At 59.6% G+C, this 230686-nt stretch carries 179 protein-coding genes, 1 tRNA gene and 30 pseudogenes (2 of these 210 cut by a window edge); 100 read left to right on the forward strand and 110 right to left on the reverse strand.

What is annotated here, in order from left to right; all coding sequences use genetic code 11:
- Positions 1–103, reverse strand: partial view of an IS66-like element accessory protein TnpA gene (gene tnpA, locus QA635_RS33075; protein WP_283063879.1) — the 5' end (the start) only. 359 nt of this gene lie to the left of the window's left edge; 103 of the gene's 462 nt are visible here — the first part of the coding sequence; the start codon lies at positions 101–103; the stop codon falls past the left edge of the window.
- A 74-nt stretch (positions 104–177) separates the two neighbouring features.
- Between tnpA (QA635_RS33075) and QA635_RS33080 the strand changes: the two genes are divergently transcribed.
- Complete coding sequence (locus QA635_RS33080; RefSeq protein WP_283063881.1) at positions 178–459, forward strand: hypothetical protein; 282 nt, start codon at positions 178–180, stop codon at positions 457–459.
- Positions 460–844: 385 nt separating this feature from the next.
- Here QA635_RS33080 and QA635_RS33085 read toward each other — a convergent pair whose 3' ends face one another.
- The 7 genes from QA635_RS33085 to QA635_RS33110 all read right to left on the reverse strand — a co-directional run bounded on the left by QA635_RS33085 (position 845) and on the right by QA635_RS33110 (position 8701).
- Positions 845–1639, reverse strand: a complete 795-nt coding sequence (locus QA635_RS33085; protein ID WP_283063882.1) for an SDR family NAD(P)-dependent oxidoreductase — start codon at positions 1637–1639, stop codon at positions 845–847.
- 96 nt (positions 1640–1735) lie between these two features.
- Positions 1736–2875: a thiolase family protein gene (locus QA635_RS33090; RefSeq protein WP_283063884.1), complete on the reverse strand. Its 1140-nt coding sequence runs from the start codon at positions 2873–2875 to the stop codon at positions 1736–1738.
- 21 nt (positions 2876–2896) lie between these two features.
- Entirely contained in the window at positions 2897–3520 is a 624-nt protein-coding gene (locus QA635_RS41865; RefSeq protein WP_425249081.1) for a Zn-ribbon domain-containing OB-fold protein, read from the reverse strand.
- Complete coding sequence (locus QA635_RS33095) at positions 3471–5066, reverse strand: class I adenylate-forming enzyme family protein (protein WP_283063886.1); 1596 nt, start codon at positions 5064–5066, stop codon at positions 3471–3473. The genes QA635_RS41865 and QA635_RS33095 overlap by 50 nt, the downstream gene beginning before the upstream one ends.
- Before the next feature lie 107 nt (positions 5067–5173).
- Positions 5174–5941, reverse strand: coding sequence for a crotonase/enoyl-CoA hydratase family protein (locus QA635_RS33100; protein ID WP_283063888.1), 768 nt, complete (start codon positions 5939–5941; stop codon positions 5174–5176).
- Positions 5942–6060: 119 nt separating this feature from the next.
- A complete protein-coding gene (locus QA635_RS33105; RefSeq protein WP_283063890.1) occupies positions 6061–7191 on the reverse strand; it encodes an acyl-CoA dehydrogenase family protein in 1131 nt (376 codons plus the stop codon).
- A 541-nt stretch (positions 7192–7732) separates the two neighbouring features.
- Positions 7733–8701 (reverse strand): LysR family transcriptional regulator, encoded by a 969-nt coding sequence (locus QA635_RS33110; RefSeq protein ID WP_283063892.1) that lies wholly within the window; start codon positions 8699–8701, stop codon positions 7733–7735.
- Between the two features lie 384 nt (positions 8702–9085).
- On the opposite strand from QA635_RS33110, the gene QA635_RS33115 reads away from it, so the two are divergent.
- The 5 genes from QA635_RS33115 to QA635_RS33135 all read left to right on the forward strand — a co-directional run bounded on the left by QA635_RS33115 (position 9086) and on the right by QA635_RS33135 (position 13298).
- Complete coding sequence (locus QA635_RS33115) at positions 9086–9943, forward strand: transporter substrate-binding domain-containing protein (RefSeq protein ID WP_283063894.1); 858 nt, start codon at positions 9086–9088, stop codon at positions 9941–9943.
- Between the two features lie 12 nt (positions 9944–9955).
- Positions 9956–10675, forward strand: a complete 720-nt coding sequence (locus QA635_RS33120) for an amino acid ABC transporter permease (protein WP_283063895.1) — start codon at positions 9956–9958, stop codon at positions 10673–10675.
- The gene (locus QA635_RS33125) at positions 10672–11319 is read left to right on the forward strand and encodes an amino acid ABC transporter permease (protein ID WP_283063896.1); all 648 of its coding nucleotides are present in this window, start codon (positions 10672–10674) and stop codon (positions 11317–11319) included. The genes QA635_RS33120 and QA635_RS33125 overlap by 4 nt, the downstream gene beginning before the upstream one ends.
- 97 nt (positions 11320–11416) lie before the next feature.
- Positions 11417–12175, forward strand: coding sequence for an amino acid ABC transporter ATP-binding protein (locus QA635_RS33130; RefSeq protein WP_283071956.1), 759 nt, complete (start codon positions 11417–11419; stop codon positions 12173–12175).
- A 208-nt stretch (positions 12176–12383) separates the two neighbouring features.
- Positions 12384–13298: a LysR family transcriptional regulator gene (locus tag QA635_RS33135; protein WP_283063897.1), complete on the forward strand. Its 915-nt coding sequence runs from the start codon at positions 12384–12386 to the stop codon at positions 13296–13298.
- Positions 13299–13593: 295 nt separating this feature from the next.
- Here QA635_RS33135 and QA635_RS33140 read toward each other — a convergent pair.
- The 5 genes and pseudogenes from QA635_RS33140 to QA635_RS41870 form a co-directional block, all read right to left on the reverse strand.
- Positions 13594–13747: pseudogene (locus QA635_RS33140) on the reverse strand (transposase domain-containing protein); the annotation flags it as partial.
- Positions 13748–13764: 17 nt separating this feature from the next.
- A pseudogene (locus QA635_RS33145) lies at positions 13765–14444 on the reverse strand (transposase family protein); the annotation flags it as partial.
- A gap of 409 nt (positions 14445–14853) precedes the next feature.
- Complete coding sequence (locus QA635_RS33150) at positions 14854–15882, reverse strand: phosphotriesterase family protein (RefSeq protein WP_283063899.1); 1029 nt, start codon at positions 15880–15882, stop codon at positions 14854–14856.
- A gap of 801 nt (positions 15883–16683) precedes the next feature.
- Positions 16684–16779: pseudogene (locus tag QA635_RS33155) on the reverse strand (IS5/IS1182 family transposase); the annotation flags it as partial.
- A pseudogene (locus QA635_RS41870) lies at positions 16778–16902 on the reverse strand (transposase domain-containing protein); the annotation flags it as partial. The pseudogenes QA635_RS33155 and QA635_RS41870, both read right to left, overlap by 2 nt.
- Positions 16903–17180: 278 nt before the next feature.
- On the opposite strand from QA635_RS41870, the gene QA635_RS33160 reads away from it, so the two are divergent.
- The 3 genes from QA635_RS33160 (at position 17181) to QA635_RS33170 (ending at position 18029) form a co-directional block, all read left to right on the forward strand.
- Positions 17181–17336, forward strand: a complete 156-nt coding sequence (locus tag QA635_RS33160) for a hypothetical protein (protein ID WP_283063900.1) — start codon at positions 17181–17183, stop codon at positions 17334–17336.
- A gap of 59 nt (positions 17337–17395) precedes the next feature.
- Positions 17396–17557, forward strand: a complete 162-nt coding sequence (locus QA635_RS33165) for a hypothetical protein (RefSeq protein WP_283071958.1) — start codon at positions 17396–17398, stop codon at positions 17555–17557.
- A 340-nt stretch (positions 17558–17897) separates the two neighbouring features.
- The gene (locus tag QA635_RS33170; RefSeq protein WP_283063901.1) at positions 17898–18029 is read left to right on the forward strand and encodes a hypothetical protein; all 132 of its coding nucleotides are present in this window, start codon (positions 17898–17900) and stop codon (positions 18027–18029) included.
- A 133-nt stretch (positions 18030–18162) separates the two neighbouring features.
- On the opposite strand, the gene QA635_RS33175 is transcribed toward QA635_RS33170, so the two are convergent.
- Complete coding sequence (locus QA635_RS33175) at positions 18163–18441, reverse strand: hypothetical protein (protein WP_283063903.1); 279 nt, start codon at positions 18439–18441, stop codon at positions 18163–18165.
- Positions 18438–18725: a hypothetical protein gene (locus QA635_RS33180; RefSeq protein WP_283063904.1), complete on the reverse strand. Its 288-nt coding sequence runs from the start codon at positions 18723–18725 to the stop codon at positions 18438–18440. The genes QA635_RS33175 and QA635_RS33180 overlap by 4 nt, the downstream gene beginning before the upstream one ends.
- Before the next feature lie 334 nt (positions 18726–19059).
- Between QA635_RS33180 and QA635_RS41875 the strand changes: the two genes are divergently transcribed.
- The gene (locus QA635_RS41875) at positions 19060–19272 is read left to right on the forward strand and encodes a hypothetical protein (protein WP_283071960.1); all 213 of its coding nucleotides are present in this window, start codon (positions 19060–19062) and stop codon (positions 19270–19272) included.
- Here QA635_RS41875 and QA635_RS33190 read toward each other — a convergent pair.
- Positions 19264–19748, reverse strand: a pseudogene (locus QA635_RS33190) (IS66 family transposase); the annotation flags it as partial. The gene QA635_RS41875 and the pseudogene QA635_RS33190 sit on opposite strands and share 9 nt — an antisense overlap.
- Positions 19749–19793: 45 nt before the next feature.
- Between QA635_RS33190 and QA635_RS33195 the strand changes: the two are divergent.
- Positions 19794–20759, forward strand: a pseudogene (locus QA635_RS33195) (IS110 family RNA-guided transposase).
- A gap of 244 nt (positions 20760–21003) precedes the next feature.
- Here the strand turns inward: QA635_RS33195 and tnpC (QA635_RS33200) are convergent.
- A pseudogene (gene tnpC / locus QA635_RS33200) lies at positions 21004–22005 on the reverse strand (IS66 family transposase); the annotation flags it as partial.
- Positions 22006–22654: 649 nt separating this feature from the next.
- Between tnpC (QA635_RS33200) and QA635_RS33205 the strand changes: the two are divergent.
- Positions 22655–23800, forward strand: coding sequence for an alpha/beta hydrolase family protein (locus tag QA635_RS33205; protein ID WP_283063906.1), 1146 nt, complete (start codon positions 22655–22657; stop codon positions 23798–23800).
- Between the two features lie 294 nt (positions 23801–24094).
- The gene (locus tag QA635_RS33210; protein WP_283071962.1) at positions 24095–24571 is read left to right on the forward strand and encodes an Lrp/AsnC family transcriptional regulator; all 477 of its coding nucleotides are present in this window, start codon (positions 24095–24097) and stop codon (positions 24569–24571) included.
- 121 nt (positions 24572–24692) lie between these two features.
- Here the strand turns inward: QA635_RS33210 and QA635_RS33215 are convergent, their stop codons facing one another.
- Positions 24693–25175, reverse strand: a complete 483-nt coding sequence (locus tag QA635_RS33215) for a MarR family winged helix-turn-helix transcriptional regulator (protein ID WP_283063908.1) — start codon at positions 25173–25175, stop codon at positions 24693–24695.
- Between the two features lie 460 nt (positions 25176–25635).
- On the opposite strand from QA635_RS33215, the gene QA635_RS33220 reads away from it, so the two are divergent.
- The 3 genes from QA635_RS33220 to QA635_RS33230 all read left to right on the forward strand — a co-directional run bounded on the left by QA635_RS33220 (position 25636) and on the right by QA635_RS33230 (position 28006).
- The gene (locus QA635_RS33220) at positions 25636–27156 is read left to right on the forward strand and encodes a porin (protein ID WP_283063910.1); all 1521 of its coding nucleotides are present in this window, start codon (positions 25636–25638) and stop codon (positions 27154–27156) included.
- 435 nt (positions 27157–27591) lie between these two features.
- Positions 27592–27759, forward strand: coding sequence for a hypothetical protein (locus QA635_RS33225; RefSeq protein WP_283063912.1), 168 nt, complete (start codon positions 27592–27594; stop codon positions 27757–27759).
- A gap of 7 nt (positions 27760–27766) precedes the next feature.
- Positions 27767–28006 (forward strand): recombinase family protein, encoded by a 240-nt coding sequence (locus QA635_RS33230; RefSeq protein ID WP_283071964.1) that lies wholly within the window; start codon positions 27767–27769, stop codon positions 28004–28006.
- Positions 28007–28019: 13 nt separating this feature from the next.
- Here QA635_RS33230 and QA635_RS33235 read toward each other — a convergent pair.
- Positions 28020–28211 (reverse strand): annotated as a pseudogene (locus tag QA635_RS33235) (transposase domain-containing protein); the annotation flags it as partial.
- Between the two features lie 75 nt (positions 28212–28286).
- Between QA635_RS33235 and tnpA (QA635_RS33240) the strand changes: the two are divergent.
- From tnpA (QA635_RS33240) to QA635_RS33255, 4 genes are read left to right on the forward strand one after another with little or no spacing between them, the layout of a single operon-like run.
- Positions 28287–28748, forward strand: coding sequence for an IS66-like element accessory protein TnpA (gene tnpA, locus QA635_RS33240; RefSeq protein WP_283063879.1), 462 nt, complete (start codon positions 28287–28289; stop codon positions 28746–28748).
- Positions 28745–29098, forward strand: a complete 354-nt coding sequence (tnpB, locus tag QA635_RS33245) for an IS66 family insertion sequence element accessory protein TnpB (RefSeq protein ID WP_069279868.1) — start codon at positions 28745–28747, stop codon at positions 29096–29098. Before tnpA (QA635_RS33240) ends, tnpB (QA635_RS33245) begins: the two co-directional genes overlap by 4 nt.
- Positions 29099–29148: 50 nt before the next feature.
- Positions 29149–30711: an IS66 family transposase gene (gene tnpC, locus QA635_RS33250; protein ID WP_283063875.1), complete on the forward strand. Its 1563-nt coding sequence runs from the start codon at positions 29149–29151 to the stop codon at positions 30709–30711.
- Between the two features lie 29 nt (positions 30712–30740).
- Positions 30741–31331, forward strand: a complete 591-nt coding sequence (locus tag QA635_RS33255; protein WP_161856371.1) for a UPF0149 family protein — start codon at positions 30741–30743, stop codon at positions 31329–31331.
- Between the two features lie 32 nt (positions 31332–31363).
- Here QA635_RS33255 and tnpC (QA635_RS33260) read toward each other — a convergent pair.
- From tnpC (QA635_RS33260) to tnpA (QA635_RS33270), 3 genes and pseudogenes are all read right to left on the reverse strand, one after another.
- A pseudogene (tnpC, locus tag QA635_RS33260) lies at positions 31364–32638 on the reverse strand (IS66 family transposase); the annotation flags it as partial.
- 122 nt (positions 32639–32760) lie between these two features.
- Positions 32761–33118: pseudogene (gene tnpB / locus QA635_RS33265) on the reverse strand (IS66 family insertion sequence element accessory protein TnpB).
- Positions 33115–33540 carry an IS66-like element accessory protein TnpA gene (gene tnpA / locus QA635_RS33270; RefSeq protein ID WP_225162502.1) on the reverse strand — a complete coding sequence of 142 codons (426 nt, stop codon included), beginning with the start codon at positions 33538–33540 and terminating at the stop codon, positions 33115–33117. The pseudogene tnpB (QA635_RS33265) and the gene tnpA (QA635_RS33270) overlap by 4 nt, the downstream one beginning before the upstream one ends.
- Before the next feature lie 185 nt (positions 33541–33725).
- On the opposite strand from tnpA (QA635_RS33270), the gene QA635_RS33275 reads away from it, so the two are divergent.
- The 4 genes and pseudogenes from QA635_RS33275 to QA635_RS33290 form a co-directional block, all read left to right on the forward strand.
- Complete coding sequence (locus tag QA635_RS33275; RefSeq protein ID WP_283063915.1) at positions 33726–33878, forward strand: hypothetical protein; 153 nt, start codon at positions 33726–33728, stop codon at positions 33876–33878.
- 2 nt (positions 33879–33880) lie between these two features.
- The gene (locus QA635_RS33280) at positions 33881–34231 is read left to right on the forward strand and encodes a recombinase family protein (RefSeq protein ID WP_283063917.1); all 351 of its coding nucleotides are present in this window, start codon (positions 33881–33883) and stop codon (positions 34229–34231) included.
- Positions 34232–34283: 52 nt separating this feature from the next.
- A pseudogene (locus QA635_RS33285) lies at positions 34284–34343 on the forward strand (hypothetical protein); the annotation flags it as partial.
- 446 nt (positions 34344–34789) lie between these two features.
- Positions 34790–34935 (forward strand): annotated as a pseudogene (locus QA635_RS33290) (IS66 family transposase); the annotation flags it as partial.
- Positions 34936–35000: 65 nt separating this feature from the next.
- Here the strand turns inward: QA635_RS33290 and QA635_RS33295 are convergent.
- From QA635_RS33295 to QA635_RS33335, 9 genes are all read right to left on the reverse strand, one after another.
- A complete protein-coding gene (locus QA635_RS33295; protein WP_283063918.1) occupies positions 35001–35504 on the reverse strand; it encodes a transposase in 504 nt (167 codons plus the stop codon).
- 815 nt (positions 35505–36319) lie between these two features.
- The gene (locus QA635_RS33300) at positions 36320–37726 is read right to left on the reverse strand and encodes an amidase family protein (protein ID WP_283063919.1); all 1407 of its coding nucleotides are present in this window, start codon (positions 37724–37726) and stop codon (positions 36320–36322) included.
- A gap of 887 nt (positions 37727–38613) precedes the next feature.
- The gene (locus QA635_RS33305) at positions 38614–40374 is read right to left on the reverse strand and encodes an ABC transporter permease subunit (protein ID WP_283071966.1); all 1761 of its coding nucleotides are present in this window, start codon (positions 40372–40374) and stop codon (positions 38614–38616) included.
- A 7-nt stretch (positions 40375–40381) separates the two neighbouring features.
- On the reverse strand, positions 40382–41380 hold the full coding sequence (locus QA635_RS33310) for an ABC transporter ATP-binding protein (RefSeq protein WP_283063920.1): 999 nt from the start codon (positions 41378–41380) through the stop codon (positions 40382–40384).
- 229 nt (positions 41381–41609) lie between these two features.
- On the reverse strand, positions 41610–42695 hold the full coding sequence (locus QA635_RS33315) for an ABC transporter substrate-binding protein (protein ID WP_283063921.1): 1086 nt from the start codon (positions 42693–42695) through the stop codon (positions 41610–41612).
- 770 nt (positions 42696–43465) lie between these two features.
- Complete coding sequence (locus QA635_RS33320; RefSeq protein ID WP_283063923.1) at positions 43466–44635, reverse strand: M20 aminoacylase family protein; 1170 nt, start codon at positions 44633–44635, stop codon at positions 43466–43468.
- 24 nt (positions 44636–44659) lie between these two features.
- Positions 44660–45820 (reverse strand): M24 family metallopeptidase, encoded by a 1161-nt coding sequence (locus QA635_RS33325; RefSeq protein WP_283063925.1) that lies wholly within the window; start codon positions 45818–45820, stop codon positions 44660–44662.
- A gap of 302 nt (positions 45821–46122) precedes the next feature.
- Positions 46123–47166 (reverse strand): GntG family PLP-dependent aldolase, encoded by a 1044-nt coding sequence (locus QA635_RS33330; protein WP_283063927.1) that lies wholly within the window; start codon positions 47164–47166, stop codon positions 46123–46125.
- 328 nt (positions 47167–47494) lie between these two features.
- The gene (locus QA635_RS33335; RefSeq protein WP_283063929.1) at positions 47495–47872 is read right to left on the reverse strand and encodes an aspartate/glutamate racemase family protein; all 378 of its coding nucleotides are present in this window, start codon (positions 47870–47872) and stop codon (positions 47495–47497) included.
- A gap of 613 nt (positions 47873–48485) precedes the next feature.
- Between QA635_RS33335 and QA635_RS33340 the strand changes: the two genes are divergently transcribed.
- The gene (locus QA635_RS33340; RefSeq protein WP_283063931.1) at positions 48486–48938 is read left to right on the forward strand and encodes an Lrp/AsnC family transcriptional regulator; all 453 of its coding nucleotides are present in this window, start codon (positions 48486–48488) and stop codon (positions 48936–48938) included.
- A 369-nt stretch (positions 48939–49307) separates the two neighbouring features.
- On the opposite strand, the pseudogene tnpA (QA635_RS33345) reads toward QA635_RS33340, so the two are convergent.
- The 4 genes and pseudogenes from tnpA (QA635_RS33345) to tnpC (QA635_RS33365) all read right to left on the reverse strand — a co-directional run.
- Positions 49308–49777 (reverse strand): annotated as a pseudogene (gene tnpA, locus QA635_RS33345) (IS200/IS605 family transposase); the annotation flags it as partial.
- A 781-nt stretch (positions 49778–50558) separates the two neighbouring features.
- Positions 50559–51518, reverse strand: a complete 960-nt coding sequence (locus tag QA635_RS33355; protein WP_283063933.1) for an aminotransferase class IV — start codon at positions 51516–51518, stop codon at positions 50559–50561.
- 36 nt (positions 51519–51554) lie between these two features.
- Complete coding sequence (locus QA635_RS33360; RefSeq protein ID WP_283063936.1) at positions 51555–52790, reverse strand: UPF0149 family protein; 1236 nt, start codon at positions 52788–52790, stop codon at positions 51555–51557.
- A pseudogene (tnpC, locus tag QA635_RS33365) lies at positions 52787–54314 on the reverse strand (IS66 family transposase). The gene QA635_RS33360 and the pseudogene tnpC (QA635_RS33365) overlap by 4 nt, the downstream one beginning before the upstream one ends.
- An 892-nt stretch (positions 54315–55206) precedes the next feature.
- Here tnpC (QA635_RS33365) and QA635_RS33370 point away from each other — a divergent pair.
- Positions 55207–55968: a hypothetical protein gene (locus QA635_RS33370; protein WP_283063938.1), complete on the forward strand. Its 762-nt coding sequence runs from the start codon at positions 55207–55209 to the stop codon at positions 55966–55968.
- On the opposite strand, the gene QA635_RS33375 is transcribed toward QA635_RS33370, so the two are convergent.
- From QA635_RS33375 to QA635_RS33385, 3 genes and pseudogenes are all read right to left on the reverse strand, one after another.
- Positions 55955–56176 carry a hypothetical protein gene (locus QA635_RS33375; protein ID WP_283063940.1) on the reverse strand — a complete coding sequence of 74 codons (222 nt, stop codon included), beginning with the start codon at positions 56174–56176 and terminating at the stop codon, positions 55955–55957. The two genes, QA635_RS33370 and QA635_RS33375, sit on opposite strands and share 14 nt — an antisense overlap.
- Positions 56177–56521: 345 nt before the next feature.
- Positions 56522–57055, reverse strand: a pseudogene (locus tag QA635_RS33380) (transposase family protein); the annotation flags it as partial.
- Between the two features lie 83 nt (positions 57056–57138).
- Positions 57139–57261, reverse strand: a pseudogene (locus QA635_RS33385) (transposase domain-containing protein); the annotation flags it as partial.
- Between the two features lie 123 nt (positions 57262–57384).
- Between QA635_RS33385 and QA635_RS33390 the strand changes: the two are divergent.
- From QA635_RS33390 to QA635_RS33405, 4 genes and pseudogenes are all read left to right on the forward strand, one after another.
- A pseudogene (locus tag QA635_RS33390) lies at positions 57385–57930 on the forward strand (integrase); the annotation flags it as partial.
- A gap of 211 nt (positions 57931–58141) precedes the next feature.
- A complete protein-coding gene (locus QA635_RS33395; RefSeq protein ID WP_283063941.1) occupies positions 58142–58624 on the forward strand; it encodes a tyrosine-type recombinase/integrase in 483 nt (160 codons plus the stop codon).
- On the forward strand, positions 58621–59547 hold the full coding sequence (locus QA635_RS33400) for a tyrosine-type recombinase/integrase (RefSeq protein ID WP_283063944.1): 927 nt from the start codon (positions 58621–58623) through the stop codon (positions 59545–59547). The genes QA635_RS33395 and QA635_RS33400 overlap by 4 nt, the downstream gene beginning before the upstream one ends.
- On the forward strand, positions 59544–60545 hold the full coding sequence (locus QA635_RS33405; protein ID WP_283063947.1) for a tyrosine-type recombinase/integrase: 1002 nt from the start codon (positions 59544–59546) through the stop codon (positions 60543–60545). The genes QA635_RS33400 and QA635_RS33405 overlap by 4 nt, the downstream gene beginning before the upstream one ends.
- A 142-nt stretch (positions 60546–60687) precedes the next feature.
- Here QA635_RS33405 and tnpC (QA635_RS33410) read toward each other — a convergent pair.
- The 14 genes and pseudogenes from tnpC (QA635_RS33410) to QA635_RS33475 form a co-directional block, all read right to left on the reverse strand.
- A pseudogene (tnpC, locus tag QA635_RS33410) lies at positions 60688–61422 on the reverse strand (IS66 family transposase); the annotation flags it as partial.
- A gap of 19 nt (positions 61423–61441) precedes the next feature.
- Positions 61442–62695, reverse strand: coding sequence for a group II intron reverse transcriptase/maturase (gene ltrA / locus QA635_RS33415; protein ID WP_193375472.1), 1254 nt, complete (start codon positions 62693–62695; stop codon positions 61442–61444).
- A 214-nt stretch (positions 62696–62909) separates the two neighbouring features.
- The gene (locus QA635_RS33420) at positions 62910–63044 is read right to left on the reverse strand and encodes a hypothetical protein (protein WP_276325893.1); all 135 of its coding nucleotides are present in this window, start codon (positions 63042–63044) and stop codon (positions 62910–62912) included.
- Positions 63045–63245: 201 nt separating this feature from the next.
- Positions 63246–64022 (reverse strand): annotated as a pseudogene (locus QA635_RS33425) (IS66 family transposase); the annotation flags it as partial.
- A gap of 70 nt (positions 64023–64092) precedes the next feature.
- A complete protein-coding gene (gene tnpB / locus QA635_RS33430) occupies positions 64093–64287 on the reverse strand; it encodes an IS66 family insertion sequence element accessory protein TnpB (RefSeq protein ID WP_139486060.1) in 195 nt (64 codons plus the stop codon).
- Between the two features lie 33 nt (positions 64288–64320).
- Positions 64321–65598 (reverse strand): group II intron reverse transcriptase/maturase, encoded by a 1278-nt coding sequence (ltrA, locus tag QA635_RS33435; RefSeq protein WP_283063957.1) that lies wholly within the window; start codon positions 65596–65598, stop codon positions 64321–64323.
- Positions 65599–66108: 510 nt separating this feature from the next.
- Positions 66109–66327, reverse strand: a complete 219-nt coding sequence (tnpB, locus tag QA635_RS33440) for an IS66 family insertion sequence element accessory protein TnpB (RefSeq protein WP_139481539.1) — start codon at positions 66325–66327, stop codon at positions 66109–66111.
- Positions 66324–66719, reverse strand: a complete 396-nt coding sequence (gene tnpA / locus QA635_RS33445) for an IS66-like element accessory protein TnpA (protein WP_283063965.1) — start codon at positions 66717–66719, stop codon at positions 66324–66326. The genes tnpB (QA635_RS33440) and tnpA (QA635_RS33445) overlap by 4 nt, the downstream gene beginning before the upstream one ends.
- A gap of 88 nt (positions 66720–66807) precedes the next feature.
- Positions 66808–67566, reverse strand: a pseudogene (locus QA635_RS33450) (transposase); the annotation flags it as partial.
- A 258-nt stretch (positions 67567–67824) separates the two neighbouring features.
- A pseudogene (locus QA635_RS41880) lies at positions 67825–67967 on the reverse strand (IS5/IS1182 family transposase); the annotation flags it as partial.
- Positions 67968–68038: 71 nt separating this feature from the next.
- Positions 68039–69044 (reverse strand): annotated as a pseudogene (locus tag QA635_RS33460) (DDE-type integrase/transposase/recombinase).
- Between the two features lie 708 nt (positions 69045–69752).
- Positions 69753–70562 carry a Crp/Fnr family transcriptional regulator gene (locus QA635_RS33465; RefSeq protein WP_283063967.1) on the reverse strand — a complete coding sequence of 270 codons (810 nt, stop codon included), beginning with the start codon at positions 70560–70562 and terminating at the stop codon, positions 69753–69755.
- 1807 nt (positions 70563–72369) lie between these two features.
- Positions 72370–72846: an Lrp/AsnC family transcriptional regulator gene (locus QA635_RS33470; RefSeq protein WP_283063969.1), complete on the reverse strand. Its 477-nt coding sequence runs from the start codon at positions 72844–72846 to the stop codon at positions 72370–72372.
- Positions 72847–73323: 477 nt separating this feature from the next.
- The gene (locus QA635_RS33475) at positions 73324–74769 is read right to left on the reverse strand and encodes an IS4 family transposase (protein ID WP_038373858.1); all 1446 of its coding nucleotides are present in this window, start codon (positions 74767–74769) and stop codon (positions 73324–73326) included.
- Positions 74770–74930: 161 nt separating this feature from the next.
- On the opposite strand from QA635_RS33475, the gene tnpA (QA635_RS33480) reads away from it, so the two are divergent.
- The 3 genes and pseudogenes from tnpA (QA635_RS33480) to QA635_RS33490 form a co-directional block, all read left to right on the forward strand.
- Positions 74931–75332, forward strand: coding sequence for an IS66-like element accessory protein TnpA (gene tnpA / locus QA635_RS33480; protein ID WP_283063971.1), 402 nt, complete (start codon positions 74931–74933; stop codon positions 75330–75332).
- A 50-nt stretch (positions 75333–75382) separates the two neighbouring features.
- Positions 75383–75568: an IS66 family insertion sequence element accessory protein TnpB gene (gene tnpB / locus QA635_RS41885; protein ID WP_425249214.1), complete on the forward strand. Its 186-nt coding sequence runs from the start codon at positions 75383–75385 to the stop codon at positions 75566–75568.
- 156 nt (positions 75569–75724) lie between these two features.
- Positions 75725–76336, forward strand: a pseudogene (locus tag QA635_RS33490) (transposase domain-containing protein); the annotation flags it as partial.
- Between the two features lie 137 nt (positions 76337–76473).
- On the opposite strand, the gene ltrA (QA635_RS33495) reads toward QA635_RS33490, so the two are convergent.
- On the reverse strand, positions 76474–77778 hold the full coding sequence (ltrA, locus tag QA635_RS33495) for a group II intron reverse transcriptase/maturase (protein WP_283063849.1): 1305 nt from the start codon (positions 77776–77778) through the stop codon (positions 76474–76476).
- A 510-nt stretch (positions 77779–78288) separates the two neighbouring features.
- Between ltrA (QA635_RS33495) and tnpC (QA635_RS33500) the strand changes: the two are divergent.
- From tnpC (QA635_RS33500) to QA635_RS33510, 3 genes and pseudogenes are all read left to right on the forward strand, one after another.
- A pseudogene (gene tnpC, locus QA635_RS33500) lies at positions 78289–79326 on the forward strand (IS66 family transposase); the annotation flags it as partial.
- A 55-nt stretch (positions 79327–79381) separates the two neighbouring features.
- A pseudogene (locus QA635_RS41890) lies at positions 79382–79593 on the forward strand (transposase domain-containing protein); the annotation flags it as partial.
- 88 nt (positions 79594–79681) lie between these two features.
- Complete coding sequence (locus QA635_RS33510; RefSeq protein WP_283063973.1) at positions 79682–80155, forward strand: hypothetical protein; 474 nt, start codon at positions 79682–79684, stop codon at positions 80153–80155.
- 12 nt (positions 80156–80167) lie between these two features.
- Here QA635_RS33510 and QA635_RS33515 read toward each other — a convergent pair.
- Positions 80168–81120, reverse strand: a pseudogene (locus tag QA635_RS33515) (IS630 family transposase).
- A 92-nt stretch (positions 81121–81212) separates the two neighbouring features.
- Between QA635_RS33515 and QA635_RS33520 the strand changes: the two are divergent.
- The 7 genes and pseudogenes from QA635_RS33520 to QA635_RS33550 form a co-directional block, all read left to right on the forward strand.
- A pseudogene (locus tag QA635_RS33520) lies at positions 81213–81884 on the forward strand (transposase); the annotation flags it as partial.
- Between the two features lie 1120 nt (positions 81885–83004).
- Positions 83005–83883 carry a GHMP family kinase ATP-binding protein gene (locus QA635_RS33525; RefSeq protein WP_283063975.1) on the forward strand — a complete coding sequence of 293 codons (879 nt, stop codon included), beginning with the start codon at positions 83005–83007 and terminating at the stop codon, positions 83881–83883.
- 10 nt (positions 83884–83893) lie between these two features.
- A complete protein-coding gene (locus QA635_RS33530; protein ID WP_283063976.1) occupies positions 83894–84970 on the forward strand; it encodes a pyridoxal-phosphate dependent enzyme in 1077 nt (358 codons plus the stop codon).
- Positions 84942–86153, forward strand: coding sequence for an ATP-grasp domain-containing protein (locus tag QA635_RS33535; RefSeq protein WP_283063977.1), 1212 nt, complete (start codon positions 84942–84944; stop codon positions 86151–86153). Before QA635_RS33530 ends, QA635_RS33535 begins: the two co-directional genes overlap by 29 nt.
- On the forward strand, positions 86080–87621 hold the full coding sequence (locus tag QA635_RS33540; RefSeq protein WP_283063978.1) for a lyase family protein: 1542 nt from the start codon (positions 86080–86082) through the stop codon (positions 87619–87621). The genes QA635_RS33535 and QA635_RS33540 overlap by 74 nt, the downstream gene beginning before the upstream one ends.
- Before the next feature lie 511 nt (positions 87622–88132).
- Entirely contained in the window at positions 88133–89362 is a 1230-nt protein-coding gene (locus QA635_RS33545; protein ID WP_425249082.1) for a glycine C-acetyltransferase, read from the forward strand.
- 786 nt (positions 89363–90148) lie between these two features.
- On the forward strand, positions 90149–91072 hold the full coding sequence (locus QA635_RS33550) for a D-aminoacyl-tRNA deacylase (protein WP_283063980.1): 924 nt from the start codon (positions 90149–90151) through the stop codon (positions 91070–91072).
- 508 nt (positions 91073–91580) lie between these two features.
- Here QA635_RS33550 and QA635_RS33555 read toward each other — a convergent pair.
- The 6 genes from QA635_RS33555 to QA635_RS33580 form a co-directional block, all read right to left on the reverse strand.
- Entirely contained in the window at positions 91581–93209 is a 1629-nt protein-coding gene (locus tag QA635_RS33555) for a long-chain-fatty-acid--CoA ligase (RefSeq protein WP_283063982.1), read from the reverse strand.
- 286 nt (positions 93210–93495) lie between these two features.
- Positions 93496–94680, reverse strand: coding sequence for an acetyl-CoA C-acyltransferase (locus QA635_RS33560; RefSeq protein ID WP_283063983.1), 1185 nt, complete (start codon positions 94678–94680; stop codon positions 93496–93498).
- Positions 94681–94710: 30 nt separating this feature from the next.
- Complete coding sequence (locus tag QA635_RS33565; RefSeq protein WP_283063984.1) at positions 94711–95145, reverse strand: MaoC/PaaZ C-terminal domain-containing protein; 435 nt, start codon at positions 95143–95145, stop codon at positions 94711–94713.
- Positions 95142–95639 (reverse strand): FAS1-like dehydratase domain-containing protein, encoded by a 498-nt coding sequence (locus QA635_RS33570; RefSeq protein WP_283063985.1) that lies wholly within the window; start codon positions 95637–95639, stop codon positions 95142–95144. The genes QA635_RS33565 and QA635_RS33570 overlap by 4 nt, the downstream gene beginning before the upstream one ends.
- 3 nt (positions 95640–95642) lie before the next feature.
- Complete coding sequence (locus QA635_RS33575; RefSeq protein WP_283063986.1) at positions 95643–96773, reverse strand: RidA family protein; 1131 nt, start codon at positions 96771–96773, stop codon at positions 95643–95645.
- Positions 96774–96817: 44 nt separating this feature from the next.
- Entirely contained in the window at positions 96818–97984 is a 1167-nt protein-coding gene (locus QA635_RS33580; RefSeq protein WP_283063987.1) for an acyl-CoA dehydrogenase family protein, read from the reverse strand.
- Positions 97985–98197: 213 nt separating this feature from the next.
- On the opposite strand from QA635_RS33580, the gene QA635_RS33585 reads away from it, so the two are divergent.
- Positions 98198–98953: an IclR family transcriptional regulator gene (locus tag QA635_RS33585; RefSeq protein ID WP_283063988.1), complete on the forward strand. Its 756-nt coding sequence runs from the start codon at positions 98198–98200 to the stop codon at positions 98951–98953.
- Positions 98954–99200: 247 nt separating this feature from the next.
- On the opposite strand, the gene QA635_RS33590 is transcribed toward QA635_RS33585, so the two are convergent.
- The 4 genes from QA635_RS33590 to ectB form a co-directional block, all read right to left on the reverse strand.
- Positions 99201–100397 (reverse strand): acyl-CoA dehydrogenase family protein, encoded by a 1197-nt coding sequence (locus QA635_RS33590; protein ID WP_283063989.1) that lies wholly within the window; start codon positions 100395–100397, stop codon positions 99201–99203.
- A gap of 77 nt (positions 100398–100474) precedes the next feature.
- Positions 100475–101677 (reverse strand): pimeloyl-CoA dehydrogenase large subunit, encoded by a 1203-nt coding sequence (gene pimC, locus QA635_RS33595; RefSeq protein WP_283063990.1) that lies wholly within the window; start codon positions 101675–101677, stop codon positions 100475–100477.
- Between the two features lie 485 nt (positions 101678–102162).
- The gene (locus tag QA635_RS33600; protein WP_283063991.1) at positions 102163–102450 is read right to left on the reverse strand and encodes a DUF3892 domain-containing protein; all 288 of its coding nucleotides are present in this window, start codon (positions 102448–102450) and stop codon (positions 102163–102165) included.
- 1665 nt (positions 102451–104115) lie between these two features.
- Positions 104116–105411 (reverse strand): diaminobutyrate--2-oxoglutarate transaminase, encoded by a 1296-nt coding sequence (ectB, locus tag QA635_RS33605; RefSeq protein WP_283063992.1) that lies wholly within the window; start codon positions 105409–105411, stop codon positions 104116–104118.
- An 849-nt stretch (positions 105412–106260) separates the two neighbouring features.
- Between ectB and QA635_RS33610 the strand changes: the two genes are divergently transcribed.
- The 14 genes from QA635_RS33610 (at position 106261) to QA635_RS33675 (ending at position 125444) form a co-directional block, all read left to right on the forward strand.
- Entirely contained in the window at positions 106261–107535 is a 1275-nt protein-coding gene (locus QA635_RS33610) for an acyl-CoA dehydrogenase family protein (protein WP_283063993.1), read from the forward strand.
- Between the two features lie 1190 nt (positions 107536–108725).
- On the forward strand, positions 108726–110957 hold the full coding sequence (locus tag QA635_RS33615) for a UvrD-helicase domain-containing protein (RefSeq protein WP_283063994.1): 2232 nt from the start codon (positions 108726–108728) through the stop codon (positions 110955–110957).
- A complete protein-coding gene (locus QA635_RS33620) occupies positions 110954–114052 on the forward strand; it encodes a helicase-related protein (RefSeq protein WP_283063995.1) in 3099 nt (1032 codons plus the stop codon). The genes QA635_RS33615 and QA635_RS33620 overlap by 4 nt, the downstream gene beginning before the upstream one ends.
- A complete protein-coding gene (gene drmB / locus QA635_RS33625) occupies positions 114042–115871 on the forward strand; it encodes a DUF1998 domain-containing protein (RefSeq protein ID WP_283063996.1) in 1830 nt (609 codons plus the stop codon). The genes QA635_RS33620 and drmB overlap by 11 nt, the downstream gene beginning before the upstream one ends.
- Positions 115868–117490 carry a nuclease-related domain-containing DEAD/DEAH box helicase gene (locus tag QA635_RS33630; protein WP_283063997.1) on the forward strand — a complete coding sequence of 541 codons (1623 nt, stop codon included), beginning with the start codon at positions 115868–115870 and terminating at the stop codon, positions 117488–117490. The genes drmB and QA635_RS33630 overlap by 4 nt, the downstream gene beginning before the upstream one ends.
- A 488-nt stretch (positions 117491–117978) precedes the next feature.
- Positions 117979–118197, forward strand: coding sequence for a hypothetical protein (locus QA635_RS33635; protein WP_283063998.1), 219 nt, complete (start codon positions 117979–117981; stop codon positions 118195–118197).
- A 372-nt stretch (positions 118198–118569) separates the two neighbouring features.
- Positions 118570–119139: a 2OG-Fe(II) oxygenase gene (locus tag QA635_RS33640; protein ID WP_283063999.1), complete on the forward strand. Its 570-nt coding sequence runs from the start codon at positions 118570–118572 to the stop codon at positions 119137–119139.
- A gap of 49 nt (positions 119140–119188) precedes the next feature.
- Positions 119189–119974, forward strand: a complete 786-nt coding sequence (locus QA635_RS33645; protein ID WP_283064000.1) for a hypothetical protein — start codon at positions 119189–119191, stop codon at positions 119972–119974.
- A 16-nt stretch (positions 119975–119990) separates the two neighbouring features.
- Complete coding sequence (locus QA635_RS33650) at positions 119991–121376, forward strand: preATP grasp domain-containing protein (protein WP_283064001.1); 1386 nt, start codon at positions 119991–119993, stop codon at positions 121374–121376.
- Positions 121377–121399: 23 nt separating this feature from the next.
- Positions 121400–122269 carry a fatty acid desaturase family protein gene (locus QA635_RS33655; protein ID WP_283064002.1) on the forward strand — a complete coding sequence of 290 codons (870 nt, stop codon included), beginning with the start codon at positions 121400–121402 and terminating at the stop codon, positions 122267–122269.
- Positions 122270–122302: 33 nt separating this feature from the next.
- Positions 122303–122737, forward strand: coding sequence for a GFA family protein (locus tag QA635_RS33660; protein ID WP_283064003.1), 435 nt, complete (start codon positions 122303–122305; stop codon positions 122735–122737).
- 33 nt (positions 122738–122770) lie between these two features.
- The gene (locus QA635_RS33665) at positions 122771–123376 is read left to right on the forward strand and encodes a 2OG-Fe(II) oxygenase family protein (protein ID WP_283064004.1); all 606 of its coding nucleotides are present in this window, start codon (positions 122771–122773) and stop codon (positions 123374–123376) included.
- A gap of 88 nt (positions 123377–123464) precedes the next feature.
- On the forward strand, positions 123465–124454 hold the full coding sequence (locus QA635_RS33670) for a TylF/MycF/NovP-related O-methyltransferase (RefSeq protein ID WP_283064005.1): 990 nt from the start codon (positions 123465–123467) through the stop codon (positions 124452–124454).
- Positions 124455–124544: 90 nt separating this feature from the next.
- Positions 124545–125444 (forward strand): ATP-grasp domain-containing protein, encoded by a 900-nt coding sequence (locus QA635_RS33675; protein WP_283064006.1) that lies wholly within the window; start codon positions 124545–124547, stop codon positions 125442–125444.
- A gap of 233 nt (positions 125445–125677) precedes the next feature.
- On the opposite strand, the pseudogene QA635_RS33680 reads toward QA635_RS33675, so the two are convergent.
- Positions 125678–125983 (reverse strand): annotated as a pseudogene (locus QA635_RS33680) (IS3 family transposase); the annotation flags it as partial.
- Positions 125984–126165: 182 nt separating this feature from the next.
- Here QA635_RS33680 and QA635_RS41895 point away from each other — a divergent pair.
- Both QA635_RS41895 and QA635_RS33690 read left to right on the forward strand, forming a co-directional pair.
- The gene (locus QA635_RS41895; RefSeq protein WP_425249083.1) at positions 126166–126786 is read left to right on the forward strand and encodes a hypothetical protein; all 621 of its coding nucleotides are present in this window, start codon (positions 126166–126168) and stop codon (positions 126784–126786) included.
- Between the two features lie 223 nt (positions 126787–127009).
- Entirely contained in the window at positions 127010–128455 is a 1446-nt protein-coding gene (locus QA635_RS33690) for an IS4 family transposase (protein ID WP_038373858.1), read from the forward strand.
- On the opposite strand, the gene QA635_RS33695 is transcribed toward QA635_RS33690, so the two are convergent.
- Positions 128430–129863, reverse strand: coding sequence for a porin (locus tag QA635_RS33695; protein WP_283064007.1), 1434 nt, complete (start codon positions 129861–129863; stop codon positions 128430–128432). The two genes, QA635_RS33690 and QA635_RS33695, sit on opposite strands and share 26 nt — an antisense overlap.
- Positions 129864–131105: 1242 nt before the next feature.
- Here QA635_RS33695 and QA635_RS33700 point away from each other — a divergent pair.
- The 3 genes from QA635_RS33700 (at position 131106) to QA635_RS33710 (ending at position 135516) form a co-directional block, all read left to right on the forward strand.
- Positions 131106–133904 (forward strand): patatin-like phospholipase family protein, encoded by a 2799-nt coding sequence (locus QA635_RS33700; protein ID WP_283064008.1) that lies wholly within the window; start codon positions 131106–131108, stop codon positions 133902–133904.
- Positions 133905–134275: 371 nt separating this feature from the next.
- Positions 134276–134812, forward strand: coding sequence for a hypothetical protein (locus tag QA635_RS33705; RefSeq protein WP_283064009.1), 537 nt, complete (start codon positions 134276–134278; stop codon positions 134810–134812).
- Entirely contained in the window at positions 134809–135516 is a 708-nt protein-coding gene (locus QA635_RS33710) for a hypothetical protein (RefSeq protein ID WP_283064010.1), read from the forward strand. Before QA635_RS33705 ends, QA635_RS33710 begins: the two co-directional genes overlap by 4 nt.
- 443 nt (positions 135517–135959) lie before the next feature.
- Here the strand turns inward: QA635_RS33710 and QA635_RS33715 are convergent, their stop codons facing one another.
- Positions 135960–137360, reverse strand: a complete 1401-nt coding sequence (locus QA635_RS33715) for an aminotransferase (RefSeq protein WP_283064011.1) — start codon at positions 137358–137360, stop codon at positions 135960–135962.
- A 10-nt stretch (positions 137361–137370) separates the two neighbouring features.
- Positions 137371–138852 carry an NAD-dependent succinate-semialdehyde dehydrogenase gene (locus QA635_RS33720; RefSeq protein WP_283071968.1) on the reverse strand — a complete coding sequence of 494 codons (1482 nt, stop codon included), beginning with the start codon at positions 138850–138852 and terminating at the stop codon, positions 137371–137373.
- Between the two features lie 192 nt (positions 138853–139044).
- Between QA635_RS33720 and QA635_RS33725 the strand changes: the two genes are divergently transcribed.
- The 11 genes and pseudogenes from QA635_RS33725 (at position 139045) to QA635_RS33775 (ending at position 153548) form a co-directional block, all read left to right on the forward strand.
- On the forward strand, positions 139045–139521 hold the full coding sequence (locus QA635_RS33725) for an Lrp/AsnC family transcriptional regulator (protein ID WP_283064012.1): 477 nt from the start codon (positions 139045–139047) through the stop codon (positions 139519–139521).
- Between the two features lie 347 nt (positions 139522–139868).
- Entirely contained in the window at positions 139869–140291 is a 423-nt protein-coding gene (gene tnpA / locus QA635_RS33730) for an IS66-like element accessory protein TnpA (protein WP_283064013.1), read from the forward strand.
- Positions 140285–140638 carry an IS66 family insertion sequence element accessory protein TnpB gene (gene tnpB, locus QA635_RS33735; RefSeq protein WP_011931031.1) on the forward strand — a complete coding sequence of 118 codons (354 nt, stop codon included), beginning with the start codon at positions 140285–140287 and terminating at the stop codon, positions 140636–140638. Before tnpA (QA635_RS33730) ends, tnpB (QA635_RS33735) begins: the two co-directional genes overlap by 7 nt.
- Before the next feature lie 51 nt (positions 140639–140689).
- Positions 140690–142255, forward strand: coding sequence for an IS66 family transposase (gene tnpC / locus QA635_RS33740; protein WP_283064014.1), 1566 nt, complete (start codon positions 140690–140692; stop codon positions 142253–142255).
- Positions 142252–142854: a plasmid pRiA4b ORF-3 family protein gene (locus QA635_RS33745; protein WP_283064015.1), complete on the forward strand. Its 603-nt coding sequence runs from the start codon at positions 142252–142254 to the stop codon at positions 142852–142854. Before tnpC (QA635_RS33740) ends, QA635_RS33745 begins: the two co-directional genes overlap by 4 nt.
- 813 nt (positions 142855–143667) lie before the next feature.
- Positions 143668–144537, forward strand: coding sequence for a MurR/RpiR family transcriptional regulator (locus QA635_RS33750; RefSeq protein WP_283064016.1), 870 nt, complete (start codon positions 143668–143670; stop codon positions 144535–144537).
- Positions 144527–145837: a type I glutamate--ammonia ligase gene (locus QA635_RS33755; protein WP_283064017.1), complete on the forward strand. Its 1311-nt coding sequence runs from the start codon at positions 144527–144529 to the stop codon at positions 145835–145837. The genes QA635_RS33750 and QA635_RS33755 overlap by 11 nt, the downstream gene beginning before the upstream one ends.
- A gap of 603 nt (positions 145838–146440) precedes the next feature.
- Positions 146441–147657, forward strand: a pseudogene (gene istA, locus QA635_RS33760) (IS21 family transposase); the annotation flags it as partial.
- A gap of 1376 nt (positions 147658–149033) precedes the next feature.
- Positions 149034–149861, forward strand: a complete 828-nt coding sequence (locus QA635_RS33765; RefSeq protein WP_283064018.1) for a hypothetical protein — start codon at positions 149034–149036, stop codon at positions 149859–149861.
- Between the two features lie 978 nt (positions 149862–150839).
- The gene (locus QA635_RS33770; protein WP_283064019.1) at positions 150840–151844 is read left to right on the forward strand and encodes a phosphotriesterase family protein; all 1005 of its coding nucleotides are present in this window, start codon (positions 150840–150842) and stop codon (positions 151842–151844) included.
- A gap of 705 nt (positions 151845–152549) precedes the next feature.
- Positions 152550–153548 carry a phenylacetate--CoA ligase family protein gene (locus QA635_RS33775; protein WP_283064020.1) on the forward strand — a complete coding sequence of 333 codons (999 nt, stop codon included), beginning with the start codon at positions 152550–152552 and terminating at the stop codon, positions 153546–153548.
- A 137-nt stretch (positions 153549–153685) separates the two neighbouring features.
- Here the strand turns inward: QA635_RS33775 and QA635_RS33780 are convergent, their stop codons facing one another.
- A complete protein-coding gene (locus QA635_RS33780) occupies positions 153686–154369 on the reverse strand; it encodes a cysteine hydrolase family protein (protein WP_283064021.1) in 684 nt (227 codons plus the stop codon).
- Positions 154370–154622: 253 nt separating this feature from the next.
- Positions 154623–155471 carry a hypothetical protein gene (locus tag QA635_RS33785; RefSeq protein WP_283064022.1) on the reverse strand — a complete coding sequence of 283 codons (849 nt, stop codon included), beginning with the start codon at positions 155469–155471 and terminating at the stop codon, positions 154623–154625.
- An 844-nt stretch (positions 155472–156315) separates the two neighbouring features.
- Between QA635_RS33785 and QA635_RS33790 the strand changes: the two are divergent.
- Positions 156316–156786, forward strand: a pseudogene (locus tag QA635_RS33790) (TatD family hydrolase).
- 9 nt (positions 156787–156795) lie between these two features.
- Here QA635_RS33790 and QA635_RS33795 read toward each other — a convergent pair.
- The 5 genes from QA635_RS33795 to QA635_RS33815 form a co-directional block, all read right to left on the reverse strand.
- On the reverse strand, positions 156796–157398 hold the full coding sequence (locus QA635_RS33795) for a VapC50 family PIN domain-containing toxin (protein WP_283064023.1): 603 nt from the start codon (positions 157396–157398) through the stop codon (positions 156796–156798).
- Complete coding sequence (locus QA635_RS33800; RefSeq protein ID WP_283064024.1) at positions 157370–157837, reverse strand: helix-turn-helix domain-containing protein; 468 nt, start codon at positions 157835–157837, stop codon at positions 157370–157372. The genes QA635_RS33795 and QA635_RS33800 overlap by 29 nt, the downstream gene beginning before the upstream one ends.
- 321 nt (positions 157838–158158) lie before the next feature.
- Complete coding sequence (locus tag QA635_RS33805; RefSeq protein WP_283064025.1) at positions 158159–160597, reverse strand: NACHT domain-containing protein; 2439 nt, start codon at positions 160595–160597, stop codon at positions 158159–158161.
- On the reverse strand, positions 160594–161334 hold the full coding sequence (locus tag QA635_RS33810) for a hypothetical protein (protein ID WP_283064026.1): 741 nt from the start codon (positions 161332–161334) through the stop codon (positions 160594–160596). Before QA635_RS33810 ends, QA635_RS33805 begins: the two co-directional genes overlap by 4 nt.
- A gap of 571 nt (positions 161335–161905) precedes the next feature.
- Positions 161906–163327, reverse strand: coding sequence for a peptidoglycan recognition protein family protein (locus QA635_RS33815; protein WP_283064027.1), 1422 nt, complete (start codon positions 163325–163327; stop codon positions 161906–161908).
- A gap of 230 nt (positions 163328–163557) precedes the next feature.
- On the opposite strand from QA635_RS33815, the gene QA635_RS33820 reads away from it, so the two are divergent.
- Positions 163558–164640, forward strand: coding sequence for a DUF3616 domain-containing protein (locus tag QA635_RS33820; RefSeq protein ID WP_283064028.1), 1083 nt, complete (start codon positions 163558–163560; stop codon positions 164638–164640).
- Positions 164641–165494: 854 nt separating this feature from the next.
- Here QA635_RS33820 and QA635_RS33825 read toward each other — a convergent pair.
- The 4 genes from QA635_RS33825 to QA635_RS33840 all read right to left on the reverse strand — a co-directional run bounded on the left by QA635_RS33825 (position 165495) and on the right by QA635_RS33840 (position 169540).
- Positions 165495–166628, reverse strand: coding sequence for a hypothetical protein (locus tag QA635_RS33825; protein ID WP_283064029.1), 1134 nt, complete (start codon positions 166626–166628; stop codon positions 165495–165497).
- A 628-nt stretch (positions 166629–167256) separates the two neighbouring features.
- Complete coding sequence (locus QA635_RS33830) at positions 167257–168273, reverse strand: nucleotidyl transferase AbiEii/AbiGii toxin family protein (RefSeq protein ID WP_283064030.1); 1017 nt, start codon at positions 168271–168273, stop codon at positions 167257–167259.
- Positions 168263–168856, reverse strand: a complete 594-nt coding sequence (locus QA635_RS33835) for a DUF6088 family protein (RefSeq protein ID WP_283064031.1) — start codon at positions 168854–168856, stop codon at positions 168263–168265. The genes QA635_RS33830 and QA635_RS33835 overlap by 11 nt, the downstream gene beginning before the upstream one ends.
- A gap of 231 nt (positions 168857–169087) precedes the next feature.
- Positions 169088–169540 carry a hypothetical protein gene (locus tag QA635_RS33840; RefSeq protein WP_283064032.1) on the reverse strand — a complete coding sequence of 151 codons (453 nt, stop codon included), beginning with the start codon at positions 169538–169540 and terminating at the stop codon, positions 169088–169090.
- Between the two features lie 11 nt (positions 169541–169551).
- Here QA635_RS33840 and QA635_RS33845 point away from each other — a divergent pair, with 11 nt between their 5' ends.
- The gene (locus tag QA635_RS33845; RefSeq protein WP_283064033.1) at positions 169552–170136 is read left to right on the forward strand and encodes a Cap15 family cyclic dinucleotide receptor domain-containing protein; all 585 of its coding nucleotides are present in this window, start codon (positions 169552–169554) and stop codon (positions 170134–170136) included.
- Here QA635_RS33845 and QA635_RS33850 read toward each other — a convergent pair.
- The 3 genes from QA635_RS33850 to QA635_RS33860 form a co-directional block, all read right to left on the reverse strand.
- A complete protein-coding gene (locus tag QA635_RS33850; protein WP_283064034.1) occupies positions 170120–171166 on the reverse strand; it encodes a CBASS cGAMP-activated phospholipase in 1047 nt (348 codons plus the stop codon). The genes QA635_RS33845 and QA635_RS33850 overlap by 17 nt on opposite strands.
- An 820-nt stretch (positions 171167–171986) precedes the next feature.
- Complete coding sequence (locus QA635_RS33855) at positions 171987–172472, reverse strand: hypothetical protein (protein ID WP_283064035.1); 486 nt, start codon at positions 172470–172472, stop codon at positions 171987–171989.
- Positions 172473–172550: 78 nt separating this feature from the next.
- A tRNA-OTHER gene (locus tag QA635_RS33860) sits at positions 172551–172663 on the reverse strand.
- Between the two features lie 215 nt (positions 172664–172878).
- Between QA635_RS33860 and QA635_RS33865 the strand changes: the two genes are divergently transcribed.
- From QA635_RS33865 to QA635_RS33880, 5 genes are all read left to right on the forward strand, one after another.
- Positions 172879–174042: a CBASS cGAMP synthase gene (locus QA635_RS33865; protein WP_283064036.1), complete on the forward strand. Its 1164-nt coding sequence runs from the start codon at positions 172879–172881 to the stop codon at positions 174040–174042.
- Positions 174035–175723 (forward strand): ThiF family adenylyltransferase, encoded by a 1689-nt coding sequence (locus tag QA635_RS33870; protein ID WP_283064037.1) that lies wholly within the window; start codon positions 174035–174037, stop codon positions 175721–175723. Before QA635_RS33865 ends, QA635_RS33870 begins: the two co-directional genes overlap by 8 nt.
- Positions 175724–175770: 47 nt before the next feature.
- Positions 175771–176184, forward strand: coding sequence for a Mov34/MPN/PAD-1 family protein (locus QA635_RS41900; protein ID WP_425249084.1), 414 nt, complete (start codon positions 175771–175773; stop codon positions 176182–176184).
- 503 nt (positions 176185–176687) lie between these two features.
- Complete coding sequence (locus tag QA635_RS33875; protein ID WP_283064038.1) at positions 176688–178100, forward strand: HEPN domain-containing protein; 1413 nt, start codon at positions 176688–176690, stop codon at positions 178098–178100.
- A 410-nt stretch (positions 178101–178510) separates the two neighbouring features.
- Positions 178511–179062, forward strand: coding sequence for a hypothetical protein (locus QA635_RS33880; protein WP_283064039.1), 552 nt, complete (start codon positions 178511–178513; stop codon positions 179060–179062).
- Positions 179063–179268: 206 nt separating this feature from the next.
- Here QA635_RS33880 and QA635_RS33885 read toward each other — a convergent pair whose 3' ends face one another.
- Positions 179269–179568 carry a hypothetical protein gene (locus tag QA635_RS33885; protein WP_283064040.1) on the reverse strand — a complete coding sequence of 100 codons (300 nt, stop codon included), beginning with the start codon at positions 179566–179568 and terminating at the stop codon, positions 179269–179271.
- A 267-nt stretch (positions 179569–179835) separates the two neighbouring features.
- On the opposite strand from QA635_RS33885, the gene QA635_RS33890 reads away from it, so the two are divergent.
- On the forward strand, positions 179836–180888 hold the full coding sequence (locus tag QA635_RS33890) for a hypothetical protein (RefSeq protein WP_283064041.1): 1053 nt from the start codon (positions 179836–179838) through the stop codon (positions 180886–180888).
- Positions 180870–181466, forward strand: a complete 597-nt coding sequence (locus QA635_RS33895) for a hypothetical protein (RefSeq protein ID WP_283064042.1) — start codon at positions 180870–180872, stop codon at positions 181464–181466. The genes QA635_RS33890 and QA635_RS33895 overlap by 19 nt, the downstream gene beginning before the upstream one ends.
- A 32-nt stretch (positions 181467–181498) precedes the next feature.
- Here the strand turns inward: QA635_RS33895 and QA635_RS33900 are convergent, their stop codons facing one another.
- The 4 genes from QA635_RS33900 to QA635_RS33915 are packed head-to-tail and all read right to left on the reverse strand — an operon-like array spanning position 181499 to position 183038.
- On the reverse strand, positions 181499–181780 hold the full coding sequence (locus tag QA635_RS33900; RefSeq protein ID WP_283064043.1) for a hypothetical protein: 282 nt from the start codon (positions 181778–181780) through the stop codon (positions 181499–181501).
- A gap of 15 nt (positions 181781–181795) precedes the next feature.
- A complete protein-coding gene (locus QA635_RS33905) occupies positions 181796–182155 on the reverse strand; it encodes a VOC family protein (RefSeq protein WP_283064044.1) in 360 nt (119 codons plus the stop codon).
- Positions 182155–182673 carry a helix-turn-helix domain-containing protein gene (locus QA635_RS33910; protein ID WP_283064045.1) on the reverse strand — a complete coding sequence of 173 codons (519 nt, stop codon included), beginning with the start codon at positions 182671–182673 and terminating at the stop codon, positions 182155–182157. The genes QA635_RS33905 and QA635_RS33910 overlap by 1 nt, the downstream gene beginning before the upstream one ends.
- Positions 182670–183038, reverse strand: a complete 369-nt coding sequence (locus QA635_RS33915; RefSeq protein WP_283064046.1) for a hypothetical protein — start codon at positions 183036–183038, stop codon at positions 182670–182672. Before QA635_RS33915 ends, QA635_RS33910 begins: the two co-directional genes overlap by 4 nt.
- A 140-nt stretch (positions 183039–183178) precedes the next feature.
- On the opposite strand from QA635_RS33915, the gene QA635_RS33920 reads away from it, so the two are divergent.
- From QA635_RS33920 to QA635_RS33930, 3 genes are all read left to right on the forward strand, one after another.
- Entirely contained in the window at positions 183179–185488 is a 2310-nt protein-coding gene (locus tag QA635_RS33920) for a hypothetical protein (RefSeq protein WP_283064047.1), read from the forward strand.
- Positions 185489–186282: 794 nt separating this feature from the next.
- Positions 186283–186639 carry a hypothetical protein gene (locus tag QA635_RS33925; protein ID WP_283064048.1) on the forward strand — a complete coding sequence of 119 codons (357 nt, stop codon included), beginning with the start codon at positions 186283–186285 and terminating at the stop codon, positions 186637–186639.
- Positions 186636–187751: a hypothetical protein gene (locus QA635_RS33930; protein ID WP_283064049.1), complete on the forward strand. Its 1116-nt coding sequence runs from the start codon at positions 186636–186638 to the stop codon at positions 187749–187751. The genes QA635_RS33925 and QA635_RS33930 overlap by 4 nt, the downstream gene beginning before the upstream one ends.
- Before the next feature lie 264 nt (positions 187752–188015).
- On the opposite strand, the gene QA635_RS33935 is transcribed toward QA635_RS33930, so the two are convergent.
- Positions 188016–189416 (reverse strand): DUF2272 domain-containing protein, encoded by a 1401-nt coding sequence (locus QA635_RS33935; protein ID WP_283064050.1) that lies wholly within the window; start codon positions 189414–189416, stop codon positions 188016–188018.
- A 24-nt stretch (positions 189417–189440) separates the two neighbouring features.
- Positions 189441–190700 (reverse strand): hypothetical protein, encoded by a 1260-nt coding sequence (locus QA635_RS33940; protein WP_283064051.1) that lies wholly within the window; start codon positions 190698–190700, stop codon positions 189441–189443.
- A 405-nt stretch (positions 190701–191105) separates the two neighbouring features.
- On the opposite strand from QA635_RS33940, the gene QA635_RS33945 reads away from it, so the two are divergent.
- Together QA635_RS33945 and QA635_RS33950 are read left to right on the forward strand one after the other, a co-directional pair.
- Positions 191106–191918 (forward strand): alpha/beta fold hydrolase, encoded by an 813-nt coding sequence (locus tag QA635_RS33945; RefSeq protein WP_283064052.1) that lies wholly within the window; start codon positions 191106–191108, stop codon positions 191916–191918.
- Between the two features lie 25 nt (positions 191919–191943).
- Positions 191944–192651: a helix-turn-helix transcriptional regulator gene (locus QA635_RS33950; RefSeq protein ID WP_283064053.1), complete on the forward strand. Its 708-nt coding sequence runs from the start codon at positions 191944–191946 to the stop codon at positions 192649–192651.
- Here QA635_RS33950 and QA635_RS33955 read toward each other — a convergent pair.
- The 17 genes from QA635_RS33955 to QA635_RS34035 form a co-directional block, all read right to left on the reverse strand.
- Positions 192532–193947 carry a diaminobutyrate--2-oxoglutarate transaminase gene (locus QA635_RS33955; RefSeq protein ID WP_283064054.1) on the reverse strand — a complete coding sequence of 472 codons (1416 nt, stop codon included), beginning with the start codon at positions 193945–193947 and terminating at the stop codon, positions 192532–192534. The genes QA635_RS33950 and QA635_RS33955 overlap by 120 nt on opposite strands.
- Positions 193944–194138, reverse strand: coding sequence for a hypothetical protein (locus tag QA635_RS33960; protein ID WP_283064055.1), 195 nt, complete (start codon positions 194136–194138; stop codon positions 193944–193946). The genes QA635_RS33955 and QA635_RS33960 overlap by 4 nt, the downstream gene beginning before the upstream one ends.
- The gene (locus tag QA635_RS33965; protein ID WP_283064056.1) at positions 194135–194761 is read right to left on the reverse strand and encodes an acyl-homoserine-lactone synthase; all 627 of its coding nucleotides are present in this window, start codon (positions 194759–194761) and stop codon (positions 194135–194137) included. The genes QA635_RS33960 and QA635_RS33965 overlap by 4 nt, the downstream gene beginning before the upstream one ends.
- Before the next feature lie 719 nt (positions 194762–195480).
- Positions 195481–198984, reverse strand: coding sequence for an NACHT domain-containing protein (locus QA635_RS33970; RefSeq protein WP_283064057.1), 3504 nt, complete (start codon positions 198982–198984; stop codon positions 195481–195483).
- 422 nt (positions 198985–199406) lie between these two features.
- Positions 199407–199892 (reverse strand): hypothetical protein, encoded by a 486-nt coding sequence (locus QA635_RS33975; RefSeq protein WP_283064058.1) that lies wholly within the window; start codon positions 199890–199892, stop codon positions 199407–199409.
- 32 nt (positions 199893–199924) lie between these two features.
- Complete coding sequence (locus QA635_RS33980; RefSeq protein ID WP_283064059.1) at positions 199925–200641, reverse strand: hypothetical protein; 717 nt, start codon at positions 200639–200641, stop codon at positions 199925–199927.
- A gap of 81 nt (positions 200642–200722) precedes the next feature.
- The gene (locus tag QA635_RS33985; protein WP_283064060.1) at positions 200723–202006 is read right to left on the reverse strand and encodes a carbon-nitrogen hydrolase family protein; all 1284 of its coding nucleotides are present in this window, start codon (positions 202004–202006) and stop codon (positions 200723–200725) included.
- A 514-nt stretch (positions 202007–202520) separates the two neighbouring features.
- Positions 202521–203828 carry an aspartate aminotransferase family protein gene (locus QA635_RS33990; protein WP_283064061.1) on the reverse strand — a complete coding sequence of 436 codons (1308 nt, stop codon included), beginning with the start codon at positions 203826–203828 and terminating at the stop codon, positions 202521–202523.
- Positions 203829–204108: 280 nt separating this feature from the next.
- Positions 204109–205152: a branched-chain amino acid ABC transporter permease gene (locus QA635_RS33995; RefSeq protein WP_283064062.1), complete on the reverse strand. Its 1044-nt coding sequence runs from the start codon at positions 205150–205152 to the stop codon at positions 204109–204111.
- 38 nt (positions 205153–205190) lie between these two features.
- A complete protein-coding gene (locus tag QA635_RS34000; RefSeq protein WP_283064063.1) occupies positions 205191–206075 on the reverse strand; it encodes a branched-chain amino acid ABC transporter permease in 885 nt (294 codons plus the stop codon).
- Positions 206072–206728, reverse strand: a complete 657-nt coding sequence (locus QA635_RS34005) for an ABC transporter ATP-binding protein (protein ID WP_283071971.1) — start codon at positions 206726–206728, stop codon at positions 206072–206074. The genes QA635_RS34000 and QA635_RS34005 overlap by 4 nt, the downstream gene beginning before the upstream one ends.
- A gap of 71 nt (positions 206729–206799) precedes the next feature.
- Positions 206800–207555 carry an ABC transporter ATP-binding protein gene (locus QA635_RS34010; protein ID WP_283064064.1) on the reverse strand — a complete coding sequence of 252 codons (756 nt, stop codon included), beginning with the start codon at positions 207553–207555 and terminating at the stop codon, positions 206800–206802.
- Between the two features lie 73 nt (positions 207556–207628).
- Positions 207629–208864, reverse strand: coding sequence for an ABC transporter substrate-binding protein (locus QA635_RS34015; RefSeq protein WP_283064065.1), 1236 nt, complete (start codon positions 208862–208864; stop codon positions 207629–207631).
- 36 nt (positions 208865–208900) lie between these two features.
- Entirely contained in the window at positions 208901–210217 is a 1317-nt protein-coding gene (locus QA635_RS34020; RefSeq protein ID WP_283064066.1) for a M20 family metallopeptidase, read from the reverse strand.
- Positions 210218–210339: 122 nt separating this feature from the next.
- Complete coding sequence (locus tag QA635_RS34025) at positions 210340–211575, reverse strand: ABC transporter substrate-binding protein (RefSeq protein WP_283064067.1); 1236 nt, start codon at positions 211573–211575, stop codon at positions 210340–210342.
- A gap of 128 nt (positions 211576–211703) precedes the next feature.
- Positions 211704–212384, reverse strand: coding sequence for a cysteine hydrolase family protein (locus QA635_RS34030; RefSeq protein WP_425249085.1), 681 nt, complete (start codon positions 212382–212384; stop codon positions 211704–211706).
- Positions 212353–213150, reverse strand: a complete 798-nt coding sequence (locus tag QA635_RS34035; protein WP_283064068.1) for an N-formylglutamate amidohydrolase — start codon at positions 213148–213150, stop codon at positions 212353–212355. Before QA635_RS34035 ends, QA635_RS34030 begins: the two co-directional genes overlap by 32 nt.
- A gap of 443 nt (positions 213151–213593) precedes the next feature.
- Between QA635_RS34035 and QA635_RS34040 the strand changes: the two genes are divergently transcribed.
- Positions 213594–215276 carry an AMP-binding protein gene (locus QA635_RS34040; protein WP_283064069.1) on the forward strand — a complete coding sequence of 561 codons (1683 nt, stop codon included), beginning with the start codon at positions 213594–213596 and terminating at the stop codon, positions 215274–215276.
- Positions 215277–215605: 329 nt separating this feature from the next.
- On the opposite strand, the gene QA635_RS34045 is transcribed toward QA635_RS34040, so the two are convergent.
- From QA635_RS34045 to QA635_RS34055, 3 genes are all read right to left on the reverse strand, one after another.
- Positions 215606–217030 carry a CapA family protein gene (locus QA635_RS34045; protein WP_283064070.1) on the reverse strand — a complete coding sequence of 475 codons (1425 nt, stop codon included), beginning with the start codon at positions 217028–217030 and terminating at the stop codon, positions 215606–215608.
- 550 nt (positions 217031–217580) lie between these two features.
- A complete protein-coding gene (locus QA635_RS34050) occupies positions 217581–218258 on the reverse strand; it encodes a dethiobiotin synthase (protein ID WP_283064071.1) in 678 nt (225 codons plus the stop codon).
- Positions 218259–219084: 826 nt separating this feature from the next.
- A complete protein-coding gene (locus tag QA635_RS34055) occupies positions 219085–219291 on the reverse strand; it encodes a hypothetical protein (protein ID WP_283064072.1) in 207 nt (68 codons plus the stop codon).
- Here QA635_RS34055 and QA635_RS34060 point away from each other — a divergent pair.
- From QA635_RS34060 to QA635_RS34075, 4 genes are all read left to right on the forward strand, one after another.
- The gene (locus QA635_RS34060) at positions 219290–219649 is read left to right on the forward strand and encodes a Dabb family protein (protein ID WP_283064073.1); all 360 of its coding nucleotides are present in this window, start codon (positions 219290–219292) and stop codon (positions 219647–219649) included. The two genes, QA635_RS34055 and QA635_RS34060, sit on opposite strands and share 2 nt — an antisense overlap.
- A 113-nt stretch (positions 219650–219762) precedes the next feature.
- Positions 219763–221160, forward strand: a complete 1398-nt coding sequence (pabB, locus tag QA635_RS34065; protein WP_283071978.1) for an aminodeoxychorismate synthase component I — start codon at positions 219763–219765, stop codon at positions 221158–221160.
- Positions 221157–221741 (forward strand): anthranilate synthase component II, encoded by a 585-nt coding sequence (locus tag QA635_RS34070; RefSeq protein ID WP_283064074.1) that lies wholly within the window; start codon positions 221157–221159, stop codon positions 221739–221741. The genes pabB and QA635_RS34070 overlap by 4 nt, the downstream gene beginning before the upstream one ends.
- 512 nt (positions 221742–222253) lie before the next feature.
- Complete coding sequence (locus QA635_RS34075) at positions 222254–222424, forward strand: hypothetical protein (RefSeq protein ID WP_283064075.1); 171 nt, start codon at positions 222254–222256, stop codon at positions 222422–222424.
- A gap of 1152 nt (positions 222425–223576) precedes the next feature.
- Here the strand turns inward: QA635_RS34075 and QA635_RS34080 are convergent.
- The gene (locus QA635_RS34080; RefSeq protein ID WP_137479446.1) at positions 223577–223873 is read right to left on the reverse strand and encodes a hypothetical protein; all 297 of its coding nucleotides are present in this window, start codon (positions 223871–223873) and stop codon (positions 223577–223579) included.
- A gap of 291 nt (positions 223874–224164) precedes the next feature.
- On the opposite strand from QA635_RS34080, the gene QA635_RS34085 reads away from it, so the two are divergent.
- From QA635_RS34085 to QA635_RS34110, 6 genes are all read left to right on the forward strand, one after another.
- Positions 224165–224479, forward strand: coding sequence for a co-chaperone GroES (locus QA635_RS34085; RefSeq protein WP_283064076.1), 315 nt, complete (start codon positions 224165–224167; stop codon positions 224477–224479).
- A 69-nt stretch (positions 224480–224548) separates the two neighbouring features.
- Positions 224549–226189 carry a chaperonin GroEL gene (gene groL / locus QA635_RS34090; protein WP_283064077.1) on the forward strand — a complete coding sequence of 547 codons (1641 nt, stop codon included), beginning with the start codon at positions 224549–224551 and terminating at the stop codon, positions 226187–226189.
- Positions 226190–226591: 402 nt separating this feature from the next.
- On the forward strand, positions 226592–227011 hold the full coding sequence (locus QA635_RS34095) for a phasin family protein (protein WP_283064078.1): 420 nt from the start codon (positions 226592–226594) through the stop codon (positions 227009–227011).
- A 233-nt stretch (positions 227012–227244) separates the two neighbouring features.
- Positions 227245–227454: a hypothetical protein gene (locus tag QA635_RS34100; RefSeq protein ID WP_283064079.1), complete on the forward strand. Its 210-nt coding sequence runs from the start codon at positions 227245–227247 to the stop codon at positions 227452–227454.
- 1058 nt (positions 227455–228512) lie between these two features.
- Positions 228513–229097, forward strand: coding sequence for a hypothetical protein (locus tag QA635_RS34105; RefSeq protein ID WP_283064080.1), 585 nt, complete (start codon positions 228513–228515; stop codon positions 229095–229097).
- 917 nt (positions 229098–230014) lie between these two features.
- Positions 230015–230686, forward strand: partial view of an amino acid aminotransferase gene (locus QA635_RS34110; protein ID WP_283064081.1) — the 5' portion only. 522 nt of this gene lie beyond the right edge of the window; the window shows 672 of its 1194 coding nt (coding positions 1–672); its start codon is at positions 230015–230017; its stop codon lies beyond the right edge, outside the window.

A 230686-nucleotide genomic window follows, 5' to 3' on the forward strand; every position in this document is an offset into this window, starting at 1 on the left:
TCTCCTCGCTCGTCCACCGTCGCCGCCGGCGCTCCCCAGTGATCACCTCAACGCGGCGATAAGAGTCACCTTCCTCCCTGGCATCAAGCATGGCATTTGCCATCGCGCCACCTCCACCGATCAGCTCTTGCCAGCCTGTATCGCAGACAAGCTTCGTCACTGCGAGGTGAGGCCCTCATGCCGGTTACTTTTGAGTCGCTGATCGGCGACAAGGCCTTCGACAACAACTGGCTGCACGCCAACCTCAATGAACGTGGCGCTGCAGCCTTTATTCCGTCCAAAGCCGATCGCGCCGGGCGCATCCCCCATGACGCCAAAATGTACAAATGGCGCCATTTGGTCGAGAACTTCTTCTATTCCCTCAAGGCATTCCGGCGCATCGCAACTCACTACGAAAGGACCGATGCCAGCTTTGCCGGCCTCCTCAATCTCATCGCGAGCTTCCTCGCCAGTCGCTGACTGTAAACAGGCCTTAGCCGTCCAGCCAAATTGTACAGGCCAATGGGTCCGCCCAACCTCTTCACTTTGAGAAAGATCTCGAACGGGCCTGTCGCCTCCCAAGCACTCGGTGCCCCCGCGCATTTGCGAAAACTGGCCGAGCGCCGATCACGAGCTGTAGCGTCTCGCTGATAGAAGGTCGCGCCTTCTTCGACAGAACAGTTGCCGTCCCCCCCGATGATAATGCCTAAAAAACACTCGCGCGTCCGGTCTAGAATGACAACCGATGATTCCGTCGTCCCCGACTGTGGGTCTGGCACTTTTACATCTTGGGTGCGTCACGTGGATGTGAGAAGCACCGCCGCATTCGCTCAATATACGAGCCACCTCCCCCATTGCACTTCGCCTACTGTCCGAAGACGAAGCCGCCATTGACACCGTATGTCTGCCCCGTAATATAACTGCCGGCCTCGGACGCTAGGAACAGCACCATATTCGCGACTTCCTCTGGACGGCCGAGACGACGGATTACGTACTTTTGTAACACCTTCTTCGCCCGCTCCGGATCAGCGTTCATACTCTCCTCGACCGGCGGTGTCGACACTCCCGCAAGGGCAACGCAGTTAGCGGTGATCTCGTAACGACCAAGCGCACGTGCTGTTGCGCGCATGAAGCCAGCCGCACCAGCCTTAGCGCCGGCATAGACTTCGAGCCCTACGTCGCCGTAGCGGCTTGCTTCGGAGATGATGGTGATAATGCGACCCGGTGCTCCGCGTGCGATCATGCTAGGCACACACGTACTCGTGCAGTTGATGACACCGTAGAAGTTTACCCCAATCGAACTATTCCAAGCACCTGGTCCCGTTTCCCAGAATGGCTTCTGAGCGTCGGCATGAGGCCTAGCACCGAAGTTTCCCGCATTGTTGATAAGCGTGCCGATATTGCCGAGCGTAATCTCGGCTTTTTTTACAGCAGCCCTCACGCTCTCCAGATCGGTCACGTCGGCTTGCACCGCCAAAGCCTTGCCGCCGGTGGCACGAATTTCTTCGGCAACCCTTTCGGCCCGGTCGAGCAGATAATCATTTACAGCAACGCCACCGGAATTGTTCGCCGCCAGACGCAGCGCGATCTGCCGGCCGACACCTTGGCCGGCTCCTGTCACAAAAGCAACTCGGCCGCCTAGATCCAACACGTCACTCATAGCCGTACTCCACTGCTTCTAGTCACAAAAGACGATTTCATGCTCCGCTTCCCTTCTGCGTAGTTTAAATATCAGGCTGCGGCACGTTCGGGGACACTAGGCCTTTTGGAGCACGTGCGCGTAGCACATAGGGCCATTGCCGACCATTTGAGCTAATCCGATCTTCGCCCCCCTGTGCTGACGCGAGCCGGCTTCCCCCCGCAGCTGCTTTGTGATCTCCCCTATCTGGCCGACACCAGTCGGGCCAACCGGGTGCCCCATAGCAATCAGGCCGCCCGAGGGACTTACAGCCATCCTTCCACCAATGTCGAAAGCACCTTCCTTTAACAAGTGGACCGCCTCGCCCGGCTTACAAAGCCCCATCGCCTCGACGTATTGCAACTCCTCGATCGTGAATGCATCATGCACTTCCAGTACATCGACGTTCCGCGGTTGCACGCCTGCTTGCTGTAGCGCCTCCGCTATAGTGTCTTGCGTGAGCCTGAAGTCGGCCGGCCCATCCAGTCCGGCCCGCTCGCTCCGCGCTGCCGATGCGGCAACGCGGATTGCCCGAACGGGATCGATATCAAGGCGCTTGATGGCCTCCTCCGAAGCGACGATCACGGCGGCCGCGCCTTCTCCGACCGGGCAACACTGCAATGGAGTCAGTGAACCCGCCACCTGCTTACCACCCAAGATCTCGTCAAGTGAGCGCTGCTGCTGCCGATGTGCGTTGGGATTGAGCGAACCATTGCGATGGTTCTTAACGGCAACTAACGCGACATCGCGCGGCTTCACCTGATGCGCCTTGGTGTACTGATCCATCAGCAATGCGTAGTGAGTAAAAAATGCGATTGCATCATCAGCTAGATTTGAGACCCCGGTAGGGGCGCGACGTGCGACATCCGGCTTGTCGACACCGACGGCCAAGCCAACGTCTGCCATTCCGGATGCCACCTCAATGCAGGCGTGGCGGAATGCGGCAGAGCCTGAAGCAGAAGCGTTTTCAACATGTACTAAAGGTCGGCCGATGGCTCCAAGATACCGCAGCATCGGGAGACCAGGTGCCATTCCGAGATAACCTGTGCCAACATATGAAGTGTCGACGTCGCTCCACTCAATTTCGGCATCCGCCAAGGACTCTCGGATTGCCTGCAGCCCTAGCGCGACATAAGACGTCTCACTTAACCGTTGATATCGATGCCAGCCGACGCCGACAATATATACAGGGCGCAGGTCTTTAAGTGATTTAGCCATGATGTTTGGTCCTAAGGGCGATCACGAAGCTGGGGCAAAGCGGATATCGAGAACTCTGCGGGGGCCACTGCCAACCTCGATGAAGTGGCTCACCATCCTATGCCCCGGCTTGAGATTCCGCTCGTTAACCTCGACTAAGATAGTCCGGATTGTTGGCCCATCGTCGAGCTTGATCATTCCGATCGTAAAAGGAGCCACGAGAGCTTTGACATCTGTTCTCCCTGACGTAGCACCGTTGCTGTGCATGTGCACTTCCGCCGACGCGATTAACGTCCCAGAACCGGAAAGCGCAATTGGGTGCAAGCGGTCGCCGGCTTGTCCACAGACCTCACATCCATAAGCTTGCCGCGGAAAAAAAACAAAACCACAGTGCGCGCATCTAGCTCCCTTGAGAGAAGGGTATCCAGGAGCAGATGTCGTCCCCTCTTGGGCATAGAGATCGGGCTTCAGAAGTTCCGGCATGCTATTTGACTTTCTCTTATTGTGACGCTCGCTGATGATGCTTGCGAGCTCTTGAACTGCGCCTAAGTTATCGGCTCTGCCAAAGCGCAGCGGGGTGCTACCGCGCGTGCGCAACCCGGATGAACAAGCGACTTCAGCGCCAGCACTTCTGCTCACTGTCGTAGGCACCAGAGATCGGATCATTGATTGCCATCAGCTCACGCTTAAGCACTTTATCGCTGGATGTTCTTGGAAGCGCCGCAGTAAATGCGATGTAGCGCGGAACTTTAAACACGGCTAAGCGCGCACGGGCATGCTCGAGAATACGATCCACGAGCGCGTCGTCCGCCTCGATGCCGCCCTTCAACTCTACGCAAATCTTCACCTCTTCACCTCGCATCGCATCGCGTACCGGCACGGCAGCCACATCCGCGATCTCGGGGAGCTCGCGTATGATGGCCTCAACCTCGCGTGCAGCAATGTTCTCGCTTGAGCGACGGATCACGTCCTTCTTGCGACCTACAATCCAAAAAAACCCGAGTTCATCACATCGAAACAGATCGCCAGTCTTAAACCACTCCCCCTCGAAAGCAGCAGCGTTTGCTTCGGCATTATTCCAATAGCCATTGAAGAGTCCGCGTCCCCTCACCCATAGCTCACCCACTTCGCCGACCGGCGTCGGGCTACCATCGTCATTGACCAGCAGCAATTCCCGAAAGGGCGCACGAATTCCAACCGAGTCGGAGGTGTCAATCACCTCGATGCCGATAGGTGTCCGAGTGCCCCACCCAATTTCCGTCATCCCGAATACGTTATAACCAGGTACTCTAAACCGCCGCCGGAACTGACGTATCGAATCAGCACTCCAGCCGACGTACTGCTGAACTTCCTTGAGGCACGTACACGCGTCGGCGACGGTTCCGGACTGACGTGCAATCTGCTCTGGAATCGAACACCACTCAATGCGGTACTTCGTGAGCCAATCAAGAAATCGCGTCGAACTGAGCTTCTGAGCCAAATACAGCGTACCGCCTAGTCGATATGACTTCATCAGCTGCCCTTGTCCTTCGGCGTAAAAGAACGGCGCCCAACTAAGATGCCGCCCGTACACCTGACGATCCAAGGATGCACTGGCATATGACGCCACGCTCAAGAATTCGTGGCTCAACATGCAACCCTTTGGAAAGCCCGTCGTCCCTGAGGTGAACTGGATGACTAGCAAGTCGTCGGGGCAAACATCCTCCTCAACCGGCGACCTGTCGATTCCATTGAGCATGGATTCCAGCGCACCAGCGGACACTCCGGAAACGTGTCCGACAAGAAGCACTCGTGCCTTGGCTAGCTCTTTCGGCCATGGATCCATCGCGGAAAACATTGGCCATGCGGACTCGTCGACAACCGCGAATTTTGCCTGGGTATCACTCAGAACGTATTCGATCTCCCGTGGCGTATAGCGCATGTTGATCGGGACGATTACCGCCCCGAGCTTTGCGATTGCGAACCACAGGATCGGAAATTCCACGCGGTTCGGCAGCATCACTCCGATACGATCACCCTTCCGCACTCCGAATGCCCGAAGCGCATGTGCAACGCTGTTGGATTGAATGTCCATCTCCGAGTAGGTCACGCGCTCACCACGCTCGAAAACGTCGATGGCCGTTGCCGAACCATGCGTGCGCGCCCGCAACGAAACCAGCTGTGCAACAGTGATGGATTCGTATGCAGATTCCAGCGCCTCAATCCTGCGCAATGCATTCGCTACGCCGTCCCGCAGCTGGATTGACGTCGATCTAGGCATTTTTATAAATACAACCTGTCGTTAGAATACAAACCAACAACGCTGGATCGCGGCCAACCTCAGCGGCCCTTCCACAAAGGCTCGCGCTTTTCCGCGAACGCTCTCAGTCCCTCGCGCATGTCCTCAGAGTCCAGAACTTTCTGGGCGACCGGCAGTTGCTTCGCCCAGTCCTCCTCGTTATCGAGAGATTGGAAGACGATCTCCTTGCTTGCTGCCAACGCGATGGGTCCATTCACGAGCAACGACTCGGCAAGCTTGATAGCTTCCTCAAGCGCCTTTCCTGGTTCCGCAAGCCGGTTCACGAAACCGAACCGCTCGAAATAAGGCGCTTCCTTGAAAGCACCAGTAAGTGCGAGCTCCATCGCTAGGTGATATGGGATACGGCGTGGTAGCCGGAAGAGGCCGCCACCAGTTGCCAAAACATTGTGTCGGACCTCTGGCAAACCGAATTTGGCGTTCCGCGCCGCTACAATTAGGTCGCACGCTAGGCAGGTCTCGAAACCGCCGCCGACAGCGTAGCCCTCGACCGCGGCGATCAACGGCTTACGCGGCGGGCGCTTCATGATGCCAAACCCACCTCGGGCAAGCTGCGGAAATGGACTGCGCTTAGCCGCTTCTTTGAGATCCGCGCCAGCCGAGAAGTTGCCGCCTGCGCCGGTGATGATGCCCACGAACAGCTCGTCCTCGCGATCGAGAATATCCATCGCGGACTCCATCGCCTTGGACGACTCGAAATCTACGGCGTTTTTGACCTCTGGTCGGTTAAACGTGACGATCAACATAGGGCCGCGACGTTCGGTCAAAATCCGCTTGGACACCTCGTTCACTCGGCTCTCCCTTTCTTTTAACTTTCTTTTAAATTCCACTTCGTCTGACTACCAGAACTTTACCGCAGCAGCTGTAGCGCCAGCTCATTCAGTTGCCGCAGGTCAGCTGACGACGAACCTCACGTCAGCAGGTATCTTGCAAGAACGCGGTGCTTGAGAACTTCGGACGCCCCATCGTAGATGCGAGCCATGCGCTGATTGTCGTACCAGTGGGCGAGCGGTGTCTCATATGTGCAGCCTGCGGCGCCGTGGATCTGGATTGCACGGTCAACAACGCGCCCGACCATCTCGCTGCCAACCATCTTCAGCATGCCAGCTTCGATGCGGGCATCCTCCCCACGATCATGCTTTTCCGCGCAGGTGTACATCAGAAGGCGAATCTGTTGAATTTCGACCCAAGAGTCGACAATCATTGATTGGATAGACTGCTTCTCACTGAGCGGCCCTCCGAAAGCGACGCGCTGCTTGGCATGTTCCACCATCATTTCGTAGCAGCGCTGGGCAATACCTAGCGCAGTGGCGGCAATTTCAAAGCGCACGGGGTTGAGTGCATCTTGGGCGCTCTTGAATCCTGCGCCTTCGGCACCGATGCAAGCAACGTCGTCAACCCTGCAGTCTTCAAAGGCAAGTTGATGGGTCACGTGCCCGACGCCAAGCATCGGCACCGGGCGTGCAATCAGACCGGGATTGCCCTTTTCTACGGCGAACGTCGAAATGTTGTTTGCAGCCCTTTCCTTGCCGGTGCGAGCGAAGACGAAAACACGATCAGCATTGTCAAAATCCGTTATCCAGATTTTCGAGCCATTGATCACCCAGCCTTTTTCATCCCGCCTCGCATGAGTCGAAAGGGCTCCAGCTGGATCTGACCCACCACCGGGTTCGGTCAACGCAAAGCAAATGGCTGTGGAGTCAGACAGAAATGGATCAAGATAACGAGCTTTCTGTTCACCCTGGACATGGATCAGGCTGGGAAGGACCTCACCACCAAAGCGGATCGGCGTCAGGCATTTTCGGTTTTCTTCAACCACGGCAAGTCGATCCACGAGTGACAGGTCTGCGCCGCCGAACTCTGAGGGGAGGCGAAGTCCCCACAAGCCTGCCTGTCGGGCCGCCTCGCGTCCCGGTTGATAGTCAGCGAACGTCAGCTTCTCGCCGCGGAGCATTTGCGCCTCAAGCGGCATCTGATGGTCCCTAACGATCCTCCGAACCAGTTCGACTATAGCCCGCGTCTCTTCCTTGAGTTCGTACATTTTTTCCCTTTAATCACTTGCCCTTAGTAGCTGCCTGCGGGACGGCAGCGGCAACGCCCGATCTCGCCGGCGAAGGACATCAGTCGTCGCCATACCCGGACATGCTTATCTTGATCTGCGGACGCATTCGTTTGCTTTTGTAAGAAGCGTGGAAACATCTACGCGGATAGGCTCGCACGATGCCAATACCAATTCTTGAAACAACAATACCGGATGAGCATCGCCGTTGATGAAACGCGCGGCTCCCAAATGCACCCGGCGTGTGCACCACACGCGGACGAAGCCGCTCGCAGACTAGAGGCGTTACCTCACACTGAAAATTGCGCTCCATCCCAGAGAGGGGCCATCCGCCGTTGCTGTTGATAGCTCAGCCAAATTGGCTTTCCGGAGCGCAATCTCGCCGAGCCGAAATCGCATAGCTTGGAAACGAAGCATCGGCGTCGATGTCGTTCCAGCTGACCGGTGATCGCAAAAGAAACGGCATCAGTTGAGGAACGCGTTCGTATCACAGGCGCCCAGTTATCTCGTATCTACGCGCGCCTCACGTCGCTCGGACCAATTTATGCTTTAGTTTACCTTTTCCAGAGCGACTTGTGGTCGGACGCGGCATACGAACCCAGTGTTCGTGTTGCTGCAAACAATCGAATATCACATCGACAACCACGCGCGTTAGTCCAATGCATTCATCTGATCTGCAGACGACCGAGGTCCACCAATGGATCGGCGAGCCCTCCAAAGGCTTCCAGATGAACTCTTTTGTTCCGGATTCGCCGCGCCGTTTGAGAAGAAGCGCAGCCGCGAGTGTCACTGCGCACTGGGTCTTTAGGAATGCCGCCGTCATCCTCCCGCTCTGAAGAATTCGCGGAGGAACGTAACCTCCAGCACGGCACAGATCCAATATTTCGTCGTAAAGCTCAGGCCCGAGCTCACGTGGAAACTGCACAAGTGGATAAGGGCTTAAGTCACGGAGATGCAGCGTATTCAAATTTGCAAGTGGATGCTTTGCATCAATGATTACGCCCAGAGGCTGCCCGAGCGGCGGCGACATCTGAAGCCCACGTTTGTCAAACGGATACCGAAGGACACCGACATCAACTTCTCCGGCCGCTAAGAGCCGTTGTTGCTCCAAGGTATAGGCCTCAAGGAAGCTTACTTCCACCTGCTCCTGCTGCAGGCGGCTTATGACGTCTAACAATACGCTTCGCGAAGTTTCGGGGGGAAATGCGATGCGCAGCCGCCGCGACTGGCTCGGCGACAGTGACCGGGCTGCACGCAAAGCAGCGTCAAATACTCGGATAGCTTCCCGTGCATGCGGGAGGAAGGCCTCACCCGCCGATGTCAGATCGACCTTCTTACTGGTGCGATCAAAGAGCCTAAGGCCCAGCTCTCCTTCCAGATCGGCAATCCTCCTCGAAAGAGGCGGCTGGCTCATGTTCAGACTGCGGGCGGCCCTCGCGAAGCTGAGAGCTTCCGCAACTGCCACGAAGTACCGGAATTGCCTGATGTCCATTTTTTGACTATAAGACTACACAGAACAAGGACAAGATACTCAGCGGTTTGTATCGGCGCCAAAATCTTCGTGACCACGATGCGCGCCCCAGCCAGATTATTCTTGAACGAAAAGTCCTTGCCGGGCAGCCGACGCGATAGCCGTCTCTGCGAGCTCATCGAGGGACCAGCCGCTCGAGCTCGACGAAAGCGCTGCGCGTTGTGACCAGGCCGCATATGGAGCATATGGATCTGTGCCGCGTCCCGCAGAAGACATGCCCTAACTGATCGGCACGCGCCGCATCAATGCCGATTTGGTATCACTCTATCTGCGATTGGTGTTGGCCTCGTCGAAGCGACGTCACCCACAATGCTCAGAATTGACAATACTTCTGGAGGAGACGTCTTGCGCTCGATACCGAAGCAATCGTTGCTGGTGCTGCTGCTCACGTTGACAAGTTATTCATTTCCGACATTTGCCGAAACGGAGGACCCTCTTTTCGCCTCGATCCGCAAAGCCGGCGAAGTCAAAGCGGCGTTGGCCTCGAACTCTCCTTACCAGTTCGTGTCTCCGAGCGGAGAGGCGAAAGGTTCTTCGGTTGATCTGCAGAGAATAGTACTCAAAGCCATGGGCCTGCCCGCACTTAAGCCGGTGCTCACGGAATGGACCGCTATGGTTCCGGCACTGCAGGCGCATCAATTTGACTATGTTGGGGCTGGTCTCAATATTACAGAAACTACCTGCAAAGCAGTGGTGTTTTCGGCGCCCACTTACGCAGCTCAGATCGGGCTGTATGTCCTGCCTGGAAACCCAAAGCATCTGATGAGCGTCGCGGACCTTGCGCATCGACCCGACATCACGGTGTCGGCGATCCGGAGTTCGGCACAGTACGACTACCTGCCGAAACGGGGAGTCAAGCCCGCGCAAATCACGATCGTCCCTGACATTCAGGCTGGCATCGCGACGGTCATTGGCGGTCGGGTGGACGCGTTTGTCCTAGGTCAATTCACTATCCCCCACCCGGAGGAGAAGGGACTGGAAGTCGTCGTCGACAAGGAGTCGCCAATATATGCGGCGGGTATTGCATTCCGCAAAGAAAACATACGTTTCCGCAACGCGTTCAACCAGCAACTAGTCCCGCTTATCCGAGGCGGCATGCTTCAGAAGCTTTATGCGGAATACGGGATCCCCAACGGAGATTCGGTGGCCCGCCTGCTTGCCAGCTTTGGGAAGGCCAGCGACGTCGTGCCGGGTTGCGAATAGGGAGCGACAGCATTGAACGCAATTTTGGAGTACTGGCCAGCACTCGCGCAGGGCTTGTGGGTTACGGTGTGGGTAGCGTTGTGCATCATCCCCGGTGCAGCGCTCGGCGCGATCGCTCTCGGCGCGCTAAGGATGTGCGATGCCCCGACCCTGCGATGGCCGGCGATGCTCGCGATCGAGTTAATTCGCGCGCCCTCGGCTCTGGTTCTCCTATTCTGGGTGTTCTACGCGCTGCCGCTGGTCCCGGGCATGCCGCGTCTGAGTCCCATCTCAGCGGCGATCCTCGTTCTCGCGCTTGATGGAGCCGCGTACGGCGCGGAGATCGTCCGTGCCGGTATCGAGACCGTGCATCGCGGACAAACTGATGCCTGTTATGCACTTGGGCTAAGCAAACTGAAGAGTTTCACGAAGGTTATTCTGCCTCAGGCTCTCTCGCAGATCGTGCCTGCTTTCGGCAGCCTGGCGAGGAGTATGGTCAAGTGGACCGCAATCGTGAGCTTCGTCGGTGTGCAGGACGTGCTCTATGTTGGAAATTACATTCGCGGCCAGACGTACGACACGGTCTCTGTCTTTTGCCTCCTTGCAGCCGTCTACTGGATCCTGACCGTTCTTTGCGGTGCCGCCTTTCGAGCGATTGAGCAGGTGCTCCCGCTGAATCGTGCGTTGCGAACCGCGCGCTTGTCTGTCCAAGCAATACCCGACCTAGATGCGCCTGCAGGAGCCGCCCAGTGACGTGGGATTGGAGCTTTGTCCTGAAGATCCTTCCTGCTCTCATAACGGGCGTTTGGTATACTATCGTGGTAACGCTTGCGGCGTCGACTGTTGCACTGATTGGGGGACTGCTGCTTGCAATCCTGGAGAGTGTAAGTATCAAGATCGGACGGGCCTTTGTGCACTTATGGCTTGAACTCATGCGGGGTGTGCCGACGCTTGTACTGCTGTATTTCGCGTTCTACGTGCTGCCAGAAGTCGGAATTATCCTTCCAGCGATCCCTATTGGCATCGGCGTGTTAGGAATTGTCTACGCCGCGTACTGCTCGGAAGTGTATCGAGGCGGCCTGATCACTATCCCAAACGAACTGCGCGATGCCTGTGTGGCCCTCAATTTGAGCCCGTTTGTTACGTGGCAACGCGTGCTCGTTCCGCTGATGATCAAACGGGCTACTCCCGCCCTGCTCAACTACGTGCTCGGAATGTTTAGGGAAACCGCGGTGCTTTTTGGCATTGGCGTACCGGTACTGATGAGCCAGGCTAACGAGATCGGGTACGAGAACTTCCGCTATCTTGAGCCCTTTACCGTGGCAGGCGTGATCTATTTGGGCATGAATTTGCCATTTCTTTTCCTTCTTTCTCGATTCAGGAATAAGCATGCTTAACGTCAGGGAATTTAGTCGTTCAGGCCCCTTCAGGCGCTCCGCCGAAGGTTCCAGCGCGATGGAGGCAGGTGGATCGGCTCCCAAGCCGCAACAGGCCATGTGGGCTATCGAATTCGAAAAGGTTTCGAAATCCTTCGGTGCTCAAAGCGTGCTGGCCGACCTCGACCTGCAAGTGCGGCCCGGCGAAAAGGTCACGCTGATCGGCCCGAGCGGCTCAGGAAAGACGACAGTGCTACGCTTGGTAATGACTCTTTGGAAGCCCACGAGTGGCGATATCCGGGTTTTCGGGAACAGCATCCTGTTCGATGCGGTAGGCAAACCGATATCGAACTCGCAGGAGGCGGGGATTCGCCGCCGGTGTGGCATGGTATTCCAGCAATTCAACCTGTTTCCCCATCTGACCGTCCTGCAAAACCTAACCTTGGCGCCAACAACGGTATTGAAACAATCCAGACAGCAGGCTGAGAAGAGCGCGCTTGGATATCTTCGGATGGTGGGCTTGGAAGGCAAAGCGCATGCATATCCCGCTCAGCTGTCTGGAGGTCAGCAGCAGCGCATTGCGATTGCTCGGGCGCTAATCTTGAAACCTGAGATACTCCTACTCGACGAAATCACCTCAGCGCTAGATCCCGAGCTCGCCGGAGAAGTTTTGGATGTGGTGCGAGATGTCGCGCAGGAGACCAAGGTAACGCTTTTGATCGTGACGCACGAGATGCGCTTCGCACGGGAGGTCTCCGACCGCATAGCCGTCTTCGACGCCGGTCGTATTATCGAGCAGGGGCCGCCCGACAAGATCTTCACCGATCCCCAGTCCGAGCGCACTCGCATATTTCTGCAATCTGTTCTGAACCATTGAACTCAATATACGGGTGGTGTTGGATTTTCTGGCAGGTCGCCGCCGGGAACAGTGTTAGGCGATTCTGCTGTTCGCCTGCGTGAGAGGACCGCATACGATCAGCTCCTCGATCCCAAGATATAGCGTGCGGATTGAATGAAGCGGCGTCGAACCCACGCCTCTAACCGGTACCGATAATTCAGATTTATAGATAAGCAGAATCCCTCCTATGCTAGACTTTAAGCTGCTCGAAACATTCATGTGGGTTGTAAAGCTCGGTAGCTTCCGTGGCGCCGCCCAGCGCCTCAATACCACTCAGCCCGCGATCTCGCAGCGGATAGCCCAGCTGGAGCGCGAGATGGGCATGAAGCTCCTCAGGCGCGATCATCGCGTCGCTTCACCCACCCAGAGCGGTCGGCAGATGATGGTTTACGCAGAGAAGCTGATCGGATTGCGGGCGGCCATGATGGCCGAGGTCACAGACGCCTCCGCCATGCGCGGGGTCATGCGGCTGGGAGTTGCCGAGACAATCGTGCACACTTGGCTGCCACGGTTCGTTAAATACGTCAACCAAGTCTATCCGAACCTATCGCTTGAGATTGAGACCGACATCACGCCTAGCTTATGCGCGCGTCTGCTCGCGCAGGAGATCGAGCTTGCATTAGTAGTTGGCCCGCTGTTGGACTCCGGTATACATAATCGCATGCTGGGTCGGTATCCCATCGGTTTTCTCGCAAGCCCTTCGCTAGGACTCGGCAACGGCCTCGTGACACGGCATGATCTCGCGCGATTTCCGATCATCACATTCCCGCGCAACACCCGGCCCTACGAGGTGGTGCGTGAGCTCTTTGACCAATACGAACCGCCGCCGCTCAGGTTGCATACCTCGGCATCGCTCGCAACCGTCACTCACATGGCGGTCGCGGGGCTGGGCATTGCAGTGATTCCCGCAGCAATTGTCGAAAACGAGCTCGCCGATGGACGGCTGCAGCTGCTCGATACCGACCTGAAGCTCGCGCCGCTCACCTTTACGGCAAGCTGGCTGGCTTCGCCTGATGTGGTGGCGGTGGAGCGGGTCGCCGAGCTCGCCCGGCAGATCGGCCAGTCAAGGCCTGCCATCGGTGAGCTAACGTCAAAGCGATGAAATCTTCTGCTTAATGCGTTGCGAGATCGGGTGATCAGCCAAAATGTAACGCAAACTGATGACGCGAGCGCTGTACGACATCCGGCGGAGGCCGGACTCGGCCGGACTATTCGGGCCGCCATCGCTTAAGCAATCTCAGACATTCTGCATCCAGACGAGTTCGATCAGGCCCTTCGATACCAAAATCGGCCGACGCCTAAATGCCGTATCTCCGACGCCGCAGACCCGGAAGACGCCGTTCTCGATCGCCATTCGGTTGGTGACGTAACGTAGCCGTCCTAACTCGTTCGCGTGGTCATACGGCTCGAGCGGAGATCACTGATGCTGACATCCAATTCCAGGGCGGTAGCCGGTCGAGCCCGATGAGCTGGGTTGGCGGCGATATGTAAGAGAAACTCCGCGAGCCAAGCCTGCGGATTGACGCCGCTCATTTTAGTCGCGACGATCAAGCTAGTCTAGTCGTCCGTTAAGAAGCCGAATTGAGCGGGGCTGGACGGGCGAGCATGCGCCATAGCTGGAACAGGAAGAGGCACAAGAGTTCTCTGAGCCAGGCAAGGATGCGGCGGAAGTTGTGGCCCACGGCCGGGAGGATGACGTTGGCGGCATCTCCTGCGCGGCCCTTGAGGTAGCAGCGTCCGAGGTGACCTTCGGTCTTCAGGTGTCCGATGATGGGCTCGATGGCGGAGCGGCGGCGCAGCTCGCGCTTGATGACACCGAAGACGGCCGCGCTTCTGGCCGGAGATGAAGACGCGACGGGGATTTTGTCCGTCGTGGCCGCGGTATCCCTTGTCGACATAGGCCTGCTCGATCGAACAGCCGGTGAGCGTCTCGGTGCGGTCAAGGACGTCCCGCAAGTGTGACCATCCTACGGCTTATCAGGCATCGCCCTGGCGTGCAGCACGAACAGGCCACCGGGAGCCCGGCGGTTGTTGGTGACGATGGAGGCCTTCACGCCGAACTCGTAAGGTGCGCTGGCCTTGCCGATGCACTCGACCTCCGGAGCATGGAAGGAATACAGCTTCCAGCCGCGCTGGCGCTGCTGCTGCGAGCGTGGGTGGCTCGGCTCAGCGGGAGGGCGAACGCCTCCTCCAGTGCAGGCTGGCCCCCGATCTTGCGGCGGATGTCGCGGATGATCCGGCCCTTCCGCCGCATCGTCCCCCTCCGATGCAACATAGAATTATGGTCCGCAGCGAAGGGAGATCCATAAAACGAAATTGCAGGGTTTGGGCTTCTCAAGCTCCCAATCCCTGCAATCTCAAATGCCTCCGCCATCCAAAAAACAGACTCCCGCTCAATCGCTTAGAGGCTTGTTCACGGACGACAAGCTACAGATGGAAGCCGTGCACCGCTTGCCGTGACCGGAGCAGCAGAACACCAAGATTTTCGCCCGAGAGCTACACTTCTCAATCCTCGCTCGGCGGCTTGTTCGAAGACAGACGCGGAAACGCAATTCTTGGCCAAGATTATCATAGTCGGATACACCGCCGATAACAGCACCAATGTCATCTTGCCGATCCGGAGCCACCCTCTTCCGTGGGCCTATCGTGGGCTTCTGCTAGACCTGTTCTTTGCGGACAACTAGGCTCGGTGGCGTCCTTTCTGGCATGACCTCGCCGGCAAAAAAACGTCTCGGATTGTCCTCCAGGATCGAATCAATGTCCGCCTGGCTGATATCGCGAGCGTGCAGGAGCGGGATGAAGTCGGTGAACATGTAGGTGTGGGCTTGATGAAGTCCCAGCGACTTCAGGTGTTCCATCTCGGCCATCTCCTCGACTGTGAGCTGGCGATTGTATTTACCGAGTCTGCCGCAGAGACGGTCCATGCTCATCATGATCTGAGCGCGAAAGCCGTCTCGCACGAGCTTCGCCAGATTGTCCGCGCGGACTTCGTCCGACTGGTAGTAGAACATCCCGATTTGATCAAATCCGATGTAGGAACCAGCATCGACGACCTGGCGATGGTAAGCGGGATCGACGTTGGAGCAGCAGTGGCCAATTAGGCAACGATGGGCAGCAACGCCGCCGGCTGCGAGCAATTCCTGCTGCTCCGGGCCGGCACAGCCGTCAGTGGTGTGGGTGATGATCGGCACCCCAGTTGCCTGGTGTGCGATGCAAGCAGCTTCGAGAAACTTCTTCTCGTGCGCGGTGACAGCGGGCGCGCTAGTCGAGACCTTGATGGCGCCCGCCTTCACGCCAGTATCGCCAATGCCGTGGCTGATCTCGCGGATATAGAGCTCAGCGATCTCATCGACGGTACGACGTCGCCAGTAGATCGGCAGTCCCATCTCCTCGTAGTAGAAACCAGTGGTGCAGATGATCTGCATGCCTGATTTTTCAGAAATCTCCTTCATCAGGGTGACGTCGCGCCCGAGTTCTATCGGACAAGGGTCGACGAAGGTACGCACGCCATGCTCGGTGCGCAGTTTCACTAGCCGCCGGATTGCCTCCTCGATTAACTCCCCGCGGTCGAATTTCGCGAGGGGATCGAACCAAGCGCCGGGAAAGGCGATGAAGAGATGCTCATGCATCAGCGTGCGTCCCAAGCTCTCCACCGAGATCCGCCCGGACACAGTCTGAACCATCATTTGTTCATCCTTTCGGTATTCCTAGGTATTGACTGGAGTGTGTGGAGCATTGCTCCTTTTCGTCACGGGACGGACTGCCCCGCTGCCGGAGTTGGCGAATTAATTGGATGGCCGCCAGTGAGCGCGCGGCCTAGCACGAGTGAGCCGCCGATGCCGCACAGGTGTGGGAACAAAGAGCACGATTGGAGCACCAATCCAAATGCGGGCCTGCGGCGTCGCATTCACAACATCGACTGCTAATGTAGATGCGGCCCGCAGTCGGCTGGTGGAGGGGAACCTGCAAAGGGAAAGACGTATTGGCCGCCCCCACTCGGACCAACGCTAGTGCGAACTCGCCCTGGAAAACCGTTAAATTGGCGTTGTCCACTGCCGCGGAACGGCCATGGCGTCTGATCGTTCCTTCCAATCCGATGTTCCACATTTGAAGATCCCCTTGACGCCTGCCATGCCGCGATTCCGCCGATAGATTGTCTGCGTGGCTCGTAAAATGCGCATCGAGGCGAGAAGCGTTTCTCGGTTTATGCAAAACCTCGAAAGCGAGCAGCAGTGCCAGCAGCGAACGGTGGTTCTCAGTCGTATACCGCTCTCCCTTCCGGACTCATCCAATTTTATTGTGAAGGAGCCGCGCCCGACCACGCCAATACCAAATTTGGATTGATAAATACCGGATTAGAATTGATGCGCGCGCTGCAGAATCATGTGGTGCCTCAACGCCCGGGCCATGGGCGCGATCGGGTCTTTCATCAATTCACTCCGACGGTTCGAGATCCACGCATGGCCACCAATGGCTACTTGTGGCTGTCGCGGAATTGCCTTGAGTTTTGAGAAGCAGCATTCCACGAGATGGCGCTGGGCATAGAGATGCTTGTCGAGCGGATATTTGAGCGCGCGTGACGGGCCAACCATTGGCGATACGCTGAAGTGTTAGGGCAAGCCAGGCGAACGGATTGACGTTGTTCATTTCGCCGTCTGCAGCAATGTTGCGATGGTCGCCCAGGCTTGTCCGCCACCGTCCGAGCCGGGGCCATAGTGCCGGGTTTCTGACATTCGAAGCCGTGATCACCTATCCGTACCACCCGCTGGTCGGCCGGACGGTCCTGGTGACCGGCGATCATGAGCGGGACGGTGTTCATTATTTTGTCGTGCGCAAATGGATCTGTTCCTTCCCCTAACCCGGCCCGGCGATATGAGTGGCGCCGAACGCCAGAAGGCGGTGGCGCTTCTGCGAGTATTGCTAACGGACGCGGCGGCGAAGCCGGCCAACGAGCCTCAAGCCAACGGCAAAAAGGGAGCAGGCAATGAGTAAGATCACGCCCGCGCACATGGCCCGTGCCGCTTTCGTTTACATCCGCCAATCCACAGCGTATCAGGTCGTCAACAATCTTGAGAGCCAACGACGCCAGTATGGCTTGGTCGAACGCGCGCGGCAGCTTGACTGGAAGACGTCCAGCTAGTCGATGATGATCTCGGCCGATCCGGTGGCGGAACGGTCCGACCGGGCTTCGAGAAGCTGCTGTCCGCGATTTGCGAAGAACGGGTTGGCGCCGTGGTATCGCTCGAGGCATCACGCCTTGACCGGAACGGCAGAGATTGGCACACTTTGCTGGAGTTCTGCGGCCTGGTCGGCACGCTGTGTCGACGAGGAAGCCATCTACGATCCACGCTCAGCCAATGATCGGCTGTTGCTTGGCATGAAGGGCACCATGAGTGAGATGGAGTTGTCGATCTTCCGGCAGCGGTCCGTCGATGCCATGCGCCAAAAAGGCACGGCGCGGTGAACTTCATTTGACGGTCGCCGTTGGCTACGTGAAGACGGATGACAGCCGTATCGAGAAGGATCCTGATCGGCGCGTCCAGGACGGCATCTTGTTCGTCTTCCGCAAATTCGCCGAGCTCCAATCAATCAGGCAGGTGCTGCTTTGGTTCAGGCAGGAGAACGTTCTCGTTCCAGCGATTGTGGTCGCGGTAAACGCCCAGTCGAATGGAAGGCACACGTCTATCACACGCTGCACCACATGCTGACGAATCCGGCATACGCTGGCTCTTACGCCTATGGTCGGCGGGAGACACGGGTGACGATCAAGGACGGGCGCAAGCGGATCATGCGCGATACACTCCGGCGCAATTGGAGGGACTGGGACGTTTGACCACGACCATCACGAGGGCTATCTCGCCTGGACGGAGTTCGAAAGGAATCAGCACCTGATTGCCGACAACGCCAATGGAAAGAGCTATATGGGTCGCGGCTCGATAAGGCGCGGCGAGGCTCTGCTGCCGGAATTATTGCGGCGCGCGCGCTGTGGCCGACGCCTGCACATCCACTACACTGGAAAGGGCGGGAACACACAGCGATATGCCTGCCGCGGGGCGTTCGGCACCAAAGCGGCCGACAACTGTATCGGCTTTGGCGGCATGCGGGTCGATCGCATCGTCGCCCAGGAGGTGCTCGATCGACTGCAGCCTCTTGGGATTGAAGCGGCGCTGGCCGCGATGGAGGCCCAGAGCGTGCATCATTGCGACAAGCGCCAACACATCGAGAACGCAATCCAGCACGCTCAATACAAGCCGCTCGGGCACGGCGACAGTACGACGCCGTCGATCCCGATAACCGGCTGGTTGCCAGTGAGTTGGAGCGGCGCTAAAGCGAGAAGCTGGTCCAACTGCGCGACCTGGAGGTCCAGCTCGAGCCCCTCAAACAGACGCAACATGCTCCAGCGCTTTCCGCCGCGGATCGCGCGAGGCTGATGACTCTCGGCAAGGATTTGACCAAGGCGTGGGAACAGTCCCGGGGCGTCCATCGAGACACGCAAGAAGATCATCAGGCTGTTTGTCAAAGAGATCATCGTCGATGTCGTGGGCGATACATTGGCGCTCATCATTCACTGGCAAGGCGGCGACCACACCCAGTTGACAGTCAAAAAGAACAAGATCGGACAGACCCGCTGGACGGTCGAAGCCGATGTCCTCGATCTCGTTTGCGTATTGGCGAGGCAACTATCGGACACGGCAATCGCTGCGATCCTCAATCGGTCCGGCAAGCTGACTGCACATAGCGCGAGTTGGACACGATCCCACGTCTGCAGTCTCCGGAACACCAACGGCATTCCTGTCTACCGCGAAGGTGAACGAGCCGAGCGCGCCGAAGTGACGTTGGATGAAGCCGCCGACATTCTGAAGGTGAGCCGCACAACGGCGTATCGGATGGTCAGCAGTGGCACCCTTCCGGCCCGGCAGCTGTGCGGCGGGCGCCATGGATTATCCGGCTCGCCGACCTGCAGCGAGACGCTGTGTGCCGCGAAGCCGATGCCAGACGATCGCGTCGTCCGATATCTCGAGATCCGCAGCAAAATCTCCTTCCTTTATAAGGGCATCACCAGATTAGTAGTATGACGCGCCAACGTCGGATCCGGCAAACAGCGCGTTCTTGCGACTGAGCTTGATGCCACGGATGGATCGTTCGACCGTGTGGTTGTCGAGTTCGATGCGGCCATCATCGATGAAGCGCGTCAGCCCCTGCCAGCGCGAGAGGGCGTAGCGGATGGCGGCGGCGAGCTTGAGCTTTTGGCTGATGACAGCCAGCTTGGCGCTAGCCAAGCCTCGAAGGCATCGGCCAGCGGCCGGCTTTTCTGCTGCCGCGCGAAGCGACGCTCCTCGGCTCTGCGGCCGCGGATTTCTTTCTCAATCGCGTAGAATGCAGCAATGTGCTTCAGCGCCTCGCTCGCGATCGGCGCGGGGCCGGCTGTCGCGAGTTCGTAGAAGTTGCGCCGCATGTGCCCCCAGCAGAAGGCGAGCTCGACCTCGCCCCGTTCGGCAAGCTTTGGGTAGGCGGTGTAGCCGATGGGGTGGACGCCCCTGACGGCATCGATTGTGCCAAGATGTGCGGGCGTTGAAACCCGGTAAGGAGGACGTCAGTGGACGAGGTTAGCATCATTGGTTTGGATTTGGCCAAGAACGTGTTTCAGGTCCACGGTGCGGGGGAGCATGGAAGGATGGTCCTGCGTAAAAAGCTCAACCGCGGCAGGTTGCTCGAGTTTTTCGTCAAGTTGCCAAGGTGTGTGGTCGCAATGGAGGCCTGCGCCAGCGCCCATTATTGGGGACGGGAGATCGGTAAATTCGGTCACGAGGTCCGGCTGATCCATCCCTCTTACGTGAAACCCTTCGTTAAGCGTCAGAAGAACGATGCCGCGGATGCGGAAGCGATCGCCAGGCTGCGTCTCGACCAACGATGCGCTTTGTCGGCATCAAGAGCGCCGAGAAGCAAGCCTCCTCCATGGCATTCAAGGTTCGTGATCTCTAGGTTCGACAGCGAACACAGACGATCAATGCTTTGCGCGGACATCTTGCGGAATACGGTTTGATCGTGGCTCAGGGCGTCAGGCATATCCCCCGATTGCATGAGCTCCTAACAACATATCCGGACCTACCCGACCTCGCTCGTGGCCTTTGCCAGAATCTCTTGAAGCACGTGGAATCCCTGTCGGAGCAGATTGCAGAGCTGGAGAAGGGACTGCGAGTGCGCGGTAGACAGGACGAGGTGGCCTCTCGGTTAATGACCATTCCGGGGATCGGTGCAATCTGCGCCACAGCGATAGAGGCTTTGTCGCCGTCGGCGGAGACCTTTTCCAAGGGGCGCGATTGGCAAAATCTCCAAGATGGGCCGGCAAGATCTCCGGCGCCTCCTTGTGCTTGGTGCGACCGCCGTCGTGCGGTGGGCAAGACGATATGGATCGCCGGCAGGATCCTGGCTTGCGAGAATGCTCTCGAAGAAGCCACCAAAGCTGATCGCGATCGCTCTAGCCAACGAAATGGCGCGTATCGCCTGGGCCTTGATGGCCCGCGGTGGCGCTTACCAAGCTCCAGCGTCTGGCACTGCGTAACGCAAGGCCAGACGCCGGAAGCCGTCGGGATGTGGTAAGGTCTAACGGAGGGTTATGGGCAATCGGTCAGGGACTGGGATTGGAAGAATCAAGAGGTTGATGAGTGCCAGCGAGCACGCGTAGCCGAAGTGGATGCAATCCACGCATTCCATAAGGGCCCGCGACGTGTCGAGGTCGCATCACGAGGCCGGACACACGTCGGCACCCGACCACATGCCTGTTCCGAAGCTAGATTTTGCTTGCATTTACCGGGGCGTCCACACACATCAACCTGCAGGATGCCGTGATAACCATTAAGATGCCGGACAACGCATTCGCCGGCGCGGCTGTCTTCGAAGCGATAAGCCACCATCGGCGGTTCGCTGCGGCCAAACGTTCGGTCATCTCGGGCAAAGGCCCACAAATAGGCTGTCTTCGTCGATCCGGAGCCGGGAGCGAGCGTCGGCAAGGTGGTTTCGTCGGCAAAGACCCGTTCGGCCTTCTTGACCTCGCTGAAGATGTAGTCGGCCACGATCTCCAACTCGAAGCCGAGCTTGCCCATCCATTGCGCCATCAGTTGGCGGTCGAGCTCGATCTGATCGCGGGCGTAGATGGCCTCCTGCCGGTAGAGCGGCAGGCCATCGGCATGCTTCGAGCCGGCAATCTGGGCCAGAAGCGCTTCCGTCGGAATGCCTCCTTCAATGACATGGGCCGGGGCCGGCGCCTGAATTACGCCGTCCGCGTTCTTGAACGCATATCTGGGACGGCGCGTAACGATTACACGGAACTTCGCCGGGACCACATCCAGACGCTCCGACACATCCTCGCCGATCAGCACCTTCTGCTTGCCGGCATGCTCAGCCAGGTCTTCTGGCTCAATGACAGTTTCGATCCGTTCCAGATGGGGCGCAAAGCCCTTGCGCCGACGCGGTGCACGCTTGCCGTCCGCTTGCTCACGGCTCTCGCTGACCCGAGCCTTGATCGCGGCGATGCCGGTCTCGATCTCCTCGAAGACGAAGGCCTGCTGTTCATCGTCGCCGTTCGCCGAGCCGAGCTTTTCCGATCGTCGGCCGAACCGGGCGCGGTCGAAGCCCTTCAGGATCTGCGTCAACCGCTCGATGCGTGCATCTGCATCGGCGTTCCGGGCCTTCAGATCAACGACTTCGCTCTCCAGAGCATCAGCGCGGGCCGCCTTCTCGGCCATGGCAAGTACCATGGCCTTCAGCGTCTCTATGTCATTCGGGAGGCTGAGATCGGGCGGCGTCATTGATCCGACGAGAGCACATTTTGCTCCGTTTCTCTTGCCCTTTCCAGCTCACTGATTCACTTCGCCGCAGTGCTTTGGCTTGGGCCACGGTAGTTTTTTGTCGACATCGGCGATTGATCAGCATCTCAATGCTGATTTGCTTCGTTGCGAGTCCTCAACGCAGCGGAGAACAACGATCAGAGCTGCTGTTTGAATGTTAGTAAGCTCCTCCTTCCGCAAACGTGCATGCGCCGCCTTTCGCGATTGCATCACTCTAATACCAATTTGGTATTGATGCGGCCGAAATTGGTATTGGCCTCCCTAGACGCGGCTCGTCCACAATCCGTCAAACTCCTAAATCAGAAAAAACATGAGGAGGGAACGATATATGTTCTGGATCTTCTATACCGGAAGTAGTTAGGCCGACGAGGGGCTCGTTTCGCTTTAGATGGTTAACTGACCCCTGAGCATCGATCCCGTTATCGAAAGCTTAGGACGTCAAAAAGGTGAATGATTATTCCGCCTCGGAAGCGATTTCTGAGTTCATCAATCAGCTATATCTGAGACAGGTACTGTTTGGGCTGCGTGCGGGCAGAAGCCCTTCATATCGTCAATTCGCTCGTTCAGGCTCCTACGCCAACCTTAACGGTGATCTTGAGAATTATTATCTATGCTGGGCGATAATGGACTTAAGGCAGCTTCTGGTGTTCTCCCAGCCAGCGACCTGGATCGCGCGGTAAGTCGTCAGCACGGGGGCCGGATCTACACCACCGGGACGAACTGGATGGAGTGCGCCGTCGCCTGGCCTCATCTGAGGGGCGATCTTACGGCGACCCGGCGCTGCGCCGCCGTCTTCTTAGACAATCTCGAGGAGATCTACGCTCGGCAGAATTGGGTCTCAAGGTGGACAAATATCGGCGATGCTAACTGCCTCTTTGCTGACTTGAATATCAAAAAGGGCGCCTTCGAGAAGGCGACTGAGGCTTGGCTTTGTGCGCTAACCGCATTTGAAATTGTTAGACGACTAATCGATGAAGACGATCCGCGAATTCAGGATATTTCTGCCAAAATCGAAGCAGGTGTTCTAAGGCTGGGATTATCTCTGGAACGGCAGATAGAGCGGGTACGAATTGCGTGGTACGAACAATCCGAATTCCCAGCCTATTACTTGCCCGCTGGCAGTTCGGATTTAAACGCGCCGGCGGTCATTTGCATCAGCAGGGAACAAGAAACAGGAGCGACGCTGCTAGGAAGACTGCTGCCCCTATTGATTGGTCGATGCATGTCGGTTCTTGTTCTTTCTCGCAAGGACATCTCAGCTCTCTCGCGCGGCCAATCGGAAACCATGTTGTCTTGCTGTTTGGATTACTTATCGCGCCGCCCCGACGTCGATGCCCGTCGAATTGGCGTCTATGGAGAAGGATTATCGGCTGTTCTGGCCACCGATTTCGCTGTATCTGATCAACGCGTTGCTGCGGCGGTTTGTGACGGTGGTCTTTGGAATTGGGCGCGAATTCTGGCGTCGGTTGGATGGAGGGCTGGGGATGGGGTGGACGAGGAAGCAGTGTCGGCGCGTCGCTCACGTTTGGTTCGACAGCTGAGATGCCCCGTTCTCGTAATCGCGGGGGGGCGCGGCACCGTTAGTGTGTCCGAGGCGATTAAGCTTCAAGCTGACTGCGCGGCGGCTCGCATTGCTCTGGAGTTGGCCATACCGCGGCTCGCCCGGACGCCCGCGGGGGAAATGGAAAACTTTGTGACTTCCGATGACTTCATCTTCGGATGGCTAAGGCGTGCGCTTGCAGATGCACCTTGGTAGCCATTTTAGTCGACGTCAGTTGGTCCGATTAACTGGCCGCACGACATGCTCAACTTGTTCGGAAGCGTATTCTCGCAGGCAGATTGAAGAAGACATGGCGATGGAGGTGAGACTCGGAGGTACAAGATCCAGAGCTACGCAAGCGCGTAACCGCTCGACCGAAGGGCCCCTACGTAAAATGTGGATGATGAGCGATGAGCAGGAACGAGGTTCGGAATGACGAGCCCATTTAACGGAGTTACGCCGCACGCTTGGACCACGCAATCGCATTGTAGTGACGACCGCAGTTCGGCTATGGAAATCGACAGAATCGATGCTCGCCTCCTAGATCTCGTGCAGCGCAACAATCGCTTGAGCAGCGAAGAACTAGGCGCGAAGGTCGGCTTGTCTGCTTCCGGAGTTCAGCGTCGACTGAAGCGTCTACGGTCGGAGAGCATTATAGAGGCAGATGTTGCGATCATTTCTCCCAAAGCGATCGGACGGAACGTCACCGCGTTGGTTCACATTTCGTTTGAGCGCGCCCGAGCCGACATCGTTGATCGCTTTAAGCAGGCAATCTGTAAGATGTCGGAGGTAATGAGCGCCTTCTACGTTACAGGCCAGATCGACTTCGTTCTTTTAGTCACAGCAAATGACATGGAGGATTACGAGCACTTCATTCGTCGCCTCGTGCACGACAATCCAGACATAAAACGCTGTGAAACTATGATCGTTTTGAATCGTGTCAAAGCAGGCTTCACAGTACCAATGGCTTCCATCGCATTCTCGTGACTATTTTCGATCCCGCGCCACGCCTGTGCGTCACCCAAAGATCGTCGATACCCGCCCCCGGGCATTAGAGTCACCGATCGACAAGGCTCTGACGGCAAGTTCTGTATCGTCCACTCCATACCTATAGTATGCCTATACTCAGTTTTTGAGATGCCAGCCGGCTATTTTTTGCAATCGAGCGTAGCCGCTTGTTGAGATAGTGAAGGGAATCCTCGTCGAGCCCACTAAAGATCGCTGAGTTGAGGGCTTGCCTTTTTATCGAGAGATTCTTGATTTCCGCATGCGCTTTTTGAGTAAGCGAAATCTGCAAAAATCTTGCGTCATCAGGGGACGTCGCGCGGGTCAGGAACTCTATTTGCTCGAGTTTCTTCGTTTGATTGGTAACGAAGGCTGGGTGAATCCGAAGTTTATTCGCAACGGCTATTCCTGGTACTCCGCGACCTTCGTCGAGTTCGTCGATAGCCATTAGGATCAACCACTGCGCTTCGCTAATTCCCAGCAACTGAGCCCAACTCTTATGTATTTCCTCGAGTTGGGAGTGGATCTCCACAATGTTCCAGATGAAGTCAGCAGCGGCTCTATCGGGTAGTTCTTTTTCGGCCATGTTGGTCTTCCGCCAGCCTCGCTGACGCCGGTACGGCGCACAGATGATTCGTATTAGCGGTAACGTACCTAACCTCCTTGCCCCCCTGAAAAAAGAGCCCGTCGGACAGAGCAGCCATTACATAATAAAATTGATAAAAACAATTAATCTCTAGCGAGATATTAAGCAAGGTAATAAAAGGAGAGACCCCACAGCATTGCGCTCAAGCGCAACTTTTGGCCGTGGAGACCTCGGCTTTGGCCTTAACCTCGATCAAGCCCCCCCCCCCCCCCCGGCACGGAACGCCTGCAAAACCGCAACATCTTCCAGACTAAACAACATTCGTATATTAATTTATTGAAACAATTGTTTTTTGAAATTATAATCGCGACCTCGAGTCATTCCGTCGAGCAGTCGTGAGGCATTCGCGGCGGATCATTTGAAGCGCGGAAACCGCGTATCCAACTTGGAGGTTCAATCCATGAAACTGACAAAGAGTCTTATGCTTGGCTCCGCGGCAATATTCGCGGGCGCGGGGGTGCAGGCTACCGATCTTCCCGTCAAGGCGAAGGCGGTTGAATACGTAAGGGTCTGCTCGCCTTATGGTGCCGGATTTTACTACATCCCCGGCAGCGACACTTGCATCAAACTCGGTGGCTATCTGCGTGCCCAAGTAGGGCTAGGCACGAACGCTCTCTATGATGCCGCCAATTCAGGTGTGGCTGGCGCGAAAAACCGCCTCAGGAACTACTACACTGCTCAATCCCGCGGAGACCTCACCATCGATACGCGCACCGCGACTGAGTACGGTGTACTTCGCACGTACTTCGATGCAGTGTTCAGTTGGACGACGGGTGGCTATTCCGGCGCGGGCACAAGTCCCGTAAATGGCTCAACAGCTTATACAAGCTCGACCGCTTCTCAAGTCGCTGGTGGATCGCTTGGTGTGTACTATGCCTTCATCCAGTTCGCTGGTTTTACGCTGGGCAAAGCCCAGTCGCAGTTCTCCTCACCTTGGGCTAACTATCCGGGGAACTACATCGATGGTCTGCCCGGTGGTGGCGGTTGGGACCCTGTTAACCAGTTCACTTATACCGCTGATTTCGGTCAAGGCATCACGGCTTCTTTTTCGGCGCAGGATCAGGTAGCCGAGTACACGACCAATATCTGGAACGTGAGCAGCGCGACGGCCGCCGGCCTCGCATCTGGTGCGTACGGAGGGAATGATATCGGCGGTTCGCGCGTTCCTGACCTTATCGCTATGCTTCGCGTTAACCAGGCTTGGGGCCTTTTCCAGGCGTCTGTCGCCGCGCATGAGAATCACGCCGCATACTTCGGCGCGGATGAAACGACCGGACATCCGAAAGACAAATGGGGGTGGGCTGGTCAGCTGGCGTTGTCGATCAAAAACATCCCGACTGGCCAAGGTGACACGATCAACATGTCAAGCGTATATGCCAACGGGGCAAGCCGATACAACTTCAACGATTACATGTCGACGACCTTCGCGATGTACGGCGGCACGGGTTCCGCGCGTGCTTACCAGAGCATCGGCCTCGCCGGCCTATCTGACTCTGTGTTCGTGACCGGAACCGGCCAGCAGCTGACCACAACGTATGGCTTCCAGGGGGCCTATACCCACAACTGGGATCCGTACTGGAACTCTGGCATCTACGGTGCTTGGGCTGCGGTGCGGTACAACAACACAGCCAAAGGATACATCTGCGGCGCGTTCGTTGCCACTCTCGCGCTCTCGAGCGGAGTTGCCGGCTGTAATCCCGATTTCAATTATTCGGTTATCGGTACGTTCACACGCTGGACCCCAGTCAAAAACCTGACCTTCTCAGCTGACCTCGCGTACATGATGCTCGACCAGAAGTATGCAAGCGGGAATACGGTCACGCTGCCGCTGCAGTCGGGGATCGCCAAGCCAAGCGCTGTGTATGAACTGAAGGATCAGAACAGCTTCACGCTGCTGCTCCGCGCTCAGCGCAACTGGTGAGTTTGTGTCAACAACAACACAAAAACACGGCTCTAAGTATAGGTTGAACCTCCAAGAATGCCTCCGGCATGCCCGCCGGAGGCCTTTGTCAACTCGGATCCAGCTCACGGTCATGCGCGGCGTGGCGGGCGTCAACTCGGAGTTCCGGCCGTCGGTCAACCGAGATAACCAACTATTCTGGCCAGCAGGGTCTGAATATGTAATATGCAACTTGCGAAGCTGGTTTATCGACAGCATAGCCTTTTTTTGTCTCAATAGCTCGTCGCTTCGGGCCAAAAGAGCCGACCGAATAGAGAATCATAGGGATGACTCCGGCGTGTGCCCACTTAAGAAGGCGAAGTTCTATTGGCCGCTGATCCAGCATCAGCGGATGCAAATGAATCGTGCAGCGCCAAATCGTCAACGAGGTCGCCGCAGTGCTGGCGGAGGCAAGTCATGAAATCCGAGCTGGTCAAGCCGATACATCTGGCGCGACGGGCGGTCGCGTACATCCGGCAGTCGACGACCCATCAGGTGGTGACCAACCAGGAGAGTCTGCGATTGCAATACGCGCTTCGCCAACGCGCCATGGCCCGAAGCCGGCATCGACGTCATCGACGCTGATCTCGGCATCAGTGGAGCGTCGGCGGCTCAGCGCAGCGGCTTCAAGGAGCTGATCGGACGTGTTGGGCTCAAAGAGGTTGGTCTGATCCTGTCGATCGACGTGACGCGCCTTGCCCGCAACTGCTCGGATTGGTATCCGCTGCTCGATATCTGTGGGCTGCACGGCTGCCTCATCGCCGACCGTGACGGCGTCTATGACCCTGGCAGCGCGAATGGCCGTAAGCGCTGTTTTCAGGCCACGCTTTGAGTTCGTGACGGCAATAGGCCCACGGAAGCAACTGATCGATGTCGCTATTCGGATGACCATTGACGATCCTGGTGAGTGCGTCGGTCACGTAAGCAAGCGGATCGACGTCGTTCAACTTACAGGTTTCGACCAGAGAGGCGATGATGGCCCAGTGCTCGGCGCCGCCGTCGGAGCCTGCGAACAGCGCATTCTTCCGTAACCGGCATGAGGGCCTCACCTCGCAGTGACGAAGCTTGTCTGCGATACAGGCTGGCAAGAGCTGATCGGTGGAGGTGGCGCGATGGCAAATGCCATGCTTGATGCCAGGGAGGAAGGTGACTCTTATCGCCGCGTTGAGGTGATCACTGGGGAGCGCCGGCGGCGACGGTGGACGAGCGAGGAGAAGGCCCGGATCGCGGCAGAGAGCTTTGAGGAGGGGGCGAACATCTCCGAGGTGGCGCGGCGCAATGGCGTTTCTCGCGGACTGCTCACGGTGTGGCGCCGCCAGGTAGCGGCGGTGCTGGCCGGCAAAGCCCAGAACTTCGTGCCTATCCAAATTGGCGCCGAGAGCGATGGCGGGAGGGTTGGCAAGTCCGAGTGTATTTCGCCGGTACAGACGAAGCCCGTGGAGATTGCCACGCCGCCGGCCAAGGTCTGTGGAGTGGTCGAGATCGAGGTGAACGGGGCGCGCATCCGGGTCGAGCCGGGGGTGGAACTGGCGACGCTATCGGTGGTGCTATCGGCGCTTCGAGGGATCCGGTGATTGCTCTACGGTCAGACCTCAAGGTGGTGCTGGCGGCCCAGCCGGTCGACTTTCGTAAGTCGGTGCATACGCTGTCGGCGCTGGTGAGCGAAGCACTGCGCGCGAACCCATATTGCGGCGACGTCTTCGTGTTCCGCAGCAAGCGCATGGACAGAGTGAAGCTTCTGGCGTGGGACGGCAGCGGCATGGTGTTGGTAACGAAGTGGTTGCACCAGGGGCGTTTCACCTGGCCGCCGATCCGCGACGGCGTTGTGCATCTCAGTGCGACGCAGCTTGCGATGCTACTCGACGGGCTCGAGTGGACGCGTGTGTCGCCCAAGCCTGTGAAGCAGCCGGCCATTGTCGGCTGAGAAGTGAGGATTTCACTGGAGCATGGGTCGCACGGATGTATCGTCTGGTCATGGCGATTCGCCCCGACACTCTCCCGACCGATCGGGCAGCTCTGACCGAGATGGTGCTCGCGCTTGACGCTGAGAACGAGACGCTGCGCGTAGCAATGCAAACGTTCAAGGACATGATCTTCGGGAAGCGCTCGGAGCGGCTTGCCGCGCTCGTGGCCGAGCAGCTCGCGCTTGAGCTTGGCGATCTTGAGACCGACGTCACGCCGCCTGCAGCTGCCAACGACGATGCAGCTGCGGCAAAGCCGCCCGGCAAGCCACTGCGGAAGAAGGCGCGCCGCAACATCGGCGCGCTTCCAAAGCACCTGCCGCGCTGTGAGCATGTGCTGGAGCCGGAGGCGACCGCATGCCCGTGTTGCCAGGGCCAGCTTCACAAGATCGGCGAGGACGTCAGCGAGGTGCTGGACATCATCCCGGCGATCCTGCGGGTGCTGCGGGCGGTCCGTCCCAAGTACGGCTGCCGCCGCTGCACCGATGGTGTGATCCAGGCGAAGGTGCTGCCGCGCCTGATCGAGAGCGGCATGGCTTCGACCGCACTCGTGAGCCACGTGGTAGTCTCGAAGTTCGCCTGGTATCTGCCGCTGTACCGACAGGTGCAAATTCTGGCCGGCCAGGGTGTCCATCTCGACCGGGCGACGCTTGCCGGCTGGGTGAAGCGTGCGGCCTGGTGGCTCAGGAGCCTCTATGCGCTTCAGCTGCGCACGATCCAGACCGCGCCGCGCCTGTTCTGCGACGAGACGCCGATGCCGGTGCTCGATCCCGGACGACATCGCCCGCGCATCTGCCAGTTCTGGGCGCATGCCATGGATGACCGGCCATGGGGCGGTCCCTCGCCGCCGGCGGTGGCCTACGTGTTCGCCGACGGCCGCGGCACGGCGGAGATCGCCAGACAGTTGATGGGCTTTTCCGGCATTCTGCAGGTCGACGGTTATGCCGCCTACAAAGCGCTCGCCCGCGATCATGGCGGCGCGATCCAACTCGCCTTTTGTCTCGCCCACGCCCGCCGCAAATTCGTCGAGGTGTATAAGACGACCCAGTCGCCGTTCGCGCGCGAAGTGATCGAGCGCCTGCAGGCGGTCTATGCCATCGAAGCAGAGATCCGTGGCAGCAGTGCCGAGCAGCGGCTGGCCACCCGCGGCACCAGGTCCGCTCCATTGATGGAGGCGCTCAGGACGCGCCTGACCGCAATGGTCGGCCAGCTCTTCTCCCAATCAAAGCTGGCGGAGGCCATCAACTACGCACTCAATCACTGGGACGGGTTGACGCTGTTTCTCCGCGACGGCCGTGTCGAAGTTGACAGCAACACAGTCGAGCGTTCCATGCGCCCGATTGCGATGGGAAGACGCAACTCATTGTTCAGCGGCAGCGAAGGCGGCGCCGAGAGCTGGGCGATCCTGGCGTCGCTCGTGAACACGGCAAAACTCCATGAGCTCGACCCGCAGGCCTACCTGACCGATGTGCTGGAGCGCATCGTGTCTGGGCGAACCAAGAGCCATCAGCTGCACGAGCTGCTCGCCTGGAACTGGAAGGCGGCGCGCCGGCACACACCGCAGGCAGCGGCATGAGCCCACGTCGCCATAAGGCAGCATCGTCGATGGCGTCAGCCGCGATGTCGCTTGCGGAGCTCGAGCGATGGCTCCAGGATCGCGTCGATCGCCATCCTGCCGCCACCAGCATTCCCATGCTCGACGGCTATACCGCCGCGATCGTGGCCGGACCGGTGTCGATGAGCCCGCTCGATTGGATCTGCCCGCTGCTCGCGATCGATGCCGACGCTTTCAACCATGGCGGCACGCCGGAGTTCGCCGCGATCTCCGCCGTCGCGCTGCGCCACAACGACATCAGCAACACCCTCTCGACTGCCCCCGATCGGTTCGAGCCGATGCACCGGCGCGACCCCAGCGGCAACATCGATGCGCATCCCTGGTGCCAGGGTTTCTATGCTGCGATGCGGCTCAGACTATCGGCGTGGGCGCCGTTGCTCGACGTCAACAACGTCAATCACGGCCTGCTGCTGCCCATCCTGCTGCATTGTCGCGACGATCAGGCCCGTCCGCTGCTCGGACCGCCACGAAGCGGTCGCAAAACCGAGGATTTCCTCCGTAACGCCTACCTCGATATCCCAGCCGTCGTCGAGGCGCTGCGCCAGCACTGGATGCCCATCCGCTACGCCCGCGACCGCTAATCACCGCGGACGTGGGAGCTCATACCGGTTACATTCTTCCGGTTGAGCGTAATCGGGCGGATTGATCGCTCGACCGCGTTGTTGTCGAGCTCGATGCGGCCATCATCGATGAAGCGCGTCAGCCCCTCCCAGCGTGAGAGCGCATAACGGATGGCATCGGCCAGCTTGCCCTGTTGGCTGATCAACGCGAGCTTTGCGCGGAGCCACCGTTCGAAGGCTTCCGCCAGCGGCCGGCTCTTCTGCTGCCGGACGAGGCAGCGCTCCTGGGCGCTGCGGCCACGGATGTCCTTCTCGATCGCGTAGAACTCGGCGGTGTGCTGAAGCGCCTCGCTTGCGATGGGCGCGGGACCGGGTGTGGCAAGTTCGTAGAAGTTACGCCGCATATGCGACCAGCAGAATGCAAGCTGAACGTCGCCACGCTCGGCCAGCTTGCCATAGCCAGCATAGCCGTCGACCTGCAGGATCCCCTTGAAGCCTGCCAGATGGGCGATTGGTCGGTCGGCTTTGCGATCGGGAGCATAGACATAGGCGACGCCCGGCGGATCGGCGCCGCCCATGGCCGGTCGTCTGCCGCATAGGCCCAGAGCTGACCGGTCTTGGTACGCCCTCGGCCGGGATCGAGCACCGGCATCGTCGTCTCGTCGGCGAACAGCTTTGGCCGTTGCCTGAGCTTGCCGAGGAGACGGTCATGCAGCGGACGCAGGTGGAAGGCGGCTTGTCCTACCCAGTCCGCCAGCGTCGAACGATCGAGCTCAATGCCCTGGCGGGCGTAAATCTGCGCCTGCCGGTAGAGCGGCAGGTGATCGGCATATTTGGACACCAGCACCTGGGCGACGGTGGCATCGGTTGGCAATCCGCCCCTCGATCAGCCGGGCCGGGGCCGGCGCCTGCATGACGCCGTCCTCGCAAGCCCGGCAGGCGTATTTGGGACGCCGGGTCACGAGGATCCGGAACTGCGCCGGGACCAGGTCCAGCCGCTCGCTTCGATCCTCGCCGATCCGGTGTAACTCGCCCTGGCAACAGGGACAGGTCTTGCCCTCGATGTCGACGACGACCTCGATCCGCGGCAGGTGCGTCGGCAACGCGCCACGGTTGCCGCGGCGCGTGCGAGCCCGTGCCTCACGGCCTTCAGGTGCGCTGATGTCGTGCGCTGTCTCGCTGTAGGCTGCGACCTGCTCGACGTCTTCCAGGCCCAGCAGCATCTGATCTTCAGGCAGCGTCTCTGCCCGCCGGCCAAACCGATGCCGCTGCAATTCCTTGATGATCTGACGCAGTCGTTCGCTCTCGCACCGCTCGGCAAGCAGCATCGCTTTCAGCGTCTCAGGATCGTCAGGCAGGGCGTCACTCACACCCAATTCAGAGCATATTCGCCGCCATCTGGCGACACGTCCCACGCTCTTGATTCACTTCGCCGCAGTGCCGCTAACAACTATCCCGCTTGCGTTGGCGCCGGCGTCTCCCGCGCCTCATGCACAAGCCGCCAGTCGAGTCCTTCCAGCAGCGCAGACAATTGCGCCGCCGACAGACGCATCACGCCGTCCTCGACCTTCGGCCAGCGGAAGATCCCATCCTCGAGCCTTTTGGTGAACAGACACAGGACCCGTTCCGTCCCAGAACACCAGCTTGATCCGATCCGCCCGCTTGGCCCGGAACACATAGACAGCTCCCGAGAATGGGTCTGCCCGCATGCTCTCGCGCACCAGGGTCGCAAGCCCTTCCATCCCCTTGCGGAAGTCTACCGGTTTGGTCGCCACCATCACCCGGACCGCAACCGACGGACCAATCACCGGTTCGCCTTCAGTGCCTGAACGATCGACGCAATCATCGTCGGGTCCGCACCACGACCGGCCCGGATCGTGATTCCGTCGACTTCGATCTCGATGATCCCGGCATCGCAACGGCGAGCCCGGGTATCCGCCTTGGCCTTGCAGCGCACCGCTTTGCGCTCCCGGCCAACAGCGGTCGCCGGCATCGCAGCATCTACCACCGCCGGCACAAACTCTACTTCTTGCTCTTCGGAACAATCGACCGCAGCTTCTCGCAACTGACGGCGCCAGCCAAACAACTGCTGCGGCGACAAACCATGCCGTCGAGCCACGGAACACACCGAGTCGCCGCTCGCCACGATCTCCGCAACGATCCGCGCCTTGTCCTCGTCGCTCCACTTCCGCCGACGGCCAGCTCCGGTGAAGACCTCAAGCCGTCGCACCGGCTCCGTGATAGCACTATGCGCTGTGTCCATTCTAAGCCTAACGGTCCAAACCGATCCGCAGACTCGCAGATCAACCCGTCATCCGGTAGGTGGCCGCGGAACAGCGCTTGCGAATGGCCGACTGCTGCTCGGCCTAAAGGGGACGATATCGGAGCTCGAGCTCCCATACGATACGCAGTCGATTGACGGCTGGTCTTCTTGCCAAGGCGGAGCGCGGTGAGCTTGCGCTCACCTTACCGATCGGTCTTGTCCGCGATGGCGTCGTCGTCAAGGACCCGAACCTGGAAGTGCAGGAACGGCTCGAGCTGCTGTTCGAGACCTTCCTGAAAGCCTGAAAGTGCGCACCATTGCCAAGGTCATGCGTGAGTTCAACGACCGTGGTCTGGGGCTGCCGCGCCGCAATCGTCACGGCGATCTGCATTGGGCGCGGGCGACGACATCCGCGGTCGCAGCGATTCTGAAGAATCCTGCCTATGCGGGCGTCTTCGTCTACGGACGGACACGACTGCGCAAACCGTCGGACGCAAAATTACCGACGAAGGTGCCGAAGCCGATCGAGCAATGGCGGATCATCGTCAAGGACCGCTATCCTCCCTATATTGGTTGGCAAAGAACGAGAAGATTAGGGGCATTGTCAGCGACAACCGAGCAGAATACATGCGCAAAAGACCAAGGGTGCTCCACGTGAGGGCGAACTACTGCTGCAAGGCATCGCATGGTGCGGAAGATGCGGTCACAAGATGTACGCTCGCTACAAGGGGGGAGCCGAGTACGTCTGCAATCACCTGCGTTCGCATCACGGGCTGCCGGCGTGCCAATACATCCGTGCTCGCCGCGTCGACGCCGCCGTGGCGCAAGCGTTCCTCACAGCGCTGGCGCCGGCCGAGATCGACGCATTGTCGTGCGCTCGTCGCGCTCAGCAACAGGCGTACAAAGCAATGCAGAGCGGTGCCGAGCAGCAGCTCGAACGCCGGCGCTACGAAGCTGCGCTCGCCGAACGTCAGTTCAACCGCGTCGATCCTCACAACCGGCTTGTCGCCGCCGAGCTCGAGCGCCGTTGGGAGGCGGCTCTGAAGGAGGTCCGGGTGGCAGAGGAGGCCCTGGTCCGTTTGAAGTCACCCCAGGCTATCGCTCAGATCACCGTCGGCAACAAGGCGCGGCTCCGTGATAGCACTATGCAGTGTGTCCATTCTAAGCCTAACGGTCCGAACAAACCGCAGACTCGCAGATCACCCCGTCATTTGGTAGGTGGCCGCTGCAGCGCTTACTCGTCGACGATGGCAGGATATGCCTCAGCAATAATGCCGCTGAAAGAGCGTTGCGCGGCATCGCGTGGGGAGGCGCAACTGGACCTTGGGCCAAGCCGGCAAGCCCGGCGGTCAGCAGGCCGCCTGACCTTCACGCAACGCCATCATAGAGATCGTCGTGCCTGCGCGCACGCGTCAATCGGGCGGTCTTCATCGTATGCATACGAAAATGGCAACGGCGGTGATTGAGCAGGATGGGAAAGGCTCTAGGAAGAGTAGATGCGCTCCTCTGTCGCGGATGGCATTGCGGGCAGACTTGCCTTTATGACTGCCGAGATTGTCGAGGATGACGATCTCGCCTTTTGCCAAGGTGGGCGCCAACACTTTCTCGACATAGAGCGTGAAGAGCTCCCCGTTGATCGGGCCGTTGATGACCCAGGGCGCGCTGATCCGGTCGTGGCGCAGCGCTGCGATGAAGGTCATGGTCCTCCAGTGGCCAAAAGACGCAGATGCTTCAAGACGCTGCCCACTCGGTCCCCAGCCGCGCAGTGGCGCCATGTTGGTTTTGATCCAAGTCTCGTCGATAAAGACCAGGCGTGAGGCCTCGATCCTGCCCTGATGGGCCTTCCAGCGCGTCCGTTTAGGCGCGATATCGGGGCGGTCTTGTTCGGCCGGCCGGAGCGTTTTTTTGAATCGGCGTGAACGAACGTCCATACCGCCCGCACGTCTGTCTTGATCCCGCGCACAGCCAGTTCCTGCGTCAGCTTCCGTAAAGTGAATGGTCCGGAGCGAATGCGTTTGCGCAGCCAGTCGGCGTTGGTGCCGGACAGAACCGGCTTCTTGTGACCGCCGATCTTGCCGGGAGAAACGCCTCCGGTCTCCCGCCGCAGATTCTTCCACTTCGTCACACAGGGAAGGACTGATCTGAAACGCTTCTGCCATCGAACGAACCGTCTCGCCAGCGTCAGCCCTCGCCAGAGCGAGTTCGCGAAGGTCTTCCGAATAGGGTCGCGTCATCCATGCTGGCCCCCGTTCCCCAGCATGGAGTTTGAATCAGAAATTGTCTCCTCTGGGAATCCCGATTCCGGTAAAAAACAACATGCTCTAGCAGGTCGAAAAAAAGGGCGCGGTCAGAGCCCCGACACACGCGTTGCCGCGCGCCAGCAAGCCTCCGGTCGTCGCAGACCTCTTCGATCTCTGGCAGCAGATCTTGCGGCGGATATCCGGCAAACTAAAACTTCGGTGAGGCGATCCGCTATGCGAGTCTCACGGCGTGCCATCTGCGAACTCTTCCTGACCGATGGTCCGCATCGAGCCCGACTCGAACATCGTCGAACGCGCTATCAGGCCAAAACAATACGGACCGACGCCACACGAGATATCTTTGCTTATATTAGCCTTCTATATTCGATGTCGTCGTTACTCCGTAGCAACTTCACCAAAGCGAGCTGTTGAGGCAAGCCAAATCGCGGATTTCCACACCAAACCAGACGTCGGATCAAAGACTCTACTTCGCATGCGGCAGGTAGTCAGAGCCGCGGGCGCTTGTCCGCCCATGGCTGTAGCTGCTCGAATGCCGCCGAGGCCTGCAGCACGCCCAAATCATCGAAGCGCTTGCCAACGATCTGCAGACCGACCGGCAGCCCAGCGCGAGTAAAGCCGCATGGCACGCTCGCAGCCGGGTTCCATGACATGTTGAACGGGTAGCAGAACTCCGCCCACATGATCCAATCCCACGGATGCGAGGGCCAATGATCGGGCATAAGCTTCTCGGCAGGGAAAGCAGCGACTGAAACGGATGGCGTCAACAGGAAGTCCCAATCTTGGAACCAGCGATGGATGTTAGAAACGTAAGCCATTTTGCGCTGGCGCATCTCTTGGTAGCGCGCCACTGAGACGTTTTCTGAATGCCTGACACAGGCGACAAGCCCAGGGTCCATCTCCGCCTCCCATTCTGGAAAGTATCGTGCAAGACGGGACATATGTGCGGACCAGAAGAAGCGGACTAGCTCTGGTCCGTCCTTTGCCCAAGGTGTGGGTGCCTCCTCGACAATTGCGCCAAGTTCTTCAAAGCGGGTCGCGGCCGCTTTAACGAGCTTCGCAACTTCCGTGTCAACGCGAGCGACGCCTAGATCGGGGCTGTAGGCGATGCGCCTACCTTTCAGGCTGTCGCGCAGCCGGGCGAGATAGTTGGCCGGGCCCGCCTCGAGAGAGGTATGGTCAAGGAAATGCGGACCGGCCATCACCTCAAGCATCAGCGCGCTATCGGCAATGGTCCGCGTTATCGGTCCCATATGGGTTGTCATGTCGCTGACGCTGAGTGGATAACATGGCACGCGCCCGAAGCTGGGTTTCAGTCCGAACACGCCGCTGAAATGCGCAGGCATGCGGATGGACCCAGCTCCATCACCGCCTTGGTGCAGGGGTCCGTAGCCTGCCGCTGCCGCAGCGCCCGCACCGGCCGAAGACGCGCCGGCATTGTAGTCAATCTTCCATGGGTTACTTGTGATGCCCGTCAGCGGGCTGCGCGACACACCGCTCCAGCCGAACTCCGAGACAGTGGTCTTGCCGAGGATAATCGCGCCCTCACCTCGCAGGCGGGTTACAACTGGCGCATCCTCTATCGATTGATCACCCGAAAAGATCTTACTTCCGCGTTGCGTCGGCATGTCCTTGGTGGGTACAAAGTCTTTGATTGTAGCGGGCACGCCGTGCAACCGGCCGATTGGCGCACCGCTCATCAGGGCAGCCTCCGCCTTTTTTGCATCATCCATCGCGCGATCTGCGGCGAGATGGGCGAAGGCATTTAACTTTGGCTCAAGCACTGCAATGCGGGCCAGCAACGCGCACATGTACTCGACTGGTGAAATCTTCTTGGTGCGAATGAGCTCAGCCAGCTCAACGGCTGGCATAAATCCGATAGTCTCAGGGTCCATGCGCTCAGGTCTCACACAAAGTGTCACGCCGCTGTTGTCGCGTCGACGTCCCGACTTTCGACGCCTCACCCCTTTCGGAGATACTACAAACGCATGGCACGGCGTTTCCTCCAATCAGAGAGTTTGCCTCGCTTCGGTGAGGCCGCCGCCATAAAAAGGCCGCCGGGCCCAATCTCCAGTCTCGACCCGTCCGAGGAGTCGCATAGCCCCTTTGCGATGCATGGGCCTGCTCTGGACGAGGGCGCTGCGTATCATCCAGATAACTACCAGAAACGAAAATGAAAGAAATTTGCTTGGCACTACCGCGATTCATTCAGCTAACTTCCATCTTTTGCTGACCGCTGCGACGAACGTCTCTCAGCCGCAGATGCTCGTGATCTCCGCACCGGTGATCCGTCGGTGAAAGGTCCATAAGCCATGTGGCCGCAGCCCATGTTATCGGCCGCCCAGCACCGCATTTCCCCAATCTAGGGCTCTCATTGCAGAAATTCTGCATGAGGGGCGGGTAAACGTGAAGCTTCTATACGGCCGAAGCCTTGGACCGCGGTCGGTAGCACAGATCTGAGCTCTTGAAGGATGGAACTCGGCCGCCCCTCTGCCGAACTCCGATATCGTCTCGCGATGCAGGTGTTCAGACTCTTCAGTGTCGAAATCGCTTATCATTTATGCCTCAAGCGATCAGGCGCGAGCTGGCTCGCAGCTCGCGCGAAAACCGATTGATAAAGGCCCACGGACCGCATCAACTGCCCCCGCACGCATCCCACGCCACTGCCTGAGAACTCGTGACCACCGCAATTCCGATCTTGCCTTTTAAGCTACTCATGTACGGCACGACGCGCTTTGCGGGAGATGATGCAGAGACAAGGAAGAGCCCCAATGTCGATGGCTCATTTTGCAAGGTTCGGGAGCGCGCGAGGTCCCTCCGGCCTCGACCGCCACCATGTTACGTAGAGAGCGATTAGCCAGAGGACGGGCAGAAGCGTAAGCAGCGACGCCACTGCGGCGATGGTAGGGTCGATCTCGTGGCGCATGTTTTCCCACATCTTCAGCGGTAGAGTGCGAATCGCGAACCCACTGACCAGCGAAGTAATGATGACCTCGTCGAATGAGTGGATGAACGCGAGCACAGCGCCGCCGATGACGCCTGGCCGGATCAGAGGTAGCGTCACTCTTGTGAAGGTTTGCAGTGGTCCGGCTCTCATGCTCTTCGCCGCCTGCTCTAGACGTGGATCCAAATTCGACAAGGTCGCCGAGACGATGACGACGACATAGCCGATTGAGCCGATGCTATGCGCCAAGACTATGCCTGGTTTTGAGCCGATCAGTCCTAGTTTGATGAGACCAAGATAGGTCCCGACGGCGACAACGATGCTCGGAATAGTAATCGGCGTCAGAATCACCATGGTTAGGAAGCCGCGTAGCCGCGGAACGGCCCGACTAAGACCGAAGGCCGCGAGCGTCCCGACGGTGGTTGACAGGATGGCGACCCCGACGCCGATTTGCATGCTGATCCAGGCGGCGCCGTACCAAGACGGATCGCTGAAGAAGGAGTGGTACCATTGCAGCGAAAAGCCCGAGGGCGGGAACTCCAGAAACCGTCCTGCACTGAATGACATAACGATGACGATCACCCCGGGAAGCAGCAGGTAAAACATGACGAGCGTAACGAACATCGTGCCGACGATTTTTGGCAAACGGCTTTCGCCCCCAGCTTGGTAAAGCTGGGCTGTCCAGCGCTTCGCCCTACGAGGAGCGGAGAACTCATGGACAATTCGTTTCAGCGCCCCGATTGAGCGCAGTCGGCGGCACCAAGATTTCGGACTTGGCTGCGCACTGGAAGGATCGAGTCCTAGAATGGAGAGCGCGCCCGCGATTCCCAAGAGGATGAATGCGGAGGCCCCGATTTGCGCCATATCGAAGGAACTCTCGACCTGCGCCGCGATGAACGTTGCGAGCATGGCGTCGCGTAACCCGCCGAGGGCGGCCGGCGTGATGTAGAAGCCGAGGCAAATAATGAACACTAGAAGAGAGCCGCTGCGTACCCCAGGCAGGCTCAGCGGCAAGAAAGCCCGCCAGAAGGCGGCAAGGGGCCGTGCGCCCATGCTGCGGGCTGCCGCCATCAACGACTTGTCCACGCCCAGCATGACGCTAACCAGCGACAGGATCATTAGCGGCAGCATGATGTGCACCATTCCGATATAAACGGCCATGCGGTTGTAAACGAGCGGCAGCGGAATGGAGATTAGCCCGAGGTCAAGCATCAGATTGTTGATCAGGCCACGGTCGCCAAGGATAACTACCCATGCATAGGTGCGCACTAAAGCACTAGTCAAATACGTTATCATGGTCAGTACAATTAGAGCCGTGCGTACTTGTGCGGAAGCGGCTACGATAAGGAAGGCAGTGGGGTAGCCGATAATGAGGCAGATGGCCGTGGCCGTGACGCTCATCTCGATGGTCTGGAAGAGCACGCGGACGTTCGACGGCTCGCCGAAGAACGCCTGATAGTTGATTAGCGAGAATGCCGGAGCATTGAGGCTGGCTAGAAATAGCCGGACGATCGGTATGCCGAAGACGACGAGCAGAATTCCGAATGCAGGCAAATTGAGCCCGATGGGCGAACGGCCGAGGTTCCGAAGCGTTTCCATCATTCCCTCACGTGGCGACGAAGCGGATGTCGGACCGCAGCCAATCGAGCCTCACCTCATCGCCAGGGCGGAAAATTTGCTGCCCCGAGGCAACATGCTCGCGCACAGTGAGCAAGCTGCTGCCGACGCGCACGTGGTACTTACGCAACGGGCCAGCATAGATCATGTCGTCCACTGTTCCGGTGACCGATTGGCGCCGGTCCACATCGCCGCGCCCCAGCGCGACGGAAACGCCGACGCAGATCCGCTCCGGTCGAATCATGGGCACGGTGCCAACGGGCTGCGCCGTATCGGATTCGACGTTGAAACCGGGATCTTCGAGGATGTTAGCCTCGCCCAAAAAATTCGCCACAAAACGCGTTGCGGGCCTGTCGTAAAGAGCTTCCGGGGTATCGGTCTGCTCAATCTGACCTGCTCGCATGACAACAATGCGATCCGATAAGGTGAGCGCCTCCTCCTGATCGTGCGTAACGCATACGGTGGTCTTCCCGAATTCCTTGTGCAGGCTCTTCAGCTCACTTTGCATCTGCTCGCGAAGGTTGCGGTCGAGCGCACCGAGTGGCTCATCGAGTAGGAGGATTGGAGGATCGGCGATGAGCGCGCGGGCCAAGGCCACACGCTGCTGCTGCCCGCCGCTCAATTGGGCGGGCATCCGGCAGCCAAAGTCCCCGAGATGCACGCGCTCGAGCATGCGTTCGACTAGCGTCGCCCTCTCGGCGGCCTTGACGCCACGCATTTCCAAGGGGAATTCTAGGTTGCGGCGGACCGTGAGGTGCGGAAACAGGGCGTAACTCTGGAAAAGGATGCCTTGGTCGCGCCGGTAAGACGGCACTGCGGCCACTGATTTTCCGCCAATCAGGACGTCGCCGTTATTGGGCGCCACGAAGCCGGCGAGCAGCATCAGCGCTGTGGTTTTACCCGAGCCGCTTGGGCCCAGAATAGTCAGGAATTCCCCCGGACGGATTGTGAGTGACAAGTCCTTGACCGCCGCGATTGGTCCATACATTTTCGTGACCCGGCAAAATTCGATTTGCGCGGAACCGAAACCCCTCTGTATTGCTTCAGTCCCTGCAGATGTGGCGACGGGGATGAGACTCGTGACATGCACAGTCACCATTCGTACTCCAAATGATTTGATTTCGTGACCATCGGATACGGCGCGTCCGGCCGTACGTGACAGAGCGGACCGGCCGACTCAACACGTCCCATGATGAGTCCGCGGCTAGATCGGCGATCTAGGCCAAAATCCACCTGTTCCAGCGCTGAACAAGCCGCTGAGTATTCGACATCCCGTCCGACCCAACTTCGGCGTACCACTGTGCATTCATGGGAATGCTGCTAGCCATGTAATCAGGGTAGGTAGCAAGCTTACGAACCACTTTATCTGGTATTAACTTCAATGCGTTCCGATTGCTAGGCCCATAGGCAATCAGCTGAGATAGGGCCGCTTGACGGTCCGCTCGGGTGGCGAACTCGATGAACTTCTGTGCGTTCTTCGCATTTGGGGTGCCTTTTGGGATGACCCAATTGAGCCACGACAGCTTAGCTTGGTTCCGATTGATCTCGATGGGCGCGCCCTGATCAACCAACAAGGTCGCTCGCCCATCAGGGGAATTCATGACGTCTGCAGCCTTATCGTACATCATCTGTTGGATTTCGGACGCTTGAAACCACCACTTGCGAATATGCGGTTTAATTTTGTCTAGGCTGGCGAAGATATGATCGATATCCATTGGGTAGAGCGCGTGGGCAGGCACGCCATCCGCTAGGAGAGCCTCCTCCCACGGGCCTTCAGTTCCAATTTTGCCGGCCTGCAGCATGCGAACGCCGGGAAATTTCTTCACATCCCAGAACTCGGCCCAAGTGGTCGGCCTCGACTTGCCAAGCGGGAATTTTTCGGTGTTGTAGACCATAACAAAAGAGTAGACGATGTTGCCCACTCCGTAAGGCTGCTTACAGAAATCTATGATCCCATCCAGCTCGGACTTTTGATAGATCGAGTAATCGATGCTCTCAAGGTAGCCTTTTGAAGCGTGCTCAAGCACCGAGTGCGGGCTTGCCTCTAGGACATCGACTGCGACTTGGTTCGTGGTCACCATCAGCTCAAATTGGGGCCGGGTGATCGAGTCGGTAATCGGAGTAACCTGTATCCCGGTCTCGGCCTGGAAGGGCTTAACAAAAGCTTCGATGTTCGCCCTTCCGTAATCACCCCCGCCGACCAAGACTCTTAATTCGCCAGCGACTTGCGCCGAAGCCCGGCTGCTGGCAGCCAGCGCGGCCATTCCCGCTGTTGCTACGAATTCACGTCGGGTAAGCGTCATAGTCGTCTCCTCCCTCTTATGGAGAAATATTATCGGCCGCCTAAAGTCGAATTCCCCTAATTTCGCGCCTCGCACGGCCGAAATTTTGCGTTTAATCGGCGAATTTCAAATTTTTCATGCAATCAGTGCCGCCATGACGCCTTGTGCTGGGCCCTCAGTGCCTTGGACCAGTATTCAAATTACGCGGGTCGAAAGACTTGCCTGCAGACCTCTAATCCCGCGATGGAGTCCCAACGTCGACACATCGATGAGGCCGCCTTCGCCAGTACCATGGCGATGCAGCAGCGCCGCGCAGATTGAATTGTATATATGCCCACCGCTATTTCAGTAATCGAATTGCCTGTCTTGCAGGGAGCTCTGGATGTGTCTGTGACCGACAGAAGGCCAGTTGATTTGAGGAAGGACAATGCTTCTCTAACTGCGCGGTGCCGAATTTGTGCGTATCGGGGACCGCAGTCGATCTGTAGATTGATACGGTGGCCGACTTCATTGTGTGCCGCCCCAATATCAACCTCGTCTCCGATCACAAAGAGTGTCGACGCCTTCATAACGTTTACGAACGATATGTTCGGCAGAGCGGCAGAATCGCGAACCTCCATTCCTGAAACACATTCGAACCAGACGCACGGCGCGTACGATTTCGTCGAATTCTGCCAAGATTAGCGCGAGGCCACCGTACTATGAGAACGGCGTCCAGGCCCCGCATGATCGCATTCATGAACGCAGCCAGATGGAGCGTAAGTGTGGATGACACGCACCGAGATGAAACTTCAGGCAGCCAATATCGTCTCGACCAGGTTCACCCAATAGCCGATGCCATAAGGGAGGGCTTCATCGTTGAAATCGTATGCGGGGCTATGCAACGAAGCGGTCAATCCGTTACCAAGGAAAATGATGGCGCCCGGCCGCGCTTCAAGCATGTAGGCGAAATCCTCCGCCCCCATCCCCGGCTTGACTTTGTCATTCACTGAGGCGGGTCCCACGAGATTGCGTGCGATCTTGAGCGCCGTATCAGTCTGCTCTGTGTGATTGAACATGACGGGGACGGATCGACGATATTTAAGCTCGACATCCGCTCCAAATCCGCGCGCAATGCCTTGGGCGGATGCCAGAATCTGTCGTTCGGCAAAGTCCCGTAGGGTGGGTGTGAGGGTCCTGACAGTACCAGCCATTTCAACGTGATCAGAAATGATGTTGTAGGCCTGAGCGGCATTCAACTTGGTGACAGAGATTACGAGCGCCTCCCTCGGGTCCGTGTTGCGCGAAACCAAAACTTGCAGGCCGACGATGATCTGCGCCGCAATTACAACGGGATCGATGGTCCGGTGGGGCGACGCCGCATGACCGCCCCTGCCCCTCACAACTATGTCGAAGTCGTCCTGTGCAGCCCCGATCGGACCATGACAAATGCTGAACTTGCCGATCTCCATTCCCGGCGCGTTGTGCAGGCCAAAAACCTGGGAGATACCAAAACGGTCCATGATGCCTTCCTGGACCATCCTTAGGCCGCCCGATGGCAGCTCTACTTCTTCCGCCGGCTGAAAGATCAAGGCCACGGCGCCTTTGAAATTCCGCGTATTGGCAAGGTATTTTGCGGCACCCAGCAGCATGGCCGTGTGACCGTCATGGCCGCACGCGTGCATCTTGCCAAATATTGTCGATGACCAAGGTTTGTTTGACGCTTCGACAATTGGCAGGGCGTCCATGTCCGCCCTCAGCCCAATCGTTGGCCCGTCTCCGCCTTCGCCCTGAATCAATGCAACAATACCGGTGTCAGCTATACCAGTTTCGATGTGATTGATTCCAAACGAAGCCAGCTTCTCGGTCACAAACCTCGCAGTGTTATGCACCCGATAGTCAAGTTCGGGATTTTGGTGGAGGTAGCGGCGCCACGCGGTTGCCTCGCTCTGCAGATTCCGAAAAGTTTCGATGTCGTGCATGTCCAAGCTTTCCCAACCTACGAATCACGCACGATAAAGCGTGTGTGGTGTACGGCTGAGAATTTCAGCGCCGCGCTCCGTCACCACGACATGCTCGCTGCACCCGATTATGTAGTCGCTTTGCCCGAATAGAAGGATCGGCAAATGCAAGGTCATGCCGGCCTGAAGGACGTCGGTCGCGCCCGGCTCTAAGCTCAGGTTACCCCGTCCCGACCATTGGGGACCGGTTGCGTATCCGGTCCGGTGGCGAAAGGCTTGCGGGCGCCCACACCGCTCGATCATCTTGCGTGCAGCAGCATCTACCGCACCCGCCGCGACCCCCGGCTTGATCGCGGCAATCGCGGCCTCGAGAGCGTCCTCCGCCAAGGCGTGCAGAGATTCTGTCTCAGGATGCCGACCAATTACGGCGCTCCGGACAAGGCCTGTGGCGTACCCGTGCTTCGAGCAGCCGATTTCCACCATGGCCGGCTCGTTGATTCTGATCGGATGGGGCGCGGGGACCCCGTGCGGCAGCCTCGTCCGCTCGCCGAATCCCAGAGACGACACTGTAGAGATTTGGCCACCAGCCTTAGTGACCTCCCGCTCAATGAGCGCGGCCACTTCCGCTTCGGTGACGCCTTCTCGCAACGAATGCTGAAACGTTTGCACAGCGAGGTCGGTCATGGCCATCGCGCCGCGCATGGCATCGAGTTCCGCCCCGCTTTTCACGGCCTTCACCAAGGAAACCACGCGAGTCGCGTCGACGATCTGCAAATCGGTAAGTTGCGCCTGGAGCGCGCTCACATCGGCCGGAGCCAAGTTCCAGCAACCGAGCTCGAGACCTACCCTCCGGCGCTGCAGTCCATACCGCTTAAGGACATCGGCGCACACCTTGGCAAAGTCGCCCTGCTGGGCATAAGGAACGATCTGATCGATGCAGCTGTCCGCGCGAACGGCAGCCATCTCGTACTCTCGGACAACATATGTCGGCGCCCGCCCCGGCATGAGGATCAACGGGAACGGTGCAAAATACGCACCACGCCCGTTGTACCCGGTCAGGTATTGGAGATTTGCGTGAGCGGTGACTAGGAGTGCGTCGAGTTCGGCGCTGACCACCGCCTCAAGCACCTTCTGCTGCCGGCGTTCGTACTCTGATTTCGCGAATGGGACGCCGGTTAGAGGTATCGGTGAGAATGTCATGGCCATGTATTAACCTCTTTCGGTCTTATAAGATTAGCCTTGCACTTGCGTTCACATCGCGCGTTTTTGGGGTAGACTCGCAGTATTGCTGCATTCTGTCGGATGTGGGTTGGGAAAGCTACGAGATGTCGAGTGACCACGATCGCCATTCGGCGCTGCATGCCACCGTTCTCCAACGCTGCTCCCGTAGCGCGGCGATGCTGAGCGATTCGTCCGCCCCCTCTACTGAAGGTAGTCAGAAGCGAGCTTGGACCCGTGGCGGCCGCAACGATGGACTTCGCAGTCCTCGTTGAAATTCTTGCACACGGTTATCGATTTTCCGCCTGCAGGACTGAGCGAATGGCTTGCGCGGCTGCATCCACCTCGGCGTCGCTAATCAAATAATGGAGAACAGCGCGAACGACGCCTTCACGGAGCGTTCCCATCCTCACCCCCTGCTGCGAGAGTGCAGCCAGAAACTCTGGGATCGACAGATCATTCCATTCGACCCTGAAGAAGACCATGTTCGTCTCGATCACGCTGGGCTCGAGGCGAATACCAGGAATTGCGCGGATGCGGTCGGCCAGCAGCTGAGCGCGCCGGTGGTCCTCGGCTAAACGGGACACCATGGTCTGAAGCGCCACGATACCCGCACTAGCCATAATGCCCGCTTGGCGAAGGCCGCCTCCCAAGAGTTTCCGATTCCGCTTCACTCGCTCGATGAAAGCCCGCGTTCCACACACCATGGAGCCGAATGGCGCAGCGAGTCCCTTGGACAAGCTAAACATGATTGAGTCGACATCTTCAGCCATTTCTGCCGGCGCCCTCCTCAATGCGACTGCAGCGTTGAAGATTCGCGCCCCATCGAGATGCAGCGGCAGGTCGCGTTCGTCAGCAAGCGCACGCACCTCCTTGATATAGGACACAGGCAGGACACGCCCGCCGAGTTGACAGTGGGGATTTTCCAGCACAATGACTCCAGCCGGCGCGCATTGATAATCGCCTTTGTCCCGGATCGCCGAGCGCAGGTTGTCCAGCAAAAGCCGTCCGTCTGGCTCCGTCGCAACCGGGTGCAAGACAAGCCCTCCCAACGCGGACACGCTGCCGGCTTCAAAATCATAGAGGTCCGATCGGTCGCCCACGATCACCTCGTGGCCGCGGGGACAATGCGCGAGCAGCGCCGCAAGATTTCCTTGGCATCCGCTCGGCATGAAAGCGGCCCCCTCCTTGCCCAGCATTTCCGCCGCCAAAGACTCAAGACGGTTTACAGTCGGATCCTCGCCGTAACCGGAGTCACCCACTTCCGCGCTGAACATCGCTTGCCGCATTTCCTGCGTGGGAGGGGTTACGGTATCGCTGAGCAGATCGATCATTCTTTTCTCCTACGGCGGCCTTGCGATCAAATTTATGCGACGAACCCTAGGCGCACGCATCGATCCAGCGGTAAGCGGCCCGTGAGCAGGGTCCCGCAACAAAATGGCGAATCTCTTCTTGGACCGTGCAACTGCGGTGAACAGTCGAAACGCTAGGGATAATCACTTGAGATCCTGTAGCATTCATTCCTCCAAGCCAAGACGGCCAGACCATGGCCGCAACCCCACTTTTCAGAATTTCGCAGCGCGACTGCTGTAAAATGACCATTCTCTGATTGTAAACGAGCCCGCTGTTGTTGCGCCGCCTCAGTAACGCGCAGCGATACCCTCAGGCGACGGACGCTAACATCATCCGGGCGAGGCCGATGATGTCGTAGACAGGCAGCTTTGTGATATCACGGATCGCCGGCGCGACCATCGGGAACACTGTACATTCGAACAAGAGGGCCGCGATCTCCGGATGAGCGACGCGGAGTCGCTCGACGCAAGCGGCGACGTCCGCCTCAAGAACGGAGATATCTGTCGGGGGCGTCGGGCGCTTCAGTTCGTCATACCAGAACTTGCTGCCTTCGAGACCGCCGATCACGATCCTCGATCGCTCGGCCGGATCATCAACCCCGAGCAGATCTTCGCCCAAATGAGTCGAGTCGTAGGTCAGAACGGCGATCTTGGCCAGCTTCGGCAACTGGCGGAGCAATACCGGCATCAGAAGCAGGCTCGACATAGCAACCGGGACGCTTACTGACGCAGCCACCCCTACTTGATGCCGGATAGAGAAGCCGCAGCCCGAACATATCGCGACTGCGCCCCGCTCGACCAAGCGCCGAGCGGCTGCGATAAAGGCGGGCTCGAGGGCCGGCTCGCCTCGGACGACGTTCTCCGCCCAAGCCCCCGCGACGGTTTCCGAAATAACTGGGAAGTCGAAGGTAGCCGGACTCAGCAACGAGCCCCGCTTCGGCGTTGGGCGCGGGGCGCCGGGGGGCATCCCGCGTTCGAGAGCCAAGATTCCGAGAGAGCGTGGCGTCGGCGATGCCATTCAAGACTCCGAGAGAGCACAGAATCTACGCCGACTAACGACGCACTTCGTGTGTGTTACCGTTGGGAGGATGACGCATGGAATGGCCAGATTTGCGCCAAAACGCAGTGGCCGCTGAAACAAAGATTGCACAATGAGGCACGATCTGAAATGATCTTTGGCTTACATGAGCTCAGCAGATCGTTTGCGAGCGAGGAGCGGTTTGTTTGGTTCAATTGGGGAGGAGAATCGCAATAAACGTCGCGCTACATTCCTACAATCCCCAGCGTTGCTGAGGGGCTCTATGGACCACCTAGATCGCAGGATTCTCGCAGCACTGCAGAAAAACAACCGGCTTTCCTTTGCCGAACTAGCGGACCTTATCGGTTCCTCGCCGGCCTCGTGCATGCGTCGAGTGAACAAGTTGCGTTCGGCTGGTGTGATCGTTGCAGATATCTCGCTGGTGGATCCGAAGGCTCTTGGCAAGTCGCTTACGGTTGTCGTTACGGTAGAGCTCGACCGCGAGCGTCTTGACCTTGTCGACGATTTCAAGCGCGCGATGCGAGCTGCTCAGGAAGTTAGCCAGTGCTATATGGTTACGGGCAACGCAGATTTCGTCCTGATCGTGGCGGTCGAGGACGTCGAGGCCTTTGACGTCTTCATTAAGACGAAGCTCTATACCAACCCCAATGTACGGAAATTCCAGAGCATGATCACCCTTGATCGTGTCAAGTTCGAGCCGCGGCTTCCCGTCTAGCTTTCGGTAGGGCGAGCGCGGAGGCGAAGGATTTGACGATTCGAGGCGACGTTTAGTCCAGATGCTGCGCTTCGCGATGTTCAAGGCGGAATCGTCGGCCCTGCGTAGGGTCGCGATCCTCAGCGCCGATCTGCTTCGCGTCGATGCCAGCTCGAGGAGCATGCTGGGCTCGCAACAAGAGGCGAACCCGAGGTGGAGGTCGTAAGCGCTGCTCACGGTCCCTATCGGATGAGGGGTTGATCTGCGAGTCTGCGGTTCGTTTGGACAAGCCAATAACCTCCAGAGCTGGAGGTTTGATTGGGAACCGCCAAAGGCGGTTTTGAGGGATCTTAGGACGATTGCTGAGATTTTGGGGTTAGCTGAGACCTTGAGCTCCAACTGATCCAGCTGCTGGTTCGCCATTTCCTGATTCTTGATGTGGGCCCGGATCATTTCCTCATCGCGGCCGACGGTGGTGACAAAATATCCGCGAGCCCAGAATTTGTGGCCGAGGAAATTTCGCATCTTCCGTTCGACATTCTGCGCGAGCCATATCGAGCTCTTCCCCTTCATATACCCGATTATCTGCGCCACCGAATACTTCGGAGGATCGATATCAGCATATGAACATGATCGGGCATCAAGTGGCCCTCCTCGATCCGGCACTCCTTCCGTCGTGCCAGATCGTGAAATACCTGGCCCAAGTGCCGCTTGATCTTCCCGAACAACAGCTTCTTGCGGTACTTCGGCGTAAACACGACGTGGTACTTGCACTCCCAGGTCGCGTGATTAAGATGATTGTACTCTGCTTCATCATGGTCTCCTTGAGGGTTCTTGGCGGTTCCCCAAGGAGGCTCCATGACTTCATTCTCGCAGCTGTAGAAACTGCCGGTTTTCGCCCCGCCATAGGCGGGGGCTTAGCAGGTTTGGTTAGGCTTAGAACGGACATGGCGCATAATGCGATCGCTGAGCCAGTGCGGCTCGAAGTCTTCACCGGAGCCGGCCGTAGGCGGAAGTGGAGCGACGACGACAAGGCACGGATCATTGCAAGATCATGACGAGCGGCGACTCGGTCTGTTCAGCCCCCCGACGGCATGGATCGTCACCGCTGCAATTGTTCGGGCTGGCTACAGCTAAAAGAGACCGTGGCGATCAATCCGGGACGGAAGAGGTACAGTTTGGGCCGGCGGTGGTGGATGCGATGACGCCCAGCCTAACGATCCCGAGACGCTGAAAGCGATGTTGCTTGCCGAGCGGCGCGAGAGCGAACGGCTGCGTCAGTTCATTAAGGAATCGCGGCAGCATTGGTTGGCCGGCGGGCCGAGACGCTGCCTGAAGATCAGATGCTGCTGGGTCTGGAAGATGTCGACAGGCACGTCAGCACACCCGAAGGCCGTGAGTGCTGGCCCGTAGGCGCCGCGGCAACCGTGGCTCCGCGCCAGCGCACCTGCCGCAGATCGAGATCGTCATCGACATCACGACCGTCCGTAGCTGAGTTACACCAGATCGGCCGGCATCTAATCCGCGCAGTGCCCTCCGGCACGACTGGATACGAAACCGGAGCAACTAGGATGCCGACTTCCATCAAGAAGTACAGTAATCTGGACTTCTGTCGCCGCCTCCGTCATCGCCAGCCTCCTGTCAGGGATAAACGACGGCCGTCGACCAAGCCGGATCATCGTGCTTTTGCCAGTAGAGGTCCATGAGCCGACGAGTGATGGATCCGACCTGCCCTTGGGAGATGGTGGCATCGTCGATGCGCGTCACGGGCATAATACCGCCCGCTGTCGAAGTGATGAACACCTCGTCTGCCTCTTTGAGCTCAGCACGAGTGACATCAGCAGCCACCACCGAGAGTCCAATTTCGGCACAGAGATCGAACACAGTCCGACGCGTGATGCCCGGCAACACTCCAAAAGCTGGTGTTCTTAAAGATCTTCGTTTAACAAGGAATACATTGAAACCCGGCCCCTCCGCAATGTGCCCGTTCGTGTCCAGAATCAACGCCGTCTCCCCTCCCGCGTCGTAAGCCTCAAAAAGGCCCTTCACGAGATCAAGCCAATGATAGTTCTTAATGGTGGGATCGACTGAGCTCGGCGGGATGCGGACGGTCTCACTGACCGCGACATGCAACCCTCTTTCCAATTGCTTCTCGTTTGCAACCGAGCCGAACGGGACGGCAAAGGCAATGAAGCGGTTCTCCGCTTCGCGCGGATCGCGACTGAATGTCGGCGATGAACCGCGCGTGCAGATCATCTCCACATACGCCGATCTGTGACCTGACAGAGCGACGCAGTTGTTGAGGATAGCGGCCAGCTCGTTGCGACCATAAGGCAGATTCATCCGTAGGCTCTTAATGCCCGCCCAGAAACGGTCAAGGTGCAAGTCCAATCGGAAGAACTTTCCTTTCCAGACGTGCACCGTATCGTACGTCGCATCGGAGTGCAGAAGGCCCCAATCGAGCACGGATAGTTTGGCCTCGGACATCGGCAGGTACTGCCCATCCATGAAGGCGACTCCATGCGGATAGCACCTTCGGTCGGTATGATGCTCATCGATATTTGGAAGCGCAGCTGAGAGTTCGGGCACAGGGGAGTTCATTTTCTCTCCTTATTAGGTTACTTTGTTGGACAATTGTTACATGGAAGAGAGCCGCGCCGACGCTGAAGTGTCATCGCGTGGAGATGATGGCGGCTTGGCGCACTTGGCAAACTCTGCGTGCTCTGACCGGGATACTCGGTCGCGCATACGCGCACCTCGACGAGAGCGCTTGGCGGCAATGGCTTCGTTTCTGGCCAAGATGCTTTGAGACTCACGCATAGCGGCTCCCTCAAAGGTTGGTGGGATAGTCGACGGGATTGTCGCCGCCGAAAATCTTAGCGGACGATAGGGGCCGCATTCCTCTAATGTAGGGCCTCGTGTGGAAGAAATACTGCGTCGACGTGTATGCGAAGCATTAAGGAGCGACTCACAAGTAAGCTGTCGGACGATAGATCGCGTGGCGCTGTGCCGGCCGGAGTGGTCAAAAAGCAATTTGCGCCTCCCAAAACTCAAAAGCTGCGCGGCTCTCCCGCGCAGAACGGTGTGACCAAGCCCTCTTCTTGTTTGAACTCCTAGTAGTAATGCTTGGTGCGCCAACGCAACTTGGCAAAATCGATGAAAACAAAGCAGCATCTTGCGCGAGGCTCCGTCGGCCCTTGGGCCGTTCGATCGTAACCGGTATGAGCTCCCACATCTGCCGTGATCAGCGCGCGCGAGCGTAGCGCGTCGGCATCCAGTACTGGGCATGGCCTCGACGACGTCCGGGATATCGGTATGGGCGTTGCGCAGGAATTCCTCGGTTTCGCGGCCTTTCTTTGGTGGTCCAAGCAGTGGACGCCCCTCATCGTCAACGCAATGCAGCAGGATGGGCAGGAGCAAGCCGTGGTTTATGTTGCGGATGTCGAGCAGCGGGGTCCATGCCGGTAGCCTCAGCCGCATGGCGGCATGGAATCCCCGGTACCACGGCCGCGCATCAGCGTCGCCATTCGGCTTGCGGGCATGGGTGGGCGCAAACCGATGTGGCTCGGTGGAAAGAATGCTACTAATGTCGTTGTGGCGCAGCGCGACGGCCGAAATCGCAGCGAACTCACGCGTGCCGTCATGGTTGAACGCATCGGCGTCGATGGCGAGTAACGGACAGATCGAGTCGGGCGGACTTATCGACACCGGCCCGGCCACGATCGCGGCGACATAGCCGTCGAGCATAGGAAGACTCGTGGCGATGGGATGCTGCGCGGCGCGAGCCTGCAGCCAAGGCTCAAGTTCGTCGAGCGGCATCGCGGCTGCCGCCATCGATGATGAAGATGATGATGAACGGCGGCGCCGGCTCATGCAGCCTCCCATGCGCTGAGCTCGCGGGCCGCCTTCCAGTTCCAGGCGAGAAGTTCGCGCAACTGGTGGCTCTTGGTCTGGCCGGAGATGATGCGCTCCAGCACATCGGCCAGATAGACCTGCGGATCGAGCTCATGGAGCTTTGCCGTATTGACCAGCGATGCGAGGATTGCCCAGCTCTCAGCACCGCTCTCGCTGCCGCTGAACAATGAATTCCGCCTTCCCATCGCAATCGGGCGCATTGAACGCTCGACAGTGTTGCTGTCGACCTCTACGCGGCCGTCGCGGAGAAACAGCGTCAACCCATCCCAGTGATTGAGCGTACAGTTGATAGCCTCCGCCAGCTTCGACTGGAAGAACAGCTGGTCGAGCATCGAACTCAGTCGCGCCTTAAGCACCTCCATCAGCGGTGCGGCCCTGGTGCGGCGGGCGGCAAGCCGCTGTTCGGCGCTCGAGCCGCGGATCTCGGCTTCGATGGCGTAGACCGCTTGCAGGCGCTCGATCACTTCCTGAGCGAACGGCGACTGCATCGTCTTGTACACTTCGACGAATTTGCGCCGGGCATGGGCGAGACAAAAAGCGAGCTGGATCGCGCCGCCATGACCGCGGGCCAGCGCTTTGTAGGCGGCATAGCCATCCACCTGCAGAATGCCGGAGAAGCCGGTCAATTGTCCGGCGATCTCCTCGGTGCCGCGGCGATGGGCCGCCCCATGGGCGATCATCCATCGCATGCGCCCAGAACTGGCAGATACGAGTGCGATGTCGTCCGGGATCGAGCACCGGCATCGGCGTCTCGTCGCAGAACAGCCGCGGCGAAGCCTGGATCGTCCGCAGCTGAAGCTCATAGAGGCTCTTGAGCCACCATGCCGCACGCTTCACCCAGCCGGCGAGCGTTGCGCGGTCGAGATGAATGCCTTGGCCAGCCAGGATCTGCACTTGGCGGTACAGCGGCAGATACCAGGCGAACTTCGAGACCACCACGTGAGCCACGAGTGCCGTCGATGCCATTCCACCTTCAACCAAACGCGGCAGCACCTTCGCCTGGACCACGCCGTCGGTGCAACCGCGGCAGGCGTATTTGGGACGAACCGTGCGTAGTACCCGCATGATCGCCGGGATCACGTCCAGCACCTCGCTCACATCCTCACCGATCCTGCGCAGAGCGCCCTGGCAGCATGGGCACGCTGTCGTGTCCGGCTCGAGCACCTGCTCGCAGCGCGGCAAATGCTTGGGCAACGCACCGATGTTGCGCCTCGCCTTCTTGCGCGGCTTCCCAGCCGGCTTCGTCGCAGGTAGATCGTCGTTGGCTGACGCAGGTGGTGTGGCGCTGGTCGCGAGATCGTCCAGTTCGAGCGCGAACTGCTCGGCCACGATCGCCACCAGCCGCTCCGAGCGCTTGCCGAAGGTCATCTCCTTCAGTGTCTGCATCGCCACACGCAGCTTCTCGTTCTCGGCGTCAAGCGCGAGCACCATCTCGGTCAGAGCCGCTGCGTCGGTCGGAAGAGCTTCGGCGCGAATCGCCATGATCGAACGATATATCCGCGCATCACAGGCTCCAGCAAGATCTTCGCCTCTCAGCCGACAACGGCCGGCTGCTTTACAGGCTTGGGTGAGACACGCGTCCACTCCAGCCCGTCGAACGCGCAAGCGATAGGTCATCGGCCGTGGCCGCAGCGCGTCATGCATGGTTACTGAACGATGCCCTGCATCGGCGATCTTAGCTGGCTAGCGATGTTCCGCGTCCGAGTCTGTCGGCTTGGTTACAAGGGCAGCCAAAGTTCGCCCACAACGTTGGGGAGAGATGCCACCGCCGCAGTCTACGTTCGCAACGAACCTACCCTTCATCCTGCCCCAATCAACGCTTCGCGTATGACTTAAGGCAGAATCCGAGTGCAATAGTGCCGAGCGTACCGACATCGCGAGGGGGTGGAGGAATCTACGTCCCTCCCGCAACTACTCTGCGATTGGCAGGCAGTTTAAAGCAGGTTCGGAAAGCGGTTTCGAAACGCTCAAGGGCGTCTCAGTTTTTCCGAGATCCATGATGAGCCTGCGTGCCAGGCTTCGCGTTGGTTAGCGGAACGACTACCAAGCTTAGCAGGTTCGTTGCTTCACGTTCTCCGGTAGGTGAGCGGTGTCCGTTCTGGTACATGCGTCGTACACTAACTCCCGCCCGAATGCGCACATTCGGGGCGCTTCTGTCCAACGCTCGCGCAATCTGATAGAAGGGTGACTGTTCATTGAACCGCTTCGTCTCCGAGGAAACGACATGGGTCGAACGATTAACGTCCCAAACGTACCGCTCGTGCTCAAGTTTGTTTCCGACCATTCTCGCGCCATTTAATAGTGATACGTGCCACACCGCCGCGTGAATTTCAAAACATTTTCCCAAGAAGGGGTAACCTTTCGATCTCTATTAATGATGTCCATCAATACTAACTCTCGAGAAGACCACGTCGTAGCTCGTCACGATCGAATAGGTGCAGCAATGAAAGTTAACCCATTGAACGTCTCGCGCTTCCTTCAAGTTTATGACGACGCAGCCGCCCAAAAAGGCATCAAGCTTTCGATAGGGTTTGACTTCGATAAATACGTCTCCATCGCGCGCGTCACCCCAACAAAAGGTCCAACATTTCCAAATTTCCGGCCGGATCGCTTGCCAATTAAATCAGGTGAGGGATATTGGATCATCGGCTTCGACAAAGATAGCCAAGTCGCGCTTTTAGCGGCTGCTCGACTGTATGACTTATCAAACAGCAACTTTGCGGAACATCTCCAATCCCTGAAGGCGTTTTATGCCGACCCGGTTAGACAAGCACATCCTCAAGACAGTTGTGCTTGCACAGCACCAAGCGCAAAGAAGCTGACCGGGAAAATAGCCTACCACGGGGATCTTTGGGTTCGCAGTGACTTTAGAGGAAAAGGAATGGCCAAGATCGCGGGAGGAATCGGGCGCGGCGTGTCTTTTGCTATGTGGGCTCCTGACTTCCTATGTGGACTTGTACTGCGCTGGTCACTGGATAAGGGCGTCTACGAAGTGGTGCATCAGGAACCCGGCGGGGCGATATTGCGGCTGGCGGAAGATGATATTGTTGAGGACAATTGGCTTGTTTGGCGAACCGGCGAGGAATTGAGGAGCCTGGTTGATCGCCACGACGGAAACGACCTCAATCTTTCGTGATTTTCACCAGCCTGAGCGGGCGGCACTTGAGCTTGGAGCACAGCCACGCATCGGCGACCGTTTGTCTTTGCCGCATACCACTCTTCGGTAAAAGTGCATCGCTCAGCAGTCCATCATGATGCGTCGCAAGCTCTTCATTCCGCCCCCTCGTCGAAGCCAAATTGCTATTGCTGCTCGCCGCCAAGATCGCTGTGCGAATCAGGATCATCCACACCATCCGCCTGGCACGCAGCCGCAGCTTGATGACATTCCGCAGTAGAACTGAAAACCTCTAAGCGGCTAATTGCAACCAGTACTGCGCTCCGAGATACGAGATACATCTACTTGCCTATGCGGCCGACAGGGGGGCTTTAGGGCGATGTGGACACTCATCGCATTCATAGGACAATGGCATTGAGATTAACGACGGCTCGATAATTCGGACGGTCTTTTCGAAGCAGTTGCAACGCGACGGATCTGATTTAGCTTGCTGAGGCAGCATTACACGAGATGGCGCTCGACATAAGGTTTGTCGAGCGGGTACTTGGTTGACCGTTAAGAAGCCGGATCGAACTTAGCTCAGCAGTTTCGAGTGCGCACGCCAGAGCAAGACCAGCAATAGGCGCAAAAGTTTTCTGAACCAGGCGAGGATGCGGCGGAAGTTGTGGCCGACGGCTGGGAAGGACAACGTTGGCGGCATCGCCCGGCGCGATCTTGGAGGCAACACCTGCCAAGGTGCCCTTCGGATTTGAGGTGTCCGATGATGGGCTCAATGGGAGAACGGCGGCGCACCTCGCGCTTGATGGCACTGAAGACGCCGCGCTTCTGGCCCGAGATGAAGACGCGGCGGGGATTCTGCGCGTCGCGGCCGCATAGCCCTTGTCGACATAAGCGCGGTCGATCGCACAGCCAGTGAGTGTCTCGGTGCGGTCAACAACGTCCCGAATGTATGACCGTCGTAAGCATTGTCGGGCAGCGACTTAGCCTGCAGCACGAACAGGCCACCGGGAGCCCAGCGATTGTTGGTGCGATGGAGCCCTTCACCCCGAACTCGCAAAAACGCAGCGCGCCTTGCCTTGCCTATGCACTCCACCTCCGGGGCATGGAGGAAGAAAGCTTGGTACGCATCCGACCAGCACCCCGGGCATGTGCGCCGGTCTGCCGCGGCGCTCAGGCAGCAGTCGCTTTGGACTAATGGGTCGCCTTCCAATTCCACGGAAGCAGGTCGACAACTCGGTTGACGGGGTGATCTGGAAGCCTGGCCAACATGTCAGCGAGCCAGGCTTGTGGATCAACGTCGTTCATCTTGCAGGTTTATGCCGCCCGCCGAACTATGCCGAGTCGGGTCGTTTTCCCCAGATTTCTCGCTGACCGGCGTTTGGTCGGTTCGGCATAGTTCGTTCTGTGCCTCCGCTTTCAACAGCGGAGAACAGGAAGATGGAAGTTGAAGAGTACTTGGGCAGAAGCCGGCTGTACCGGCGTCTCAGAAGCGGGCCGCACGGACAGTTCGTCGAGCGCTACGCCGTTCGTCTCGTCGAAGAGAGGCTCGTTCGGCACGGCACGTGGCGTTGCCTCAACGTGGTTGGCGGGCTCCTGAGTTGGATCGCGGGCCGTCGCTACAAGCTGATCGATCTCGATGAGCAGGTCGTTGAGCGGTACCTCCGACATCGAGGCGGGAGGCAGTCTATCCAACCCGGTGACCGAGCTGCGCTCAAGCGATGGCTGTCGGTGCTGCGCGAGGAAGGCGCGATCGCGCCGTTGGTGCTACCGCCTCTCACCCCGCACGAACGGATCTTCAAGGAGTTCGATGCCTACCTGCAATCAGAGCGCGGCTTGGCCCCGAGGTCCGTCGTCCGCCATCTCCCAGTCATCCGCAGGTTCCTGCACGAGGTGTGCTCCGGCGGCGCCGGCGCCCTGTGCAAGATCAGCCAAGAGGACGTGATCCGCTACGTTGAGCGCCACGCCCAGGATTGGAGCCCGGGAACAGGCAAGGCGATGTGCTGGTCGTTGCGTGCCTTTCTCCGTTACCTCCACCATCGGGGGCTGAACTCGCGCTCGTTGGCGGATTGCGTTCCATCGATGCGCCGATGGAAGCTCGCAACTCTACCGACCTATCTGCCTGCCGCTCAGGTGCGGAAGGCTCTCGACGGTTGCGACCGAGAGACGGTGATGGGACGGCGCGAGCGCCATTCTGTTGTTGCTGGCCAAGCTCGGCCTGCGGGCCGACGAGGTTGCGACGCTCACCCTCGACGATATCGACTGGCGCGCCAGCGAGATACTCGTTCGCGCCAAGGGCCGACAGCGTGCACGAATGCCGATACCGCCAGACATTGGCGCGGCTATCGTTGCATATCTGCGCAATGGCCGCCCAAAGTCGTCGTGCCGACGGCTGTTCGTCCGCACACTCGCGCCACACGTCGGCTTTGCTTCCGGATGCGCGATCAGCATGATCGCCAAGGCCGCTCTCGATCGCGTTGGAATCGAAGGTTGCGCCCACCGCGGCGCCCATATCTTCCGACATAGTCTCGCTACAGAGCTTCTCCGATCTGGGGCGACCTTGTCGGAGATCGGACAGTTGCTGCGGCACGAGAACCACGACACCACCCGGATTTACGCGAAGGTCGACATCGATGCGCTGAGAACATTGAGCCTGCCCTGGCCGGGAGGCGTGCAATGACCGATCTGCGCTCCGCACTCGATAAGTACCTGAGCATGAGCAAGGGGTTGGGATACAAGTATGAGCACCAGACCCGTCGGCTCGCCGACTTCGTCGCCTTCATGGAGAAGCGCAAAGCCAGGATCATCACGACGAAGCTGGCAATGGAATGGGCAACGCTGCCGCCCGATCGTCATGCATCCTGGGCGCTGCGATTGAGCGACGTGCGCGGGTTCGCGCGCCATGTCGCCAACTTCGATCCGAGAACGGAGGTGTCGCCCGTCGGCATGCTGCCCGGATGGAAGCGCGCCAAGCCCTATGTCTACAGCGACGCGGAGATCGATGCGTTGCTGACGGCAGCGCTGGCTCTGCCGCCAGCGGACGGGTTGCGCCGATGGACCTACCATACCTTGTTCGGGCTGATCGCGGTGACAGGCATGCGTATATCCGAGGCGATGGGCCTGGAGCGTGATGACGTCGACCTCGACGCCGGCGTGCTGACGGTCCGGCTGACCAAGTTCGCCAAGTCGCGGCTCGTGCCATTGCATCCGACGACGAGAACCGCGCTGCGCGACTACGCCCACCGGCGCGATGCGCTGCTCGGATCACGCTGCGGCTCGACCTTCTTCGTTGCCGAACAGGGAGGCCGATTGCTGCACCAGTACGTTCATCGCGTCTTCTGGCGATTGTCCAGAGAGATCGGGCTGCGGCGCCCAGGTGATCGTACCGGCCCACGCGTGCACGACTTCCGTCATCGCTTCGCCATCCGGACGCTGCTCGACTGGTATCGTGAAGGCAAGGACGTCGAGCAGCAACTCCCAGTTTTCTCCACTTACCTCGGCCACGCCTGCGTGCGCGATACTTACTGGTATCTCTCGGCCTGCCCCGAGTTGATGGAAGAAGCGGCGCGGCGTCTCGATCGGCGATGGGAGGTGACGCCATGAAGCCCGCCTGCAATGTCGCCACGTTGATCGAGCGCTTCTTCACCGAGCGCCTCATGCGCCAGCGCAATGTTAGCGCCAACACGATCGCCTCCTACAGGGACACGTTCCGGCTGCTGTTCATGTTCGCACAGGTGCGGCTGCGGAAGTCCCCATCGGCCCTGACGCTCGCCGATCTGGATGCAACGTTCATCGGCGCGTTCCTCACCGATCTCGAGGTAAAGCGCGGCGCCAGCGCGAAGACGCGTAACCTGCGTCTGACGGCCATCCGATCCTTCTTCAGGTTCGTGTCCTTCGAGGAACCGGCACACAGTGCGCTGATCCAGCGCGTGCTCGCCATACCGAGCAAACGCCATGACAAGCGACAGGTGCACTTCCTGACGCGCCCCGAGATCGAGGCGGTTCTCGCCGCGCCCGATCGAACGACGTGGCTTGGTCGCCGCGATCACACCTTGCTGCTGGTCGCGGCCCAGACGGGCTTGCGCCTCTCAGAGCTGACTGGCCTTGACCGGGATGCCGTCCACCTCGGGTCTGGTGCACACGTACGATGCGTCGGTAAAGGGCGGAAGGAACGGACCACTCCGCTGACCACACTCGCTCGGTGCGCGCTCCAGGCATGGCTCAAGGAACCGTTGCGGAAAGGAGCAACAGCGTTGTTCCCGAACGTGCACGGGGGCCGGCTCAGTGCCGATAGCGTCCAGTCCCTGCTGGGAAAGCATGTTCGTGTCGCTCACAAGAGTTGCCCGTCTTTGAAGGCCAAGAGCGTGTCACCGCACGTGCTGAGGCACAGCGCTGCGATGGAACTGCTGCAAGCCGGCGTCGACTGCTCCGTGATCGCGCTGTGGCTCGGTCATGAATCGGTCGAGACGACGCAGACGTACCTGCACGCCCACCTCGCCCTGAAGGAAGCTGCCCTGGCGAAGCTCAAGCCGTACGAGCGCGGCAAGCGAACCCGCTTCCAGCCGAACGACCGCCTACTCGCCTTCCTCGAGGCGCTCTGAACGACCAGACTATGCCGAATGGAACGGGGCTGCCCTGCACGCGATCGACGGTGCCAGCGTGACAACGGCGTGCCATACCAAATCCGTTCGGCATAGTTCGGCGGGCGGCATAAACCTGCCTATGCCGAGTGCGGCATAGGCAGGTTTCGATCAGGGTATAGACGGCGGCGGCACGATTGGCGCCAGCATCTGAACCGGCGAAGGTCCAATTTCGTCTTCCGACAGCCACACCGCGTAACGCTCGTTCGGCAGCATTGTTCGAGAGACAGGCGCGGCCATCGTCCAGGAAGCGGGTGAACGCCGCCCAGCGGTTGAGCAGGTAGTTGATCGCCTTTGCAGTATCATTGCCTGAAGAGAGCAAGGTTCGCTGCTGGCGCATCCAGATTTCGAGATCGGCGACGATCGGCCTCGACTGGTCACGACGTACCGCAAGCCGCTGTTCCGGCGTTTTGCCGTTGATGGTGCGCTCGATCTCGAACAGGATATCGATGCGTCGCACGGCCTCGCTGGCAATCGGCGCCTCTCCAGATTTCGCCAGGTCGAAGAACTTTCTGCGGCCGTGGCTCCAACAGGCCGCTTCAAGGATCGGAGCCGGCCTTCTTTGGGCCTTGTAGAGCTGGTTATATCCATCAAAGGCATCGGCCTGCATGAGGCCTACATAGCCGGCAAGATGGCTTTGCGGATGTTCTCCAGCCCGATTGCGTGAGTAGTAGAACAGGGCCGCCGGCGGATCCGTGCCACCAAACGGCCGGTCATCGCGAACATAGGTCCAGATCCGGCCGGTAACCGTCTTAAGCTTGGCCAGCACCGGCACCGTCGGGTGAGTAGGCCGGAGGGATTTCACCTCCGGCCTCTCGCAGAACCGGGCGTGAGACTCTCGCCTCACCCGGCTCCCATCAGGCAAGCTTGCCGCCATCGCCGAGTTGCCAATGCACAAAGAGCCTGCGCTTCTCACGCGCGATCTTCTCCAGGAAGAGACGCGCGCGTCCTAAACGGTGATGGAAGCGCTTGTACTTTCGCTTCAGCCAAATAGCTAACGTCTGGTTGATGTAGCGGGCCAAAGGATAAAGCGCTGAGCGCGTGTATTGCCCATAATAAGCGATCCACCCCCTAACCATCGGGTTTAGCTCGCGAGCAATATCGTCCAGCGTCACCTCGGTTCGCCTGCGAAGTTTCAAGCCTCGGACCGTCGCCCGCATGGCGTTCAGCGCTGGTTTGCTGACCGCTGGGGTGAACCCACAGAACATCTTCTGCGAATGCGGCCCCAGGACCGATCGTGGCCGGAAGCAATAACCGAGAAAGTCAAACATGACCGTCTCGCTTTTACCTCGGCGTCGATCATCCTTGCAGTAGACGATCCTCGTCTTCGTAGGATGCAATTCCAGGCGGCACTTCGCCAGCCGAGCCTGGAGCGCTTCGCGAACGCTTTGCGCCTCCATCTCATTCCGACAATGTACCAACCCGTCATCCGCATACCGACACCACCTGAGATCGGGGAACATCCGTGCCATCCAGAGATCAAATGCATAGTGCATGAAGAGGTTGGCGAGGATCGGGCTCACCACGCCCCCTTGTGGGGTACCGCGGCTTCGCTCGATTACCGTTCCATCCTCCTGCACCATCGGCGCTGTCAGCCATCTTTCAATGTAGAGCAGCGCCCATGCGCACGTCACATGTTTCCGGACGGCCCGCAGCAGAAGCTCGTGGTCGATATTGTCGAACAGTCCCTTGATGTCGAACTCCAGAACCCAATCGTACTTCCAGCACCGCTGTCGCGTCACGCCTACGGCATCGAGAGCCGATTTACCGGGTCTGTAGCCGTAAGAATCTGCCAGAAAGATTGCGTCGAGAGCCGGCTCAATCAGTTGTTTGACAACCGTCTGTGCCACGCGGTCTGCCACAGTGGGAACCCCGAGGATCCTTTGGCCGCCACTCTTCTTTGGAATGGAGACGGCGCGAACAGGCGGCGGGAAGTAAGCGCCTGAGCTCATTCGATTCCAAATCTTGTAGAGATTGCTCTTCAAGTCGGACTCGAACTGCTCAATCGTCACTCCGTCGACACCGGCTGCGCCACCATTGGATCGCACCTGCAGATATGCTTCGTACACCTCTCTCTTGTCGATGTTGAACGGTTTGCCCGGCTGGTTCACCGTCGTCCTCCTGTTGTCAGTTGCGACGATGGCCGGCCCACCTGATCCGATCCCTTCGCTCCGGCCCCATTACGGGCCTTCGTCGCTAATACGGATCGGTCCGTCCCAGTGCTCCGCGTCGGTAATCTCGCCTCGCGGTCTTCTCCGCTTGTGCTTCTCCCTTTCCATCGGAGCGACTGGTTCCTGCAGTTCCGCGGCAGCGCCTGCATCCGATTCACGCCCCCTCAACGCCGGTCGCCGCCCGCCCGGTCTTCAGGCTTCCGGCGGGCTCATCCCAGAGGGACGACACACCTCTGGTTTTGACGACGATTTCCACGTTACGACGGTTCATCGGCGGGTTCATTTTCATTCGTCTCTCGGACGCCTATCCGTTCGGGTATTCCCGACCGTTAGCTTCAACGCTCACGACCGCGCCTCTTAAGCGAAGCCGCTTGAAGTGATTTGAGACCTACTCCTGAAAGTCGATCCCGAGGGGCCTACCCTCATCGCTGCCACAGCTTGTGCACACAGATTTTCAGATCATCTCGATCATCCTTTCTGTGTGCTTCTGCAGCACACTATCGTCGGCGTGGATGCGTTCCGCGCTCATGACGCGGATCCGGATGGCCTCAATGATGGGATCGAGTGCGACCACGCAGGCGCCGACCCGATCCGCCAAGGTCGAGACGTCGATCTCGACCCCTTCACGGGCATACGTCTTGCTTTGCCGGTTCAACGGCTGATGTAGCAGGAACTTGTTAACCAGCACCATCGCCAGCAGGTTCGGCCCGGCAAAGCCTCGCGGGATCGGATGGGAGGGCGCCGGCGCCTCTGTGATCGCCTCGCAATCTCGGCAGGAGAACTTTTCGCGGACACGCTCGATGATCTTCCAGCGCCGCGGCTCACATTCCAGGGTCTTCGAGACCACCTCGCCGAGCTTGTGCAGCCGCTCGCTGCCGCACTTGCCGCATACGCAAGGCGCGGGTTCGACGACGCGCTCGATGGGCAGATTGTCCGGCAACGGACGTCGCGGCGGCCGTGGATTTTGCGCGCGCTGCTGTTTGGCGGCTTCCGGTACTGCAAACTCGGCCTTGGTTTCCTGCTCCGCCTGGGTCTCTTCAAGATCCTCGATGGCGAGTTCGAGCTGCTCGACCAGCAGCTTGCCGCGTTCAGAAGATTGCCCGAACTGTTCTCGCCGCGCCTTGGCCAGCATCAGCTTCAGCCGCTCGATTTCCAGTCGACCGACGGTCACTTCGCTCTTCGCCAGCACCAGTTGTTCGCGCTGCGCAAGGATCATTGCGTGCGCAGCGGCAAGGTCGGCGGGAAGCGGATCGGAAGGCGTTGTCACGAGGGCAAATCAATCATATTCGCCGCTAAAATTCGCGACCGATCTCCCTCGTGAGTCAATAAGCCACAGCTTAACCGGAAGCCTGCGGACGCCAGGTTGCCTGCGGCATTCGCCAGTCAATTCCGGACAGGAGATAGGATAGTTGCGCAACGCTGATTGTCACAACGCCGTCCGCCAGCGATGGCCACAAAAAGCGGCCGCGCTCCAACCGCTTCGTGAACAGACATGCGCCCTGGCCATGGTGAGTCGGCCCCGGGAGTTGCACCCGGAGCCGCTCTCCGAACCGTACGTGACGCTCTCACGTCATACGGCTCTCAACAAGTACCGAAGCAGAACTCAACCTCGCCCAATGAGCAAACAGCTTTGGCCTGCGGCGGCGGATCAATCTGAGCCAGGTGGAGGCTCTAACTTTTCCATTCTTCAGCCCTTTGTATTTGCGTCGCGCCCAGCGGTTAAGAGATTCGTCGACGTATCGATACAGGTTGTGCATTTCTGACCGCCCATATCTGCCGTAGTACTGCATCCATCCACGAAGGACGGGATTCAGTTCCAAGGCGATTACGTCGACTTCCGTCTGCGAGCGAAGCCTGAGCCGGAGCTGCCGGATCGTCATACGCATAGACTTCATCGCCGCCCTGCTGGCCGCTGGCGAGAACGTACAGAAGTTTTCTTTCTTCTGATGATTTCTTGCCCTGCGCGGTCGAAAGGTAAATCCCAGAAAGTCAAACGACTGACTGGTATGGCTACCCGGGCGGTTGCTGTCTTTGCAGTAGACGATCTTGGTCTTGTCGGGATGCATTTCGAGTTCGCATTCCTCAAACCTTGCTTGCAGCGCCGCCTTGATGGCCTCCGCTTCAGCCTTGGTTCGGCAATGAACGAGCCCGTCGTCTGCGTATCGACACCATGGTGACCGCGGGAAGTTCCGCGCCATCCATGTATCGAACGCATAATGCAAGAACAAATTGGCAAGGACGGGACTGATCACGCCGCCTTGGGGTGTGCCCCGGTCGCGAGCGGTGATCGCTCCGTCTTTGCCTTGCATCGGCGCTATTAGCCAGCGTTCGATGTAGAGCAGAGCCCATTCGTCTTGCACATGCTTCCTGATGGCCTTCATAAGCAACTTGTGGCTGATATTGTCGAACAGGCCTTTGATGTCGAACTCCAGCACCCAGTCCATCTTCCAACACCGTTGCCGGGTGACGCCGACGGCGTCCAGCGCGGATTTTCCGGGCCGGTAGCCGTAGGAATCGGGAAGGAAGATTTCCTCGAGTGCTTGTTCAATCTGCAGCTTGACGACCGTCTGCGCCACGCGATCTGCTACTGTCGGCACGCCTAGAATGCGTTGTCCGCCGTTCTTCTTGGGAATGGGGACAGCCCGAACGGCAGGTGGAAAGTAGCTGCCAGAAGACATCCGATTCCAGACCTTGTAAAGGTTGCCCTTCAAGTTCTTCTCGAAAGCTTCCAACGATATCTTATCCACGCCGGCTGAGCCCGCATTGGCTTTGACCAATCGGTAGGCCTTCATCACTGTTTGCTTGTCGATATTGTACTGCTTACGTTCGGTTACACCCATCATGTCCTCCTGCTCATCACAGTTGCATGCGGGTGGAACCACTTGCCTCGGCCCCTTCGCTCCAGTCCCATTACAGCACCTTCATCACTACTACGAGCCAATCCGCCCCAGTGTCGTGCTTCGGTACTCTCGTCTCGCGGTGTGCGCCGCTTGAACTTCTCCCTTGGCATCACAACGACTGGTTCCTGCAGTTCTCTACAAGAGCCTGTATCCAGATCGCGTCCCCTAAACGCCGGTCGCCACCCGCGCAGTAATCCAGGCGCCTCACGGATTGATCTCAGGGATGGCACGCGCCCCTGATTTTGGCGACATCTAAATAATTTTCGACGCGTCATCGGAAGATTCGCTTTCGCTCGCCTTCTGGATACTCACCTGCCCCGTAAACCCGGGACTTTTGCAACACTTGCTGATGACCGCGCCTTTTAAGCGAAGCCACAGTGTCGTGGTTTTGCATCTGCGGCTGGAACGCCGATGCAGGAGGGCCAACCTCCATCTCTCATAAAGCTGTACGCATCAAATTCGGTTATTCACCTCCTTCATGCTCTGCAGCACACCATGCCAAATGATCTTGATCAGGTCGCCGCGGCGGCCCCTAAAAACGTAAAGATCACCAGCGTGCGGATCACGCTTCAAGCTCTCCTGAACCAGACGCGCAAGGCTCGGGAAGCCTCGGCGCATATCGGTATGGCCGGTCGCAAGCCACACCCGCACATTACCCGGTATGGCGATCATCGGCGCTCAAGCACCTCGAGGACCCGCGCCAGCGCCTCCGGGTCGACGTGCGTATCCACCCGGATGCGTCGCCGGTTGCCAAGATCAATCTCGATCAATCCAGTACGCGCGGACGCTACGGAGCGCACCCGGCCGTCACCCGCAGGCAAAAGCTTCGGAGTTTCCTCCACCCCCGCAGCGACGATCTGCACCGGCGCAAAAGATGGTACAACTTGCTCTGATGTCCGTGCTTGTCGACGCCAGGTAAACACCAGGCTGGCCGCGACTCCGTTGCGGCGCGCAACCTCAGTCACCTTCGCGCCCGGCACCAACGTCTCCTCGACAATCCGCGCCTTGTCGTCCTGCGACCAGCGCCGCCGCCGCTCCAGCCCGCCCAAAACCTCGACCCGCATCGCCTGATGACCTTAAAGCTAGACTTAAGGTCACACGCTTCGCGAATTACCTCGCGTCACGCAAGACGGCGCCCGTCGGATGCGTACAAAGCTTGAAGCCGCGCTGGCGCTGCTGGTGCGAGCAGATCTGCGTGACTCGCCCAATGGGAGGGCGAACGCCTGCTCCAGTGCCGGCTGGCCCTCGATCTCGCGGCGGATGTCGCGGATGATCCGGCCCAGCAGGCTGCGCAGGATGGCGCAGCTGCCGCTGATGCCGCTTGAACTGCTTGGCACGAGCGTAACGGCCCGCCACTATCACCGCACTTTTTGCTATGCGAGAATAGGATTGCTGCAGCCTGCCCCGTGCTTCCTCGCCAGGCGGTTCACCCCCCGGATCGCTGCGTCCAGCAGTTTGGCGTCCGTCGGAATCTGATGGCCTTAGGCAGCACTGTGGTGTCGGCTGCGTAACGCACCGGCTTCGCGCGCCACCCGACGGCTCTTGGCCAACAGCCGCGCCGGCTTGTCACCGAGCCGCTAGCCCCAATGGCTCAGATCCGAGCGCTCGTGCGAAAAAGGCGCTGGAAAAACTCTTCGCCGGTGAAGAACTGGAAATACGGGTGGACCGAGCGTTGGCCCCCCTCACCGGACAGCCGGTAAATGGGCTTGAGCACAACAACCCGATCACGAAGCCGGTCTCGCCCCCCGGCCTGCCGTTCTCGTTATAGAACGGGGCGTCTCGGCGTCGATCCAGTCCCAGTCGATCTTACCGGCCAGCGGAAACAAGTCTGTGCTTCATGTTGATGATCTGGTCCAGCGGTGGCCGGAACAGATCGTTCGATCCCGTCGTCTTGTGCTTCTCCGGCCGCATCGTCCCTCCTGTGCACCACAGAAGCACAGTTCCCAACAAAGAGGAATGCACAAAGCGAATTTGCGAGGTTTGCAGCACTCAAGCGCCAAATTCCTGCAATCTCAAACGCGATCAGATCCTAAAAACAGATTCCCGCTCAACCGCTTAGATGCTTCTTCACGGGCAACTACTCGAGGGGGACACGAAGACCGGTCAGCTCTGGGCTATGCAGCGGACGACCGGCCATGGAGCGACCGCCGATCCACTAGGCGTCACGCAAGGAGAGCCCGTGCCCACGATGCAAAGTTCGCCTCCCACGAACTCCGGTTGTCCCGTCCGGACGAGCCCTCTCTGGTCTGGCCGGCCTATGATCAGCGGTGCCATCCGCTTCCAAGCCGCTCGCTCAACACCAAACGATCCATCACACCCAAGGCCGCCTCCTAAAGAAGAAGCCTTGAAACGTGATTTGCGTTCAAAACGGAATCCTTAGACCTCACATCGCATAGGTGTTTAGTACCGGCATTTGCTGGAGCGGATTGAGTTTGAGTCGTTCTGGCAGGGAGTCCCATCCCGCATTTGCAGATGTATTCGTAGTGCGCGAGACCCTTCAGGGTCTTCAACCGCCGGGCGTCGTTTGTAAGCGGCAATGAAGTCGGTTCGGTGAGCTTCGAGCTGATCGTGCCGATCGTGCCGATCGTAATGGTAGCGTTGGACAGTCGCTTCCTTGATCGTGCGGTTCATGCGCTCGACCTGGCCATTGGTCCATGGATGCTTGATCTTGGTTGGCCGATGTTCAATTCCGTCTTACTGGCATCGCATATCGAACATATGCGTCACGTATCTTCCTGTCGGGCCGTCCGCATAGCGCGGCGCGAGGGCAAACTGGACCGCATTGTCGGTGAGCACCGTGTGGATCATGTCGGCGACCCGCGATCAGATCTTCGAGAAAGGCCGAGGCTGAGGTCCTCCCCGTCTTGCTGGTTATTGCACGAACGCGAACTTTCTGGTGCGATCGATTGCGACGTAAAGGTAGAGCTTGCCTTCAGTAGTCTGGAGCTCGGTGATGTCGATATGGAAACAACCGAACGGATGAGCCTTGAACTCTTTCTTCGACGGCTTGCCGCCTTCAACCTTCGGCAATCGGCTAATGCCGCGGCGTTGGAGGCAGCGATGCAGGGACGATCGCGTCAGATGCGGGTGATCGGCTGCAGAGCATAGAGGCAATTGTCGAGCGGCAGCAGCGTATGCCGCCGGAAAGCGACGATGATCGCCTCCTCCTCAACGGAAAGGACGATCGACTTGGCTTTCTTTGGGCCTGTCGAACGATCGGCGACGGTCTCGCGCTTCCACTTCGCGACAGCTTTCTGGTCGATCCCGTAGCGCATTGCGAGTGCTCTCACGCTCGCTTGAATATTCTGTATTGCTCGACGGACTGCTTCCGTCGTGGTGGCGCAGCCGCGTAAAATGCTTCTTCGAATCTTGCGATAAGGATGCACCATCAAAGTCTGGGACTAACCAATCTAGAGCCCATAGTGCGCTGCAGTTAGCTTTCGACAAGGAAGCCGACGGCAATATGTTCTTCAGAAAAGTCTGGATGCTCTCCCATTGTTTCTCCGCCGGCTGAGGACAGGACTCGGCTCGGTCGTGATATATAAAGCCAACGATCGAAACCTTGTCGACCAAGAGCGGATCGTCCGATCGGCGCGGTCACAGGTCAAATGCCATGCACATCCGGCGGACGGGTAGTGTAGAACAAACAATGCCGCAACGATCGAGCAGTGTGTGCCATCAGCCGCGTCGTGTGGCGCGCTGCGCATTGTCCTTGGTCGAAACCGACTTTGCGGAGGCCGCCAGCGGCACGATCCGGGCATGTTCGACTAGCCGCGACTGGGCCACGCCGCATGTCGCCGGCAATGCTGCCCCCACTCCTGACGCGCGCCGCTGCGCCCCGAGCTAGCGGAGATCGCAACATCTTCAGCCGCACCGACTTGAGGCGCGACGCTCGCTCGCAAAGCGCGACCCGCCCCAAAACTCATTCCCGCGCGACAAGGTCAGGTCGCGGCAGGAGAGATGTGAATATCTGACAAACACCCACGATTCCCAAACTCGGACAATGTAGGTATCGCTTGGCAAAACGCACGAGAACAAGCGCACATGAGTCGGATTAGCGTCGGGAACCAGATGACGAGATTGTCGTAAGTTTCAGATTAGTCGGTGCATAAAGCAAACGCTGAGTGAGACGAGGCATAAGCGCTCGAGACTAGCTTGTAACAGCAGCATGCCCGTTGCTCGAGGGATTCGCGCTGATCGATCTGCAAGACGCCGCGCATCTTGCGAATTACGCCTTGTTCTTCGAGTCGAATGAGGCTCTCAGTAACCCCAGCACGGCGCAATCCTAGGACGGAAGAAAGGTAGTCATGGGTAACTGGCAGCACGCGAGCGTCAACAGCGTCGCTCGCCAGGCACAGCCAACTCGCGAGCCGTTGCTCACGATCGTGTCGAACTCCACACAATCCGGTCTGGACGCACTGAAATGTCAGAGCCTGAAGGTAGTCAAAGAGACACTCTCGGATCCCCGGACGGTCCTTCATCACGCGACGCAAATCCTCGATCCGGATCCTGTGAGCGCTTCCGGGGAAGAGCACTACAGATTGATGGATCGAACTATGCCACCCCCACGAAAACGACGGGCCGACCACACCCTGATATCCTATGACGGCAGTTTCAAGCATGCTTCCGGCAGCGACGAGCCTTAACGAGACGAGGCCCGACTCGATGAAATAGACGTGTTCGACAGGTCTTTTCGGCTCTTGCAGAACCTTACGTTGTTTCAGGACGACCGGCTCAAGGCTTCCCCTTAGTGCAGCGAGGTCTTCCAGAGAAATTCTCGCCAGAATTGCATTCTTCTTGGAGCGCACCATTAAGAGGTCCGTGAAGCGGCTGTGTGGGCACACGCTTGAGAGCCGGTCTCCACAGCAGTCAAGCGCCTCACGGACCGTAGGCACGTGATCGGTCATCGTTCCTCTCCTAGCGGGCGGCTTTGGCGTCCGCCGCTGGCTGATTGTAACGAGAACTGGTCTACGACCGTAACATCAATCTTCATACTGTTTGACGCAACGAGCGCCGCACCGACGCTCAAATACTGCGCTAAGAGGCGCTCCTTCAACGGAATTCAACCTACCCGCAATGCGAGTCCCAAGGACGAATATCAGCACTGCTCGCCTCCGAAGAGCGCGCTGGATGACCTTTGCAACCAGTTATCGTCCCATCGATAACGAACGACGGATTGATCACAGCCGCAGGTCGTCCATGCTCTGAGGATTCGAGAAGTCACGCCTAGATCGCTGATCCGGCCTTGAATGCCGACTCGGCCATCGTGGCGGTCTCGCTGACGAGCCGCAACAGATAGGGCGGCCGCTCCCTATGGCTTGTAAGCAGGACACCGCGCAGCTAAGAACAGCGCTCTACGAACGCCGATGAGCTTGGCGACCGCTGGTGTGATCTTCCGCTCCAATTCAAAAAGGGCAGTTTGGCTCTGTTGGAGTTCATTAACTCTCGTACCGAGACCGCTGCTTGGCGCGGCGCGCGAGATACGGAAGCTCGATAGGTGATTAACGACGTTGAGAGTGAACAACTCTAATGCCATCAAGTCGATCGTATTGGTGTCTTGAATGAAGTGTGAAGCCACACTGGCGCGAATCTTTGTCCGCGATCTCAAGCCTACAGCGAGCGCATCGGTTGCGGAAATGGCCCAGCCGGTTGAGCATCGGGTAAACTGCGAGCTACTCCGGCCACCGCTGCAGGCGCTGCGTGCCCTAGCTCATGATCGGCGCCGCCGCGCCATCGCAATGGTGGCATTACGCGCTGACGCATCGCAATCCGCGTCTTGCCAAAGCAGGTCGTTCCCTTGTAGGCAATTCGGCAGCATCGCGCATATCCTCGAGCGTCCCCAGCGTCCGTCCGCTTAATGGTCAAGATTTTTTGTGTTCGTGCACGAGGGGCGATTACTCCGATGCTCAAGTCTTCGATTCGCTTGTGGCAATATCCGAAATAGAGTGGGCCGGCACAGTCACCTGGCCTGCGCGATGCCATTTCCTACGCGAGCGACACCTCGTGGACTTGCACGCGTTGAAATTCCAGCAATTGTGCGCTGAAAGTTCTTCTTCCAGTCCCCGCCCCGCATCTGCAGATGAACACTATGCCGAGACGAGAGCGCGCAAACTCTTCGATGAAAGCTTATCGCGCTTGCGATCTGGAGAGCGGACAAGCACGGCTTGGATCTGGCCCATCTTCGGCCAAATCGCACAGCCGTTCAAGTACAGCGGGCAATAAACCCGCACCGCTAAAACTGCCATCTTCGATACCCGCCACCCGCTCACCCAGCAGTTCATTGATCCAGCAAGCTCCGATCGCGTCGAGCGGTTGCGCTGGCAGAAAAGTCGAACCATCTCAGACAGCGATAGCGAATTGTCCACGGTTCGGTATCGACGATGCCGCGCCCAATCGACTAACCACGGCATCATTGCGCAGACGTGACACCTACACGTTCTCCATCTCTTAGCGAAAGGCGCGCGCGTTCTTCTTTGCGGCGCAATATTCGATTTTGACCGCAAGCGGATCACGGCCTATGAGATAGGACGCGACGCAACGTCTAGTCATACTTTGCGCGTTGTCACCTCGCGTCATCCAACGCGGCCGTCAACCTCGAATGCCTAGTTTGTACAGCATCATAGAACAGAAGAGCCTGCGAGTTTCCTGCATTCTATAAGACAAAACGACAAAAAAACGCGTAGACACACAGAAGCGCGAGGCAAGACAGCCGAATTAGTCGTCGGACGGAACCGCAATTGGAACGACGAAGCCAGGCTTTATACGATCCATGACTACCATCGTCTTGAACCCCTTGATGTCCGGATTCTCACGGAAGAAATGCCGGGCGAACCGCTCATAATCGTCCATGGTTCGCGCGGTAATGTATAAGAAAAAGTCAGCCTCGCCCGTAACGTAAAACCCATTCACGACTTCAACTGAGGATTTGATGGCCTTCTTGAACCTATCAACTATATCTGAACGCTCCCGCTCCAGAGACACGAGCACGAGCATCTGAATAGGCCTTCCTACCGCCTTCGCCGAAATGATCGAGACATCAGCTTCGATGATGCCTTCCGAACGGAGCCTCTTCAGTCGACGCTGACAAGCCGTAGCAGAAAGCCCTACCATTTCGCCGATCACCGAGGACGTTAGACGGTTGTTCTTTTGAATGATCTCGAGGATACGGGCGTCTATTCGATCATATTGCATAACGGCTCGAACCTTTAGGTAAATTTTGTCCCAAGAGTCCTGCGAGATGCAGGGTCGTCCGCGCGGCGGGAAAGTGCGAAGCGAACTATGTTTGCCGCAGTAGTATCCTGAGTTTACAGGCACTTTCAACAGATGATCGCGTGGGACCTCAAATTGAGCCCTTCGAGCTATAAGTCCGCTTCGACACGACCTTGTCGCCCCCTCGCAGAATGAGGGCGCAAGCGGGTTGTTGGCCGCTTCGTGAGGAGACCCAACACAAAGGTGCACACGCGCGCATGCCAAGCGCGGCTGATCGCCACCTGTTGTCGCTTCGACTGGTAGGATTGTGCATGAAGCACGGGTTACGCCGGCGCCATCCCAAAGGGGATAGTTGTCAGCGGCGCTGCAGCTAAGTGATCGGGAGCGTTGGCAGCCTAGTGGCGAATATACTCTCAGCAATATGCTCGCATTTGTGTATCCCTCCGTTGAGGCTTTCAATTACCCACATTGTCGACGAGTTCTGATTGAGAGGCCGAAGACGATGTCATGGAGGCGTGTTAGTCCTCGCCAGACAACCATGTTTCCTGGCGGCGGATCGTGGTTGCGAGCGAGGTAGCCGCCGAGCATGGCGATCTGGAGCAAATAGGTGGCGAGGGTCTTGCGCAAGATGCGCGGCTTGGCCCGCGCCGCGTCGATGGCATCAAGCGTCGCAATTTCGGTTGTGGTGAGAACTGTCTCCGGCGCAACCTCGGGCTTTGCTCGTGCGGACATGGTGAGGAAGAAGATACGCCAGCTGACCATCGCGATGAGGGCGAGGAACTTGGCCAGCCGCTCGGCGGTCTCAAGCCTCGCCTCTTCGGCGCGGCAGCCAGACTTCATTACCTTATGAAACACCTCTGCTTTCCAGCGCAAGGCGTACCATTCGAGCTTCTCGATGGCGATGGCGAAATCTCCGACCGGCAGATTGGTCACCAGCTTCCAGTCGATCGGCGGACGGCCCGCCGGCGGGTCGATCTCAAGGGCTTGGATGTAGGTGAGAAGCTGAGGACTGTATCGCTTCTGCTTGCCGACGGGCGGCAAGGTTTGGATGGTGGCGAACTTCACGTGCACGCACGCCGTCTCATCCTGTCCGATCGCGACGTAATGGCGTCCCGCCCAAGGCGCCGCCGAGAGCTGGGTGAAGACCCGATGAGCTCTATCCCGTGGCTCCGCGCCGGCGGGCGCGGCGGCCAAGCGATTGGTCTGCACTCGCACCAGAAAGCGCGTGCCGAGATCCTGCGCCAAGCAAAAAAGCTCGTAGATATCGCTCTCGCGGTCGGCCACATGCACGCAGCGCTCCGGCGTGCCCACGAGCGCCATCGACTGGCGCAGGTTCTCCAGCCAGCGATAGCTTTCCTTCGTCTCGATCGGCACGCGCGTGGGGTTCACGTGCCGCTTGAGCGTCCAGGTCCCCTTGAACTTCGTGCGTGTCCAGAACTTCGCTGCCGTCAGCCCGAGCGGCGTGCCGCCGAGGGTTACAGCCAAGCTCGAATGCATCAGCACCCCACACAAGGTCACCACGTTCGGCTGACCCGCCTTATAGCGTCCGGCGTTGATGGTCTTGGTGAAGCCGATCTTACCCGGCTGCGCACGGCTGTAGATGAACTCGGTTGTATCCTGCAAAATGAGGATTGGTCCGTCGTTCGCCGCGCAGCGCCTGGCGGTCGCGGCAAAATGGCCGGCCAGCATCCCATGCTCGGTCACGCGCGGATTGTCGAAGAAGCGATAGGCGGCCTTCGTCGCCGCCCAGTCGCCGCACGCGGCCGGGACCGGTTGGCCGGGTGCCGCCGACATCTGATCAAGCAGGCGGCCAAATCGGCGCGCCAATCGCTTGTCCGGCAGCCCTGCCGCAACGACTTCGTCGTCATGCCAGCCTGCAGCACCAGCTCCCGTGTCTCTGCTCATCTGTGACGCCTCCGCGAATCGGCGTCACAAACAGAATCACAGAAGATTCAACCGGTGCAAATCCTACGCGCGAGATGTGGGTAATTGAAAGCCGTTGAGGGCCGCCTTGTTTGATGGACGCGAGCGCTGCAGGTCCTAGGGGTAATCCTAGGAGAAGCGCTATGACGATTTCGCGGGCAGAGGTGATCACATCGGTTGAGCGGCGGCGTCGGTGGTCACAGGATGAGAAGGAACGGCTCGTTGCAGCATCGCTCGAGCCCGGAGCCACTGTTTCCGAGGTGGCTCGCATGGCTGGCCTTCATGTGAGCCAGCTGTTCAGGTGGCGCAAAGAGCTTTGCAAGCACGGTGAAACGAGTGTCGCGCCGTTGGTGCCGGTCGAGATTGGGCCGTCTGTGCCGCCGCGGGGTGTGGCCGAAGCGCCATTGACGACGGCGCCGGTGCGTCGACGGAGGAGCCAGGGCATCATCGAGATTGATCTCGGTAGCGGACACCGCATCCGGGTCGATGGTGACGTTGATGGGGACGCGCTGCGGCGAGTTCTCGATGCCCTGGTGCGCCGATGATCCCGGTTCCGACAGGCGCGCGAGTGTGGCTCGCGACAGGCTACACGGATATGCGCAGAGGCTTTCCGTCGTTGGCGCTCCAAGTGCAGGAGGTGTTGCGCAAAGACCCGCTCAGCGGTCATCTGTTCGTCTTCCGCGGTCGCCGCAGCGATCTTGTGAAGATGATCTGGCACGATGGCCAGGGAGCATGCCTGTTTACCAAAAGACTCGAGAGAGGAAGGTTCATCTGGCCATAGGTTGCCGGTGAATCGGTAACGATCTCTCCGGCGCAATTGAGCTATCTGTTATCCGGGATCGATTGGCGCAACCCTCAAGAAACCCGGCGTCCGACGCGCGTCGGTTAGGTCGTTTTACAGGTTTGAATCTGCTGCTTGATCTGATTCAATGGCTTCATGATATCGAAGCCGGACGATCTTCCATCGGACCTTGCGAGTGCCCTGGCGGCGCTGCAGGCCGAGCGTGAGGCGCGGCTGCGAGCCGAGGCGATGGCTGCCAGTGCGCAGGCGGAGCTGTCGGACAACGAGGCGCTGATCGCGCATCTCGAGCTGCGGATCGAGAAGCTCAAACGCGAACTGTACGGGCAGCGCTCCGAGCGCTCGGCACGGCTGCTCGAGCAGCTGGAACTGGAGCTCGAAGAACTCGTCACCACAGCGAGCGAGGATGAGCTTGCCGCGCAGGCCGCAGCGGCGAAGACGCAGAACGTCCGCCCCTTCATGCGCAAGCGGCCGGTGCGCAAACCATGGCCAGATGACATCGAACGCGAGCGCGTCGTCATGGAGGCTCCAACGACCTGTGCCTGCTGCGGTGGATCGCGGCTGGCGAAGATCGGTGAGGATGTGACCAAGACGCTGGAGGAGATCCCGCGCCGCTTCAAGCTGATCGAGACGGTACGCGAGAAGTTCACCTGCCGCGATTGCGAGAAGATCAGCCAGCCGCCCGCGCCGTTCCACGCCACGCCGCGCGGCTTCATCGGCCCACAATTGCTGGCGACGATCCTGTTCGACAGTAGGGTCGAGGGCTGGCGCGCCGCTCAACCAGTTTTCCCAGTTGTGCACGTTTCCAGCCCCCGCCACATCGCACGCAGCATGCGGATTTCCCGCACTACGCGCTCCCATTTGCTTCATGACAAGGCTTATTGGACCTATCTTGCTGGAGCAGCTTTCACCTCGCCGGCACTCGCCCTGTAGCCGTTGAACAGCTTCAAGGTGTCGTACAGCCACGAATTACTCCACTGCTTCCAGCCGAAGCCTTTTTGTTTCCGTGCCTTCGCCAGATGACGTCTGACCTTCTTCTCTACCCAGTTCCTGACGTAGGCGAAGCATTTGCTGGAATCGCCTATCCGGAAGTAGTTTACCCATCCTCGGAGCTTCGGATTGATCAAGCTTATCACCCGACTAATCGGTTGCGACCGATAGCTGCGAAACACTTCCTTGAGCCCCCGCAGTAACGCCGTCCGCTTTTTGAGCTTGGGCATGTAGTACGGCCGCATCACTCCGCGCAGACTGCGGAGATAGCGGAAGTCGAATCCCAGAAATCCGAAGCTCTCGCCTCGTTCCAGATTGACCGTGCGACTCTTCTCATCATTAACTTCAACCTGCAGTTTGGCGAACTCTTCACGCAATCGCTTTTCCACGGCACCGAGCAGCCAGTCATGTCGCTTATGGGCATCGATCAAGACCACCATATCGTCAGCAAATCGTGCATATTCGATATTGGTGTACTTGCCGCGGCGTGTCACCTCACGCGCTCGCTCCAGCATCTTGTCTACCTCGTTGAGGTAGAGATTACTGAGCAAGGGGGAGATTACACCGCCTTGCGGAACGCCCTTCTTGCCGGAAGCTTTCAGCATAAGCCGCAGAAGGTGCATGATTTCCTTGTCGTCAATTCGCAGAGCCACCTTCTCTAGCATCCGATCATGTCGGATGTTGTCGAAATAAGCGCGCAAATCGAAGTCAAGAATCCGCGTCTTCCGCTCGGCTATTGCCTGAGCAACTCGCTTGATCGCGTCATGAGCTGTACGCTTGGGCCGATATCCAAACGATCCCGGTTGGAAATCCGCCTCGAATACAGGTTCGAGTATGAGCTTGAGCGCGCCCTGAACCACTCTGTCGCGGATAGCCGGGATCGAGAGAACGCGGACCTTAGAGCCCCCGTCCTTCGGTATTTCCCGCTTCCTTGATGGAAGTGGCTTATAGGTGCGCCCGATCAGTTCGTCTCGTAATTGCTCGAGTAGCGTCTCCACGCCTCGCGCTTCGATGGCTTCGAACGTCACTCCGTCTATTCCCGGAGCGCCGTCGTTTTCTTTCGCCATCTCATACGCTGCGCGCAGAGTCTCCATCTTGCACACGTGGACGTATAGACCCCAGAAACGCCAGGACGGTTCAGCCTTCGCCTTGACGTATAGTCTCCGCCTCAGGTCCTGCAAATCGATGGACGCCTTTGTCATCTCGTCCTTGCCTTCCTTACGTTGGAGACATCACAAATGGCAGGGCCCCTTCGCTCCACGGGCGTTACCCCGCTTCATCGCTACTACGGACCCGGCCGCCACCTTCACACCTTCGGTCGACTTCCCGGGGTCACCGGTTATACGACCTACCTTCTTCCGGCGATTTCTCCCCGGGGTGAGGAAGGCTTCTCCAGTTGCTTAGCATGTCCTTGTCACCGTGCTGTCGCTTTCACCCCGCCGAAATGACCCGTCGTGTCAGTTAGCATTCGCCGGGTCATGCTGCCTTCGCCCCAAAACTGCGGGCTCGGCCTTCGGTGTTCAGCATTTTCGAGGCCACAACGCGTTTTCTTTCAGATACGGCCCGGTGACTCGTGATCTCCCCAAGGGAGTCTTTGTCGATAGGCTTCAAAGGTTCTATTTCTATCTCCTTTGCTATCCACACTACGGGGGTCTAACTTTTTCCCCGGCAGGACTAACTCCTGCTGAACATGCCAGCCTTCGCTGGACGCACAGTTCGGCATGCATATCCCGCTCAACCGCCAGAGTGCGCGCTTCAAGGCCGAGGGGATCGACCTGCCGTTGTCGACGCTGGCCGACCAGGTCGGCCACGGGACCTTCGCCGTCATACCGCTCTTCCACTTGATCGAACGCCATGTGCTCGCGGCCGAGCGCCTTCATGGCGATGACACCACCATCCGTATCCTGGCGAAGGGCAAGTGCACGACCGGGCGGATCTGGACTTATGTGCGGGATGACCGGCCCTTCGCCGGGCCTGCGCCGCCGGCGGCGGTCTATTACGCCTCGAGCGACCGACGAGGCGAGCATCCCCAGAAGCATCTGGCCGCCTTCGCCGGTATCCTGCAAGCCGATTGCTACAACGGCTTCGAGCCGCTGTTCGACCCGCAGAAGAAGGTGCTGCCGATCACGCCGGCGTTTTGCTTTGCCCATGCGCGGCGGGGCTTCTTCGAGCTGGCTGACATCGAGAAAAATGCCCGGGAAGGCAAGAGAGGTAAACCGGTCTCTCCGATCGCGCTGGAGGCGGTCAGGCGCCTCGATGTGTTGTTTGACATCGAGCGCGCCATTAACGGCTGCGGCGCCGAAGAGCGGCGCGCCGTGCGCCAGGAAAAGAGCAAGCCGCTCCTCGGGGACATGCACGCCTGGTTGTTGCGTGAGCGCGAAACCCTCTCTCGCTCCTCCGAGGTCCTGAAGCCTATGAATTACATGCTCAGGCGCTGGGACGACTTCGGCCGCTTCCTCGACGATGGCAGGATCTGCTTGACCAACAATTGTGCTGAGCGCGCATTGAGAGGCATCGCCTTGGGAAGGTGCAACTGGACCTTCGCCGGCAGCCAGCGTGGTGCCGACCGTGCCGCCATCATGCTGACGATGATCACGACCTGTCGTCTCAACGACGTCGATCCGAAAGCCTGGCTCGCCGACGTCCTCGCTCGCATCGCCGATCTTCCCGCATCGCGTCTGCACGAATTGCTGCCCTGGGAATGGAAGCTCCTGCGCCAAGCCGACAAACCCGCCGATCAGTCCGCCTGACCTTCACGCGACGCCCAGCCATCATAGAGCTCGCCGCTCTCACGCGCATGTGCCAATCCGGCGGCCTTCGTCGTATGCGTACGCATTTGTCGCCTTGCCTTCGATCCCAAACGATGAAAGCGATGCTGCTTTCTGATCGGCGCGAGAGCGAACGGCTGCGTCAGATCCATGAAGGAATTGCAGCGGCATCAGTTTGGCCAGCGCGCAGAGACAATGCCTGCAGATCAGATGCTGCTGGGCTCGGAAAACGTCGAACAGACGGCAGCGTAGGACGAGACAGCGCAGGATGTGAGCCTGGCTGTGTGAAAACGCGGTGCCGCGTTTGTGATTCTCCTGTGATTCTCGGGAGACATTGATGGGTCTCTTCGTTGAAAGGCGGATCGTGGGCAATGGACGCTATTGCCCGAATGCCTCGATGATTTCAATAAGGACAACAGCCTTGCGCTGCGCAAGGTCTGTGCGGGCTTTGTTGAACTCTGCCGTGAGATGGGCCTTCTCGACGGCGAGCGTCGCCATCGATGAAAGCAAGAACAACCGGGACAAGAACTTCACAAAGGCGAAAGTGCAACGGCGGCGTGCTCAGCTGGAGGAGAGCGTCGCCCGCTATCTGAGCCAACTTGACAAGGCCGACCGGCAGGAGCCGAGCGAGGCGTTAGCCACGAAGGTAACAAGGATCGCCGAGAAGTTGACGAAGCTGAAGGAGGAAATGGGCAGGCTCGCTTTCTACGAGAAGCAGATGCTTGCTTCGCCCGGTCGGCAAATCTCCCTGACCGATTCCGACTGCCGCTCGGTGGCAACGAGCGGCCGTGGCTTCGGCGTCGTCGGCTAGAGCAGATTCTGATCAGACGCGATCATAGCCGGCAGCGGCGAAGAAGTTCAGACACTCTTGGGCGGTGAAGGCGGCCAAGGCGACGGCGATAGCGTTGACCAAAGCCTCGATAGATCTGGCGGCCGCTTTTCGAAGGGCGGCTTTGAGCTTGGCGAAGGCCATTTCGATCGGATTGAGGTCGGGCGAATAAGGCGGCAGATAGAGGAGCCGAGCGCCCGCTGGATTGATTGCGATGCCGACCTCGGCCCGCTTGTGTGCTGCGAGATTGTCCATCACCACTATGTCACCGGGCCTGAGTGTCGGTACGAGGACTTGCGTCACGTAAGCCTCGAACGCCGGACCATCCATGGGGCCATCGAGGACCATCGGCGCCGTCATGCCGGTCGCCCTGAGCGCGCCGACGAAGGTCGTCGTCTTCCAATGACCATGCGGGAACGCTGCAACACAGCGTTGGCCGTACGGCGAACGGCCATAGAGCCGCGCCATCTTGGTCGAGGCTCCGGTCTCGTCGATGAACACCAACCGGTGGATGTCGATCTCAGGCAGGGATGCCTTCCACGCCGCGCGTTCAGCGGCCACGTCCGGCCGATCCTGCTCGCTGGCGTGCGATGTTTTTTTTGAACGTGATGTTGCGCCGATCGAAGAACCGCCAGACCACGCTCGGCACGAAACGCTCGCCGTGGACTTTGAAGAGATGATCGGCGATCTCGGCCAGCGCCATGTCAGGCGTAGCCTCGACCAGGGAGAGGATCTCTGCAGCATGCCCCTCGATCCGAGCTGAATGCCGGTCGCCACCCTGCGCTCCCGCCTTACAGGCGCCGGTGCCTTCGCCACTCGCTGACCAGTTCGATCGCTGTCGACGGCGCCACGCCGAACCGGCCGGCGGCGCCCCGACAGCTCATGCCCTCATCTTCCACGGCCCGAACAATGCGAAGGCGAAGGTCCGGCGAAAGGGGTTTAGCCATGGGGGCTGGCCTCCATCACCAGCCCTCAGGGATTTGCCCCGGAAGGGAATCCCTTTTGATTCCGCCAGGCCGGAAAATGCTCTAGAACGGTCGCGGTCGACACCGAGCACCATCTGATTGTGGCGCACGAGGTGACGAACAGCGGTTCAGATCGGGCACAACTTGCCAATATGGCCAAGCAGGCGAAGGCTGTTCCCGAGACGCTCGAAGCCGTGGCCGATCGCGGCTACTTCAAGAGCCCAGAAATCCCCGCCTGCCACGAAGCAGGCATCACGGTAACCCTGCCCAAACCGCTGACATCGGGTGCCAAGGCGGATGGGCGCTTCGACGAGCAGGACTTTGCCTGTTTGCCGGAGGAGGACGCTTATCGATGCCCGGCTGGGGAGCGATTGCCGTATCGCTATACGAGTGAAGAAGACGGCAAGATGCTGCGGCGCTACTGGACCACAGCCTGTCAAAATTGTGCGCTCAAATCGCAATGCACAACCGGGCCGGAGCGGCGAATTGCGCGGTGGGAGCATGAGCATCTGCTCGAGGCCGTGCAGCAGCGCCTTGATGCAAACCCAGAAGCGATGCGCCAGCGTCGCGAGACAGTCGAGCATCCATTCGGCACGATGAAGGCCCGCATGGGAGCGACGCACTTCCTGACCAAAACGCTTCCAAAAGTAGCTACCGAGATGGCTCTTTCGGTTCTGGCCTATAATCTGACACGGGTCATGAACATCGTCGGGATCAAGCCGCTTATCGCCGCGATCGTGGCCTGAGATTCGCCAGGCTCTGGCTGCCAAGCCGGACATCCCTAAGGGTACACGGCCAAGCGCCACACCTTAAGGTTGTGAGACGCGGGCAGGCAAGCGCCGCGGCAACCGTGGCGTCTTCCGCGGTCGAGGTCATCGTCGCAGCCGACACTCTATCTAGTCGCTTCGCTCGGTCAGGCGACATCAGATTGATTTCCACAGCGGCGGGTAAGATGCCAAACGTATCGACGCCATGGCAGATGATAGCAGCTGGCTGGACCGATAGCAGACATCCTGATTTTTTGTGAGACGTTGAACGACAAAGCCGCAGATTGGCAAAACCAGCAGATCCCGAACCGTTACTCATTCGCTATACATTCTAGGAGCGAAAGGGTCCCCGACGCTTAGCGCGCCGCCAAGCCGGGACTCTGTCGATTGACCGGCTTGCGTGCGGGACGAAAGGACGAAAACAACTGTCGATCGGTAATCTGCTGTGCGATGTGTTGGACCAAATGGCTTGATGGGCGCTTGGGACCTGTGCGCTCCGATTGCCTCATATAAAACTGAACGCAGGCTCAGCGTCGTTCCACAAATTATGATGCCGCCAAAGGCGAAGGACAGATGGGCGCGGCTCACGCGAAATGAGGCTGCCTTTCGAGACGTCACGCGACAGCTCATAGAGTGTACTCCCACTCCTAGTAGGTGCGCATGTCTGTGCGCTTGGCTAATGTGGGGCAAGGGGATTAGGCAGATCAATTCGCGAACGTAGGTGAGTGAGGCGCTATCGCTACAAGCCTGGGATCATTTCCTAATGATAGTGGGCGGCTAATGCAGATCAATCTGATTCCCCTGGAGGTTCTGGTCTTATTTGAAAATGAATGATGCGAGTGCAGCATTGGATTTTAGCTCCGACAGTTGTTTCCGTCAGCTTCTGGTACCGCCTTCGCGACAGTTCAACTGCGGCGTGGTAGCGCGGTCACGGCAGGGGAGAGATATGGTCGAGATCCCACCGAAAGTTCCGGCGGACGGTGCTCGGGCCTTCCACCACTGGCCCGCGAAGGCGTGCGGTGTAGCTACCTGCCACCCGCACTTCGGCGAACTGCTCCAAGGCGCCTTCGATGTCGTGGAAGATGGGAGACGCAGGACAGTGCGTGCACTCGTCTCAATTCACATGCCGTACGACGATGGATCGGTCGCTCGCGTGGCATTGGCGCCCAGCCATATGGGAAAGTTCCTGCCCAAGGCCGGCCACACCGGCATCGACGTGACACCGGCCCATTTCCACAAATGTGAGATCGCCGCTCGGCTCGCCCTCGATGCCTTCGGAATGAAGAACATGGCGGGTAGGCTCGAAGTAACGACGTTCGTTCCGGAAGGCGTTGGCATGGGCTCATCTACGAGCGGCGTAGTGGCCTCCATCCGCGCCGTCGCCAACGCCGTCAGTGCCTACCGAGGGGCCCGCATCGTTCCGGCGCCTCATCTGCAAGCGAAGCTCGCGGTGGCGGCTGAGCATGCGTGCGACTCGCTCATGTTTGACTGTGCGGGTAGCACCGTCCTGTTGGCCCAATGCATTGGCAAGGTTGTCCGGTCGTTTAACGGTCCTCTTCCGCAAATGCATATTCTGGGTTTTGATACGAGCTCCGCCGGTGATTGCATCAACACCGACCGATTACCGCGAGCGCGCTACTCGCGCGACCAGATCGCCGCCTTCGGGTGCGCGTTGGCGGTCCTGGAGCGGGCAATTGCTGAGCAGAGCGTCGCTCTCGCTGGCCGGGTTGCGACCTTCTCCGCGATGACGAGCGAGGCCGCCGTGCAGAATCCGCTCAAGAAGCCGAAGTTCAAAGAGCTCATCCGCATTAAGGAAGGCACCGGCTCGGCCGGCGTCGTCGTCGCCCATAGCGGCACTGTCGCTGGCCTAATCTTCGACCCGTGCCTGCCCGACCTTCGCACCCGAATGGATGAGGCCAGCACTGCGATCGCCCGTCTTGGTTTCGACCGCCTTCGGACCTTTTCAACCCCCTATTGAGGATGGTGGCATGGGCGATATGCTTTCCGACATCATTGGCGCTCATGCGCCCCTCAAGATCGTGTCGTTGCGGCCTGACAACCTGGCCGCCATCGACTTCAGGATCATGAAGGTTTTTCCAGCCTTCAACATCATCGAAACAGGCCTTCGTAGCGGGGACATCCGCGCCAACACAACGATCGTCGAAACATCGAGCGGAACGATGGCTCTCGGCCTCGCCATCGTTTGCATGCACTTCGGGCTTAAGTTACACATCTTCGGCGATCATGCCATCGAGCGGCCCCTCAAACGCACGATAGAGGAGTTGGGGGCCGAAGTTCACCTCGTCGACGCGGCAGCGTCTGACGCGAACGTCCAGCTGCTCCGGAAACAGGCGCTCCTAAATTTTATGGATCGTACCGGCGCCACGTGGTCGAGGCAGTATGACAACCTCAGCAATTGCCTTTCCTATGCGCGTCCGGCTGAGGAAGCGATCAGGCAATTCGGCAAGATCGACGTAATGGTTGCAACGGTGGGGTCGGGAGGTTCATCCTGCGGTCTTGCCCACTACTGCCGCGCATTCTTTCACGAGATGAAGCTCGTCGGGATCGACACCTTCGGCAGCGTGTTGTTCGGCCAGCCACCGGGCCGCCGAGACCTGCGGGGACTCGGCAACAGCATTCTCCCTGGCAACTTGTTTCACGAGGCGTTCGACGAAATCCATTGGCTCGGTGCCAACGAGGCATACCAAGCTGCGCATCGACTCCATCGAGAGACTTCGCTGAAGCGCGGGCCCACGAGCGGGGCGGCCTACGTAGTCGCCAAGTGGTACGCGGAGCGTTTTCCTCGAAGCAAGGTGCTCGCCGTGTTCCCTGATGACAGCCAACGTTACGAGCACAACGTCTACAACCCGGCGTGGATACGCGATCACGGCTATCGGCCCGAGCTCGCCGCGATCGAGCCTATTCTCATCCCTCACCCCATTCGGCCCAACGGCGGATGGTGCCGTTTCGATTGGAACCGCCGCTCGCTGAGCGACGTGATGGGTCTCCACATTCCGCAAACTGAAGGCTACTGCAGTGGCTATCTCGGCCGCGATCTTCATTGAGTCGAATAGCTCCGGTTCGGGCGCCGATTTCATTGTGCGCGCCCGAGAACTGGGACTTCTTCCAGTCTTTATTACCGCCTCACCTGAGCGGTATGCGTTTCTGCGCAGAAGCGTGGATATCCACATACGTACATGCGACACGTCCTCAGAGGCAGCTGTTACTACAGTCGTAGATGACGTCGCCGCGGCAATGCCGATCAAGTTGCTCACAACGTCCAGCGATCTCTACCTCTATACGGCCGCGCGGCAAGCCATGAGGCTCGGGCTCGCAGGTCCGGATCCCGACGCTATTGCACTTTGCCGGGACAAGGCCCGCCAAGCTGCGGCCTTGCGCGCCGCTGGCGTTTGGGTTCCCCATAATACCACCGTTGGCGCCGACTGCGATATCCGCAACTCCATCATACGGGTCGGCTTGCCTGCAGTCGTAAAGCCAATCAGCGGGACCGGCAGCATTGGCGTCACCTTTGTGCAAACCGAAATTGACGCGACTCGTGCATTGCGCAACCTGCTCGCTACTACGGCCGATGTACGCGGCCGTCCCGTTCAATCCGGTGCGCTTTTGATGTCGTACATCGTGGGGGACGAATTCTCTGTCGAGATTCTCGACAGCCGGGTCATCGGCGTGACGCGCAAACACCTCGGAGCCCTGCCGCATTTCGTCGAGATCGGACATGACGCGCCGGCAAAAATGCCCCCTAAGTTACGAGCGCAAATCGTACGTGAAGCGCTTCGCGCGATAGGAGTCTTGGGTCATGAGCGAGGGCCGGCTCATGTCGAACTCCGGGCACACCAAGGTCGTATCACGATCATCGAAGTTAATCCGCGCCTCGCAGGCGGCTCGATCCCCGCGCTTTACCGTCACGCGACTGGTTTCGATCCGGTGCTCGCGTTTCTCCGCAGCCTGCTCGGAATGCCCTCCGAGACTCCGAACGCAGCTGCTTGTGGTTCGATTCGATTCATCGTGCCAGAGAGCGACGGCACCTTCGACCTTGATCAGAATTGCGAGCGGCTCATCGACCGTTTTGGACTCGCTGAGTTCGTTTTGTATCGCACTCTGCCGACAGAGTTCAGGCGCTACAACGATTTCCGCGACCGGATCGGTCACGTCATTGCAGTGGACGACGATCCAGCTGTTGCTGCCGGGCGCGCCGAAGCTGCCGCTGCTTTTATCCGCCACGCATGAGGAGAGAGAAGTGCCCGACACAGGCCGCATCAAATCGACTCTCCATCCTGAGGCGAGCGCCGTCGTTTTTGAGGCCGATCTTCGACGAGCAGTCAGCGACGAACTCCCTTTCTATGCTGAAATCGATCGTGCCCAGGCCATCATGCTTGAACGAGTCGGCTTGATTAATCGCGGTCTCGTCAAAAAGCTGCTGGTCGAGCTCGATAGATTGGAGGTCGAGGGGTTCCACAGCGTTGCTGCTTCACCCGCTCCCCGCGGCTCTTATCTCGCCTACGAGGATCATCTCCGCTCCGTGATCGGCAAAGAGGCTAGTAATCTCCATCTCGGGCGGAGCCGCAATGATATCAATGCAACGCTCGTAAAGCTCAGGCTGAGAGCGCCGTATCAGGAATTGGTCGGCGAACTCCTTGAGCTTTTGCGAGTGCTGTGCGGACGGGCTCGCGCTCACCTTGAGACAGTCTTCCCGCTGCACACCCATCGTCAGCCGGCCTTGCCATCCACGTTCGCACACCATCTGGCGGCGTTCGCCGTCGCGCTCGCGCGCGATCTGGATGCGCTGATGGCCGTGCATCCCCTCCTCAATCGTTCCTGTCTCGGTGCGTGTGTTGGGGGGGGCACAACCTTGCCGATACTACCGGACTTGACAGCGAGGTTGCTCGGATTCGTCACATCGCCGATCAATTCAATCGACAGTGTAGCATCTCGCGATCTGGTCCTTCGGCTACTGGCCGGTTCCGCGATCCTTGGATCTAATCTAAGCCGCATCGCCGAGACGTTATTGCTCTGGGTCGGCGAAGCCGGTCTGGCTAGTCTTCCGGATGAACTGGTCGGCTCTAGTTCCGCGATGCCTCACAAGCGGAATCCTTTCCTTCTCGAGCAGGTCCAAGGAAAGGCAGGCGCGATAACGGGCTGTCTGGTCGCCGCGGTTACGGGCATGCATAGCACGCCCTTCACGAACTGCGTAGCAGTCGGAACAGAAGCTACTCGCCAAGTTTGGTCGGGGATCGACAATTCTATTGGATCCGTGCGCCTTATCCGACTGTGCTTTTCGAGGCTGACCGTCGAGAAAGATGCTGCTTCCGCTATGCTCGAGAGGTCGTTCGTGAATGCTATGGAAATGGCTACGCGGCTAGCTGTCGACGGCGACCTCGATTTTCGCTCCGCTCATCATAAAGTCGGGCAGTTGGTCACCACTGCTGTCGAATGTGGCGCACCGAATCTCTTGGCGATCACGCACGGGGACCGGATGCTTGATCCCGACGAGTCGCTAGCGCCGGACGTCATTGCGAGGACGGCCCGATCAGGGGGAGGGCCCGCCTCGGAAGCCGTTGTCGCAGTGCTCGACCAACTCGAAAGGAGCATCGAACGATCAGCCGGAGTTCTAAGCCATATCCGCTCCGGTTGGTGCCATGGTCGAGAAGAACTTCGATCTGCAATCGCCAGCTTCGACGGACGAACAACGCTTTAACGGTCCGACAAGTAGAAGAAACCTCCGTGCCCGCACAAAAATCTCCGCAACTCTAGGAAGTGTGGAAAAGCACGAACAGTCTTACTGCAGAGTGGGTTGGGTTCAACGTATTCCTTGTAAAGCATGCCCCATCGTAAGATGTCCGCGTGCCCCGAGGCTACCAACGAACTCTTCCTTGGCGGCCGTACGACAAGGGCTTGACTTGCGGGCCGCCGCCGAAGCCAACCTGGACGAGGTCGCTGCCGAATTGGGTTCGGAAGCTTATCGAAGGAGTGCTGAACGTCCTGCGGCGCCTCGCCGTCGAACGGATATGACCATACTCGGCGTGAATGGCTCTGGCCTGTGACCCGGCCTGCATCCTCTGACCTGGCCTGCATCCTCGAATGCAACCGCTCGCCGCCGTACTCATCATCCAACGCCAAGCGAACTGCCGCTTAGATTTTCTGTTGGCAAAAGCATTCTGATCCGGCATGGTCCACTGCTGTCATCTATCCGTGATGGGAAATGAGCAATGCGACAGCAACTTCGTGAGCGGCTTCGTGACGATCGAGATAAACTAATGTCACGCAAGCTTCTGAAAGTCGAGCAGGAGATTTCCTCACCCCAGTCCACGCATATCCGCCTGCGCGCAATGGGCGAGCGCAATATCCTGAACATGTGTGCCAACAACTATCTCGGCTTGGCCAACCACCAAGTCTTGGTGCGAGCCGCGCATGAGGGTCTCGAGCGACATGGCTTTGGAATGTCGTCGGTGCGCTTCATTTGTGGGACGCACTCAGCTCATCGAGCGCTTGAAAGGAGACTCTCCGACTACCTGCGGACGGAAGACACGATCCTATTCGGCTCGTGCTTTGATGCGAACGCCGGTCTCTTTGAGGCCTTGCTCGACGCAAAGGATGCGGTGATCAGCGACAGCTTGAATCATGCGAGCATTATAGATGGGGTTCGGCTCTGCAAAGCTAAGCGCTTCCGCTATACCAACAATGACATGAGCGAGCTTGAGCGCGCCTTGCGCGAGTCGCATCACTGTCGAACAGTGCTTGTTGTAACTGATGGCGTGTTTTCTATGGATGGTAACGCCGCGAATTTGCCCGTCATTTGCGATCTCGCAAAACATTATGGCGCCCTAGTCATGGTCGATGACTCTCACGCGGTGGGGGTTATTGGACCGAGCGGCCGCGGAACGCCAGCTAGGCACGCGCTAGAAGATCAAGTTGATATACTTACGGGCACGCTCGGTAAGGCGCTTGGTGGTGCATCGGGCGGATACGTCTCTGGCCGCAGCGAGATCATTGCGTGGTTGCGACAGCGCGCGCGCCCTTACCTTTTCTCGAATTCGCTGATGCCGGCACTCTGTGAGGCCTCATTGGCTGCCATCGACTTAGCAGAAAACGCGGACGATCTTAGACAACAGCTCGCTGCTCGCACGTGTCGGCTTCGCCAAGGATTGAGCGATCTGGGATTTCGGGTGTCGGGCAGCGATCACCCCATTGTCCCTGTGATTACCGGTGACGCGGCAGTAGCCGTGCAGATTGCTGACTTCTTGCTCTCTCTCGACATCCTCGTGGTTCCTTTCTCGTACCCTGTGGTAGCGGAGGGTGCGGCGCGAATTCGCATGCAGGTGAGTGCGGCGCATAGCGTAGAGGACATAGAAAGGGTAATCGCTGCATTTAGGTCGGCCCAGACCTATGTCGATGGAGCGCGCCCCGCATGGGGGGCTGACATTCCGCAAATTGTGTGAGTTCGGACAAAGGGAAGGTTGAGTTTTCCCGATGCTCCCCCGAAAAAGAAACCTATTTTGCACTCCTAACCTGACCACCCTGCGCTAACCGGCGTCCACCTCGCTCATACTCGTCTTGTTCTGATCCGCTACCGCACTTGAGCGGCGACATCAGGACTTTGTTGGCATCGGCAAGATTAATAGGCTGATGTAGCTTTTGGCGATCTCGCCGTTTTTCTGCAATATGTTCAGCAGAACGCAGCAATTCTGCAAGTCGTGCAAAACATACGCACGAGACGGACGCAACGACGGGTCTAATCTTTTGCTCAAACAATGAAGCGAGACTTCGACAAAGTCCGCGCATCGCCTCAAGTCTGATCCGATTAGGCATTCGCCAAAAGTGTTTTCACCATTCTGGCTCAATAGGTTGTCTATGAATGCTATGGAAGTGGGTGACGCATCTTGCGTTCGGCGGCGACGCTGCTCTTCGGACGGCATTCAATGGCTTCGGTCGCTTTATCGTTCTGACGATTGGATGGCGTCGCTGCCCGACATAAGAGTTGCCGGCCGCCACCGCGCCGCTAGAGATGTTAGTTGATCACGCAACTCGACTTGGCGCCGTGCGACGGGGCCCTTGGTCGAGGTGGACCGACTCCCCACGGTGTGGCGTCGACCGGCGACGAGCGACAACGAACGCTGCGCCGTTCCACGAAGCTTCGAGCGCCGTGGAACCGAATTCAGGACGACTTTAGTACGTCACTTAGTTCGTCACCATGCACCTCACGCTTGAAAAGGAAGGAGCCTACGATGAGACATGCTGTCTTCATCTTCTGCGTCGTCCCCGAAAAGGATCCGGTAGCAGGTCACGTTCTAAATGCCCTCAAGGCCGAGTTTACCCTTGTTCCAACGGGAGCAGAGATTGATGGCTATCCTGTCCTCGAAATCGTGGGCTTGGGTGATAAGACGATATCGATCGTGACCACGGACGAAGTTGTAAGTAACAATTATGCGCGTTACGCACCAATCTTGAACGACCGCTTCGAGGACGCCGACGTTGTCGGAATCGTGAATTGGCACGAGGGCGCTAATGCACCAAATGCAATCTTCACTGTCCAAACAACTGGCGATCTAGCGACCGGAACCTTCAGCCGAGTCGATCCTCGGATCACACGGGGGCTTCTTCTTGCCATCGAAGACGAGCGCATCGGCTCTGACCTTCATGCCTTTCAGGCCTACTTGGAGGCGACTCATTGGTCTGGTGTCAAAGTTGGAGACGCTGGCATTCGTCTCGCGGACTTGAGGCCTTCTGCAATCGATATTGAAATCGGGAGCTCTCCGGCGGACTGGGCAAATCCTATTGCCGCTCGAGTGCTCGCGCGAGCTCTCGTGCGTACGTTTGACCGTATGGAAGAACCCGTGCAATCCGTCCTCTGCATGGGCGGTATTCATTTCGAGCCAAGTTTCACGAGGGCGGTATTGCAGCCCCGCGAAGGTCTCCCCGTGGCAGTAGGTCATGTGCTTCCAAATCACTGGCTCGTGTCAGAAGGCTATGACCGCGAGAGCCGCTTGGTTGATCTAAGGGCTTGCGTGCATTCGATAGTAGGCGGGATTCAAAGCATCGTATATCACGATAAGCTCAAGGCACCGTACAAGGGAGTGGCCCGCCTACTTAGCGAGGAACTCTGCGTGCCAATACTTTCACATAAAAAACTACGCGGCTCTCGCGAATAGGAATTGTGAAATGAGTGTGCCGCGCTAGGTGTTTAGTCCCGGCGTTTGCTGGAGTGGGTTGAATTTGAATTGTTCTTGCTGGGAAGTTCAGCATTTGCAGATCTATTCGTAGACGTGAGGCCTTTCAGAGTCTTCAGCCGACGGGCGTCTCCCCCCAATCAACAAAGCATCCTCCCCTCCCGTCACACTTGCACAAGTCATGACGCATCTTGCTGACGAAGCAGCGCACATACTTGAGGCGCTCGCCTCGCAAGCCGTGCCAACCAGGCTATAATTCGGCCTTGACTATTGCCGCTCGCTGGCGATTAGGCTCGGTGCACTGTCGCGTTGTTTGATCGTGAACGACCGGCCAGATCAGCATGCTAGGCCGCCGCATGCCTCGTGCGATCGGTCCACATTATTTGATGATGCCACGCCAATCCTAAGCCCATGTCGAATGCTTTCGGCTAGACACAGCTCGCATGCGTCTGCTCACAGGGATGAAAACGCCACCCCACATGCGCGCGGCTCACCTTGGAAAGAGCTCACGCAGCTTGAGTTTCCAGAACTTGCCGGTCGAGTTTCGTGGTATGCTGTCGACAACTTCGTAGCGCTCGGGCAATTGCCACTTTGCGAAGCTCTTCGTCAGCAGATGCTCGTTCAGCTCCCTTGTTTCGAACTGGCCGCCAGGCCTGAGTACGACGCAGGCAAGCGGCCGCTCGCTCCATTTCTCGTCGGGGATCGCGATCACCGCTGCTTCGGCGATTGCGGGATGCTCCATCAATGCGCTCTCAAGGTCCGCCGAGCTAATCCACTCACCACCGGACTTGATGAGGTCCTTCGTGCGGTCCGCAATGCGCACGAAACCGAGATGATCGACAGAGGCGACGTCACCAGTGCGCAACCAGCCGTCCTCCGTGAACTTGTCCCGCGTTACGGGCACGTCGTGATAGGAGCCGGTAATAAAGGGCCCACGCACCTGGATTTCGCCGACGCTCCTGCCGTCCCACGGACGTTCGCCCTCATCCCCCCACAGACGCAAGTCCACAAGCGGCAATGGCACGCCGGCCATGGTAGCGCGGCGATACTGCTCGTTTTCGTCGGCATCGCGCAGTTCGACCCGACGATATGACCTGGTGCAGACGGGCGATGTTTCAGTCATGCCCCATCCCTGCTCGAGCCAGACACCGTGCTTGCTGAAATCGCGGATGAGAGATTCAGGGACCGCAGCGCCGCCGGTTATACCGTGCATTGCTTTCGGCAGCTTCCACCGCCCCCTGTTCGGCGAACCCTCTGCTTGTGACGCCTCGAAGGTCTGCATCAGGGTCATCCAGATCGTCGGCACACCGACGGCCAGGGTTGGCGGTTCGACCTGCATCAGATCGAGAAGGTCATCCGCATGCAAATGCGGTCCGGGGAACACGAGCTTCGCACCGAGATTCACCGCGCCGTAGGGGATGCCCCAGGCGTTCACGTGGAACATTGGTGTGGCTGGCAGCACAACATCCGTGCTGCGCAAGGCCCAGAACTCAGCGAGGCTTGCCGAAAGCGTATGCAGGATCGTCGAACGGTGCGAGTATACGACGCCCTTCGGGCGTCCGGTTGTGCCCGACGTGTAGCACATCGCGACCGGATCGGTTTCTTCGTGCGGAACGTATTCAAAACCGCCGGGATCGCCGCGTGCCAAAAGGGTCTCGTAGTCTTCCATATCTGGCGGAACCTGCGTCCCGGAGAACGGGAACACGATCACGCGCTCGAATCGACGCAGATGTGCGAACTGCTCGTACAATGGCAGCAGGATGTCATCGACGATAAGGAAACGATCCCGGGCATTGCCCGCGATCCAGCCGATCTCGTCCGGCGGCAAGCGCAGATTCAGTGTGTGCATTACGCCGCCCGCGGCCGGGATTCCAAAGTAGCACTCGAGATGAGCGTGATGGTTCCAGCAAAGTGTAGCGACGCACTCCCCTTTTTTAAGGCCCAGCTGTCGCAGCGCCGAGGCAAGCGAGCGCGTGCGTCGGTAAAACTCGCCATAGCTGTGGCGGCGCAGGCTCCTGTCAGGCAACCGGGAGATGATCTCGTTTGTGGAGAACAGCTTTCCTGCGCGCTCCAGCAGGTGGTTGATCGAGAGCGGCACATCCATCATCGTGGTTTCCAACCTGTATCTCCTTGCTTCGAGATAATTTTAAGAGCGGCGAAGCGGCGGGCCATCATGTGCCGACACACGTCCCTGCCGCGCGACACGATGAAAGATACCTGACACGAGCACATCGTGATCTTATGCCACGATCCAGGCAGCTGGGACGTGCCAAAGATCGGGATCTGGTCTGGATGGAGGGCCTGCGCGATTCCGGCCACACTTTTCCGGACCAGAAACTGAAATCGCCACACGCCGGTGCGTCGATGGCCATCTGTCTTTAGTAATGCAATTCATCCCGGGCACCTCACGCCACCTCGAAAAGGCCGGCCGCTCCCATGCCTCCTCCGACGCACATCGCGACCACGACATACCTCGCCCCGCGGACCCGGCCCTCGATCAGGGCATGCCCCACAAGCCGTGCACCGGTCATGCCATACGGGTGGCCAATCGAGATACCTCCGCCATTGACGTTGTAAATGGCAGGATCAATGCCGAGATGGTCCCGGCAGTAGAGAGCCTGGCAGGCAAAAGCCTCGTTGAGCTCCCACAGGCCAATGTCGCTGAGCGTCAGCCCGTTGAGTTTCAGGAGCTTCGGAACGGCATATATCGGACCGATTCCCATTTCTTCCGGGGCGCAACCAACGACTGCGACGCCCCGATAGATTCCGAGCGGCCGCAAGCCGCGCTTCTCCGCCAGCGATCGTTCCATAATAATGCAGGCTGAGGCGCCATCCGAAAGCTGGCTCGCGTTTCCGGCCGTCACAACACCGCCCTCGATCACGGGCTTCAGTCCCTGCAGGCTTTCAAACGTTGTTTCTGTCCGGTTTCCTTCGTCGACAGCGATGGTTACGTCTTTATGGCTTGTCTCACCGGTTGTTTTGTCGACCACGGCCATCGTGGCCGTGAGAGGAACGATTTCCGCGTCCAGTCGGTTCGAGGCCTGGGCTGCTGCGGTGCGCCGCTGGGATTCCAGGGCGTATTGATCCTGGACCTCACGGCCGATGCCGTACTTCTTCGAGACAAACTCGGCGGTCTGCAGCATCGGCATGTAAATGTGCGGCGCCCGCGTGGTTGCAGCGTCATCGTGCGTGCGGCCTGACCACTGGTAGTACTCGTTCTGAACGGCGGAGATATTTTCCACGCCGCCAGCCACAGTCACATTCGTGCCGTCAAGCACGATTTGTTTGGCGGCCGTCGCGATGGCCATCAGGCCTGAAGAACATTGCCGATCGATAGTCTGGGCGGAGACCTGCGCAGGCAGTCCGGCCGCAATCACCCCAAGGCGGGCAACATTCATGCTCGAGGTACCCGCCGCAAGGCAACATCCGATCACGGCGTCCTCGATCTCCGCACCATCGACTTTCGCGCGCATGACCGCGTGATGGATGGCATGGCCGAGAAGCGTTGGCGATTTGATGTTGTTGAACGCGCCCTTGAAGGCGCGTCCGATCGGAGTGCGCGCCGTAGAAACGATGACTGCTTCGCGCATGAGGCGATGTCCTTCGGTTGTCTTTTGCGTCTAGGTCGATACCGGAGATGTCGGCGCGGGTAGCCGCACCTCTGTCTTCGCTTCGGAAACGAGACGATGGCCGCTGGTCAGGCGCTGTGCCACAATGACGGCAGAGCCGGCGATTTGCGTCACCTCACCTTCCACCCGAAGTGTCTCCCCGGCGAAGGCCATCGACTTCATTTTGAACGACAGGCACGCGACAAAGGCCTGCGGTCCGGCCCAATCCACCACGGCGCGTGCGAACAATGCGCCGAATACCTGCCCGTCGATGACGACGTTCGGCAGTTTCATGGCCCGGGCGAACTCGATGTCGTAATGCAGGCGGTGCCAGTCCCAGGTGGCAGCGCCGTAGGCCATGAGATCGACGGCCGTAAAGGTTTTCTCCAGCACCGGCAACGCTTCCCCGGCCCACACCATCGCGACGCTCCTGATCGGCCTGATCATGCATGCCCCATCGGCTGGTAGACGATTGTCTCACGGTTGATGGCGACCACCTCGCCCGATGCGTCCGTGTAGCGGGCGAGCGAACTGACAAACAGCTGCGTGCCGCCACGCGAGGAAGCGCACTCCACGATGTCTTCCAGTGTCCAGGTAACGCAGATGCGATCTTCCGGCAGAACCGGCCGCATAAACTGATACTCGTTGCCGGCGCGGATCATGCGGCAGTCGGCGACCGGCAGCTGCCACTCGTGGCCGATGTAGCCATTCTCGCCCGGCCCGCGATGGGCGTATTGGCAAGTTTCGCAGACCAGCGTTGGCGGCGCGATCACGGATGGATAGCCGGCTTCCCGCGCGTAAGCTTCGTCGAGGTAGAGCGGGTTTTCGTCACCCAGGACCAGAGCGAAGTAGCGGATCGAGGCTCGACCGAGTTCCTCGCGCGCCGGATAGTGGACTTCGCGCCCGATCCAAGACCTGAGTTCGTCGGTCAGCAGCGCCATCGGTCAGTCCAGGACGGCGAGGGCATCGACATCGATCCACATCCCGGGATACAACAATGCTTCAGTGACGAGGCCTGTCGAGGCAGGCCGCGGTTCCTGGAACATCTTCGAGCGCACGCCACCGACTTCGCGATAGCGCTCCAGCGAAGCCGGCGTCACGTACTCGATGGTCTTGACCAGGTGATGTGGTTCGCCTCCGGCAAGCCGCACCAGCTGGAGCACGTTGTTATAGGTGTATTCAGCCTGTGCGACGATGTCTCCCTTGTGCAGGACACGTCCGGTTGTCGGGTCGAGGGCCGCTTGGCCTGACATGTAGAGCAGCTTTCCGGCCCGCACGGCCGGGCTGCAGGCCAGTCCGTCGTAGCGCTTCCAGCCGGGACTCACCGCCACCGGCGTTTCATGCGTGGCGATAAAGTCGCACTGGACCATCGCCTGCGGATGCAACAGTCGCGGCATCACGATGTCGACGGCGGCTGGAAAGACAGGACCGAGCCGCTCGTGCCGCGCCTGCACGGTGTTCTCGTAATCGGGCAGCGCTCGCGGCGTGATGTAAGTGGCGGTCTTCACCACGCGATCGAGGCCGAGGCCCAGCGCTGAAAGCATGCGCGCGGCGCGGTCGTAAACGACCCTGGTCTGGGCAACGAGATCGCCGGCGCCGATGATCTTTCCCTGATCGTCCACAGGCTGGACCGACGGGAGGAAGACGGCGCCGGGGGCAACGCCAGGTGCGGCCGCTGCGGTCACCTCGATCTCAATGAAGGCGTCCGGCCTGAGCAGGCTTTTCACCGGGACGGTATTGACCACGGGCTGATATCCGTCGAACAACTCCTGCCTCACGGCCGCCGCTTCGGCATAGCGTTCGATGCCCTCGGGACGCACGTATTCAACGATCCTCGTCACATCGCCGGGTCCGAGGCCGCCGCCCTCCAGGATGGCCGCAACCTTGGCGTAGACCGTGCGTACCTGCTCGGTCATTCCCCCTCGCACGACCATGCGCCTGCTTGCTGGCTGATACTCGGAGGCTGTATGGCCAGACAGATAAGCGCCCGCGGACGTCTTCAACCCGAGGGAAAACGAGTAGCGCTTGTAGTCATACCAGGGGAAGTGCCCGGGATGTATGGGCGTAATCGCCATCGGATCCGTCCACTTCGTCTTTGCTGTTGCCGGAGGCGGCACCGTCAGTAGCTTCGGGGAAGCCCCAGGCGCTCTCCGATGAAGTTGCGTACCATCTCATTGGAGATGGGGCTGAATGGCCCCAGACGCGCGTCGCGGAACAGACGCTCCAGGGGCGACTCCTCAACCATGCCGAAGCCGCCCAGCACGCGCATGCAGCGGTCGGTCGTGCGCACCGCGACCTCACTGGCCGCGAGCTTGGCCATCGCTGCCTCCGTCGCGCAGTCGTGCCCGTTGCTTTGCAGCCAGGCGGCCTTCGCGGTGAGCAGGCGGATCTGCTCGAGCTCGGCGGCTGTGTCAGCCAGCGGATGCTGCACCGCCTGATAGGCACCGATCGGCCGACCGAAAGCCGTGCGGTCCTTTGCGTACTGCAATGCCAGATCCAGCGCGGCGGCTGTGATGCCGACATACATCGCAGCACACAGGATGCGCTCCTCGTCCAGTGAACGCAGGAGAGTATGCCACCCGCGGCCCGGTTCTCCGACCACCGCATCGCCCGGCGCACGGGCATCGTCCAGGAACACTTCGCAGGTACAGGCGGCGCGCTGGCCCATAAGCTCGAGGCGGCGCACCTGCACGCCCTCCTGATGCCGTGGCGTCAGCACCAAGGATAATCCCCGCGAGCGCTTCGTGCCCTCGGCGGGATCGGTGCGGCATAGCACCAGGATTGCGTCGGCATCATCGGCAAGCGAAGTGTACAGTTTCTGCCCGCGCACCACCCACTCGTCGCCCTCCAGCGTAGCGCGCGTTTTGAGGCCGAGGACGTCCGTTCCTCCACCCGGCTCGGTCATCCCGAAGCTCATCAGGAATTCGCCGGCAGCGAGTTTGGGCAGGAGCTCCGACTGCTGCTTCTTGGTGCCGGATTCACGCAGCACGCGCGCGGTCATCGAAATCAGCAACCAGTCGGTAGCAAGCGACGGGAAACGCCGTGCGATCTCCTCACAGAGGACCGCGCCAGTCATCACGTCCGCGCCACTGCCGCCGTATTCCGTCGGCACCGAGAGCCCCGGCCAGCCGAGTTGGGCTAGACGCTTCCACAAATCGCGCGGGATACGTCGTGCGCGATCCATTGCGCGGATTTTCGGCTCTTGAAGCTCACGATCAAAGAAATCGCGCACGCTATCGCGGAGCGCTTCGTGCTCGGGGATGCTCTCGAAGTTCATCGGCGGCATCGAGGAAACTCCCGTCTCATCACTGCCATCTGCTCTTCTCGCCTCACGTGCATCTCTTGACGCCGTTCCGATTTTCGGTATGATATACCGCCTTTTGAAACGATGACTCGCCTGGCTATCAAAGTCAAGCGATACAACGTCTGTTGAGTTGGAGCCCGAGCTTTGGAACCACAAAGGACAGCTGAAGATCCGGCCGGACCACTTGAGCGCTACATGCGGATTCTTGAGGTGCTCGCAGCCTTTCCGAGTTCTCTCGCTCTGGGCGATGTCGCCGCCTTGCTCGAACTGCCGAAGACCACCGCCCATCGTTTGTTGAGAGGTTTGGCGCGCTCCGGGCTTGCCAAGGGAGGAGGGAATCGCCCTTACGAACTTGGCGAGCGGCTGATGAGGCTGCTTCATGCCTCCGCTGATGAAGGTTGGCTGGCGTCACTTGTTCGCCCCCACCTCCGGACGTTGACTGACAGCACCGGAGAAACTTGCTATGTTACCCGTTTGATCGGTGCACGCGTTGTCGTCGTTGCATCTCTTTCACCTGACGCTCGATGGCGAGGTTACGTACGACCTGATGTCGAGATGCCGATCAACGCTGCGGCATCGGCAAAGGCGATTATGGCCTATCAATCGAAAGGGACCGTCGAAGAAGCACTCTCACATGAATTGCCGATGCTCACAGTCAATACACGAAGCGATCGCGTCTGGATTGAACAGCAACTCGCTGAGACCCGTCACCGGGGCTACGCCACCTGCATTGGAGAGATAGATGAAGGCCTTGCCGCTGTCGCCGTGCCGATAAAGCTTTCGAATGGGATGGTTTTGCACTCAGTTGCCATGACGGGCCCCCTGCAACGCATCATGAACGATCAATTGAGTGACAGGCTGAAAGCTTTGCGCAGTACGGCCAATACGCTCGCGGCATTGCTCTCTATCGGAGAGCAATTGAGACGGATGCGAGAGATCAGCCGTCCTTGAACGCCTGGCTGGCTTTCGCGCTGCCTCTCTTTCAATTGACGCGGAGGATCACGGAATCATCCAAACGGCTCTCGCAGGCTGTGCAGGGTCATTCAATGACCCGGCTCCGGCCAGAGCGAGATGTACAAGCGAACAACAGCCTACCGTTGCAAGAATGCCACAACCGTGGAGCTGGAGGCAAAAAATCTCGCCCCGGGCAATATCATCGAGCGGGCGTAACTTGCCCCCTGTCCGAAAACACGGTCAGTCATGAGCGTGAGCTTGCCTGAAAGTTATCCAGGCTACCCTTCTCGTGCCCATCATCGAAGAGGCCGCCGAGGGCGGCGAGTCGGCGGACGTGATGATCGACATCGCCAAACAGCGTGTCGATCATGGTGCCGCGCTTGAAATAGTGCCCAATGCGGTACTCCATCGTCATGCCAACCCCACCATGGAGCTGGATTGACTGGCGCCCGATCGCCTTTGCCGACTGACCGACCTGGGCCTTTGCCGCTGACATCGCGCGCGCCCGCTCTGTCGTGTCGTTTGTGCTTGCCATCATCGTGGCGTACATGGCCATTGAGCGTGATTGCTCCAGATCGACGTACATGTCGACCGCCCGGTGTTGCAGGACCTGAAACGAGCCGATCGCCTGGCCGAACTGTTGACGGATCTTTAGATAATCAAGCGTGAGCGCCTGCATTTGAGCGAAGCAACCGACCGCTTCCGCGCAAAGAGCCGCAATGGCCTCATCCGCGACCTGCGCGATGACCGGAAAAGCGCGTCCAGGCTCGCCAATGGCATCGATTGCCTCAACTCGCACGTTTTCCAGCTTGATCTCGGCCGCGCGCAGTCCATCCTGAGTCTGATAGCCACGGCGCGTGAGGCCCGGGGCATTTCCATCTACCAGGAATAGGCCAATTCCGTGCTGGTCACCCGAAGTTCCGCCGGTCCGCGCCGACACGACAATCTTGTCGGCCGCAGCGCCGTGAAGCACCAGCCCCTTGCTGCCATTGAGCAACCACCCATCTCCGTCTTTCTCCGCCTGCGTCTGAACCGCAAACAGGTCGTAATGGGCCAGCCGCTCGGCAAAGGCGAATGCGAGCTTCATGCGGCCTTCCGCGATCGCCGGTATTAGCTCGGCCTTCTGTGCGTCGCTGGCCCCGTGTCGCAGAATTCCGCCGGCGAGCACAACAGTTGCAAAATAGGGTTCGAGGATCAGCGCCTTGCCAAAGGCTTCCATCAAAATCATCGTCTCGACCGCGCTGCCGCCGAGACCACCGTATTCCTCAGGGAAGGGTAGCGCCAGGAGGCCGAGCTCGGCATAACGCGTCCACATTGCATCACTGAAGCCCAAGTGCTCGGCCTGATACTTGCGACGCTGATCAAAGCCGTAGCTATCGAGCATCAGCCGCTCGACGCTGTCTTTCAGGAGACGTTGCTCCTCTGAGAGATCAAAGTCCATGGTTGGGCTTCTCCTGAAAACTGGGGTCGTGGCAGCCGCCTTCAGGCATCCCCCTCTTTCCCTTGCTGAATGATTCGTCAGAGACCAAGGACCGCCCTGGCTATGATGTTCTTCTGGATCTCATCGGAACCACCATAGATAGATACTTTGCGGAGATTGAAATAGGCGGGTGCAATCGCCGCCGCCCAGTCGGGACCGATGGACGGCTCATTGGGTCGTCCAAAATCTTCTTCCGACTGATACGGTAGGGCATAGGGGCCGACCACTTCCATCAGAAGCTCTGAAGTCGCCTGCTGGATCTCCGCGCCCTTGATCTTGAGGATTGAGCTTGCGGGATCCTGCGTTCCCTTCTGTCGTTTCGATTCATCGGCAAGCACGCGAAGCTGCGTGATCTCGAGTGCCTTGAGCCGGATCTCAACTGCGGCGACCTTCTCGCGGAAGCGGGCCTGATCAATCAGCCGCTCGTTGCCGAAACGAACCGATGAGGCGAGGTCCTTGATGCGTCGGATGCGCTCTTTAGAAACGCCGACGCAAGCGATGTGGAAGCGCTCGTTGCCGAGGAGGAATTTGGCGTAATCCCAGCCCCGGTTCTCGTCGCCAACGAGGTTTTCGGCCGGCACGCGCACGTCATCGAAGAACACCTCATTGACCTCGTGGCTGCCGTCGATCATTTGGATCGGGCGCACGGTGACACCGGGCGACTTCATGTCGATCAGCAGGAATGAAATGCCTCGCTGCTTCTTCGCCTGCGGATCTGTCCTCACCAGGCAAAAAATCCAGTCCGCATATTGTGCCTGCGTAGTCCAGGTCTTCTGTCCGTTGACCACGTAATGGTCACCGTCACGCACAGCCCGCGTCTTGAGCGAGGCGAGATCAGAGCCAGAACCAGGCTCTGAGAACCCCTGACACCACCAGTCCTCAAGAGTGACGATGCGCGGCAGAAAGCGCTTCTTCTGGACGTCACTGCCGAAGGTGTAGATGACCGGGCCCACCATATTCACACCAAAGGGGAGCGGCGCGGGCGCAGGCGTTTGGTTCATCTCCTCGGTAAAAATGTACTGCTTAACCGGACTCCACCCGGTGCCGCCATATTCGACTGGCCAGTGAGGCACACCCCAGCCCTTATCGGCCAGAATTCGGGTCCAGCGAACCATGTCAGCCTTGCTCGGTTGGATTCCGGCCACAAGCTTTTCGCGGATATCGGCCGGTACTGCAACTCGGAAGAATGTTCTGACCTCGTCGCGGAAGGCGAGTTCGTCAGGGGTAAAACTCAGATCCATTTTGATGCCTTTTCAAAAGATCTCGAACAGGCCACCGGCGTCCAGACGGCGGCCGTGGATTTTCACTGGCGACCGCTTGCAGCGTGCCGCCGGGGCTTCGAAAGGAATATTCCTAGAGGAACGCTGGAAACTCGGGAGATTGCCAATGGAAATCGTGGCTCGAGTCAAGCTGAACAGGGTAGAGGCCGACCTTGGCGCTGCAGTAGCGAAATGCGGCGGCGGAGAAAGCGCTCCAAGCGAAGAAGGCCGCTGGTCCCGTATCGATCGCCGCGAACCAACACGAGATGAGAACCCGTGCCGCCTCGCTGAACGATCCTAATGATAAATAGACCATTGGCCTCAGGCTATGCTCCAAATAGTCCGAGCCAAGCACCTCTTGGATTACGCGCCTGGTTTCGCGAAATCCCCTCTTCGAGCGGGCACTCTCGCGACGATCTGGCCAGCAACGCAGATTTGATCATGACCGGTCAGAAGGATCTCCACCGTCAGCCGCACTCTTTAAGAGCAAGCAAATTATCCTTCCAAACGCCGTCGGAGTACGTTTGCAGGAACTTGTTGCCGGCGGCACTAGTCCGTACGCCAACCTCGGCTCTCGCGCCACCTTCGACCGTATGAAACGAGTGAATCCGCGGCTCAATCAAACGGACGACGTTCGGAACTGTATCCTTCCAGCGCCCCGTCCCCGCCGGCTGGGGCCCGCCCACGTGGGTGATGTGCTCGTGGGGACTCTTACGATCCGGCTTGTTGACGCAATCAATCCTGTAGTCAGCCATGCTTCCACACCTTTCATAAATATGATGACCCGTCCGAAGCACCGAACCGTTAACTCGCAGAAGGAGCCAGCTAGAGCTCTAAGTTTAGGTACGCAGCTAGCGAGGCTTCGGCCCTGGTTTGAAAATCGATTATCAGCTCAGCCGGGAAGCACTCCAGGCTTGATCGGTTGTCTGGCCGCATAGCGGTCCGCAGCCCTCTATCAACAGAGACCTGCGTCTCCATCGATGCGCAGAGCATCGATCACCGGTAGCCCACCTGCCGAAATGACGTAGAGCCGGCCCTCCCTGGAAAGCCGCGGCTCTGATCCGAGCGCGCCTTTGCAGATAACTCCGCTGGCAGACATGAAATACCGAATGCGTTGCGGGCGCCAGTTCAGCCTGACAACGAACCAGCGGTGATGGCCTGAAGGGGGAAACTGATTGGAGCAAACGTGGTACCTTAGTGTCCTAGCGCGAGCTCTTGTCGAGCATTGCTGATTCCTGACAGCGCATATCTTTCAATTAGGCCGAAGTGCTATCTCTATGAGCAGTAGCCAACCTTTGCCAGTGATTAAAGGAATTTGTCCGTACGAAACGTACCCCCTATTCCACTCCTGCTTTTTTCAGAGGCGGCAACGCATCTCGAGTATCTGCTCTTGTGAGCCGCGCGCTGGGGCGCCCGCATAGACCGCTATGTTGGCCCAGGCCCTCGAGCCGCAACGAAATCTATTTGGAGTCGAGGCAGCGCGCACGGGGCCTCGATTTACGATGGACTTCAGCGAGGAGCCCGGCCGGGCACAGTATGGGGCTGAGGACAACACGCCGACCATCGTCGATCAGATGAGCATCTGTCGGCGTGACGCTCAACCTCGCTCTTCAGCTCTTCGCGTTTGTCCAGCTAGTCAAGCGCCATTCACTCTCCCCGATGCAATCACGTATGCCGGGTTCGTGATCATGACGTCGTAGACGCCCGTTTTCACCATCCGACGCGCGACATGTCCACACACGGATTCAGGAGCCCCGCATCGACAATGACTCACTCCGCGCTATTCCTCCAATGACCCTGGCGATCGCACCGCACTCGGAAGTGTCCGTGGATCCAGCCATCGCCGTGATAGGCCATTCTCCCGGTCATCTTCGTCGCGCTGGTGTACACTAATAGAACGTCTCCAAGACGTACCTTTAGAACTGCGATCTCATCCATCTTGCCAACGCCGTAACCCAATATCCCTCACCAGCGCTAATCGGTAAACGACCGAGCCGAAAATCCGGGTATTGGCGCCTTTTTCCGGGCGGCCCGCGGGATCGAGGCCCTTTCTGAAAAAGAAAACCTATGGAAACGGTTGATGTCTCTTTGAGCGGCGGCAGCGTCATATATTGCAGGAGACCCGAGACCGCCGGATTGAAAATGCGTTCCGTTTATTCCTTTGTGATGAGCGACGCCGGGCTTCGGCACGCTACTGCATATTTGTCCATCATTTATGAGGGAACGAGACAACTACCTATTCTGTAAGCCAACCCGTATTCAATGTCGGAGGCAGCGGTTGACGCTTTGTCAGCATCTGGCTGTTCACGGCATTAAGCAGCCGCGCCTTCGGATCCAGACCTCGATCGGTTGAGAATGTCCCACGACACCATCTTCTCCAATCCGAGGTCGTTCGTCGCTCCATGACCTGTGCTGTCGGATCATGCGCCCCTGGCCTGTTTCATTGTCTCGACTAGAGATACTTCGAATATGTCAATACCCTGATTTAATGTCTCCGGGTCAATCGTAAGCGCAGGTAGAAACTTCACGACCTGATCACGGGGGCCGCACCGTTCGATGATCAATCCCTTTTCAAACGCTTTGCGTGTCGTCGCCTCCGCAATCTCAGCAATCTGGCAATCAAACCCGAGCGCCATGCCCCGCCCGCGAACAGCAAAACTGTTTCCGTGCTCGGATGCAATGGCGTCAAGCCGGCGTCGCATAAGTTCTCCCATGCGCTGCACTCCTTGCGAAAAGTCCGGGCTGCGCCAATAAATGTTCAAGGCGGCGGTAGCGGATACGAGCGCAAGGTTGTTTCCGCGAAAGGTGGCCGTGTGTTCCCCCGGCTGCCACGCGTCACGCTCCTCCTTGATCAACAGCATCGACAGGGGCAGGCCGTACCCGCTCAACGATTTCGACAGCACAACAATGTCGGGCGACAGTCGGGCGAATTCGAAGCTGAAGAAATCGCCTGTCCGCCCGCAACCCATCTGGATATCGTCTACTAACAAAAGGGCACCAACATCCCTCGCGATGTTCTGAAGTGACTGCAGCCATTCCCTGCCGGCTACATTTACTCCCCCTTCTCCCTGTACGGTTTCGACGAGAATGGCTGCCGGCGCATCGACGCCACTGCTCTCGTCCAGCAGTACCTTGCGCAGATAATCCGACGTATCAACACCCGGCCCGAGATACCCGTCATAGGGCATGAAAGTCGCGCCCGACAGCGCCACGCCACTTGCTACGCGATAATGACGACCACCGGTCACCGCGCTCGCTCCTAAACTGAGACCGTGATAACCATGCGTGAACGAGATGACGTTCTGACGCCCTGTTATTTTGCGCGAGAGCTTCAGGGCTGCTTCAACGGCATTGGCGCCCGTTGGCCCCGTGAACTGAAACCGATAGTTCTGCAAGCCGCGTTCGCGAAGAATGACAGAATGGAATGTCTCCATGAATTCGCGCTTTGCTGGGGTGGCCATATCAAGTCCGTGGACAACGGCATCCGAGGCCAGATACGCTGCAATGGCAGCCTTGATCTCATGATTATTGTGACCGTAGTTCAGCGCTGAGGCGCCCGAGAGGAAATCAATGACCTCCCGGCCACCATCCGTCAGCATGATGGAGCCCCGGGCCCGGCTGAAAACGTCCGGAAGTGAACGGGAGTAGAGACGGACGTTCGATTCCAGGGCTTCGAACGCTCGCAGGTTAGCTGGCTCAGCAGTCACCTCACGCATCGTATTCTCCTTTACAGCAAGGCGTGCTTGAACAAGCAGACTTTCGTCTGATCGGGGCTGACTGTGGACACAACGACTGGATACACGCACGTCCAGCCCTGCGTCGGCAGGCACGACGCACATGATCCCAAGCACGATGTCATCTACTTACATGAGAACTGAAAATCGCGGACCTATCAGGGCAGGCAGTACCGCTAAGCATTCCGGCCGCTATAATCCATACCCGGAGCAGGACACGGCGCGTCTACCCTGACAGGCCAGCGTACGTTCAAGCCCGGACCAATTCGACCGGCGGGGCTGCCAGCGAGCCCCTGACAGAATTGGAATTCCCGCAGTCAGGAGTGACCTGGCTTGGCCCTCAGTCCGATAGATCTGCGTCAACAAAATCTCTGCTCCGGAACAAACCATTCGTTGATGCACTCGATCCGCCTTATCCGCAGAGCCTCTGGTCGTCATAAATCGCCCTCGCGGAAACTACTGCCGCTGGTCGCAAGCGTGAACGGGCACCATCAGCGGAGCGTTTTCACTCGCGGCCCTCAATACGCGTATGGCCACGCCCACTGACACTCCTATGCTTGCGCAACACAAGCACCTGCGGGAGCACGAAACGCACGGCGAATACATCGCGGGCGTCAGCTCTGGAGATTCACGATCTCCATACCGGGTTTGAACGCAATGCATCAAATTAAAAGATGCAGTGACAGAAGTAGTGCCGACCGCAATGTCAAGCGATTAACCTGTCAGCTGTCGTTTCGCCGCTAACCGTGAATATTGATGGTGACTTTCCAGACGGGAGCCCAAGCGCCCCCTCGCCTGCCGGCAGGCCCTGTTCGAGATGAGGAGTAAATCATGAACGTCGCCGCACCGATCCGTTGCACCAGCTACAGCCTGAACCCCGGTGATGAGCTGAACGACCTCCGCATGTCCGAGGCGGTGCGTCCGTTGTATGACCGCGTGCGCAAGTTCATCCGCGAAACCGTGGAACCGATTTCGGCCGAGCTCGAGAAGCTTTCCGGGAACGTAACCGACCGCTGGAGCTTCACCCCGGCGCAGCTCGAAATGATTGAAAGGGCGAAGTCCAGGGCCAGGGCGGAGGGCCTGTGGAACTTCTTTCTGCCCGATGCGCACACCGGCGAGGGAATGAAGAATCTGGACTTCGCCTACATCGCGGCCGAGCTTGGCAAGGACCTGCTTGCACCCGAGACCATGAACTGCGCGGCGCCCGACACCGGCAACATGGAGGTGCTGGAGCGAGTCGGCACGCCTGAGCAGAAGGAGAAGTGGCTCAAGCCCCTGCTCAACGGTGAAATCCGGTCGGCTTACGCCATGACGGAGCCACAGGTAGCCTCATCCGACGCCAGGAACATCTCGACAACCGCCACGCTTGTCGATGACGAGTGGGTGATCAACGGCGAGAAATACTTTATCTCCGGCGCGGGCGATCCGCGCTGCAAGATCATGATCGTGATGGCGAGAACCAGCCCGGATGCACCGCCGAGCAGACAGCATTCCCAAATTCTGGTGCCAAAGGACACGGCCGGCGTCGAGATCCTCGGACCCATGCACGTGTTCGGGCAGGACCACGCGCCGCGCGGTCACATGCACCTGCGCTTCAACAATGTCCGGGTGCCGAAGGAAAATATCCTGCTCGAGGAGGGGCGCGGCTTCGAGGTCTCGCAAATCCGCCTCGGCCCAGGGCGCATCCATCACTGCATGCGCGTCATCGGCAAGGCGGAGAAGGCACTTGACATGATGGTACGGCGCGGACTCACCCGCGAGGCCTTCGGCAGGAAGATCGCCCGTCTCGGCGGCAATCTGCAGATCATCGCGCAGGCACGCTGCGAGATCGAGGCCATGCGGCTGATGGTTTTGAAGGCCGCGAAAGCCATGGATGTACTCGGTAACAAGGAGGCGCGCGTCTGGGTCAGCATGATCAAGGCGATGGTGCCGGAGCGTGCCTCCCGTATCATCGATCAGGCGATCCAGATGCATGGCGCTACCGGCATTTCGAACTGGACGCCGCTCGCCGAGATGTACACGGATGTCCGCCAGCTGCGCATGACAGACGGTCCCGACGAGGTCCACTGGATGGTGGTGGGCCGGCACGAACTGAGCATGGAGTAGAGGAGGACGGCGCGGCTAATTTGGCTACCATGTACCCATTTTCGGACCGTGTTTGGGGAACACGAGGAAGCTGGCCACCTCAAGGCCCGTCGGGCAGCAGCCGTCCCCCTCATTCGAGCGCCGAAGGTGACTCAAGTCATCCCTTTAGTGACGCTTGGCGACATTTCATCGACGAGACAAGATGTGCGGCGCAGGACCAAGACTCAAGCACCGCGTATCGCCGGGAAAACTCAGGGTGAGCAGCCGAGGCTTCATCGCTATCGAAAAAATCCTGGACGCCCCCGGAATGCAGGGACTGGTCTGATTGGAATGCGTGGCGAAATGTCGTTGCCCCAACGGCGCGCTGGCACAGCTGACATGTTCTGTCCTTGCGAACCCGGCGATCCATTCAGTGCCGTGCGCAATGGCCTCGATATCACCCCTGCAGACGCGAAGCCACTCTCATCGCGGAAGCGGTGAAGATGCCGTCACGGTGACAGACATGAGGGATTCTGCATCAGGCAAGCACATAACGATGTGATAACGAGCTTATTGGTCAGCAGGTCACAAATGACGCCAAAGCGCGTTGTCCCATCATTGATTGACGAGGTTCTCGCATTCCAGGTCAGGAATACCCCGGCTTCCGCTCGCGAATGATGTAGGCAACCTCGAGAAAAGCGTGCTGGGCCCGCGAGGCGCGCGCCCAACGGATTTGAGGGCGTTCTTTCCTTGAAACGGCAGCAAACGCCAGCAGTCGAAAATAGCGTGGGTGGAAAAGCAGAAGCAGGAGGTTGTGCTGCGGGATCATCCTGCCTTGCAGGTGCGAATGTCGCCGTGGATCTTGTGGCGCTCGCGGAAGTGTTTGGCCTGAAGGTTGCGCCGTCTGTAGCGGGCCCATTCGCATGCGAATACCGGGAGCTTCCCATCGTATATAAGCAGCGACGAATTCCTCCCATACGCGCGAACAATCCGATTGAGATGAACGTCGCTTCGTCCTCATCGTCATAAAGGAGCAAACGCAGCTTCATCCGGCGCCGAATTCGAGGACCGGCTTCGTTGGCCTCAAATCATCTTGCCGAGCCGTCAGACCTCGCGTTCGCAGCACGCCAGGCTCATGGCGCCTCCCGGAATGGTCAGCCTGCCCGCGGACGAGGTCAACAATCCGGCGCGCGCGTCCCCGGAGAAGAATTTCGACGAAATCCAGTTCGGCCATGGGAAACGACCCGGGCCAGGGCATTTCGTCAGGTTCGTACATTGTGACGACCGGCTTCCCCCTGCTCACAACCCGGAGCTGCGTACCTCCACAGGTCGGGCTACACAACTTTCAGTATTTAGGTGAAGCCCTGGTTGCCCGCCAGCCACCCCTGGTGCTATTGCGGAACTGCAGGGGAAAGCTGTCGATGGAAACAGGATTTGCGGGCGAGATCGAAGTTCGGGTCCTGCGCCGCGGGCGCGAGGTTGCGCGTGTCGTTCGACCGCTCCGGACCACGCCGCACGGCCCGGTTGTGCGCTACAAGGGGCGGCTCTGGCCGCTGAACGGCTCCAGCATCAACCTTGACGGGCGTACGCTCGAGGAAATCGTTGCTGATGACAGGCCAGCGGCGTCCGGTCTGCCGGAGCCCGCGCCGGCGGACGATGGCCTCCAGGATGACGTGATCGGGGCGGCGCCCGACCGCCGGCTTCTGGTCGATGCCGGGCCGGGCACGGGAAAGACCTGGGTCGCCTGCCAGCGCGTGGCCCATCTCATCCGGGGCGGTATCCCGCCGGGCCGCATCTGGATCGTCAGTTTCACACGAACGGCAGTTCACGAAATCCGCAACCGTCTTTCGGGCTCGCTCGACGAGCCGTCGGACGCCATCGCGGTCCGCATTGCAACGCTCGACTCCCACGCATGGGCGATGCAGTCGGGTTTTTCCAGCGATGCAGGGCTGACCGGCTCGTTCAACGACAATATCGAGGCGACCACGGCGCAGATTCGCGGCAGCGAAGAGGTGCAGGACTATCTGATGCAGCGCGTTGGGCATCTCGTGGTTGATGAGGCGCAGGACATCGTCGGAGCCCGCGCCGAGCTCGTCGAAACGATGATCGATGCGCTCGCACCGGAATGCGGGGTGACGGTCTTTGCCGACCGGGCGCAGGCGATTTATGGCTTCACGGAGGACAGCACTGTCGCGGGCGATGAGGGTGAATCCTCGCTTCTCGCCCGGCTCGAGGACAAGGGCTTCAAGGCGGCCGGGCTGTCACGCGTGCACCGCACGAGCGAACCTGGACTCCTGAAAATCTTCACCGACGTCCGCCGCAAGGTTCTCGACGGCAAGGGATCGGCCCTGAAGCGGAGAGCGGCGATCGGAAGCGAGATCGAGCGTCTTGCCGGCCGTGATGCCGGCGCGGCGAAAGATATCCGCCTTGAAGGTCTTTCGGCCGATACGCTCGTGCTGCTGAGGCGCAGGTCTGACGTCTTGATGGTGTCGGGTCTGTCGTCAGAGGCACCGCATCGCCTGCGCATGTCGGGCCTCCCCGCCCGCGTTCACCCGTGGATTGGCGAAGCGCTCTGGAATTTCGCCGGGCGCAGGATGACGCGCGAGGAATTTGCCGGGCGCTGGTCGGGGCAGGTCAGGCACGCCGGCGGACAGGATGCGGAAGGTGCCGCATGGAATCTTCTGCTGGAGAGCGCGGGCGAGAGCGAGACGGTCGTCGACGTCGATCGGCTGCGGACCATGCTTGCGCGGTCAAATCCGCCGTCGCTTTTCACATCGGCGGAATATGGAGATGCCGGCCCGATCCTGGGTACGATCCATGCGAGCAAGGGCCGCGAGGCCGACGACGTCCATCTTTACCTGCCGCCTGACGACCAGGAGGAGGACGAGGATAGTGACCTCGACGAAGAAATCCGTGTGATGTTCGTGGGCGCCACCCGCGCAAGGAACCGGCTGTTTGTCGGCCGCTCGTCATCGCGCGGTGCAGGCAATCTGAACGGCCGCGTCTGGCGGAAGATGCCGAGGAACGGCCTGCAGTTCGAAGTCGGACGGGCGGGTGACCTCGATGCGTCGTCTCTCGTCGGCCGCGCGGTTTTCGCAAGCGAAGAAGATGCGCTGGCAGCCCAGGCGCGCTTGCGGAAAACACCTGTCATGACGGAGATGTACGCGCATGCGGTGCGCGAGCTCGACTATCGCTACGCGCTGCGCACCGCTGACAGGGAGCGGGTTTGCTTCCTGAGCAGGCACTTCAAGGACGATCTCTACAGCGTGGCGAAGTCCTGTGGCCGTCGGGCGGAGCCGGGTTATCTGGCGTATGTGCGTTCGATCGGGATCCGGACCCTGGCGGTCGAGCCCGACGATCCCGTGCTGGAGCGACTTCATGAACCCTGGCGGTCGAGCGGCTTCATGCTGGCGCCGATGCTCGCGGGTTTCGGGACGACGAAGTTCAGGGCAGGTGAAGATTGAGTGCGCTCTCTCCGAGGGAAATTCTGGTCGACCGGCTCGAGACTGACCTCGTCGGGCCGCGTGTGCCTGACGAGATTCTGGAATCGAAGCCGGCAGACGTCTACGTCTCGGGCATTCTCTGGCCGAAGAACACGCCTATCGCGCCGGAGGAGGACGAAAAGCTGGATGCATCGGCCGGCGGCGAGGATGACGGCGCGGAAAGCGCCGATCAGGCCCAGGCCCGGGCCGTGGCGATGCGTCGTCCGTCGACGGCGGGAATCTCGTTTGCGGTATCCGCCGGAGCGGGAGCAGACCCGTCCGTCAGTGTCAGCATCCGCTTTGCGACCTATGCAGAAGCCGACGGGAAATGGAAGCGCGTGCAGCATGTCCTGGACAACGTGCCTGTCGCGCTGCGCGAGGGCAATGCCAGCCAGAGCCTGGTATCCGGGTCAGTAACATGGCTGAGGCTGCACGTCCGCAGTGTGCCTTTCGGGCACGGCTGGCTATGCACGATTACGCTTGTGAATGACGGCACGCCGGCCGAACCCACCCGAACCGCAATCGAAAAGGTAACGCTATTCCAGGTCGGCTTCGAGGTCAGGCCGGCGGGAGCAACAAGGCTGATATCGCGGCCCAGCCGGCGCTCGCCGGTTGATGACGACGACTGGTCATCTGACCTGCTGTATCGGGATGCCCGCGAGTTTGCCGCCGGTCATACGTGCTCGGCCGACTGGACCGAAAGTGCGGAGGACCGGACGGTCGCGCTTGCGGTGCGTACGACCTGGCTGCCGCAGGCGATCGTGCCCGCGGTCAGCCCCGACGGTCACGAGGTCTTTCGCAGCCTTGCTGCCAGGGACGCGGATGTGCTGTCCGCCGCATGGCTTGCGACGGCGGACACGCCCCGCCTTCATGCCGCTCTCCAGAAACTCTGCACCGCCTACGGAGACTGGATTGAACTGCAGGCGGCCGGGGCCGCCGGACTGACAGGCAGGCGGGCCGAAACCGCGCGGGCGCATCTGGAGACGGCTGCAGGGATCCGGGCAAGGATGGTAAAGGGGGCCGATTTCCTGAAGACGGACGCAGATGCCGCGGATGCGTTTCGGCTTGCGAACCTCGTGATGGACACCCAGCGGAAATGGTCGGGCAATGGCACACTGCGCTGGCGCCCGTTCCAGCTCGGCTTCCTGCTGCTCACGCTCGAGAGTGCCGCGAAGGGCGATCACCCGGATCGTGGCATCATGGACCTGCTGTGGTTTCCGACGGGAGGCGGCAAGACCGAAGCGTATCTCGGCCTGATCGCGTTCGTCGCCTTCTACCGCAGGCTTTCGTCGAAGAAGCCGGATGACGGAGCGGGCGTTGCCGTCATCATGCGCTACACGCTGCGGCTCCTGACCACGCAACAGTTCATCCGGGCGTCCGCAATGATCTGTGCGTGTGAGGCTGCAAGACGCGGTGCGATCCCCACTTCCCTCGCCTCGCGCCTCGGCAACGAGCCGTTCTCGATCGGGCTCTGGGTCGGTGAAGGTGCAACGCCCAACCGCCGCCAGGCCGCGTTCGACAGCCAGCGCGATAGCTCGAAATCCAGCCCGCGCCAGCTCGCCTCCTGCCCCGCCTGCGGCAAGGGACTGAATTATGTGCAGCATCGTCCGACCGATCCCGTGCATGTGATCTGCGAAACGAAGGGCTGCCTGCTTTCAGGTCCGCTTCCCCTTCCGGTCTGGACTGTCGATCAGGACATCTACGAATTCCGGCCGACGCTGCTGATCGGAACGGTGGACAAGTTCGCGCAGATCGTGCGCCAGGAGGCGACTGCAAACCTCTTTGCGGTCAGGAGCGGCATGCAACCGCAGCTGATCCTGCAGGACGAACTCCATCTGATTTCGGGACCGCTCGGAACATTGTCAGGTCTGTATGAGTCGGCGCTCGATCTTATCCTGTCGACCAACGGCACGTGTCCGAAGATTGTCGGATCGACGGCCACGATCCGCCGCGCATCCGAGCAGGTCCTTGCGCTGTTCGATCGCAGGACGTGCCAGTTTCCGCCGCCGGGTCTGGACGCAGGGGACTCCGGCTTCACGGTGACCGATCCGAAGCTCGCCGGCCGACGGTATGTCGGCGTCACGACGGCAGGCCGGTCAGTGAAGTTCACGCTGCAGGCCGTCACGGCCTCGCTCATGCAGTCGGCCCTTGCCGGTCTCGAGCCGGCGGAGCGGGACCATTACTGGACCCTTGTCGCCTACTTCAATTCGCTGCGCGAGCTCGGGGGTGCACTCGTGCTCATGCAGGACGACGTCTACGACACCATCGGACTGATTTCGTCGGCCCGTGGAGGCGAAGCCGGACGCAGGCTCAAAACGGTCGAGGAACTGACTTCGCGGCGGTCGCAGAAAGACATCCGCGACATGCTCGATGAACTGAAGCGGCGTGCGGGAGATGATGCGGCGATCGACGTCGTTCTCGCAACCAACATGGTGAGCGTCGGCGTCGACATCGAGCGCCTCGGCCTCATGGTGGTGAACGGTCAGCCCAAGACGATTGCGGAGTACATCCAGGCCACGAGCCGCGTCGGGCGAGGCAACATCCCCGGCCTCGTGGTCACAGTCCTGAACAATGGAAAGCCGCGCGACCGATCGCACTTTGAAACTTTCCGCTCCTCCCATGCGACCCTTTACCGGGAAGTCGAAGCCACCAGCGTCACTCCGTTCGCCTCACGGGCACGGGACCGGGCTCTTCATGCTGTCCTTGTTGCCGTCATCCGGCACATTGTGCCGGGTATGATGCCGCGGCCCGTGCTGGACGATGCTGCCGTCGCCACGGCCGAAGACCTGATCGAGAGGATCGCGGAGCGCGCGTCGCGCGTCGACCGGCGGGAGACCGCGGTGGGCGACGAGCTTCGCAGGCGGCTTCAGATGTGGATCCGCCGGTCGCCCCGGGAGTACTGGAACCGGTTTGCAAAAGACTCCCTGCTGCAGGGCGCCGAGGAGGCCGCGGCGAGACGCGCCTCTGGGCGCAGCGAGGGGCAGGCCTGGCCGACGCCGAACACAATGCGCGGAGTCGAGCCTTCCGTTCACTATCGACTCGCCGAATGGCTGAAAGCAAGGACCGATGGCGCGTAACGATCTTGGCGAACTGAGGCGCAGTGCTGCGGTCGCAACCTTCGGCCCGGGGGCCGTTGTCGACTTCCGTGCGGACAGGGCGACGGTATCTGCCGTCGCTGCGGGTCTTGAGGAGTGGGACAGGAATTTCCCGCCATCGGGCATGGTCAATGAACAGACCATCCGCGAGGAAAGGCTCGAGAAAAAGCTGAACAAGAGAGGCTTCAGGCTGCCGCCTGTCCGCGATCCCCTCAAGGAGAAGGACGAGAAGGCGCTTGTCGCGGTCCGTTTTCCGACATGGCTGCAGTGTCCGCAGTGTGACCGGATCGGCAGACAGGACATGTGGGCCGACCAGCCAGGCAGGGCGGGCCGGTTTTGTCCGGAGTGCACGCGCAGGGCGCCGGGGCGCAAGGAAGTCTATGTCGTTCCGGTCCGCTTCGTCATCGCGTGTGAGGCAGGACATCTGGACGAGTTCCCCTGGCACATGTGGGTTGATCACGACGCCGCCTGTTCGAACAGCAAAGGCTTCCTGAAACTGGTCTCCGAGCAGGCAGGTCTTGCGGGGCTGATCCTCAGCTGCCCGACGTGCCAGGCGCGCAAGTCCATGGAGGGCATATTTTCGACGAGAGAGACCTCGCGTTTGCCGGCCTGCCGCGGACTCAGGCCCTGGCTGTCAGGACCTGCGCAGACCTGCACGCATCGTCCCCGTGCGACCCAGCGCGGCGCATCAAATCTTTATTTCCCGGTCATCGAGTCCGCGCTCAGCATTCCACCCTGGTCAGACAGGTTGAAGGAGGCCATCGGAATGGCATGGGAACTGATCGTCGGCGTGCTGCCCGAGGACCGGCCGCGCCAGATCGAGATACTTTCAAGGACGGTGCTGGCGCCCGTGCTGAACGAGCTGGAGATGACACCGGACCAGTTCCGCCTCGAAGTCGACCGACGCATCGCGGCCGAAGCAGCCATCGACACTGAAAACCTTCGACTGGAGGAGTACCGGCAGTTTACCGGCGGCACCTATGTGCGCGGTATCGACCGGGAATTCGAGATCAGGCCACAAACGGTACCTGAGGCGCTGAAGCCCCTGCTCTCCCGCCTTGTGAAGGCAACGCGGTTGCGGGAGGTGCGCGCGATGACGGGTTTTACCCGCATTCATCCGCCGGGCGACAGCCTGGCGCCGGTCGCGCAGCTCTCGTCATCGCCGCTTGACTGGCTGCCGGCGATCGAGGTCCGCGGTGAAGGCATATTCATGGAGCTGAACAATGCAAGGCTCGCCAAATGGGAAAACCGGCCGGCCGTGATCGCGCGCGCATCGCGGATCAACGAGCGCTGGATCGTAGAATGGAAGGCGCGGCATGGTTCGGACCAGCAGCCCGCCCGGCTGATTTCCGCAAGGTTCCTGCTCATCCACACGTTTGCGCACGCCCTGATGCGCCAGCTCACCCTCGACTGCGGCTACTCCTCGACGGCACTTCGCGAGCGTCTGTACGTGGAGACAGGTCCGAATGCGATGGCGGGGCTGCTCATCTACACGGCAACGACCGATGACGACGGCACGCTCGGCGGTCTGCAGCGCCAGGGCGACCCGGAGCGCATCGAGCGCACTGTCCTTGCGGCAATCGCTTCGCAGGAATGGTGTTCGTCCGATCCCCTTTGCATCGAAGACATGCTCTCGCGGGAGGAAGACCTCTCGCTGGCGGCATGTCATTCCTGTGTGCTGGCCCCCGAAACCTCCTGCGAGGAGTTCAACCGCTTCCTCGACCGCGCGCTGCTCGTCGGAAAGCCGGGAGCAGGCGAAACCGGATATTTCAGTGAACTGCTGCGGAGCGGTCCGCAATGAGCGGAGCGCGGATGTGGCCTGCCCGGCTGCCGCGGCAGGTGCGCGACAATGAGCAACGCCGCGCGGAGGTTCGGGTCTATGATGCGCTCGAGAGCGCGCTCGGGCCTGAATGGATCGTCTTCTACAGCCGTCCGTGGCTTGGAATCACACCCTATGGCGAAGAGAAGGATGGCGAAGCCGACTTCGTCGTCGTGCATCCCGTGCGCGGCTTTCTCACGATCGAAGTCAAGGGAGGCGGGATTTCCTGGGATCCGGAAACAGACGTCTGGATCAGCGAGGACAGAAACCGCATCCGTCATGTAATCAAGAACCCGGTCGAGCAGGCGCGATCGTCCAAGCATCAGTTGTTCGACAAGGTCCGCGAGATGCCAGGCTGGCCGCGGGGCCGCTTCATCCGGATGCGCCATGGCGTGGTCTTCCCGGATGCAGCGGGGCCCCCCGGGAATTCGGGACCCGACCGTCCCCGCGAACTGTTCTGCTGCCGGGGTGAGCTTGCCGATATCGGCGCATGGGTAAGAAATCGCCTGTCCGGCGAAAGCGCACAGGGGCCAGGCGCCGGCGGTGTGCAGGCCTTTGTCGACCTTCTCGCCCTGCCCATGACCTTGCGCGTGCCGCCTGCGCAGCACTATGACGAGGACGAGCAGACTATCGCAGTCCTGACGCCCCAGCAGTTTCATATACTTTCATCGTTCATGCACCTGCCGCGAGCCGCTGTGGGTGGCGGCGCCGGGACAGGCAAGACGATCGTGGCAATGGAGGATGCCTCGCGGCTCGCAGCGGACGGCTCGCGCGTAGTGCTGCTTTGCGCCGGCAAGAAGCTGGCAGTCTTCCTCCGGCAGACGCTCGGGCGCTCGCCGGTACGGGTCTGCAGCATCGACGAGCTGTGTGTTGCCTTCGCTGCGGAAGCCGGTATCAGGCTTGCGCCTGCACGAGGGCTGCCGGATGACGAAGCTCTGGACGCGCTTGCAAAGGCAATACAGGCAAGGCCGCAACTGAAGTTCGATGCGGTCATCGTGGATGAAGCGCAGGATTTTCGCCCGCAATGGTGGATCGTCATCGAAGAGCTGCTTGCCGACCCGGTCTGCTCCAAACTTCACGCCTTCTATGACACCAACCAGAGCGTTTACGGGGATGTCACGAGCGCGCTTGCATCACTGATCCCCGTCCCGATCCGCCTGACCCGCAATCTGCGCAACACGCAGCATGTGCATGACGCTGCCCGGAGCTTTTACAGCGGCTTCGAGATCACCGCTGACGGTCCCGAGGGCCCCGTGGTCGAATGGCACGTCTGCACGGCAGCAAGCATCGCTTCGAACGTCGTGGCAAAGCTGCGGTCACTGACCAATGAAGACGAGGTTCATCCGGAGAAAATCGCCATTCTGGCGGCCGACGACGATCTTGTCGTCGCGCTCGGCAAGCAGACTGCGGCGTTCGCGGGGGTTACGGTTGCGCATGTGCGTGATTTCAAGGGGCTTGAAAAGCAGGTCGTCATTCTCGCGGCTTCCCGTGGCATGGCCGACGTTCGCGAGCTCGCCTATGTGGCGCTCTCCAGACCGCGGGTTCACCTGTCGATATTCGGGGAGCCTTCGATGATTTCCTGGCTTCAGGGCGCGTACTGAAAGCCGCTTTCAGTCCGATACGGACAGTGAGGCGCTTTGCCGTTTTCCGGAGTATGCGTGTGAAAGATTTGCAAAACGCAAGGTGTGGTCCTTGAATGCAGGCTTGATGCAATGGTCGCGGCTTCAGCCCCCGTGTGTTTTCTGAATTGCCTTTTGCGCAACTCACGTGCGCCGTTTCCGGTGGTCCTGTGCAGGCCGCGCCGCCTGTCGACACGTGCCGGAGACGCTTGGCACTGGCCCGCGACTGCGCTGAACGATTCACTGTAACGACACGATTTGCAGCGCTCTTGACCGTCGGAGATGCTCGTCGTTAAATTGAACATGCGGGATGATATTTTTCCGGAGTTGAAAACAACCTTCGGTTGATGTATGGTACATCGTCTTCAATAGACGGACTTGTCGAAAGAAGTTGCGGGCTGCCGCACGTGAAATCGCCGGCCCCCGGATTGTTGCCGCGTTTGCGATCCAATTCAAAATGGAGATTTCAGATGAGCATCGGAGCAAAGAACCTGGGTGCGGAGCATCTCAATATGGCGGGAGAGCACCTTGAACTTGCAGCCAAACAGTTCCGTGATGCAGCCAGGTGTTACGATGCCGGAAATGGCGAAAAGGCAGCGCACCATGCGCTGGTCGCCCGTGGTGAACTGATACTCGCGCAAGATCACGAAAAGGAAGCGAGCAAGTATCACGCCTCGGAGCACGGCTGACAGCAACGGCAATGGATGCGCGGCCGCAAACCGCGCGCCGCAAGCCCGCTCTGGCGTGTCACCGGGCGCACGCCAAGGCGGGTTTGCGCAACGGGAAGGTCAACTGCGGCCTTCGCCAAAAAAAGTTCCCGGCATCGCGCTGGTTTTGCGAACACGAGGGCGGGAACGACATCGTCGCGGTGCCTCGACCGGGGAGAAGAGCTGTTTCCCGGTGAACGGGACCGCCGACAATGGTCGCTGCGAGTGCGCCCGATTCAAGGTTGAGCAAGAGCGGCGCGGACCCGCCAGACTTCATCCAGGTGCGTGCCGCATCGTACGTTACGTACCGGATAATCGCATGCTTTGGCTCCGGCGATTGCGGGAGGAAGGGATATGTCTTTGAGCGCGCCGGTCTTGTACCCGGAGGTCCTGCCGCCACAACGCTGTGCGCAGTTGATTGCGGAAATGTCGGGACGACTGAGCCCGGCGATGTTCTGGACCAAGGGAGAACGCGTCTACGATCCCAAGGTTCGCGAGGCGTTCAACTGCAAATGGGTCGACGAAGATCTCGCCGGGCTGACCTGCGGGCTGATTGGTCGGCATGAAAGGACGGCCATCGCCCGGGAGCGCGTCGAGCCGATGGAGATCGTCTGCTACCCGCCGGGAAACGGCAGTGAACGTCATCTTGACGGCCCGCACCGCTCGCACTCGATCGTTTATTTCCTCAACAGCGGCTACGGTGGCGGCGAACTGGCGTTCGACAGCGGCGAGGTGTTTCGCAACCTGCCGGTGGGCAGCGCGGTCGTCTGGCAAAACGGGCCGGAGGCCTGGCACGCCTGCCTGCCCATCACGAGCGGGTTCAAGTGGATCGTTGTCAGCTGGGTGCGTCATGCGCACGCCCTGGGCGCTGAAAGCGAGATTCACGCCCAGTTCCGGCCAAAGGCCGAAGCGGAGTCGGCATGACAGGGCTCCCACAGTGATTGACCGGGTCAGTTATTTTCAAAGGTGAAAGATGCGAGCTCCTGATGTCCTGACCAACATCGATGCGGACGGTTTCCTGCGCCGGCTGGATAAGTCGATCTCGGCCTTGTACCCTGACCACCCCTTCGGCAACGGCATAGACCGGGAAAATTTCGGCGCGCTGATGGGGCAATATGCAGCGATGTCTGTTGCCTTCCCTTATATCCAGAGCGGCGCAATTTACCGGGCCTACCGGACGGGCCTCGGTCGGTCCGCATGGAAGGACAACATTCAGATCAGCGCTGCGGTCGGAGCGTTCCTGACGTGGGACGAATTTGGCGGGCATGAGCTCGTCATGCGCAACGGGCCGGATGGACTGCCGGGCCTGACCGAAGTTAAACGCAATTTTCACTCGGCGATGCTGATCACCGATGTGCGGAAGCTGATCGGCGCCGGTTTCACGGAAGCCCTGCCCGACCGGAGGACGGCCGACTATCTGGACCGGCTCTACGATGGACTGTCCGATCCGGTCAGAAACCGCAATATCGCCCATATGCTCGCTTTCGAGCGGCATGCCTTCGCAATGATCACGGCGCTGTATGAAGCAATTCAGTTGCTGTTCGGTGCGGACGCTTCAGAAGGGCTGGACTATTTCGAAGCTCACATCGGAAGCGACAGCAACGGCGAGGCCGTCCACGTGGCAATGACCGGCAGAATGATCGAGAAACTGATCAGGCCTGATGAGGAAGCGGACTTCCTTGAGGAATGCCTCAGGGCTTACGCCATGAACCACGAATGGTGTGCCGGTCTCGTGGCGGCTTCGCCGGTTCCCGCGTAACCGCAGGGCATCAGGGATGCCGACCATCATTGTCATGAATAATGCGACCGAGCAGATGCTGGGTCAGCGGCTTGACCGGCAGCAGGCGCTGTTCGCCGCCCAGGCGGCAACGCGAAACGTCTGGCTCGCGCGTCCTGGCGATGTCGTGGTGGCAACCAGACGACCCGGGGACGATTTTCTGTCGTATATGGCAGCGGTCCCCGGTTGGCAGACGCAGGACGGGAAAGCGCCCGTCCGGTTCGTAACACCCGCGACCGGCGCAGCCAGTGTCGTTCTGAACGACGAGGTCCTGCTGGATCAACGGACGATCGAGACACTTCGTCGCGCGATCGGCGCACCCGACGAATGGTCGATGCTCGCCTGCTACCAGACCGCCGGGACCGCGCGATTGCAGGAGGAGTTGCGCCTCGGCGCTTCGGGTGGCCAGGCGATCGCCCGACGCCATGCTGCACATTTCGGCACCGACCTGCTCAACCGGAAAAGCCATTTTCGCCAGTTCGCGGTCGGCACCGGATTGCCGATACCCGAGGGCGCTATCGTAGCCGCAGAGGCTGATTTCAGGCGGGTCATCGACGCGCTTTTGCCCCTGACAGGCAATGTGATGGTGAAGCTCGACAATGGTGCGGGCGGAACCGGCAACATTGTGCTGAGCGAAGCGGAGACCGGCCCATTCGCCGGCGCCTTCCGGTGGATTCGGCTCCCGGCTGCAAACGGGGACGAGCGAACGGAGATGATTTCTGCACTATGGCAGACCTTGCGGGGACGCAGTTCCGGCCCCCTTGTTGTCGAGGCCTATCACCCGGCCGACGCCATGTTCTATCTCGAGTTTCTGATCAGGCCTGACGGACAGGCCGAGTTTCTCGACTCCGGCTCGATCCGCCTGCGCCGCAGCGCCGATCCCGCGGCCACCAGCCTGTTCTGGACAGGTCTTCAATTGCCTGCCGCCCTGCCGCCTGCGCGGCTGGCGGAGGCAACCCTGCACTGCGGCCGATTGCTGCAGCTTGCCGCGATGATGGGCTATCGGGGCCACATCAATATTGACGCGATCATCACCACCGACAACCGCTTGCTGTTCAATGAGGCCAACGCCCGCTGGGGGGGCGGCACTGTGCTTCACGAAGTTGCGAGCCGGCTGCTCGGCTCCGGCTTCACCGCATCACATGTCGCAGCCTCATTCCGCGACGTGCCGTCACCTGGTTTCGGACGACTTGTGGCCCTGCTCGAGCGAAGCGGCCTTGCTTTCAGCGCCGGCAATCGTTGCGGCATTGTTGTACTGGCCTGCGACGATGTGAACACGCACACCTTTGAGGCGCTGGTCATTGCCCCGGGCAGCAATGAGGCGCGTGCGATGGAGCAGCGTCTGCTCGAAATGCTCCGGCACGAGCTGGATGTCGCAGCATGAGCCTCGCTTCCGGAACAGCCTCAATGCGTGATTTGAATCCGCCAGCACCGCTGCCGAGCCCGGTGCGGACCCTGGCGCGGGCAACGGTGATCCTGGCTGCCTACGCGGTCCTTGCTTCGGCAGCGATGGTAATCTCGCCTCGCCCGTGGGCGGCACTGCCCGTCCTCGGCTGCGCCTTCATCCTGTCCGGCTGTCTCAACGCCGGGCACGACTGCATTCACCAGACCCACTTCGGAGGCCGGTGGGACCGCGTTGCCGGTGCCCTCTGGTGCACGCCAATTCTGGTGAACTTCACGATCTATCGTCGCCAGCATCTGATACACCATCGCTTTTCAGCGACTGAGGGTGATTCCGAGCCGCGGATCCGGTTCGCGAGTTTATCCGGCTATCTTCACGCCCAGTCGGGACTGGGCTTCTGGGGATCGATCTTCCGCCGCATGGTCCTGACCTTCAGGGGCGAATTTCCGGCAGGCATCAATAGCAGGCGCTGGGCGCGTGCCGCCCGACGCGACAATCTTGTCATCCTGCTCTGGCTGGCGGGCTGCGGAGCGGCGACCGTGTGGCAGACACGGACCATGTTCATCGCCTACTGGGGGCCGCTGCTGTTCTATCCGGCGTTCGCGCTGTTCTTCAGTCTGGCTGAACATTTCGACCTGGCCGAAGAGGGAACGCCGTGGCCGAGGGCGCGCAATATCCGCTCGAACGCCGTCGTCCGGTTCTTCCAGTGGCACGCGAACTATCATGCAGTCCATCATCGCCATCCGGCGCTGCCCGCCTTCGCACTCCATTCAGCGCATCGCGCCGACACCGCCTGCGCAGATCCGGTGGAGACGTCGTATCTGGCCTTTCATCTCCGGCTCGCCCTTCGGCTCATCCGGCGCGTGCCCATGTAAGGCGGACTTGCCTTGTCAAGACGGAGACTGCAATTGATCGACCTGCCAGCCGAATTCCTGGACGAGACGGGCGTCCGGCGCTTCTGGTACCACGGCAGCTGCCATTGCGGAGGCGTGGCGTTTTCGGCTGCAGCTACAAGAAATCTGACAATCACCGTTTGCAATTGCAGCATCTGCCACAAATCAGGCCATCAGGAGCTGATGGTACCTGAGGAGCATTTCCGGCTTCACCGGGGGCAGGAATACCTGAAACAGTATCGCTTCGGTGAGTTCCTCGCTGTTCATACTTTTTGCGTCCGCTGCGGCATCAAGCCGTTCTATCAGCCCCGATCACATCCGACGGGGTTTCGCAGCGTCAATGCCCGCTGCATCGAATTCCCGCCCGATGTCGCGTTCGAGTATGTCGAATTCGACGGGAGGAACTGGGCGACGAGTATCGCGGCCGGGACGCACAAGACCACGGAATAGACGTGAACCGCAGCGCGATGGACCAGGGGGTGGATGATGCGTGAAGCAATCGAGGAATCGCTCGCCGACCGGTTCAGGCAGACCGGCTACCTGGCGTTCGGATCGCATGACTGCCCGTTCTCACCGGAGGAACGAGCCCGCATCCGCCATCTTGTCATGAATGATCCCGATCGCTTCGTCGTCGTCACGACCGGCGATACGGACGAGGCTGTGTCCGTGCGCGTGCACCGTTTGCTGGTCGATGGCGAGCGGCCGCGCGCGACAGACGCGGTGCTGGTAGATGCGCTGCTCGCCATTGTCGCAGCGCCCGGCAAGCTGGCGCTGTATGAGACGATCCTCGCCAGCGATCCGCTCGTCGTGCGCCGCATGCAGGCGCATGAACTGGCCGAGGGCGAATTCATCGGCCGGCATCGCGACAGCGAATCCAGCAAGCGGTATCTGGCAGCGGTGATCGTCCAGCTCAACGCCGCCGAGGCAGGCGGCGCCTTCGCCATCTACCCTCCCGACCGTCCCGCGCTGCTCCTGCACGATTTTACGGTCCTGGTGACCGACGCTGAACTGGAACACGAGGTGACGCCGGTCACGGCCGGGCAACGCTGCACGCTGGCATTCTGGCTGGCCCGCGCCGAGACATGCTGATCAGCTTTCAGCGTCCGGCAGTGGCGATCCAGCGGAATGGATCCTTCCGGCCGGATCTGCAAAGCTCTCTTGCGGGTTGGAGATCGCAATGGCTCTGACGAAACGGCATAACTACTTTCCGTTCGATCTTTTCGAATTCTGCGAACTGCCAGGGCAGCTCGGGAGCGATATTCGAATGCTCGCCCGCTATAGCATGTTTCCCCCGTTCCCCTGGGGGCAATGGCTGTATGGGCGACTGATCGAAGAGAACATCGGGCAGATCGAGGGTGACTTCATCGATCTGGGCGTTGGAATGGGTGGGATGTCGCTCTTCCTCGGACTGCGGGCACGCGAACATCAACGGAAGATGTATTGCCTGGACAGTTTCACCGGCCTGCCGGCACTTCATCCCGAACTGGATAATCCGGTGTTTCGCAAAGGCGACTACGGTCCCCCGGACGGACGCCCTGTTACACAATGGAAGGAGCGCCTCGAAAAAAGGATCGGCAATTTCGGGCTCCGGGACGTCGTCGAGATTGTTCCCGGTTTTTTCGACGACACACTTCCCCGGTTGTCCCCCGGGGCGAAGTTTGCGTTTGTCCACATTGATTGCGATCTTTACACAAGTGTCCGCCCCGTGCTGGACGCACTTTATGACCGGGTTTCGGACGGGGGTTACATCGTCATCGACGACTTCTTTCATCCGGCCCAGGGACCGCTTCGCGCAGCAGTGGGCTTTTTCAACGCGAGACGGATAGTTCCGCTTTTTCACATCTCCTTTCCCTACACTGTTGTGATCAAGAAAGGAGAGAACGCCGACATTGAGAGAACGCTCTCAAGCGTTGACGGAAACATTTACAGCCTGGATTATCTCCGGAGTGATCGGTTCTTCATCGAGACGCTGGAGGGATGCTGGCGCCGCGCCAGGGACAGTGCCGACGCTCGGGAGCCGGCCGAGAATGCCGGCCTGCTGCTCTCGCTTCTAAGAGCTGGCGAAACTGCCAAGAAGTCCGACATTTACGGGTATTGGTACGCCCTGCGCGATTTCTGGAACGGATTTCAGGATCACCGCCATGACAGGCCGGTTTATACCATATAGATTTCCACTGCCTGTCGGCTCCTGCGGTCTTGCGCGAAGCCGGTCTGGATGAGGCCGGGCGTCGGCTCCGTTCTATTCGAAACGAATGAGATGAAGAATTTCTACTGGATCGATTCATTCGACGGATATCCAGCGACGATGGATGAAGTCATCAGGACATCACTTGATGTCTACAACGGGTTGTACGCCACGTATACGGAAGCTCTGGGCTACAAATTCCGGTTGATCCATCTTGAGGATATCTACATCGCGAGCGGCGAGCCCTCCGTCGCCTGGCACAGTGAATTCGGGAACATACTGTCCCGGGATGGAGCCGCCTACGTCGGTTTGATACATCCCGATCTGCAAAAGGAAAGAAAGCAGGAATCGCTTTATCGATTGATCGCGAATTCGACGAACGTACGACTGCTGAATTATACGGCGAAATTCCCGATGGCCTGTAAAGACAAGTTTCGCGGAGTTGATATCGCACGGAAACTCGGGCTTCGCGTATTGACTACGGCGCTGCTCGGGGCGGAGCGCTCCACTCGTTCACAGCTGGACTTTGCCGAGCAGACCATAGGCTCCTATCCAATGTTCATCCGGCCACGCGATCTGACATCGGGGCTGGGGAAGAAAACAATAAACGACCGGTCCGGGCTGCAAAAGTATATTGAGAACCCTCCCTTTCCAGGGCGATTGCTTGTCCTTCAGCCCTGCATTTCGATCGAAGCCGAGTATCGCGTTTATCTCGACCGCTGCGAGATTGTCGCGTGCCGCAGACGCGAACCCTTGAAGGAAGGAGAATTGTGTACCACGCCGGATGCGCTGCTGGACGGCTCGCGGGCTCTCGCAGAATACCTGGAAACGACATACCTGTGCGTCGACTGGCTGTGGACCGGCTCCGAGTTCTGGTTTTGCGAGTTCGAGACGGGCGGGGGATTCGGCGAACTGGGTGAACCTCACCGGAGCCGTGTTGCTGCAGCGTTCTTTCGGAAGCTTGCAGCATAGCTGCGGCTACGAAACGTCAGCTCCATGGCGGAGAAGCCGGGTGAGAAGCGCGTCGTACCGGCCTGCCACTGCGTTTTCATCCGGCAGCGACAAGAGTCGTGGACTTGCAAGCCAGGTGGTGCGACTGACGAATCGGCGCAGCTGGTCGGGGTTGCGCAGCCGTCCGTTGCAGTGAGGTGGGCGGCACCGGTCGCAGGGTGATATATTTCGGGAAGGAGCGAGGCTCTTGCCTGGCGTCGTTCGACAATCGCCGTCAGTTCGCGGGCGATACGCCGGCCGGCGATCGATGTATCCGGAATAGCCTCCAGGCACTACCCGATTGCGCCATCGATGATGTTGGAGATGCGAAAGCATCGACCATTGGCAAACTGGTCATGAGAGAAATCCAGCGACCAGCGTGCGTTGGGCCTTGTCTCAACAAGGCGCTCGGCTTCCCGGCCTTGCCGGGATTCCACGACTTGCGGCAGGCAAACACACTTGCCGCTGCGAACTGGCCGGCGCCGCGAACGGCGGCGGTCGACTGCATTTGATTTATCGCGACATGTGACACATATTTAGCGACGCATGACGCGAGGGCTTCCATGAGTGCTGCAGCCGGGAAACCGGCTCCAGAAGGGCCTGGCAACGAACTCCAGAAAGTGACCGACTTGCTGGGCGGGCCGCGCATTCTGGCGCGGCGTATCACGAGCCCTCTCGAGGCTCACGAACTGCTTGTGAGCGGATGCCCGTCTCCGCGCTGGATCATCTCGTGGATGGCCTGCTCGTGATTCACAAAACGGACTCAGCTGGTCAAAGCCGTCGGCATGAGCATTCGTACATTCCAGCGACGCAAGATGCCCCGGACAAACGGCTCAGCCAGGAGCAGAGCGGCCGAACCTGGAAATTCGCGGAAATCCTGGCCAGGGCCACGGACGTGTTTGGCTCGCAGGAAGATGCCGAGCAATCGCTCGAGCGTTCGGCGATCGGTCTTGAGCAGCGCCGCCCGATCGATCTTCTGACCACTCCGGCCGTATCGAGCTCGTCGAACGGTACCTCACGCGCCTCGGCTGCGGCGTCTATGCATGACGGCTGCCGTAGAGTCGTTGGGTGGCACAGGCTCATTGCCTGGCGCCTCGATCAGGCGCGCTGGAATGATATGTCTGGCGAGCCGTGGCGGACTACAGGGAAAACGGGTCCAAAGCAGGATTTTCGACAGAGCAAGCGTCTCCCGGGCCTCCACGGGCTCGCGTCCGCAAGAACGTGCGCTGGAGTGAATGCGAAGGCCCCCCGGCGGGCATGCCGGAGGCCTTCCTGGAGGTCAAATGCAGATCAACAACGCCGTTTCGTCTTCTCCTTTCGCTGATGACAGGAGACTCACTCACCAGTTGCGCTGGGCGCGGAGCAGAAGCGTGAGGCTGTTCTGGTCCTTGAGCTCATACACAGCACCTGGTTTGGCGATACCTGACTGCACCGGCAGCGTAACCGTACTCCCGCCCTTTCAATTACCCACATCTCGCGCGTAGGATTTGCACCGGTTGAATCTTCTGTGATTCTGTTTGTGACGCCGATTCGCGGAGGCGTCACAGATGAGCAGAGACACGGGAGCTGGTGCTGCAGGCTGGCATGACGACGAAGTCGTTGCGGCAGGGCTGCCGGACAAGCGATTGGCGCGCCGATTTGGCCGCCTGCTTGATCAGATGTCGGCGGCACCCGGCCAACCGGTCCCGGCCGCGTGCGGCGACTGGGCGGCGACGAAGGCCGCCTATCGCTTCTTCGACAATCCGCGCGTGACCGAGCATGGGATGCTGGCCGGCCATTTTGCCGCGACCGCCAGGCGCTGCGCGGCGAACGACGGACCAATCCTCATTTTGCAGGATACAACCGAGTTCATCTACAGCCGTGCGCAGCCGGGTAAGATCGGCTTCACCAAGACCATCAACGCCGGACGCTATAAGGCGGGTCAGCCGAACGTGGTGACCTTGTGTGGGGTGCTGATGCATTCGAGCTTGGCTGTAACCCTCGGCGGCACGCCGCTCGGGCTGACGGCAGCGAAGTTCTGGACACGCACGAAGTTCAAGGGGACCTGGACGCTCAAGCGGCACGTGAACCCCACGCGCGTGCCGATCGAGACGAAGGAAAGCTATCGCTGGCTGGAGAACCTGCGCCAGTCGATGGCGCTCGTGGGCACGCCGGAGCGCTGCGTGCATGTGGCCGACCGCGAGAGCGATATCTACGAGCTTTTTTGCTTGGCGCAGGATCTCGGCACGCGCTTTCTGGTGCGAGTGCAGACCAATCGCTTGGCCGCCGCGCCCGCCGGCGCGGAGCCACGGGATAGAGCTCATCGGGTCTTCACCCAGCTCTCGGCGGCGCCTTGGGCGGGACGCCATTACGTCGCGATCGGACAGGATGAGACGGCGTGCGTGCACGTGAAGTTCGCCACCATCCAAACCTTGCCGCCCGTCGGCAAGCAGAAGCGATACAGTCCTCAGCTTCTCACCTACATCCAAGCCCTTGAGATCGACCCGCCGGCGGGCCGTCCGCCGATCGACTGGAAGCTGGTGACCAATCTGCCGGTCGGAGATTTCGCCATCGCCATCGAGAAGCTCGAATGGTACGCCTTGCGCTGGAAAGCAGAGGTGTTTCATAAGGTAATGAAGTCTGGCTGCCGCGCCGAAGAGGCGAGGCTTGAGACCGCCGAGCGGCTGGCCAAGTTCCTCGCCCTCATCGCGATGGTCAGCTGGCGTATCTTCTTCCTCACCATGTCCGCACGAGCAAAGCCCGAGGTTGCGCCGGAGACAGTTCTCACCACAACCGAAATTGCGACGCTTGATGCCATCGACGCGGCGCGGGCCAAGCCGCGCATCTTGCGCAAGACCCTCGCCACCTATTTGCTCCAGATCGCCATGCTCGGCGGCTACCTCGCTCGCAACCACGATCCGCCGCCAGGAAACATGGTTGTCTGGCGAGGACTAACACGCCTCCATGACATCGTCTTCGGCCTCTCAATCAGAACTCGTCGACAATGTGGGTAATTGAAAGACTCCCGCCCGCATATTTCTGATCGAGCATCGAGTAGGCCAGGTCGGCCGAGAACGTCAGGTTCTTGACGGGTGTCCAGCCGGTCGTCGTGCCGACAACCGAATAGTTGAAGTCCGGGTTGCAGCCGGCCGCGCCGCTTGACAGCGAAAGCGTTGCGATGAACGCGCCGCAGATATAGCCTTTGGCAGTGTTGTTATAACGCACTGCCGCCCACGCACCGTAGACGCTGGTGGCCCAGCGCGGATCCCAGTTGTGGGTGTAGCCGCCGCGGAAACCCCAGGTCGTGGTCAACTCCTGGCCCGAGCCTGCAACGAAGACCGCGTCAGAGAGACCACCCAGTCCGACGCTCTGAGAAGCACCGGCAAGGCCCGTCCCGCCGTACATCGCATAGCTGGTCGACATATAGTCTTGGAAGTTGTAGCGGCTCGCGCCGGTCGTATAGACACCTGTCAGGTTGATCGTGTCACCTGGACCGGTCGGGATGTTCTTGATCGACAATGCCAGTTGCCCGGCCCAGCCCCACTTGTCGGCCGGATGACCGGTCGTCTCATCGGCGCCGTACCAGGCGGCATGATTGTCATGCGCGGCGACTGCCGCCTGGAAGAGGCCCCAGGCCTGGTCGACGCGAAGCATGGCAATGAAATCCGGAGACGCGGTACCGGCGATATCGTTCCCGCCATAGGCCCCGCTCGCAAGACCCGCTGCGGTTGCCGCACTCACGTTCCAGATGTTGGTGGTGTCGTGCTGGACCTGATCCTGGGCCGAGAAGGAGAGGCTGATGCCCTGACCCAGATCTGCAGTATAGGTGAACTGGTTGACGGGGTCCCAGCCGCCGCCGCCGGGCAGGCCGTCAAAATTGTTGCCGGGATAGTTTGCCCAGGGGGCCGAGAACTGCGACTGCGCCTTGCCCAGCGTGAAACCGGCGAACTGGATAAAGGCGTAGTAGACACCCAGCGTCCCGCCGGCGACAGTCGCTCCACTGTAAGCGGTCGAACCATTCACGGCGGTTGTGCCGGCACCGGCATAGCCGCCCGCATTCCAGGTGAATACGCTGTCGAAGAATGTGCGGACCACGCCGTAGTCTGTCTGCGTGCGCGTGTCGATGGTCAGATCTTCACGCGAGCCGGTGCTGTAATAGTTGCGCAGGCGATTTTGCGCGCCGGCCACCCCGCTGTTGGCCGCATCATAGAGAGCGTTGGTTGCCAGCCCCGCCTGGACACGCAGATAACCACCGAGCCTGATGCAGGTATCTGTGCCAGGAATATAGAAGAACCCGGCTCCATACAGGGAGCACGTCTTCACGTACTCGATGGCTTTGGCCTTCACAGGTAGATCGGCGGCCTGCGCTCCGGCGCCGAACATTGCAGCAGAACAGAGGACAATACCTTTCGTCAGTTTCATCGATGACCCTCCAGGTTCGAAAAACGTGGGTCCCGTGCACCAGAGATCCGTCGCTGCTGATTTCACTGCGACGGACTGTGCTTGACGGAACGACTCGAGGCCCCCCTCGATGTCTGACAAAAACGTTACCTAGGTACCGAAGTCGGGGTTCATCAATCCGGGCCCTCCCAACCTCCAAATTCTGCGCGTGAGGCGGAGCATTCGCAGCTTTTGTGCGCTGAAGCGGTCAACCTTACCTTTACCGTCCCGGTCGACCATGGGACTCACCCGACTGCGCGATCCACGCGGACGACCGCTGCTTCAATGAAGCATTGTTCTGGATTGTGGGGCTCTCGCTGACCGCCTGGCTGGATTGATTCAGGCGCCCCGCCAGTGGCACCGGGACCGTGTGGAGCACGACGAGAAGCGATTTGCCTTTGCAAGCCTGATGGATACAGAACTGCGTACGATCGAAAATCGTCTGGTCGACCGGCCAGAAGCCTCCTGCCTGAATTGGACCCCGTGCCAGCGAGTGAACCGCGCTGCGAAAGGGACCGGCTCGACCAGCTTCCACCGGCAAAGCTCCTGGAATCCGGACGGCCTGACGGCAAGGCGCCTTCAACGGCCATGTTTTCTGAACGACGACGACCAGATCGGAAGCCGTCCGGGCCGCGCGACGTACGACGGCTCGACATTCGTGATCCAGATCTGGGACGCGCCCGTCGCAAGCCGCTCCCTGGCGAGGTGCCCGCTTCGCCATTGATAAAATGGATTGGCATGACTGCGCGTGAGAGGGACAGCCAGGGAAATCTGGTGAGAGCCTTTCGTCTCTCCGCAGTGCGGCTGCACGATCTCGTTCGGGCCGGGCGGGCACATCGAAACAAACGGCGACGCGGCCTGGAAATGCGGACTGCTTCGCTTTCGACTCACCCGAAGCCGACACCAGACGAAGCTCGCAAGGAGCAAACCGCAAACGGTACGAAATGGACAAAGGCAATACGGACTATTCGCAACTAAAGATTGCAACCATTTACAGGGTATGGCAAATTCACGCCGGAGCTTTGAATTCAGTTATTTGAAACCAGGCGATATTTTACCAGCGGGGATGTGCTTGCGCATTCCTGCGAGCAAGACGAGCAATCGTGGATGACCGGTTGTTGCGCAACTCCACGCAAGGAAGCTCCGGCAATTCCTGACGTTGGCGATGTACTGCTGGATGAACTGAAGGCGGTTCACAGGCGGCGGGGTCTGGACGCGGACCAGGTGGCTGATATCTCCGCCGGAGCCTCGGCCACAGACAAGGTCAAAGCCTATCAGGATGGCGTCCAGAAACTGCAGGACCTCTCCGCGTTGTGTCTGTCCGGTGGGGGCATTCGCAGTGCTGCATTTGCGCTGGGCGTTATCCAGGGACTTGCCGACCGCAGGATCCTTTCGAAGTTCGATTATCTGTCTACCGTCTCCGGCGGAGGTTATGTCGGCTCGTTATTGACGGCCTGGGTGCAGCGCGCTGGTTACGACGAGGTCGAGGCTGAACTTCGTGGCGGTTTGCCGGCCAGGGCGAAGATTTCACCGCTGCAGCATTTGCGCCGGTATACAAGTTATCTGACGCCACGTGCCGGCGTTCTGTCCACCGACACACTTACTCTCTTCGCGCTGTTCGTACGAAACCTGCTTCTGAACTGGCTTATTCTGATTCCTGCATTGATTGCCGGTATTGTCGGAGTAAAGCTGCTGGTCCAGCTCTGCCTGATCATTCCACGCGACAGCGCCTCCTGGATCGCCGCTATCGGCGGCTTCGGGATCGCCATGATCGGAGCCGCCGTGCTGGACTCTGTCCAGCAACGTCCCGGGTGGGGCGACGAATCGTCCGGCCGCGAACGCTTTATCTGGTATGAGATGCTTCCGGTCCTGATAGGCGGAAGCCTCGTCAGCATTGCCGCGCTGAAGTTCCACGAGTTTTCGTCAAGATCCACGATCAACGCGACCGCCGCCGTGATCATGATCGGTGGTAGCGTGTATCTGATCGCGGCCGTACTGGCATTGTCCTTCACGCGGCCGAGGCGCAAGGATGACACTTCGACAATCGAGAATATCCGCACGCTGTCCGCGATACATTCGTCTGGAATAATTGCGGCCTTCACGGCGTCGGGCGTCCTGACGGGTTACATTCTGGCCGTCATGGTGGAGGCCGTCGTGTCATCACACTTGTCGGTCAGCCATCCGTCCTTCATACCATTCGTACTGATCTGCCTTGGGCCACCGCTGTTCGTAGGCGCGTCTTTTGCTGGCGAGCTGCTGTACTGCGGTATTACGAGCTATGTTCGATGGGGGGACGCCGAACGGGAGTGGCTGGCGCGCGCTGCCGGGTATCACGGACGGGCCGCCGCAGGCTGGGCGATCGCGATGCTGCTGATTTTCGGCGGTGCTTATCTGGTCCTGCATTTTATTAACAGCGATGGCGGCAAATTGCCGACCATAACGACTTTGGCCGTCGGGGGTGGAGGTGCAGGTCTTGTTGCGAGCCTCATTGGAAAGGCTTCGTCAACGGCAGCAGTTATCAAGAAGGGCTATGCGACCATCAAGGACAGATCAGCAGCCCTGATTCTGGCGGTTTCCGTTCCGCTGTTTTTCGGAGTGCTCGTCAGCACACTCTCGGCGATCGTCGACGCAACAATCCACGATGGCAAATTCATCGGTTTCGCCGCACCACTCGAAAGCAGATCGCTGAACCAGCTGATGACATTCTTTGCTGCAGCGTTCGGGCTCGCCATTGTCGCATCATGGGCGATCAACACAAACCGGTTTTCCCTGCACGGCATCTATCGCAATCGCCTTATCCGGGCGTTTCTTGGCGCATCGAAGGCCGATCGAAGTCCAAATCATTTCACCGATTTCGACCAATGGGACAACATTCGACTGAATGAACTATGGCCTGCGGTAAATGGCCCGGACAAGCCGCCGCATCTGCACGTGATCAACATGGCGCTTAACGTTGTCGCCACCCGTGAACTGGCCTGGCGCGAAAGGAAGGCGCTGTCTTTTACAGCGACACCCCTGTCCGTTGGCTGCGGTGATCTGAGGGATCCCGCGGAGCCGCCAGCAACTGACCTGCGATGGGCAAGAGGTTATTACCGCTCCGCCGCAAAGTACGGGGGGACAATGGATCTCGGCACCGCGATGACGATCTCGGGCGCGGCCGCGAGCCCTAACATGGGCTATCATTCGTCCCTCGGTCTCAGTTTCTTGCTGACGTTCTTCAACGTGCGGCTGGGCGCATGGCTGGGTAATCCTGGTCCGGCCGGGAACCACACGTTCGAGCATCGAGGTCCCGTGCTTGCGGCCAAGCCGATGTTCGAAGAGGCGCTCGGGCTGACGGACGAAGGGAAGGCTTACGTCAACCTGTCCGATGGCGGCCACTTTGATAATCTCGGTCTTTACGAGATGGTGCGCCGCAGATGCCGTCTGATTGTCGTCAGCGACGCAGGAGCCGATCCCAATTGTGCATTTGAAGATCTGGGCAATGCCTTGCGCAAGATCTCGATCGACCTTGACGCCGAGATCGATTTCCAGTCCCTCAAGATAGTCAAGCGTACGAATCCCCCGACCGCGAGCGGGTCTTACTGTGCAGTTGCAGATATTTCTTATCGTGAAGGCGGATCCGGGCTTCTCCTCTACCTGAAACCGGATTTTCAGGGAATCGAACCGGCACCAGTTCGAAGCTACGCGATCAAGAACACTCAATTTCCTCATGAACCGACAGTCGACCAATGGTTCGGGGAAACCCAGTTTGAAGCCTATCGGGCGCTCGGGCGGTTCGTTGTCAACAGCATCGACGGCAAACCGGGCACCGCTTATCCCGATATCGGCAGCTTCATTTCGGCGGTCGCGATACGGAATTCGCAACTGGCGGCAGCTGCGAGTGATACCCGCAGCCTGATCGAGGCCGCAGTGAGACGGGCAACAGACGCGTTGGCTGGATTCCGGACTGACCTGCGTGATCACGCTGAAAAAGCGGCAGAGGGCTTGGTCGAAGTCGTTCCCGGCGGAGCGGCCGAGAATTAGAAATGGAGAGGTCTATGATCGGGTCAAGGCTGGTTTTTGCTCTGTCGGCCTGTATTCTCGGGCTGCCTGACCCGGTTCACGCACAATGGGTTGACGCCGACCAGCTTTGTCCCCGATTGCGGCCACCGGGACTTTATTATGCTTACACAGGTTCCAACGGAGAGGTCGTCGCGCGCCTCGTAGGAAGCGGGAAACTGCACTATTCGGTCAACAGCAGGTTCATTTACTCACCGCCAGGGCCCCCGCCCGCGGACGGTGACGAGGGCGTGTGGCACATTCGGACGCAGACGACTGCAGCCGCCTCGCCTCGCGCAAACAAGGTTTATGTGTACCGTCCCCCGATCGTCTCTCGCTGCTCTGGCGGAAACCCGTTGCTCTCGTTTAATCGCGATGACCGTTTCGTTGAACTCAACAGATACATCGACTATCACGCCGCAGACGGAAGCCGCGAGCAGGAACGCCAGCTGCACGATTACTTCCACTTCAAGATGCAGAATCCGCAAACCGGTGATTGTGCCAAAGGCATCCGGACGGATGATGCCAGCCTGCTGGGTCACTATGTCTTCCAGACAATAAGAAGACAGGATACGCCGACGGATTATGAGGTCGCGAGCACCATCGCGCCTCCGGCAAATGCGGCTCCAAAGCCAGAACTCACCAGCCGCTACCAGGGAATTTCGTCGGAATTTGCGTACCGTGAGACATCTGGAATGGCCTGCGTCAGCTTCAGTCCGCCTCTACCTACGGGACCGGTCCGGCGAAAGGGCTGGTTCTCCGACGCCGAGTCCAATGCTCTCGAAGCTGCCACGGTCTGGAAGCCGAGGACCACATCGGTCGTTCTGAAGAGACTTCGTGGCCGCAGGGTTGATGAGTTGGTCAATCAGGTTATCAACTGGGACGGACAATGATTCCTGTCGCGGCGATCGCAAGAGAGTATGGCGAACTGCTGTCATGGTCGCGTTTTCCGGTCAATCTGCTGGTGGCCGATTATGGGCTTCGCCGGTGGGTACCCAAGTTGATCTGGTTGGTCATCCCCCTTGAATATTATGTGATCACACGTTTCGCTGGCGGTGTTTCGACTGAAAGTTACCTGTCCGCGGTGATCTTTTCCGTGATCTGCGTATTGAGCTTTCTTCTGGCGGGATTCGTTCTGGCGGGGATAATGCCGGTCAGAGCTGATTTGCCGAGTCGCCGTCGCGGGGCCGTCGCTGCGTTACTGATCGTTTGGGGCACCTCTTTGCTTTTGCTGGCCTTGTCTTATTGGCTGACGCATTTGTGGTATGGGTATCCAAAGGATATTCTTGCAGATCTGGTTTTTGACGTGTGGCCGTCCGGCCATTCGCCCCATAAGCCCAGCCCCCAGAACTTCATCTCGCACCTGGGATATGCGGCTCTCGCCGCCATCATTGACTCGTTGGTCATTCGCGGGATTTCGAAGATCCGCCTCGCTGGCGGCTCTGCACCCGGGAAGGCGGAAACGCCACCGGCGATCGAATGGATCTACGAACCCAACCTGTTCTTCATTGCGGTTGTGGTCGCTCTCCTGATGATGTTCCTGCACGCCACTACAATAGCAGAATTCACCGGCATCCTGAAGGAATGGGGCGCCTAGACGCGCCGTCCGGCGCCTCGTATGGACGTGCACAACTCTGCACTTCGTCCTGAAGATGCAGAGGTTGAGACCTGCTTTCGCCGGATGCGGCGCGAAAGCCTGCAAATGCACCGTTCAATGTCAATCTCGCGATCGGTGCGACGCTGCGTCAACCGGCATTCGCTACCTGCCGACGGAAATATTGGGGCGAGGAGAAGCGCTTCTGCACCTGTCCCTCAGCTTCGGGACGAACGTTCGCCGGCATCGGGGAGAAGGCCGACTACGATCCTGCCGCGATTCTCTTCTATGAGAATTCTGTCTTCGCTTCCGCGCTCCCTTCTCTACGGGCGAGCGCTACCCCCGCGGCTGAAGAAGGTCCTGACGCCGGCGGGTGACAGCGCCTCCGCTCTCCAGCGCTCAACGAAATGCTCCGCGAGCTCCCGACGCCCCGCCGGAATCAGGCTTCAGGAAAGGGCCGACTCCTTCGAGAGCTCGTCGAGCACCTGCTTTGTCGCTCCGTGCGCGAGTTCGACAATCTCGTCGATCTCGGCTTCGGAGACAACAAGAGGCGGGGCGAAGCCGAGGATGTCCCCGTGTGGCATCGCGCGGGCAATAAGCCCGCGATCACGGGCAGCCTTTGAGATGCGGGCACCGACCTTGAGCTGCGGGTCAAAACGCCTTTTGGTGTGGCGATCTGCAACGAACTCGATCGCACCGAGCAGGCCAACGCCTCGCACTTCCCCCACGATCTCGAGCTGCGCGAAGCGCTCAATGAGCCTCTTCTGGAAATGCGAGCCGACGATCCTTGCGCGATCGCCCAGGCGTTCCCCTTCAACGATATCGAGAACCGCGTTGGCCGCTGCGGCCGCAATGGGGTGCCCGGAATAGGTATATCCGTGTGAAAACACCCCGACCCTGTCCGCAGCTTCCTCCATGACCGCGTACACCCTTTCACCAACGATGGCGGCCGAGAGCGGCACGTAGCCGGAGGTCAGGCCTTTGGCGACGGTCACGAGGTCAGGCTCGATCCCGTAGAGCGTGCTGCCGAAATCGGCCCCGGTTCGCCCGAATCCACAGATCACCTCGTCGGCGATCAGAAGCACGTCGTGCCGTCGAAGCACGGCCTGGATTTCACGCCAGTAGCCCGCCGGCGGCGGCGTAATACCGCCCGTCCCCAGCACCGGCTCTGCGATGAAGGCGCCGACCGTCCCGGGGCCCTCCCGCAGGATGAGTTCCTCCAGCTCGGCGGCACGGCGGCGAGAAAAGTCCTCCTCCGACTCGCCTGCCTCCGCGCCCCAATAGTGATGCGGAGCGCCTGTGTGCAGGATGCCCGGAAAGGGAAGATCCATATGATCGTGGTAGAACGACATCCCGGTCATCGAGCCCGAGACGACCGAACAGCCATGATAGCCGCGCTCGCGCGAGATGATCTTTTTCTTCTCTCGCTTGCCACGCAGGTTGTTGTAGTACCAGACGAGCTTGGCCTGCGTTTCGTTGGCATCCGATCCGGACAGGCCGAAGAATACTCTCGCTGGCTTGCCCGGCGCCATTCGCACCAGACGATCGGACAGCGTCGCCAGCTCTTCGGTCGTGTGGGCGGCATAGGTGTGGTAGTAAGCCAGCTTGTGAGCCTGCCGCGCGATGGCCTCGGCCACCTCCGTTCGACCGTACCCGATGTTGACGCAGTAGAGGCCGGCAAAGGCATCGATGTAGCTGCGTCCTTCGGCATCCTGGATGCGAATGCCCTCGCCACCTGTAACGATCGTCGGATCGCCGCTCCTGCCCCGGGCGAATTCCTTCAGCTGGGTGAAGGGATGCAGGACACTGGCGCGATCCCGTTCAGCGATGGTTTTTATGTCAATCATTCCGTTTCTCCTAAGCTGCCAGATCGCCGAAGCAGACGTATTTGAGTTCCATGTATTCCGCCAGGCCGTGTCGCGAGCCCTCGCGGCCGAGGCCGGACTGCTTCCATCCCCCGAATGGAATCGGCGGTCCGGTGAATGAGGCCGTATTGATACCGAGCATGCCGCACTCGATCTGCTCGGAAAGGCGAAGTGCCCGGCGCAGATTGTCCGTGTAGATGTAACCGGCCAGCCCCATTTCATTCGCATTGGCGCGGGCAACGACCTCCTCTTCCGACTCGAACGGAAGTACGGCGGCAACCGGCCCGAACGTCTCTTCACGCGCAATGAGCATGTCTTCGGTAACATCGCCCAGCAGCGTCGGCGTGATGAAGTTTGAACCCGGACCGTTCCCCTGATGAGCACCGCAGACAATGCGCGCGCCCTTGTTCACAGCATCAGCTATCTGGGCTCTGCACTTGTCGGCGACCGACAATCTGGTCATCGGCCCGATGTCTGTTGCAGCTTCAAGACCATGGCCGACTTTCAGTCGGGCCATTGCGCCGGCGAAGGCCTCGACGAAGCTCGCATGGATGCCTTTCTGGACATAGATGCGGTTGGCGGCCAGGCAGTCCTGGCCCGACGTCGCGAACTTTGCCGCCATGGCACCCTGGACTGCCTTCTCAATATGGACGTCATCAAAGATCAGGAACGGAGCATGTCCTCCCAGCTCCAGCGAGACCTTCTTGATCGTGTCGGCCGCGCCCTCAAGAAGCAGACGACCGACATCGGTAGAACCGGTGAAAGAAAGGGCGCGTATCCTCGTGTCTCGCAGCAGCGGCGTCGAGAGCTCGAGCGGACGACCAACCACCACCTGAAATACACCGCGTGGAATGCCTGCCTCTTCGGCCAGCCTGGCTACCGCAAGAGCAGAAAGCGGCGTCTCGGGCGCGGGCTTCACAATGACCGGACAACCGGCGGCGAGCGCGGCCCCCGCCTTTCGGGTAATCATCGCGACAGGAAAATTCCACGGAGTTATCGCTGCCGCCACACCGACCGGCTGCATTCGCACCTGAAGCAGGCTTTCCGGCTTGTGGCCGGGGATAGTCTCGCCATATGCGCGCTCGCCCTCTGCGGCGAACCAGTCGAGAAATCCGGCACCGTATGCGATTTCCTGGCGGGCCTCCTTCAGTGGCTTGCCCTGCTCGCTCGTCACCAGAACGGCGAGTTCTTCGGAATGGTCGAGCATCAATGACGCCCAGGACCTGAGGATCGCTCCACGCCTTGCCGGCAACAATCCCCGCCATGCAGCAAACGATTGATCAGCCGCCCCGATCGCAAGACCCATATCCGAAGCGGAGCAGCGGGCCACATCCGCGATCTCCTCGCCGGTCGCGGGATCGACCACCACGTCTCTCTGGTCGCCCGCAACCCAACGTCCGTTGATCAGCGCATCTCCTGCCACAAAATCGCGACGGCGCAGGTTCTGCAGGTGGCTGGCAGCAAGACCGGGCAAACGAGGGTTTCTGTGCTGGATAGTTTCAAGGGCCATTCAAGGATCCGGAGCGGTCATCTTGTTGAAATTTCCTGTGCATTCAGGATAGTGGTGCCGCACAAGACATTTGCATCGCATTTCCTGACGCCCGGATGATTTCCTGCATCGCGCAGGCATTTTGCGACGAAATTCACCTCAAGGCTGGAGACGACTATGCAGTACGATCGGATAGACGCCCGAATCCTCGAGATCGTGCAAAAGAACAATCGTTTGACATCCGAGGTGATCGGCGAAATGGCAGGCCTTTCCGCGACCGCCTGTCAGCGACGACTGAAGAGGCTCCGTTCAGAGGGCATCATCGAGGCCGATGTTTCGATCGTTTCTGCAAAAGCGGTGGGACGGCCTATTCAAATGCTCGTCCTGGTAAATCTGGAGCGCGAACGGTCGGATATCATCGACCGGTTCAAGAAGGCGATCAAGTCGTCTGTTGATGTCGTCAACGGGTTCTACGTTACTGGCGATGCCGACTTTGTCCTGTATGTTACCGCGCGCACCATGGAAGAGTATGAACAGTTCACCCGGCGATTTTTCTATGAGAACCCGGACATCAAAGGCTTCAAGACGATGGTCATAATGGACCGCGTGAAGGCGGGCTTTGCTGTTCCAATTGAGCCTCCGCCCGGGGATTGAAGCTGCCGTCCCGCTTCGCGGGATCGAAGTGCTTCATGTGCTTTCCATGGCCAGGCGTACCCATCTCGCGAACACGGCGCAGATCATTTTTGTTAGGCAGAACTCGTATCGCTTCTAGTTGTCCTTATGAGCTTATGAGACGCTAAGAGCGACGATAATCCGGTTTTTTCCGCCTCCTGCCTGACATCTCTGGTTGGCGAGGCCGGGAGTTGATTACCTGTCCGGTCTGTCAAATGTTGCAGCCCGGACTGTTTGCAAAGTAAGCGTAGCGCCGAGGCCCGTCGGATTGTTTGTGCGGAGTCTTAGGAGCACCGTTAGAAGAGTCATCTTCGGCAAGGGTGCTCATAATGGACGACCATTCGGACGACATAAGACGACCGTTGTCACCGCGTATCGAAGTGTACGCAGGCGCAGGTCGAAAGCGCTGGCCGGACGATTTGAAGGCACGGATTGCCGCGGAAAGCCTTGAGCCGGGGGCGATTGTCACAGATGTCGCGCGTCGCCATGGGTGCCGGCCCCAGCAGGTGCACGACTGGCGGCGCCGGGCGCGTTTGGGCCAGTTGGTGCTGCCGGCTTCGGCGGACACGCTGTCGTTCGTGCCGGTGGTATCGGAATCGGCGCTACCGGCGGCCGCAGAGCCCACCGTGTCGCCGGAAGCAGCCGTTGTGACGGTCGAGCTCCAGGGGGCACGCGTGGAGGTGCGAGGGACACCTGGCCTTGCTGTGCTGAGTGATGTGTTCTTGGCGCTTCGACGGACACGTTCATGCTGACACCGCCCGCGAGCCTCATGATTTACGTGGCGACGCAACCTGTGGACTTCAGAAAAGGTGCGGAGGGCTTGGCGCTGTTGGCGAAGGAGACGCTGGGCCATGACCCGATGAAGGGCGTGGCGGTGGTGTTCCGTGCGAAGCGCGCCGATCGGGTGAAGATTGTCGTCTGGGATGGCAGCGGCCTTGTGATGTATTGGAAGCGGCTCGATGGCAGCGGCTTCAAATGGCCTCCCATCGTGGCTGGCGTAATGCGGATGAATGCCGCGCAGCTGTCGGCGCTTTTGGCCGGCATGGATTGGACACGCATGCACGCGCCTCGAATCCCGCAGCCGAAAGCGCTTGCGTAGGACATAAAATCTTCGCTGCATCGGGGCGCGAAGCATGGCAGACTCGGGCCAATGAGTGATTTGCCTGATGAGCTGCCGAGCGATCCAGCTGAGCTGCGTGTCTTTGCCGCGGCTCTGCTGGATCGCTGCGCCAGGCTTGAGCGGTTGCTCAAGCTTGCGAAGGATGCGCAGTTCGGTCGATCGTCGGAAAAGCTGGACGCTGATCAGCTGCAGCTTGTTCTGGAGGACATCGAAGAGGCCGTCGCGGCTCTCGAAGCAGCTGAGGATCGCGCCAATCCCAGAGCCCGCGAGAAGAGAACTGCCAAGCGCAGAGCCAACCGTGGTCAGCTTCCGGAGCATTTGCCGCGCATCGTCGAAACCTTGATGCCGGCTGCAACCTGCTGCCCGTGCTGCAAAGGCGATCTCGTTGAGATTGGCCACGATGAGAGCCAGAGGCTCGACGTCGTTCCGGTGCAATACAGGGTGATCGTCACCCGCCGGCCCAAGCTGGCCTGCCGCGCCTGTCATGGCATCGTCCTCCAGCACGCTGCGCCTGAGCGATTGATCAAGGGCGGACTGCCCACCGAGCGTCTCGTCGCGCATGTCATTGACGCCAAGTATCATTGGCATTTGCCGCTCTATCGTCAGGCTCAGATGCTGGCGACCCACGGTATCGCCATCGACCGTTCCACGCTCGCCTTCTGGGTCGGCTACGCCGCCCAGGAATTGAAGCCCTTGTGGCATCGTCTGCGCCAGCTTCTGCTCGCCTCTTCGAAGCTCTGTGTCGATGAGACCCCGGCGCCGGTGCTGGATCCGGGGCGCGGCAGGACCAAAACCGGCTACTTCTGGGCGCTGTCACGCGATGACAGGCCCTGGGCCGGACCTGAGCCACCTGGCGTGGTTTACGCCTATGCACCGGGCCGTGGCGCCGTTCATGGCTTGAGGCTGCTCGAGGGCTATCGCGGCATCATCCACTGCGACGGCTATCAGGCTTACAAGACCATGACCCAAGAGACGCGTGCGGACGCCTTGTCCGGAACGCTCGCCTTCTGCTGGTCGCATCTGCGGCGCCAGTTTGTGAAGATCGAGCGCGAGGCTGCTCCGGCGCCAGCTCCGGTTGCCCGCGAGGCTCTTGAGCGCATCGCCCAACTTTACGCGGTCGAGAAAGCGCTCCGCGGCCGATCGGATGCCGAGCGCCGTGCTGGCAGGCAGGCGCATGCCCGACCTCTTGCTACAGCCTTGAAGCAGTGGTTTGAGGCCAAGCTTGATTACCTTGCGCAGAAGAGCGACACGGCGAAGGCCTTGCGTTACGCGTTGCGTCATTGGGACGGCCTGACGCTCTACCTTGATGACGGGCGCATCGAGATGGACACGAATGCTGTCGAGCGTGCGATGCGGCCGATCAAGCTCAACGCCAAGAACTCCCTTTTTGCCGGTTGCGACGAGGGCGCCGAGAATTGGGCAGTTCTGGCTTCGTTAATCGAGACCTGCAAGCTCAATGGCGTCAGTGCCGAGCACTGGCTCGCTGATGTTCTCGCGAAGCTCGTCAATGGTTGGCCTGCGGCGCGACTGGACGAACTGCTCCCCTGGGCGTCGACCTACACGATGCATGCGCGCGATCCGGGGCTGGCAGCATGAGCCTGAACACGACCGCGGTCCGGATCAAGGTGACCCTCAAGGACGTGAAACCGGAGGTGATGCGATGCCTTGTCGTGCCGCTCACGCTGCGCCTTGATCGGCTGCATCTGACGCTTCAGGCGGCGTTTGGCTGGACGAACAGCCATCTCTTCGAGTTCCTGGCCGGCGAAGGACGTTGGGGTATCCCTGATCCCGATGGAGATTTTGGCCCTCAGGCCATCGATGCCCGCAAGGCGCGGCTCTCTAATATCGTTCAGGAGACCGGCGCGAAGACGATCCATTATCTCTACGACTACGGCGACAGCTGGGATCACGTGATCAAGCTTGAAAAGTGGTTCGACAACACGACAACGGAGGGTCTTCCGTTCTTGCTCGAGGCCGTCGGCCGTTGTCCTCCGGAAGACGTCGGCGGTGCGCCCGGCTATGCCGAATACCTCGATGCCATCAGCGACCCCGCCCATCCGGAGCACGAACATATGCGCCTCTGGGGCCCGGAGCGGTTCGATCCCAACGTCATCGACCGGAAGGCGCTCGAGGCCGCCGTCGACGCGTTGTCCGACACATGGAAGCCGCGGCGACGCGCCACGCGGACAAAATAAGCGTCAAGCGCCAATCAAAAGGGCCGCAACGCTACGCTTACTTTGCAAATGCTCGCTTCGGCATATGACTGTACAGATCAAGGCGCCCCGCGCAGATCACACAGCCGCGTGCAGTTCGAAGTGAAAGATGGGATGAAGCAGAACGCCTGGAGCGACATTTCAGTATCCGACATTGTGCCGGTCTGGTTCATGACATCCGACTGAGCACCGCGTGATCGACGCTTGTAATCGAGTGTAGAAAATCTACTTTGATTTCTCGACTGGACGGACTGCGGTGAGTAATGCAACTACGTCTCCGGCCCGCGCACTGCCCAGGACCAGTCATCTAACCGCTTGCCCTTAGATTGACGATCGAGGCCTCCCGACAGCAACGACCGTGCCACTGCGCTAGAACACGTTTCCGGTCAGTCTTCAGGCGCGCACCCGGCCAGGCATCCAGAGCGTTTCGAAACCGAAAGCCCATCCCCGGACGTCAGGACGTGGTCAGGTACAGGCCGTGCCCCCGCGCGAAAATCCTCGTCCTGGCTTGTTCTCGGGGCAGCTGCCGGAACGGCACTTGCCGCCCTTTTGCTCAAAAATCGCTGAGGATCTGCAGGGAAGATTTCTTCTCAGGCCTCGGGCGGCTGGCTGCCGGACGCGTATCACGCAAGGCCGCGCGCCGAACACTGCCTCGCCGGATACGGGTCTCATACTGCCATCGGGCGGATAAAACTTTTCGTTCAAAGAACGGCTGTCATTTTTATTTGACTATTTTTTTTCACAACTGGTAGGGTTGGTGGATGGACATCCCGTTCTTCAGCTTCTGTAGCCATCATGACCGTGCGTGAAACAATAAGGCGTGAAAGCGCCAATCTGACCGCCAGCGAGCGCAAGATTTCCAACGCTGTTCTGGCGGACTATCCGTTTGGCGCCCTCCAGACCATTCAGGAGCTGGCCGAACGTACAGGCGTCAGTGCGCCCTCGATCACACGCTTTGTCACCAAGATCGGCTTTGCCGGCTATCAGGAATTTCAACGCCAGCTGATAGCGGAATTGCGGGAAAGCCGACGCTCGCCGCTGGAGCTCAAGGCCACTGAAAAACCCGGCAGCCGTCGTGCATTTCTGGCCGACTACGCGCGGCGGTCCTCCGACCGGATACAGGAGATGAGCGCAAGTGTTCCGCAGGAACTTTTTGACCGGATCCTTGAGCTCATCGCCGATCCCGCCCGCGCAGTCTTCATCCTCGGCGGGCGCGTCAGTGACAGCATCGCTGGTTTTCTCTCGGTGCACCTCAAGCAGATCCGGCCGAAGGTCTATCATCTTCCGCCCAATCCGGAGCACTGGCCGGATCACCTGCTGGCAATCCGCAAGCAGGATGTCCTGGTACTGTTCGACTTTCGCCGGTACCAGCCCGACCTGCAGACGCTCGCAGACATCGTCGCACGGGAGTGCCGGCCATCGATTGTGCTGATTACCGACAAGTGGATGTCGCCGATCGCCCGTCACAGCGATCATGTTGTTGCCCTGCCGATCGAAATCGAAACGGCCTGGGACACGCTCGTCTGCGCACTCACCCTCGTCGAGGCCCTGATCGTCAAGGTATCGGAATCGAACTGGCCTGCGACGAAAAAACGCCTGGAGGCCTGGGACAGACTTCGCCTGGTGCCCCCGGATCCGCCTTCGGAGGAAAAAGATGATCGCTGAAGAAATGCTTGTTGCATGCTGCACGGATCTTGCCGGCAAGCTTCGTGGCAAGGCGTTTCCCGCCACGCAGCTCGACAAGCGCACAAAGCGGGGCATTGGCTGGACGCCCACCAACGCCCTGATCACGTGTTTCGACACCATTGCCGAAAGCCCGTTTGGCTCCCTCGGTGACCTTGTCCTCATTCCCGATGAAACCGCGAGGGTGCGCGTGCAACTAAGCGACGATTTGCCGGTAGAGCATTTCGCGCTCGGTGACATCCGCCACACCGATGGCCGGCCGTGGGAATTCTGTACGCGCTCGATCCTCAGGAGTGCTCTCGAACGCCTCGATCGGGTGACCGGCCTGACGCTGTTCGGTGCTTTCGAACACGAATTCCAGTTTCGCAATGACGCAGGCCGCATTGGAGAGGCGTACAGTGTAAACGGCTTCCGTATCGAGCGACGCCTCGCCGAAGCGGTTGTGGCGGCCATGCGCGCGGCAGGTCTGGAGCCGGACACATTCATGAAAGAGTTTGGTGCGGGACAGTATGAAGTCACGATGGGGCCATCGCGCGGGATCGCCATAGCGGATCATTCCACAATCTTGCGCGAGCTCGTGCGGCTTGTTGCGTACACGTTCGACAAGGAGGTTACTTTCACCCCCATCCGGAACCCGGCCGGCGTTGGCAACGGCGTTCATATTCATCTGAGCTTCCTCAATGGCGACAGGCCGGCAACCTGGGATCCGAACGGCAAACATGAGCTTTCCAGGATCGCAGGCCAGTTTGTTGCCGGCATCCTCAAGTATCTTCCCGCGATTGTCGCGATCACGGCTCCGAGTGTCATATCCTACCTGCGCCTCACGCCACATCGCTGGAGCGCCGCCTTCAATAATCTCGGCTTCCGCGACCGCGAAGCTTCAGTGCGTATCTGTCCTGTTTCTGATTTGAGCGATATTTCCAAAGCAGCTCAATTCAATTTTGAGTTCCGCGCTGCCGACGCCACGGCAAGCCCGCATCTGCAACTCGCCGCCATCGTACACGCCGGCGTCCAGGGCATCGAAGAAGAACTGCCTGCACCGGACGCAACCACCGAGGACCTCTCGCTTCTTGATCCATCGGCGTTGGCGGCACGCGGGTATGTCCGCCTGCCAACATCCCTGCCCGATGCACTTGATCGCCTGCTGGCGAATTCCGCGGTAAGCGGCTGGTTTCCCGTCGGGTTCACCGAGACATACGCAAAGCACAAGAAGGGAGAGATGGCGTTCGTTGAAGGAAAAAATCAACAAGAGATCTGCAGACTGTATGAGCAGGTCTACTGAGGGAACGGAAAGCTCTATTGTCAGTCCGATCGGCGATCGGGCTACTGCTTCGGGTACAAACTCCCCCATCTGCCATTTTTGGCAGAGGGCGGTAAATAGCTCCCCTTATGAGAGCAACCAGAGCGCGGACTCATCTGTGGATGCCTCCGAGATGCAAGCGATCTTTGTAGACGGTTGGCACGGAGTGGACGCAGCCATCTGTCCGGCCTCTGATGCAGCGATGGAGCTGCGAGCCTGCATGGGAGTTCGCGGGCCGGAACTAAATCATTAGCGGTGCTCTAGACGCGATGAGTCCGTCTGGTTCTACGGCCCCGTCCCGCCGACCGTTGCGCCCCCGTCCTTCGACCGACTACACCTCTGACGACCCGAGGTCCGGCCGAGATAACGCCTTCGACGCGACTGCGGATTCCGCTCGATGTCGCCCGGCATTCCGAGATGATCTCGCCTACCTTTCCGATTTGAAGTCGCCTACCCATTCCGAGATGATGTCGCCCACCGTTCCGGGATGATGTCGCCCGGGTGACAAGGCCTCTTCTGGCTCCCTTAGGGTCCCCCTTTCGGCTTTGCGAAGGGGGACCTTGGATGCCGACGGAGAGGCTTGCGATGCGCCGCGTGCGCGATGTGATCAGGATGAAGGCGGCTGGGCTGCCGAGCCGCGAGATTGCTCGGCGGATGGGCGCGGCGCCCTCGACAGTGCGGCTGACCATCCGGCGGTTCGAGGCCGCAGGCCTGAGCTGGCCGTTGCCCGACGAACTCACGGACGCGGCCCCTGGAGGCCCGCCTGTTCGCCAAGACCGGCCACGGTAACCGGCAGGGTCATCGCCGCATCGCCGAGCCCGACTGGGCGGCGGTGCACCGCGAGCTCAAGCGCAAGCACATGACGCTGTCGATCCTATGGGAGGAGTACATCGGCGCCGAGCCCGGCGGATACCGGTACTCGCGCTTCTGCGAGCTTTACCGCGCCTGGGAGGGACGCCTGTCGGTGACGATGCGCCAGGCGACGCGGCCGGCGACAAGCTGTTCGTCGACTACGCGGGCGACGGCGTGCCGGTGGTGGTCGACCGCCTCACCGGCGAGCGGAGGACAGCGCAGATCTTCGTCACCGTGCTCGGCGCCTCGAGCTTCACCTACGCGCAGGCGACGTGGACGCAGGGGCTCGCCGACTGGATCAGCGCCCATGTTGGCGCCTTCGCGGCGATCGGCGGCGTCCCGGCGCTCTTGGTGCCTGACAATACCAAAGTCGCAGTCATCAAGGCGAGCCTCTACGACCCGCAGATCAATCGCACCTATGCGGAGATGGCCGCGCATTACGGCACGGCCGTCCTGCCGGCGCGGCCGCGCAAGCCGTGCGACAAGGCCAAGGTCGAGCAGGCTGTCCTCATCATCGAGCTGGCTGCTCGGCCGCCTGCGCCACCGCGTCTTCTACAGCCTCACCGAGGTCAACGCCAGCGATCGGCGAGTTGCTCACTAGGCTCAATGAGGAGCGGCCGATCCGACGGCTCGGCGTGACGCGCCGCCGGCTGCTCGAGGAGGTCGACCGGCCGGCGCTCAAGCCGTTGCCGGCAAGCAGATACGTCCTCGCGGAGTGGCGGATCCGCCGCGTCAGCCTCGACTACCACGTCGAGGTGGAGAAGCATTATTACAGCGTTCCGCATCGCTTCGCGCGTGCCGAGGTCGAGGTGCGGTTCACCGCCCGCACCGTCGAGATCTTCCACAAGGGCGAGCGGATTGCCGCGCATCAGCGCATGAGTGGCAATCACAAGCACACCACCGTGCCGAAGCACATGGCCTCCAGCCATCGGCGCTACGCCGGCTCGACCCATCGGGCCTATCCGCCAGGACGCCGCCGCGCCTCGTCCACAATGCCCATCGGCTCGACCTCACCGGCGAGAGCCTGCGCCGAACTCGGCAATCCGCCCGAAAGACCTGAGCCCGTAACGCTGTGGACATGCCGCTTCGCTCGGACAACGCCAGGCGTTGCCCACATGCCCACAGCAACCGCAACAGAAGCAGAAGAAGTTCAAGCCGCGATTCCAGGTTGACCACGCGGCTCGCCAAATGCCAGAGAAGCTACCGCCAGAACGCCTCGTCACCGGGCGAGATCAAATCGGAAAGGTGGGCGACATCGTGCTCGGAATCCCCGAGCGACTTCACATCGGTACACCCGGGCGACTTCGTCGGAATCCGCATCCTTCGCTTCACAAATGGCTTTACATAGGTCGGCGGGATCAACCGAACCTCGTGGCCAAGCTGAGCACGCTGGCTGGCCGGTGATGCGCTCCACCACATGCCTCCAGCGCGACAGTGCAGCACGGCTGAGCCGTAAAAAGTCGAACACCTTCCGTGGCTGATCCGTTTGACGAACAACGCGCCACCCCTCTGTCCATCCCGTGAAAAACATGCTTGCCAATATCCACACCGATCGTGGTAACCATTGACATGGATGCTGCGAGTTTGGCGAACGCCGCATAGTTGCCTGCGAGCTTGTCATATTGGGTCGCGACACGCAGGCCCACGCGCCTTGCTGGCGGGCAAGCTCCCTGACCCAATCTGCATTCGTATCCGCTATCCGCGAGTAACGACGTTTGTGGAAGCAAGGCGCTGAGGCGAACCGAACACAGCCGATTGTCATAGCCTCACCGGGCATGAATACGACCAAGACCTGATGCGGACATTATGACCCCAAAAGTCGACCACTGGTCGTATATCGTGGCATTGGGAGCGCTTCGCGATCGGCTTCCCTACGCCCAACTACCCCCCTAAGACGGAGCCGCGGTTGGACATCTGGGCTCGGCGCACTCACTGAGTTCGTGGCGACCGCAACGCCGTAAGTATATGGTACTATACTTGTAGTCGAGGAACCTTCCTCTACGCGGACTCTCCTATGTCGCTCATCGGCCGCACCCGATCCGTGTCTCAACAGTTTTCCATATTGTTACACCAAGCGTTGAAGGCATCGGTTGGCGGTTGCAGATCGATACTGAGCCAAACCCGGTCTTTGCTGCATCAAGCATCGCGCTGTCTCGCGCGTCGCATATCAGTCACCCGGAACAGCGTTATTGTTAAGTTCTACGAGGCCAGAATTCAGATCCTTCGGTTCGTGCGTGCTTCAGCGCGTCCCGGCCTGCAGCGGCGTGTGGGTGTGGGGACTACGATTACCATCTGGACGGCATTGATCCTATACTTAGATTTTAGCTTGTGGCTTCGCGACCAACCGCTTGTGGTTGCCGCTTGCGTATCCTTCCTTCTGGCATTGATCACATTCTGCCATGTTGCAAGATGGACGTACGACGCCGCCGTCGCTTGGCGCGCCGTAGATTACCCCTGGGTGGGTGCGGCAGTAGGTACGATCGTCATTACTACCGCCAATCTTCAACTCGCGGCACAGCGTAGCGAGATCAGCGCCCTTCGCAGCGACATCCAGGTCTCGGGCAGCGCCCTGGTCCGATCAATCGACCAGCTGCACAGCTTTTGTAACAAGATAGAGACAGTGATACAGGGCAAGCAAAACGGGACCCCGAGCTCAGACACCACCATTCTCTTTCAGAGGCGTAAGGATTACGGTTCGGCCTTCGGATGCCAGAACATTCCGCTGCTTAGGGATGATATCAAAGATCAGATTTCCTTACCAAACTGGCCAATGCGTCGTCCGTGGATTCATGGCTATCTAGGTCTCATTTGTGATGGAACGCTGCAAATTCAGGGCGTACCTAAGACCGATTACGATCGAGTCCTCGTGGCTAAGATGCAAGATTTGACCACGAGTTCTCGTGACGAGATTTGCACGTCTGCCTACTCGCTCGATCACGTTGGACAACAATTCTTAGATTCCGACAAGCGGCTCGCTTCCCTAACGAGCAATCCACTAGTCGGCCGTATTGCATCCTCGCACGGTCTCTTTTGGTGGTACATGGCACTCGCTTATGCTGCCGGTCTTAGGCTGGGCAAAGTCCACGCGGAAATCTTGCAGGAACGGCGACGGCGAAAGCAGGAGCAGCGACGGCGAACGCCGATGGCGTCGTAGCGGACGTTGACTGCGAGGGAGCAAATTCCGTTCTCACATCAGTTAGGATAAATTCTTCTGTCAATGAAGATGCCCGCGCTATTGATGGCGTGGGAGATGGTGGCGCCACCTCCATGATTACGATGCCAATTCGGAGTCGCGAATGATGAAACCGAAGGCGAGACCGACCGTCTGGATTTGGCCCTGTGCCGCAAACTTTGGGCGCTATCGGTGCATAGCGGTCGCTGGCAAGCCCTCCAAACGGCTGATGTATGTTCGCAGCTAAAGGAATTCGTACGAGTTGAAAGTCGCGGCTGCGTAAGGACTTCGCCTGGTGACGCTCATGTTCTCGAACGAGTAGCCCCGCCGCAGCTGAAAAGAGAGCAGCCCGTGCCAAGGGCGGGCAGGATGCCGCCATAAAGGGAGCCGGCGCCGACTGCATTCTCGATATCACGGGTTATCAGGAGCCGGCGCGGCGCGCCGAGTTCCTCCTGTCCGGAAGAAGATCTTTGACCATCAGGAATCTCTCAATCTGTCGCAAACGCGACAATTACCTAGAAATTTCGTAGCATTCTTCGTCGACGTACCTGGCCCAATTCATGCAGCTGGGTGACGCAGTTCAACCTGCCATCGGGAGCACCGTACGCCTTGAGCCTTTTCACTGAGACCGGATTGACTTCCGGCGCCTTCTCGATGCGATCCTTCTCCGTATCTGTCATCTTGACGCGAGTAGAGTCCATCAGATGCCGCGAAGCGAGCCCTCCCCCAATGGGCGCTTCGCTATGGCGATCGCTGGCTGCGTCGCGCAGGATGGCCCACGGCTAGAACAAGACACGCGTGTCTACCGCGAGTTCGGTCCGCAATTGCAAAAAACGAAGGGGGCAAGCCTCCGACGTAACCCAACGAAACCCCGGCTATAGACTTCGTCGCTGGCCAGCTGGCGATTGCAGTGTTCTGCCTATGCGCCCGGATACAACACGGTGAGGAGAGTTGGCGTCCATGATGGTTGAGACGGTTACGGGGCCGATCCCGGTTGAGCGCCTCGGACGCACGCTGATGCATGAGCATCTGTTCATCGCCTTTCCCGGTGCGTGGTTTGATCCACTCGCCAGCTACAGCCGTGCGGAATTGATCGCGGAAGCCGTCCGGCGGCTGGTGCAACTGCGTACTGAACACAAGGTGCGCACCTTCGTGGACCCCTGTCCAATCGAGCTCGGCCGCGACGTCACCCTAATGCAAGAGGTATCTGAAAAAGCCGGCATGCAGATCATCTGCACGACCGGGTTCTACTACGAGGAGCGGGGGCTGCCGTTCTACTGGCGCGCCCGCACCGAAGAGGAAATCGCGGAGCTCTATATCCGCGAGATCACCCACGGGATCGGCGAGACGGGCGTGAAGGCAGGCGCCCTCAAGGTCTCGACCGGCGCGCCGGTTGTTACCCATCAGGAGATGAAATTCCTCGCCGCAGCCTGTATCGCACAGAGGGCGACTGGAGTGCCGGTCATTACTCACACGACAGATGGCTGCGCCGGGCCCGAACAGCAGCAGCTGTTCGCAGCCGCCGGCGTTGCCGCGCATCGATGCCTTATCGGCCATTGCTGTTGCAACGCCGACCATCTTTACCACCGCCGGATCGTGGACGGGGGCTCCTACATCGGGTTCGACCAGATCGGGGCGCACCACTTCCAGCCTGACGACGTTCGCGCCGATAATGTGGCGAAGCTGGTGCGCGATGGTTTCCGCGCGCAGGTCATGATGAGCATGGATCGTCTCTGCGGCCACCTGGGCAAGCCGTCGGCACGCAAGCTAAGCTTCGAGGAGATCGCCAGGATCGAAGAGCTGAAGTCACGAGGCCTTTGGCAAGAGCACACCTACATGTTCAACGACTTTATCCCGATGCTGCGAGCCCGCGACATCAGCGAAGAGGATATCGTCTCGATCCTCGAGGACAATCCGCGACGATTCTTTGCCGGAGAGGTTCTGCCGGCAAGGTCCGCAAACTAGAACGGGCGCCACTCTGGATCAGGCAAGAGGGCACACCTGTTTTGCCCGACACTTTGGCCGGGATTGCTGCAGTGGGCCGGAGAATGCGTGGCGTGACGTGGTTTCTGTACCGATCATCCGGTTGGTGAGGTGATCCGTGCCCGGCAAAACAGACCGCCCGGGCCAGGGCTCGCCACTTACCTTCTTCCGGGGGCGAGGAGCGAAAAGACGATTGGCCTCATTGATCCTGACCCATGAGTGATAATGGCCTCCAGCAGCAGGAATCCGTCGCAAGGCGTGGTCCGCCATGGCAACGAGGTAGTAGCAGCCGTTGAGGACTGCCGGACAGAAATGCTGGCGTCGAAGCAGATTGACCAGGAGGACAGAAAACTGCAGGCGTGGCAGAGCTCTCGCCTCACCGGCAGAAGCTGCTGCACGAGATCGCCCGGAAGCCATGAAGGCCGCACCACAGGCTGGCCAACGAAGTCACGGCCAGTGGCAGCTCTTTAATCGCAGTTCAGCCCGCCCGGGTTTGACAGATGCGGGTATGCCTTGAACAGCAGATCAGTCCAGGCCGGTTCTGGACGGATTGGCAACCATGAGCCCACACCAGATCGCGCATTCACCCCCCTTCGATACCGGTGTCTGGTGCAGCGCTTCACAGTTCGTCGCGCACTTGCAAGCACGCCAAGTAATCACATCACTCGATGCCCCCTGAGGATGCCTATGGATCCGAAAGTCAACCCGATCGACGTGGATTTCATTCCCGCTCGAAGCCGTGCGGACTACCACCGGCGCTCTCTGCTCGCACTATGGCGCAGGGCAATCCAGCATCCTGGCGTGCGCCATCAGTTCCCGGCCGAGGCCGCACAACCGACCCTGGCCAACATCCAGTTGGCCTGGGGAAGGGTGGCTGTGAGGAACGTTTACGATCACCGTGAGCATCTGCATTCGTCTGTTTCCCCGGACACCGGACGATCATGCCATGGCTCTGATATCGTCCGTTTCGCAGAAGGGACAGCGAGGAGGCCGGAGACTCTCATCGGAACTTACGAAGAGATGCTGTACAATGCGTGCTTCAATGGAAAGGCGTACTGTCTTTCAGGCATCACACCCGATGACAGGGTACTCGTATTCGGGGGCAGCGAGACCTCTGACATGGAGCATTGCAACCTTCACGCTCTCTCGCGAACGGCGTGCACGATCATATCGGTCAGGGACTACAGGAGAGGGCGAGAGAATGCTGAAATGATGCGGGAGCTGCGCGCAACTGCGATCCTTGGATCTCTGGACGCGCTTGCTCCACTTCTGTCCTGGCTGGAACTTGGCGGCCAGACTTACGCCGGCATCAGGCACATCGTCAGAGGCCGCGAGCCCCTGTCGGCGCAGCTTCGATCGAGACTCGTGCGACTATTCGGGGAAGACTTGTCCTTCCACTCGGTATTCCAGACGCCTGACCATGGTGCGCTGGGTTTCCAATGCTCCTCATGCGGCCCTGGCGAGTACCACCTTCATGAAGGCCTCATCTACGCTGAGCTCGATGCAAGGAACGGCGAGAGTGCGACGGAACTCATTATTTCGAACCTTCACCGCTCCCGCATGCCAGTCGTCCGGCTCAGGACCGGCGATTACGCCGAGTGGACCGATCCCGAAGGATGCTGTCGGTGCGGACTCACCTCCAGAAAAATACGAATTCTAAAAAAAGCAACTGACGACGCGCGATAACGTGGTCCATGCGCTCCCTGATCAGCAAACCAGAGAAACGCCGCCTTGATGGCAGCATCGATCCTGGCCAGGCGCGGCCCGCAATCGTCAACATCGAATTTATCCAACCATGAGGGCCGCCCGGACGAATTTGTTCATCACCGTAAGCACGTCTCGGCAGGCAAGCAGCCAGCAACAATCTCGTCAATCAGCGCATTTGTACAGACCTGACGGCAATACCCTTGGGTCACCAGCAAACTGTGCTCGTGGCGCTCCTGGCTGTAGGTGGCGCAGGCATCCGGCACGAGCGTCACGAGGTAGCCGAGGTCGCACGCGTCACGCACCGCAGATTCCACGCACTCGTCGGTCACCACGCCGGCCAGAACCAGCTGCCTGACGCCAAGATTGCGCAGCAGGTAATCGATATTGGTGGAGACAAAGACGCCCGAAGAGGACTTCGCCAGTACGATTTCGTCATCACGAGGTGCAATCTCGTCAATGACCTTGCCATCCCATGAGCCTTTCGGGACGTTGAAGCCAACGATCTTGTAGTTCAAACTGCGATCGCGACCATCTTTTGTGAGATTCTCGATTCTCGTATAAATTACCTCTATCCCCGCCACACGGAACGCCGCCTGCAAGCGCTGCATGTTGGGTATGGCAACGCTTTTCAAGCGATCAAAATAATAGCCGAACCTGCCGGCGATCCCGGCGTCCGGCACATCCTTGAACTCTCCGCCGTCACGTCGAATGCAAAAGTTCTGCACGTCAATGAACAACAGCGCCGATTCCTTCGGATTGAGCGGCACCTCGCGCGTCATCCGGGGTTCAGTTGTTGACATCCTTTGTTCCCACAGCGATCAACCCAATCCGCCAAGCCCCGATCTGCGCCGCCGCTCGGAGGATCAATTCGGACGCGACAAGCGGTGCGCTACTCATCATGTTCGGAGGGGCTTCAAATGACCGGATTTGCGAGTTCTCACATGCGAGGCCCGCAACCGGCTGGCCCCTTACCACCTAGCCCTTGCGGGCGGCGGGAATCGGCCCGATTCGAGTTCGTGCCGGGCTTTACCACATCCGATATACTGGCGAACGTCACGATGCCAGCATCAGCCCAGCTTCCTCCTGACGAACAACACGGCTCCTCAACTCTTCGCCAGTCAGCCAGATCAACCAATCATCATCAACAATGTCCTCTTCGACCAGCCGCAGCACCGAACCGGCTCTCTCGTGATGAGCATAGCCGTACTGCGACACAACGCCTTTATCGATCAACCACTGCGCTACCAGTCCACACACGAAGTCAGGACCCCACATGGCAAAGGACACGCCAAATGCTATTCCCGCCATGATTCCGGGCATGCCGGCGCCCCTGAAGTCCCTGCGCACCCAACCATCTCCGTGATACGCAACCTTCCCGGACATCTTTTTCGCACTTGGTGCCCTGCAGGTGCACGCGTCCTCAGGATGCGCATGTCTGGCAGGGTCGGCGTAAAACGCTTTCAGGGATTCAAGATGCTCTGCAAAGTTGCTGCGCGAAAGGTCATAAAGCCGAACAGCCTGCAGGACTGCAACATTGTTGCTCCTGTCCATGCCAACCATCCAGAATCCCTCGCCTGATCCGATTGGTGAGCGGTCCGGCCGGAAATTCGGATATGTAGGCCCCTTCGTTGCAGTCGCCCGCGTGATCGAGACATACTCGTGAAAGTCCGTTCCCAACGTAAGCCTGATGCCCTTCTGGGCGGCAGCCGCCTCATAGCCTTGAATGAAACGTGAGACATGCAGCAGGTCAACTACGCTCGTCATTGCTGCACTTTCTCCTGACGATGCGCAGGCTCCGATTGCTACCGCAATATTGCGGATCCAGACACTACCTACTGCGGTAGGGAAGATCTGCTCCGGGATGAAGTCTTCACCGGGCGGAGACGATATCCTGTCGCGCATCGGCGCGATCAGCGCGCCGTGGAATCAGAGGCTTTGCCAGTAGGACGGAGAAGGCGATATTCGACGTGTTTGACTCCATGGCTTTTGCTCTTCTTTAGCTTGCCAGCATGAAGAGCTCGATGAGTCCGGGCCGCCTGCCGATCGGTCACAGCTCGCCGCGAGAAAGGCACCAGCGCACGCTTTGGTGATAGCGCACAGACCCGATCCTCGCCGGGCCCGCGGCAGTCCCCAGTGCGCAGGCGAGCGCTGCGCTCCGGCAAGGGCGCCGGGATACCGACAACCCGGATTTTTTCGATCGACGCCGGATCATCGACCACCATGCCGTGCCTCGTTCCATCTCCTTCAACGCAGCAAGGAACCCTGTCAGGGCAAGCACCGATTCTCTACCGCGCTCAGGATCTGGCAGGTCTTGCCAACCTTCTGTTGAGCCTGCAGTCCGTTTTCTTTTGCCAGCCCGCCGGTTAGCAGCGTCAACGGCAGGTGCTGAAGTTCAACGATGACAATTTCGGCTTCAAGACTGTCCTGCAGGGAGCCCGGCAGAATCTTCTGTCTCCAGTCGCGCAGCGGTCTCGTGCGCCGTTGGTTTCAGATCACCGAGCTCCTTCGCCAGGAGGATCGCTCTACCCGACAGATCGTCAACGATTGACCAGTCGAGATGGGCTACCCAGGCTTGGGTAGTCGACCCGACTGATAGCAGTCAAGAGCATGGTGTGACGCTTCTGGCTGGAGGCCGTAGAGTTTTCTCAATCCTGTCTGCCAACACCTGACGGGATGGCGAAGTAAGGCGAACTTGATGAGGAGAAGCGCGAGGTTGTCCGAGACGCGCTACGTTGGCGAGGTCGGCTTGGATGCAGGCCCGCGCTTCTACAAGTCCCTTGAGGAACAGAAGCATGTTTTTCGTACGATCCTCGAGCGCTGCGCGGATGCAGGAGAAGAGATACTCACCGTCGTCCACAGCGTGAGGAGCGCGCCGACAGTACTGGACACGATCGAGAAACATCTGCCCAACCGTCGTTCTTCACTGGTTCACTGGCAGTAAGCGCGATATGCAGCGCGCGGTCGCCCCGGGGGATGCTATTTTTCTGTCAACGCCGAGATGACCCGCTCGGACCGGGGTCGCATCCTGGTCACCGAGATGCCCTTGGATCGCATCCTCACCGAAACGGGCGGCCCTTTCACTCAAATGCAAGGAAGGCCGGCAGAGCCAGCAGAGGCTCGACTGACGGTCGCATCTATCGACGGTGTCAGAAAGATGGCAACCAGCACGGTCTCGGATACCGTTCGCAAGAACCTGCAGGCGCTTCTGAAGGCCTAAGCTCCGCTCTCACTCCGGTTCTTTCGGTGGTGCATGACTTGGACTGCGCTTCGGATGGCGATCGAGCGCGCGCAGTCGGTCGGCGAATTTCTGCAATCCTGCCCGACCGCCCGGGTCGGCGACATATTCGTCCCAGGAGGGTAAACTCCTCGTGAGATTCGACGCTGCCTCGCGCGTTGCCGCCTCGATGAATTCCGGTGCTTCGTCGAACAAACCGACGAGAAACTCGTCCGGCGGCAACACGCGAACGCCGAGCTTGGCGAGCTCTTTTACATCGAAATCGACAAGGTTGTTTGTGATCAGCACGCATGGCGCGACGGCAACGGCCGCGCCAGCGACGTGGCGGTCTTTGGGGTCGGTATCTCCGATGGTCTGGTCGGCGTCGAAATCGCGAACGATCACTTCCAGAAAGTGCTTGCGAATGAGAGGCAGCGTTCGCTGCGAAACCCGGTGTCTCGTCCGATCCTCCAGATTACGAAGCCACTCATCTTCGATGAGATCCGTCCACCTGGCCTCGAACGCGTCATTCAGCGCAAGCTGACGCAGGAGTTTGCGAAGCGCGTTCGAATACAGAACGTTTGCATCAAGGAGTGCGGTTACCGGTCTCGGCATAGTTCGCCTCGAGATCTTCGGTATCGGCAGCTAGTTCGGCCGCAGCCTTCCGTCGCTGCTCCTCATGCTGCTTGAGGCGCGCAACATCCGCGACACGGATCCGTCTATGGGTACCCACCTGCCGAAACGGCAGTTTTCCCACATCCATGCGCCTGTACACGAGGGGACGAGAGATCCCCAGTATCTCAGCTGCCATCTCGGGAGAAACCTCATTTTCCGCCTTGAAGACCAAGGTTTCGCCCGGCTGCGCAATGGCATCGAGAAAATCGTGCACTGCCCGCAGAAGCGACAATGGCATTTCGATCAGGATCGGCTGTCCGGAGGGATCGGTAAGAAACAGGCCCCCGCGCGCCACAAGCTCGCTAAGCAGGCCGGCCCCCTTCCTTGCCTCCTCCCGATCACGATCCTCAATTTCGAACCTGGTGACCGCGTCAGTCATGGTCCAAACCTCCACTCCTGTAATAACTGTAAGGTTTGTCAGGCATGGCGATAACCTAATAATTTACGCGAATTGCAAAGCGAAACGGTCGCAATCAGGGCGATCGCCGTCGAGGGACGCCACCGTCGTCCGTCAGGATTGCGCAAGCGCCCCGGCGGCGGCTTGACCCGGATTTCCGCGAGCCTGACGGAGTGCGCCGCCGGCGCTCACGGCCGGCGATCCGGCCTCCCTTGCAGCGGAGGGCAAAGCCATGAGGACCCCGGCGGATATCCCGTCTCCGACGTTCACGAGCCCCGTCCGCGAGTTTACACGCGCTGGCACCTACGTCCCGCCCTGGCGCTTCGACTTGATGTGGCTGGCCGCGATGCGGTTGATCGCCTGCCCCACCGGCCCCGTCGGCGTCGACTGCTGGATGAAGGACGCGACGGCCGCCTTGTCCGCGACCTGAAGCCTGTGACGATTTCCGAACTTCCGCTCCTCCAGCACGCCCGTCCTGATCAGCTCGTCCAGAAGGTCGTGGCCCACGAGCGAGGCCTTGGCGGCCTGGTTGCGGATGTCGTCGTAGTTTCGGTCCCTGAAGCGCATCTGCCCGATGTGGAACGGCTTGAGCGTGTAGTGGCAGGCGTCCTCGATGTGCGATCTGTCGATCGGAATTCGTCCGACCTGGTTCTTGTGCTGGCGGAAAGTCGCCTGCGCAGCCTCCGACAGCGTGCAGTTCTCCACCACCACGTCTCCCAGATGGCGGTTGCTCGAGGTTGCTCCGAATTCTCCTTCGAACACGCAGTTGTCGAAGCGGGTCGCCGCATCGAAGGTGCAATGCTCGAGGTGGACATCCTTGAAACGGGAGTTGGTGATGCTGATGCCTCTGAGGTCCAGCCTGGAGATAAGACCTGAAAAGAAGGCGTCCCTGACGTATCTGCCGGAAGGATCGCCGAAATATACGCATATCTCTCTGGTGATCTGGCCCGCGGCCAGACTGGTGTCCCGCAGCACCCGGAACAGGATCTGGACGAGACCGGCCCGTTCGGGCTGGACGTCGCGGCCGGTGATCCCGACGTATCTCTCGCGCTGTTTCGAAAGCGCAAGCAATATCTCTTCGGATGACATCCGCCATCTCAAAAGAAGCGAGATGAAGTCCACGAGGCGGGTCTGCTCCACAGCGCACTTCCTGAACACGTCGTCGTCGCCGATCGCGACGGGTGCGCCGCCGATCGATTCGACGGCCAGGCGGGCGCGTAGATAATCCTGCACCTCGGGATATTCGAACCGGCAATTGTAGGGCGTTTCGTTGCCCACGATCCGCAGAAAGCCGTGTTTGCGCAGGAATTCAACGTGTTCCTTGCGGTTGGGATAGTCGGGCTGTTCGGAGAGGAGCTCGTGGATCGAATCCACCTGATCGATTGAGAAAAACTCGTCGCAGAGAGCAGCCAGCGTGCTGAAGAACCTGATCTGCCCCTCGGAAGACATCGAGATTCCGATCCGTTGCTGCTCGCGGCGGCAGAACTGCCACAGCACGTGTCCAAGCGGATCGGCTTCCGGCGGAGCTCCCATGGAGTCAAAGGCCGAACGGGACATGACAGCGTCGCTGATCGCCTCTGCCGCGAACTGAACCACCCAGGGAAGAAAGGACAGGTTGTGAAGCTCGTCGCCCTGCCCGCGGGTGGGCGCCCGACGGATACTTGCGATTTTTTGCAGGAGGGAGATGGTCTTGTCCTTGCTGGACCTGGTCTCCGGCTGGTGGAAACGTTTCGAGAGATATTCGTCGCGCTGATCCTCGGAAAATGGACTGAGGCGGAATGCCGTCACCTGGGACTGCAATCGGACGTCGACGTTGTCGTGCCAGAAGCTTTCCCGGCAGGTGAGAAGAATTCGACTGCCTTCGACACCCTCCAGCGCCGTGATGAGACCTGCGATCGTATCATCGGCGTTGAAGTCCGCGGGTCTGGTCGCACAAAGCTCGTCAAAGCCGTCGAGAATGGGACAGATCGCTCCATAGCGAAGACATCGTTGAATGCGTTCGATCGACGGCTGAAAGCCGGATTGCTTGTAGATGGCGTGGCCGACCAGATCCGCCAGGTTGTCGGAGGCATCGCGAAACTCATGGTTGATCCATGCGAAGCGGTCGATCAGCAGCGGGTACGGCGGTTCGGTCGTACGGAGCGTTCTCGGATCTTCGGGCTTGTTCTGCAGGAAGTCATTGAACAGTTCCCTCGCAAGAGCCGTCTTGCCCGTGCCGGCGGGCGCCAGCAGGACGCCGACCCGGCTCGGTGCGGCATTGCCCCCGATTCCACCCCGCATCCAGCGGAGCAGCGTGAAGATCGCACCCCCTTTGGGCGTCTCCCCGGACGCCGTCGTAATCGTCGGCGGGACGTAGAAATTGATCGGAGAAGGGTCGCCCGGCTTCTGGCCTCTGAAGATCGATTGACGCAGCCTCGCCCCGACTGTCATCACGCGGGCTTCCGGGAAGGTTGACTGCACCCTGGAAATGAGCGCGAACGCGGGAGTGCTGTCTTCGAAAAGGACGAGATGAGGGGCCGCCGATCCGAGGGAGATGAGCTTCTGCCTGGCCTGCGCGACGTGCTCTTCCGCGAACTGCGAGTGAAGGATGAGCGTGCGGACCGACTGGCTGTGAGAGACGTAGGAATCATCTTCGCCCAGCCAGAGCTCGCATCGCACGAGGTGCGGAGGCTTCTGTATGGATTGGACATTCGTAATCCCGATGTCCATCAGGATACCGGGAGCGTCGAGGGGCTGGGTCATGACAGCTTCAATGGTGAAATGGCCGAGACAACCGCGTCTCGCGTGGCCACAGGGTGGATCTTGCGCTGCTTCTCGGTCGATTCGATCCGGAGGACAGCAAGCGCAGCCGACTTGCAGGCCCATTCCGCGACAGGAGGCTGTGAGAGGATTTCTTCCCACGGCGCGCGCCGGGATGAGGCGGACAGACCCGTGGCGGCTCTGACCGCGTCGCAGGCGCTCAGGAGAAATTCGGAAGGCCTGTCGAAGTCGTGGTGAACGATCGCATTCCGAAGGGCGTTCAGGAGGAAAACGGTCGAGAACTCTGACTCGAAATCGGCGATCAGCTTGTGGGTTCGCTCGGGACACACGATCAAAAGCAGCGCCTGCAGCTTTTCGCCGATGTTCATCTCGCGCACGTCCTGATATCTTTTCTTCTCTTCCTTGCCGAGGCCGGTCAGCGAGACGTGTGCTTCGGCGACCAGCCGCCAGCGCTGCTTCGAGAGCCGCGGGCGGGACGAAGGACCTTCCGCGAACTTCACCATGTGGGGAAGGCCGCGCAAGGCGAAGAGTTCGTGAAGATAGGCGTCCAGCGCCGTCCTCGCCATGATGAGGGCCGTGTGCACCTCCGCGGTCCGCGCAAGCGTCCTGGAGCGGGCACGGACCGCGGCCTGCGCCGCAGCCGACAGCAATGTCGGCCAGACACGGGTCGCCCGCCTCGCATAACCGGTTGCCGCGTGAGCTCCGTTGGATTTGGTCATCTACCGATCCGAGGCGTTGTCATGCGCATGACATGATCGCGAAAGTTATCGTTCGTGCAAGGTGCACCTGACAGTTGTCGACCTAGTGCTTTCCCTGGGTTTGCAGGGCAGCCGCCCGTCCCCGGAACTTTCCGGCCTGCTCTTCTGATCGATGACCCCGCACACCCGGCTTCATCAGGAGATGGTGGCGTTCATGAAGATTGACCGAGGTTCGAAGCCAGGTGGAGGCGAGCCGGCGGAGCAGACCGCCGTGAGGCAGTCGAAGACCCGTGATGCCGTGAGGTGACGGTCTTCGCATTGGCCCGCAAGACCTGCCCGCTCGTTCACGGTCTCGATCCATGCGTCGCGTCCGGTGCCGATGGTTCAAGAGGCTCGATCACGCCACACAGAATGGCTCGCCGGACCAGAAGGGCCCGCCTGTGCGGGGATCGATGTACGAGTCCCGCCTTCGACCTCACCTAGTCTAGAGCGCGCATCGAGGGGATCGATGTGTTGCGGGTTCTTGCCGCCCGTCGCATTTCGAGCGAAGATCCGTGAATGCCACAACATCCGTTCTTCCGGAATTGAGCGTTCAAGCCACACTATCTCCGGCATGATGATGATCATCGGCCGGTCGCGCGATCAAGGGTGCCTCGACAGGTCTGAGGTTTCTGTAATGGCGCTGCACCCTAGCAAGGAAGTCGCTCCAGCCGTTTTCCTTGTGCCGCAGGACCCGGGGGCAATCCTTTCCGGACCAGTCGTGGTGCTGGTAGACGCCGCTCGGGACGTGAATCCCCAGTCGGTACGACAGCCAGGCTGTCAACAAGGCGGCCCGGTCATAGCAGGCGTCGACGTTGCCGATATCAGCATTCATGCAGATCTCGATTCCGATGCTGGTCGCGTTACCTTCCCTGGTCGCCGTGTGCCAGGCCACTTCGTTCGTCGGCAGGCTTTGATAGACGAACCTGTCGTCTACCGTGAAATGCCAGGAGACCTTGCGCATCTGCGCATCCGGCCCCTTCATGTAGCGGGCATGCGCCGCTGCGTTTGCACCGGGAGAATCGTTGTCGGTGTTGTGGATGGTGATCGACGTCGCGGCCATTTGCGTGCCCGGGCGATTGCTGTTGCCGACCGGCACGTAGTCCTGGACGATGTTAAGCTTGAGCTGCGCCGTATCGAGGTTCATGGTTTCTCCCGTCTGCGAGGTGATGTGCGCGGCCTCCCCTGCAGGGTGGTCCGCCAGCAATTCCCAGATCTGGTCCGGCGCCGTATCGGCGCACCAGAAGCTGCACGATCGCAATCCTTCGTTTGCGACGAGTTCGAGAAATTTCGACGTTGCCGAAAGGCAGGTGGCGACATCGGGGAAACGGACGTCCTCCGTCATCGTGATGTTGCCGGTCGGCTTGTAGCGGGTTGCGAAATCGGCGGCGGCAATCATCGTCTTGTAGTCGCGAATGGATTTGCGCAGGCGCGTTCCGGGATCCGCAGTGGTGTAATACACCTGAGGACAAACGTCCTCGATGCGATCCAGGAACGGTGCGAAAGGCATGTCGGCATGCAAGGACGGCTGGTCGTGGCTGGAGAAGGCGATGCCGCGCCCCGAGGATTCGAGCCCCTGCCTGAGCGGATCGAGATAGGCGACGGCCTCGGCTTCGGTCCCGCGAAATCTCGGGCTTTGGCGCGTCCGCTCGGCGTCCACCACTATTCCCGCGAGGTCTGCTTCGTCCGTCCAGCCCAGCACGTTCGATGCTTCGCGAACGGCGGCACTGCGGTCAGCACAGAACGGAACGTGCCATCCCCACAGCTGCAGGCCGCGTCTCGACAGTTCACCCGAAAGTGCGGCCAGTTTTGCATGCCGCAGGTTGCCGTCCCGGTCTGCGCCCCGACCGATGCGGATCCAGACCCCGGCGAAATGCGCAAGGGCACATCTCTCCGCAAATTCCGCTGGCTCGGCGCCCCGCAGAACCTGCGCCAGGCTGGTGATGAAGAGGTTGCGTCCTTCGGTGCGCTTCATGGTGGCCCGTCGCCGGCTGCGCCGTCACCGGACAAGATTGGGCCATTTCGCCGGATCGGCGCACCAGGGAGTCGCCTGGGACGGCGCGCACCGAAATTGCTCTACTATCCACGGCGCGCTCGCCAGTGTCGCAAAGGGAGTCGTCCTGCCGGCGCCGCCCGTATCCTGACGCATGATGATCGCAGGGGAGAAGCGCCAGCGTGATCTCTTGCTCCCGAACGGTGGATCTCATGACCATTCATTCGTCGGCAGTGGCGGTCCTCTCATCTTTGCTGGCAATCGGCGTGGCGCTGCCCAGCCGGGCGGATCCCGAAGTGAAGCCGCTCTCCGGGCCGTGGGAAAACGGCCAGTTCAGTTTTTCCTCGCATAGGGACAAGACGCGCAGGTCGCTCAGCGGAATCGCCTGCCCGGCTGCCGGATCGCGCTGCCTCGTGGTCTTCGACGAGGGCACGACGGCCCATTACGTCACGATCTCGGGCGATGGATATTCGATCGACAATGCGTTCGTGGAGCTGCTGCCTTCCTCGCCAGGCAAGGAGCTCGATGCGGAAGGTGCGACGACGGACGGGAAGTACTTTTTCATCACCGGCTCTCACTCGGTGAAACGCAATTCTTGCGATGACAATCCGGACAGTCGATACGTCATCAGATTCGCGCTCGATCCCGCGTCCGGAAAGGCACGCATGGATGGCCCGTCCGGGCTTTCAGGGTACAAGGCAACCGGTGCGCTGTGGGAGATGATGGCTCGACATCCCCTGCTCAAGGACAGTGTCGGCGAGCGAAAATGCCTCGGTACCGAATCTCCACGCGATCGATCCGATCTGACGGGAAAGCGGGGCGTCAACATCGAAGGAATCGCAGCGCGGGATGGACAGCTGCACTTCGGATTCAGGGGCCCGGCGAAGGATGGCCACGCACCAATCTTCACCGCCGGCTCTCAGGACCTGTTCGAAAGCTCCGGTCCTGACGGGAGGGTGACGATGCTGCGGGTCGGAAAGGGACGCGGCATCAGGGATCTGGCGCCTGTAAAGGACGGGATTCTCGTGCTCGCGGGCCCCGACGATGACAAGAGAAACGCACAGGCCGGCTGGGTCGTCGGCCTGTGGGACGCAGTACCGGCAGCCCGGGTGGAGCTGAAGGAGCCCACCTACCTGGCGCTGAAGGGAGTGAAACTGCGGGATTGCGACAAGGAGCTGAAGCCGGAAGCCCTGGCCGTCATTGGCGACAGACCGGATGCGTTCGATATCGTCGTCCTGTCAGACGGCATGTGCGACGGGGGCCCGCTCAGGTTTACCATTCCCCGCAAACGCTAATAGAATGCGTCTCGCGCGACGCGTTTCGGCTGCTCGCCGGTCGCCCGCCAGGACCCGGAACAGCATCCTTCCGGCAAAGCCGTTCCGCAGATCTCTGATCCGAACGGCCGGTGCTCGCCGCCAGGATCAACGGCCTTTTTCAGGAGGTCGGATCTCGGTGCGGCCGAACAGGTCGCTGGCAGGCATGGCAGTTCAGGTCAGGCCGGGCGAAAACGGCGCGCCGGCCAATCCGGCGTTCGAAACGGGGCGTCGCGATCAACGTATGGGCCTCAAACCGGCTCGAGGGGCCCGGCGGAATCTGCTGCGAAGACTGCAAGCTTGCCGGGGACCGCGATGAGGCCGAAAAACCCTGGATGCTTCGGCGCGGCCGGCGCAGATCGCCGTCAGCACGGTCTGCACTTTCAATCGCATCGACGCGGATTGCGATTGGCTCAGGAACCCCAACGCCGCCTCGACGGCATCGGAATTCTCGTCGGTCACCGCCAGGCTCGTGCTCGAACGCCCGCAACTGCGGCGACGGCACGACCGCCTCGCCGGAGGGCGCGGGTCTCGAATACGCAATGTCCCTTGAGCTCTAGTCTAGAAACGACGCGGCACGTTGGGCAGCCGGGGAGCATCGAAACCGGGCGTCTTCGGAGCGTTCAGACCATCCGGGGGACGAACGGCGTTCGTACCCTCGCCGCCAGTGCCCTTCCTGGAACCAATGCCGCCTGAATCGTTCGCACCAGAGCCACGAATTCCGTTGCACGCGGCGGGATTTCGGTCGCAGATACCGCTCAGATCGGGTATCTGCGCGTGCGCTGACAGCGAGCAAAGCAGTAAAACAAGCGCCGCACCAATGAATGACGTCCTCGTCATGTGCCATCCCCCGGAATCCACCTTACGCTTCGATACCCGAACGCCACCGGCCTCTGAAGAATGTCTACGGTCGAGATCACCGACGAGTTGCCAAACTGCAAGGACGTCGTCACCCCCGGTGAAGTGGATGCCGGCTTCGTCATCTCGCCCGTAACCGCACCTTCAGTCTTGCCGGATGCAACCATGGCGCCTGCCGGAGCGCTGTTCTCTTCCGGCCTCGCGGGCGGCGGTGCGACCGGCAGCATCACAGCACCAGCCGCCGCTGACGCACTTCCCTTCCCGGCTCTTCTGATGGTGGTGTGCATTGAGCGCGTCAGAAACACACGTGAGACCATCGCGATTTCCACGGAATAGCGAGGCCGCTTCTTTTTCGTCCCCGGATCCTCGACCTGGTCGAAGATCTTGCTCCCGACCACGATCGACATTTGCTTGCGGGCCTCCGCATCCGTGCACTGCAGTTTCATCACCGGATCCGTGCAAAATTTGATCAGCTCGGCCTCGGCGACGAGGCCTGGCAGGCCATAGGATTCGGCGGCCGAAATCCTGACTTCTGTCGTGATGTCGGAAGTTGCGGAGCCGCCGAATGCTCCGCCAAACCAGCGGGTCGAGTTCGCGCCTATATTGGCCGCCCGGGTATTTGCGATCGTGAATCCGGGAAAAAGAACGAGCGGCAGGTCGCCCCGGGTGGTCTGCGTTCCGAAAATCGAGTTTTCGGAAGAAGTGAATTTCCAGGGCTTTCCATCTCCTGGCGGATCTGGAGTCTCCGGAAATTTGTACATTTCGGCATAGGTTTGCTTAAGCGGCGCGGACAGATCAAGGTGCCACAGTTTGAGCGCCTTGACAGCGATCGGCTCCTTTCCCAGGTCATTCAGGGCATCGTCGGTGATCAGGACGAACACGTCCCCCACGGCGATGTCTTCCTGAGGAGGATAGACCGGCTCGATACCAAGACGTGCGATCGCTTCGTTCCATTGCTGTGCGACGGACATCTCTGCCGGGGCAGGCTCGACCCATCTGAAAGACAAATAGCCCGCGGTGCCAAGGGCCCCCAGCGCGACCACTCCGATCGCTATTCGCTTCAGCCACGGACGCCCGTTCGCCAGGGACGGCCTACCGTCTGCGATACTCATCCGTCAAATCCTCCACATCGGAGCGGGCAGCATGTCCGATGCCGGAGAGTTTCTGAACCAGGGAGATCACCGGGGGAGCGTTCACCTGCACCTTTGCGCCTTGGCCGCCAACACTGCGACATGGTCGATAAGGAACCGCTCGGAATTTTTCAGCATGTGGAGAAGACGGCGGGCGCATGCAGACAGGCGGCAAAAAAGGCGACTTCGTCAAGGCCAATTGGTCGACATTCAGCTCTGACTCGGGTTGGCCGGCCGACGTTGAAAGACTTTTCTGAATGACTTTTCATTCCGAGGTGTCCCGACCGTTGCCCTCAAGGATTTCGAGGACTTTTTTGACGGCCAGATCCTGTTCAACGTGAGCCTGGGCAAGGGTGGCAGCCTGTCAGGCGGGGCCTTCCGGAAGACCTTCCAGAGTCCCCGGTCAGCGGCCGCGGATCCCGAAACGTATCTGAACGAGCCCCTCAGACGACGGGAATTCGCAAAGCGCCTCAAAATCCGGGCGATCGACCGCAGACCGACACAAGAGGTCAGAATCGCCTACCGCAGATACAAATTCGAAGTTGTTAACGTGATTTCGTCCACCGATCGGGATTCGCCTTGGTGCATCCTACCGATGCTGGGGGGCGGTTCAGGACGGCTTGTTGGCGCGCGTTTCAATGTCGGCACAGCGCTGCATCAACTCATCGAACTTGTCTGGTGTGTCGAGCAAAAGCCCGTCGTCCACCATGTGCTTGAAATCTTGCTCCAGGACGTCTCGCGTCTCTCCCTCAGGGACGAGCTTCAATGCACTACCGACAGCAGCGCGATAGTCGATGACCGAGCCTGCAGCATCCTTTTCCGAGAAAAACCCAGGATTTGTGCTCCGCGACAACCCAGCAAGCTTCCGGTCTTTCAGTGCCTTCTCTGCAATTCCGGCATTGTCCAATCGAACAAGATCGTACCAGTGGCGAGCAAAACGCTCGCCTTTTAATTTGCCTTGAACGCAAAAGACATGGATCGCGGTAGCCTTTTCCCAGAAGGTACGCTCCGCTTTCATGGTCTTCGGCTTGGCCGTGGGAAATTCGAGCGTCTCGAGATATTGGGCGGCGTCGCAAACGACCTCGTGTATCTCGCTCGGCTCGCCCGTGGATCGTGCGCCGAATTCGAGCATCACCGCAGGACTTACATAACCGCTGCCGGTCTCCAAAGGATCGTATGTGACGAAGATCTTGTCGTCCTTGGCTTCAGCCTTTGCGTTAAGCTTGTCATCCTTCAGGCGCTGGTTAATGACGGGCAGCGCCTGGTCTCGAACCCAGACGGGAAGACGCTCTCGCGCCTGCGTGCTCCATTTCTTGCCCTGACTGCGATTCTGAGGGACAGGATTGTCGTCGTTCGTATTCACGAGATCCGGAGCTATTGTCCGGATATCGTAGGTCAGATCGACATCTTCCGAAAAACGGCGGATGGCACCGTAGGCCTTCGAGAGCGACGTTCCGCCCTTGAAGACGAGATGCTCGCCCAGCGCCGAGGAGAAAAGCGCGTTCAAACACCAGACGACCCAGACGTCCTTCTCGAGCAGATGGGCTGGCCGTCCGGAGTTTGAGGCAGCAACACCGAGCGCCTCTCGACGCTCGGCGTCCGTTAGATTTAAGAACTTATCCGACACGCAGTTCGCTTACCGGTCTGGCAAGCCAAGTCGGCAATGAAGAGGCGGCGGACTTCAGCTCGCTCACTTCAGTCGGAGTGAGTTTCTGACTGACGGACCGCAGCGCTTGTCGTGCCGTCTTTGGACCAACCCAGGCAAGCGCGCGCACCACCTCGCCTGCTCGACGGTTTGCAAGGGTGAGCTGCCAACCAGGTGCATGCTTGAGCTCCACGATTTGCTTGCCGAGGTGAAGCTCGCGAGACGGACCGGACGTCAGGTAAACTTGGCGAACAGGTACCTGCGTTGTCAAACCAAGACGGTTGGCCGCCGCAGCTCCGCTGGACACGATAGTCTCACCGCTACGGACCCTGGTTTCCTCGACGACCTTCTCAACCGACGGAGCTCTGACTCCGAAACGGCTTTCGACCGGACGCAAATATACCCCTCGTCTCGCGCGCAGGAGTTTTCCTCGCTCGGTAAGACGCGACAGAGCCTGATCGACGGCAGCCCGCTTTCCAAGATGCAAAAGTGCCCTGGCAGCAATCGGCGCGCCTTCCGGCAGCTCTTTGGTGAATTCCAGAATCCGGGTGCTCAGGGTGGTCATGACACATACTCCATGTCAGAAACATAGGCGAGCTTCTGACACTCCACAGGCGCCGAGTTTCAAAAAATTTTCGGTACTAAATCAATAGCTTACCACAACAAGACCGATTCGGCCCCTACTTGGAGCGGCAAATGGACCTCTCCCCCCGGGAAGCGACCTATGCCAATCCGCCCGATGGTTCCCGCCTTGGAGTTGGGCGGGCGGCTCCCTTCGCTTCAGATATTGTGGGAACTATCGACCTTCAACGAAGGCAGCCCGTCTCCCACCAACGAAGATCTCCAGATCCCGGGAAAACAAGCATACGAGATCGACACCGGCACTCAGCGACAACGAAATTGCGCTGTTGTAAGCGGCGCCTCTGTTTGCCTCTGCGGCATCGGCGACGCCTGTCGCAACAATACGGTAAGACCAACCTACGCACTTATAGGGGCTGAACTTCCTTGATCGGCCGAACGCAATCGCTCCATCGTGGGCGCTCTCGTTATCCACCATCGCTTGCCGAACTTGGCTGCCGAAATCTTCGCCAAAGACAAAGCCTCCACTTGGCATCGGAGCGCGAAGCATCGAAACACAGTCCGGCGGCTCATCGCTTCCGGTGAAGAACACGACCAGCAAAGGGTAGCGAGGAAGGCCTTCAGAATGTACTTTCCGAAGCAACGCTTCGGTATTCATTTCCTCAGACATTTGCTTGGAACATGCCTTCAGGCTTTTCGATCTCAGTCATCATCATCGTTGCGGCCGCGGTCTGGGCGATTTCACTGCTGTACTTCGGAGTAGACCTATCCTGGGACTACGCCAAGCCATTTTCCGTCACGGTCGCGGTCGTCACCGCCCTCTTGACGGCCTTCGACCGGGTATTGTGGCGATACTGGCCGTTTCGGCTTTTTCACAAGACGCCCGACCTCTCCGGCCAATGGGCCGCCGAATTATTGTCATCCTACGTCGAGCAAGGAGGTCGAGAGAACAAGACGATCACTGGCACTGCCACGATCACGCAAACCTACTCATCGTTATCTGTTCGTTTGGTGACGGGCGAAGAGCCGAACACGAACAGATCCTTTCAGCTTGCGGGACGGCTGATCCGCCACGATGACGGTGTCTATGAAGTGATTGGCGTTTACCAGAGCGATCCCGACATTCTCGCTCGCGGCACGCAAACCGAAATCCACTACGGTGCATTTCGCTACCGCGTCATCGGTACGCCCCCGAACAAGATGAGCGGTCACTACTGGACCGATCGCAATACCAGAGGATCGATCCAACTCAAGAAACGCCTGTGAGAGCCGATCCCATAAACTTAGTCCCGGTTGAGGTTACGCCGGGAAACTCGGGCGGATCTGGCACGTGCGTCAGGAATTCTTGAAGTCGAGGATCGGCGGAAACTTTCTGGAAGCTGCCTTCGGCCAAGCCAAGTAACGTGCCTTGCGCGTTCGCGTCTGCGACGTCCAGCGCCAGATCTGCCTGCTGCTCTTCCGATTGAGTGGCATCGATACGCAGATAACGGTCGCCCAGTTGATGACGGAGCATGTAATCGACGAGTTGCTGCTGCGAAGATACGATCGTTCGCAAGAGCCGGCCTCGCATCATCCATTTCGCACTCCCGAGATCTCGACCAAGGGACCGCTTGAGTGAAAATCCGGTCGACGTGGTGCCGATGCTGAGGATCGAGACCTGACATACGTCCTGCTTCAGAAAGTGCGTCGCCTCGTGAAGCGCGCATTGGTCGGGCGCATTGGCAACGAGACCACCATCTGCGTAATGCGCGTGGCTCACCTCGGCCAGCGGAAAGTAGGTCGGGGCCGCACTCGTGGCCATCACCACGTCCACCAGCCGCCGCTTAGGGTCCAGCGTGAAATCCGGATGATGTCCCGTCTTGAACATCTGGACACTCCCCTTCGTCATATTGACCGCGGGGATGATCAAGCGATGTCTACAGTGAGCCAACGCGGTTTGGTCGCCAATGATCTCGGAGATAACACTTCGCAAGGCTTGGCCATCGTATTTTGCACCAAATAGCGACCGCCCCGCATCGATCCAGCCGAACTTTGGCCGCGGCCGCCCCGAAAAGATCTCCCGCCCCCGTTCGATGAAGAGGTCTCGCATCCGGGCAGCCGGCACGTCCAGAGATACACCGGCGGCAAGGATGCCACCGACCGAAGTGCCCGCGATCAGGTCGAAACAGCTTCCAATGGGTCTGCCAGCCCTGTCCTCCAGGCGAGCAAGGATCTCGCAAGCATACAGCCCCAGATAACCGCCCCCGCTCAGGGCAAGTATCTGAAACGGCTTCTTTTTTGTGGATTCTGTTGCCAATTCGCTCTCCAAAGCCCCCAAAGGCGCTATTCGGTGCTGTCCGTATTTAAGCCCCCGTGTCCTAAGTTGATTTTCGGAGTTGTCCTAATTCGGATTAAGCGAACGGAAACCGTAGCTTGGCCGATGTTGAGTCGCCCATCGGATGTTCTGCCCATAGCAATACTTATGGTCCGCCAAGTGTTCTCCCTCTACAGAGGAGAAGTGTTACCGGGGTTCTCCGTGGGTGAACGGAGCCTATCTAGAAAGATACCTGAACTCGCGGAACCAATTTAGCAAAGCTGAGTTTTGTTCACCCCCAAGCAAATTAGAGTTGGAGTAAATTTCTATGGGAAGTCTGAAACACGCTGACCAAGCGGCTCAGGAACAGAAGGCCATGTCCTGGTATAAAATGGCCCGGCGCAAGAATATCGTATGTGACCGCTGCGGCGGAATTCCGGATTATCAGGAAGGCCTATCGATCCGTGGGTATTGCATTGAATGCGAGTACCGCCTAGCGAAGCTAGAGAGGGACTGAAGGTTGTGGGAGCCTCCTTTCGTGCAGGTTCCTGCACACCGAGGTGACGGGGCTCCATTGACAAAGCTGCCTTATTGGCAACATTCCGGGAACTAGTCAGGATTGCCACAGATCACTTAAAGTTGCCCGTTTTTCTTACAAAAAACTATGGAACTACAATAAGTTAGTTGAGTTGACCCTAGCCACTTGGGTGGGTCTGAACTTCAGATATAAGTTGACAATTTGGAGGGAAGAATTATCTTCTGGCTCTGAAACGAGGGCGTCGGATAACTAGTTACCCGAGATCGTTTCACAGAAAGGGCTGTCCTACGGGGCGGCCTTTTTTGTTGGCTTATTGGCGTCTCCCTTCGGCATGACGGAATACAGTTCCGCGCGGGGTTTCTTGGCGGTCATCTCGAAAACCGCGCGATCATTCACCTGGTTTCCGTAGCCATCATCCCGAGCGTTCGGGTTCTGCGTGTATGAAACGAAAGTGTCGATATGCGCTAGCGCCTCCTCGCTCAGGGCGCTTAGGATTTGCCGCACGATGTCGTCTATGCCGTAGCCGTCTTTCGAGCGACTGGCGAACAAGTGGCGCCCGATAAATAATATCTCGTTCTGCTCTAAAAGATGCAGCTCGAGCGCAGCGCGTCCTGCGTTGATCGCAGCAAACTGGACGTCCGTGAAGCATCCAATAACCACCATCGGCACCTTGTCGCCATTTGCTAGGCGCTCAAGGTGCTGTCGGATAACGGCCTCCATCCCTTCGAAAAGCGGCAAAATTCCCCCAGTCAAAATAAAATCTATGCGCAACCTGTAATCGCGGCAATATCTACCATGCATAGGAAAAGAAACGGCCCCAGCGAGGAGACCAAGCCGGGGCCGCGTATTTGGTGCGGATGAAGGGATTCGAACCCTCACGGCTTTTGGGCCACCGTCTTGGAAAGGGTCTCTGAAGAGGCCCTTTGGCAAGACGGCGCGTCTACCAGTTTCACCACATCCGCGTTCAATGAAACTAGCACGGGATGGCGCTTCGATCCATTTCTAGAAGCGAGAAAAACAAGTGTCCTAACTCCCCTCCGCGAGTGTCCTAACTAGGACAGCACCCGCTATTCTATAGTGGGAGCCATCGATTCGTGCCGCTGGATGCAAGCCGTCCCCGACGCCCGGATCGCCGAACCGTCGGTGGCGAGCGACCTGCAAACAGAAAGGTACCAGAGTGGCAAACGTCGATAAGCTGCTTCACGGCGCCCAGGGGGGCGTCGACCTCCTCGCCAAACTCGAACTGCTTGCTGACGAACAGGGCAAGCTACAGAAGGCCAAGCGAAAGATCCGCGACCATCTGAGGGCGGTGATCGCGACCGAGACGAAGCGTCAGTTCGGAAAACAGATCATCCCGCGCTTCTTCACCCAGGGCAGCGAGGCTTACAAACTGCTCAACCGGCGGGCATGGATGCCGCCGCAGCAGATCGATGTGGACGACGGCCTCTATCTGCCGATGACGTTCGTCAAGGGCAATGGTCCTGCCGAAGCAGCGACCCTTTATTTCGCCATTGTCGATGCCGCGCTGAAGGTGCTGATCGGGCGCGAGAAGTGGAAAGGCTTCGAGGAGAAGGACACCTGTGCGCGAGTCATCATCGACGATTGCCTCCATGTTGACGTTCCCTTGTACGCCATTCCCGATGACCAGTTTGGCAGGCTGACCAAGGCCGCAATGGACCGGGCGATTGCCGATTCTGAAGACAACATCGACTTCATGAGTTCGCGGAAGATGCGGATCGAGAGCTGGGATCAGGTCGATTCCGACAAGGTCCTGCTCGCGCACCGCAAGGAGAACTGGAAGCCGTCCGATCCGCGAAAGATTCACGACTGGTTTCTCAATGCCATCGACTTCTATGGCGAACTCTTGCGGCGCGAATGCCGCTATCTGAAGGCCTGGCGCGATCATCACAAGCTTGATCATGTCTCATCGATCATCCTGATGGCCTGCGCCTTCTACGCCTTCGAGGACGTTGGCCATCTGAGCGTCCCTCGCCGCGATGATCTCGCGCTCCTCGAGGTCACTTCGCGTTTGGCCAACATGTTCGCTGGTGAAATTCTCAATCCAGCCGACCCCGCCGAAATCCTCGGATCAACGTGGACCCGAGAGCAACGCCATCAGGCCATCAATGCCGCCAACGCGATGCACGAGGAGTTAAATGACGCGATCAACCATTGCTACGTGCCCGAAGTCGCAGTGGACCATCTGAAGGCCATCTTCGGCGAGCGAATTCCCAATCGTCCTGATCTCGTCAAGGCTCACGCCGCTGCGGCTGCGGCAGTCGTAGCTGCACCGGCCGTCATTTCGCCGGCGCCGGCTGTGGGACGGTCGACCAGTGGATGAGCAGGACGGCCTCCGGGCAATCGATGCCGCGCTGAGACAGGAGGGCTTCAGGAAGGATTGGAGCCAGAGCGCACATCCATACTACGTCGGCCGCATCGATCGCCATGGTCTGGAGGCCGAGGTGTCGATCGAGGTGCCTGACCTTGACTTCGTCGATCCGCCGGTCATCAAACTGCTCTCGCGCGGTAAAGCGGAAGGTAAGCGAACGCCGCATTTGCTTGGGCCAGACAACATGGTCTGCTATGTCGCAAGAAACGCCATGGTGTTCGATCGGTACAACCCCGGGGGAACCGTTCTGCAATGCCTGAAGCTTGCGGAGAAGGTTTTGGGCGATGGGCTTCGTGGCCGTTCCGATCTCGACTACGTCGACGAATTCAGCCAGTACTGGGCTGCCGGCCCGTTAATCTTGGTGGATTTGCCGGAGGGTTTTCGAGGCGAGGGTGAGATATTCTTTGTCGGGCTGTCACGGACGGCCAACGAAAAGCTTGTGCTCGCGCCGAAGGGCGGCCTCGCCCCTTCCCTCAAGGCACTGCATGCGGCTAACCGCGGCATCAAGGCTACTCCGGAAACTGTACCGTGCCGGATCGTGCGGGTAGATCTCGATCTGGGCGCAGATGGGGGCGGAGCCCTGCCCCGCAATCTGCGAGCCCTTGCCGCATTCCTCGACCGGATTGGCGTAGCAAACGAATTGGAAGCCGCGCTGGGGCTGGGCACCGGTTTGACGCGTTGGATCGCAATCTGCGCACCCAATGCCGTCTGTCTCGCCGAGATCCAGATCCCCAAACGCTTTGATCGCCCCGAATTCATGAAATCCCGGAAGTCGGCTCTGCCCAGGATCCTGCTCGACCACCCCGAAGATGTGGCGGTCGAACGCCATCTGGGATCTCCGATCGATGAACGTTTCCTCTACCAGCGCAATCTTGGGGCTGTGCCGAGCCTCGCCGGAAAGAACATTGTCCTGATCGGTTGCGGGACCATCGGTGGCTTTCTCGCCTACAATCTCGCGCAAAGCGGCGCCGGATCGCTGGGAGGATGTCTCACGCTGATTGACTCCGACAGAATGTCGCCGGCCAATCTCGGGCGACATATTCTCGGAATCTCGTTTCTGGGCCAGAACAAGGCCGACGGTTGTGCCGAGTACATTCACGGACAGCTTCCGCACCTTGCAATCGAAAGCCGCCCTCTGGACGCGACATCGATCCTCAAGTCATTGTCGGGCGACCTGATCATCGACGCCACGGGTGAAGAACCGTTCTCGATTGCTTTGAACCATCATGCTGTGTTGCAACGACCGAACTTTCCGCCGGTTCTTCACGCCTGGATCGTCGGCAACGGCGGTGCAGCTCAGGTTTTGCTGTGCGACGGATCGGAACACGGGTGCTTCAAATGCCAAAAACCCAAACTTGCCGGCGAGCCGCGCCACCGCGTCATGCGTCCAGACGCCGATAACGAGCTACGACGCAATCCGGCCTGCGGAGACGGGCTCTATGCGCCGTTCCCGGTGTCGGCGTCGATGTCGGCGGCGGCCTTGGCGCTCGATCTCGTCCTCGCATGGAATAGCGGCGATCCAAGGCATCGCTACCGGACCCGTGTGCTCGATCCGGATCGCAGCTTCCAGATCAAGGACATGAACCTCACACCGGCTCCAGAGTGCCCGGCTTGCCAGACGCGGGCTCAATGATCTTCCGCGCTGGCCTACGGCTCGTCGCCGTTCAAAGGCAGGTGACGATGAGGATCGATAGCTACCTGCGCATTCCCGAGCGCGCGACAGAGGCTGGAGGGATTCTGATTGGCTGCTACAGGGGTCCCCATATCGAGATCACCGAGTGTTCGGAGCCTCTGCGGCGCGACCGCCGCGCGCGACTACGCTTTGATCGAGACGATCCAGGACATCAAGGTCTTGCCAGCAGACGATGGAGCGAGAGCGGACGCACTCACACGTTCGTTGGCGAGTGGCATACGCATCCGGGATTCTCGTCGACGCCATCCACGATCGATCTGAAGACGTGGCGAGAGATCACGCGGCACAATATCGCCGGAAGCTCTGTGTTCCTCATCAGAGGCGACGATGGCTGGTGGGCGGCCCTTGGCACGGCCCGGAGCTTGACACAGATGTCGCTCGTTCCACCCGACGACGAATGACTGCCGCCGCAGTCCTGATTGTATAGTGAGAAGCCTCGACGTGGTCACTGGCGCAACAGGGGCGCAACCAATTTTGGCACGCGTTCCACAGGTGCAGGCGTTGGCGCTTCCAAGGATTCGAACGACGCTCACGGGCCGTTCGCAGAACAGGACTCACTAACGCAGACGCAGGATTCGCGCTCAGTTGTCCGGGCGCTGTATGAAAACCAGGAAAGACGCCAAAAACTCACCCGCCGAAAGCCGGCAAGAAATTGTTTTTGAACTAGAAATTTGCTGGAGCATTCAGCTTGAAAGGTCTCGGCAGCTGAATACCGTCGACGTTCATTCGGACAATCTACCCCCAAAAGCAACCATTGAACCGCAACGACAATTTCACTGTGTCCGAAGGGGCCCCGAGCACCGATCCTCGACGCACGGCGGCCCTTGGAGACTAGCCAGTTTGCGCCAGACGCCCTTGGCAAACGCATCTGCCCAAAGCGCGGGCTTTCGTATCTAATTGTCTCATGGCAACGAATCGCAATGCTGGATGGGTAATCGATATCGAGTTTGTGTTCACCGAATGCATGCGGATCCAAAACGCAATCTCGGCTGCAGTCAAAGATGATCCGTCCGGTTTGCAGGACCTTGCGAAACAGGACATGTGGGGCGACCTCCCTCACCCGAATGGTAAGGGAACGCTGAGGTGCGGGCACGCGGCTGACCATCGGATCTGGCGCCTCGCAGAACAGGCCGTGAAGTACAGCGATGCTGCAGGCACCATCGAAATCGCGCCGGTGCACAAGTCGCTCGGTAAGATCCTGGTCCAGCGCTTTCTGACCGAGCGCCGGCCGATCGATGAACAGCAGGCGGAACGGGCTCTCTCGTCGGCAGTCAAGGAAGCCAAAAAAGCCCGGATGAACCGAACACATTATTTCCCCTGTCGACTGATGCACAGTAAGGAACCGCCAAGCTTCGCTATCGGGCCAGTTACGTTCTACACGCCCGAACGCTTCAACGAACTGATGGCTCCGCATTACGAAACTTACTTACAGCGTGGTGGTGAGGATTGGAAAAAGGAGTCGGACGAACGACTGCTTGCCAGCGCGAAGCATTATTATGACGGCTTCACCTGGGTTGGCGAGGTCAACATACTAAATTGCGACGACGGCACCTCGTTCGATCGCGCCAGAATGGCGGTGACTGGAGCGGTCAACATCGTGCATATTCTCTTCGGGGCGTATCACACGCGCCGAATGGATATCGGTGGCCCGCGGCTCCAAACAGACCGCCGGGCGCATATGTCACTCGATCCGAAACACCGTCTGTATATCTCATGCTCCAGCGCCGCGACTTCGGCAGTGGGTTTCGAGGACGATTGGGGCAAGTTTCTCGAAGGCGAAGATATTGCGGTGCTACTTCGCGCCGCCAACAAAGCACTGGAAACGGTTGTCAACCCGACGATCAAGCGGACGCTGGGATCACGCTTGTTGGACTCCGCCGCATGGTTCGGCGATGCCGTTCGCGAGGAATCCTCTGCCGCACAAATCATCAAAGCGGTAACCGCGCTCGAACGGTTGGTGCTAACCTCAGAGCATGAGGACATCAAAAAGACGGTCAGCCAGCGCAGTGCGGCGATCCGGTATGACCCAACCGGCACCAAGTCGTTTGAAGAGCTGGAAAGGGACCTTGCGGAAGCTTACGTGATGCGGTCTCGCCTCGCTCATGGCTCTCTATCGCCTTTCGATCCGGAAGTAAGAACCTTCGCGCCGGTCTGCCTGGAACGGATCGAACAGGTAATCTGTTGCGGATTGGGTTTGTTTGAATCGTACGGGCTCTTCGACCGTGAACTGACGAACAGGCAAATGGCCGACGGGTTTGACGGTCTGGTCTCATTTGCACAGAAGCGTGACGCCGCGTCCGAGGATGATCCCGCCTGAAACGTTGCACCGCATTTGTCGCAGCTGGAACGCAATCGGCCCGCGACAGGTGGCGCGGGCCGATCTTTCGGAGCCAGAGTGAAGGAAGGGGTCACATCATCATCACCGAACCAACCGATCGCGAGAGGATCGATCGGCACGCATGTGGATCGCATCGCCTCGATTGCAACTTGTAACAACTGCATTGCACGATCGCAGCGACCATCTGCAGAAGCATTCTTGCGGCGGCCTGCTCAACGTCGCGAGAATAGCGGCGCGTTGAGATCCTGCTTCCCCGCAGAACGCCGGTCAGATCCTTTGACCTGCCGCCCCGATACCATGGGGAAGAACGTGTTGACGTACGCCAAATGCGGCCTTTTTCGCTAAAACCTTGCCGTGTAGAATGCGCACAACCACTTCGAGGATCCGTGATGTCAGCAGAAGGTATCAACATCTTCCCTTCTATCGTTTCCGGTGTGTTTGGCTTCGTCGGAGTATTAGTGGGCCTCGGATGGAACGCTCATCTAACGACCAGAACAGAACGGCGCTTGCGCGAGAACACTCGGATCGTGCTGCGCACCTCGTTAAAGGCTGAGCTCACCAGCCTGGCGAGCTTGATGAGATCAGAGATCGAATATGTTAAGCACAACGATTTCACCTGGATTCCTTTGGTCGAGAGCTTCAAAGTCTACATTGCCAACATTCAGAACCTAGGTTTGCTTACACCAATCGAGGTGCAGAAAATTACAGAGGCCTACTATCAGTACCAGGAGAGTGCGGGGTACATCGCCCGGATCGCCAAAGATCAGCCCGACAAGCCGGCAATCGGCAGACATATCGAATTTGATTTCACGAAGGCTGAAGCGCGCACAAGGCAAGACGTTATAAACACGCTCACAGACATCGCGACCAAAGCCGATGAAGCGATCCAAGAGCTTGAAGCCCAACTGAGCGCCCAACATGACCACGCCGCGCATCGGTGATGATCAGCGCTGCCCCAACCGGCAGGTTATCGCTGTCGGCGTCACCGCCCAGATCACGCGTGCGATCGCACCGTCGACCAATCCGGCCAGCAACGCGCATCGCAGCTCGCAGCGATCACATAGAGACGCGCGTGCTGGATGAGGCCGACGCAGCACATGATCTTTTCTCACGCGGAACAGGCAAAGATATCTGCGGCGAACAAAACCTACGAATTGCAAAAACCCACGCAAAATCGACGCTTTTGCGACACCGACTTCATTAGCACGCAGCAGGATAATTTCGGCGTAACCAAGTTTTTCTCACGCGGAACAAGCAACGCACGAAGCGGGTAGCTGTTGGCAGGAATCCAGAACGGATTGCCCGAGCGGCCGCGCCTACACGCCGGCGCGGGCGATCGAGGGGGCACGCTACCAACCACCCCCGGCACGATCCCGGCGATCCGGCCGAGCCGCTCCAGCAGCGTCACCAGCCCGGCGCCGGCCGCGCCCCTTCCGGCGATCGGCACTCCGATTCCTCCAATACACCGGACGGATGCGATCGAGCGAGCAACCCGACGCCAAGGCGATCATTGAGGAGGCCCGGGAAATCCGGATTCCATGGCGCATCGCGTAGCCCTCTTCTTGGTCTCAGGATACCACTATCGTTCTGGTTGTTCTGGCCGACCGCGGTGTGCGGCGCAGCGATTTGCCGGGCTTCTTCTCACAGAATTCGGCCAAGCCCCACAGCCGCAAGCGGAAAATTCGTGCTATTCACGCGCCGGTAAGGGGGCGCCATGGCCGATAATAGACGCATTGTTCTGCTTAATCGCTTGATCAGCCGATCCATTTCACACGCACCGAGAGAACACAAGCCACCGCTCGTTTCGGGGCGCGACCTGTTCGACGTCGTCCAGAAACGTCAGCGGAAAGGCTTTGCCGTCGAGTACCTGGGTGCTGACGACGACAGCGACGACACGGCGCGCCTCAAAAAGGGCGAAGGGCACGACTGCTTTCGGTTGAGCCAACTCCGTGTCGATAACGATGGGAGCTCACGTTTCATTGTGATGCTGTTCGAGTTTATCGACGACTCTCAGGGCAGTTTCGCTGTCGTCGACCTCGAAACGTTTGCCGGCCGTGAGATTTCCGGCAAGGCACTGGAGCGCGGCGCGAGCAGCGCACATGTCGTTGTGCGTCTCCCCAATGGGGCCGAGTTCGACGATGGAAACTATCGCTGCGCTTTGGAGAACGTGCAGCCGATCACGCGGAAGGCTGTCGAACGGTTTCTCAATAGACAGATTCGGCGCGATGGGTCACAGGTGTACTCAGTCACTTCGATCGATAAGAAGACCAAGCGGTCCGTTTCAAAGGACTATAGCTATCACGGTAGGTTCGATCTGGTCAGCGATCTCGGTCGGAGCCTCACGCAGGGAGCGGGCGAGAAGATCCTATCTCAGGTGGTTTTCACTCGCCGGCAAGAGAGGGTCGCGATTGGACAGCCGACCGCTGTTAACCACGAGGAGGTTATCGCCGATATGGAGGTTCGGATTTCTGGCAAACAAGCGCCGGCCGAACCTGAAGAGCGGCTCGGGTGGATCAGCAGGCTGCGCAAGAAGTGGGAAGATCAAGGCTACCAGACGAAGCTCTATTTCCGGACCGTTGGTGGCGGAGTAATGGGCGGAGACATACATAGGGATGTCGAGAGTGCGACGGATCTGATGCTTTGCCCAAAGGAATACGTTACACTGTCGAGGCCACCGAAGCGTTGGACGGAGCGGTTCAACCCAGAAATGGTGAACAAGCTCAAGGATATCCTCCGGAAGGAAGAGCTATGGCAGCGCCCTGGGTAGGTCTGCGAGATGTGACGCAGCGTCGCGGCAGCAGGCTACGCCTGCTTGCCCCGTTGCGCTATCTCTCGATCCACCACCCTGAGAAAGCAACGTACGACATCATCGTGCCATTGGGCATGACTGCGATCGGCTGTCTGGTGTACTTCGCTGTGCAACCTCATCCGGCGATTTTCGGTGAAGCAGGTATTCTCAAATTCACCCGCGACCTGCTCATTATGGCTGTGCCCTTCATGGTGGGAGCGCTTGCGGCTGTGGCCATGGGATCGCCCGGGACGCATATCGACAAGCGGCCGGCGGGCGCCGATTTGCTGCTAGACGGAGAGGTGCTGACGCTCCGGCAATTCGTTTGTTATCTGCTCGGCTACCTGAGCTTCGTGAGCCTCGTGGTTCTACTTCTCTCGATTACCGCGACGGTATTGCACGATCCCACGATGCTGTGGCTTTCGAAGCATCCTGCTCTCCTCGAACCCGTCAGGGTCGGTGGCGTTGTTGTGCTTTGCTTTCTATTGAGCAGTCTGACGGTGACGGTCTTGTGGTCGCTTTACTTCCTCACCGATATCGTCAACCGCAAGCTCTGACGTCGCGAAGAAATTTTGGCGCGACCAGGCAATCAGAAGCGGTAGCGCGGAAGCATTAAGGCCATCTCGTCGCGCAGGTTGAGGTATTCCGCCCGGCTCTTGCCGGGCATCTTCTGCGCGAGACTATCGGCGCAGCGGTGCACCGCCTGAGACCGCGGGACGGTGGCACTGCCGTTGTTCATCGCTGCGTAGTCCGCCATCATCGCGTTACAGGCGGGACGCGTTGTGTAGAAGCTGGCGCGATCGAGGTTGCACCGCACGGTGTCGTCAGCGTGTGCAGCCGGCGCGGACAGAAGCATAACGGTATGGAACATCCGTTCCGCGCGTGGCTACTCGCCTACTGCTTGCGAGAGTTCGATCTTGTGGCCTTCGGGGTCGCGCAGTATGCAGCGCCGCCCCCCAACCGGATCCTTGCGGTCCGACAACAACCGGGCACTTGGCCCAAGGCGCTCAAGTATCTCCGATATCGACTGTACGCAAAAGCCAAGCCTGACGCCGCGCGAAGCTGGTTCGTCGCCGCGGCGCGGGTAGATCTCGAATACAGCGCCGCTCCCGGTGCTGGCGAGGTGCTCGCATCCGTTACCGTGTCGCTCTGTTTCGAAATGCATGCCGAGACCTTCGTAGAAGGCGGCGAGATTCGCCGGATCTTCAGAGCGAAGGACCACCAGATTGATCGTGGGGGAATTCATCAGACGCTCGCCTTCAGGCCGGTCAATTCCAGTTTTGCTTCCATGTCCTCGAAGACGACGCTCATTTCCAGCCGACCGCCCATGGCATGGATGTGTCGCGCGAGCGTCTCGATCTGGACGTTCCCGCGCCTTTCGATGCGTTGAACCGAGGGCTGCTTGATGTCCAGCGCGTTCGCGACGTCCACCTGCGTCAGACCGGACAGGACGCGCATCTCGACCAACGTCAGGTGCTTGAGCACGCCATTTCTGAAGAAGGACTCCCGAAGCTGTCCGATCCTTCTGGCGGCCTTGCCGGCGTTCCGGAAGACCTCGTCGGGTCGCTGACCGAAAGCTCCGGCGGTCACGTAGATGCCGAAACCGAAGTTCGGCCGGTACGATACCTCGGTGTGGAAGTCGCCATCCGAAATGTCGATAAAGGACTCTCCTCCGTCCGACTCGGCTTCGTCCACGTCGATTTTTGCGTCAGGAGCAAGTTCCCGAAGGGCCCTGACGAAAGCTTCTATCGATTGAGCGTTCATTCCAGTCTCACCGTTCGTCCGTCCTTGCCGGGCTTGTCCAGGCAACAGCGCTGACCACCGCTTTTGCCGGAAAGCTCCTCGATGCGGATCGCGCCGTTCAAGCCGATCCACGTATTGTGGCCCTTCGAACGGTAGCGGACCAGATCCGGCCGTCCCGGGACCTTTCTCCGGCTGTCCTGCCGGGGAGGATACAACCGGCCATTATCGAGATAGTTGTCCGGGTCATCCGGAACTCCGGACAATTCGTCCTCGACGGCCGTCAAGGTACGTCGCAGCAGTTCGAAAGCCTCGTCGTGCGACGCTGCAGGGGCCGCGGACCCGAGGCGGTCCAGAAACACTGCGATCCGTTGACGACGATCGAGCATCAAATAGCGCCTTTCAATATACTCCGCAAGGTATACATACTCTTGGCGGACTCCAGTCCGACGTTGTACCGGGTTGTTCCAGAGGGTTGACACAGATCGGCAAGCGCGTCAAGAATTCTGGCACAACAAGGAACAACGATATGGCTCAACCCAGATACTCCGCCGCAAAGGCGCGCGCCCAGGGAAGGCCCGGCTGGACCGTCACCTTCCGCCATCCGCTGCGGAGCGACGCGAAGAACAAGCCGGGCCTCAAGGTTCGCAGGGGCCTTGGCACCGCGGATGCCGAAGAGGCCGATCGCCTCGTCGCCGAACTCAACGTCATACTTGCGGACACCTCATGGTGGAGCGCGCTCAGGCGCGATGAAGCCGAACGCAGATTCTCCAAAGTCATCACCGCGGCCTTCTACGACGAGATACAGGCGGGCCGTCCGGATCCCTGGGATGTTCGCGAACGTCACATCCGTTTGCGCGACGCGACGGAGGACTACAGCCGCGTCATTTTCGTGGGCACGACCGGTGCCGGCAAAACGAGCCTGCTGCGTCACGTGATCGGCTCGGATCCCGACGAGGACCGGTTTCCTTCGACCTCGACCGCGAAGACGACCGTCTCCGACATCGAAGTCGTCCTGGCGGACGGACCCTTCGCGGCGGTCGTCACGTTCTTTTCGGAATTCTGGGTGCAGGCGAATCTCGAGGACTGCATCGCGGACGCCTGCTCCGCGGCCTGGAGCATGGCATCTCCGGCAAGGGTGGCGGATCGCTTCCTGAACCACCGGGACCAGCGCTTCCGGCTGACCTATACGCTGGGTTCGTGGGACGACGGGGGGACGAAGGTTGATGACGACGACTGGGCTTTCGAGGAGGACACCGCACCCGTCGGGACGGGCGAAGGCGATATCGACGAGGAGCAGCGACGGGCGAACGCTTCCCTGCTGCGGACCTATGTGGAGCGGATCTTCGCGATCAGCCGGCGCGCGACGCAAACACTGTCGAACGAGCTGGAGGAAGACATCAGCAGGCTCGCCGGCCCGGACCTTGAGGCCGCGCAGGAGCTCTTCGAGGAGCGGATACAGGACGATGCCGACTTCGACGAATTGGTCCACGATGTTATGGACAGCCTGCGTTCGAAGTTCGACCTGCTTTCGAGGGGCGAGCTGGAATTCCATCCCTCGGGCTGGCCGGCCAGGTGGACATTCGAATGCGGGGAGCGGCGCGAGTTCATCGAGCAGATCCGTTGGTTCTCGAGCAACTACGCTCCGCAGTTTGGAAGACTGCTGACCCCGCTCGTCGACGGGATTCGAATCCTTGGCCCCCTCTTTCCGACGTTCACAGGAACCCAGCCGAAGCTCGTGCTTCTCGACGGTCAGGGACTCGGCCACACACCGGACTCCTCGGCGAGCGTAACGACGGACATCACGCGCCGTTTTGCGGGAGTCGATGTCATTCTGCTCGTCGACAACGCTCAACAACCGATGCAGGCCGCGTCCCTTTCGGTGATACGGGCCGCGGCGACCGGCGGCCATCAGCAGAAGCTGGCCATCGCCTTCACCCACTTCGATCAGGTCAAGGGGGTCAACCTGCCGGGTTTCGCCGAAAAGCGAGCTCACGTCATGGCGTCCGTCACCAACGGTCTGGCTAATCTGAAGGACGTGCTCGGCAACTCGATCATCAGGACTCTCGAGCGATCGATCGACCGACAATGTTTCATGCTGGGCGCTCTCGACCAGCCGAGCAACAAATTGCCGAAAGGGGTCAAGGGCGAACTCGAACGAATGCTCGAGACATTCAGGAAGGCAATCGAGCCCCCGCCCGCGCCGGCGGCCAATCCCGTCTATCGTCCGGACGGACTTGTCCTCGCGCTCCAGAGCGCCGCAAGGGGTTTCAGACGGCCATGGAGCGCCCGACTCGGGCTGCAACCGCACGAGACCACCTACAAGGAGCACTGGGGACGCATCAAGGCGCTGAACAAGAGGATCGCGGCCGAGATCGGCACGGAATACGACAATCTGAAACCGGTCGCCGACCTGCTCGCCAGGCTCAGTGAGGAGATATCCCGCTTCCTCGACGACCCCGCGACCTGGCATCCCCGCGCTCCGGACGAGACGGAGGCCGAAGCCGCGCTTTCATCGATCCGGCAGCAGGTCTACACGGATCTCCACCGGATCGTCGAACGCAGGCTGCTCCAGGACCATCTCGACGACTGGCGCGCGGCGTACGATCTGCGCGGCAAGAACTCCACGTTCGGGCGCGCTCAGGCAATAAATGCCATCTTCGAAGCGGGTGCGCCGATCGCGTCTACCGTGATAAATTCCGTCGCAGCCGAATTCATTCGGGAAATGCGGCGTCTCGTCTATCAGGCGATCGTAACCAATGGAGGCACACTGCAGGCCGACGATCCTGGTCCGGAGCCGCCGCGTTCTGGTGCGGCGCGGGATAGTGGGTCAATTTGATTGTGGCGGCTGATTGGGGTGGCGCACTCTCTATTTCATGGCCATAATTGGGAGTCATGAAAAGGTCGCTCCTGATCCTTCCAGTTTTCCTCTCATTGGTTGGCTGCTTCGATCCAGCAGCCGGCTGGAGAGCCGATTGCCAAAAAGAAAACCCGAATGACCAGGCAAAAGCCGATCAATGCTTCGCCAGACGCGAAGCGGAAGCCTCCCGACTTGTCTGGATATGGTGCAAGGCAGGCGGGTGCCGATGAATAACCACCCCAGGCGCCCTAGAGACCCCAACCAGCTCGCCAGGCCGATCATTGATATCGCGACTGGCGAAACGCCCGACCGCTGCGCCCGAGGAAGAGGGCAAGGACCCGGCTCCGGTGGTGCCGGGAAAGAAGGGCGGGAAGCGCGGGCGGACGCTGTGACGCCGGAGCCGGCGCCCGACTACGAATCCGGACAAGGCTCCGATTTCGATATAACCGAAGCGCCGACGCCTTGCCTGTTCGCTAACAGACGGCCACGCGATGTGGCAAGTCCGCAATACGGCCTTGCCGTCCTTGATCCGCACCTTGAAAGCGACCAGGCTTGTTGTTCTTGCCCCTCCACTGCTGATTGCGACGCGAGTCTGGGGACGCCGGAGAAACCTTTTCAGTTGACGGGTCGAGGCCGGAGTTCGGCCGGTCCAGAGGTTGCGCCGCAAGTCCCGTGCCTGCCGGTGCTCTGAAACGAGCGGAGATTAGGCTCGGGATTCCCCTGGTTTTCGCCTCGTCGGCCGGGTGCCACACTTGGTTCGGGGAGGACCAGGGATGGGCACGAAACCAAAGAACGAGCCAAAGGCAGCAGCGACGCCGTTCGCGCAGGCGACGGTTCAGCATGCGCAGGCTCTGCAGGCCAGGACGATCAGGGATGTCCAGATCGTTTCGCGGATCGTCACGGCTCTCGGGCTGAGACCGCCGATCAAGCCGGCCACGCCTCTGTCCAGACTTCTCGGCGGTGATGCAAACAACTGGGATATCGCGCTGATGCTGATGGCGTATCCGTCGTTCAAACACGATGGTCTCGTCCTTCAGAAGGGCGACGCGATGGACGCGGATACGCTCGGCGATATGGGGGATCTGGTATTCGCGTGGTATGCCTCCGACGGCTGGACGATCCAGACATGAGAAACCGTGCCGCGATCGCGCTTTTGCTGCTTACGACCACATCGATATCGCTCGCCCGGGCCGCAACTCCTGACATCGAGCACGCCAGCATCGACGAATTGAAGAAGCGGGATGCTGCTCTCGAGAAGGAGAAGGCGGCCATCCGGAAGCGTCTCAGGGAGCTCTCCCGCAAGCAGGGAGGCGCTTTCGAGCGTGGCGCCGCAAAGCTCTTTCCCAATCCGCCGGACAGTCCGGCCGCGGATCCGGAGAAGACCTCGTTCTGCAATCAGGACCAGCGTCTGTTCGTCAGAGCCGACAGCCTCGACAATTTTCTCTACATGGCGCCATCGGCCGAGAACGCGACCGGCGCTTCCGTCAGCTACACCGGCGACAGGGTCGGGAGGAGCGACACGCTCGCGGTCGACGGGCAGGTATCCTACGTGCTCTTCCGCGACCTGTGTCCGGACACTCCGAAACAGTACATTCCCTTTGTATCGGGCTGGGCCGTCGTGCCCTTCGTCTCCGCCAGCGGAAGCCTGACCTCGCCGCGCGCCAGGAGCGAGGAAAGCTCGACCAAGGCCGGCGTCGATACCCAGTTCGAGCTTGCGCGCAGTTTCGGCATCTTCGGCGACTTTCCGCTGCGCCAGGTGTTCACATTCTCTCCCTACTATCAGACGGATTTCCGCGGCGAGGCACGGGCCTGGGGCTTCAACGGCTATTGGGACGCGTACGACCTTCGGTACCATCTGGGTGGCTACCTCAAGACCGATCCCTATCTCGGATGGTTCGTTCAGATACGCGGCGAAACCGACATCCGGCAGGTCGATATTCCGGGCGTGACCGGGCTGACGAGATCGAGCTACGAGTGGGCGGGAGCGACCGCGAGGCTGACGATGGTATTCCTGCCGTTCGCGGACGTCCCGGACTGGCTGCAGAACAGGTTCAGCTTCGTCGCCACCGGCAAATACTTCCACGACTTCAATTCCGGAATGGACGTCAGTCTGTATCAGGCCCTGCTGAAATACAAACTCAACCCCTATTCCTCGATCGGGTTCGAGTACACGAACGGCACTGACAAGGACACGCTCACCTACTCCCGGAAGTACCTGGTCAAACTCCTCTATGCTCAATGAGCCGGGCCGTGATTGACAATGAGCCCGGGGACGGCGCGGGATCGCGCCGGTCCTGACGCGATATCTTCGGTCATGCGTCCCCGCTCCGGCCGTTGTTTCGTTCGACGCGCAAATTCAGCCGGAGGCTGCGTACCCGGAAACGCCCGAAGGATGACTGACAGCCTTTCGCGGATGTATGTCTTTCGGAACGGGCCTGTCATCGACATTTCGATATGTCGCGCGAAGATTCGAGATTCGCAGCGACATATCGCCGGATCAATCGTTTCACAGTCTGCAACGCATGATCCCGAAGAGGTTTTCGCCCCCCTCGGTCACGGGCCGCAAATAGCCCCCTCCATTCAATCCCAGGGGACGCTTCGTGACCGAGTCGCCAACGTTGCCACCCACCACCTGCGCCTGACCGGCGGCGACTTCGACCACGACGTCGCAATGGCCCGCGTAGTGACCACCGTTCTGGTGCTGGTAGTCGATGCCCGCCTGACGCGCCCAGCAGACAATATCTCCTACCTGGGGCTTCCATTCGTTCAGTTGATAACAGTAATAGCCTGCCTCGGAGTTGCCATGCAGCAGGTCCCTGATCGCGCGGAAGATGTAGAACGAATGCTGCGGATAGTAATTGAAGCGGCCCCCTGCACCCGCCGTCTTCATGACCCAGGAAATGAATGCCGCGGACCATGGAACGCTGCGATCTCGCCCGGTGAGAGTACCGTCGCCAACCCCGTCCTTCCAGTATTCGCCTACATACCGGTAGTACGGATCCTCACCTTCCTTGTGTCCGATATGGGTGGCATGTCCGGAGATATCATAGGTCTGCTCGCCGAACCTGTGCCATTCCCCGAGAGCCACGCTGGCCGCGCGCGGGCCGAAGCCGCCAGGGGTAGCGGGAACAGCGGCAGCAACTGACGCAGCGGCTGCAGCGGGAGCCGGTGCCGCCGCGAGGGCAGCCGCAACATCGGGCGCAGCGACCATGGCCGCCTCGAGATTGGCGTTGGCACGACTTGTCATCGTATCCGATGCGTCCGCTGACGCGGGCCTGACCCAGACGGATTTCGTCTTCGCCAGCCAGAGGCGCCGATCCCTTATGCCCGTCTGGCCGCCGTTGATCGCGTAGGTAACGCCGACGATGTCGTCGCGATCGGCGAGCTGGTTGCACGTCTTCCCGCCGTACCCGCTCGCGGCCCACTCCGCCGCGGCTATCTCGAGGCAATGATCGCGATGGAATGCCAGCTCCGGATTGCCCTCGAGGTCGATGCCCAGTTGCTGTCCGTACCGGGCGTACGAGGCTCTGCCGGTGATCTGAAGCAATCCTCGCCCACGGTAGCGGAAGCCGTCTCCGGGGTTCGTGTTTCCAAGCCGTCCGCCGTAGACGTAGTTTCCGAGCTTCTCCTCGTTGTAGGCGTACTGCGCGGCGATATCGAGGGTCGGAAAGCGGCGAGGCCAGACTTCCATCAGGCGCGAAGGCGAATACCGGAGACTTTCGATCTGCACGTGGAAGCCGCCCGTCTCCTCAAGCATCTGGGCGAAGAAGTGCGCGAGCCTCAGGCCGTTTTCCGAAAGACTGTATCTGGCAAGAATGTCGTTCACGTCGGCCGCTCCGAAAGCGGCGGCGTATTCATCGTTCATTCGGGGAGCCAGCGAATGAATCTGGGCAAACGTTACGTCCATGGCAATTGATCCTCACAATGTGCATCAAAGATTTGCTTGCGCTCGCGAACTCGGAATCGGCGCCTCGCCCGGCTCCTGTGCCTGCTCCCGCCCGTTGCCCCATGCCGGCGGCGTGTGCTGTTCGGCCGGGGGACCATCGCCCCGGCCTCGGGGTGGCCCGGATTGGCTGGCGGCCGCGTCGGCTGCGCGCGCTCTCGGCCTATCGGGCAGCGGATCAGGCCGGGCCGCTGCCGCCTCGGGCGGAGCCGGCGGAGCTGCAGAGAAAGCCGCGACAATTCGATCCATGGCGGCAAAGACGAGATCGGCGCTGTAGCCCGCGACAAAGGCCAGCGCGAAAGGTGAGAGAGAAGCCGTCATCGAACCGGTGGCTGGCTGCAGCAGCCACCCGGCCGCGAGGCCCGAAAGCGCCCCGATCGGAACGCGCAACGAGTACCGTCTCTTCAGGGTGCGGGCTTCTCCGGACAAGCTCTCGTCGGACAGACGCCTCAACACGAAGGCGATCGCTCCGAGCATTCCGTAGAGAAGCGGCAGCAGGAAGCCGCCTGCGAAGGAAGTAGCCAGTTCGAGTTCGACCTGTGCAACGATTTCGGGTCTGTTGGCCGACTGGGGATCTGTCCCGAGGCCGATCACCGTCAACAGCCCTCCGAACTTCCGCGGGACTCCCATCAGGTATTCTGTGGCGTTGAGGTAGGTCTTCCGCTTTTCGTAGAGATCGTTCGTTTTGAGATCCGCGTTTCCGGCCGCGCCATCCACCGGCGGTGCGGCCTCGGCGGCCTCGATCATGCTGCCGACGTTGAGCAGTCCTTTTTGAACGGTAATGAATGAGGAATAGTAGAGCTGCAGAAGCAGCAGCGCGGAAAGAATGCCGTAGAAGAATCTCCGATAGTAGCGCTTCGCCTCTTCCGGCGATTTTATCCTCGAGTTGAGTGTCCCGTACGCAGTCCAGAACTGCTGCTGGAGCCCGGGCGTCGCGTTCGTCAGGTCACCCAGCCGCAGCGCCTCTATGATCGGTCCGGCGATGTGAGAAGGAATTTCGATGCCGAGCTCCGAAAGCTCTCGAAGTGATGCGCGAGCCGCCTCCAGTGGACCCTGCTTCGTGGCTGTCGTCCTGGCAGGCCAGAAACTCATGAGATGCGACCGACACGCGGAGACCTGCAGGATCGCGGTCTCAACGAGGTCACCCTGCTCCAATCCGCAGCGGCGCAAGCCCAGGTATTTCACTAGGCCCAGGAGGTTCACTAGGCTGCGTGCGCGACGGTTCGCAACGGACTGCTCCCGGGTCATGATCGTGCCCGGCGCCGAACTCGAAGAGGCACACCGCGTCATGCGGTTGCTGCTCGCCCCGGCACAGGACGGTGCCGGATCCGTACTCGTAACTGTGTTCGAGGCCGCGGCTCATGCTGCGCAGATTGCGACCAGCGCCGGGTTGAAGCTCGCAGCAGTCGCTCTTTCTGACAGGCCGGATTCTGTCCGCGAGGCAGGGAGCGATCCACGCTCTGTACAAAACGCACCAAATCAATGGGGCCGTCCGCTGCGATGCACGCATGAAATATGTTGACCGGCAAAATTGTTGGTGCATCAATACGGGAATATTTGGTTCGATGTTTCCGAAGGTTGTGTGAGTTCGTATTTTGAAAAATATTGCCGCTCCTGCGCAGGCGCAGGCCTCATTCCGTTTGGCGGCCATCCATGCGCTCGCGTAAGCGCGCGATCGAGGGGCTGCGGCTGGGTGTCCTGGAAAGTGCTCCAGGCCTCGTCGGCGTTCTTTTGATCCACGGCAATTCTTCCTCGAAGGAAGTCTTTGCCGGTCAGTTCCGCGCGCTGGAGAATGACGGCTTCGGGGTCGTGGCCCCCGATCTTCCCGGACACGGAGCATCCGACTGGTCGTGTACGCCACGAAAGACCTACAGTTTCCCGGGCTATGCGGGCTTGCTTCACGGCCTCATGACCAGACTTGGTTATCGATCATACCATGTCATCGGATGGTCGCTGGGCGGCCATATCGGGCTCGAGATGCTCGCGCGGTATCGCGAGGTGAGGTCCCTTGCGCTCACGGGTACGCCTCCCGTGAGGCTCAATCCTGAAGGAGTGGGAGCCGGCTTCCGATGGACGCCGTCGACCGCCCTGGCTGGCCGCCAGAGGTTCTCCCCCGACGACTGCCAACGATATGTCCGGGCGATGATGGGAACGAATCGCGCTTCGCAAGTTCACTTGCGCGCTGCCGCCATGACTGACGGTAACGCCCGGTACTGGATGGTCCGAAACGGCATGGCCGGCGTGGGCGCGGACGAGGTCCGGACCGTTGGCACCGACGATCGTCCGCTGGCAATCCTTCAGGGAGCCCGGGATCCGTTTCTGAAGATCGATTACGTGCAGGGGCTGAGATACCGGAATATCTGGAAGGGAGGACCCGTGTTGCTAGAGGCCGGCCACGCGCCCCACTGGCAGGTACCGGCTGCGTTCAACAGGCACATGAGGGAGTTTTTGAAGCACGCTGGCTAGATCCGATGGAGCCGGGGGAGGCACCATGATTACGACTGTAGAGGAATTCATCGAGAGAACCCGGGAAGCGAACAACGACGTCGAGCTGAAGAATCTGTTCCTCGCGACGATGCGCGAGGTTGGCTACGAGAACGCAGTTTTCGCGAGAGCCCGTCACAACCGCCTTATTTCAATTCCATGGAGCGAATTTCCGCCGGGTTATCTCGACACATACCGGTCGATGGAGTGGGACAAGATCGACCCGGTCGTCCGGCACGTGCAAAGCGCGCGCGCCCCTTTCCGGTGGTCCGACACCTGCAATCCGGATCAAATCAGCAAAGCCCAGCGAAGCTTCTTCGAGGAGTGTCGGGAATTGGGCGTCCATTCCGGAATTACCATTCCCATACGGGGACCGGCTCGCGAAACCGATCTGATCAGTCTCAGTTTTCGCGAGAAAGGAGTGCCGGACGCCGACAAGTCTGTCTACGTCTACATGGTCAGCATTCAATACTGGCTCAAATACTGCGAATTGATCGACAGACGAAATGCGGATGCGGTAGTCCTGACCAGCCAGGAAATCGAATGCCTCAAGTGGTGCAAGGAAGGCAAGACCAACTGGGAGATCGGCGAGATCCTAGGCATCTCCCAGAAGACTGTGGAGTTCCACGTTGGCAACAGCATGAGGAAGCTCGGGGCCGGCAATCGCATCACCGCGGTGATCATGGGGATCAGAAACGGCATCATCTCGCTCTAGGCGGAGAACAGCTTTGTTCGATCCCAGAACCGAATCGATGATCCGCGCGAGCCGCTCCAGTGTCGAGGAAAAGAGACCGATCTCGATATTGAGAGGAGCCATGATCTTGAGAACTTCGTCGCGAGGTCCGCAACATTCGATAACGATACGCTCACGAGCTGCGCGTTCAGCCACCCGGGCGGCGTCGGAACACTCCGAAAACCGCAATCCCCGCATCATGCCGATTCCCTTTGCGGAGAGACGGCCGCGATACCGGGCGACCATCGAACCACACCAATCCGCCAACAGCCGGGAGCGCGCCTCGATGCCGTCGATGAACTCTCTGGTCCAGAGATCGAGGGCGGCCGCAGCGGTCACGAATGCGAGCGAGTTACCGCGAAACGTCCCATTGTGCTCGCCAGGCGACCACACGTCATGCTCCGGCCGCAGCAGGAGCAAAGACATGGGGAAGCCATAGCCTCCGATCGACTTCGCAAGACATACGATGTCGGGCTGAATGCCAGCGCGCTCGAAGCTGAAGAACGGGCCGGTGCGACCGCATCCCGTCTGTATTTCGTCCACGATCAGAAGAGCCCCGAGCCGCTTCGCCACAGTGGCCAGGCCACCGAGCCATTCGATCGACGCAACGTTCAGCCCGCCTTCCCCCTGCACCGTCTCGACCACTATGGCTGCGACGGGCTCCACTCCGCCCGACGGATCGGCAGCCATCCGCCCGAAACGCGTGATGTCATCGAGGCCTGCACCGCAGTAGCCGTCGTAGGGCAATCTGGTCACGCCGCCCAGAAGTCCTCTTGCGGCCGCCCTGCACGAGGACGAGCCGGTCGCGGCCAGTGATCCCATCGAGACTCCGTGAAATGCGTTGGTGAACGCCACGATGTTCAACCTGCCGGTGACCTTGCGGGCGAGCTTTATGGCCGCCTCGACGCAATTGGTGCCGGTCGGGCCAGGAAACTGCATGACGTAATGCAGCCGGCGAGGAGCGAGGATCCGCGCTTCGAATTTCGACATGAAGTCGAGCTTGGCTTCGGTATGGAAATCGAGGCCCGCGGCAAGCCCGTCCGACAAAAGATAATTCACGGCCGCGGACCGCAGTTGCGGGTGATTGTGCCCGTAGTTCAGCGAGCCGCAGGCAGACAGAAGATCGACATAGTCGTTGCCGTTGGAGTCCCGGATAACAGCGCCCCGGGCCGAGACGAGGAGAGCCGGCAAGCGTCTGCAATATGAGCGCACTTTCGATTCGTGATCCGCGAAGAAGCCAACATGGTCGAAATCGGAAAACGTCGCTTTCGGCTTCATGCGTTTGCCCTCCCGGCCCGTTCCGCCTCTTCCGCTCTTGCAATGCAGTTCAACTTGTCGCGGATCGCCAGAATATCCCCGACAACCGCGTGATAGCCGGCATCGCGTGCCACCCGTCCAAGATAGGTCAGCGCGTCCGCCATGTTCCGTGCCGTATCCTCGCTCCATGACTCGCGGCAGGTTGCGGTCATGCTGCATTCCTTTCGGAAGCCGTTTCGGGCCCGAGGGCCAGAACGCTGCTGCTGATGCCAAGCTTTTCGCAGTGCCACGTTGGCCGTATACCCTGGGTCGGGACAAAAAATGCGCGCTCCATCTCACCTTCGATCAGCCGCGCTGGACCCAGCCACTGGATTCCCGATCGGATGAAGTGCGCCAGCAAATGTTCGCGGGTCACCCCGATCATGCCGATACCGTGATTGAGCAGCAGGAACTCCTGAATGGCGCAAAGAAGCTCGGGAAAGATTGTCTGCCGGATCACTGGCTCGACGCGCTTGTCGACACACACGCGAGTAACCTCGAAGATTTTCGAGGAAGCGGGAAGGTCACGATTTTCGACCAGATGCGGCCAGTAGCTGCGGAGCATGTACGGTCGGCTCGTGCGTAGAAGCCGGGCCAGTCCCCGCACCACCCTTTCCCGGTCTCGCCAGACCAGGTAGATCGCAGCCGGGGTGTCGAATTCGTCGAACTCAAGCCCTTGCCAGGACGAGTGATCCAGCTTCCTTCTTCTGACGAAGACCTCGTGTCTCAACCGGGCCTGGGAGGCCAGGGCATCCTGAAAATGATGCACTGTCGCCACGGAAAACGCTTCGATCATGCGATGTCGCTCCGATGAACTCCCCCATCGGATCAAATTGCGCCGTTGCGGTGTACTGGGAGAGTCCCTAAGGCGCCAGCGGTTTGGCCTCTCCCCTGATCCTGAGCCGTCGGGCTACCCGCCTCCCAGAACCGACGGACGAGGACTTTCCTGCAAGCACGGATGAGGGCTGGCAATCCGTGCATTGTCAGTCTGGCTGATACCGCTGTACTCGCGGTCGGCGCAAGATGGCAATTCAAACGCGCGAAGAGAAAGCAGTGCGGTCCGGTATCCCAAGGGATCTCCCGGTTACGCTGCGCATCCCTGCGGGGCGGTGTGCAACGCTGGCCATTCTTTTCACCATCGGCAGGAGCGGAATATGAAGTACGCGCCACTGATCCTCGTGCGCGGCTTTCGAGGACCCCGGCAAGGGCTGTCGCGACGGAGTTCTGACCGGCAATGTGCAACGAAAATCTCGAGCTCATCCTCGAACGTCTGGCGGTTCGCTCAAATCCATGCTCCGCGATGCTGCGGTCAATGTACCGACACCAACGGTCGCTCGAGCAAGGCCGAACCTCGCCGGCAACACTCCTGGACGAGTGATGCGTCCATCTTCGGCTGCCATCGTGACTTGCGCTCCGGACTGCTGTTGCAGGATGGTCGACCGCCGGACAGTGATTCAGACTGCAAACAAGCCTTGCGCCGACATGACCCGGGGTGCCAGCGAAGAAGACGCTGGCTCATAAAGAGCCACGCTCGAAATGTTCTTCGGTGATCGTGATATTGAGACGGCTTGCGACAACCTCGATCGCACCAAGCATATAGGACTGACGATCACGGTCCATCTGCTTGTAAAGTGCCAGCAAACGGTCCAGTACCGCTTCGGTCGCCAGCGCTTCGAGCACGTTCACACCCGCGTAGTGCAGATTGGACCGCCGTGCCCGGATGAATGCTTCAGCCAGGTCCAATGGCAAGTGCACGCGCATACGCCTGAGCTCGTCGAGGCCGTGCCGAAGATGGTGTCCTTCCTGGTCCTCATCCCATTCGGAAGAATCGGGATCGACGGCACTGAATACGATGTCCCTGATCCCCTCGATGAGTTCCGGGCGATGCTTCAACAAACCGCTCAGCGCCCTCAGTCGCTCGATTTTCGTGAGACCGTTCGTGGCGATCCATCGGTCGAACATGATCGACCAGGCCTCGAGCGAAGGGTGGGGCCCCGCAGGGTCAATTGCATAGTGGGACCAGCCATCATGGCTGATCCTTTCCGTCAGGCCAATAAGAGCCGCTCTGGACAGTCCGGGGATCTCGGAAGGCCTGTCGAGGCGGCCTTGCACCTTCTCGAGCGCTCGCAGACCAATGGCCTCTTCGGGGAACTGGTTGAGCGATATTAGCACGGCCTGTGCCATCTCACTCGATAGCGTATCCAGACGCTCAACCATATCTCTCATCGCCTGTCGGTCACCCGCCCGGAGACGATATATCCGCAGAATGTCGGCATGCCGCGGGTTGAGATTTGGAAGCTCGAGGATCTTGCCGGCAACCTGCCCCCTTGTCGCCGGATCGCGCAGCGCCATGCTCATGTGCTCGACAAGATATGCCTTCGCCTCATCGGTGACGTCGCGGTCGGTCAGGATTGTCCCGAATGCTTCGGCCGGGTCGAGGCATCGTGCGAACACTCTCAAGGCGGCAGACTGGGCTTTCCATTCGCGGTCTTCGAGTCCGTCTCTGGCCATCGAAAGACTGCTCTCGTCCGGCGGATCGGCAATCGCACCCCGGGCTGCGAGCCGCAGATGCAAAGGAAGATCGACGTCGTGAACCATGCCTGCAAGCGGTAGCGCGTCTGCGCCGGATACGCTTATCTGACGCAGAAATTCCACCAGACCTTCAACAACGTTCGCCGTAACATCGGGATGCCGCGCACAGGTAGCGATCCTGGCCGCAACTTCGGACGCGATCGCCTGAAGAGCGTCCTTGAAACCGTGCAGATTCATGAAGCGGTCGAGCTTGCGATCGAACAGCTGCTGCACGACTGCGCGGGTAAGAGCGGGATCCGCCGTACGGCTTATGATTTCGCCTGCGCCGCTGTTCAACAGCCAACGCCAGCCAAGTCGCTTGCGGACCTCGGGATGAAGGGGATCCGCGTAGGCATCGACTATCAGTCGGCCCACCCGTTCTCGGATATGGTAGCTCGATTCCCCCCAAAGCCTGGCGAGCCGTGAACCGATTTCGTTGCGCAATTCGGGAGCTACCGCTGCTCCGTTGGCGACACAACGGCCGATCAGACGCAGCCCTGTCGAAAATACGTCGTCCTGCGCATCCAGCATGGCCTTCACGTGGGGCGTCGGGTCAGCAAGGAGTTCGAGCGCGAATTGAAGGACCTGCGCCCAGGGTCTCTTTACGACATCACCAATGCGCACCGCGATCTGGTGGGATTCCTTGTCGACGAGGTGTGCCGCCGCCAGATATTCCTGGACGACAGGATAGGAAAATTGAAGCCGACCGTCACTCGCTGAACGCAACACCCCTGCGGCCACCAGTTGGCCCAGCACTGCATCGGCCGGAACGTCGGCGTGCAAAGCGATGGCCTGCAACGCTTGCCGCCTCGACAATCCGATTTCCTCCCGCTCGAGACTGTGGAAGGCAAGAGCTTGCGCAACCTGCCGCAACCGGGTCCCTGTCAGTGTCTGCAGGAACTGACTTTCATGACGACCGGGGTCGAAAAGCGTCCCCAGATAGGTCTCGATTACATCCGCTCGCTTTCGAGGCAGAACGGCGTTCGGCGACCAGCTCGCAAGCATGATTGACAGGAACAGCGGTATCCGCGCGAGCCGCGCCAGGTCAGGATATGCCTTCAGATCGTCGGTAAAATTCCAGCGATCTAGGTCGGGTGACCAGATCTTGAATTTTTCGACCAGGCTGGAAATCTCTGGATTGTCGAATGGCTGGAGCTCCAGCAGTTCACCATCCAGCGGACCATTCAGTGCGGCCGGATCGCGAACGGTCAGCAGCCATGGCACGTCGGGAAAACGCGATGAGAAGAGGCCGATCTTGCGCAGCAATGGCCCGCGCCTGGAGGTGGCCACCTCGTCGAGACCATCAAAAAAAACGCAGATCAGCCCCTGATCGGCAAGCCGTTGCCAGTCGACGCGTACCGAATATTCCCGATTGATCGGCCCTTGCAAAAATTCCATCACGCTCTCGCCGTTCGCAGCGAAGGCGCCAAGAGGAATTTCGACGGGAATGATCGGGGTATTCACCAAACCGGCCACCAATGCAGAGATCAGCGTCGATTTGCCCATTCCTGGTCCCGCGATCAGAATGCAGCGAGCAAGATCGGCTTTCGGAAAGCGCGAGAGGTCGACGTCGCCGGACCCTTGGTCGGGATCCCAACGCGGGATTTCATCTTCGAAGTCCTGTGCCGGTCCGGCATTGCGCCGTCGCACCCGCGGCCAGACGACAAGGTCTTGTACAGCCGCGCTGATGCCTTTGCCGGGCACCTCCACGCGTGTCGAACGCTGCAGGGTGCCTCGATAGGCCGCCAGCCCCCATTCTCTCGGCTCGAACAGGTCCGTGCCGAAACCTTGCGACAGTCTGATTCGCAAAGGCAACGCCCTGAAAGTGCCTCTAAGCCTGGCCGCGCCGCCGACCATGTCGCGAAGATTGGAGAGTAGCGGTCTCGGCACGGCCGAGGCTGTGCCCAGATCGAGCCGGGCGAACCACGCCTCGATGTCCTCGAGCGGGAGAACACGCAACTGCGTACATCTCAAAAGGCGGAACGGAGAAACGGAGTCGGGCAAGACCTCTTCGATCGCTCGATACGTCCGAGCGGAATCCGGACCTACACGAGCCAGCAGTTCGCTTGCGCTCTCGGAAGTCGATGCGCGATCTATGATCGCCTGCAGCCGATCCGAAAGGCCGGTCCGCCGTCCGATTGCGATGACGAGCCGATCATCCGGACCAAATGTCCGGCTTGCCGCCTGGTCGGCGAAAGATTTCCAGAGATCGCCCCAGGGCTCGCCAGACTGGCGCAGACTGGACTTCGCTTGTATCCAGTCGCGATGTCCATCCGCGTATCGCACGACCATATCGTCGACGTGCGCAGGAGCCTCCATCCTGACCTCCACGACGCGCTCTCCGGGCGGGGTCGGCCACAGGCTCAACAGTTCGGCCAAATACTGCGCGGCGACGCTGTTCTGATAGAGGATGCCCTCCTGGTTGGAGGGACCAGCCGACTCGGCCATTGGATTGCTTTCGTTGAACCAGAATGTCTGAAACTGCAACCATCAAGCTTTGGCGGCTACGCGAGCCGCCAGTCCCGGGATTCTGTCCGTTTCTCCGATTCGACGATTGGTAACCAGACCAAGAACTGCGAGCAAGAAGATCGCGATATGCGCAGAATCAACGAGCAGCCGGCACACAGACGGCGCCGAACGAAGCTTGCGCAGCTCTTTCGAGCCGGTGATCCCCTTCTGGTTGACCTTCCGAACCACCGGCATGACCACGCCCGGGCGTCACTTGCTGACACGCCCATCAACTCGCGCGCCGCCGACGATGGCGACGATCCGGCGACGAACTCCGTTTCGCGATACCGCAGGACCGGATTCGAGCATGAAACCGGGCTTCGTCCGCAAGTCTGCGAGGCTGGTGGATCGCACACCCGTATCTAGGGAGAGCGCTCCAGGCTGGACGAAATTGTCTCCAGATCCCTGAAGGCGTCCGCGGCTTGTTCGCTCGCGAGCTTCATCCATTCTTTGGATAATTCAATCCGCCCTGCTTCAGGAGGCATTCCGCCCCTGGTTACAGTAAGAAGTTGTTCGCAGACTACCTTGAAGTCCTGGGTCAGGTCGTAGATCAGATAGGCCACGTTATCGAGCGTGAGTACGTTGGCGAAATATGGTTCCTGTTCGCCTTCGAGCTTCATTTCGACGAAGGGGACAAGCACCGGACGGCCGGGCGCCGATTCCCCGGTTGGCGCCTTGTCGGGCTGATCAGGTGCGCCGCCTTCGATGCTTCCAACCGCGAGCAGCAGAGACATCAGGGAATTCTTGACGACGGTCACATTGTCGAGGAAATCACCATACATCCGGACGGCATCGGGGCTGCGTTCTTCCGTCCCGGAGGTGTTGCCAACGGATCGATCATCTGCCATTTCAAGATCTCCGGTCCGGACCGCTCGCCGGCTCAACCCGCGACGGCCTTGCTGAAGGCGGCGGGCTCGTACTGACTCGCACTTCTGGTGGGGTGGAGAAGCTCCTTGGAGTGTCGAACCTGCTGTGCACCCTGATGTTTCACGGGATCAGGCGTGTGGTACGTTGTTGCAAGCCCTGCCCGCCGCGGACCAGGAGCAGGATTCTCGGCTTCGGCGATGAGCTTGGCGGCGCGCAGCCCCACAGCCGTCAGACTGAAAGCTGCGTGTTTGCCGAAACTGGTACGTCGAATCAGACCGGCTACCGTCATCAGATTCAATACCCGCGACAGATTGGCCTGGCCGAGCCCGAAGTTTCGCAAGAGCGCTGCCCGGTAGGCGCGACGGTTCGGCTCGCGGAAAATCTCCATGAGAATGTCGCGCACGTGTCCGCGCTGCAGTACTTCCTGCACTGACAGCCGTTCGCTTGCGGTAATCGATTCCGAGACGAGCTCCTTCAGCACGCCGATCTTGTCCGCGAAGGTCCTGTGATCGACTTCGAGGTATGCTCCGGTACGTGCCATGATCTCGTGCCAGACCCGCAATTCCTCGTCGCGTCTGCCGTCGGTCAGGCATTTCCAGGTCCAGGCCCGCAGAGCACGGTAGACGCTCTCGGCCGCGCGCGCGCTTCCGTCGGCCAGAGCGGCGCGAATGACCTGCCGCGCTTCCGCCGGAGATGCTTCGCCGAGGGCGATTTGGTCAAAAGCCAGCATGGAACCGTTATCCCATCCAAGGTTTAAGATATCGTTTTACAACGTTTTACACCTGATTTGGTCCCAACGTAACCCCAGGCTTCAATCAGGGATAAATATCCATTTATTCTTTACCTTCAATGACTTGGGTGCAACGGAACTTGGCGAGGGCGGCATCGGCAGCACGAAACCCAACTCGCTTTCTGTGGCCTGCCGGGCGTCGGTTTGCTGTACCACGAATGCGAGCGCCCCGGTTTTCGCCTGAACCTCGGCGGCCACATTGAGGTGTGCCGTCATCGTGGAATCCTCGCCCATGGAGGGCACGACGAACAGGTCAACCGGCAAGGCAAGATAGGGTGAGGTCTGGGATGCTCGATCGCAGAAATCGCGACAGATCGCCAACCCGATCAGTTTCGTCTCGGTGATCAACACAGGAATGTATTCTCCCGAGACGATATCCTCGAGACGGCCGGCCTCGTCCCGGGCCGCAATGACCTTGTCGAAGCGGTGCAGCACCCGTCCATAACCATCCAGTACCGTCGCGCGATTGGCGAACCCCCTGTCCGTGAGCTCGTGCCAGCTTCCGGCCACCAGCCAGTGCAGCGGGAATTCGTCTTCCCGGACGATCGTCCTTTCCTTCAGCATTCGGCAAATCCTGCTCCGGATCGCAGGCTCGATCGTCAATTCGGGCCAGACCACACCCGCGCAACCGTGCTGCATGGATTGGTCAATCTGGGCATCAAGGGTTGCTTCGATGTCGTCAAAGCTGACGCTCTCGGCGATGAAATTACCCTCCCGCGTCTGGCGGGTTGTCAGGCGCAGATTGGAAAACAGCGACGCCGCAAGCCCGTTCTTTTCTCCTGACGCGCGCAGATCCACCCGGAGGGGAAGCACCTCGAGTCCGCCCACCTCGCGTGGCAGCAGCCGATGCCTCAGCGTGCCCCTTTTGAGATAGGGGCGCCCGTCGAGCCGCGACGCCGGCAGGTTTCTGGGTCGGGGCACGACGATCATGCCGGTTGCCGGACAACGCCAATCGTCGAGTCCGGAATCCGGATCACCGAAGTCCGTGGGTGCCGTCGTATAAAGCAACTCGTCGACCGCACGGATCTGTACGGCCAGGGCCATCATCCAGACCATGGCATTGTCGGAATCTGGCGTCCACCGCTGATTGCCCCGGACAATCGATTCCATCCGCGCAGTGGCAAGCTTCCTTAGCTGTGCCTCCTGGATCCTTTCATAAGCCGCCAGAACGGCGATTGGCGCTTCACAAGCAAGCAGATGGAGGCGGGACAAGGCCGTTGTCAGCAGCTTCCTCTCTATCGATGACGTGGAAGCGAGCTCGCTCTCGAGGCCCCTCGCCTTGTCTGTCCAATCCTTGAAATTCATGTTTGATTCAGCTGTTTCTGCCGTTCGACAATGATGGCAGCCCATGCGCAGCGCAAGCCGGTTTTGATCCCTGGTCGCCTAGTGTTTTCCCTGGGTCACGAATCGTCCGGGCGGGGCGTCGGCCAGATCGGTGAAATGCACGATCATGACGAGGTCGCGGCGCGGCGATCAGCGTCTCCCGGGCCTCGAGCACTTCGTCCATGGTTACTTCTTCGGCAGTCTGCCTTAAGCCGTGCGTGAATTCCCGCTCGATGTCCTTGCGACAAACGAGGACCTCGGAAATCGGCCGGTCATGGCGAGTGAGATAGACGGTGAACGCCTTGCGCGAGATCGCCTTTCGTCAAACTGGCCGCAAGGTTTCAATCCCGCTGTTTGCGTAGCCGGACTACGCAAGATCGACAGAACTCAAACCGACGCCCTCGCTCGCCGGCCGACAGTGGCGAAACGAGATCAAACTTTTGACGAGGGCGCGCAGATTCTGGCAGGCACCATCACCGCAACTTCCAGGCTTCGACTACCAGCCAGCGAAGGCTCCGGGGAGCGACGGATCCACCTTACCCGCCTCGACGTCGGCAAGAGCCATGTCGAGCATCTGGATACCGAGATCGGCTTCCTCCCGCGTCAATGTCAACGGCGGAGTGAGCTCGATCACGTTCGACTTGACGCCGACATAGAACATCACCAATCCGTATTCGAAGGCGCGATAAACAGTCATTGCGGTCTGCCGTTTTGCCGGCGATCTTGTGGCCCGGTCGGTGACCAGCTCTATTCCGATCGCCAGGCCCTGTCCGCGGACGTCGCCAATCAGCGCATGCCTCTGCTTCAACGCCTGCAGACGGGAGAGCAAATGGGCCCCCACCCTGGCAGCGTTTTCTGCCAGACCATCGGTTCTGATCGCCTCAAGCACAGCCAGGGCTGCGGCAGCGCAGACCGGATTGCCATGCAAGGTCTGAAAAGAAAATGCTGACGCAAAATTCATGACGGCTTCCGGCCCAGCGACTGCCGAGATCGGCAATCCGCCGCCGAGCCCCTTCCCGAACACCACGATGTCGGGCTCGATTCCATGATGCGCAAAGGCATGCAGCTGCCCGGTTCGGCCCAGTCCGACTTTCACCTCGTCGCTGACAAGCAGGATTGCGTGCTTGCGGCATCGCCGCTCGATTTCTGCAAAGAAGCCCGCTGGAGGAACCAGCATTCCGCCGTCGGACTGGATTGGCTCGATGAAGAAAGCGGCCACCTCTTGCGGAGGGACAGGGCCGGCAAGAAGGCTATCCAGCCGGGCAAGCGCTTTTTCCGCAGCTTCTTCACCGTCGGCATAGCTGTCGGGATAAGGCACAAGCGTCAGGCCTGGTGCCTTCGGTAAGGTTTGCGACGGGTGACCGGAGACTGCGGCCGAGCCGGTTGTGCCACCATGATAGGCGCCCGAAAAGGAGATGATCCGCGGCCGGCCTGTCGCTGCAATGACCATGCGCGCGACGGTCTCATTGGCATCCGAACCGGAATGGCCAAACCAGATCCTGCCCGCTGCGCGGGCGGGCACCAGCGAGAGAAGTTCTTCCGCCAGTTGCACTGTCGCCAGACTGGCGCCCGAAAGGTAGCTTGCTCCGGCCTGGCTGGACAGCGCGCGGTCAACCGCCTCCCTGATACGGGGATCGGAATGACCCAGGCTCGCAGCGCCCCAGGAGGCCGCAAAATCCAGAAGCCGTCTGCCGTCATCTGCAATCAGTGTCGCCCCGGCGCCACCTGTCACGGCCAGCGGATAGAAGCGCAAATGAGCCAGTTTCGAGATTGACCGGGCTTCACGTTCATACAGGCGCGTCATCTCTCGCTCCCGGATTCAAGGGCCGGATACGGCCGCCGCCAGTCTGGCCTTGCGACCGGCGCGAGACCGGGCGCATTGGCGCATCTTCCAGAAATCTGCACCGCTCCACCTCACCATCGTCATGCCTGCGAGGACATCGGGCAAAGAGCCGGCTCCCGCCTCAACCTTTGTAGTCAATGCCGGGACCAATCATGCAATTCAGATCGGTCCCCCGGATTCGCGGCTTCAATCCGGCTTCGCCGCTATCCGGATTGTTGAACGTAACGCGGACTGGACACGTTCAACGGACCACAGGGTGACCTGCAGCTCCAGCCTCGTTCTCCTTGCCGGTCGGGGTCGCCGGCGCCCGATCTGCAGAGACCATGACGGGTTGTCGCGGTCGCTTTTGGTTTGCATTCCTTGCAAACCTTGCGGGCAGTGCGGAGGCGAGCCCCTTCGGAAAGAACAGCAGCACGATGATCATTGCCAGAGCAACCAGCATGAAGCGGCCCTCGGCGAAGTTGTTGATGCTTGCGAGTCCTTCCGAGATGAAGGTCAGGAACAGCGCAGCAAACAGCGGCCCATAGATGCTGGACGTGCCTCCGACAAGCACCATGCTCAGGATGAGCGACACCGTCGAGAAGTCGAAGACCTCCGGTGAAGCAACGCGGAGGTAGATGACGTAGAAGCCGCCCGCCAGTCCCGTAAAGAACGCACTCGCCACGAGCGCCTTTAACCGCTGCCACGCAATCGGGATTCCGCGCGAGACGGCGTAATCCTCATTATCGCGCAGAGCCCTGATCGAGAGGCCGAAATCGGAGCGCACCAGCCAGCGCAGACAGACGGTCGTGATGACAAGCAGCCCGAAGGCGACGTAGTAGTAACCGAACTTGTAGTCGCGCAGGAAATTGTAGCCCGGCAGCCATAATGTCGGCACGCGCACCATGCCTTGCGTTCCGCCGGTGATACTGGACTGGTTGATCACAAGCTGCATCACGAGCTGGCTGAAGGCAAACGTGACCAGCACCACATAGACGCCCTGAAGGCGTACGACGGGCAGAGCGACGATGGCCGCAGCAGCGGACGCGGCAAACCCGCCGATCAACATCGCAAGCCAGGGGTCAATCCCGAGAAGTTTTGCGGTCAGTCCCGTCGCGTAAACTCCGACGCCGAAAAAAGCGACATGGGCAAAATTGAAGATGCCGGCATAACCAAGGCTGAGGTCCCAGCTCGCTGCGACGATCCCGTAGACGAAAGAGATGATGAAAAGATGCCGCAGATAGCTGTCCTGGACGAAGACCGGCACAAGGAGCCCGGCCACAAGCACGATGCCGATCAGCCACATCCTGCCGTTGCGGATATTGTCGCTTCGGGGGCCCGTCATCAACGCACCACCTTTCCGAGGAGCCCCTGGGGCCGGACCAGCAGCACAAGGATGAGCATGAGAAAGATCACCGATGGTGCCCAGTAGATGCCTGCGAAAAACACGAGGGCCGCCTCGAGGATGCCCATCAGATAGGCGGCGAGAACTGTCCCGCCCAGCGAGCCGAGCCCGCCGAAGATCACGATGATCAACGCCTTGACAAGCGGATCAGAACCGAATTCCGGCGTGAGCAGGCGGATCGAGCCGAGAAGCACGCCCGTGAGCCCGGCAAGGACAGCCGAGAGGGCAAATGTAATGATAAAAAGACGGGAGACGTCGATGCCGATGAGCCTGGCGGCATCCGGATTCTGACCCACCGCCCGTATTCCACGTCCTGTCCGCGAACGATCGAGGAAAAGCCAGAGCGCACCAAGCAACAACGGCGCCACGATAATGATGAGCGCCTCCTGCGCGGAAATCGTCGTTTGCCAGATTTTTACGTTGCCGGTCGCGACCGGAGCCAGCTGCTTGAGTCTTGCCCCCCAGAACAGCTGAATACCCTTCTGCATGAATATCATGGCAGCAAGCGTCGTCATGACAGTGATGAGCAGGATATCGCGATGGTCGTAGAACGGCCGGACAATGACCCGCTCGATCAGAATGCCCGCGCCGATCATAACTGCTGCTGATATGGCGATCGCCGCAGCCAATCCGAAATTGAGCCCGGCCGCATCCGACACGGTCCATGCGATATAGGCGCCGAGCGTCATCAGCACGCCGTGAGCGAAATTGAAGATGCCAAGCGTCGTCCACACGAGGGAGAGTCCGCTCGCCATCAAGGCATAGCCGGAGCCGAGCACGATGCCGCTGACGAGAATGGCGCTGAGGATGTCGGTTGTAATCATGCAGCCTCCGACCCGAAATACATGTCCATGATTTCCTGATGGTCGATCTCTCCGCTCCGGTCGATTTCCCGGCTGATTTCGCCGTGGTCGACAAGGTACATGCGGTCGACCAGAGACAGGATGAATGCGATATCCTGTTCGACGAGAAGAAGCGGAATGCCGCGTGACGAGATTTCCGAGATTGCCCCGGCAAGCTCGTCCTTGAGCTTCGGAGAGAGCCCGAGCGTCGGCTCGTCCAGCATCAGCATGCGAGGCGCACACATGAGCCCGACGCCGATTGACAGCATCTGGCGTTCGCCGCCTGACAGTGTCTTGCATTGCTGCCGCCGCCGCTCGGCAAGCCGGGGAAACAGATGGAGCACATATTCAAGATTTGTCTTCAGTTCCTCCCGCGCGCGCGGCGTGAACGCCGCAAGCTCGAGCGTCTCCATGATCTGCATGTCGGGAAAAAGACGATTGGCCTGGGGCACGTGAATCAATCCGCGTGCCACGATCTTCTGGGGCGCGAGCCGCTCGATCGGCTCGCCCATGAAGCGGACTTCTCCCGCTCGCGGGCGGATCACCCGTGAAATCGTGTTGAGAAGCGTGGTCTTGCCGTGCCCGTTGGGTCCAAACAGTCCGACGCGCTCCTGCGGCCCGACGTGGAGGCTCATGCCTGCCAGAACGTCGGAGGCATCGTAACCGGCGCGCAGGCCGACGATTTCAAGTGCGTTTGTACTGTTGCTCAAAGCCTCGCCTCCCGTTTGCCGAGATAGGCCTCGACGACCTGCGGGCTGCGGACCACCTCTGCCGGACTTCCCGAGGCGATGATTGCGCCGTGGTTGAGGATCATCAGGCGTTCGGACACGTTCAGCAGAAGTGGCAGGACATGTTCGATGAGCACGACCGTGATGCCGCGCCGGTGCACGGTAAATATGAGGTCGGAAAGGCCGGATATCTCGGGCCTGGTGAGGCCGGCGGCAGGTTCATCGAGCAGAAGAACCCTCGGGCCGGCCGCAATTGCAGAAGCAATCATCAACTGCTTGCGTTCGAACACCGAGAGGTCGGATGCGGCTTTCGCCCGTCGGTCAGCGGCCAGCGACACGTCATCCAGAGCCTGTTCGGCGGCATCCCCGGCTTCCCTCGAGGTCATCCGGGCGCAATAGGCGGCACTTGCATAGACGTTTTCCCGTGCGCTCAGCGTCGCAAACTCCGCATCTTTCTGGAAAGTGCGAAGGATGCCTGCGCGGCTGATCTGATGCGGGCTCAGCCGATGCATTGGCTTGCCGGCGAGGAGCACCTCACCCTCGCTCGGTGGAAACGGAATGCCGGTGATGACGTTGAACAGCGTACTCTTGCCGCTGCCGTTTGGACCGGCGATGCCGAAGATCTCGCCCTTGCGGATCGAGAACGAAATATTGTCGAGTGCGACCAGTGCACCGAAACGTCGGCTCACCTGGCGTATCTCGAGCAGCGGCTTGTCATCATTGAGGTCTGGCATCGTGTGCTCTTCGCTGGTCGCGCCTTGATCAATCGGCCATGCGGCGAGGCCGCGGCCACAAGACCTGCTCGCACTATTGCCGCATCCATGGAGGCATGCGGAACTCGCCGTCCGCATATTGCCTGGGGTAAAACAGAACCCGTTTGCCGTCCCAGATCTGGAAGAACTGGATCGGAATTGAGTTGTCGCCCTGCTCCGCAAGATGCGTCTTCGGATCAAAGGAGAGCTTGCCACTCACGATCTGCTTGCGCGTGTCGCCAATGGCCTTGCCGATAGCCAGCCGCCTGGTCGGATCGCCCACCTTCGCCAGGGCGTCGGCATAAACCATGACTTCCTCGTAGAGGGCCGGCCCGTAGGTGCCCGGTTCGCGGCCATATTTGTCCTGATATTTCCTGATCACCTCGGCAGCCCGCGGGTTCGCAGGCGTGTTGAGCGTGCCACCCAAAAGATTATAGACGACCCCCGTGGCCTGCCTGCCCGTCAACTTCAAAAATTCAGGCACCGAAGGCGCATACTGGATGAAAACCAGGCTGTCAGTCGGCTGCTCGAGGAACTGGGTCAGGAATTTTCCGGCATTGCCCGGCTGGTAGTCGGTATTGATGATGACGGCCGGATTATCGAGGCGCACCTTGGCAAGGAACGTTCGCCAGTTGTCGATCTCGCCGAACGGCAGAAGGTCCGCCGATGTCACGGTCCAGCCGGCGACTTCGAAGCTCTTCTTCAACCCGTTCATGATGGTCTTCGAATAGGGATTGTCCGAAGAGATCAGCGCCACCTTGGTATTCGGCAGCTTGAGCCTGCCATCTGCAAGAAGGCCCTTAACGACCGGGACCATGGCCGTATTGTACTCATCCAGGGACGGCGCCATTGACCAGACCGTCGGGAACTTGTCCGGATGGGGCGCGATGATGTCCCGCGTCTGGGCCGAATTCGCCCAGATCAGGTACGGCATCTCCTGCTCGGCCATGTTCTCGATTTCAAAATTGCTGCCGCTGGCATAGCCGGTGAGGATGACATTCAGGTCGCGATCACCCGCCAGGCGCTCGATCGCGCTGGTGACGGCATCGGCGGACTGGTTCTGGGTGTCGCCGACGACCACCTGCAGCTTGTAGCCGGCCACTCCGCCGGCCGCGTTGATTTCATCGACGGCGAGCCTGGCGCCCTCGATCATTTCGTTTCCATCCGCAGCCGAGTTTCCGGTCAGGGGCGCGAGGACACCGATCCTGGCTATTCTGTCGGCAGAATGGGCAGGTACTGCCGCGGCCAGCGCAGCAACGACCAGACTGGTCCAAAGACTAGAACGCTTCATGATAGCAATCCCCTCTTTCACTGCATTTGCGATCAATCATTTGATTCCGCACCAGTCGATGATCCCGGCGGCCAGGGTCTTGGTCGTCTCCTCCAGCGAGGCAATGTCCACATACTCGTCGGCACCGTGGAAACCATCGCCGGTTGCACCGCAGATCACAGCATCAACTCCGGCGCCCGCGTAGTGCGCCGCGTCGACAACGGCAATCATTCCCGAGATCTTCGGCTTGCCGCCAAGTTGCGTTCGACGCGCCAAAAGCGATTGCACGAGCGGATGATCCGGCGCGGTATCCATGGGCGGAAAATGCAGGCCACCGAGCTCCCATTGGACCTTGATCGGATTCTTCTGCAACCAGAGATCCTGCTGGCAGAAATGGTGGACGAACGCTTCGAACTCAGACCGGATCTCCTCCCTGGTCTGGTTGGGAAGGAATTTGTAATCGAGGTCGATGACCGCCACATCCGGAATGATGGCTGGATTGGTCATGATGAGCGGCAACCCGTCCGGCCCAAGGCCCGCGCCGGCGCGCATCGCCCCGACATTGATCGTGTTCATGCCGGGCGGCAGCAATGGGTGCTGACGTGTGCGGCACCTCGAATATTCGAAGTTCCTGAGCGCCTCCAGAAAACGGGCTGCGATATCGATCGCATTCACAGCTGGCCGCAGCCGATCAGGTGAATCACGCTGCGGCCAGATCTCGTTGTAGCGCCACGCCGAATGTCCTTGCCGGCCGGTAATGGTGACGCGTATCCATTCCAGACCGCCTTCGCAGACCTGGATATCGCCCATCGTCAGCTCGGTAATGATCGCGGCCCTGGCCAGATAGCCGCGCTTGACAGCGTCTATCGCACCAAAGCCGCCGGCTTCTTCGTCGACCACGGAATGGAGGGCAACGCGCCCCTCGAGTTCGATGCCTGCCGCCCTGATGCCCCGGATGGCAGCAATGGCGGCTGCGACGCCGCTCTTCATGTCGATGGCACCACGCCCGTAGAGCTTGCCATTCTTGATCTCACCCCCGAAGGGATCGACCGTCCAGGTGCCGGCCTCGCCGACCGGCACCACATCGATATGGCCGCACAACAACAGGCTACGCTCTTCCGAGCCAGTGAGCTGACCGATGACGTTCGGCCGGTCCGCAAAGACGTCCCACCGGTCGATCGACATGCCAAGTGACGTCAGCTCCGATTCGACCAGGTCCTGGACGGCGCTCTCGCGGTTCTGGTCCGGATCGTTGACGAACTTCGGGTTGACCGACGGAATCCGGACCAGTCTTTGAGTGAGCTCGGTCGTGTAACTACGCTCGCGGTCGATTGCGCTCCAGGCGGCCTTTACTGCAGCGTCCAGATTGCCCATTTGCAACCCCTCCCTTATTTCCGGCAAGTGATATCGCTTCACCATGGCAGCCAACGCGTGGCCGCCGTCTCGTAGAGCAGCATGCCTGGCCGGCCACGCGGTAGCGCCGCGTGGCCGCAACGCTATTGCTTCATCCAGGGCGGCATGCGGAATTCGCCATCGGCATGCTGCTGCGGAGAAAACAGGACCCGCTTGCCGTCCCAGACCTGGTAAAACTGGATCGGAAAGCCATCGTCGCTCTGGACGGCAAGATGCGTTTTCGGATCGAAGGAAAGCCTGCCCTGCGCTGTCAGTTTGTTGATTTCACCGATGGCTTTTCCGATCGCGAGCCGCTTCTTCGGGTCGCCAACCTTCTTCAATGCGTCGGCGTAAAGCATGACTTCCTCGTAGACGGCCGGTCCGCTCGAGCCCGGCTCGTAGCCGAACCTGGCTTGAAATCTTGTATTGATCTCGGCCGTGCGCGGATTTCCCGGCAGCGTTCCACCGATGAGATTATAGATTACACCTGTTGCCTTCTCGCCGGTCAGTTTGAGGAATTCGGGAATGTGCGGCGCATACTGGATGAAGACGAGGCTATTGGTCGGCTGCTCCAGAAACTGGGTCAGAAACTTTGCCGCGTTGTCCGCCCTCGGGTCGGTATTTATAACGATTGCCGGGTTGTCCTGGCGGACCTTGACGAGGAACGTCCGCCAGTCGCTGATTTCCCCGGTCGGCAGAAGGTCAGCAGACGTGACCGTCCAGCCCTCTTCCTCGAAGCTCTTTTTCAATCCGTTCATGATGGACTTCGAGTACGGATTGTCGGTGGAGATCAGGGCCACCTTCCTGTTTTGCAGCTTCAACCTGCCGTTCTTTTCCAGGCTATGCAGCACCGGAAGCATTGCCGTTTTGTAGGCGTCATAGGAAGCGTTCAACGACCAGACGGTCGGGAACTTGTCCGGACGGGGTGCAATGATAGCGCGCGTCGAGTCGGTACTGGCATAGAGCAGGTACGGCATATCCTGCTCGGCCATCAACTCGATTTCAAAATTGCTGTAGTCCGCATAGCCGGTGATGACGGCATTCAGATCAGGGTCATTCGTCAGTCGCTGCACGGCGCTGGTTACCGACTCCACCGACATGTTCTGCGTGTCGCCCACGACGACCTGAAGCTTGTAGCCGGCCACGCCCCCGGCCGCATTGATTTCGTCAACAGCGAGCCTGGCGCCATCGACCATTTCGTTGCCGTCCGCCGCGCTGCCGCCAGCCAGCGGCGCAATCACACCGATCTTGCTGATCTTCTCGATGGCATGGGCGGGGCTGACCGCAATCAACGCGGCAAACCCCAGACAAGTCCAAAGACTGGAAAATCCCTTGATCATATTCCCCTCTCCTCCTTCATGGCATTTGCCGAACAATTCAAGCGGAGCAAGTGATGATCCCTCGCCAGGTTTGATTCAGACGGCCTCCCGCCCGGTTGCAAATCGGCGATTTTCTCGCTCTCGTTCACTTATCCGGAGCACCTGCCGATCTCGTCGATCAGCGCGTCTGTGTCGACCTGGCGACAATAACCCTTGATCACTCGCAAACTGTTGTCATGACGGTCCTGGCTATAGGTGGCGCAGGCATCCGGCACGAGCGTCACGAGGTAGCCGAGATCGCACGCGTCACGCACCGCAGATTCCACGCACTGGTCGGTAACAAGCCCGGCCAGCACCAGCTGCTTGACGCCGAGATTGCGCAGCACGTAATCGATGTGGGTGGATACAAAGACGCTCGACGACGATTTCGGCAACACGATTTCATCATCGCCGGGCGCAATCTCGTCGATGACCTTTCCGTCCCATGAGCCTTTCGGGACATTGAAGCCCGTGATCTTGTAGTCGAGACTGCGATCCCGACCATCCCTGGTGAGACTCTCGATTGTCGTGTAAAGTACTTCCATGCCTGCGGCACGAAACGCCACCTGCAGGCGCCGCATGTTGGGTATGGCAACGTTCTTCAAGCGGTCGAAGTAATAGCCGTATTTTCCGCAGATCTCGGCGTCCGGCACGTCCTTGAACTCGCCGCCGTTACGCCGGGCGCAAAAGTTCTGCACGTCGATAAACAACAACGCCGCGCGCTTCGGATTGAGCGGCACCTCGCGCGTCGTCGGCAGTTCAGTCGTTGACATGCTGTTTCTCTCGCGCATCGATCAGCCCATCGGCGATCAAGCTCGCCCATCTGCGCTGTCCCTCGGGATCGCAAATCAGATCATTACGAATTTCCAGCAGCAGGTGCGGCAGGCCGCGCGCCTCACCGTGCACAGGGATCGTGTAGTCCCCCTCGTCGTCGACGACATACGGCTGGTTGTGCGCGCAGATCGTCGCTGGATTGCGTTGTTGAAAGGAGCCGAGAAAACGCTCGGCAAAGCTGGCGTCACGGTTGGAGAGCACACCGATTTCCCAGGGTCGCCTCGGGCCGCCCGCCAGCCGCGGCGTGAAGCTGTGCACCGCGACCAGGATCGCCGGCGAACCTGCGGTCGCGCGCCGATCCAGAAGGAGCGCCACCTCCCGATGGAATGGCTCGTGGATCTCCGCATAACGCTGCCGGCGCTGATACTCGGCGAGGCGTAGATTGCCTGGCACGACCGTCCCGTCGCTCACCTCCGGAATGCAGTCTGGCGCGCCAAAGGGACGATTGCAGTCGACAACGAGCCGGCTGTATCGCTGCAGGAAAAGCGGAGCATCGAGCTGATCCGCAAGGCGACGCGCCACAGCTTCGGCACCGATATCGCAGGCAATGTGCCCGAGACTTTCGCCCGGCGGCAGACAGAGATTGTCGAGGCGCCGCGGAACCGCGGCCCCCGCGTGCTCGCAAACCAGCACAAAGTCAGCACGTCCGCCGGCATTGACCAGCTCGACCGGGCGCGGGTCCGACGGCGAGAGCAAATTCGGCAAGGTTTCTGAGTACTGCAACACGTCACCCGAAGTTGGCGCATGGCACCTGCAGCCATACTTAATTACCCCAACAAAACGAAATTCAGGAATCAAAGTCAAACATTTTCTTTCGTTTGATATATTTTTTTCATATGCCTATTTCCGGAACCAGGCTTTACCGGGTTCGGAAATGCTCGGCTGGACGTGCGTGACGCCGCGGGGAGTAACCGGGCGCGCCACGCCAATGAGCAGGGCACCAGACACGGAGCTGATCGAGTTTCCGTTTGGCTGCCTCCGGGGTTTCGATCAATGCAGGGCGGGATCGTGCGCTGCGCGCCTCAGCACAGGACAGGTTAGTTCGACGCCAGTGTCAGGAAGACTTCGCTGAAGACCAGAGGCTGATAAATGGCTCGCACATGCTCATCCCGTTCCCGCAGATTGCGCGACAAAGTTGGCTGCTTTCTAGCGACAGAGGATAAGTAATGCTCAGAAAAGGAAAAACGTTCGATGAGATTCGAAACGGGTTTCGGTGGACTATTCCCGATTACTACAATATCGGTGCCGATATATGCGACCGGTGGGCCGATAAAGAGCCCGGTCGAGTGGCGATCATTGACGTAGAGCCTGGCAAGTCGACGCGCGAATACAGCTTCGCCGACTTGAAGGCACACTCGAACCGGCTGGCTAACGCCTTGAGCCTGCGCGGCATTGGCCGCCCTCATGGACAGATGGGCGATCGTGTCGCCGTTATGCTGCCTCAGCGCTTCGAGACAGCAGTGGCGCACGTTGCGCTGGCAAAACTCGCATGCATTTCCATCCCGCTATTTACATTGTTCGGACCCGACGCCCTTCTCCATCGCCTGGCAGATTCCGGCGCAAGAGCAATCGTGACAGACGGCCCGGGCGTCGAGCGAATAGAACCTCTCCTTCGACAACTCCCGGCACTGGAGCTTGTCATCTGCGTCGATGGCGCGATTGGACCGGCCAGGAGTTTCGCTGCGCTTTGCGCGGCAGCACCGGAGGTTTTCGAGCCTGTATCGACGCGCGCAGACGATCCAGCAATTCTGATTTACACGTCAGGCACCACAGGAAACCCGAAAGGTGCCCTTCATGCCCACAGGGTACTGTTGGGACATCTTCCGGGAGTTGAAATGAGCCACGATTTTCTCCCTCAGGACGGAGATCGCTTCTGGACGCCCGCAGACTGGGCATGGATTGGCGGCCTGCTTGATGTGCTCATGCCGGCGCTTCATCATGGCATCCCGGTCGTCGCCTGCCGGTTTGCGAAATTTACCGCAGAGGCAGCTTTCGAACTGATCAAGACCTGCCGAATACGCAACGTCTTTCTGCCTCCCACCGCCTTGAAGATGATGAAGCTCTTGCCCGCGGCCGACACGCCCGGATTGCGCCTTCGCTCGGTGGCAAGCGGCGGCGAACCGCTGGGGGCAGAATTGATCGAATGGGGGCGTGCGACGCTTGGGGTGACGATCAACGAGTTTTACGGCCAGACCGAGTGCAACATGGTGGTTTCTTCCTGTGCAGCGCTGGAGCCCCCTTTGCCGGGCAGGATCGGCCGGCCTGTGCCCGGCCACGTTGTTGATGTAATCGATGCTGCGACCGGCATTCGCCAACCTGACGAGACAGAAGGGGCTGTCGCGGTTTTATCGCCCGACCCGGTGATGTTCATCGGCTATTGGCAAAATCCCGCAGCGACGCGCGAAAAGTTCATAGAAGGGCCGGACGGGAAATGGCTTCTTACCGGGGACCTGGGGGTACGCGACGCCGGGGGCCGACTTCGCTTTGTGGGGCGCGCTGACGATGTCATCGGCTCCGCCGGTTACAGGATTGGCCCTGCAGAAGTCGAGGATTGTCTGCTTGCGCACGAGGCAGTCCGTCTTGCCGGGGTCGTCGCAAGGCCAGATCCGCTGCGAGGCGCGGTCGTTGCCGCATATGTCGTGCTTAAGCATGGATATGTTGGATCAGACGCATTGGCTGACGACATTGCAAATTTCGTCAAGTCACGACTGGCAGCACACGAATATCCGCGTGTGGTACGGTTCATTGACGAGATGCCCTTGACGACGACGGGCAAAATTATCCGTGGCGCTCTACGCAAGATCGCCCGGGATGAGGCTGCGGCAGAACGTGTTGCAGCGAAGGGATGAGAGCGCAGAAGCGGTCGTTGCCTGAAAGGGTCGGGGATTGCCCCAATTGCGCGGCGGCGCTCGCGAACGGGTCCTGGAATAAGTGGATGTCTTGAGGACACGTCTCGGCGGCTCCGTGATCGATATGCCGATCGAAAATCAAGACAGCTGGAGGCCCTCGCCTTTCGAGGATCGACGCGCAACATCGGGGCACGACGCGCTAACTTGTATCAATCCGGCCATACCGGGCCTTGATTGATGACGCCCGTCCTGCCCCTTCGAGCAAACGCGAGCCGGGAGGACAATCTGGTCGGCCGGGTTACCGGTTACTGCGTGGTCGGCAAAGCTGTTCAACGGCACCAGACAGCCGGTTCCCGACATGCGCCAGCCGCCAGTGTGCCGATGACAGTCCTAGCCGACGATTCTCCTGCTGCAGCGGCATGTCCACGGGAGAGAATTTGCTTGTCCGGCTTTCCAGAAACCAGGTCAACATACTCTTTCATTCGCCCGATACGCGCCGCCGGAGGCGAAGACGCACATTCATCCAAATGATCTTCCAGCTTTTCAAGGCGCATCAGTGGTGTTCCGCCGTCACAAAAAATACTGCGGAATACCGGGATGGGCTTGATGCTCTCGATGTAGGTGCGGCGAGCGCCATTTTTGCTCCCCTTCGACAATTTAATGTTCAGGACCATGCTTAAAACGAGGTGCGGAGCGGTATACCATCCCCACGTCAAACTCCCCAAAGAATAGGCAATAACACCGATACGATCCGGATCCCTCTTTGTCCGGTAATATTCGAGCGGCTGAATAACGTGAGGATGATGACCCAGTATCAGGTCCACTCCCTCCTCGATCAATGAATGAGCGGTCTCGATTTGTCTGTAGCGCGGGAAAAACTCAAATTCGTAGCCCCAATGAATCGATGCAATGACGAAATCACAACCTTGCTTCTTGCAATCTTCGATTTGCTTCTTGAGCAACGCTAAATCCGTCGGGACATGCCTGGACAGGAGTTTAGCCGCGTGCACACGAAATGTTTCGCCCCCGGTCAGCTGATTGGCATTAAGTCCGAATGTCGCCGATATGAATCCGATCTTGATCTGATTTCTGGCAAGAATATTTGCTCGCCCATACTCCCCGGGATGACGGGGAGTACCAATGTCAATGACCCCGGTTTGCGTCATCGCTCTCCGGGTCGCTTCAACACCCTCTGTCCCCAGATCCAGTATATGATTATTAGCGGCGTTAAGAACAGTAAAATGCTTGCCCCGATGTCCGGTCAACGCAGCATATTGTGCGAATGAGCAACACATCATCGCCGTGCGTCCGTCACCGATGGCTTTTCTTACGACTTCCTCTTCTGCTACAGGTGATTCATAATTCGCGAACGAAATGTCAGCATCAAAGAGGGCAGAAGCAACGTTTTCAAAGAGGAAATCCTTGGAGCATTCGAGGCCATCTGCCTGAATAAGATCACCCGACGCGCTCAGCGTCATCGACGCAACGCTCCTGAATTTCTCCGGCAACTTCACGGCGGATTTGTCGCGCAGGAACAAGACCTCGGATACGTTCTTCTCTGCCCTTATGATCGGCCTTGCGCTCTTGTAGAACCAGTATGCCATATCGATAAATCTCATCTCTTCCAGATCGGTTGCAACGTCCTGAAGCGGACGATCCCACAGACGCAACCAGGTGGCACATCGTACGGCAGCGCGTGTTCGCGCAGAGGCACGGAAAACCTCGGCAGGATTTGTGGGAAGGCGACGCAGCATGAACTGATGTCTCTGGACTGGGAAAACAGATGGGACTTTGTGATGCGTGGCCCGCCACTCGCTGTCGTCGATGGGATCAGACATTCACGCTTGCGTGGCCACTTTCGACGGTACTCAACCCGATTGCCGCCTCCGCATCTGGATTTGTCCAAATTGTTCTGATTCGTTTGTCAGTCGGTGGGTGGGTTGAGGTCCGGCGTCCCGGGCAATGGATACAACTCGAAAAACCGACGCGGGATATCAATCGAACGGCTCCGGCCGGTTAAATCCGTTGTCTGAAGTTGTCTCTCTTGCTGGTGGCGGACATTGGAACTGCTTCCTTATCCCGGAAGCATTTCCACTCGTCTTGATGCGCTCAGACTATATGGAGGGTCGCGCCTCGAAACTACCAGGCTCGATAGTTGATTGATGGACGTCCGTGCTCTGCCACTGACTTCAGGGCGCCGGGCGAGCCGTCGCTGCTGCCCTGGTCGCTCTTGCGTGCATGCGGCCAGGATTCCGGGGGACATCGTTGCCGCAGGTCGAGCGCATGCCACGATCCACCTCATTTTCAACGGCGCGTTGCGCGCCAGGTCGAGGACTGCTTCTTTAGCCCCATGGTGAAATCATCGCGACGGAAGGAGGCCTTGAACCCAGCTTGCAGCGTGTCTGCTGTCAAGGGAGCAATCCAGGGCAGTCGCCCCAACCACCGCACCCGGCCAATCTCGCAAATCGCTCTCACAGCATCCGGATTCTTTTCGCCGACGAAGACGATTCCGAGCATATCTATCTGGCGTCTTCGGAGAGCCTCTATGGAGAGCAGTGAGCAATTGACCGTCCCCGGAGCCGTGCTCGCGCAGAGCACGACAGGGAGTCGCCATCTCTCGAAGAGGTCAATGTAAAGCGTACCGCAAGTCAGCGGCTCCATGAGTCCGCCGGTCCCCTCGATGACGAGCGGCTGCGCGCCGATGTCCGGCACCTCGAGCGAGTCCGTGTCGATCCGGACATCGTCAACCTCCGCGGCGCAGTGGGGCGAAACGGCTGTTTGAAGGCGATAACGCTCAGGCACGATGCGGTCGGATGGAACACTGCCAAGCCGGGCGACGCGCTCGGCGTCTGTCTCTCCTTCCAGGCCAGCCTGAATCGGTTTCCAGAAATTTGCGCCGAGGAGATGGACGAGCCCCGCGCAGAAGACCGTCTTTCCGATCCCGGTGCCTGTACCGGCCACTACAATCCGCAGCTGGTTCATCGAGCTTGACCTGTTGCCTCCTCGACCAGAGTATCCAGCATTGTACGCAACTCATCCTCCACGACATTCAATGTCAGTGAGATTCGCAAATGATGTGCCAGTCGAGACCGGTCCTACACCTGGGAAATCGGTGGCTTACGATCGGCGCATAAACCGGACGCCCAAAGAATCGAGCAGAGCTTTATGCAAGATACCTATCGCGTTTGCTGCGACATCGCTCCTTGTCCGTATGCCGACTGACAGCGTTGAACCATAGAAATTTGCGTGCCATGGCGCCTTCCCAGAGTTGCGTTTCATGGGTTGTGACAGGTTAAGATTGTTGTCGGCGCACAAAAACTGTCCAGATCGGACGAAGGCAGTAGCGTTCGGCAGAGTGTGTATCCTGATAGATGCAGAACAGTACGCTTCGAACGACAACCATACGATTGACGACCGAGTTCGCCTTGTTTTGGTGTCATTTCCTTCCGCTAAACTTGAACCGCCGCAATCATCTGCCCTGCTGTTCCTGATGAAACTATAACAATAAAATACATTGTGGATGAGCTCGCAGTGGTCGCGTATGGCGCTCAAGCACACCTCCGGCTATTTTGGTGCGCATCGACCACGCCTTGATCGAAGCACAATGCCCAGGCAATTCAGAAGAGTTGTCAGGCTCGCTTTTCGTAAAGTCCTGCCGGCATCCTGCGCGACGACGCGGCTGCTTGCCCGCAAGGATCGACGACAACTTATAGATTGGTATTAGCGACTCGCGCATACCAACGCCTGCCTGGCATCCCGGATCACGAATGTCGCCGGTTCTGAAAACGTTCAGAACACGCCACGTCGATCAAGCCTCACCTGTTCGTACGCCACGCCAAGGAATTGGGCATCGGCCAACACCCGCGTCCTGCTCAGGCAGAAGTTCTGCAAGCTTCTGCTGCAGGGTCGGCGCGTCGCGCAGGCGCGCCTCCTGCGCAGCGCTTTCCAGCATTGCGCTGAGCTTGATCACGATATAAGAACGCGCAAGTTGCGGCGTCACGTTTGCGGCCATCATGATCCGTCACATTGTCTTCTTCACAGCCAGGGATAAGGCCGGGATCGACCAGATCATCGAAGGCCTATCGGTTCTCACCTCGATCCCGCATGCACGTCGGCTCGAGATTGCGCGCAACCGCAAGAGCGATCAGCTCGGCGATGAGATCGATGTCGTCGTGTACGGCGAGTTCGACAGCGAGGCGGAACTCGCTGCGTACAAAACGCACGATTTGTACCGAGAAGCGATCCGGTGCGTCCGGCCACTTCGGGAGCTGCGGTTTGCCGCTGACTACGAGCTTTCAACAGATGTGCATTTCGCAGGAACGGCAGGGTCAAGCCAGGTCGCTCGACGCAACCGATCAGCTGGCCGAGGCTAGCGTGATGGTCAGCCTCGAGGCTTTGTACGCGTCGGACGGAAACAACCCTTATTTTCCACGCGACCATGGTCGGAGCCGGCTTCACAGTCTGCTGGTCGGAAACCAATAGCCGTATGCACGTCCGCGAGTTGCAATGGATCGAGCCTGTCAAAGCGCTGCGATGCCTTGCGCAGAGGCCGCAGCTTACCTTTCTTGATAGCGCGGCAGGACATGAGCTGCTTGGCCGTTACTCATATCTGACCTGCGAACCGTTCAGCACCTATTTGGTCGCCGATGGACAGGCAAGCTGGAATGGAACGGCCCTTGCGGGTGATCCATGGGCCGTCCTCCGCGACCTGCTCGCCAGATACCGGGAAGTGCATCGCCCCGATCTCCCGCCGTTCCAGGGCGGCGCTGCCGGCTTCCTTGGTTATGATCTGAACCGAACACTGGAGCAGCTCCCGGCCCCGTCAATCCCCGGTCTCCGGTTACCTCAATCGATTCTGCATTTCTATGATGTGGTCGTCAGCTTCGATCACCGGGACCACAGGTGCTGGATCGTCTCGACCGGATGGCCGGAGCAGGACCCCGTTCGACGAGCCGAGCGCGCCCGTCGTCGGGCCGACGAGTTTGAAGCGCTGCTTGCCAGGCCAAGGTTGCCGCGGATTATAATCCCCAGCACGACAGGCGCCTGGAATTCGAACTTCAGCCGTGAAGGCTTCATAACTGCGGTCCAGCGCGTCATCGAGTTGATTCTGGCGGGGGAGATATTCCAGGCGAACATCGCGCAACGTTTCAGCGCCAGGGTGTCGCCTTTGTTCGACCCGCTCACCTTCTACTGTCAGCTCCGGTCATTGAACCCTGCGCCCTTTGCAGCACTTTTGCGCTACGACAAGCTGACGATTGCATCAAGCTCCCCTGAGCGATTTCTGAAACTTGACGGTCGACACGTTGTCGAAACGCGGCCCATCAAGGGCACAATCGCACGCTCCGCTGATCCAGCGGAAGATCAGCGCCGCGCCGAACTTCTTGTCGGATCCGAAAAGGACCGCGCCGAAAACATCATGATCGTCGACCTGGTGCGCAACGATCTGTCACGAGCCTGTACAGACCATTCGGTCGAGGTTACGGCACTATGCAACCTCGAATCCTATGCCTCAGTGCACCACCTCGTCTCGATCGTCAGAGGCACGCTTGCTGCGGGCCAGGACGCTGTCAGTCTGCTTCGCGCCTGTTTTCCGGGCGGCTCCGTAACCGGCGCTCCCAAGGTGCGGGCAATGGAAATCATTGCGGACATCGAGGGAGTGGCTCGAGACGTCTATTGCGGGGCGATCGGCTTCATCGGATTCAATGGACACATGGACACCAACATTGCGATCCGCACTGTGATGATCGACGACGACCTGGCCGTGTTTCACGCAGGTGGCGGAATAACGGCGATGTCGAATCCCGAAGCCGAATATGACGAGACGCTTGCCAAGGCACAGCGGATCTTCGACGCCTTTGTTGCCGATCGATCCGGTGCTCCTTGATTGTCATCATCGACAATTACGACTCCTTTGTCTTCAACATTGCGCGCTATTTCCGCAAGCTTGGCGCCGATACGGAAGTAATCCGCAATGACGCAATCAGCTTCGGCGAACTCGGAGCGCTCAAGCCGCGTGCAATCGTCATCTCGCCCGGTCCCTGCACGCCAACGGAGGCCGGCATATCCACTGCCACCGTCCATGAATTTTCGGGTCGTGTCCCAATTCTTGGCGTCTGCCTTGGGCACCAGTGTATTGCGAGCGCCTTCGGCGGACGCATCGTACGTGCACGTTGTCCCATGCACGGCCGGGCCTCACACATAACCCATGACGGCCGAGACTTGTTCAAACAACTCCCGTCTCCGCTTTCTGTTGGGCGTTACCATTCTCTGGCGGTCGAACTCGATGAGCCGGACATACCGCATCTCCAGGTGACCGCCCGGTCAAGCGAAGGGGAGATTATGGCCTTGGCCCATCGGCATCATCCAACCTATGGCGTACAATTTCATCCGGAGTCCGTCCTTTCGGAACAAGGTGACGTGCTGCTCAAGAATTTCTTGCGATTGGCAGACAGTTTCCGAGCTTGAATTGGAGACTTTATCGCGCGCCTGATAGCTAGTTCGCAGAACCGGAATGGCGAGCTGCGGCCTGATGACACCAGTTCAGCGCAACGTTGTGCGGGCCTGCCCCTGTGAAGATGTGACAAGAAGGCACGAAAGAGCTCGGTTGGTACGCCCCGTACTCAAGTTTTTCTTTTCGTGCAGTCTCAATTGAATTACTTGGGGCCTGCATTTGCGCAGACCTCTTCACACGACCTCCATTCGATGGAGGGGCGGGTCATCTGTAGTCTGGCCGCAAGGACGCTTATTCGAGATCCGCCAAGAGATTGGCGGTGCCGTGCGGTAGGTCTTGCTACCGCTGCCCTCACGGGCGTTTCCTCCCTTGACTTGGCCGCCGGTCCCGTAGGACCGGCGGTCCTCTTCGGTATCTGGCAACGTCTTCATGATCGAGGAATGATAGATCTGCACTCGACGGACGTGAAGCCGGACAGAAGCAACGCGTGTTATTGGGGTCGAAGTAGTTTATGCAACACAGAGGCGTGCAATTCAGCATTCGGGAAGCATTGCCGGGCGAATGGCGCTACAGTTTCAAGATCGATGGCAAGACGATCAGTGGCAAGACCCAAACGCGATTGCAGCTTCTTGCGGTCCGTCGGGTCAAGGATCGCATTAATCGTGAACTGAATCGCGGCGCGGAAACTCAGAGTTGATATTAGCGTGGGTGGCTCTCCAGGACGCGCGGCTCGGCGGCTTCTGAGGCGGCCGCTTTAGCAGGACGCCGGGGGATACGTCCCCGCGCGCATCCCAGCCCCTCATCAAGCCGATGCCGGCCATCCGAGGCCATCCGCCGGCCGGTTGAGCTTGGGCTAAAGGCTAAGACCAAATAGCCACTTGAACTCGCCCGCAGGTTGCGGAACATTGTCGCTCTTTGAGAAAAGCTGTTTTCAGGACGATTGATATGAAAAGGTTTTTGCTGGTCGCTGCGGCGCTGTCCGCGGCGGTAGCGTCAACGCCATGTTTTGCGAGAGCCGGCGGGGGCCATTCCTACGGTGGCGGCATAAGGTCCGGCGGTTCGTATCGGGCGGCTCCTGCAATGCGATACGCGCCCGTTTACCGGGCTGCACCAGCGGCGCGGGTCTACGCACCTAAGGTGCACTTCGCTCGTCCTAGGTATGCCGCTCCCAGTCTGTACAGAAGGCCGAGCGCGTATCGGCCAATCTATGTGCCACGCAATCCGGTCTACGCTAATCCGGCCCGCCGAGCCCCAGAGCGGTTCGTGAGGCTTCACGGGCGTACGATAGGCATCCCGGCGCTTGCTGGTCTGACGGCACCCGCAATCATAGACGTACCTGGCGTGGGCGAGATGATCGTTCCCCAGGACGTGTATACGACGATCTACCCTCTCCTTATTTCGGAAGATCAGGCAGACCAGGAGCGCGCATTCATGCTGCTAAAGGAGCGTTCCAAAAGCGATCCGGACAGTCTCTTGCAACAGTCCACAGTTTCCGCACCTCCAATGAAGGACCCCTGCCCGGACTGCCAGGACGACAAGGTTGAGGTGCTGCACACGTGCCGACCGATCGGAGAGTGCGACACGTCCGAACGGTTGGTGAATAGCTCCAGGAATTCAATATACCTGGTCCCCGAGCGCGGCCTGGATCGACGCGGATTGATCTTCTGAAAATCGAAGCTGAAATAGACCTAGTATCCGATCGACTCGCGCCACTGCCAGTTGTTGTATGTCCATTTCCACCAGTGGGAACCACAAACTGCGCTCCGTCGCGGCTTCGGGTCACAAGCAACGGTAGAGGACCGCACACAGAGAAGTCCGGTCCTCTCGCGACAACCGACGCGCGAAAGACTTACGCATCAGATTCTATCTTCACCAAAACTTCCCCGGCGATGATTTCGGGGTCTCCAAGATTAAGGTCATGCAGGCTTGCTTGAACGAAATCCAGCACTTTATCGTTCGCAGCATTGGCGCTTTCGCGGTCCTCGAATATCATCACGGCGACACCGACGCCATCGCCCCCATCCAATACGTAATAAGATCTGAACCCGTGCGATTCCCTTAGGATCTGACCGATGCCGCTTTTGGCGCGGCGAGCAGCATCCGCAACCGAACGAACCTTGGTGTACTTTCGAATGAAGATGTACATCAGCCACCCATGCGTCTCAGTCCTAACCGGCGCATCAAAGCATATTGGGCCTGTGCTGGACTAGGACCTACTTCCGCGTTGGTGCGTCGATTTAGTATGCCCGCAGCCACGTCCGATCCCCCCAAAACAGCCGCGCCAAAGTGAGGGGCACGGTTCAGACACCAAGGGCGAACAGGCGACATGGGTCGAAGCCCTTGCGCCGGAGTGTCACAGACTTATGTGAGAAGCGGTGAGCACTCGCTCATTGCGACTGCCAATCCAGCAATAATCACAAAAGCCAAGGAGGATCGCATGAAATTCCGTCCGCTTCACGACCGCGTCGTGGTCAAGCGTATCGACGCCGAAGAGAAGACTGCTGGCGGCATCATCATTCCGGACAGTGCCAAGGAAAAGCCCTCGCAGGGCGAAGTCATCGCCGTTGGCCCGGGCGGCCGCGATGAAGCTGGCAAGCTGATCCCCATCGACGTCAAGGTCGGCGACCGTGTCCTGTTCGGCAAGTGGTCGGGCACCGAGGTCAAGATCGACGACCAGGAGCTTCTGATCATGAAGGAGAGCGACATCATGGGCGTTCTCACCGGCGTCGCCGGCTCCAGGAAGGCGGCCTAACTCTGACCGCCGCAAACGCTCATCCCTGCCTCGCAGGTGAGAGACGAATTTCAAATCAAGGAGGAAAATATGTCAGCTAAAGAGGTCAAACTGGGCGTCGATGCCCGCGATCGCATGCTGCGTGGCGTGGACATCCTCGCCAACGCGGTGAAGGTCACCCTCGGTCCGAAGGGCCGCAACGTGGTGCTCGAGAAGTCGTTCGGCGCGCCCCGCATCACCAAGGACGGCGTTGCCGTCGCCAAGGAGATCGAGCTCGAGGACAAGTTCGAGAACATGGGTGCCCAGATGGTGCGGGAGGTGGCGTCGAAGGCGGCGGATGCTGCCGGCGACGGCACCACCACCGCGACCGTGCTGGCTGCGGCGATCGTCCGTGAAGGCGCCAAATCGGTTGCCGCCGGCATGAACCCGATGGACCTGAAGCGCGGTATCGACCTCGCGGTCGAAGCCGTCGTTGCGGACCTCCAGAAGAACTCGAAGAAGGTCACCTCGAACGAGGAGATCGCCCAGGTCGGCACCATTTCGGCCAACGGCGATGCCGAGATTGGCAAGTTCCTCGCCGACGCCATGAAGAAGGTCGGCAACGAGGGTGTGATCACGGTCGAGGAAGCCAAGTCGCTCGAGACCGAGCTCGACGTCGTCGAGGGCATGCAGTTCGACCGCGGCTACATCTCGCCCTACTTCGTCACCAACGCCGACAAGATGCGCGCTGAGATGGACGACGCCTACATCTTGATATACGAAAAGAAGCTCTCCTCGCTGAACGAGCTGCTGCCGCTGCTCGAGGCCGTGGTGCAGACCGGCAAGCCGCTGGTCATCGTCGCCGAAGACGTCGAAGGCGAAGCCCTCGCCACCCTCGTCGTCAACCGTCTGCGTGGCGGCCTGAAGGTCGCGGCCGTCAAGGCTCCGGGCTTCGGCGATCGCCGCAAGGCCATGCTGCAGGACATCGCGATCCTGACCGGCGGCCAGGCCATCTCGGAGGACCTCGGCATCAAGCTCGAGAACGTCACGCTGCAGATGCTCGGCCGCGCCAAGAAGGTGATGATCGACAAGGAGAACACCACGATCGTCAACGGAAGTGGCAAGAAGGCCGACATCGACGCCCGCGTTGCCCAGATCAAGGCGCAGATCGAGGAGACCACCTCGGACTACGACCGTGAGAAGCTGCAGGAGCGTCTTGCCAAGCTCGCAGGCGGTGTCGCGGTGATCCGCGTCGGCGGCGCGACCGAAGTCGAGGTGAAGGAGCGCAAGGATCGCGTGGATGACGCGATGCACGCGACCCGCGCGGCCGTCGAGGAAGGCATCCTGCCGGGCGGCGGCGTCGCCCTGCTCCGAGCCTCCGAACACCTCAAGGGCATCCGCACCAAGAACGACGACCAGAAGACCGGCGTCGAGATCGTGCGCAAGGCGCTGTCGGCTCCGGCCCGCCAGATCGCGATCAACGCCGGTGAAGACGGTTCCGTCATTGTCGGCAAGATCCTGGAGAAGGATCAGTACCCGTTCGGCTTCGACAGTCAGACCGGCGAGTACGTCAATCTCGTCAGCAAGGGCATCATCGATCCGACCAAGGTCGTGCGCACCGCGATCCAGAACGCCGCCTCCGTGGCCGCGCTCCTGATCACCACGGAAGCGATGGTTGCCGAGCTGCCGAAGAAGAACGCCGGCGGCCCCGCGACGCCTCCGGGCGGTGGCATGGGCGGCATGGACTTCTAAAGTCCGCGCTCAAGCGATCCAGGAAATGCAAAACCCCGGCAGCGATGCCCGGGTTTTTGTTTGCGCGCAAACTGCCCCGGCGTAGCGCGGCCAATGCCGATGATGCTTCGCACAACCTCACGCCGATACAGGATCCTTCCGCTGCTCGCAGCACGCACATTATGCACAACTCTCTCCATAAATATACGTTGGCTTGATTTGACAATTTCAAAATATTCACCGCGAGAGTCGCAAACCGAACCGACAGTCGCGCCTTCGCCCGGCAGAGTAGTGTCGGGGCGGGATCGAAGCTCACCCAAAACTCAGAATCGAACACGGAGCGTCAGCGCTGGCGTGACGCATGCAAGCGTTGCGAGGAATGCTTTCGCGCGAGAAGGGGACTGCGCCTTGAGTAAAAGTGAAATGAAAGTCACGGTGAACGGCACGAACATCTTCGGAATGCCGTTGTTGGGTTTCCCGAAGATCGCATTGCCCGGAGTGGTCAGCGATCTAGCTGTGGAGAGCCTTGCTCACGCGCGCACAGCCTCTGAACAGATGACCGAGGCGTTGAGCGAAACATACTCGCGCAACGCGGGCGTCGCGACCGATTGCGGGCTCAAGGTGCTCGAAATCTCTCACGCCAATACCGCCTTCGCGTTCGATTTGTTCGCCCATCTGCTTGGCAGCGGGTCGGCGTCCGAGGTCTTGACCTTGTCCACCGAGCGAGCCCGCAAGGCCTTCGACCAGAACAAGGAATTGTGGGAGCTCGGCCAGAGGCTTGCGACAGACATGCGCGGGCAAGTCAAGAAGCACGTCGACAGGGCTCTCCATCACGCCGCCTGAGGAAGGACGGCAGGCCGGCGGCCACAGGCGGCTTACGGCTCCGCGCCGGCTCTAAACCTTGATATAGTTGAACATGAGGTCGGTTGATCGCTACAATTGTTTTCGCGTCTTCCTTGACCCCACTTGGCTGACGCACCTTCCAAGTTGACGGCCCTGGCTTGCCCCGCCGGGGCCGTTTTCTTTGAGTCCGTCCGGGTGCGACAGCGGCAAAAACGCCGTGCGACGCGCCCGCGATGTTCAGCTCCATTCCGCGTATCGCCCAGCGCGACATCGAATTGGGTGGCGTGGTGATCCCGAAGAATTTCGCCAGCGCGAACCGGACGACGCGGCCGAAGTGGTGCGTGGCGACGGTCCCGCAGGCGCTGCACGCCGCCGTGAGGCTCGCGGCGAACAACGCGCGCAACTTCCAGCCAATCTGCCCCCTCAGCACCGGCGTCAAGTAGCCGCATTCGATGGCGCAATGTCATCGACAGTCAAGTAGCGGTTCCCGCGCTGAAAAGTCTCCCATGCAGCTTTAGCGCCAGGGATGTCGATCGTTGTGATTGCGAGAGTATCCATCAAGCGTTTTTAATCGAACGGAACAGCATGGCCCTTTGTACGAAACGTGCCGATTTGAAGCCTGGAGAGCCCACTCGGGTAAGAAGCGAGATAGTTCGTTCGTCGCGTACCGTGCTAGTGAGAGCGAAGCCCTCAATGTTGCCATTGTATCAGCGCGCATAGGGCACACACCTCAATTCGTGCAGCATCAGTCGGGTCGAGATCGCGCAGGCCATGGTGGAAAGGCTGGGAACGCACTATTTTTTAAAATGTCCCCGTTGCGGGAACAGCGGCTCTGACGATGCTATTCATAAATGTCCGAACTGCGGAACAGTTTTTTGCGAAGAATGCGGAAGGTCGCGGCTCGGAGACGTGTGCCCGCACTGTGATGATGGCTTCGCGCCAGAAGTCGGGCAAATAAGATAGAGCGCGATTCTGCAACTGCCCTTTGATCGAGGTGAAACGCGAATGCGCCATCGTGACCACGAGGATGGCGACCACCCTGGGGCTTACTTCTCAACAGTGAGGGCCACAGGACTCGGGCGTCGGGAAGCGATTGAGTGCGTCGCGCGCCGTTGATCAGCAGCTTGACCTCAACATCAAGGGCGCAGCTAGCACCCAGGCGAGCGGCCCTGCCGCGCAGAGAGCACGATAGGGCCGCCGCCAAGGCAGCAGCGCCAAGGGCAACGGCACTGCGAAGTCCACTTAGCCTGCAAGAAGTAAATATACACGGAATCGACAGCTCAAAGGTTGATCTTGATAGGCAGGCGTATCGTTGGAGCTTCTCAGAGAAGACGCGGTCCCGTTGAGCCAGATGGATCTACGTACGATTTGTACCGTATTTGCTTGAGCCGATGCTGCAGGATCTGATAGCCATCTACAAGTCGCGTTCGCGCGAGGTATTTCGTGCATATCCAGCATCTTCCGACGTCTCGCGCGATCTTTTCAAGCGGATGATGCGAAGATGAAAGAAGTACCCGCACCTCACATTCAATATGACAAGAAAGCCACCGGGCAAGAAGAGCAATTCGAGAAGGCCTTTGATATTCTATTTGTAAGAGTCTTGAGGAGGCGATCATCCAACACCAACCGATTCAACTCCCATAGGGGAGCATTGGCTTACCCGCGGCTCGATGAGGCACTCAAACGTCGGCTGCGGGAGATTTACCGCACGCCTGATCCGGTGGCATTGCTGGCACAGACGCGGGACTCTCAAAATGAGCTGGGCAAGCGCGTTGATCAGCGGGCTGGAAAGCTAACGATAGCTGTCGCGCCGGTGCAAAGCGACTTGGCGAGCTTTGCCCGCGAGCTCGGCGATGGTTGGAAACAGGGTGAGCAGCGGGGTATTCATCGGCGCCGCTACGTGCGGCGCAAACCTGTGCCAGGTCGGCCATCGTTGCTCGACCCTAGGCGGTCAGGGATTGAAGTGTGCAACAAATCGATTCTTACAATCGATCGAGTGCAACATACCGATATTGGCGCCGTGCATGCCAGTGGCGGAAGGCTACGCCTCCCTTATGGAGAGCTGCAGGCGCTTGCAGCGCTGTGACCCAACTGTCGAAGAGCGTCGGTACGGGAAATCCGTACGCCACGTTCTGGGAACCGGGGGCGGGACGACCGCCTCCGGTGACCCGGCGCTGGTGGCGAGAATTCCCCAGCCTACTCACCCGTGGCACTGTGCAGTTTACCACGAAAATCAGTCTAGTCTTACCGGCCTAAATCCGAAATCCGTCTGCCCGTCAGCTTCTGGAAAGCTGAGCGCCACACCATGAAAGCGCGGATGCCTGGACGGCGATGCCGCCCGGCGAACGCAGTGGACGTGCACCTTTCGGGATACTCGATGCTCGAACGGAAGCAGGTTGGCACCATTTCGGCGGTAACTCGGAGGCCGGCGCTCAACGCGAGCCTTTGAAAGTTCTCCGCAGGTCGCAACACGAACGACCTTCGTCGAACGAGGGCTCGAGCGGCTCCGTCATTTGAGAGGATAGACAGGATGGATTTCAACCCAACAGACCCAGCGAACACGAGCCCACGGCCCGACGCACCACCGTCCTCCGATTCAGCGGGCTTTGAGCATGAGCTGAGCGCATTGCAGGCGCTGGCCGAAGCCCCCGATTGCGACCAGGATCGGATTTGGCAGGAGATCGCACCCGCGCCATCGCGGTCAGGGCCATCCCGAGCTGCGGAAGCTTCCGATTTCGGCAGCTATTCGATTGGGCAACACCTTGAACCCGAACTCATGCGTGGTGAGCCATCGCGAGCTGGCCCGTCGCGAGCCAGGCCGTCGTCGTCCGCGGGCGCTTGGTGGCCAGAAGTCGGAAATTTCGTCCTGCAAAGCGGACGTCGCGCCAAGGAGTGCTTGCGCGACTACGACGCGTGACTTTGAGCCGCGACTCTCTGACTTCTGAACGCAGCCAACCATCCGGTCAAATGCGGCCGGTTTCCGCTCGATCAAGAAAGCCGACAATGTTTGAAACACTAAGCCGTAAACCCAACGATCCCCTGCTTGCGCTGATTGGGCTCTTTGACGCAGATCCCCGACAAGACAAGATCGACCTTGGGGTCGGCATCTATCGCGACGAGGCCGGTCATTCGCCGATCTTTCGTGCCGTAAAGGCTGCCGAGCATCTGATTTGCGAGACCCAGAACACCAAGGCGTACGTGGCGCCGGAGGGTGATCAAACATTCCTTGATCTTTTGTGGTCGTTGGTTGGCGGGCATACGGCAACCATCCACGCCTCTGGTGTGCAGACACCCGGTGGCTCGGGTGCGTTGCGGCTCGCCGCCGAGCTGATTCGCGGGACCGGAAGGAGTAAGATCTGGCTAGGTCAACCGAGTTGGCCGAATCATGCAGGAATTTTCTCGGGTGCCGGTCTCCCGGTCGAGACTTATCCATTCTTTGATGTTGCCTCGCAGACCATCTTAGTTGACAGCATGATGAATGCATTACAACAGGCCGGGCCCGGCGACTCAGTTTTGCTCCATGCTTGTTGTCACAACCCGAGCGGCGCTGTGCTGACGGCGGACGACTGGCGCCGGATCACCGCGATGATCGCTGCGCGCGGGCTTACGCCTTTGATTGATCTTGCCTATCAGGGTTTCGGTGCCGGGCTCGACGAAGACGTCGCCGTGCTTCGT

This window comes from Bradyrhizobium brasilense (assembly GCF_029714345.1).
GTDB classification, from domain to species: domain Bacteria; phylum Pseudomonadota; class Alphaproteobacteria; order Rhizobiales; family Xanthobacteraceae; genus Bradyrhizobium; species Bradyrhizobium australafricanum.

Coding starts and splice junctions, on each gene's coding strand:
- QA635_RS33080 (WP_283063881.1), top strand. CDS start 178: ATGCCGGTTACTTTTGAGTCGCTGATCGGCGACAAGGCCTTCGACAAC.
- QA635_RS33085 (WP_283063882.1), bottom strand. CDS start 1,639: ATGAGTGACGTGTTGGATCTAGGCGGCCGAGTTGCTTTTGTGACAGGA.
- QA635_RS33090 (WP_283063884.1), bottom strand. CDS start 2,875: ATGGCTAAATCACTTAAAGACCTGCGCCCTGTATATATTGTCGGCGTC.
- QA635_RS41865 (WP_425249081.1), bottom strand. CDS start 3,520: ATGATCCGATCTCTGGTGCCTACGACAGTGAGCAGAAGTGCTGGCGCT.
- QA635_RS33105 (WP_283063890.1), bottom strand. CDS start 7,191: ATGTACGAACTCAAGGAAGAGACGCGGGCTATAGTCGAACTGGTTCGG.
- QA635_RS33110 (WP_283063892.1), bottom strand. CDS start 8,701: ATGGACATCAGGCAATTCCGGTACTTCGTGGCAGTTGCGGAAGCTCTC.
- QA635_RS33130 (WP_283071956.1), top strand. CDS start 11,417: ATGTGGGCTATCGAATTCGAAAAGGTTTCGAAATCCTTCGGTGCTCAA.
- QA635_RS33135 (WP_283063897.1), top strand. CDS start 12,384: ATGCTAGACTTTAAGCTGCTCGAAACATTCATGTGGGTTGTAAAGCTC.
- QA635_RS33150 (WP_283063899.1), bottom strand. CDS start 15,882: ATGATGGTTCAGACTGTGTCCGGGCGGATCTCGGTGGAGAGCTTGGGA.
- QA635_RS33160 (WP_283063900.1), top strand. CDS start 17,181: ATGAGTAAGATCACGCCCGCGCACATGGCCCGTGCCGCTTTCGTTTAC.
- QA635_RS33170 (WP_283063901.1), top strand. CDS start 17,898: ATGCTGACGAATCCGGCATACGCTGGCTCTTACGCCTATGGTCGGCGG.
- QA635_RS33180 (WP_283063904.1), bottom strand. CDS start 18,725: ATGATCTCTTTGACAAACAGCCTGATGATCTTCTTGCGTGTCTCGATG.
- QA635_RS33205 (WP_283063906.1), top strand. CDS start 22,655: ATGCTGGGCGATAATGGACTTAAGGCAGCTTCTGGTGTTCTCCCAGCC.
- QA635_RS33210 (WP_283071962.1), top strand. CDS start 24,095: ATGGAAATCGACAGAATCGATGCTCGCCTCCTAGATCTCGTGCAGCGC.
- QA635_RS33215 (WP_283063908.1), bottom strand. CDS start 25,175: ATGGCCGAAAAAGAACTACCCGATAGAGCCGCTGCTGACTTCATCTGG.
- QA635_RS33220 (WP_283063910.1), top strand. CDS start 25,636: ATGAAACTGACAAAGAGTCTTATGCTTGGCTCCGCGGCAATATTCGCG.
- QA635_RS33225 (WP_283063912.1), top strand. CDS start 27,592: ATGAAATCCGAGCTGGTCAAGCCGATACATCTGGCGCGACGGGCGGTC.
- tnpA (WP_283063879.1), top strand. CDS start 28,287: ATGGCAAATGCCATGCTTGATGCCAGGGAGGAAGGTGACTCTTATCGC.
- tnpC (WP_283063875.1), top strand. CDS start 29,149: ATGGCGATTCGCCCCGACACTCTCCCGACCGATCGGGCAGCTCTGACC.
- QA635_RS33255 (WP_161856371.1), top strand. CDS start 30,741: ATGGCGTCAGCCGCGATGTCGCTTGCGGAGCTCGAGCGATGGCTCCAG.
- QA635_RS33295 (WP_283063918.1), bottom strand. CDS start 35,504: ATGGACGTTCGTTCACGCCGATTCAAAAAAACGCTCCGGCCGGCCGAA.
- QA635_RS33300 (WP_283063919.1), bottom strand. CDS start 37,726: ATGGACCCTGAGACTATCGGATTTATGCCAGCCGTTGAGCTGGCTGAG.
- QA635_RS33305 (WP_283071966.1), bottom strand. CDS start 40,374: ATGGAAACGCTTCGGAACCTCGGCCGTTCGCCCATCGGGCTCAATTTG.
- QA635_RS33310 (WP_283063920.1), bottom strand. CDS start 41,380: ATGTATGGACCAATCGCGGCGGTCAAGGACTTGTCACTCACAATCCGT.
- QA635_RS33315 (WP_283063921.1), bottom strand. CDS start 42,695: ATGACGCTTACCCGACGTGAATTCGTAGCAACAGCGGGAATGGCCGCG.
- QA635_RS33320 (WP_283063923.1), bottom strand. CDS start 44,635: ATGCACGACATCGAAACTTTTCGGAATCTGCAGAGCGAGGCAACCGCG.
- QA635_RS33325 (WP_283063925.1), bottom strand. CDS start 45,820: ATGGCCATGACATTCTCACCGATACCTCTAACCGGCGTCCCATTCGCG.
- QA635_RS33330 (WP_283063927.1), bottom strand. CDS start 47,166: ATGATCGATCTGCTCAGCGATACCGTAACCCCTCCCACGCAGGAAATG.
- QA635_RS33335 (WP_283063929.1), bottom strand. CDS start 47,872: ATGCCGGTATTGCTCCGCCAGTTGCCGAAGCTGGCCAAGATCGCCGTT.
- QA635_RS33340 (WP_283063931.1), top strand. CDS start 48,486: ATGGACCACCTAGATCGCAGGATTCTCGCAGCACTGCAGAAAAACAAC.
- QA635_RS33355 (WP_283063933.1), bottom strand. CDS start 51,518: ATGAACTCCCCTGTGCCCGAACTCTCAGCTGCGCTTCCAAATATCGAT.
- QA635_RS33360 (WP_283063936.1), bottom strand. CDS start 52,790: ATGAGCCGGCGCCGCCGTTCATCATCATCTTCATCATCGATGGCGGCA.
- QA635_RS33370 (WP_283063938.1), top strand. CDS start 55,207: ATGATGTCCATCAATACTAACTCTCGAGAAGACCACGTCGTAGCTCGT.
- QA635_RS33375 (WP_283063940.1), bottom strand. CDS start 56,176: ATGATCCTGATTCGCACAGCGATCTTGGCGGCGAGCAGCAATAGCAAT.
- QA635_RS33400 (WP_283063944.1), top strand. CDS start 58,621: ATGACCGATCTGCGCTCCGCACTCGATAAGTACCTGAGCATGAGCAAG.
- QA635_RS33405 (WP_283063947.1), top strand. CDS start 59,544: ATGAAGCCCGCCTGCAATGTCGCCACGTTGATCGAGCGCTTCTTCACC.
- QA635_RS33420 (WP_276325893.1), bottom strand. CDS start 63,044: ATGAAAATGAACCCGCCGATGAACCGTCGTAACGTGGAAATCGTCGTC.
- ltrA (WP_283063957.1), bottom strand. CDS start 65,598: ATGATGGGTGTAACCGAACGTAAGCAGTACAATATCGACAAGCAAACA.
- tnpB (WP_139481539.1), bottom strand. CDS start 66,327: ATGATCGCCATACCGGGTAATGTGCGGGTGTGGCTTGCGACCGGCCAT.
- tnpA (WP_283063965.1), bottom strand. CDS start 66,719: ATGCGGGTCGAGGTTTTGGGCGGGCTGGAGCGGCGGCGGCGCTGGTCG.
- QA635_RS33465 (WP_283063967.1), bottom strand. CDS start 70,562: ATGACCGATCACGTGCCTACGGTCCGTGAGGCGCTTGACTGCTGTGGA.
- QA635_RS33470 (WP_283063969.1), bottom strand. CDS start 72,846: ATGCAATATGATCGAATAGACGCCCGTATCCTCGAGATCATTCAAAAG.
- QA635_RS33475 (WP_038373858.1), bottom strand. CDS start 74,769: ATGAGCAGAGACACGGGAGCTGGTGCTGCAGGCTGGCATGACGACGAA.
- tnpA (WP_283063971.1), top strand. CDS start 74,931: ATGACGATTTCGCGGGCAGAGGTGATCACATCGGTTGAGCGGCGGCGT.
- tnpB (WP_425249214.1), top strand. CDS start 75,383: ATGCGCAGAGGCTTTCCGTCGTTGGCGCTCCAAGTGCAGGAGGTGTTG.
- ltrA (WP_283063849.1), bottom strand. CDS start 77,778: ATGACAAAGGCGTCCATCGATTTGCAGGACCTGAGGCGGAGACTATAC.
- QA635_RS33510 (WP_283063973.1), top strand. CDS start 79,682: ATGGGTCTCTTCGTTGAAAGGCGGATCGTGGGCAATGGACGCTATTGC.
- QA635_RS33530 (WP_283063976.1), top strand. CDS start 83,894: ATGGGCGATATGCTTTCCGACATCATTGGCGCTCATGCGCCCCTCAAG.
- QA635_RS33545 (WP_425249082.1), top strand. CDS start 88,133: ATGCGACAGCAACTTCGTGAGCGGCTTCGTGACGATCGAGATAAACTA.
- QA635_RS33550 (WP_283063980.1), top strand. CDS start 90,149: ATGAGACATGCTGTCTTCATCTTCTGCGTCGTCCCCGAAAAGGATCCG.
- QA635_RS33560 (WP_283063983.1), bottom strand. CDS start 94,680: ATGCGCGAAGCAGTCATCGTTTCTACGGCGCGCACTCCGATCGGACGC.
- QA635_RS33565 (WP_283063984.1), bottom strand. CDS start 95,145: ATGATCAGGCCGATCAGGAGCGTCGCGATGGTGTGGGCCGGGGAAGCG.
- QA635_RS33570 (WP_283063985.1), bottom strand. CDS start 95,639: ATGGCGCTGCTGACCGACGAACTCAGGTCTTGGATCGGGCGCGAAGTC.
- QA635_RS33575 (WP_283063986.1), bottom strand. CDS start 96,773: ATGGCGATTACGCCCATACATCCCGGGCACTTCCCCTGGTATGACTAC.
- QA635_RS33580 (WP_283063987.1), bottom strand. CDS start 97,984: ATGCCGCCGATGAACTTCGAGAGCATCCCCGAGCACGAAGCGCTCCGC.
- QA635_RS33585 (WP_283063988.1), top strand. CDS start 98,198: ATGCGGATTCTTGAGGTGCTCGCAGCCTTTCCGAGTTCTCTCGCTCTG.
- QA635_RS33590 (WP_283063989.1), bottom strand. CDS start 100,397: ATGGACTTTGATCTCTCAGAGGAGCAACGTCTCCTGAAAGACAGCGTC.
- pimC (WP_283063990.1), bottom strand. CDS start 101,677: ATGGATCTGAGTTTTACCCCTGACGAACTCGCCTTCCGCGACGAGGTC.
- QA635_RS33600 (WP_283063991.1), bottom strand. CDS start 102,450: ATGGCTGACTACAGGATTGATTGCGTCAACAAGCCGGATCGTAAGAGT.
- ectB (WP_283063992.1), bottom strand. CDS start 105,411: ATGCGTGAGGTGACTGCTGAGCCAGCTAACCTGCGAGCGTTCGAAGCC.
- QA635_RS33610 (WP_283063993.1), top strand. CDS start 106,261: ATGAACGTCGCCGCACCGATCCGTTGCACCAGCTACAGCCTGAACCCC.
- QA635_RS33615 (WP_283063994.1), top strand. CDS start 108,726: ATGGGAAACGACCCGGGCCAGGGCATTTCGTCAGGTTCGTACATTGTG.
- drmB (WP_283063996.1), top strand. CDS start 114,042: ATGGCGCGTAACGATCTTGGCGAACTGAGGCGCAGTGCTGCGGTCGCA.
- QA635_RS33630 (WP_283063997.1), top strand. CDS start 115,868: ATGAGCGGAGCGCGGATGTGGCCTGCCCGGCTGCCGCGGCAGGTGCGC.
- QA635_RS33635 (WP_283063998.1), top strand. CDS start 117,979: ATGAGCATCGGAGCAAAGAACCTGGGTGCGGAGCATCTCAATATGGCG.
- QA635_RS33640 (WP_283063999.1), top strand. CDS start 118,570: ATGTCTTTGAGCGCGCCGGTCTTGTACCCGGAGGTCCTGCCGCCACAA.
- QA635_RS33645 (WP_283064000.1), top strand. CDS start 119,189: ATGCGAGCTCCTGATGTCCTGACCAACATCGATGCGGACGGTTTCCTG.
- QA635_RS33650 (WP_283064001.1), top strand. CDS start 119,991: ATGCCGACCATCATTGTCATGAATAATGCGACCGAGCAGATGCTGGGT.
- QA635_RS33655 (WP_283064002.1), top strand. CDS start 121,400: ATGCGTGATTTGAATCCGCCAGCACCGCTGCCGAGCCCGGTGCGGACC.
- QA635_RS33665 (WP_283064004.1), top strand. CDS start 122,771: ATGATGCGTGAAGCAATCGAGGAATCGCTCGCCGACCGGTTCAGGCAG.
- QA635_RS33670 (WP_283064005.1), top strand. CDS start 123,465: ATGGCTCTGACGAAACGGCATAACTACTTTCCGTTCGATCTTTTCGAA.
- QA635_RS33675 (WP_283064006.1), top strand. CDS start 124,545: ATGAAGAATTTCTACTGGATCGATTCATTCGACGGATATCCAGCGACG.
- QA635_RS41895 (WP_425249083.1), top strand. CDS start 126,166: ATGCCCGTCTCCGCGCTGGATCATCTCGTGGATGGCCTGCTCGTGATT.
- QA635_RS33690 (WP_038373858.1), top strand. CDS start 127,010: ATGAGCAGAGACACGGGAGCTGGTGCTGCAGGCTGGCATGACGACGAA.
- QA635_RS33695 (WP_283064007.1), bottom strand. CDS start 129,863: ATGAAACTGACGAAAGGTATTGTCCTCTGTTCTGCTGCAATGTTCGGC.
- QA635_RS33710 (WP_283064010.1), top strand. CDS start 134,809: ATGATTCCTGTCGCGGCGATCGCAAGAGAGTATGGCGAACTGCTGTCA.
- QA635_RS33715 (WP_283064011.1), bottom strand. CDS start 137,360: ATGATTGACATAAAAACCATCGCTGAACGGGATCGCGCCAGTGTCCTG.
- QA635_RS33725 (WP_283064012.1), top strand. CDS start 139,045: ATGCAGTACGATCGGATAGACGCCCGAATCCTCGAGATCGTGCAAAAG.
- tnpA (WP_283064013.1), top strand. CDS start 139,869: ATGGACGACCATTCGGACGACATAAGACGACCGTTGTCACCGCGTATC.
- tnpB (WP_011931031.1), top strand. CDS start 140,285: ATGCTGACACCGCCCGCGAGCCTCATGATTTACGTGGCGACGCAACCT.
- tnpC (WP_283064014.1), top strand. CDS start 140,690: ATGAGTGATTTGCCTGATGAGCTGCCGAGCGATCCAGCTGAGCTGCGT.
- QA635_RS33745 (WP_283064015.1), top strand. CDS start 142,252: ATGAGCCTGAACACGACCGCGGTCCGGATCAAGGTGACCCTCAAGGAC.
- QA635_RS33750 (WP_283064016.1), top strand. CDS start 143,668: ATGACCGTGCGTGAAACAATAAGGCGTGAAAGCGCCAATCTGACCGCC.
- QA635_RS33755 (WP_283064017.1), top strand. CDS start 144,527: ATGATCGCTGAAGAAATGCTTGTTGCATGCTGCACGGATCTTGCCGGC.
- QA635_RS33770 (WP_283064019.1), top strand. CDS start 150,840: ATGATGGTTGAGACGGTTACGGGGCCGATCCCGGTTGAGCGCCTCGGA.
- QA635_RS33775 (WP_283064020.1), top strand. CDS start 152,550: ATGGATCCGAAAGTCAACCCGATCGACGTGGATTTCATTCCCGCTCGA.
- QA635_RS33780 (WP_283064021.1), bottom strand. CDS start 154,369: ATGTCAACAACTGAACCCCGGATGACGCGCGAGGTGCCGCTCAATCCG.
- QA635_RS33785 (WP_283064022.1), bottom strand. CDS start 155,471: ATGCGCGACAGGATATCGTCTCCGCCCGGTGAAGACTTCATCCCGGAG.
- QA635_RS33795 (WP_283064023.1), bottom strand. CDS start 157,398: ATGCCGAGACCGGTAACCGCACTCCTTGATGCAAACGTTCTGTATTCG.
- QA635_RS33800 (WP_283064024.1), bottom strand. CDS start 157,837: ATGACTGACGCGGTCACCAGGTTCGAAATTGAGGATCGTGATCGGGAG.
- QA635_RS33805 (WP_283064025.1), bottom strand. CDS start 160,597: ATGACCCAGCCCCTCGACGCTCCCGGTATCCTGATGGACATCGGGATT.
- QA635_RS33810 (WP_283064026.1), bottom strand. CDS start 161,334: ATGACCAAATCCAACGGAGCTCACGCGGCAACCGGTTATGCGAGGCGG.
- QA635_RS33815 (WP_283064027.1), bottom strand. CDS start 163,327: ATGAAGCGCACCGAAGGACGCAACCTCTTCATCACCAGCCTGGCGCAG.
- QA635_RS33820 (WP_283064028.1), top strand. CDS start 163,558: ATGACCATTCATTCGTCGGCAGTGGCGGTCCTCTCATCTTTGCTGGCA.
- QA635_RS33825 (WP_283064029.1), bottom strand. CDS start 166,628: ATGAGTATCGCAGACGGTAGGCCGTCCCTGGCGAACGGGCGTCCGTGG.
- QA635_RS33835 (WP_283064031.1), bottom strand. CDS start 168,856: ATGACCACCCTGAGCACCCGGATTCTGGAATTCACCAAAGAGCTGCCG.
- QA635_RS33840 (WP_283064032.1), bottom strand. CDS start 169,540: ATGTCTGAGGAAATGAATACCGAAGCGTTGCTTCGGAAAGTACATTCT.
- QA635_RS33845 (WP_283064033.1), top strand. CDS start 169,552: ATGCCTTCAGGCTTTTCGATCTCAGTCATCATCATCGTTGCGGCCGCG.
- QA635_RS41900 (WP_425249084.1), top strand. CDS start 175,771: ATGAGGATCGATAGCTACCTGCGCATTCCCGAGCGCGCGACAGAGGCT.
- QA635_RS33875 (WP_283064038.1), top strand. CDS start 176,688: ATGGCAACGAATCGCAATGCTGGATGGGTAATCGATATCGAGTTTGTG.
- QA635_RS33880 (WP_283064039.1), top strand. CDS start 178,511: ATGTCAGCAGAAGGTATCAACATCTTCCCTTCTATCGTTTCCGGTGTG.
- QA635_RS33890 (WP_283064041.1), top strand. CDS start 179,836: ATGGCCGATAATAGACGCATTGTTCTGCTTAATCGCTTGATCAGCCGA.
- QA635_RS33895 (WP_283064042.1), top strand. CDS start 180,870: ATGGCAGCGCCCTGGGTAGGTCTGCGAGATGTGACGCAGCGTCGCGGC.
- QA635_RS33900 (WP_283064043.1), bottom strand. CDS start 181,780: ATGTTCCATACCGTTATGCTTCTGTCCGCGCCGGCTGCACACGCTGAC.
- QA635_RS33905 (WP_283064044.1), bottom strand. CDS start 182,155: ATGAATTCCCCCACGATCAATCTGGTGGTCCTTCGCTCTGAAGATCCG.
- QA635_RS33910 (WP_283064045.1), bottom strand. CDS start 182,673: ATGAACGCTCAATCGATAGAAGCTTTCGTCAGGGCCCTTCGGGAACTT.
- QA635_RS33915 (WP_283064046.1), bottom strand. CDS start 183,038: ATGCTCGATCGTCGTCAACGGATCGCAGTGTTTCTGGACCGCCTCGGG.
- QA635_RS33920 (WP_283064047.1), top strand. CDS start 183,179: ATGGCTCAACCCAGATACTCCGCCGCAAAGGCGCGCGCCCAGGGAAGG.
- QA635_RS33925 (WP_283064048.1), top strand. CDS start 186,283: ATGGGCACGAAACCAAAGAACGAGCCAAAGGCAGCAGCGACGCCGTTC.
- QA635_RS33930 (WP_283064049.1), top strand. CDS start 186,636: ATGAGAAACCGTGCCGCGATCGCGCTTTTGCTGCTTACGACCACATCG.
- QA635_RS33935 (WP_283064050.1), bottom strand. CDS start 189,416: ATGGACGTAACGTTTGCCCAGATTCATTCGCTGGCTCCCCGAATGAAC.
- QA635_RS33940 (WP_283064051.1), bottom strand. CDS start 190,700: ATGACCCGGGAGCAGTCCGTTGCGAACCGTCGCGCACGCAGCCTAGTG.
- QA635_RS33945 (WP_283064052.1), top strand. CDS start 191,106: ATGCGCTCGCGTAAGCGCGCGATCGAGGGGCTGCGGCTGGGTGTCCTG.
- QA635_RS33950 (WP_283064053.1), top strand. CDS start 191,944: ATGATTACGACTGTAGAGGAATTCATCGAGAGAACCCGGGAAGCGAAC.
- QA635_RS33955 (WP_283064054.1), bottom strand. CDS start 193,947: ATGAAGCCGAAAGCGACGTTTTCCGATTTCGACCATGTTGGCTTCTTC.
- QA635_RS33960 (WP_283064055.1), bottom strand. CDS start 194,138: ATGACCGCAACCTGCCGCGAGTCATGGAGCGAGGATACGGCACGGAAC.
- QA635_RS33965 (WP_283064056.1), bottom strand. CDS start 194,761: ATGATCGAAGCGTTTTCCGTGGCGACAGTGCATCATTTTCAGGATGCC.
- QA635_RS33970 (WP_283064057.1), bottom strand. CDS start 198,984: ATGGCCGAGTCGGCTGGTCCCTCCAACCAGGAGGGCATCCTCTATCAG.
- QA635_RS33975 (WP_283064058.1), bottom strand. CDS start 199,892: ATGGCAGATGATCGATCCGTTGGCAACACCTCCGGGACGGAAGAACGC.
- QA635_RS33980 (WP_283064059.1), bottom strand. CDS start 200,641: ATGCTGGCTTTTGACCAAATCGCCCTCGGCGAAGCATCTCCGGCGGAA.
- QA635_RS33985 (WP_283064060.1), bottom strand. CDS start 202,006: ATGAATTTCAAGGATTGGACAGACAAGGCGAGGGGCCTCGAGAGCGAG.
- QA635_RS33990 (WP_283064061.1), bottom strand. CDS start 203,828: ATGACGCGCCTGTATGAACGTGAAGCCCGGTCAATCTCGAAACTGGCT.
- QA635_RS33995 (WP_283064062.1), bottom strand. CDS start 205,152: ATGTGGCTGATCGGCATCGTGCTTGTGGCCGGGCTCCTTGTGCCGGTC.
- QA635_RS34000 (WP_283064063.1), bottom strand. CDS start 206,075: ATGATTACAACCGACATCCTCAGCGCCATTCTCGTCAGCGGCATCGTG.
- QA635_RS34005 (WP_283071971.1), bottom strand. CDS start 206,728: ATGAGCCTCCACGTCGGGCCGCAGGAGCGCGTCGGACTGTTTGGACCC.
- QA635_RS34010 (WP_283064064.1), bottom strand. CDS start 207,555: ATGCCAGACCTCAATGATGACAAGCCGCTGCTCGAGATACGCCAGGTG.
- QA635_RS34015 (WP_283064065.1), bottom strand. CDS start 208,864: ATGAAGCGTTCTAGTCTTTGGACCAGTCTGGTCGTTGCTGCGCTGGCC.
- QA635_RS34020 (WP_283064066.1), bottom strand. CDS start 210,217: ATGGGCAATCTGGACGCTGCAGTAAAGGCCGCCTGGAGCGCAATCGAC.
- QA635_RS34025 (WP_283064067.1), bottom strand. CDS start 211,575: ATGATCAAGGGATTTTCCAGTCTTTGGACTTGTCTGGGGTTTGCCGCG.
- QA635_RS34030 (WP_425249085.1), bottom strand. CDS start 212,384: ATGCGCGAGAGAAACAGCATGTCAACGACTGAACTGCCGACGACGCGC.
- QA635_RS34040 (WP_283064069.1), top strand. CDS start 213,594: ATGCTCAGAAAAGGAAAAACGTTCGATGAGATTCGAAACGGGTTTCGG.
- QA635_RS34045 (WP_283064070.1), bottom strand. CDS start 217,030: ATGCTGCGTCGCCTTCCCACAAATCCTGCCGAGGTTTTCCGTGCCTCT.
- QA635_RS34050 (WP_283064071.1), bottom strand. CDS start 218,258: ATGAACCAGCTGCGGATTGTAGTGGCCGGTACAGGCACCGGGATCGGA.
- QA635_RS34060 (WP_283064073.1), top strand. CDS start 219,290: ATGATCCGTCACATTGTCTTCTTCACAGCCAGGGATAAGGCCGGGATC.
- QA635_RS34055 (WP_283064072.1), bottom strand. CDS start 219,291: ATGATGGCCGCAAACGTGACGCCGCAACTTGCGCGTTCTTATATCGTG.
- pabB (WP_283071978.1), top strand. CDS start 219,763: ATGCACGTCCGCGAGTTGCAATGGATCGAGCCTGTCAAAGCGCTGCGA.
- QA635_RS34080 (WP_137479446.1), bottom strand. CDS start 223,873: ATGTACATCTTCATTCGAAAGTACACCAAGGTTCGTTCGGTTGCGGAT.
- QA635_RS34085 (WP_283064076.1), top strand. CDS start 224,165: ATGAAATTCCGTCCGCTTCACGACCGCGTCGTGGTCAAGCGTATCGAC.
- groL (WP_283064077.1), top strand. CDS start 224,549: ATGTCAGCTAAAGAGGTCAAACTGGGCGTCGATGCCCGCGATCGCATG.
- QA635_RS34095 (WP_283064078.1), top strand. CDS start 226,592: ATGAAAGTCACGGTGAACGGCACGAACATCTTCGGAATGCCGTTGTTG.
- QA635_RS34100 (WP_283064079.1), top strand. CDS start 227,245: ATGTTCAGCTCCATTCCGCGTATCGCCCAGCGCGACATCGAATTGGGT.
- QA635_RS34105 (WP_283064080.1), top strand. CDS start 228,513: ATGAAAGAAGTACCCGCACCTCACATTCAATATGACAAGAAAGCCACC.